This is a genomic window from Lysobacter sp. F6437, from assembly GCF_052547215.1.
The window spans coordinates 54,776-276,628 of sequence record NZ_JBQWRB010000004.1; the positions used below are offsets into that span (position 1 = coordinate 54,776).

At 66.9% G+C, this 221,853-nt stretch carries 228 protein-coding genes, 4 tRNA genes and 1 pseudogene (1 of these 233 running past the window's edge); 154 read left to right on the forward strand and 79 right to left on the reverse strand.

Features of this window, described 5'->3' with window-relative positions; genetic code table 11:
* The 3 genes in view from ACT9F5_RS11885 to murD are tightly spaced (each overlapping or abutting the next) and all read left to right on the forward strand, a layout consistent with a single transcriptional unit that may run on beyond the window.
* Positions 1-2,379 carry the 3' portion of a bifunctional aspartate kinase/diaminopimelate decarboxylase gene (locus ACT9F5_RS11885; RefSeq protein WP_445120172.1) on the forward strand. The gene continues 204 nt to the left of window position 1, outside the view, so the window shows 2,379 of its 2,583 coding nt (coding positions 205-2,583); the start codon falls outside the window, past its left edge; its stop codon occupies positions 2,377-2,379.
* The gene (gene murL, locus ACT9F5_RS11890; protein WP_445120173.1) at positions 2,376-3,737 is read left to right on the forward strand and encodes a UDP-N-acetyl-alpha-D-muramoyl-L-alanyl-L-glutamate epimerase; all 1,362 of its coding nucleotides are present in this window, start codon (positions 2,376-2,378) and stop codon (positions 3,735-3,737) included. The genes ACT9F5_RS11885 and murL overlap by 4 nt, the downstream gene beginning before the upstream one ends.
* Positions 3,718-5,136, forward strand: coding sequence for a UDP-N-acetylmuramoyl-L-alanine--D-glutamate ligase (murD, locus tag ACT9F5_RS11895; protein WP_445120174.1), 1,419 nt, complete (start codon positions 3,718-3,720; stop codon positions 5,134-5,136). Before murL ends, murD begins: the two co-directional genes overlap by 20 nt.
* 175 nt (positions 5,137-5,311) lie before the next feature.
* On the opposite strand, the gene ACT9F5_RS11900 is transcribed toward murD, so the two are convergent.
* On the reverse strand, positions 5,312-6,328 hold the full coding sequence (locus ACT9F5_RS11900) for a polyprenyl synthetase family protein (protein WP_445120175.1): 1,017 nt from the start codon (positions 6,326-6,328) through the stop codon (positions 5,312-5,314).
* Positions 6,329-6,515: 187 nt separating this feature from the next.
* Here ACT9F5_RS11900 and ssb point away from each other — a divergent pair, with 187 nt between their 5' ends.
* From ssb to rfbD, 5 genes are all read left to right on the forward strand, one after another.
* A complete protein-coding gene (gene ssb / locus ACT9F5_RS11905) occupies positions 6,516-6,995 on the forward strand; it encodes a single-stranded DNA-binding protein (RefSeq protein ID WP_445120176.1) in 480 nt (159 codons plus the stop codon).
* Positions 6,996-7,059: 64 nt separating this feature from the next.
* Positions 7,060-8,115: a dTDP-glucose 4,6-dehydratase gene (gene rfbB, locus ACT9F5_RS11910; protein ID WP_445120177.1), complete on the forward strand. Its 1,056-nt coding sequence runs from the start codon at positions 7,060-7,062 to the stop codon at positions 8,113-8,115.
* Entirely contained in the window at positions 8,112-9,008 is an 897-nt protein-coding gene (gene rfbA / locus ACT9F5_RS11915; RefSeq protein ID WP_445120178.1) for a glucose-1-phosphate thymidylyltransferase RfbA, read from the forward strand. Before rfbB ends, rfbA begins: the two co-directional genes overlap by 4 nt.
* On the forward strand, positions 9,005-9,562 hold the full coding sequence (rfbC, locus tag ACT9F5_RS11920) for a dTDP-4-dehydrorhamnose 3,5-epimerase (protein ID WP_445120179.1): 558 nt from the start codon (positions 9,005-9,007) through the stop codon (positions 9,560-9,562). The genes rfbA and rfbC overlap by 4 nt, the downstream gene beginning before the upstream one ends.
* 9 nt (positions 9,563-9,571) lie before the next feature.
* Positions 9,572-10,459 carry a dTDP-4-dehydrorhamnose reductase gene (gene rfbD / locus ACT9F5_RS11925; RefSeq protein ID WP_445120180.1) on the forward strand — a complete coding sequence of 296 codons (888 nt, stop codon included), beginning with the start codon at positions 9,572-9,574 and terminating at the stop codon, positions 10,457-10,459.
* 66 nt (positions 10,460-10,525) lie between these two features.
* Here the strand turns inward: rfbD and ACT9F5_RS11930 are convergent, their stop codons facing one another.
* Positions 10,526-12,253 carry an oligopeptide:H+ symporter gene (locus tag ACT9F5_RS11930; protein WP_445120181.1) on the reverse strand — a complete coding sequence of 576 codons (1,728 nt, stop codon included), beginning with the start codon at positions 12,251-12,253 and terminating at the stop codon, positions 10,526-10,528.
* A gap of 184 nt (positions 12,254-12,437) precedes the next feature.
* Between ACT9F5_RS11930 and ACT9F5_RS11935 the strand changes: the two genes are divergently transcribed.
* A complete protein-coding gene (locus tag ACT9F5_RS11935) occupies positions 12,438-14,528 on the forward strand; it encodes a prolyl oligopeptidase family serine peptidase (protein ID WP_445120182.1) in 2,091 nt (696 codons plus the stop codon).
* Positions 14,529-14,612: 84 nt separating this feature from the next.
* Positions 14,613-15,863: a DUF819 family protein gene (locus tag ACT9F5_RS11940; RefSeq protein ID WP_445120183.1), complete on the forward strand. Its 1,251-nt coding sequence runs from the start codon at positions 14,613-14,615 to the stop codon at positions 15,861-15,863.
* Positions 15,864-15,938: 75 nt separating this feature from the next.
* Here the strand turns inward: ACT9F5_RS11940 and corA are convergent, their stop codons facing one another.
* From corA to ACT9F5_RS11965, 5 genes are all read right to left on the reverse strand, one after another.
* A complete protein-coding gene (gene corA, locus ACT9F5_RS11945; RefSeq protein ID WP_445120400.1) occupies positions 15,939-16,940 on the reverse strand; it encodes a magnesium/cobalt transporter CorA in 1,002 nt (333 codons plus the stop codon).
* 115 nt (positions 16,941-17,055) lie between these two features.
* The gene (locus tag ACT9F5_RS11950; RefSeq protein WP_445120184.1) at positions 17,056-18,222 is read right to left on the reverse strand and encodes a lipoprotein N-acyltransferase Lnb domain-containing protein; all 1,167 of its coding nucleotides are present in this window, start codon (positions 18,220-18,222) and stop codon (positions 17,056-17,058) included.
* A 25-nt stretch (positions 18,223-18,247) separates the two neighbouring features.
* Positions 18,248-19,135: a transporter associated domain-containing protein gene (locus tag ACT9F5_RS11955; RefSeq protein ID WP_445120185.1), complete on the reverse strand. Its 888-nt coding sequence runs from the start codon at positions 19,133-19,135 to the stop codon at positions 18,248-18,250.
* 75 nt (positions 19,136-19,210) lie between these two features.
* Positions 19,211-19,684 carry an rRNA maturation RNase YbeY gene (ybeY, locus tag ACT9F5_RS11960; RefSeq protein ID WP_445120186.1) on the reverse strand — a complete coding sequence of 158 codons (474 nt, stop codon included), beginning with the start codon at positions 19,682-19,684 and terminating at the stop codon, positions 19,211-19,213.
* 23 nt (positions 19,685-19,707) lie between these two features.
* Complete coding sequence (locus ACT9F5_RS11965; RefSeq protein WP_445120187.1) at positions 19,708-20,694, reverse strand: PhoH family protein; 987 nt, start codon at positions 20,692-20,694, stop codon at positions 19,708-19,710.
* Between the two features lie 106 nt (positions 20,695-20,800).
* On the opposite strand from ACT9F5_RS11965, the gene ACT9F5_RS11970 reads away from it, so the two are divergent.
* Positions 20,801-22,501: an amidohydrolase family protein gene (locus ACT9F5_RS11970; RefSeq protein ID WP_445120188.1), complete on the forward strand. Its 1,701-nt coding sequence runs from the start codon at positions 20,801-20,803 to the stop codon at positions 22,499-22,501.
* 12 nt (positions 22,502-22,513) lie between these two features.
* On the opposite strand, the gene ACT9F5_RS11975 is transcribed toward ACT9F5_RS11970, so the two are convergent.
* A complete protein-coding gene (locus ACT9F5_RS11975; protein WP_445120189.1) occupies positions 22,514-22,723 on the reverse strand; it encodes a hypothetical protein in 210 nt (69 codons plus the stop codon).
* Between the two features lie 126 nt (positions 22,724-22,849).
* Between ACT9F5_RS11975 and ACT9F5_RS11980 the strand changes: the two genes are divergently transcribed.
* The 4 genes from ACT9F5_RS11980 to ACT9F5_RS11995 are packed head-to-tail and all read left to right on the forward strand — an operon-like array spanning position 22,850 to position 26,560.
* Positions 22,850-23,539, forward strand: coding sequence for a TetR family transcriptional regulator (locus ACT9F5_RS11980; protein ID WP_445120190.1), 690 nt, complete (start codon positions 22,850-22,852; stop codon positions 23,537-23,539).
* A complete protein-coding gene (locus tag ACT9F5_RS11985) occupies positions 23,539-24,501 on the forward strand; it encodes an HlyD family efflux transporter periplasmic adaptor subunit (RefSeq protein ID WP_445120191.1) in 963 nt (320 codons plus the stop codon). The genes ACT9F5_RS11980 and ACT9F5_RS11985 overlap by 1 nt, the downstream gene beginning before the upstream one ends.
* 20 nt (positions 24,502-24,521) lie before the next feature.
* Positions 24,522-25,460 carry an ATP-binding cassette domain-containing protein gene (locus tag ACT9F5_RS11990; protein WP_445120401.1) on the forward strand — a complete coding sequence of 313 codons (939 nt, stop codon included), beginning with the start codon at positions 24,522-24,524 and terminating at the stop codon, positions 25,458-25,460.
* Positions 25,457-26,560, forward strand: a complete 1,104-nt coding sequence (locus ACT9F5_RS11995; protein WP_445120192.1) for an ABC transporter permease — start codon at positions 25,457-25,459, stop codon at positions 26,558-26,560. The genes ACT9F5_RS11990 and ACT9F5_RS11995 overlap by 4 nt, the downstream gene beginning before the upstream one ends.
* Positions 26,561-26,685: 125 nt before the next feature.
* On the opposite strand, the gene miaB is transcribed toward ACT9F5_RS11995, so the two are convergent.
* The gene (gene miaB / locus ACT9F5_RS12000; RefSeq protein WP_445120193.1) at positions 26,686-28,041 is read right to left on the reverse strand and encodes a tRNA (N6-isopentenyl adenosine(37)-C2)-methylthiotransferase MiaB; all 1,356 of its coding nucleotides are present in this window, start codon (positions 28,039-28,041) and stop codon (positions 26,686-26,688) included.
* 170 nt (positions 28,042-28,211) lie between these two features.
* On the opposite strand from miaB, the gene ACT9F5_RS12005 reads away from it, so the two are divergent.
* The 6 genes from ACT9F5_RS12005 to ACT9F5_RS12030 all read left to right on the forward strand — a co-directional run bounded on the left by ACT9F5_RS12005 (position 28,212) and on the right by ACT9F5_RS12030 (position 33,352).
* Positions 28,212-29,132: a transglycosylase SLT domain-containing protein gene (locus ACT9F5_RS12005; RefSeq protein WP_445120194.1), complete on the forward strand. Its 921-nt coding sequence runs from the start codon at positions 28,212-28,214 to the stop codon at positions 29,130-29,132.
* A gap of 169 nt (positions 29,133-29,301) precedes the next feature.
* A complete protein-coding gene (gene petA, locus ACT9F5_RS12010) occupies positions 29,302-29,973 on the forward strand; it encodes a ubiquinol-cytochrome c reductase iron-sulfur subunit (protein ID WP_445120195.1) in 672 nt (223 codons plus the stop codon).
* Between the two features lie 3 nt (positions 29,974-29,976).
* Positions 29,977-31,236, forward strand: a complete 1,260-nt coding sequence (locus tag ACT9F5_RS12015) for a cytochrome b N-terminal domain-containing protein (protein WP_445120196.1) — start codon at positions 29,977-29,979, stop codon at positions 31,234-31,236.
* 40 nt (positions 31,237-31,276) lie between these two features.
* Positions 31,277-32,011, forward strand: a complete 735-nt coding sequence (locus tag ACT9F5_RS12020; RefSeq protein ID WP_445120402.1) for a cytochrome c1 — start codon at positions 31,277-31,279, stop codon at positions 32,009-32,011.
* Between the two features lie 97 nt (positions 32,012-32,108).
* Positions 32,109-32,744, forward strand: a complete 636-nt coding sequence (locus tag ACT9F5_RS12025; RefSeq protein WP_445120403.1) for a glutathione S-transferase N-terminal domain-containing protein — start codon at positions 32,109-32,111, stop codon at positions 32,742-32,744.
* An 83-nt stretch (positions 32,745-32,827) separates the two neighbouring features.
* Positions 32,828-33,352 carry a ClpXP protease specificity-enhancing factor gene (locus ACT9F5_RS12030; protein ID WP_445120197.1) on the forward strand — a complete coding sequence of 175 codons (525 nt, stop codon included), beginning with the start codon at positions 32,828-32,830 and terminating at the stop codon, positions 33,350-33,352.
* Here the strand turns inward: ACT9F5_RS12030 and ACT9F5_RS12035 are convergent.
* Entirely contained in the window at positions 33,345-33,665 is a 321-nt protein-coding gene (locus tag ACT9F5_RS12035; protein WP_445120198.1) for a DUF3301 domain-containing protein, read from the reverse strand. The genes ACT9F5_RS12030 and ACT9F5_RS12035 overlap by 8 nt on opposite strands.
* 71 nt (positions 33,666-33,736) lie before the next feature.
* Here ACT9F5_RS12035 and ACT9F5_RS12040 point away from each other — a divergent pair, with 71 nt between their 5' ends.
* The gene (locus tag ACT9F5_RS12040) at positions 33,737-34,588 is read left to right on the forward strand and encodes an FHA domain-containing protein (protein WP_445120199.1); all 852 of its coding nucleotides are present in this window, start codon (positions 33,737-33,739) and stop codon (positions 34,586-34,588) included.
* A 16-nt stretch (positions 34,589-34,604) separates the two neighbouring features.
* Here the strand turns inward: ACT9F5_RS12040 and nadC are convergent, their stop codons facing one another.
* Both nadC and ACT9F5_RS12050 read right to left on the reverse strand, forming a co-directional pair.
* Complete coding sequence (gene nadC, locus ACT9F5_RS12045) at positions 34,605-35,471, reverse strand: carboxylating nicotinate-nucleotide diphosphorylase (RefSeq protein ID WP_445120200.1); 867 nt, start codon at positions 35,469-35,471, stop codon at positions 34,605-34,607.
* A complete protein-coding gene (locus ACT9F5_RS12050) occupies positions 35,468-35,737 on the reverse strand; it encodes a Trm112 family protein (protein ID WP_445120201.1) in 270 nt (89 codons plus the stop codon). Before ACT9F5_RS12050 ends, nadC begins: the two co-directional genes overlap by 4 nt.
* Before the next feature lie 78 nt (positions 35,738-35,815).
* On the opposite strand from ACT9F5_RS12050, the gene purE reads away from it, so the two are divergent.
* Both purE and ACT9F5_RS12060 read left to right on the forward strand, forming a co-directional pair.
* A complete protein-coding gene (gene purE, locus ACT9F5_RS12055) occupies positions 35,816-36,319 on the forward strand; it encodes a 5-(carboxyamino)imidazole ribonucleotide mutase (RefSeq protein ID WP_445120202.1) in 504 nt (167 codons plus the stop codon).
* Positions 36,320-36,329: 10 nt separating this feature from the next.
* A complete protein-coding gene (locus ACT9F5_RS12060) occupies positions 36,330-37,478 on the forward strand; it encodes a 5-(carboxyamino)imidazole ribonucleotide synthase (protein ID WP_445120203.1) in 1,149 nt (382 codons plus the stop codon).
* 174 nt (positions 37,479-37,652) lie between these two features.
* On the opposite strand, the gene ACT9F5_RS12065 is transcribed toward ACT9F5_RS12060, so the two are convergent.
* A complete protein-coding gene (locus ACT9F5_RS12065; protein WP_445120204.1) occupies positions 37,653-38,231 on the reverse strand; it encodes a Fe-Mn family superoxide dismutase in 579 nt (192 codons plus the stop codon).
* Positions 38,232-38,345: 114 nt separating this feature from the next.
* Between ACT9F5_RS12065 and grxD the strand changes: the two genes are divergently transcribed.
* The 5 genes from grxD (at position 38,346) to ppnN (ending at position 44,942) form a co-directional block, all read left to right on the forward strand.
* Positions 38,346-38,666: a Grx4 family monothiol glutaredoxin gene (gene grxD / locus ACT9F5_RS12070; protein WP_445120205.1), complete on the forward strand. Its 321-nt coding sequence runs from the start codon at positions 38,346-38,348 to the stop codon at positions 38,664-38,666.
* An 8-nt stretch (positions 38,667-38,674) separates the two neighbouring features.
* On the forward strand, positions 38,675-39,406 hold the full coding sequence (locus ACT9F5_RS12075; RefSeq protein ID WP_445120206.1) for an SDR family NAD(P)-dependent oxidoreductase: 732 nt from the start codon (positions 38,675-38,677) through the stop codon (positions 39,404-39,406).
* 19 nt (positions 39,407-39,425) lie between these two features.
* On the forward strand, positions 39,426-40,022 hold the full coding sequence (locus tag ACT9F5_RS12080; RefSeq protein WP_445120207.1) for a YhgN family NAAT transporter: 597 nt from the start codon (positions 39,426-39,428) through the stop codon (positions 40,020-40,022).
* Between the two features lie 159 nt (positions 40,023-40,181).
* Positions 40,182-43,454, forward strand: coding sequence for a TonB-dependent receptor domain-containing protein (locus ACT9F5_RS12085; protein ID WP_445120208.1), 3,273 nt, complete (start codon positions 40,182-40,184; stop codon positions 43,452-43,454).
* Between the two features lie 105 nt (positions 43,455-43,559).
* Positions 43,560-44,942 carry a nucleotide 5'-monophosphate nucleosidase PpnN gene (gene ppnN, locus ACT9F5_RS12090; RefSeq protein WP_445120209.1) on the forward strand — a complete coding sequence of 461 codons (1,383 nt, stop codon included), beginning with the start codon at positions 43,560-43,562 and terminating at the stop codon, positions 44,940-44,942.
* Positions 44,943-45,045: 103 nt separating this feature from the next.
* Here the strand turns inward: ppnN and ACT9F5_RS12095 are convergent, their stop codons facing one another.
* Positions 45,046-46,068 (reverse strand): histidine kinase, encoded by a 1,023-nt coding sequence (locus ACT9F5_RS12095; RefSeq protein WP_445120210.1) that lies wholly within the window; start codon positions 46,066-46,068, stop codon positions 45,046-45,048.
* 227 nt (positions 46,069-46,295) lie between these two features.
* On the opposite strand from ACT9F5_RS12095, the gene ACT9F5_RS12100 reads away from it, so the two are divergent.
* The 6 genes from ACT9F5_RS12100 to ACT9F5_RS12125 are packed head-to-tail and all read left to right on the forward strand — an operon-like array spanning position 46,296 to position 53,433.
* Positions 46,296-46,817 carry a GspH/FimT family pseudopilin gene (locus ACT9F5_RS12100; protein WP_445120211.1) on the forward strand — a complete coding sequence of 174 codons (522 nt, stop codon included), beginning with the start codon at positions 46,296-46,298 and terminating at the stop codon, positions 46,815-46,817.
* Positions 46,805-47,329, forward strand: coding sequence for a type IV pilus modification protein PilV (pilV, locus tag ACT9F5_RS12105; RefSeq protein WP_445120212.1), 525 nt, complete (start codon positions 46,805-46,807; stop codon positions 47,327-47,329). Before ACT9F5_RS12100 ends, pilV begins: the two co-directional genes overlap by 13 nt.
* On the forward strand, positions 47,326-48,579 hold the full coding sequence (locus ACT9F5_RS12110; RefSeq protein WP_445120213.1) for a PilW family protein: 1,254 nt from the start codon (positions 47,326-47,328) through the stop codon (positions 48,577-48,579). The genes pilV and ACT9F5_RS12110 overlap by 4 nt, the downstream gene beginning before the upstream one ends.
* 9 nt (positions 48,580-48,588) lie before the next feature.
* Complete coding sequence (locus ACT9F5_RS12115; RefSeq protein ID WP_445120214.1) at positions 48,589-49,110, forward strand: PilX N-terminal domain-containing pilus assembly protein; 522 nt, start codon at positions 48,589-48,591, stop codon at positions 49,108-49,110.
* Between the two features lie 10 nt (positions 49,111-49,120).
* Positions 49,121-52,999, forward strand: a complete 3,879-nt coding sequence (locus ACT9F5_RS12120; RefSeq protein WP_445120215.1) for a PilC/PilY family type IV pilus protein — start codon at positions 49,121-49,123, stop codon at positions 52,997-52,999.
* Positions 52,996-53,433, forward strand: coding sequence for a type IV pilin protein (locus ACT9F5_RS12125; RefSeq protein ID WP_445120216.1), 438 nt, complete (start codon positions 52,996-52,998; stop codon positions 53,431-53,433). The genes ACT9F5_RS12120 and ACT9F5_RS12125 overlap by 4 nt, the downstream gene beginning before the upstream one ends.
* A 72-nt stretch (positions 53,434-53,505) precedes the next feature.
* Here the strand turns inward: ACT9F5_RS12125 and ACT9F5_RS12130 are convergent.
* Positions 53,506-53,582 (reverse strand) — tRNA-Asn (locus tag ACT9F5_RS12130).
* Between the two features lie 62 nt (positions 53,583-53,644).
* A complete protein-coding gene (locus tag ACT9F5_RS12135; RefSeq protein ID WP_445120217.1) occupies positions 53,645-54,181 on the reverse strand; it encodes a GspH/FimT family pseudopilin in 537 nt (178 codons plus the stop codon).
* A gap of 154 nt (positions 54,182-54,335) precedes the next feature.
* On the opposite strand from ACT9F5_RS12135, the gene uvrB reads away from it, so the two are divergent.
* From uvrB to ACT9F5_RS12190, 11 genes are all read left to right on the forward strand, one after another.
* The gene (uvrB, locus tag ACT9F5_RS12140; RefSeq protein WP_445120218.1) at positions 54,336-56,384 is read left to right on the forward strand and encodes an excinuclease ABC subunit UvrB; all 2,049 of its coding nucleotides are present in this window, start codon (positions 54,336-54,338) and stop codon (positions 56,382-56,384) included.
* Between the two features lie 65 nt (positions 56,385-56,449).
* Positions 56,450-56,524 (forward strand) — tRNA-Val (locus ACT9F5_RS12145).
* Positions 56,525-56,941: 417 nt separating this feature from the next.
* Positions 56,942-58,858: a threonine--tRNA ligase gene (gene thrS, locus ACT9F5_RS12150; RefSeq protein WP_445120219.1), complete on the forward strand. Its 1,917-nt coding sequence runs from the start codon at positions 56,942-56,944 to the stop codon at positions 58,856-58,858.
* A gap of 61 nt (positions 58,859-58,919) precedes the next feature.
* A complete protein-coding gene (gene infC, locus ACT9F5_RS12155) occupies positions 58,920-59,444 on the forward strand; it encodes a translation initiation factor IF-3 (RefSeq protein ID WP_445100347.1) in 525 nt (174 codons plus the stop codon).
* Between the two features lie 403 nt (positions 59,445-59,847).
* Complete coding sequence (gene rpmI / locus ACT9F5_RS12160) at positions 59,848-60,045, forward strand: 50S ribosomal protein L35 (protein WP_332613670.1); 198 nt, start codon at positions 59,848-59,850, stop codon at positions 60,043-60,045.
* A gap of 13 nt (positions 60,046-60,058) precedes the next feature.
* On the forward strand, positions 60,059-60,418 hold the full coding sequence (gene rplT / locus ACT9F5_RS12165) for a 50S ribosomal protein L20 (RefSeq protein WP_332613671.1): 360 nt from the start codon (positions 60,059-60,061) through the stop codon (positions 60,416-60,418).
* A gap of 220 nt (positions 60,419-60,638) precedes the next feature.
* A complete protein-coding gene (pheS, locus tag ACT9F5_RS12170) occupies positions 60,639-61,664 on the forward strand; it encodes a phenylalanine--tRNA ligase subunit alpha (protein WP_445120220.1) in 1,026 nt (341 codons plus the stop codon).
* A gap of 13 nt (positions 61,665-61,677) precedes the next feature.
* A complete protein-coding gene (gene pheT / locus ACT9F5_RS12175) occupies positions 61,678-64,068 on the forward strand; it encodes a phenylalanine--tRNA ligase subunit beta (protein WP_445120221.1) in 2,391 nt (796 codons plus the stop codon).
* Between the two features lie 26 nt (positions 64,069-64,094).
* A complete protein-coding gene (locus ACT9F5_RS12180) occupies positions 64,095-64,409 on the forward strand; it encodes an integration host factor subunit alpha (RefSeq protein ID WP_445120222.1) in 315 nt (104 codons plus the stop codon).
* Positions 64,402-64,758 (forward strand): MerR family transcriptional regulator, encoded by a 357-nt coding sequence (locus ACT9F5_RS12185; protein WP_223676046.1) that lies wholly within the window; start codon positions 64,402-64,404, stop codon positions 64,756-64,758. Before ACT9F5_RS12180 ends, ACT9F5_RS12185 begins: the two co-directional genes overlap by 8 nt.
* Positions 64,759-64,824: 66 nt before the next feature.
* Positions 64,825-64,901, forward strand: a tRNA-Pro gene (locus tag ACT9F5_RS12190).
* Between the two features lie 84 nt (positions 64,902-64,985).
* Here ACT9F5_RS12190 and ACT9F5_RS12195 read toward each other — a convergent pair.
* From ACT9F5_RS12195 to ACT9F5_RS12210, 4 genes are read right to left on the reverse strand one after another with little or no spacing between them, the layout of a single operon-like run.
* Entirely contained in the window at positions 64,986-66,086 is a 1,101-nt protein-coding gene (locus ACT9F5_RS12195; protein WP_445120223.1) for a tyrosine-type recombinase/integrase, read from the reverse strand.
* Positions 66,087-66,089: 3 nt separating this feature from the next.
* Entirely contained in the window at positions 66,090-66,287 is a 198-nt protein-coding gene (locus ACT9F5_RS12200; RefSeq protein WP_445120224.1) for a helix-turn-helix domain-containing protein, read from the reverse strand.
* Positions 66,284-66,715, reverse strand: a complete 432-nt coding sequence (locus tag ACT9F5_RS12205) for a hypothetical protein (RefSeq protein WP_445120225.1) — start codon at positions 66,713-66,715, stop codon at positions 66,284-66,286. Before ACT9F5_RS12205 ends, ACT9F5_RS12200 begins: the two co-directional genes overlap by 4 nt.
* On the reverse strand, positions 66,712-66,927 hold the full coding sequence (locus tag ACT9F5_RS12210) for a hypothetical protein (protein ID WP_445120226.1): 216 nt from the start codon (positions 66,925-66,927) through the stop codon (positions 66,712-66,714). The genes ACT9F5_RS12205 and ACT9F5_RS12210 overlap by 4 nt, the downstream gene beginning before the upstream one ends.
* A 122-nt stretch (positions 66,928-67,049) precedes the next feature.
* Between ACT9F5_RS12210 and ACT9F5_RS12215 the strand changes: the two genes are divergently transcribed.
* Positions 67,050-67,265 (forward strand): DUF1508 domain-containing protein, encoded by a 216-nt coding sequence (locus ACT9F5_RS12215; protein ID WP_445120227.1) that lies wholly within the window; start codon positions 67,050-67,052, stop codon positions 67,263-67,265.
* 17 nt (positions 67,266-67,282) lie between these two features.
* Here the strand turns inward: ACT9F5_RS12215 and ACT9F5_RS12220 are convergent, their stop codons facing one another.
* The 14 genes from ACT9F5_RS12220 to ACT9F5_RS12285 all read right to left on the reverse strand — a co-directional run bounded on the left by ACT9F5_RS12220 (position 67,283) and on the right by ACT9F5_RS12285 (position 75,384).
* On the reverse strand, positions 67,283-67,546 hold the full coding sequence (locus tag ACT9F5_RS12220; RefSeq protein WP_445120228.1) for a hypothetical protein: 264 nt from the start codon (positions 67,544-67,546) through the stop codon (positions 67,283-67,285).
* A complete protein-coding gene (locus ACT9F5_RS12225) occupies positions 67,543-68,664 on the reverse strand; it encodes a DNA methyltransferase (RefSeq protein ID WP_445120229.1) in 1,122 nt (373 codons plus the stop codon). Before ACT9F5_RS12225 ends, ACT9F5_RS12220 begins: the two co-directional genes overlap by 4 nt.
* Complete coding sequence (locus ACT9F5_RS12230; RefSeq protein WP_445120230.1) at positions 68,661-68,966, reverse strand: hypothetical protein; 306 nt, start codon at positions 68,964-68,966, stop codon at positions 68,661-68,663. Before ACT9F5_RS12230 ends, ACT9F5_RS12225 begins: the two co-directional genes overlap by 4 nt.
* Positions 68,967-69,138: 172 nt before the next feature.
* Positions 69,139-69,363, reverse strand: a complete 225-nt coding sequence (locus ACT9F5_RS12235) for a hypothetical protein (protein WP_445120231.1) — start codon at positions 69,361-69,363, stop codon at positions 69,139-69,141.
* A gap of 384 nt (positions 69,364-69,747) precedes the next feature.
* Positions 69,748-71,496 (reverse strand): lambda-exonuclease family protein, encoded by a 1,749-nt coding sequence (locus ACT9F5_RS12240; RefSeq protein ID WP_445120232.1) that lies wholly within the window; start codon positions 71,494-71,496, stop codon positions 69,748-69,750.
* The gene (locus tag ACT9F5_RS12245) at positions 71,493-72,224 is read right to left on the reverse strand and encodes a recombinase RecT (RefSeq protein WP_445120233.1); all 732 of its coding nucleotides are present in this window, start codon (positions 72,222-72,224) and stop codon (positions 71,493-71,495) included. Before ACT9F5_RS12245 ends, ACT9F5_RS12240 begins: the two co-directional genes overlap by 4 nt.
* A 331-nt stretch (positions 72,225-72,555) precedes the next feature.
* Entirely contained in the window at positions 72,556-73,080 is a 525-nt protein-coding gene (locus ACT9F5_RS12250) for a hypothetical protein (RefSeq protein ID WP_445120234.1), read from the reverse strand.
* A gap of 25 nt (positions 73,081-73,105) precedes the next feature.
* Entirely contained in the window at positions 73,106-73,297 is a 192-nt protein-coding gene (locus ACT9F5_RS12255) for a hypothetical protein (protein WP_445120235.1), read from the reverse strand.
* Positions 73,298-73,397: 100 nt separating this feature from the next.
* On the reverse strand, positions 73,398-73,619 hold the full coding sequence (locus tag ACT9F5_RS12260; RefSeq protein ID WP_445120236.1) for a hypothetical protein: 222 nt from the start codon (positions 73,617-73,619) through the stop codon (positions 73,398-73,400).
* 2 nt (positions 73,620-73,621) lie between these two features.
* The gene (locus ACT9F5_RS12265; RefSeq protein ID WP_445120237.1) at positions 73,622-73,876 is read right to left on the reverse strand and encodes a hypothetical protein; all 255 of its coding nucleotides are present in this window, start codon (positions 73,874-73,876) and stop codon (positions 73,622-73,624) included.
* Positions 73,873-74,199 (reverse strand): hypothetical protein, encoded by a 327-nt coding sequence (locus ACT9F5_RS12270; RefSeq protein WP_445120238.1) that lies wholly within the window; start codon positions 74,197-74,199, stop codon positions 73,873-73,875. Before ACT9F5_RS12270 ends, ACT9F5_RS12265 begins: the two co-directional genes overlap by 4 nt.
* Positions 74,196-74,585, reverse strand: a complete 390-nt coding sequence (locus tag ACT9F5_RS12275; RefSeq protein ID WP_445120239.1) for a hypothetical protein — start codon at positions 74,583-74,585, stop codon at positions 74,196-74,198. The genes ACT9F5_RS12270 and ACT9F5_RS12275 overlap by 4 nt, the downstream gene beginning before the upstream one ends.
* Before the next feature lie 166 nt (positions 74,586-74,751).
* The gene (locus ACT9F5_RS12280; RefSeq protein WP_445120240.1) at positions 74,752-74,931 is read right to left on the reverse strand and encodes a zinc-ribbon domain-containing protein; all 180 of its coding nucleotides are present in this window, start codon (positions 74,929-74,931) and stop codon (positions 74,752-74,754) included.
* Positions 74,932-74,934: 3 nt separating this feature from the next.
* A complete protein-coding gene (locus ACT9F5_RS12285) occupies positions 74,935-75,384 on the reverse strand; it encodes a helix-turn-helix domain-containing protein (RefSeq protein WP_445120241.1) in 450 nt (149 codons plus the stop codon).
* Here ACT9F5_RS12285 and ACT9F5_RS12290 point away from each other — a divergent pair.
* The 38 genes and pseudogenes from ACT9F5_RS12290 (at position 75,383) to ACT9F5_RS12475 (ending at position 96,048) form a co-directional block, all read left to right on the forward strand.
* Positions 75,383-75,622, forward strand: a complete 240-nt coding sequence (locus ACT9F5_RS12290) for a helix-turn-helix domain-containing protein (RefSeq protein ID WP_445120242.1) — start codon at positions 75,383-75,385, stop codon at positions 75,620-75,622. The two genes, ACT9F5_RS12285 and ACT9F5_RS12290, sit on opposite strands and share 2 nt — an antisense overlap.
* A gap of 89 nt (positions 75,623-75,711) precedes the next feature.
* Positions 75,712-76,161, forward strand: coding sequence for a phage regulatory CII family protein (locus ACT9F5_RS12295; protein WP_445120243.1), 450 nt, complete (start codon positions 75,712-75,714; stop codon positions 76,159-76,161).
* On the forward strand, positions 76,158-76,331 hold the full coding sequence (locus ACT9F5_RS12300; RefSeq protein ID WP_445120244.1) for a hypothetical protein: 174 nt from the start codon (positions 76,158-76,160) through the stop codon (positions 76,329-76,331). Before ACT9F5_RS12295 ends, ACT9F5_RS12300 begins: the two co-directional genes overlap by 4 nt.
* A gap of 101 nt (positions 76,332-76,432) precedes the next feature.
* Complete coding sequence (locus ACT9F5_RS12305) at positions 76,433-76,993, forward strand: hypothetical protein (protein ID WP_445120245.1); 561 nt, start codon at positions 76,433-76,435, stop codon at positions 76,991-76,993.
* Positions 76,994-76,996: 3 nt separating this feature from the next.
* A complete protein-coding gene (locus ACT9F5_RS12310; protein WP_445120246.1) occupies positions 76,997-77,857 on the forward strand; it encodes a hypothetical protein in 861 nt (286 codons plus the stop codon).
* A pseudogene (dnaB, locus tag ACT9F5_RS12315) lies at positions 77,857-79,194 on the forward strand (replicative DNA helicase); the annotation flags it as partial. The gene ACT9F5_RS12310 and the pseudogene dnaB, both read left to right, overlap by 1 nt.
* Positions 79,195-79,295: 101 nt before the next feature.
* Positions 79,296-79,835: a hypothetical protein gene (locus ACT9F5_RS12320; protein WP_445120247.1), complete on the forward strand. Its 540-nt coding sequence runs from the start codon at positions 79,296-79,298 to the stop codon at positions 79,833-79,835.
* A complete protein-coding gene (locus tag ACT9F5_RS12325; protein WP_445120248.1) occupies positions 79,835-80,104 on the forward strand; it encodes a hypothetical protein in 270 nt (89 codons plus the stop codon). The genes ACT9F5_RS12320 and ACT9F5_RS12325 overlap by 1 nt, the downstream gene beginning before the upstream one ends.
* Complete coding sequence (locus ACT9F5_RS12330; protein ID WP_445120249.1) at positions 80,101-80,985, forward strand: hypothetical protein; 885 nt, start codon at positions 80,101-80,103, stop codon at positions 80,983-80,985. Before ACT9F5_RS12325 ends, ACT9F5_RS12330 begins: the two co-directional genes overlap by 4 nt.
* Positions 80,986-81,510, forward strand: coding sequence for a hypothetical protein (locus ACT9F5_RS12335; protein ID WP_445120250.1), 525 nt, complete (start codon positions 80,986-80,988; stop codon positions 81,508-81,510).
* Entirely contained in the window at positions 81,507-81,665 is a 159-nt protein-coding gene (locus tag ACT9F5_RS12340) for a hypothetical protein (RefSeq protein ID WP_445120251.1), read from the forward strand. Before ACT9F5_RS12335 ends, ACT9F5_RS12340 begins: the two co-directional genes overlap by 4 nt.
* Positions 81,662-82,033 carry a hypothetical protein gene (locus tag ACT9F5_RS12345; protein WP_445120252.1) on the forward strand — a complete coding sequence of 124 codons (372 nt, stop codon included), beginning with the start codon at positions 81,662-81,664 and terminating at the stop codon, positions 82,031-82,033. The genes ACT9F5_RS12340 and ACT9F5_RS12345 overlap by 4 nt, the downstream gene beginning before the upstream one ends.
* Complete coding sequence (locus ACT9F5_RS12350; RefSeq protein ID WP_445120253.1) at positions 82,030-82,242, forward strand: hypothetical protein; 213 nt, start codon at positions 82,030-82,032, stop codon at positions 82,240-82,242. Before ACT9F5_RS12345 ends, ACT9F5_RS12350 begins: the two co-directional genes overlap by 4 nt.
* A complete protein-coding gene (locus ACT9F5_RS12355; protein ID WP_445120254.1) occupies positions 82,242-82,790 on the forward strand; it encodes a hypothetical protein in 549 nt (182 codons plus the stop codon). The genes ACT9F5_RS12350 and ACT9F5_RS12355 overlap by 1 nt, the downstream gene beginning before the upstream one ends.
* Positions 82,791-83,348: 558 nt before the next feature.
* Positions 83,349-83,828: a hypothetical protein gene (locus ACT9F5_RS12360; RefSeq protein ID WP_445120255.1), complete on the forward strand. Its 480-nt coding sequence runs from the start codon at positions 83,349-83,351 to the stop codon at positions 83,826-83,828.
* Between the two features lie 5 nt (positions 83,829-83,833).
* A complete protein-coding gene (locus tag ACT9F5_RS12365; RefSeq protein ID WP_445120256.1) occupies positions 83,834-84,145 on the forward strand; it encodes a hypothetical protein in 312 nt (103 codons plus the stop codon).
* Positions 84,145-84,378, forward strand: a complete 234-nt coding sequence (locus ACT9F5_RS12370) for a DUF7940 domain-containing protein (RefSeq protein WP_445120257.1) — start codon at positions 84,145-84,147, stop codon at positions 84,376-84,378. The genes ACT9F5_RS12365 and ACT9F5_RS12370 overlap by 1 nt, the downstream gene beginning before the upstream one ends.
* The gene (locus ACT9F5_RS12375; protein ID WP_445120258.1) at positions 84,378-84,770 is read left to right on the forward strand and encodes a hypothetical protein; all 393 of its coding nucleotides are present in this window, start codon (positions 84,378-84,380) and stop codon (positions 84,768-84,770) included. The genes ACT9F5_RS12370 and ACT9F5_RS12375 overlap by 1 nt, the downstream gene beginning before the upstream one ends.
* On the forward strand, positions 84,752-85,009 hold the full coding sequence (gene lysC, locus ACT9F5_RS12380) for an Rz1-like lysis system protein LysC (protein WP_445120259.1): 258 nt from the start codon (positions 84,752-84,754) through the stop codon (positions 85,007-85,009). Before ACT9F5_RS12375 ends, lysC begins: the two co-directional genes overlap by 19 nt.
* Positions 85,006-85,158, forward strand: coding sequence for a hypothetical protein (locus ACT9F5_RS12385; RefSeq protein ID WP_445120260.1), 153 nt, complete (start codon positions 85,006-85,008; stop codon positions 85,156-85,158). The genes lysC and ACT9F5_RS12385 overlap by 4 nt, the downstream gene beginning before the upstream one ends.
* Positions 85,159-85,187: 29 nt before the next feature.
* Entirely contained in the window at positions 85,188-85,508 is a 321-nt protein-coding gene (locus ACT9F5_RS12390; protein ID WP_445120261.1) for an HNH endonuclease, read from the forward strand.
* A gap of 107 nt (positions 85,509-85,615) precedes the next feature.
* Positions 85,616-86,029 carry a hypothetical protein gene (locus ACT9F5_RS12395; RefSeq protein ID WP_445120262.1) on the forward strand — a complete coding sequence of 138 codons (414 nt, stop codon included), beginning with the start codon at positions 85,616-85,618 and terminating at the stop codon, positions 86,027-86,029.
* A complete protein-coding gene (locus ACT9F5_RS12400) occupies positions 85,977-87,746 on the forward strand; it encodes a terminase TerL endonuclease subunit (RefSeq protein WP_445120263.1) in 1,770 nt (589 codons plus the stop codon). The genes ACT9F5_RS12395 and ACT9F5_RS12400 overlap by 53 nt, the downstream gene beginning before the upstream one ends.
* Complete coding sequence (locus ACT9F5_RS12405; protein WP_445120264.1) at positions 87,743-87,907, forward strand: hypothetical protein; 165 nt, start codon at positions 87,743-87,745, stop codon at positions 87,905-87,907. Before ACT9F5_RS12400 ends, ACT9F5_RS12405 begins: the two co-directional genes overlap by 4 nt.
* Positions 87,900-89,207 (forward strand): phage portal protein, encoded by a 1,308-nt coding sequence (locus ACT9F5_RS12410; protein WP_445120265.1) that lies wholly within the window; start codon positions 87,900-87,902, stop codon positions 89,205-89,207. Before ACT9F5_RS12405 ends, ACT9F5_RS12410 begins: the two co-directional genes overlap by 8 nt.
* On the forward strand, positions 89,204-89,905 hold the full coding sequence (locus tag ACT9F5_RS12415) for an HK97 family phage prohead protease (protein ID WP_445120266.1): 702 nt from the start codon (positions 89,204-89,206) through the stop codon (positions 89,903-89,905). The genes ACT9F5_RS12410 and ACT9F5_RS12415 overlap by 4 nt, the downstream gene beginning before the upstream one ends.
* 14 nt (positions 89,906-89,919) lie before the next feature.
* Positions 89,920-91,236: a phage major capsid protein gene (locus ACT9F5_RS12420; protein ID WP_445120267.1), complete on the forward strand. Its 1,317-nt coding sequence runs from the start codon at positions 89,920-89,922 to the stop codon at positions 91,234-91,236.
* 80 nt (positions 91,237-91,316) lie between these two features.
* The gene (locus ACT9F5_RS12425) at positions 91,317-91,604 is read left to right on the forward strand and encodes a hypothetical protein (protein ID WP_445120268.1); all 288 of its coding nucleotides are present in this window, start codon (positions 91,317-91,319) and stop codon (positions 91,602-91,604) included.
* Positions 91,605-91,657: 53 nt separating this feature from the next.
* Entirely contained in the window at positions 91,658-92,080 is a 423-nt protein-coding gene (locus ACT9F5_RS12430) for a hypothetical protein (protein ID WP_445120269.1), read from the forward strand.
* On the forward strand, positions 92,077-92,442 hold the full coding sequence (locus ACT9F5_RS12435) for a head-tail connector protein (protein ID WP_445120270.1): 366 nt from the start codon (positions 92,077-92,079) through the stop codon (positions 92,440-92,442). The genes ACT9F5_RS12430 and ACT9F5_RS12435 overlap by 4 nt, the downstream gene beginning before the upstream one ends.
* On the forward strand, positions 92,439-92,804 hold the full coding sequence (locus tag ACT9F5_RS12440) for a phage head closure protein (RefSeq protein WP_445120271.1): 366 nt from the start codon (positions 92,439-92,441) through the stop codon (positions 92,802-92,804). Before ACT9F5_RS12435 ends, ACT9F5_RS12440 begins: the two co-directional genes overlap by 4 nt.
* A gap of 4 nt (positions 92,805-92,808) precedes the next feature.
* Positions 92,809-93,417, forward strand: a complete 609-nt coding sequence (locus ACT9F5_RS12445; RefSeq protein ID WP_445120272.1) for a methyltransferase domain-containing protein — start codon at positions 92,809-92,811, stop codon at positions 93,415-93,417.
* Positions 93,411-94,091 (forward strand): glycosyltransferase family A protein, encoded by a 681-nt coding sequence (locus ACT9F5_RS12450; RefSeq protein ID WP_445120273.1) that lies wholly within the window; start codon positions 93,411-93,413, stop codon positions 94,089-94,091. Before ACT9F5_RS12445 ends, ACT9F5_RS12450 begins: the two co-directional genes overlap by 7 nt.
* Positions 94,088-94,237, forward strand: a complete 150-nt coding sequence (locus ACT9F5_RS12455; RefSeq protein ID WP_445120274.1) for a hypothetical protein — start codon at positions 94,088-94,090, stop codon at positions 94,235-94,237. Before ACT9F5_RS12450 ends, ACT9F5_RS12455 begins: the two co-directional genes overlap by 4 nt.
* Before the next feature lies 1 nt (position 94,238).
* Positions 94,239-94,712, forward strand: coding sequence for a hypothetical protein (locus ACT9F5_RS12460; RefSeq protein WP_445120275.1), 474 nt, complete (start codon positions 94,239-94,241; stop codon positions 94,710-94,712).
* Positions 94,713-95,069, forward strand: coding sequence for a tail completion protein gp17 (locus tag ACT9F5_RS12465; protein WP_445120276.1), 357 nt, complete (start codon positions 94,713-94,715; stop codon positions 95,067-95,069).
* Positions 95,070-95,137: 68 nt separating this feature from the next.
* Entirely contained in the window at positions 95,138-95,641 is a 504-nt protein-coding gene (locus ACT9F5_RS12470; protein WP_445120277.1) for a phage tail tube protein, read from the forward strand.
* Positions 95,642-95,721: 80 nt separating this feature from the next.
* Positions 95,722-96,048, forward strand: a complete 327-nt coding sequence (locus tag ACT9F5_RS12475) for a hypothetical protein (protein ID WP_445120278.1) — start codon at positions 95,722-95,724, stop codon at positions 96,046-96,048.
* Here ACT9F5_RS12475 and ACT9F5_RS12480 read toward each other — a convergent pair.
* Entirely contained in the window at positions 96,018-96,188 is a 171-nt protein-coding gene (locus ACT9F5_RS12480; protein ID WP_445120279.1) for a hypothetical protein, read from the reverse strand. The genes ACT9F5_RS12475 and ACT9F5_RS12480 overlap by 31 nt on opposite strands.
* 162 nt (positions 96,189-96,350) lie before the next feature.
* Between ACT9F5_RS12480 and ACT9F5_RS12485 the strand changes: the two genes are divergently transcribed.
* The 24 genes from ACT9F5_RS12485 (at position 96,351) to ACT9F5_RS12600 (ending at position 126,231) form a co-directional block, all read left to right on the forward strand.
* Positions 96,351-96,914 (forward strand): hypothetical protein, encoded by a 564-nt coding sequence (locus ACT9F5_RS12485; protein WP_445120280.1) that lies wholly within the window; start codon positions 96,351-96,353, stop codon positions 96,912-96,914.
* Complete coding sequence (locus ACT9F5_RS12490) at positions 96,914-98,980, forward strand: hypothetical protein (protein WP_445120281.1); 2,067 nt, start codon at positions 96,914-96,916, stop codon at positions 98,978-98,980. The genes ACT9F5_RS12485 and ACT9F5_RS12490 overlap by 1 nt, the downstream gene beginning before the upstream one ends.
* Positions 98,980-99,588: a DUF2460 domain-containing protein gene (locus ACT9F5_RS12495; RefSeq protein WP_445120282.1), complete on the forward strand. Its 609-nt coding sequence runs from the start codon at positions 98,980-98,982 to the stop codon at positions 99,586-99,588. The genes ACT9F5_RS12490 and ACT9F5_RS12495 overlap by 1 nt, the downstream gene beginning before the upstream one ends.
* A gap of 2 nt (positions 99,589-99,590) precedes the next feature.
* Positions 99,591-100,577 (forward strand): baseplate hub domain-containing protein, encoded by a 987-nt coding sequence (locus ACT9F5_RS12500; protein ID WP_445120283.1) that lies wholly within the window; start codon positions 99,591-99,593, stop codon positions 100,575-100,577.
* On the forward strand, positions 100,574-101,026 hold the full coding sequence (locus tag ACT9F5_RS12505) for an NlpC/P60 family protein (RefSeq protein ID WP_445120284.1): 453 nt from the start codon (positions 100,574-100,576) through the stop codon (positions 101,024-101,026). The genes ACT9F5_RS12500 and ACT9F5_RS12505 overlap by 4 nt, the downstream gene beginning before the upstream one ends.
* Positions 101,023-103,656 carry a phage tail protein gene (locus ACT9F5_RS12510; RefSeq protein ID WP_445120285.1) on the forward strand — a complete coding sequence of 878 codons (2,634 nt, stop codon included), beginning with the start codon at positions 101,023-101,025 and terminating at the stop codon, positions 103,654-103,656. The genes ACT9F5_RS12505 and ACT9F5_RS12510 overlap by 4 nt, the downstream gene beginning before the upstream one ends.
* Before the next feature lie 3 nt (positions 103,657-103,659).
* The gene (locus tag ACT9F5_RS12515; protein ID WP_445120286.1) at positions 103,660-104,133 is read left to right on the forward strand and encodes a hypothetical protein; all 474 of its coding nucleotides are present in this window, start codon (positions 103,660-103,662) and stop codon (positions 104,131-104,133) included.
* Positions 104,133-104,738 (forward strand): hypothetical protein, encoded by a 606-nt coding sequence (locus tag ACT9F5_RS12520; protein WP_445120287.1) that lies wholly within the window; start codon positions 104,133-104,135, stop codon positions 104,736-104,738. The genes ACT9F5_RS12515 and ACT9F5_RS12520 overlap by 1 nt, the downstream gene beginning before the upstream one ends.
* Positions 104,739-105,704: 966 nt before the next feature.
* Entirely contained in the window at positions 105,705-106,940 is a 1,236-nt protein-coding gene (locus ACT9F5_RS12525) for a phage integrase central domain-containing protein (RefSeq protein ID WP_445120288.1), read from the forward strand.
* Positions 106,941-107,496: 556 nt separating this feature from the next.
* Positions 107,497-107,871 (forward strand): hypothetical protein, encoded by a 375-nt coding sequence (locus ACT9F5_RS12530; RefSeq protein ID WP_445120289.1) that lies wholly within the window; start codon positions 107,497-107,499, stop codon positions 107,869-107,871.
* Positions 107,858-108,406, forward strand: coding sequence for a BREX protein BrxB domain-containing protein (locus ACT9F5_RS12535; protein WP_445120290.1), 549 nt, complete (start codon positions 107,858-107,860; stop codon positions 108,404-108,406). The genes ACT9F5_RS12530 and ACT9F5_RS12535 overlap by 14 nt, the downstream gene beginning before the upstream one ends.
* Before the next feature lie 27 nt (positions 108,407-108,433).
* Positions 108,434-111,880, forward strand: coding sequence for a BREX system P-loop protein BrxC (gene brxC / locus ACT9F5_RS12540; protein WP_445120291.1), 3,447 nt, complete (start codon positions 108,434-108,436; stop codon positions 111,878-111,880).
* A 12-nt stretch (positions 111,881-111,892) separates the two neighbouring features.
* A complete protein-coding gene (locus ACT9F5_RS12545) occupies positions 111,893-115,234 on the forward strand; it encodes an Eco57I restriction-modification methylase domain-containing protein (RefSeq protein WP_445120292.1) in 3,342 nt (1,113 codons plus the stop codon).
* 48 nt (positions 115,235-115,282) lie between these two features.
* Positions 115,283-116,272, forward strand: a complete 990-nt coding sequence (locus tag ACT9F5_RS12550) for a MarR family transcriptional regulator (protein ID WP_445120293.1) — start codon at positions 115,283-115,285, stop codon at positions 116,270-116,272.
* On the forward strand, positions 116,266-117,033 hold the full coding sequence (locus tag ACT9F5_RS12555) for a hypothetical protein (protein ID WP_445120294.1): 768 nt from the start codon (positions 116,266-116,268) through the stop codon (positions 117,031-117,033). Before ACT9F5_RS12550 ends, ACT9F5_RS12555 begins: the two co-directional genes overlap by 7 nt.
* Positions 117,030-119,384, forward strand: coding sequence for a BREX-1 system phosphatase PglZ type B (gene pglZ / locus ACT9F5_RS12560; RefSeq protein WP_445120295.1), 2,355 nt, complete (start codon positions 117,030-117,032; stop codon positions 119,382-119,384). Before ACT9F5_RS12555 ends, pglZ begins: the two co-directional genes overlap by 4 nt.
* The gene (brxL, locus tag ACT9F5_RS12565; protein ID WP_445120296.1) at positions 119,381-121,429 is read left to right on the forward strand and encodes a BREX system Lon protease-like protein BrxL; all 2,049 of its coding nucleotides are present in this window, start codon (positions 119,381-119,383) and stop codon (positions 121,427-121,429) included. Before pglZ ends, brxL begins: the two co-directional genes overlap by 4 nt.
* A 187-nt stretch (positions 121,430-121,616) precedes the next feature.
* On the forward strand, positions 121,617-122,219 hold the full coding sequence (locus ACT9F5_RS12570; protein ID WP_445120297.1) for a hypothetical protein: 603 nt from the start codon (positions 121,617-121,619) through the stop codon (positions 122,217-122,219).
* 160 nt (positions 122,220-122,379) lie between these two features.
* Positions 122,380-122,583 carry a helix-turn-helix domain-containing protein gene (locus ACT9F5_RS12575; RefSeq protein WP_445120298.1) on the forward strand — a complete coding sequence of 68 codons (204 nt, stop codon included), beginning with the start codon at positions 122,380-122,382 and terminating at the stop codon, positions 122,581-122,583.
* Positions 122,580-122,774: a hypothetical protein gene (locus ACT9F5_RS12580; RefSeq protein WP_445120299.1), complete on the forward strand. Its 195-nt coding sequence runs from the start codon at positions 122,580-122,582 to the stop codon at positions 122,772-122,774. Before ACT9F5_RS12575 ends, ACT9F5_RS12580 begins: the two co-directional genes overlap by 4 nt.
* Positions 122,771-123,181 carry a hypothetical protein gene (locus ACT9F5_RS12585; protein WP_445120300.1) on the forward strand — a complete coding sequence of 137 codons (411 nt, stop codon included), beginning with the start codon at positions 122,771-122,773 and terminating at the stop codon, positions 123,179-123,181. Before ACT9F5_RS12580 ends, ACT9F5_RS12585 begins: the two co-directional genes overlap by 4 nt.
* On the forward strand, positions 123,178-124,335 hold the full coding sequence (locus tag ACT9F5_RS12590) for an AAA family ATPase (RefSeq protein WP_445120301.1): 1,158 nt from the start codon (positions 123,178-123,180) through the stop codon (positions 124,333-124,335). The genes ACT9F5_RS12585 and ACT9F5_RS12590 overlap by 4 nt, the downstream gene beginning before the upstream one ends.
* A gap of 805 nt (positions 124,336-125,140) precedes the next feature.
* Complete coding sequence (locus ACT9F5_RS12595) at positions 125,141-126,076, forward strand: TraB/GumN family protein (protein ID WP_445120302.1); 936 nt, start codon at positions 125,141-125,143, stop codon at positions 126,074-126,076.
* A complete protein-coding gene (locus tag ACT9F5_RS12600; RefSeq protein ID WP_445120303.1) occupies positions 126,031-126,231 on the forward strand; it encodes a hypothetical protein in 201 nt (66 codons plus the stop codon). The genes ACT9F5_RS12595 and ACT9F5_RS12600 overlap by 46 nt, the downstream gene beginning before the upstream one ends.
* 52 nt (positions 126,232-126,283) lie before the next feature.
* Here ACT9F5_RS12600 and ACT9F5_RS12605 read toward each other — a convergent pair whose 3' ends face one another.
* From ACT9F5_RS12605 to ACT9F5_RS12630, 6 genes are all read right to left on the reverse strand, one after another.
* Positions 126,284-127,984 (reverse strand): GMC oxidoreductase, encoded by a 1,701-nt coding sequence (locus ACT9F5_RS12605; protein ID WP_445120304.1) that lies wholly within the window; start codon positions 127,982-127,984, stop codon positions 126,284-126,286.
* Between the two features lie 159 nt (positions 127,985-128,143).
* On the reverse strand, positions 128,144-130,060 hold the full coding sequence (gene dxs / locus ACT9F5_RS12610) for a 1-deoxy-D-xylulose-5-phosphate synthase (protein WP_445120305.1): 1,917 nt from the start codon (positions 130,058-130,060) through the stop codon (positions 128,144-128,146).
* A gap of 76 nt (positions 130,061-130,136) precedes the next feature.
* Positions 130,137-131,222, reverse strand: a complete 1,086-nt coding sequence (locus ACT9F5_RS12615) for a hypothetical protein (protein ID WP_445120306.1) — start codon at positions 131,220-131,222, stop codon at positions 130,137-130,139.
* 124 nt (positions 131,223-131,346) lie between these two features.
* On the reverse strand, positions 131,347-131,862 hold the full coding sequence (locus tag ACT9F5_RS12620; RefSeq protein WP_445120404.1) for an HNH endonuclease: 516 nt from the start codon (positions 131,860-131,862) through the stop codon (positions 131,347-131,349).
* Positions 131,863-132,069: 207 nt separating this feature from the next.
* Positions 132,070-133,860 (reverse strand): acyl-CoA dehydrogenase C-terminal domain-containing protein, encoded by a 1,791-nt coding sequence (locus ACT9F5_RS12625; RefSeq protein WP_445120307.1) that lies wholly within the window; start codon positions 133,858-133,860, stop codon positions 132,070-132,072.
* Positions 133,857-134,348: an LEA type 2 family protein gene (locus ACT9F5_RS12630; protein WP_445120308.1), complete on the reverse strand. Its 492-nt coding sequence runs from the start codon at positions 134,346-134,348 to the stop codon at positions 133,857-133,859. The genes ACT9F5_RS12625 and ACT9F5_RS12630 overlap by 4 nt, the downstream gene beginning before the upstream one ends.
* Before the next feature lie 156 nt (positions 134,349-134,504).
* On the opposite strand from ACT9F5_RS12630, the gene ACT9F5_RS12635 reads away from it, so the two are divergent.
* Complete coding sequence (locus tag ACT9F5_RS12635) at positions 134,505-136,928, forward strand: membrane-bound PQQ-dependent dehydrogenase, glucose/quinate/shikimate family (RefSeq protein ID WP_445120309.1); 2,424 nt, start codon at positions 134,505-134,507, stop codon at positions 136,926-136,928.
* An 84-nt stretch (positions 136,929-137,012) separates the two neighbouring features.
* Here ACT9F5_RS12635 and ACT9F5_RS12640 read toward each other — a convergent pair.
* Positions 137,013-137,088 (reverse strand) — tRNA-Phe (locus ACT9F5_RS12640).
* A 154-nt stretch (positions 137,089-137,242) separates the two neighbouring features.
* Here ACT9F5_RS12640 and ACT9F5_RS12645 point away from each other — a divergent pair.
* A complete protein-coding gene (locus ACT9F5_RS12645) occupies positions 137,243-137,680 on the forward strand; it encodes a DUF6491 family protein (RefSeq protein WP_445120310.1) in 438 nt (145 codons plus the stop codon).
* Here ACT9F5_RS12645 and ACT9F5_RS12650 read toward each other — a convergent pair.
* Genes ACT9F5_RS12650 through ftsY form a run of 4 tightly spaced genes read right to left on the reverse strand, consistent with a single transcriptional unit; the run spans position 137,656 to position 141,728 of the window.
* Positions 137,656-137,931 (reverse strand): oxidative damage protection protein, encoded by a 276-nt coding sequence (locus ACT9F5_RS12650; protein WP_445120311.1) that lies wholly within the window; start codon positions 137,929-137,931, stop codon positions 137,656-137,658. The two genes, ACT9F5_RS12645 and ACT9F5_RS12650, sit on opposite strands and share 25 nt — an antisense overlap.
* Before the next feature lie 19 nt (positions 137,932-137,950).
* Positions 137,951-139,021: an A/G-specific adenine glycosylase gene (gene mutY / locus ACT9F5_RS12655; RefSeq protein ID WP_445120405.1), complete on the reverse strand. Its 1,071-nt coding sequence runs from the start codon at positions 139,019-139,021 to the stop codon at positions 137,951-137,953.
* A gap of 5 nt (positions 139,022-139,026) precedes the next feature.
* Positions 139,027-140,328 carry a hypothetical protein gene (locus tag ACT9F5_RS12660; RefSeq protein WP_445120312.1) on the reverse strand — a complete coding sequence of 434 codons (1,302 nt, stop codon included), beginning with the start codon at positions 140,326-140,328 and terminating at the stop codon, positions 139,027-139,029.
* A gap of 17 nt (positions 140,329-140,345) precedes the next feature.
* On the reverse strand, positions 140,346-141,728 hold the full coding sequence (ftsY, locus tag ACT9F5_RS12665; RefSeq protein ID WP_445120313.1) for a signal recognition particle-docking protein FtsY: 1,383 nt from the start codon (positions 141,726-141,728) through the stop codon (positions 140,346-140,348).
* Between the two features lie 67 nt (positions 141,729-141,795).
* Between ftsY and rsmD the strand changes: the two genes are divergently transcribed.
* From rsmD to ggt, 5 genes are all read left to right on the forward strand, one after another.
* Positions 141,796-142,482 carry a 16S rRNA (guanine(966)-N(2))-methyltransferase RsmD gene (gene rsmD / locus ACT9F5_RS12670; RefSeq protein ID WP_445120314.1) on the forward strand — a complete coding sequence of 229 codons (687 nt, stop codon included), beginning with the start codon at positions 141,796-141,798 and terminating at the stop codon, positions 142,480-142,482.
* Positions 142,479-142,982: a pantetheine-phosphate adenylyltransferase gene (gene coaD, locus ACT9F5_RS12675; RefSeq protein ID WP_445120315.1), complete on the forward strand. Its 504-nt coding sequence runs from the start codon at positions 142,479-142,481 to the stop codon at positions 142,980-142,982. Before rsmD ends, coaD begins: the two co-directional genes overlap by 4 nt.
* A 25-nt stretch (positions 142,983-143,007) precedes the next feature.
* Positions 143,008-143,508 carry a hypothetical protein gene (locus ACT9F5_RS12680; RefSeq protein ID WP_445120316.1) on the forward strand — a complete coding sequence of 167 codons (501 nt, stop codon included), beginning with the start codon at positions 143,008-143,010 and terminating at the stop codon, positions 143,506-143,508.
* 78 nt (positions 143,509-143,586) lie between these two features.
* The gene (locus ACT9F5_RS12685; protein WP_445120317.1) at positions 143,587-143,835 is read left to right on the forward strand and encodes a YfhL family 4Fe-4S dicluster ferredoxin; all 249 of its coding nucleotides are present in this window, start codon (positions 143,587-143,589) and stop codon (positions 143,833-143,835) included.
* 21 nt (positions 143,836-143,856) lie between these two features.
* Entirely contained in the window at positions 143,857-145,602 is a 1,746-nt protein-coding gene (gene ggt / locus ACT9F5_RS12690; protein ID WP_445120318.1) for a gamma-glutamyltransferase, read from the forward strand.
* Positions 145,603-145,640: 38 nt separating this feature from the next.
* Here ggt and ACT9F5_RS12695 read toward each other — a convergent pair whose 3' ends face one another.
* Positions 145,641-146,348: a hypothetical protein gene (locus ACT9F5_RS12695; RefSeq protein WP_445120319.1), complete on the reverse strand. Its 708-nt coding sequence runs from the start codon at positions 146,346-146,348 to the stop codon at positions 145,641-145,643.
* 138 nt (positions 146,349-146,486) lie between these two features.
* On the opposite strand from ACT9F5_RS12695, the gene ACT9F5_RS12700 reads away from it, so the two are divergent.
* Both ACT9F5_RS12700 and ACT9F5_RS12705 read left to right on the forward strand, forming a co-directional pair.
* The gene (locus tag ACT9F5_RS12700; RefSeq protein ID WP_445120320.1) at positions 146,487-147,377 is read left to right on the forward strand and encodes an MBL fold metallo-hydrolase; all 891 of its coding nucleotides are present in this window, start codon (positions 146,487-146,489) and stop codon (positions 147,375-147,377) included.
* On the forward strand, positions 147,374-148,120 hold the full coding sequence (locus tag ACT9F5_RS12705; protein WP_445120321.1) for a TMEM43 family protein: 747 nt from the start codon (positions 147,374-147,376) through the stop codon (positions 148,118-148,120). The genes ACT9F5_RS12700 and ACT9F5_RS12705 overlap by 4 nt, the downstream gene beginning before the upstream one ends.
* Position 148,121: 1 nt before the next feature.
* On the opposite strand, the gene ACT9F5_RS12710 is transcribed toward ACT9F5_RS12705, so the two are convergent.
* The gene (locus tag ACT9F5_RS12710) at positions 148,122-149,630 is read right to left on the reverse strand and encodes an aminotransferase class III-fold pyridoxal phosphate-dependent enzyme (protein ID WP_445120322.1); all 1,509 of its coding nucleotides are present in this window, start codon (positions 149,628-149,630) and stop codon (positions 148,122-148,124) included.
* Between the two features lie 234 nt (positions 149,631-149,864).
* Between ACT9F5_RS12710 and queA the strand changes: the two genes are divergently transcribed.
* The 5 genes from queA (at position 149,865) to secF (ending at position 155,464) form a co-directional block, all read left to right on the forward strand.
* Complete coding sequence (queA, locus tag ACT9F5_RS12715; RefSeq protein WP_445120323.1) at positions 149,865-150,932, forward strand: tRNA preQ1(34) S-adenosylmethionine ribosyltransferase-isomerase QueA; 1,068 nt, start codon at positions 149,865-149,867, stop codon at positions 150,930-150,932.
* On the forward strand, positions 150,929-152,050 hold the full coding sequence (gene tgt / locus ACT9F5_RS12720; RefSeq protein WP_445120324.1) for a tRNA guanosine(34) transglycosylase Tgt: 1,122 nt from the start codon (positions 150,929-150,931) through the stop codon (positions 152,048-152,050). Before queA ends, tgt begins: the two co-directional genes overlap by 4 nt.
* Before the next feature lie 154 nt (positions 152,051-152,204).
* Positions 152,205-152,558, forward strand: a complete 354-nt coding sequence (yajC, locus tag ACT9F5_RS12725; protein ID WP_445120325.1) for a preprotein translocase subunit YajC — start codon at positions 152,205-152,207, stop codon at positions 152,556-152,558.
* A 58-nt stretch (positions 152,559-152,616) separates the two neighbouring features.
* Entirely contained in the window at positions 152,617-154,482 is a 1,866-nt protein-coding gene (gene secD / locus ACT9F5_RS12730; RefSeq protein WP_445120326.1) for a protein translocase subunit SecD, read from the forward strand.
* A 13-nt stretch (positions 154,483-154,495) separates the two neighbouring features.
* Positions 154,496-155,464: a protein translocase subunit SecF gene (gene secF, locus ACT9F5_RS12735; RefSeq protein WP_445120327.1), complete on the forward strand. Its 969-nt coding sequence runs from the start codon at positions 154,496-154,498 to the stop codon at positions 155,462-155,464.
* A gap of 72 nt (positions 155,465-155,536) precedes the next feature.
* Here secF and ACT9F5_RS12740 read toward each other — a convergent pair whose 3' ends face one another.
* The gene (locus ACT9F5_RS12740) at positions 155,537-156,364 is read right to left on the reverse strand and encodes an inositol monophosphatase family protein (RefSeq protein ID WP_445120328.1); all 828 of its coding nucleotides are present in this window, start codon (positions 156,362-156,364) and stop codon (positions 155,537-155,539) included.
* Between the two features lie 141 nt (positions 156,365-156,505).
* Here ACT9F5_RS12740 and ACT9F5_RS12745 point away from each other — a divergent pair, with 141 nt between their 5' ends.
* The 3 genes from ACT9F5_RS12745 to ACT9F5_RS12755 all read left to right on the forward strand — a co-directional run bounded on the left by ACT9F5_RS12745 (position 156,506) and on the right by ACT9F5_RS12755 (position 160,442).
* Positions 156,506-157,279 (forward strand): TrmJ/YjtD family RNA methyltransferase, encoded by a 774-nt coding sequence (locus tag ACT9F5_RS12745; RefSeq protein ID WP_445120329.1) that lies wholly within the window; start codon positions 156,506-156,508, stop codon positions 157,277-157,279.
* A gap of 101 nt (positions 157,280-157,380) precedes the next feature.
* A complete protein-coding gene (locus ACT9F5_RS12750) occupies positions 157,381-158,298 on the forward strand; it encodes a PhnD/SsuA/transferrin family substrate-binding protein (RefSeq protein ID WP_445120406.1) in 918 nt (305 codons plus the stop codon).
* Positions 158,295-160,442: an EAL domain-containing protein gene (locus tag ACT9F5_RS12755; RefSeq protein WP_445120330.1), complete on the forward strand. Its 2,148-nt coding sequence runs from the start codon at positions 158,295-158,297 to the stop codon at positions 160,440-160,442. The genes ACT9F5_RS12750 and ACT9F5_RS12755 overlap by 4 nt, the downstream gene beginning before the upstream one ends.
* A 12-nt stretch (positions 160,443-160,454) precedes the next feature.
* On the opposite strand, the gene ACT9F5_RS12760 is transcribed toward ACT9F5_RS12755, so the two are convergent.
* Together ACT9F5_RS12760 and ACT9F5_RS12765 are read right to left on the reverse strand one after the other, a co-directional pair.
* Positions 160,455-161,090, reverse strand: a complete 636-nt coding sequence (locus ACT9F5_RS12760) for an exopolysaccharide biosynthesis protein (RefSeq protein WP_445120331.1) — start codon at positions 161,088-161,090, stop codon at positions 160,455-160,457.
* On the reverse strand, positions 161,074-162,423 hold the full coding sequence (locus ACT9F5_RS12765; protein WP_445120332.1) for a CNNM domain-containing protein: 1,350 nt from the start codon (positions 162,421-162,423) through the stop codon (positions 161,074-161,076). The genes ACT9F5_RS12760 and ACT9F5_RS12765 overlap by 17 nt, the downstream gene beginning before the upstream one ends.
* Positions 162,424-162,721: 298 nt before the next feature.
* Between ACT9F5_RS12765 and ACT9F5_RS12770 the strand changes: the two genes are divergently transcribed.
* Both ACT9F5_RS12770 and ACT9F5_RS12775 read left to right on the forward strand, forming a co-directional pair.
* Positions 162,722-163,348, forward strand: coding sequence for a DUF47 family protein (locus tag ACT9F5_RS12770; protein ID WP_445099942.1), 627 nt, complete (start codon positions 162,722-162,724; stop codon positions 163,346-163,348).
* Positions 163,349-163,358: 10 nt separating this feature from the next.
* Positions 163,359-164,486: an inorganic phosphate transporter gene (locus tag ACT9F5_RS12775; protein WP_445120333.1), complete on the forward strand. Its 1,128-nt coding sequence runs from the start codon at positions 163,359-163,361 to the stop codon at positions 164,484-164,486.
* Positions 164,487-164,532: 46 nt separating this feature from the next.
* On the opposite strand, the gene ACT9F5_RS12780 is transcribed toward ACT9F5_RS12775, so the two are convergent.
* A complete protein-coding gene (locus tag ACT9F5_RS12780; RefSeq protein ID WP_445120334.1) occupies positions 164,533-164,943 on the reverse strand; it encodes a hypothetical protein in 411 nt (136 codons plus the stop codon).
* A gap of 35 nt (positions 164,944-164,978) precedes the next feature.
* On the opposite strand from ACT9F5_RS12780, the gene ACT9F5_RS12785 reads away from it, so the two are divergent.
* On the forward strand, positions 164,979-165,311 hold the full coding sequence (locus ACT9F5_RS12785) for an MGMT family protein (protein ID WP_445120335.1): 333 nt from the start codon (positions 164,979-164,981) through the stop codon (positions 165,309-165,311).
* Positions 165,312-165,363: 52 nt separating this feature from the next.
* Positions 165,364-166,020 (forward strand): rhomboid family intramembrane serine protease, encoded by a 657-nt coding sequence (locus ACT9F5_RS12790; RefSeq protein ID WP_445120336.1) that lies wholly within the window; start codon positions 165,364-165,366, stop codon positions 166,018-166,020.
* A 217-nt stretch (positions 166,021-166,237) separates the two neighbouring features.
* Here the strand turns inward: ACT9F5_RS12790 and ACT9F5_RS12795 are convergent, their stop codons facing one another.
* Entirely contained in the window at positions 166,238-168,454 is a 2,217-nt protein-coding gene (locus ACT9F5_RS12795) for a M13-type metalloendopeptidase (protein ID WP_445120337.1), read from the reverse strand.
* Between the two features lie 149 nt (positions 168,455-168,603).
* Here ACT9F5_RS12795 and ACT9F5_RS12800 point away from each other — a divergent pair, with 149 nt between their 5' ends.
* The 3 genes from ACT9F5_RS12800 (at position 168,604) to ACT9F5_RS12810 (ending at position 174,771) form a co-directional block, all read left to right on the forward strand.
* The gene (locus ACT9F5_RS12800) at positions 168,604-169,515 is read left to right on the forward strand and encodes an ATP-binding cassette domain-containing protein (RefSeq protein WP_445120338.1); all 912 of its coding nucleotides are present in this window, start codon (positions 168,604-168,606) and stop codon (positions 169,513-169,515) included.
* A 13-nt stretch (positions 169,516-169,528) separates the two neighbouring features.
* Positions 169,529-173,125 (forward strand): M1 family aminopeptidase, encoded by a 3,597-nt coding sequence (locus ACT9F5_RS12805; RefSeq protein WP_445120339.1) that lies wholly within the window; start codon positions 169,529-169,531, stop codon positions 173,123-173,125.
* A gap of 302 nt (positions 173,126-173,427) precedes the next feature.
* Positions 173,428-174,771 carry a DEAD/DEAH box helicase gene (locus ACT9F5_RS12810; RefSeq protein WP_445120340.1) on the forward strand — a complete coding sequence of 448 codons (1,344 nt, stop codon included), beginning with the start codon at positions 173,428-173,430 and terminating at the stop codon, positions 174,769-174,771.
* A gap of 245 nt (positions 174,772-175,016) precedes the next feature.
* Here ACT9F5_RS12810 and ACT9F5_RS12815 read toward each other — a convergent pair whose 3' ends face one another.
* From ACT9F5_RS12815 to trxA, 5 genes are all read right to left on the reverse strand, one after another.
* A complete protein-coding gene (locus ACT9F5_RS12815) occupies positions 175,017-176,786 on the reverse strand; it encodes a DUF885 family protein (RefSeq protein ID WP_445120407.1) in 1,770 nt (589 codons plus the stop codon).
* Between the two features lie 171 nt (positions 176,787-176,957).
* Positions 176,958-177,623, reverse strand: coding sequence for a DUF502 domain-containing protein (locus tag ACT9F5_RS12820; protein ID WP_445120341.1), 666 nt, complete (start codon positions 177,621-177,623; stop codon positions 176,958-176,960).
* A 28-nt stretch (positions 177,624-177,651) separates the two neighbouring features.
* Positions 177,652-179,670, reverse strand: a complete 2,019-nt coding sequence (locus ACT9F5_RS12825; protein ID WP_445120342.1) for a protein kinase domain-containing protein — start codon at positions 179,668-179,670, stop codon at positions 177,652-177,654.
* 137 nt (positions 179,671-179,807) lie between these two features.
* Positions 179,808-180,296, reverse strand: a complete 489-nt coding sequence (locus ACT9F5_RS12830; protein WP_445120343.1) for a DUF4442 domain-containing protein — start codon at positions 180,294-180,296, stop codon at positions 179,808-179,810.
* Between the two features lie 45 nt (positions 180,297-180,341).
* Entirely contained in the window at positions 180,342-181,217 is an 876-nt protein-coding gene (gene trxA / locus ACT9F5_RS12835) for a thioredoxin (RefSeq protein WP_445120344.1), read from the reverse strand.
* 148 nt (positions 181,218-181,365) lie between these two features.
* Between trxA and leuS the strand changes: the two genes are divergently transcribed.
* From leuS to rlmH, 6 genes are all read left to right on the forward strand, one after another.
* Positions 181,366-184,131, forward strand: coding sequence for a leucine--tRNA ligase (gene leuS, locus ACT9F5_RS12840; RefSeq protein WP_445120345.1), 2,766 nt, complete (start codon positions 181,366-181,368; stop codon positions 184,129-184,131).
* Positions 184,132-184,224: 93 nt separating this feature from the next.
* Complete coding sequence (locus ACT9F5_RS12845; RefSeq protein ID WP_445120346.1) at positions 184,225-184,941, forward strand: LPS assembly lipoprotein LptE; 717 nt, start codon at positions 184,225-184,227, stop codon at positions 184,939-184,941.
* 1 nt (position 184,942) lies between these two features.
* Positions 184,943-186,001, forward strand: a complete 1,059-nt coding sequence (gene holA / locus ACT9F5_RS12850) for a DNA polymerase III subunit delta (protein ID WP_445120347.1) — start codon at positions 184,943-184,945, stop codon at positions 185,999-186,001.
* Position 186,002: 1 nt separating this feature from the next.
* On the forward strand, positions 186,003-186,668 hold the full coding sequence (gene nadD / locus ACT9F5_RS12855; protein WP_445120348.1) for a nicotinate-nucleotide adenylyltransferase: 666 nt from the start codon (positions 186,003-186,005) through the stop codon (positions 186,666-186,668).
* A gap of 53 nt (positions 186,669-186,721) precedes the next feature.
* Positions 186,722-187,165, forward strand: a complete 444-nt coding sequence (rsfS, locus tag ACT9F5_RS12860; protein ID WP_445120349.1) for a ribosome silencing factor — start codon at positions 186,722-186,724, stop codon at positions 187,163-187,165.
* Positions 187,166-187,266: 101 nt separating this feature from the next.
* Complete coding sequence (rlmH, locus tag ACT9F5_RS12865; protein ID WP_445120350.1) at positions 187,267-187,737, forward strand: 23S rRNA (pseudouridine(1915)-N(3))-methyltransferase RlmH; 471 nt, start codon at positions 187,267-187,269, stop codon at positions 187,735-187,737.
* A gap of 49 nt (positions 187,738-187,786) precedes the next feature.
* Here the strand turns inward: rlmH and ACT9F5_RS12870 are convergent, their stop codons facing one another.
* The 3 genes from ACT9F5_RS12870 to ACT9F5_RS12880 form a co-directional block, all read right to left on the reverse strand.
* On the reverse strand, positions 187,787-188,473 hold the full coding sequence (locus ACT9F5_RS12870; protein ID WP_445120351.1) for a TonB family protein: 687 nt from the start codon (positions 188,471-188,473) through the stop codon (positions 187,787-187,789).
* A gap of 281 nt (positions 188,474-188,754) precedes the next feature.
* Positions 188,755-188,940, reverse strand: coding sequence for a hypothetical protein (locus ACT9F5_RS12875; RefSeq protein ID WP_445120352.1), 186 nt, complete (start codon positions 188,938-188,940; stop codon positions 188,755-188,757).
* 4 nt (positions 188,941-188,944) lie between these two features.
* Positions 188,945-189,697, reverse strand: a complete 753-nt coding sequence (locus ACT9F5_RS12880) for an SIMPL domain-containing protein (protein ID WP_445120408.1) — start codon at positions 189,695-189,697, stop codon at positions 188,945-188,947.
* Positions 189,698-189,899: 202 nt separating this feature from the next.
* On the opposite strand from ACT9F5_RS12880, the gene ACT9F5_RS12885 reads away from it, so the two are divergent.
* The 4 genes from ACT9F5_RS12885 to tldD are packed head-to-tail and all read left to right on the forward strand — an operon-like array spanning position 189,900 to position 197,403.
* Positions 189,900-190,499: a Maf family nucleotide pyrophosphatase gene (locus tag ACT9F5_RS12885; RefSeq protein WP_445120353.1), complete on the forward strand. Its 600-nt coding sequence runs from the start codon at positions 189,900-189,902 to the stop codon at positions 190,497-190,499.
* Positions 190,496-191,983 carry a ribonuclease G gene (rng, locus tag ACT9F5_RS12890; RefSeq protein ID WP_445120354.1) on the forward strand — a complete coding sequence of 496 codons (1,488 nt, stop codon included), beginning with the start codon at positions 190,496-190,498 and terminating at the stop codon, positions 191,981-191,983. The genes ACT9F5_RS12885 and rng overlap by 4 nt, the downstream gene beginning before the upstream one ends.
* Positions 191,984-192,006: 23 nt before the next feature.
* Positions 192,007-195,921, forward strand: coding sequence for a YhdP family protein (locus ACT9F5_RS12895; protein WP_445120355.1), 3,915 nt, complete (start codon positions 192,007-192,009; stop codon positions 195,919-195,921).
* Positions 195,922-195,954: 33 nt separating this feature from the next.
* Positions 195,955-197,403: a metalloprotease TldD gene (gene tldD, locus ACT9F5_RS12900; RefSeq protein WP_445120356.1), complete on the forward strand. Its 1,449-nt coding sequence runs from the start codon at positions 195,955-195,957 to the stop codon at positions 197,401-197,403.
* 11 nt (positions 197,404-197,414) lie between these two features.
* On the opposite strand, the gene yjgA is transcribed toward tldD, so the two are convergent.
* Positions 197,415-197,981, reverse strand: a complete 567-nt coding sequence (gene yjgA, locus ACT9F5_RS12905; protein ID WP_445120357.1) for a ribosome biogenesis factor YjgA — start codon at positions 197,979-197,981, stop codon at positions 197,415-197,417.
* Between the two features lie 49 nt (positions 197,982-198,030).
* On the opposite strand from yjgA, the gene pmbA reads away from it, so the two are divergent.
* Positions 198,031-199,404 (forward strand): metalloprotease PmbA, encoded by a 1,374-nt coding sequence (gene pmbA, locus ACT9F5_RS12910; protein WP_445120409.1) that lies wholly within the window; start codon positions 198,031-198,033, stop codon positions 199,402-199,404.
* A gap of 284 nt (positions 199,405-199,688) precedes the next feature.
* A complete protein-coding gene (locus ACT9F5_RS12915; RefSeq protein ID WP_445120410.1) occupies positions 199,689-200,036 on the forward strand; it encodes a DUF4870 domain-containing protein in 348 nt (115 codons plus the stop codon).
* Between the two features lie 124 nt (positions 200,037-200,160).
* Here ACT9F5_RS12915 and ACT9F5_RS12920 read toward each other — a convergent pair whose 3' ends face one another.
* Genes ACT9F5_RS12920 through ACT9F5_RS12940 form a run of 5 tightly spaced genes read right to left on the reverse strand, consistent with a single transcriptional unit; the run spans position 200,161 to position 203,913 of the window.
* Complete coding sequence (locus ACT9F5_RS12920) at positions 200,161-201,042, reverse strand: farnesyl diphosphate synthase (RefSeq protein WP_445120358.1); 882 nt, start codon at positions 201,040-201,042, stop codon at positions 200,161-200,163.
* Positions 201,035-201,298 carry an exodeoxyribonuclease VII small subunit gene (locus ACT9F5_RS12925; protein ID WP_445120359.1) on the reverse strand — a complete coding sequence of 88 codons (264 nt, stop codon included), beginning with the start codon at positions 201,296-201,298 and terminating at the stop codon, positions 201,035-201,037. The genes ACT9F5_RS12920 and ACT9F5_RS12925 overlap by 8 nt, the downstream gene beginning before the upstream one ends.
* A gap of 31 nt (positions 201,299-201,329) precedes the next feature.
* Positions 201,330-202,661: a tRNA lysidine(34) synthetase TilS gene (gene tilS, locus ACT9F5_RS12930; protein WP_445120360.1), complete on the reverse strand. Its 1,332-nt coding sequence runs from the start codon at positions 202,659-202,661 to the stop codon at positions 201,330-201,332.
* 33 nt (positions 202,662-202,694) lie between these two features.
* A complete protein-coding gene (locus ACT9F5_RS12935) occupies positions 202,695-202,952 on the reverse strand; it encodes a hypothetical protein (protein ID WP_445120361.1) in 258 nt (85 codons plus the stop codon).
* Position 202,953: 1 nt separating this feature from the next.
* Positions 202,954-203,913 carry an acetyl-CoA carboxylase carboxyltransferase subunit alpha gene (locus ACT9F5_RS12940; RefSeq protein WP_445120362.1) on the reverse strand — a complete coding sequence of 320 codons (960 nt, stop codon included), beginning with the start codon at positions 203,911-203,913 and terminating at the stop codon, positions 202,954-202,956.
* A 164-nt stretch (positions 203,914-204,077) separates the two neighbouring features.
* On the opposite strand from ACT9F5_RS12940, the gene ACT9F5_RS12945 reads away from it, so the two are divergent.
* On the forward strand, positions 204,078-205,142 hold the full coding sequence (locus tag ACT9F5_RS12945) for an oxidoreductase (RefSeq protein WP_445120363.1): 1,065 nt from the start codon (positions 204,078-204,080) through the stop codon (positions 205,140-205,142).
* A gap of 12 nt (positions 205,143-205,154) precedes the next feature.
* On the opposite strand, the gene ACT9F5_RS12950 is transcribed toward ACT9F5_RS12945, so the two are convergent.
* The 5 genes from ACT9F5_RS12950 to ACT9F5_RS12970 all read right to left on the reverse strand — a co-directional run bounded on the left by ACT9F5_RS12950 (position 205,155) and on the right by ACT9F5_RS12970 (position 211,533).
* Positions 205,155-206,309, reverse strand: coding sequence for an alpha/beta fold hydrolase (locus ACT9F5_RS12950; protein ID WP_445120364.1), 1,155 nt, complete (start codon positions 206,307-206,309; stop codon positions 205,155-205,157).
* 126 nt (positions 206,310-206,435) lie between these two features.
* Positions 206,436-206,840, reverse strand: a complete 405-nt coding sequence (locus ACT9F5_RS12955; protein WP_445120365.1) for a GFA family protein — start codon at positions 206,838-206,840, stop codon at positions 206,436-206,438.
* Positions 206,841-206,885: 45 nt separating this feature from the next.
* On the reverse strand, positions 206,886-207,236 hold the full coding sequence (locus ACT9F5_RS12960; RefSeq protein ID WP_445120366.1) for a DMT family protein: 351 nt from the start codon (positions 207,234-207,236) through the stop codon (positions 206,886-206,888).
* An 83-nt stretch (positions 207,237-207,319) separates the two neighbouring features.
* Positions 207,320-210,403, reverse strand: coding sequence for an efflux RND transporter permease subunit (locus ACT9F5_RS12965; RefSeq protein ID WP_445120367.1), 3,084 nt, complete (start codon positions 210,401-210,403; stop codon positions 207,320-207,322).
* Complete coding sequence (locus tag ACT9F5_RS12970; RefSeq protein ID WP_445120368.1) at positions 210,400-211,533, reverse strand: efflux RND transporter periplasmic adaptor subunit; 1,134 nt, start codon at positions 211,531-211,533, stop codon at positions 210,400-210,402. The genes ACT9F5_RS12965 and ACT9F5_RS12970 overlap by 4 nt, the downstream gene beginning before the upstream one ends.
* A 105-nt stretch (positions 211,534-211,638) precedes the next feature.
* Between ACT9F5_RS12970 and ACT9F5_RS12975 the strand changes: the two genes are divergently transcribed.
* Complete coding sequence (locus ACT9F5_RS12975; protein WP_445120369.1) at positions 211,639-213,051, forward strand: FAD-binding domain-containing protein; 1,413 nt, start codon at positions 211,639-211,641, stop codon at positions 213,049-213,051.
* Between the two features lie 83 nt (positions 213,052-213,134).
* On the opposite strand, the gene ACT9F5_RS12980 is transcribed toward ACT9F5_RS12975, so the two are convergent.
* The 6 genes from ACT9F5_RS12980 to ACT9F5_RS13005 form a co-directional block, all read right to left on the reverse strand.
* Positions 213,135-213,488 (reverse strand): TfoX/Sxy family protein, encoded by a 354-nt coding sequence (locus tag ACT9F5_RS12980; RefSeq protein WP_445120370.1) that lies wholly within the window; start codon positions 213,486-213,488, stop codon positions 213,135-213,137.
* A 39-nt stretch (positions 213,489-213,527) separates the two neighbouring features.
* Complete coding sequence (locus ACT9F5_RS12985; protein WP_445120371.1) at positions 213,528-214,085, reverse strand: YdeI/OmpD-associated family protein; 558 nt, start codon at positions 214,083-214,085, stop codon at positions 213,528-213,530.
* 33 nt (positions 214,086-214,118) lie between these two features.
* Complete coding sequence (locus ACT9F5_RS12990) at positions 214,119-215,024, reverse strand: DUF2268 domain-containing putative Zn-dependent protease (protein WP_445120372.1); 906 nt, start codon at positions 215,022-215,024, stop codon at positions 214,119-214,121.
* Between the two features lie 151 nt (positions 215,025-215,175).
* Complete coding sequence (locus ACT9F5_RS12995; protein ID WP_445120373.1) at positions 215,176-215,595, reverse strand: VOC family protein; 420 nt, start codon at positions 215,593-215,595, stop codon at positions 215,176-215,178.
* Entirely contained in the window at positions 215,592-216,068 is a 477-nt protein-coding gene (locus ACT9F5_RS13000) for a helix-turn-helix domain-containing protein (RefSeq protein ID WP_445120374.1), read from the reverse strand. Before ACT9F5_RS13000 ends, ACT9F5_RS12995 begins: the two co-directional genes overlap by 4 nt.
* A complete protein-coding gene (locus tag ACT9F5_RS13005; RefSeq protein ID WP_445120375.1) occupies positions 216,065-216,187 on the reverse strand; it encodes a GFA family protein in 123 nt (40 codons plus the stop codon). The genes ACT9F5_RS13000 and ACT9F5_RS13005 overlap by 4 nt, the downstream gene beginning before the upstream one ends.
* 168 nt (positions 216,188-216,355) lie before the next feature.
* On the opposite strand from ACT9F5_RS13005, the gene ACT9F5_RS13010 reads away from it, so the two are divergent.
* Positions 216,356-217,057, forward strand: a complete 702-nt coding sequence (locus ACT9F5_RS13010) for a hypothetical protein (RefSeq protein WP_445120376.1) — start codon at positions 216,356-216,358, stop codon at positions 217,055-217,057.
* Positions 217,058-217,101: 44 nt separating this feature from the next.
* Entirely contained in the window at positions 217,102-217,995 is an 894-nt protein-coding gene (locus tag ACT9F5_RS13015) for a DUF2785 domain-containing protein (RefSeq protein WP_445120377.1), read from the forward strand.
* Between the two features lie 8 nt (positions 217,996-218,003).
* Here ACT9F5_RS13015 and ACT9F5_RS13020 read toward each other — a convergent pair whose 3' ends face one another.
* A complete protein-coding gene (locus ACT9F5_RS13020; protein WP_445120378.1) occupies positions 218,004-218,390 on the reverse strand; it encodes a hypothetical protein in 387 nt (128 codons plus the stop codon).
* 193 nt (positions 218,391-218,583) lie between these two features.
* Here ACT9F5_RS13020 and ACT9F5_RS13025 point away from each other — a divergent pair, with 193 nt between their 5' ends.
* The 5 genes from ACT9F5_RS13025 (at position 218,584) to ACT9F5_RS13045 (ending at position 221,708) form a co-directional block, all read left to right on the forward strand.
* The gene (locus ACT9F5_RS13025; protein WP_445120379.1) at positions 218,584-218,961 is read left to right on the forward strand and encodes a helix-turn-helix transcriptional regulator; all 378 of its coding nucleotides are present in this window, start codon (positions 218,584-218,586) and stop codon (positions 218,959-218,961) included.
* On the forward strand, positions 218,948-219,514 hold the full coding sequence (locus ACT9F5_RS13030) for an HAAS signaling domain-containing protein (protein WP_445120380.1): 567 nt from the start codon (positions 218,948-218,950) through the stop codon (positions 219,512-219,514). Before ACT9F5_RS13025 ends, ACT9F5_RS13030 begins: the two co-directional genes overlap by 14 nt.
* 11 nt (positions 219,515-219,525) lie before the next feature.
* Positions 219,526-220,689: a metallophosphoesterase gene (locus tag ACT9F5_RS13035; RefSeq protein WP_445120381.1), complete on the forward strand. Its 1,164-nt coding sequence runs from the start codon at positions 219,526-219,528 to the stop codon at positions 220,687-220,689.
* A 75-nt stretch (positions 220,690-220,764) separates the two neighbouring features.
* A complete protein-coding gene (locus tag ACT9F5_RS13040) occupies positions 220,765-221,154 on the forward strand; it encodes a metalloregulator ArsR/SmtB family transcription factor (RefSeq protein WP_445120382.1) in 390 nt (129 codons plus the stop codon).
* On the forward strand, positions 221,151-221,708 hold the full coding sequence (locus tag ACT9F5_RS13045) for an SRPBCC domain-containing protein (RefSeq protein WP_445120383.1): 558 nt from the start codon (positions 221,151-221,153) through the stop codon (positions 221,706-221,708). The genes ACT9F5_RS13040 and ACT9F5_RS13045 overlap by 4 nt, the downstream gene beginning before the upstream one ends.
* The last annotated feature ends 145 nt before the right edge of the window (positions 221,709-221,853 follow it).

Genomic DNA, 221,853 nt, shown 5'->3' on the forward strand with positions numbered 1-221,853 from the left:
GCGGCGTTGGTCGAGCGCCACCGCGGATTCTGCGTGGAACTCGGGCTCGACCCTGCCACCGTCCTGGCTGCGCGGCTGGATGCGTTGCAGGCGCTCGCCGACGACCCGCGTGGCGCGACGCGCGAACTCGACTGGCAGGCCGAAGTGCTGGCCCAGGGCGAACTGCTGTCATCGACGCTCGGCGCCGCCTACCTGCGTGGCTGCGGGCTGGATTTCGGCTGGTGCGATGCACGCGAATGGCTCGATGCGGTGGCATTGCCGAACCAGAGCGCGTGGGCCGGCCGGCTCGCGGTCAACTGCCGGCGCGAAGCCAATCCGGATTTCGGTTCGCGGTTCCATGCGCAGCCCGCGCAGATGTTGTTGACCCAGGGCTTCATCGCCCGCCATGGCGACGGCGGCACCGCGGTGCTCGGCCGTGGCGGTTCGGATACCTCGGCGGCGTGTTTCGGCGCGTTGCTCAAGGCCGAACGCGTGGAGATCTGGACCGATGTGCCCGGGATGTTCAGCGCCAATCCGCGCGAGGTCCCCGACGCCCGCCTGCTGGCGCGGCTCGACTACGCCGAGGCCCAGGAAATCGCCACCACCGGCGCCAAGGTGCTGCACCCGCGCTCGATCGCGCCGTGTCGCGACGGTGGTGTGCCGATGGTGATCCTCGACACCGAACGCCCTGACCTGCCGGGCACCCGGATCGACTCCAGCGCAGCCACCGTGCCCGGGGTCAAGGCGATCAGCCGCCGCGACGGCGTGGTGCTGGTGTCGATGGAAAGCATCGGCATGTGGCAGCAGGTCGGCTTCCTGGCCGACATCTTCGATCGCTTCCGCCGCCACGGCCTGTCGGTCGACCTGATCGGCTCGTCGGAAACCAACGTCACCATCTCGCTCGACCCCAGCGAGAACCTCGTCACCAGCAACGTGCTCGAAGCGCTCGCCGCCGACCTCGCCGAGGTCTGCCGGGTCAAGGTCATCGTGCCGTGCAGCGCATTCACCCTGGTCGGTCGCGGCATGCGCTCGCTGCTGCATCGGCTGTCCGACATCTGGGCGACGTTCGGGCGCGAGCGGGTGCATCTGGTCTCGCAGTCGTCGAACGACCTCAACCTGACCTTTGTGGTTGACGAGGCAGATGCTGAAGACCTGCTGCCGGTGCTGCATGCCGAGCTGATCCGCAGCGGCGCGATGCCGGTGCGCGACGCCGGCGTATTCGGCCCGAGCTGGCGCGAGATTACCCACGGCAAGCCGCAACGCGCGCAGCCGTGGTGGGTCGGAAAGCGCGATGTATTGCTCGAACGCGCCGCCGCGGGCACCCCGCGCTACGTCTACGACCTCGCCACCGTGCGCGCGCGCGCGCGGATGCTGACCGGCACAGCCGCGGTCGACCGCGCGTTCTTCGCGATCAAGGCCAATCCGCACCCGGCGATCCTGCGCGCGATCACCGGCGAAGGGCTCGGCCTGGAATGCGTGTCGCTGGGCGAGATCGAGCACGTGTTCGCGACCGTGCCGGAGCTGTCGCCGCAGCGCGTGCTGTTCACCCCGAGCTTCGCGCCGCGCCGCGAGTACGAGGCCGCGTTCGCCAGGGGCATTACCGTCACCATTGACAATGTCGAGGTGCTGCAGCGCTGGCCGGAAGTGTTCCGCGGCCGCACGCTGTGGCTGCGGCTCGACCTCGGCCATGGCGAAGGCCACCACGAAAAGGTCAAGACCGGCGGCGTCGCGGCCAAGTTCGGCCTGCCGCTGGCGAAGGTCGACGACTTCCTGGCCGAGGCGCGCAAGCTCGATATCCGCATCAGCGGCCTGCACGCGCACCTGGGCAGCGGCATCGACGACCCGCAGCACTGGCACGGCGTCTACGCCCACCTCGCGGCGATGGCCGACAACATCGGCACCATCGAGACGATCGACATCGGCGGCGGCCTCTCGGTGCCGTACACGCCGGAGTCGACCCATTTCGACGTGGCGACGTGGCGCAGCGGGCTCGACGAACTCAAGGCGACCTACCCGCGCTACGGCCTGGTGGTCGAGCCCGGGCGTTACCTGGTCGCCGAGTGCGGCGTGCTGCTGCTGTCGGTGACGCAGGTGGTCGAGAAGGACGGCGTGCACCGCATTGGCGCCGACGCCGGCATGAACGCGCTGATGCGGCCGTCGATCTACGAGGCCTACCACGGCATCCACAACCTGAGCCGGTTCGACGACGCCGATACCCGCGATTTCGACGTGGTCGGGCCGATCTGCGAGAGCGGCGACGTGCTCGGCCGTGATCGCGCGCTGCCGGTCGCGACCGCCGAGGACGACGTGCTGCTGGTCGCCGACGCCGGCGCCTACGGCATGGTCATGGCCAATACCTACAACCTGCGGGCGCTGCCGGCAGAGGAAGTCATCGAATGAGTGAGTGGAAATTCCGGCGTGACGCGATCCAGGCGTTCCGCTTCGTGCGTTGCGGGTTCGACCCGGCGACCGGCGTCGCGCAACTGGTGTATGCGTTCGACGACGGCCCGGAGATGGTCGAGACGATCTGCGTGCCCGGTGCGCCCTTCGTGCTGGAGGGCGAACGTGCCGCGGCGGTCGAGCGCGCGCTGCGGCTGCTGCACCTGATTGCCGGCGTCAGCTATTACAAGGCGGCGGTGCCCGGCGAGATCCGCATCGAGTCGTATGACATCGATGCCGACACCGCGGCGCTGCTGGAGTTGATCTACCTCAACGGGCTGGGGGAGTTTGCCTATCGCAATGGGCTGGACCTGCACGGCCGGATCCGCTTCCCGCACGGTGACGAGGCCGAGTCACCCGCGCCCGCGCTTGGCCTGCGCGAGCACGCGCTGGTCGCGATCGGCGGCGGCAAGGATTCGCTGGTCAGCATCGAGGCCTTGCGCGCGCTGGACGTCGACCAGACCGTCAGCTGGATCGGCGGTTCGCAGCTGATCCAGGCCTGCGCCGCGCGCACCGGACTGCCGACACTCAACGTCGGCCGCGCGCTGGCACCGCAGCTGTTCGACTACAACCGCGAGGGCGCATGGAACGGCCACATCCCGGTTACCGTGGTGAACTCCGCGATCCTGGTGCTGGCCGCGTTGCTGCACGGCGTCGACCAGGTGGTGTTCTCCAACGAGCGCTCGGCCAGCTACGGCTCGATGATCGAAGGCACCGGCGAGGTCAACCACCAGTGGTCGAAGGGCTGGGCCTGCGAGTCGGCGTTCGGCCGATATGTCGAGAAGCACATCGCCGCCGACCTGCATTACTACTCGCTGCTGCGGCCGCTGAGCGAGCTGGCGGTCGCACGCCAGTTCACCCGCACCAACCGTTACGACGCGCATTTCTCCAGCTGCAACCGCAACTTCCACATCCTCGGTGAGCGCCCGACCAACCGCTGGTGCGGGGTGTGCCCGAAGTGCCATTTCGTGTTCCTCGCGCTGGCGCCGTTCATGAGCAAGCCGCGGCTGGTCGGCATCCTGGGCCGCAACCTGCTCGACGACCCGGACCAGACCGGCGGCTATGACGCGCTGCTGGAATACCAGGACCACAAGCCGTTCGAATGCGTCGGCGAAGGCCGCGAGTCGCGCGCCGCGATGGCCGCACTGACGGCGCGTCCCGAGTGGCGCGAGGATGCGCTGGTCAAGCGCTTTGCCCGCGAGATCATGCCGCAGCTGGATGCCGAGGAACTTCGCATCGAGCCGCTGCTGGTGCTCGACGACGAGCAGCGGATTCCGCCGCGGTTGTGGGAGCGCCTGCGTGCGCACTTCGCCGCTTAGCATCGCGCAACTTGACGGTTGCAATGTCGCGCTGTGGGGCTGGGGACGCGAGGGCCGCGCGGCCTACCGGGCGATCCGCTCAAGGCTGCCGGGGTTGCCGCTGACGCTGTTGTGCAGTGACGATGAAGTCGCCGATGCACGCGCGCTCGGTGACGTGGGGCTGGCGATCGAAACCCAGGCCAGCGCCGCGCGGCTGTCGGCGTTCGACGTCGTGGTCAAATCGCCCGGCATCAGTCCTTACCGCGACGAAGCGGTCGCCGCAGCCGGGCAGGGCACCCGCTTCATCGGTGGCACCGCGCTGTGGTTCGGCGAGTGCGCCGGCGCCGAAGGCATCGCGGTCAACACCATCTGCGTCACTGGTACCAAGGGCAAGAGCACGACCACCGCATTGCTCGCCCACCTGCTGCGTGCGACGGGTCATCGCACCGCGCTGGCTGGCAACATCGGGCTGCCGTTGCTGGAGTTGCTGGACCCACCACAGCCGCCTGATTACTGGGCGATCGAGCTGTCGAGCTACCAGACCGGCGACGTCGCCGACAGCGGCGCGCGGCCGGAAATCGCGGTCGCGCTCAACGTGTTTCCCGAACATCTCGACTGGCACGGTTCGCAGGCGCGCTATGTCGCCGACAAGCTGCGCCTGCTGACCGATGCGCGGCCGCGCATCGCCGTGCTCAACGCCAACGACCCGCAACTCGCCAAGCTGGAGTTGCCCGACAGCGAGGTGCGCTGGTTCGGTCAAGAGGACGGCTGGCACCTTCGCGGCGATGCATTGCATCGTGGCGACGGTTTCATCATGGACACCACGCCGCTCCCACTGCCGGGCCGGCACAACCGCGGCAACCTGTGCGCGGTGCTGACCGTGCTGGAAGCGCTGGGGCTGGACGCAGCCGGGCTTGCGTCGCAGGCGGCTGGTTTTCGCCCCTTGCCGCACCGCCTGCAGATGCTCGGTACCCGCGGCGCGGTGAGCTACGTCAACGATTCCATCAGCACCACCCCGCATGCGAGCCTGGCAGCGCTGGAATGCTTCGGCGCGCGCGACATTGCGTTGCTGGTCGGCGGCCACGACCGTGGCCTCGACTGGTCGGAGTTCGCCACGGCGATGACGCGCCACGCCCCGGCCGCAATCATCACGATGGGCGCGAATGGCCCGCACATCCATGAATTGCTGGTGCCGTCGGCGGAGAAGGGGCGCTTCCAGCTCGCCGCAGCGACCGATCTCGCCGACGCGATCCGGCGTGCGGAAAACGCGCTGGCGGGAGAGGGCGTGGTGCTGCTCTCCCCGGGCGCGCCGAGCTTCGGTCCGTATCGCGACTACGTCGAGCGCGGCCGCCACTTCGCGGCGTTGGCCGGCTTCGACCCCGACATGATCAGCGCGATTCCGGGCCTCGGCATCGCCTGAGAGGGATCCGGAGTCCGGAGTCCGACCCGGCCTGGCATTTGTGTAGGAGCGGCTTTAGCCGCGATCGGGAGTCGGTACGCGCGACCCGGCATCCGATCGCGGCTAAAACCGCTCCTACAAAGACCCGAAAGACCCGAAAGAGACCCCAAACCCCGAGCCCCGAAGCGAACCCCGGTCAGTGGTCCCGGTTCATCGCGTAGCCGATCAGGCCGCGCAACGCGGCGATGTACTCGTTGCCATCGCCCAGCCCGTCCAGCGCCTGTCCGGCCAGTTGCGCGTAATCCCGCGCGCGCTGGCGACTGTACTCGAGCCCACCGGTGGCGTGGATCGCCGCCAGCACTCCGGGCATCGAATCGGTGCCGCCGTGTTCGATCGCGCCGCGCAACATTGTCGCGGTCGACGCATCGGCATGCCGGATCGCGTGGATCAACGGCAGCGTCGCCTTGCCTTCGGCGAGGTCGTCGCCGAGGTTCTTGCCCAGGGTGTCGGCGTCGGAGGCGTAGTCGAGCACGTCGTCGGCGATCTGGAACGCGTAGCCCAGGTTGAGGCCGTAGTCATGCAACTGCTGCTGGACCGCCTCGCTGGCGCCGGCGAGCAATGCGCCGAGCCGGGTCGCCGCGGCGAACAACACGGCGGTCTTGCGCTCGATCACTTGCAGGTAGGCGGCCTCGTCGACGTCGGGATTGCGCACGTGCAGCAGTTGCAGCACTTCGCCCTCGGCGATCCGGTTGGTGGTGTCGGCGAGGATCTTCTGCACCGGCATGCTCTCCAGCTCGACCATCAGCTGGAAGCTGCGCGAATACAGGAAGTCACCGACCAGCACGCTGGCGGCGTTGCCCCAGACCGCGTTGGCGGTCTTGCGTCCGCGGCGCAGGTCGGATTCGTCGACCACGTCGTCGTGCAACAGGGTCGAGGTGTGGATGAATTCGACCACCGCCGCCAACTGGTGGGCATCGCTCCCGACCGCCTTGCCGGCGGACCGGCCGATCGCCCCGCTGGCCAGCAACAGCAGCATCGGCCGCAAGCGCTTGCCGCCGGCACCGATGATGTATTCCGCGACCTGGTTGATCAGTACCACGTCGGAGGCCAATCGCTCGCGAATCAGCGCATCGACGGCCGCCATGTCGGGGCGGGCGAGGGACTGGATGGCCGGCAGGCCCGTGGCTGCGGGGGACTTGGCGCTTGCGTGCATGGGAGGGAAGGCGGAAAAGGGCCCCGATTATAGGCCGTGCGCGCCGCCGCCCCTGCGCCCCATGGCCGGAAATCCGACCTGGCGACGCGGTGTTCTCCGTACCGGGAGGGAAGTTGGCCACGGGTATACTGGCCTGCCTTCTCGCCGTTTCCCGGCGATCCCGTCGACCCATACAGGACCGATCTCCATGGCACGTGGCGTCAACAAAGTCATTCTCGTCGGCAACCTCGGCAACGATCCCGACGTCAAGTACACCCAGGCCGGCATGGCCATCACCACCCTCAGCGTGGCCACCACCAGCGTCCGCAAGGACCGCGACGGCAACCAGGTCGAGAAGACCGAGTGGCATCGGGTGAAACTGTTCGGAAAGCTCGGCGAAATCGCCGGCGAGTACCTGCGCAAGGGCCGCCAGGTCTATATCGAAGGCCGGATCGAGTACGGGTCCTACGAGAAGGACGGCATCAAGCACTACACCACCGACATCATCGCCGACGAGATGCAGATGCTGGGCGGCGGCGACGGTGAGCGTGGTGGCGGTGGTGCGAGCCGCGGTGGCGATCGTCCCTCGCGTCCGGCGCCGCGACAGGAAGCGCCCCGTCGCGAGGCCCCGGCGGCCAAGTCGAACGACTTCGGCGACGATTTCGCGGACGACGACATCCCGTTCTGATTGCCTTGGCGGTCCGATCCTCCGCGCGGCGCCGGTTCGTGCGAATCATCGTTGGAGATAGCGAGTGTCCACTTGGCTTGTGACTGGCGGTGCCGGTTTCATTGGCGGTAATTTTGTCCTTGATGCGGTGAAGCATGGCGTCAAGGTGGTCAATCTCGATGTACTGACCTACGCCGGGAATCTCGACACCCTGGCCGTATTGGACGGGGATCCCGCCCATGTCTTCGTACAGGGCGACATCGGCGATGCGGGACTGGTGGCGCAACTGCTGCGCGAGCATCGTCCCGATGCGGTGATCAACTTCGCCGCCGAAAGCCATGTCGATCGTTCGATCGACGGCCCGGCCGCGTTCGTCCAGACCAACGTGGTCGGTACGCTGGCGCTGCTGGAGCAGGTCCGCGACTACTGGAAGTCGCTTGATGCGGCCGGGCGTGATGCCTTCCGCTTCCTGCACGTCTCGACCGACGAGGTCTACGGCAGCCTGGGCGACACCGGCAGGTTCACCGAAGACACGCCGTACGCGCCCAATTCCCCGTATTCGGCATCGAAGGCCGCGTCCGACCATCTGGTGCGTGCCTTCCACCACACCTATGGCCTGCCGGTACTGACCACCAACTGCTCGAACAACTACGGGCCCTACCAGTTTCCCGAGAAGCTCATCCCGCTGGTCATCGCCAAGGCGTTGGCCGGCGACCCGCTACCTGTCTACGGAGACGGCCTCAATGTGCGCGACTGGCTGTACGTCGGCGATCACTGCGCGGCGATCCGCCATGTCCTCGAGGGCGGACGAATCGGCGAGACCTACAACGTCGGTGGCGACGCCGAGCGCACCAACATCACCGTCGTGGAGACCATCTGCAGGCTGCTCGACGACCGCCGCCCACTGCCTGGCGGTAGCGCGCGTGAATCGCTGGTCACCTACGTCACGGATCGACCAGGCCACGACCGCCGCTATGCGATCGATGCGTCAAAACTGCACGATGAACTCGGCTGGTCACCGGCGGTGACCTTCGATGAAGGCATGGCCAAGACCGTCGACTGGTATCTCGACAATGCCCCATGGGTGCAACGCGTGCTCGATGGCAGCTATCGCCTCGAGCGCATCGGTGGCGTGGCATGACCACCGCTGCGGGCCGCAAGGGCATCATCCTCGCCGGCGGCTCGGGCACGCGCCTGTATCCGATCACCCAGGCCATCAGCAAGCAGCTGCTGCCGGTCTACGACAAGCCGATGATCTACTACCCGCTCAGCGTGTTGATGCTGGCGGGCATCCGCGAAGTGCTGATCATCAACACCCCGCACGAGCAGGCCCTGTTCAAGCAGCTGCTGGGGGATGGCTCGCAGTGGGGCATGGATATCGAATATGCCGTCCAGCCCAGTCCGGACGGGCTTGCGCAGGCGTTCCTGATCGGCCGTGAGTTCCTGGATGGCCGGCCCAGTTGCCTGGTGCTCGGCGACAACATCTTCCATGGTCCCGGCCTGACCGGCATGCTGAAGCGCGCTGGCGAACGCGAGCACGGGGCCACGGTTTTCGGCTACTGGGTGAGGGACCCGGAACGCTACGGCGTCGCCGAGTTCGATCGCGATGGCAAGGTCGTGGGCATCGAGGAAAAGCCGGAAAAGCCCAGGTCCAGCTATGCAGTGACCGGCCTTTACTTCTACGACGGGCGCGCCAGCGAGTTCGCCAGCGAACTGACCCCGTCCCCACGCGGTGAGCTCGAGATCACCGACCTGAACCGGCGTTACCTCGATGAGGGTTCGCTGCATCTCGAGCAGCTCGGACGAGGCTACGCATGGCTCGACACCGGCACCCACCAGTCGTTGATCGAAGCCTCCACTTATATCCAGACCATCGAGGCACGCCAGGGGCTGCGTGTCTGCTGTCCCGAGGAAATCGCGCTGAACAATCGCTGGATCAGTCCCCGGCAACTGTTGGAGCTGGCGGAACCGCTGAGCAAGAACGGATATGGCGAATACCTGCGCCAGTTGGTCGACCGGGAGTCGCCGCGTTGAAGGTGATCGAAACCGGTCTGCCGGGCTGCCTGTTGATCGAGCCGCGCGTATTCGAGGACGCCCGCGGCTCCTTCCATGAATCCTTCAACCACGACAAGCTTGCGGCCCTGGGGCTGCAGCCAAATTTCGTGCAGGGCAATGTCTCGTCGTCCCATCGTGGCGTGTTGCGCGGCCTGCATTTCCAATGGCCCCATCCCCAGGGCAAGTATCTCTCGGTGCAGGAGGGCGAGATATGGGATGTCGCGGTCGACATCCGAAGGGGCTCGCCCACGTTTTCGCACTGGACCGCGGTGGTGCTCAGCGCGACCAACCGGCGGCAGCTCTGGATCCCTGAAGGCTTCGCCCATGGCTACGTGGTGCTGAGCGAACTGGCGGTGGTGTCCTACCTGTGCACGGCGACGTACGCGCCTGAGGCGGAAACCGGCATCCGCTGGGACGACCCGTCCCTGGCCATCGACTGGCCGGTCAGCGATCCCGTGCTGTCGGGCAAGGATGCCAAGGCCTCGTTGCTGGCAGACATTGCAGAGGACCGGTTTCCTGTTTTCGTGCCGTAGGGTAAAGCGATGAAGATCCTGCTGCTCGGTGGCAACGGCCAGGTCGGCCACGAGTTGCGTCGCAGCCTGGCCCCGCTGGGCGAACTCACCGTCGCTACCCGCAACGGCGCGTTGCCGGACGGCGGCAGTTGCGAGGCTCTCGACCTGGCCCGGCCAGGTGCCGTCGATGCATTGGTCGAACGCATTGTCCCCGACGTCGTCGTCAACGCCGCCGCATATACAGCGGTCGATCGCGCCGAAGACGAGCCGGACCTCGCATTCGCGATCAATGCCGAGGTGCCCGGCCGGATCGCCCGCGCCTGCGCGGCGCTGGGCGCCAGCCTGGTCCATTACTCCACCGACTACGTGTTCGACGGCACCGGCAGCCGCGCCTATCGCGAGTCCGATCCGACTGAGCCGCTGGGCGTCTACGGTCGCAGCAAGCTGGCCGGGGAGCACGCCGTGGCGCAAGGCGGCGCGCGCCACCTGATCCTTCGTACAGCCTGGGTCTACGGCCTGCGTGGCAACAACTTCCTGCGCACGATGTTGCGACTGGGCGGCGAGCGCGAACAACTACGGGTGGTGGCCGATCAGATCGGCTGCCCGACGCCCGCCTGGTTGATCGCGGACGTCACCGCCACCGTCCTGGGGCAGGGGATCGTGCACTCCGGGGTGCGCCATCTCGTCAGCACCGGCCGGACCAGCTGGCACGGATTCGCCGAGGCAATCTTCGAAGAAGCACATGCGCGCGGCCTCATCGAACGACGACCGTCGGTCGAGCCGGTCCGCGCCGCGGGATTCCCGACCCGTGCGGAGCGCCCGGCCTGGTCGGTACTCGACGCAGGCCGGCTGGCGAATGAGTATCGCCTGCAACTGCCGGACTGGCGGGAAGCACTGGCTACCACGTTCGATCGCTGACCACCCGTCGCGGCCATGCAAAAACGGCGCCCCAGGGCGCCGTTTTTGCGCCAGCCAATCCACGACTCACTTCACCCCGTGCATCCACCGCCGTGCGATCGGGGTAACCAGGAAGAACACCACGCCCGACCCGATGCCGAGCCACAGCATCATCTCGAACAGGTGCGCGTACTTGCCGGCCGCGACCGCCATGTCGATCGCCTCGCCCTCGACGATGTCGAGCGACGCCAGCTTGCCGAACTGCGCCGCCAGCACTTCCGAGTAGGCGGTGCCGAGCCAGAAGGCACCCATCATCAGTCCGACCACCCGCGGCACCGACAGCTGCGTCACCGCCGACAGGCCGATCGGCGACAGGCACATCTCGCCGACCTCCAGCACGAAATAGGCCAGCACCAGCCACCAGACGCTGGCCATCGCGCCGCTCGCGCCCGCTTCACCGGCCGCCACCATCAACGGGATGAACGACAGTCCGGCGAACACCAGGCCGATGCCCATCTTGGCTGGCTTGCTGGGGTTCAAGCCGCGCTTCTCCAGCCACGGCCACAGCCACGAGAAGATCGGCGCCAGCACCACGATGAAAAACGCGCCGATGAAGGTCAGCGAGCCGGCGGTCTGCGGCACCATCACCACGTCGTGGGTGAATGCCACCGCCAACCCGGCGACCATCAGCAACACCAGTCCCTTGGCAAGGCCAACGCGGCCACGATCGCTGGCCATCAGCGCGGCGATCATCAGCGGCGGGCTCGCGGCCAGCGAGTAGGTCGCCCATGGCAGTGCCGCCACGTACCCGGCGGGTGACATCGGGAACAGGTCCTTGGTCAACAACCGGTCGGTGAAGGTGACCCACGAGCCATAGGTCTGCTCGTACATCGCGAAGAAGATCAGCACGCCGAAGATCAGGAACACCAGCGTCACCATCTGCTGGCGCTGGACCCTGTCGCAATGCTTCCACAGGAACCAGACGAACCATGCCGCCAGCGCGATGGCGATGACATGCATTGCGCCGTGCACGGTCCAGGTGCGCTGGATCAGCTGCCACACCACCACCACGCCGGCGAAGCTGCCCAGGTAGATCCACCACTCGCGCGACAGGCCGGCAACGCGCTCGACCAGCCTGGCCGGATCGTTGGGTTCGGCGTGGCCGTGCAGATACTTCTGGCCCCACAGGAACATCACCAGCCCGGCAACCATGCCGATACCCGCCGCGCCGAAGCCGTACTTCCAGCCGTAGGTTTCGCCGAGGAATGCGCAGATCAGCGAGGCGAACAGCGCGCCGACGTTGATGCCGGCATAGAACAGGGTGAAACCGGAATCGCGACGCGGATCGTTCTCCGGATAGAGCCGGCCGACGATCGTCGAGATGTTGGGCTTCAGGAAGCCCACGCCCATGATGATCAGCGCCAGCGACAGGTAGAACACCTGCAGCGCACCCTCGTCGCGCACGATGGTGTCGCCGACCACGCGCGCCGCCTCGCCTTCGTAGGCCATGCCGAGATGGCCGAGTACCAGCAACACGCCGCCCAGCACCACCGCCTTGCGCATGCCCAGGTAGCGGTCGGCCAGCAGTCCGCCGATCACCGGCACCGCGTAGACCAGTCCGCCGTAGGCGCCCAGCAGGTCGTAGCCGGCGTCGTCGCCGAACAGGTGGTACTTGAGGATGTACAACAGAAGCAGCGCCTTCATCCCGTAGAACGAGAAGCGCTCCCACATCTCGGTGAAGAAGCAGACGAACAGGCCCTTGGGGTGGCCGAGGAACTCATCGGTATTCGGAACGGCAGGTGCAACTGTGCTCACATCGGACTCCCGGACTGGGCTGGACGAATGACCGGGGCAGTGGCGGGGGTGACAGTTACCGCGGCCGGGCGAGTATAGCGGCGGGCGGCCCGGCGTCCCGGCGGCGGAATGGACCGATCCCGACTTTGCCCCGGCCCGCCCGCCCGCATACCATCGGGCTTTCGTCCGTCCCTGGGGAACTGTCATGAATCTGCGCCACGCCGTCCTGCCGATGCTGGTCGCGCTCGCCCTGCCTGCCGTGGGTGCCCCGGCCGTTGCGGCCACCCGTGGCCTGCAGCCGATGGACCTGGCGACGCTGGACCGCTACTCCTCGCCGACCCTGTCCCCGGATGGCCACCGGCTGGTGTTGGCCAGGCGCGTGGTCGATTACGACGCCAACAAGGCGTCGAGTTCGCTGTGGATCGAGAACCTGCTCGCGCGTGACGCCGCGCCGCCCGTGCGCCTGACCCCGGAAGGCTGGAACGTCAATTCGCCTGCGTTCTCGCCCGATGGCGGGACGGTCTACTTCCTCAGCGGCAAGTCCGGCAGTTCGCAGCTCTACGCGATCCCGGCCGAAGGTGGCGCGCCGCGCCAGCTGACCGACTTCGCGCTGGATGTTGGCGGCTACCAGTTGTCGCCCGATGGCCGGCGCATCGCATTCAACGTCGAGGCGTTCCTCGATTGCGGCAGCGACCTGGCCTGCAGCAAGGACCGGTTCGACGCACTCGAGAAAGACCCCGCGACCGGCGTGGTGTACGACCGCATGTTCGTGCGCCACTGGGACGCCTGGAGCGATGGTCGGCTCAACCGTGTGTTCGTCGCCGAAATGCCGGCCGGCGACGCCGCCGTCACCACCGCGGTCGCCATCGCACCCGACGTGATCGGCGACGTGCCATCGAAACCCTTCGGCGACAGCAGCGAGTACGCCTGGGCACCGGATGGCAAGTCGCTGGTGCTGAGCGCGCGCAAGGCCGATCACGGCGAGCCGTGGTCGACCAATTTCGACCTCTACCAGGTCAGTGCCGACGGCACCGGTGCAGCGAAGAACCTCACCGCCGGCAACCTGGCCTGGGACACAGGTGCGGTGTTCGGTGCCGATGGCAACACGCTCTACTACCGCGCGATGCAGCGACCGGGGTTCGAGGCCGACCGCCTGCAGTTGATGGAGCTTGATCTCGCTACCGGCAAGCACCGCGCGATTGCGCCGGCATGGGACCGGTCCGCCGACAGCATCGTGGTATCCGAGGATGGTGAAACCCTGTACGTGACCGCGCAGGACACCGGCGAGCACCCGCTGTTCGCGGTCCACGTCGACAGCGGCGGCGTCACGCAGATCATCGGCGACGGCAGCATCGGTTCCGTCCAGCTCCAGAACGGCACGCTCGCGTTCACCCGCAACAGCATGGCCAGTGGCGCCCAGGTCTTCGTCGGCGGCATCAACGGTGCGCCGGAGCGGGCGATCACCCCGAGCGCGTCGGAGATGCTGCCCGAAGTCGGTTTCGGCGAGTTCGAACAGTTCACCTTCAAGGGCTGGAACAACGACACCGTGCACGGCTACGTGGTCAAACCTTGGAACTACGAGGAAGGTAAGCAGTACCCGGTCGCGTTCCTGATCCATGGCGGCCCGCAGGGCAGCTTCGGCAACGGCTGGAGCTACCGCTGGAATCCGCAGACCTACGCGGGGCAAGGCTACGCGGTGGTGATGATCGACTTCCACGGTTCGGTCGGCTACGGCCAGGCGTTCACCGATGCGATCAGCCAGCACTGGGGCGACCGCCCGCTGGAAGACCTGCAGAAGGGCTGGAAGGCCGCGCAGGACAAGTACGCGTTCCTCGACGGCGCCAACGCCTGCGCACTCGGCGCCAGCTATGGCGGCTACATGGTCAACTGGATCGCCGGCAACTGGCACACGCCGTCGTCGGGTGCGTGGAAGTGCCTGGTCAACCACGATGGCGTGTTCGACACCCGGATGATGGGCTTCGTCACCGAGGAGCTGTGGTTCACCGAATGGGAGAACGGCGGCACCCCGTGGGAGGTGCCGGAGAACTTCGAGGCCTTCAACCCGAGCCGGCACGTCGCCGACTGGCGCGTGCCGATGCTGGTGGTGCACGGCCAGCAGGATTTCCGCATCCCGGTCAGCCAGGGCCTGGGCGCGTTCACCGCGCTGCAGCGGCAGGGCATCGAGTCGAAGTTCCTGTACTTCCCGGATGAGAACCACTGGGTGCTCAAGCCGCACAACTCGGTGCAGTGGCACGACACCGTCAACGGCTGGCTCGAGCAGCACCTCGGCCAGTAGCTTGACCGTTTGCGTCCCGCCCACGGGCGGGACCGGCGCTTGCAGGCGCGGCTCCAGCCGCGACCTCCACCCTCGGAGCAACGCATGACCCCAGCCGCATCCACCGCACTGATCACCAACGACGCCGTCATCCTCGGGCTGCTCGCCGTCACCCTCGGCGCGGTGTTCTGGACCGCGTCGCGTCCGTCCGGCTTCTGGCACAAGTTCTACAGCTACGTGCCGGCGTTGCTGATGTGCTACCTGGTGCCTGCGATCTTCAACACCGTCGGCCTGATCGACAGCAGCGGGTCCGGCCTGTACCCGATGGCGCGCGATTACCTGCTGCCCAGCGCGCTGGTGCTGTTCTGCGTTGCGATGGATTTCGGCGCGATCGTGAGGCTGGGGCCGAAGGCGCTGATCATGTTCCTCACCGGCACCGTCGGCGTGATGCTCGGGGCGGTGATTTCACTGGTGGCGATCGGCATCATCCACCCGCCGACGGTGGGAGGGGAGACCTGGCGCGGCATGACCACGATCGCCGGCAGCTGGATCGGCGGCGGCGCCAACCAGGCGGCGATGAAGGAAGTGTTCGAGGTCGACGCCAACCTGTTCGGCCAGTTCATCGCGGTCGACGTGATCGTCGCGTACTTCTGGATGGCGATCCTGCTGTTCCTGGCGCCGCGGGCCAAGGCGTTCGACAGCTGGACTGGCGCCGACGCGTCCGCGATCGAGAACCTGCAGCAGCGGATGGCCAGCTACCAGGCCGAGCATGAGCGCGTGCCTTCGATGAGCGACCTGATGCTGATCTTCGCCGCCGGTATCGGCCTGACCGGCCTGTCGCACCTGCTGGCCGGTCCGCTGGTGGCCTGGGTGCAATCATTGCCGGCCGCGTGGAACCTGCAGGACTACAGTCTGGATTCGCGGTTCTTCTGGATCGTGGTGTTCGCCACCACCTTCGGCGTCCTGCTCAGCCTTACCCGCGCGCGCAGGCTCGAGGGCGCGGGCGCGTCCAACGTCGGTTCGGTCATGCTGTACGTGCTGATCGCGACCATCGGCATGCAGATGGACCTCAAGTCGGTGGTGGACCGGCCGATGCTGCTGCTGCTCGGCGTGATCTGGATCAGCGTGCATGCAGCGCTGATGCTCGGCGTGGCCAAGCTGATCCGGGCGCCACTGTTCTTCCTGGCGGTCGGGTCGCAGGCCAACATCGGTGGTGCCGCCTCGGCGCCGGTGGTCGCCAGTGCCTTCCATCCCGCGCTGGCACCGGTGGGGGTGTTGCTGGCCGTGCTCGGCTATGCGCTGGGCACCTACTGCGCGTACATCACCGGCTTGATGCTGCAGGCGATCGCAACCTGAGCCTTCGGCCCTTGTAGGAGGGGCTTCAGCCGCAATCCGGAGTCGTTCGTTCGCCCCTATTGCCTACAACAGCGTCTACAGCCAGCGCGCCCGCTTGAACATGCGATAGAGCACCCCGCAGGTCACCGCGACCACGCCGATCAGCACCGCGTAACTCCAGCGGCCGGCCAGCTCGGGCATATGCACGAAATTCATCCCGTACCAGCTGGCGACCAGCGTCGGTGCTGCCAGCAGGGCTGCCCATGCGCCGAGCCGCTTGACGATCTCGCCCTGTCGCACCGTCACCAGCGCCAGGTTGACGCTCACCGCGGCGGTCAGCATCTCGCGGAGGGTGTCGGTGCTGTCGCTGATCCGCACCGCGTGGTCGTGGACGTCGCGGAAGTACAGCTGGATCTCCTCGTCGATCAAGCCGCCGCGGGTACGGGCGAGGTGGCCGAGGATGTCCTGCATAGGCGCCACCGCCATCCGCAACCGGGTCAGCTCGCGCTTGAGGTCGTAGAGCTTCTGCACCGTGTGCTTGCGGAAGTCCTCGGCGAAGATGTCCTGCTCCAGCGCGTTCAACGCGGTGGTGAATTCGTCGACGATCGGCAGGAAGTTGTCGACCACCAGGTCCAGCACCGCGTACAGCGCCGCACCGGGGCCGTGTTGCAGCAGTTCGGGCTCGCGCTCCATCCGGGCACGCGCGGGTGCGTAGCTGGTGGAGGCGCCATGGCGCACGGTGACCAGGTAGCGCGGGCCAATGAACAGGTGGGTCTCGCCGAAGCGGATGTGGCTGTCGACCGCCTGCGCGGTATGGATCGCGATGAACAGCGACTGGCCGTAGGTCTCGATTTTCGGCCGCTGGTGCGCGTTGCGCGTGTCCTCGATGGCGAGGTCGTGCAGGCCGAATTCCTCCTGCATCTTGTCGAGGATGTGCTCGTCCGGCTCGTACAGCCCGACCCAGACGAAACTGCCGTCGTCGACCGCGAGCACGTCGCTGATGGCATCGAGTTCGATGTCACGGCGGGCGCCGGTGCGGTCGTAGGCCGCGCAGTTGACTACGCAGCGGGGCAGGTCGGGTTCGTCCATGCCCCGCATCGTGCCGGCCATGCCTGCTCTCGGCAAGCACCGGGGCAAGCCCTTGTAGGAGCGGCTTCAGCCGCGATCTGGAGTCATTGCCCGCGCCACCTTTCGATCGCGGCTGAAGCCGCTCCTACGGGTCCTTCGCAGGCTTGCGTCCCCAAGCCCATGCCAGCGCCGCGTGCAACGGCAGCAGCAGCACGATCCAGTGCAGGTGGCGTTGCGGCAGTGCGCTCAGCCAGTAGGCGAACAGCGCCACCACCGGACACGCCGCCACCACCAGCAGCAACCAGCGGAACCATGCCCCGGGCACTCTGCCGCGCAACAGTTGCCAGCCCCCCGGCAGCAACAGCCAGCACAGCGGGTTGAACAGCAGCAGGTTGTGGTTGGCCCAGCCGAAGCGATGCGCGGTGCCGAACCATATGAACAGCATCAGCGCGGCGAGCACACCGGCCAGCGACCAGCCCGTCATGGCGAGCGCCGCCAGCACGCGCGGCTTGCGGCCATGCAGCCACAGCAGGCCCGTGCCGATTGCGAGCCCGGCCAGCGCCCACCACCCCCAATGCATGGCGGATCCGACCGGTTCCGGTGCCAGTCGATGCGGCAGGATTTCGTACTCCTCGCGGACCAGTGGCCGGCCGTCGGCGAGTTTTATTTCACGCATCGAGTCGGCCAGCCGCATCGGCACAAATGCCTCGTCCCAGCGCGACAGCGGCCGGTCGGCGTTAGGGCCGAGACCGAGGTCGAAACCGAGCCACATCAACGGCGCGGGTGAGGCCAGTCGCATGGCTTCGCTGCGATAGGTCGCGCCTTGCGAGCGGCCTGCGATCTGACTGCGCAGGGCGCCACCAACGGCTCGGTCGATCGCGTCGCGGACCCGGGTCGAGCAGTTGTCGAGGAAGTAGTCGTAGCGGTAATGCGCGTTTTCCGGGCGCGCATTCTCGGCCAGCGCATCGGCCAGTGCCCGTGCGGCGTCGGGCTCCAGGTCGAGCCATTGCACGTTGACGCCGCGGCCTTCGTCACGGTAGATCGCCATGTCCTGCTGGAACGGCAGCGCGACGAGCCGGTAGCGCATGTCGCCGCGGACGAATCGCGCGATGAAATCCGGTTCGGCGGGATCGAAGAAGCCGAAGTTGTAGGACGTCGCATTGCCGGTGTCGGGGTCGAGCACGACCAGTGCGTTGTGGCCGAAGCGTTCCCAGAAGATCTCGCCCGGCTGCATCGTGACCACGCCGACCCGTGGCGCGGCGAAGGCGACGCTCGTGCCCAGCGACAACAGCGCCAGCAGCAACCATCGCATCACGCGCGCGCGTCGGCGCGCGATGTCAGCCGTCACCCAGCACGCTCACGTGGAAGGCATGCACCCGTCGCGCGTCGGCGCCCGAGACACGGAATACGAAGTGGTCCAGGGTCAGTTCCTCGCCAGCCTCGGGCAGGTGGCCGATCGCGGCGATGACCAGGCCGCCGATGGTGTCGTACTCGTCCTCGTCGAAGCCGGCGCCGAAGCGTTCGTTGAAGTCCTCGATCGGGGTCAGCGCATCGACCACGAACTGGCCGTCGGCCTGCGCGGCGATCAACGCGTTGGGGTCCTGCGCATCGTCGTGCTCGTCGTCGATCTCGCCGACGATCTGCTCCAGCACGTCCTCGATGGTCAGCAGGCCGGCGACGCCGCCGTGTTCGTCGATCACGATCGCCATGTGGTTGCGCGACTGGCGGAACTCGCGCAGCAGGATGTCGAGCCGCTTGGATTCGGGGATCAGCACTGCCGGCCGCAGCAATGCATGCACGCTGGCGGGGCCGTTGTCGGCAACGACGCCGCGCAGCAGGTCCTTGGCCAGCAGGATGCCGAGGATGTCGTCCTTGTCGTCGCCATGCACCGGGAAGCGTGAATGGCCGGACTCGACCACCAGCTTCATCAGCTCCAGAAAAGGGGCATCGGCCGGCAGCACGACCATCTGCGAGCGCGGGATCATCACGTCGCCGACCACCAGGTCGGAGACTGCGATCGCGCCTTCCATCATGGTGAGGGTGTCGGCCGCGATCAGCCCGTCAGCCTGCGCATCGCGCAGCAACTCGACCAGGTCCTCGCGGGTGGTCGGTTCGCCGGACAGCGCCGAGCTGATCCGGTCGAGCCAGGAACGGCGCTTGTCGTGCCGTTCGGGCGCGTCGATCGACGCGGAATTCGGATGGGTACTACTGTCGTCCTCGGACATCGAATCATTCATGGGTACGCCCGGGGGATGAGCGTCGGGGCGAGTCTAGCGCATCGACGTGGCGCCGTTGCCGGCTCAGTCGAGCGCGAGGTAGGGGTCGGCGATGCCGAGCGTGGCCAGGATCTCGCGTTCCAGCTGCTCCATGCATTCGGCCTCGCGCTCGTCCTCGTGGTCCCAGCCGAGCAGGTGCAGGGCGCCGTGGACGGTCAGGTGGGCGTAGTGGTCGTTGAGCCGCTTGCCCTGTTCACGGGCCTCGCGGGCCACCACCGGGACGCAGATGACCAGGTCGCCTAGCAACGGCAACTTGACCCCTTCGGGCAGGTCGGCAGGGAAGCTGAGCACGTTGGTGGCGTGGTCCTTGCCCCGGTAATGGCGGTTGAGCGCACGACCTTCCTTGTTGTCGACCAGCCGGATGGCGAGGTCGGCCTGGCGGATCCGGCCGTCCAGCGCGGCGGCGACCCAGCGGCGGAAACTCGTTGCCGACGGGATTCCCGTGCGCGGCAGGCCATAGCTGACGGAGACATCGAGGACGGTCGGGCCGTGGGTCATGGTGGTATTCCTGGGCAGCCGGCTCAGCCGGCGGGGCCGGTCTGTGCATCCTGGGCGTCGCGTGCGTCGTAGGCATTGACGATGCGTGCGACCAGCGGGTGCCGCACCACGTCGCGTGACTCGAAGAACGTGAACGAGATGCCGTTGACGTCGCGCAGCACGTCGAGTGCATCGCGCAGTCCCGACTTCTGGTGCTTGGGCAGGTCGATCTGGGTGAGGTCGCCGGTCACCACCGCGGTGCTGCCATAACCGATGCGGGTCAGGAACATCTTCATCTGCTCGATCGAGGTGTTCTGCGCTTCGTCGAGGATCACATAGGCATCGTTAAGCGTGCGTCCGCGCATGTAGGCCAGCGGGGCGATCTCGATGACGTTTCGTTCCAGCAGCTTGACCACCTTCTCGACCCCGAGCATCTCGTAAAGCGCGTCGTACAGCGGGCGCAGGTAGGGGTCGACCTTCTGGGTCAGGTCGCCGGGCAGGAAGCCGAGTTTCTCGCCGGCCTCGACCGCCGGACGCACCAGCACCAGCCGCTGCACGCGCGACTCGTTGAGCGCCTCGACCGCGCTGGCGACCGCGAGGAAGGTCTTGCCGGTGCCGGCCGGGCCGATGCCGAAGTTGATGTCGTGGGTGGCGATCGCGTGCAGGTATTTCGCCTGGTTGGCACCGCGGCCGCGGATGGTGCCGCGCTTGACCCGGATGGTGACTTCCTGCGGTTCGATGTCGTCGTTGACCAGCTGGTCCGCACCGGCTTCCGAAAGGGCAAGGTGGATGGCCGGTTCGTCGAGCGCTTCGGTCGCTGTTTGTTGCCACAACGCGCGCAACAGCTTCTCGGCTTTCCCGATCATCGGCGGTGGACCGGACACCCGGAACACGTTGCCGCGGTTGGCTATTTCCACGCCCATGCGCAACTCGATCATGCGCAGGTGGCCGTCGAATGGACCGGACAGGTTGGCCAGTCGTTCGGCGTCGGGCGGGTCCAGGGTGAATTCGGAAGCGGTGCGTGGGGGCATCGGTCGCGGTCGTTGCTGGGTGCCAGGCTGCGGTGCCGGGCCGGGACGCCAGCTTGCGCTTGGCCGGACATTTTCGCAAAGTCGACCGATTCCCGGATTCGAGGTCATGCACATGCGGTCGACTATTGCCATCCGTTTCCTGCTCGCGTGTTGCTGGTCGACGGCGATGCTGGTTGCAACCCCGGCGTTCGCCGCCGAGGTCACCGTGCTGACCGCGCAGGGCATCCGCACCATGGATGCGCAGCAGCCGCGCGTACAGGCGATGGCATTCGATGACGCCGGCGAGATCCTCGCGCTGGGCGGCGCCGATGAACTGTTGCAGCGCTATCCCGATGCCAAGCGCATCGATGCCGGCAATGCCACCGTCGTCCCGGGGTTGATCGACGCCCACGGCCATGTCGCCGGCCTCGGCACCACGCAGATGCAGGCGGACCTGGTCGGCGCCGCCAACAAGGAGGAGGTGCTGCAGCGACTGCGCACGTTCGCCGCCGACCTGTCGGACGGAGCCTGGTTGCTGGGCGGCGGCTGGGACCAGAACGACTGGCCGGAGCGTGAGTTCCCGACCGCCGCCGATCTCGACGCCGCGTTCCCCGACCGCCCGGTCTGGCTGTCGCGCATCGATGGCCACGCCGGTTGGGCCAACAGCGCTGCGATGGCGGCCATCGAGCGCGACCTGAGCGCCAATGGCGGGCAGGGCGACTGGCAGCCCGATGGCGGCCGCATCGGGCGCGATGCGCAGGGCGAGGCGACCGGCATCTTCGTCGACGGAGCCATGTCGTTGCTGGATTCGGCGGTGCCGCCGATGGATGCGGCCGCCAACGAACACGTGCTCGCGCTGGGCATGCGGATGGCGGTCGAACACGGCCTGACCGGCGTGCACGATGCCGGCGTTTCACTGCAGCAACTGCGCGCCTACCAGGCGCTGGCCGACCGCGGCGAAATGCCGCTGCGCGTCCACGCGATGGCGGATGGCGACGGCGAGGCACTGGCATGGTTGTGCGAGAACGGCCTCTACGAACATCCGGGCGGCCGCCTGCAGATGCGCGCGGTCAAGCTGTATATCGATGGCGCGCTCGGCAGCCGCGGCGCGGCCTTGATCGAGGACTACAGCGACGACGCCGGCAACCACGGCCTGCTGATGATGTCGCCGGAACAGATGGTCGATGCCGCCGCGCGCGCGAAGGATTGTGGCGTACAGGTCGCGACCCATGCCATCGGCGACCGCGGCAACCGCGTCGTGCTCGACGCCTACGAACAGGTGCTCGGCGACGATGCCGACACCGACCACCGCTGGCGCATCGAGCATGCGCAGATCCTGACCGAGGCCGACATCCCGCGGTTCGCCGCACTCGGCGTGATCGCCTCGATGCAGCCGACCCACGCGACCTCCGACATGCCGTGGGCCGCCGATCGCATCGGTTCGCAACGCATCCAGTGGGCCTACGCCTGGCGCAAGTTGCGTGATGCCGGCGCGCGGTTGGCGCTGGGTTCGGACTTCCCGGTCGAGTCGGTCGATCCGCGATTGGGGCTGTACGCCGCCGCCACCCGCACCGACGCCAAGGGTGCGCCGGCGGGCGGCTGGCTGTCGCAGGAAAAGCTCACCGCATGGGAGGCCTTGCGCGGTTTCACCACCGATGCCGCCTATGCCGGGTTCGCCGAGGACCGCGTTGGCAGCCTGGCGGTCGGCAAGCGCGCCGACTTCGTGCTGCTCGCGCAGGATCCGCTGGCGATCGACCCCTCGCAACTGGACGACCTCGACGTGCTGGCCACCTATGTCGACGGCGAGGCGGTTTACCGGCGCCCGTAACCGCCGGGGGTGTCAGCGGCGCAGTGCCCGCACCAGCAACACCAGCCCCAATCCGCCCAGCACGACGCTGCCGCCCAGCCAGGTCCAGGCAATCGCGTTCGGTTCGAACCGCCCGTCCTCGAACGCGCGCGCGTGGAACTGCAGCAGCCCGAGCGCCGCGATCGCGCAGAACCACAGGCCCAGCGCGCAGCGGCGGAGCAGGGTGTCGGGCGGTGATGGCATTGCGGGCTTCCAGTCGGGGCGTGGAACGAGCGTAATCCAACCCTGCGGACCGGGTCGTACCGAGGAAGCGGACACGCCTTGACATCAGGGTTGTATTTTAATTAATCAACAAATTAATATTGACGCATGAGCCGTTCAGCCAAGCCCGCCGCTGCAGCCTCCGGCAAGGCGCGTACCGCCAAGGCGCGTGTGCGAGCACCCGGCCGACCCGCGGCGGCCGAAGAGGACCTGCGCGAACGCCTGCTCGATGCCGCGCTCGCCTGCTTCTCCCGCCACGGCATCGCAGCCACGCCGTTGCGTACGATCGCGACCGAAGCCGGCGTCAACCCGGCGTTGTTGCACTACTATTTCGGCGACCGCGCCCGGTTGCAGCAGGCCGTGATCGATGAACGCGTGCTGCCGGTGTTCACGCAACTGCGGGAACCGCTGCTGGCGCATGGCGATGACACGGCTGGCCTGGTCGCCGGCTTTGTCCTGGGCATCGGCCGCATTGTCGGCGAGCATCCGTGGCTGCCTTCGCTGTGGGTGCGCGAGGTGCTATGCGAAGGCGGCGCGTTGCGCGACCTGCTGGTGACCCGGCTCGCGCCGCAATTGCCCCGGATGATGGTCGGCAAGTTCGCGGATGCACAGGCGCAGGGCCGGCTCAATCCCGACCTCGACCCGCGCCTGCTGATGGTGTCGCTGATTGGCCTGACCCTGTTCCCGGCAGCCGGCGCACCGATCTGGCGCCGCATGTTCGATGCCGACGATCTCGATTACGAAGCGTTGCGGCGACACACGCTGGTGTTGCTCGATCGTGGGCTGGAGTGCGGCTGATGAGGATGGGATCGTTGCGACATCGGTTGTGCGTCCTGCTCGTCGCCAGCCTCTGCGCGTGCGCTGCGGACGCACCGCAGGCACTGGGCACGCTGGAGTACGAGCGCATCGCACTGCCGGCACCGGCGGCCGAGCGCATCGTTGCGATCGAAGTGCGCGAAGGCGAGCGCGTCGAGGCCGGGCAGTTGCTGTTGCGGCTGGACGACGACGGTGTCGGCGCGAGCACCCGCGCGCTGCAGGCGCAGGCCGAGGGACGGCGGAGCGCGCTGGAAGAACTGGAGGCCGGCCCGCGCGAGGAGGCCATCGCCCAGGCGCGCGCACGACTGGCGGCGGTGCAGGCGCAGGCGCGCGAAGCCAGTGCCTATTACGCGCGCCTGCGGCCTTTGGGCGAACGCCAGCTGGTGGCCGCCGCCGATGTCGACCGCGCCCGCGCCGTGGCCGCCGACGCCGGCGCGCAGGTCCGCGCCGCGCAGGCCGCGCTGGATGAGCTCGAGCATGGCACCCGGGCCGAGCAGGTCGAGCAGGGTGAGGCGGCATTGCGCGCGGCGCAGGCGCAGGCGGCAGCGCAGGAAGCCGTGCTGGACAAGCTCGAAGTAGTCGCACCGCGCGCCGGTCGCGTCGACGCGCTGCCGTATGAACTGGGCGACCAGGCGCCGGTCGGCGCGCCATTGGCAATCCTGCTGGTCGGCGACGCACCGCATGCCCGAGTCTACGTGCCGGAGCCGATCCGCGCCCGCGTCGAGGTCGGCGATGCGGTGCGGGTGCTCATCGACGGTCGCGGGCAACCGCTGGAGGGCCGCGTCCGCATGATCCGCGGCGAGCCCAGCTTCACCCCGTACTACGCGCTGATCGGCGAGGACGCCGCGCGCCTGAGTTACCTCGCCGAGATCGAACTGACCGGCCAGGACGCCCGCGGATTGCCGGCGGGCCTGCCGGTGCGGGTCGAGTTCGACGCGCCCTGATGGACACGGCCGCGCCCGTGATCCAGGCCCGTGGGTTGACCAAGCGCTTCGGAGACCTGGTCGCGGTCGACGATGTCGACCTGACCGTGCCCAAGGCCTGCGTCTACGGCTTCCTGGGTCCCAACGGATCCGGCAAGTCGACCACCATCCGCATGCTCTGCGGGCTGTTGACACCGACGGCAGGCGACATCGAGGTGCTGGGATTGAAGGTGCCCGAGCAGGCCGAGCAGGTGCGTCGCCGGATCGGCTACATGACCCAGAAGTTCTCGCTGTTCGCCGACCTCAGCGTGCGCGAGAACCTCGAATTCCTCGCGGCCGTGCAGGGCGTGCCGAAGGCGAAGACCGCCGCACGCATCGACGAGCTGATCGGGCAGTACCAGTTCGGCGATCGCCAGAAGCAACTGGCCGGCACCATGAGCGGCGGCCAGAAACAGCGTCTCGCGCTCGCCGGCGCGGTGGTCCACGGGCCCGAGTTGCTGTTCCTCGATGAACCCACCAGCGCGGTCGACCCGGAGTCGCGCCGCGATTTCTGGGAGAAGCTCTTCGAGCTGGCCGACGCCGGCACCACGCTGCTGGTCTCGACCCACTACATGGACGAGGCCGAACGCTGCCACCGGCTGCTGATCCTCGACCAGGGCGCGCGGGTCGCCGACGGCACGCCCGATGAACTCACCGGCGAGTTGCAGGGCCGCACGGTCGAGGTCCGCGCCGTGCGGCCGCGCCAGGCCCATGCGGCGCTGGTCGACGTGCCGGAGATCCTCAGCGTCGCCCAGATCGGCAACAGCCTGCGGGTGCTGGCCACGCGCGACGGTGACATCGAACACCGCGTGCGCGACGCCCTGGCCGGTGCGAAGCTGGAAGCGGAGGTGGCCGCGGTGCCGCCAAACCTCGAGGACGTGTTCGTCGCCGCCACCCGCGGCAACGGAAAACCGGTTGCGTCGTCGGAGCGCGCCGCGTGAACTGGCGCCGGCTCTGGGCGATCGTGTTGAAGGAAATGCGGCAGATGCGCCGCGACCGCATCACCCTGGCGATGATCATCGGCATCCCGGTGATGCAACTGGTGCTGTTCGGCTACGCGATCAACCTCAACCTGCGCGGCCTCGACGCCGCGATCGCCGACCAGGCCGGTACCGCCGGCTCGCGCGCGCTGGTGATGGACATGCTGGCGACCGGGGTGATCGAACCGGTCGCCGAGGCGCGCACGCCACGACAGTTGATGGAAATGCTTCGCCGAGGCGAGATCAGTGTCGGCGTGGTGATCCCCGCCGATTTCGAGCGGCGCCGGATCGATGGTCGCGAAGCGGTGCAGGTGCTGGTCGATGGCAGCGACACGGTGGTGCAGGCCGCGGCGATCCAGTTGGCGCAGATGCCGATCGGGGGAGCGTCCGCCAACCCGCCATCAACCGGCCCGGCTGCCCGGGCACCCATCAACGTGGTCAGCTTCTACAACCCCGAGCGCCGGTCCGCGGTCAACATCGTGCCCGGCCTGATCGGGGTGATCCTGACCATGACGATGGTGTTGTTCACCGGCGTCGCCATCGTGCGCGAGCGCGAGCGCGGCAACATGGAACTGCTGATCGCGACCCCGCTGAGCCGCAGCGAACTGATGGTCGGCAAGGTGCTGCCGTACGCGGTGATCGGCCTGGTCCAGACCACCGTGGTGCTGGCGCTGGGCATGTGGCTGTTCCGGGTGCCGGTGCATGGCAGCCTGCTCGACGTCTACCTCGCCTCGGTGCTGTTGATCCTCGCCAACCTGACCCTCGGCCTGCTGATCTCGACCCGGGCGCAGACGCAGTTCCAGGCGATGCAGATGACCTTCTTCGTGTTCCTGCCATCGATCCTGCTGTCGGGCTTCATGTTCCCGTTCGCCGGCATGCCGACGGTGGTGCAGTGGCTGTCCGAGGTGCTGCCGTTGACGCATTTCCTGCGCCTGATCCGCGGCGTGATGCTGCGCGGGGCGAGCCTTTGGGAACTGTGGCCGGACGTGCTGGCGCTGGTGGGCTTCACCGCGGTGATGATGACCTTGGCGATCTCGCGGTTCCGCAAGCGACTGGATTGAAGAGCTTCGCCGACCGCGGTAAACACACGGGTAACGGGCTTTTGTAGGAGCGGCTTTAGCCGCGATCCGGAATCGTTCGAACGCACCGACTTCCGATCGCGGCTAAAGCCGCTCCTACCACAGCATCAGGCGTCGACTTCCACCACCCGCCCACGCAGCGAGTTGCTCATCGCCTCGGTGATCACCACGTCGACGAACTGCCCGATCAACCGCGGATGCCCGGCGAAGTTCACCGAGCGCATGTTCTCGGTCTTGCCGGTCAGTTCATTGGCGTCGCGCTTCGACGGCCGCTCCACCAGCACCCGCTGCACGCTGCCGACCATCGCCGCGCTGATCCGGGCGGCGTTGTCGTTGATCGCCGCCTGCAGCCGCGACAGCCGCGCGTGCTTGTCGGTGTCGCTGGTGGCATCCTCCAGGTCCGCGGCCGGCGTGCCCGGGCGGCGCGAGTAGATGAACGAGAACGACTGGTCGAAACCCACGTCCTCGATCAATTTCATGGTCTTCTCGAAATCCGCGTCGCTCTCGCCGGGGAACCCGACGATGAAGTCCGACGAGATCGAGATATCCGGCCGCACCGCGCGCAGCTTGCGGATCTTCTGCTTGAACTCCAGCGCGGTGTAGCCGCGCTTCATCGCGCTGAGCACGCGGTCGGAGCCGGACTGCACCGGCAGGTGCAGGTAATCGGCCAGTTGCGGCACGTCGCGGTAGGCCTCCACCAGCGAGTCGGAGAACTCCAGCGGGTGCGAGGTGGTGAAGCGGATGCGGTCGATGCCGTCGATCTCGGCGATGGTGCGGATCAGCAGGCCGAGGTCGGCGACGTCCGACTCGCCAAAGGGCCCGCGGTAGGCGTTGACGTTCTGCCCCAGCAGGTTGACCTCGCGCACGCCCTGCGCCGCCAGTTGCGCGACCTCGACCAGTACGTCCTCGAACGGCCGACTGACTTCCTCGCCGCGGGTATAGGGCACCACGCAGAACGAGCAGTACTTGCTGCAGCCCTCCATGATCGAGACGAAAGCGCTCGGCCCCTCGGCGCGCGGCTCGGGCAGGCGGTCGAACTTCTCGATCTCGGGGAAGCTGATGTCGACCTGCGGCCGGCCGCTCTCGCGGCGCTCGCGGATCAGCTCCGGCAGCCGGTGCAGGGTCTGCGGACCAAATACCAGGTCGACGTAGGGCGCGCGCTTGACGATCGCCGAGCCCTCCTGGCTGGCAACGCAGCCGCCGACGCCGATCAGCACCGGCCGGTCGCCATTCTTCAGCGACTTCCAGCGTCCCAGCTGGCTGAACACCTTCTCCTGCGCTTTTTCGCGGATCGAGCAGGTATTGACCAGGATAACGTCGGCTTCTTCGGCGGTCGTGGTCAGTTCCAACCCGTCACTGGCGGCCAGCACGTCGGCCATCTTGGCCGAGTCATACTCGTTCATCTGGCAGCCGTGGGTCTGGATGAACAGTTTTCCGCGGGGCGGGGCAAGGGTGTCGTTCATGGTCGGTTCCGGGAGGAGCGGCGGTTAATCCGCGCCGGAGAGGGGCAGGCGCGCCCGAAGAGGGCAGGAGCGGGTTAGTCTAGCGGCTGCCGCGGCCGTGACGGGGCCTGGGTCGCGTTTCTGGAATCAATGACTTGGCATTGCCGGCACGAAAGGGGAGACTCGCGCACATGAGGGGGGGCATCGCGTTATTCGCAGTTGCATGCCTGCTGGTCGCCACGCCCGTGGTGGCCGGCACCGTGTACCGCTGCGACAGTCCCGACGGTGTGCGCAGCTACGTCAGCAAGCGCGTCCCGGGTGCCAAGTGCAGCGCGATCAGCAGCTATACCGCCAGCAGGTCGTCCGGCGTCGCAAGGGTCAGCGCGCCGAGCACGCCCAGCGTGCCGGATGCATCGGTCGGCAGTGCGACCCCGGCCAACGCCACCGAAGGTTCGCCGGCCGCGGTCAGCGGCGGGCCGTCCACCACCCTTACGAATGCCGCCCCGGTCAGCGCGGTCAAGCCGGGAACCGCGGGTTCGCGACGGGTCCAGGGCCAAGTCTATTCCTACATCAAGGACGGCGTCCGCCACTACACCAGCGAACGGCCGAGGGGCGTCGCCCGCGCCAGCGCGGTCCGGACGATCAAGTACAGCTTCCTCGAGACCTGCTACGCCTGCGCCGCCAAGCCCGGCGTCAATTTCGGCAACGTCCGCCTCAACACCGACGCCTACCGCGACGAGATCGCCGCCGCTGCCGCGAAGTACGGCGTCGAGGAGGCCATCGTGCGGGCGATCATCCATGCCGAATCCGCCTTCAATCCCAATGCCCTGTCCCGGGTCGGCGCGCAGGGGCTGATGCAGCTGATGCCGGCGACCGCCCGCCGGTTCGGGGTCAGCAACGCCTTCGACGCGGGCCAGAACATCCAGGGCGGGGTCGAGTACCTCGCCTGGCTGCTGAAGCGCTTCGACGGCAACCTGACCTTCGCCGCGGCCGGCTACAACGCCGGCGAGGGCAACGTGGACAAGTACAACGGCGTGCCGCCCTTCAGCGAGACCCAGCGCTACGTGCAGCGCGTGGGCGTTCTGGCGGAGCGCTATCGGGCGGCGAAGTAGCTGCCCCGGGTGCCGTGGGGTGGGCCCTGCGCTGCCGGCGGAGGAACGGCCGGATTGTCGGGTCGTTAACCGTTCCGTTACACTTCCCCGTCTTTGAGCCGCCAGCCGACGCCAGTGGCGCCGGTCGGTGCGGTGAAACTTTGATATTCAAGCTTTAGCGGAGCGCCGGATGGCAAACCAAGGGGTCAACGATCCTCATCACGAGGCTGCCAGGGAGTCTGGTGGCGAGCCCGTCAACCACGGCCGCCGCCGCTTCCTGACCGCGACCACCGCCGTGGTCGGCGCGATCGGTGCCGGCTTCGTGGCGGTGCCCTTCATCAAGTCGTGGAACCCGAGCGAGCGCGCCAAGCTGGCCGGCGCGCCGGTGACCGCCGACATCAGTACGCTCGAAGCCGGCCAGCGCCTGATGCTGGAATGGCGCGGCCAGCCGATCTGGATCGTGCGCCGCACCGAGCAAGTGCTGCAGGCGCTGCCGACCCTGGATGACCGGCTGCGCGACCCGCTGTCGACCAACAAGGACCAGCAGCCCGAGTACGTGCTTGAAGGCAACCCGGAGTACCGCTCGATCAAGCCGGAGGTCTCGGTACTGGTCGGGCTGTGCACCCACCTGGGCTGCTCGCCGGAGATGAAGGCGGAAATCCGCCCCGAGCCGTTCGATCCGGACTGGAAGGGCGGTTACTTCTGCCCGTGCCACAAGTCCAAGTTCGACATGTCCGGCCGCGTGTTCCAGGGCGTGCCCGCACCCATCAACCTGCTGGTGCCGCCGCACCACTATGAGAACGACACGACCATCGTGGTCGGCGTCGATCCCTCGCAGTCGAACAGCCAGGGAGCCGCGTAAGTCATGGCGAACATCTTCACCCGCACCGCCAACGGTGCGATGGACTGGGTCAACGAGCGTGCGCCGGCATTGATGCCGATGTACCGCAAGCACATGACCGAGTACTACGCGCCGAAGAATTTCAACATCTGGTACGTGTTCGGCGTGTTGTCGCTGGTGGCGCTGGTCAACCAGATCTTCACCGGCATCTTCCTGACGATGCACTTCAAGCCGAGCGCGGCGGAAGCCTTCGCGTCGGTCGAGTACATCATGCGCGACGTGGAGTGGGGCTGGCTGATCCGCTACATGCACTCCACCGGCGCATCGCTGTTCTTCATCGTGATCTACCTGCACATGTTCCGCGGCCTGCTGTACGGCTCGTACAAGAAGCCGCGCGAGCTGGTCTGGATCCTCGGCATGGTGATCTACCTGGTGCTGATGGCCGAGGCCTTCATGGGCTACGTGCTGCCCTGGGGCCAGATGTCGTTCTGGGGCGCCAAGGTGATCATCTCGCTGTTCGGCGCAATCCCGGTGATCGGCAACGGGCTGACCGAGTGGATCATGGGTGATTACCTGCCCGGCGACGCCACCCTCAACCGCTTCTTCGCGCTGCACGTGATCGCGCTGCCACTGGTGCTGCTGCTGATGGTCGTGCTGCACCTGGGTGCGCTGCACGAGGTCGGCTCCAACAACCCGGAAGGCGTCGAGATCAAGAAGGGGCCGAAGGGCAACCGCTGGTCGCCGCTGGCACCGGCCGATGGCATCCCGTTCCATCCGTACTATACGGTCAAGGACCTGGTCTTCGTCGGCTTCTTCCTGATGTTCGCCGCGTTCATCATCTTCTTCGCCCCGGCGTTCGGCGGCTGGTTCCTCGAGCACGACAACTTCGTCGAGGCCAACCGACTGGTCACTCCGGAGCACATCAAGCCGGTCTGGTACTACACCCCGTTCTACGCGATGTTGCGGGTCATCCCCGACAAGCTGGGCGGCGTGATGGTGATGTTCGGCGCGATCGCGATCCTGTTCGCGGTGCCATGGCTTGATCGCAGCAAGGTCAATTCGGTGCGCCACCGCGGCTGGATTTCCAAGGTGATGCTCGCGATCCTGGCCATCTCGTTCGTCTGGCTCGGCAAGATCGGTGCCGGCCCGGGTACCGACCCGGTCGAGACCATCATCGGGCGTGTCCTGACCTTCCTTTACTTCGCCTTCTTCATCACGATGCCGCTGTGGACCAAGATCGACAAGACCAAGCCGGTGCCGGAACGGGTGACGACGCATGACTAAGTTGAACCTCTCCGGATCCAGGCCCGCCACGCGTTCGCGGATGTTCATCCGGCTCGCCACCTTCGCCGCCGGCCTGCTGGTCTCGGCCAGCGCGTTCGCCGCCACCGAGGGCGGCCTGCAGCACGCGGGCGTCGACCTCGGCGACCAGGGCTCGCTGCAGCGCGGCGCCAAGCTGTACATGAACTACTGCTCCGGCTGCCACTCGCTCAAGTACCTGCGTTACTCGCGCATCGCCGAGGACCTGGGCCTGACCGAGGACGAGGTGATGGAGAACCTCAACTTCACCGGCGCCAAGTTCGGCGAGCAGGTCCAGGTCGCGATGCCCGAGGCGCACGCCACCGAGTGGTTCGGCAAGATGCCGCCGGACCTGAGCCTGATCGCGCGTTCGCGCGGCAGCGACTGGGTCTACACCTACCTGAAGTCGTTCTACCTCGACGAGTCGCGGCCGCTGGGCTGGAACAACAAGTTGTTCCCCAACGCCTCGATGCCCAACCCCTTGTGGCAGCTGCAGGGCATGCAGCATGCCGTCTACGGCGAGCCCGACGCGGCCACCGGCGACCCCGTCGTGGTCGGCCTGGAAGTGACGCAGCCCGGTTCGCTGGACCCGCAGGCGTTCGACCAGTCCGTCCGCGACATCACCACATTCCTCGAGTACGCCGGTGAACCGGCCGCCCTCAAGCGCCAGAGCATGGGCGTGTGGGTGGTCCTGTTCCTCGCCCTGCTCACGTTCCTGCTCTACCTGGTGAAGACCGAGTACTGGCGCGACGTGAAGTAGTTGCCCGCGGGCGACCGACTCGAGGCCGTGACGACCGCCCGCACTGGGTGGGCGGCGTCGTGCGACCGGCGGAATCCGGGCGCTGGAGAGGTCGATGATGGCGGCGAGCCCACGTATGCGTAATGCCCTTACCCTGTTTTCCTCGAACGACTGCGTGCTGTGCCACCGGGTGCGGCTGGTGCTCGCGGCCAAGGGTGTTACCTACGACCTGATCCCGGTCGACCCGCAGAACCCGCCGGAAGACCTGGTCGACCTCAACCCGTACCACTCGGTGCCGACCCTGGTCGAGCGCGACCTGGTTCTGTACGCGGCCAGCGTGGTCAGCGAGTACCTCGACGAGCGCTACCCGCATCCGCCGCTGATGCCGGTCGACCCGCTGTCGCGCGCGCGCCTGCGGCTGGCGATGCTGCGGCTGGAGCACGACTGGGTGCCGCAGGTGCAGGCGATCCAGCTTGGCAACAAGTCGCAGGCCGACGCCGGCCGAAAGCGCCTGAAGGAACTGCTGACCGCCTCGGTACCGTTGTTCAAGGCGTTCAAGTTCTTCCTCAACCCCGAGATGAGCCTGGCCGATTGCGCGATGGCCCCGATCATCTGGCGGCTGGATTCGCTGGGCGTGCCGTTACCGAAGGACGGCAAGTCGATCGAGGATTACGGCAACCGGATCTTCCGCAATCCGGGCTTCACCCGCAGCCTGACCGAGCAGGAGCGTCGCCTGCGCGACCTGCCGGGCTGAAGTTCCGCACACCCCGCGCCGCTCGCGCCGCCTGTTTGCGACAGGCCTCGCGTGCGGCGCTTTCATTTGCCTAGACTGCCCGCATGACCGACGCCCCGACCCCGATGACCAGCCACCGTCCGTACCTGTTGCGGGCGCTGTACGAGTGGATCGCCGACAACGGCATGACCCCGCACCTGCTGGTGGACGCCACCCGCGCCGACGTGCGGGTGCCGATGAGTGCGGTGAAGGATGGCCGGATCGTGCTCAATGTCGCCGAACGGGCGGTATCGGGACTGGCGATGGACAACGAACTGATCCGTTTCAGCGCGCGCTTTGGCGGTGTCAGCCAGGCGGTGTCGGTGCCGGTGGGCGCGGTGCTGGCGATCTACGCGCGCGAAACCGGGCAGGGCATGGCCTTGCCGGACGAGGCGGTTGGCGAGGGAGTCACGGCTGAAGCCGGCGACGAACCGGCGAGCGCACGGCCGACCCTAAGCGCGGTGCCGAGCGAGCCGGAGGGCGGGTCGGAGGATGCGAAGCCCGACGACAATGGTGGCGACGACGACCCGGGCGATGGCCCTGATCGTCCGGGGCCGCGTCGCGGGCCCCACCTGCGGGTCGTCAAATAGCGGATGTCGTCGCGGTCAACGGGCCGCTGAACGCCACCAGCCGGTCGCCGCGCAGCACCAGCCGACCCACCCTGCGGTCCTGGCCATCGCTGGAATAGTCGAAGCGGAACGTCCGCTCCCACCCGAGCCAGCCGTTGTCGTGGCGGCATATCCGCAGGCCGAGCGCGTGCACGCTTTCGTCCAGCAATTGCACGCCCGCCGCGCGGCATGCGTCGCGACCGACGATCTCGGCGCGTTCGGCCGCGGCCCGGCCCGCGCTCCAGAATGCGAACGCGGTCGCAGCGAGAATCATCACGATCAGTAAAGTCGGCATCGGTCTAATGTGGCGGCGCCCAGCGCCCCGCGCAAGGGCCGGACTTGCTTCTCAGGGGGGAGGGCAACGACATGAAACTGGTCTTTCCGGGTGGCGAGCACCCGCAGGTCCTGCTTGGGCAGGGCATCAACCGGGTCGGGTCCGACCCTCACGCCAATATCGTCATCGACCGTCCCGGCGTGCAGCCGCAACATTGCCAGCTGCACGTGACCGAGCAGATGGTGATGCTGTCGGCCGCGGCCGGCGTGGCCGTGAGCGTCAACGGGCGCATGGTCGACGGCGTCATGGCGCTGCGACCGGGCGACAGCGTCGCGTTCGACAAGGTGCAGGCGCACCTGGCTGCACTCGACCCCAAGGTGGCCGCGCGGCAACGCACGATGTCGAACGGATGGGCGCAGGGTGCGGCGAACGACGATCCGGGCGTCACCGCGGTTCGTGCGGTGTTGCCGAAGTTCGTGTTGCGCGGGATGTCCGGCAGCGTGTTCGGACGCACGTTCCCGTTGCTGGGACCGGTCTCGATCGGCCGGGTTGCCGACTGCGAGGTGCGCCTGCACGACGAGGGGTTGTCGCGTCGCCACGCCCGCCTGGTTCCGGTCGATGCGGGCGTCCAGGTCGAGGACCTGGGTTCGTCCAACGGTTGCTACATCAATGGCGAGCGGGTCCTGCGCGGCATCGCGCGGGCAGGCGACGAGATCGCGTTCGATGACGTGCGCTTCCGGCTGGCCACGCCCGCCGTGGCCGAGCCGAGGCAGGTCCATGCGGTGCCCGGCCACCGCCCGGTCCGCCGGTCTTCGTGGAACCGGTCGCCGCCGCTGAGCTGGGCTTCGTCGGTCGGGGTGATGCGTGCGGTGTCGCCGTGGGCATGGACCGGACTGGCCGCGGCCGGGCTGGTGATGCTGGTGGCGCAGGCGTTCCTGAGCTGAGACGACCGCCCCGGGCTCAACCCTTGTCGGGGGGCGAACCCAGCTTGAGCGACAGGTCGATTGCCTGGACATGCTTGGTCAACCCGCCGATCGAGATGCAATCGACGCCATCGGCGGCGATCGCGCGCAGGCCGGCGAGGTCGACGCCACCGGAAACTTCCAGCGGGACCGGACGGGGGTGGCTGGCGGTGATCGACACCGCCTCGCGTCGGGTCGCGGCGTCGAAGTCGTCGATCAGGATCCGGTCGCAACCGGTATCGAGGGCTTCGCGCAACTGGTCGAGGGTTTCCACCTCGACGATCAGCGGCAAGTCCGGCTGGGCGGCACGCGCGGCGTTGATCGCGGCGACCAGCGAACCGGCGGCGCGGACGTGGTTCTCCTTCAGCATCACCGCGTCGAACAGGCCCATCCGGTGATTGGTCCCGCCGCCAACGCGCACCGCGTACTTCTGCGCCTGGCGCAGGCCGGGGATGGTCTTGCGGGTGTCGAGGATCTTCGCCTTGCTGCCGCGCACGGCGTCGACGTGCGCGGCGGTGCGGGTCGCCGTCGCCGACAGCGTCTGCATGAAGTTCAAGGACGTGCGCTCGGCGCTGACCAGGGCGCGGGCGCGGCCCTGCAGCGTGGCCAGCACGGTGCCGGCGGCGACCCGGTCGCCCTCGTCGACGCGCCAGTCGATCCGTACGTCCGGATCGAGCGCGCGGTGGCAGGCATCGAACCACGGCCGGCCGCAGACGACCGCGTCTTCCTTGCACAAAAGGTAGGCGCTGTCGGCGATATCCGGTAGCAGCGCGGCGGTGACGTCGCCGTCGCCGATGTCCTCGGCGAGGGCCTGGGCGACATCCGCGGCGACGGCGTCGCGGGGCGCGGCGAAGTCGACGCTCATGCGGCCGGGAACCCGTCGATCTGGCCCGTGGCGATCGCCTCCTCGGCCAGCAGCACCGGGATGCCGTCATCGACCCGGTAGATGCGCTTGCGGTCGCGGGTGACCAGTGCTTCGCGCACCGGTTCGGCCTGCGAACTGTCGTCGGCGCGGACCACGCCGCCGGCCTCGATCGCCTGGTTCAGGGCCTGCAGCCCGCGGCTGTCGAGCAGGGCCAGCGACTGGCGGCTGGTGGGGCAGACGAGCAGGTCGAGCAGTTTGCGGTCCATGGGGCAGGGGCTCCTGTGCTGGCCGGTGAAGCGATGGCGTAAGGTCGGTAGAATACCGTTTTGCCGCAGGCTCGAACCATGACAGACACCGCGCAGGCGCCGCTCGTCGGCATCGTGATGGGCTCCCGCTCCGACTGGGAAACGATGCAGCATGCGGCGGCCAAGCTCGAAGTGCTCGGCGTCCCGCACGAGGTGCGGGTGGTCTCGGCGCACCGCACCCCCGACGTGCTGTTCGACTACGCCGCCAACGCGGCCGGCCGCGGCCTGCGCGCGATCATCGCCGGCGCCGGCGGTGCCGCCCACCTGCCCGGCATGCTGGCGGCCAAGACCGCGGTGCCGGTGCTCGGCGTGCCGGTGCAGTCGAAGGCGCTCAACGGCATGGATTCGCTGCTGTCGATCGTGCAGATGCCGGCCGGCATCCCGGTGGCGACATTCGCGATCGGCAACGCCGGCGCGGCCAACGCGGCGCTGTTCGCGGCGGCGATGCTGGCGCCGGAACACGCGGCAATAGCGACCGCCCTCGACCGCTTCCGTACCCGCCAGACCGAGGACGTCGCCGGCAACGACGACCCGCGCAAGTGAGCGACGCACGATGACGACGGTAGGCATCCTCGGCGGCGGCCAGCTCGCCCGCATGCTCGCGCTCGACGGCGCGCCGCTGGGCGTGCGCTTCCTGGTGATGGACGCGGCGGCTGATGCCTGCGCCGGCCAGTTCGCGCCGATGGTGGTGGGCGACTACACCAATGACGCCGCGCTGACCGAGTTCGCGTCGCGCGTCGATGTCGCCACCTTCGATTTCGAGAACGTGCCGTCGGAATCGGCCCAATGGCTGGTCGAGCGGGTCAAGGTGTATCCCAATCCCCGCGCCCTCGGCACCGCCCAGGACCGGTTGGCGGAGAAGACCCTGTTCCGCGACCTCTGCATCCCGGTACCGCCGTTCGCCACCGTCGACACGCGCGAGCAGCTCGATGCGGCGATTGCCGAAGTCGGTACGCCTTGCATCCTCAAGACCCGACGGCTCGGCTACGACGGCAAGGGCCAGTTCCGGATCAAGACCCCGGACGACGCCGATGCGGCGTGGACGGCGTTGGGTGCGCAGGCGTCGAGGGTCGGGTTGATCCTGGAAGGCTTCGTCGCGTTCGAACGCGAGTTGTCGGTGGTCGCCGTGCGTGGCCGCGACGGCGAGTTCCGCACCTGGCCGCTGACCGAGAACTGGCATGTCGATGGCGTGCTGTCGGCCAGCCTGGCTCCGGCCGTCGCCGACCCCGCGCTGGCGGAGACCGCGTTCGCCTACGCCCGGCAACTGGGCGAGGCGCTGGACTACGTCGGCGTGTTCGCACTGGAGCTGTTCTGCCGCGACGGCGAACTGCTCGCCAACGAACTGGCGCCGCGCGTGCACAACTCCGGCCACTGGACCATCGAGGGCGCCGAGACCAGCCAGTTCCAGAACCACCTGCGCGCCGTGCTGGGGCTGCCGCTGGGAGCCACCCGGATGGTTGGCCACGCATGCATGCTCAACTGGATCGGCGCGATGCCCGACGCCAATTCGGTACTGGCCGAACCAGGCGGGCATTGGCACGACTACGGCAAGGCGCCGCGTGAGGGTCGCAAGGTCGGGCATGCGACGTTGCGTGCGGAGTCGGTGGATGAGTTGGCCGCGACGCTGCAGCGGGTCGGCACCGCGCTTGGCCGCGAGGCGCAGGTGGCCCCGGTCATCGCCAGATTGCGGGGCAACCTGTAGGAGCGGCTTCAGCCGCGATGGGGAGTAGGTGCGCGCAGTCGGCATCCGATCGCGGCTGAAGCCGCTCCTACAAAAGCCCAGGGTTTCGTGGGTGCCGGTATCAGCAACGGGTCGGCATCAAAACAAAACGGCCGAGTCGCCCCGGCCGTTCGAATCACGTCACCGGATCCCCGGTCACTTCATGTTCGAAGCGACGAACTCCCAGTTGACCAGGTTCCAGAACGACTCCACGTACTTCGGCCGCGCGTTGCGGTAGTCGATGTAATACGCGTGCTCCCAGACGTCGCAGGTCAGCAGCGCGGTGTCATCGGTGGTCAGCGGGGTGTTGGCATTGGCGGTGCTCACCAGTGCCAGCGCGCCGTCGGGGCGCTGCACCAGCCAGCCCCAGCCAGAGCCGAAGGTCTTGATCGCGGTCTCGCTGAACTGTTCCTTGAACTTGGCGAAATCGCCGAACGCCTTGTTGATCGCCTCCAGCACCTTGCCGGTCGGCTCGCTGCCACCGTTGGGCGACAGGCAGTTCCAGTAGAACGTGTGGTTCCAGACCTGCGCGGCGTTGTTGAACATCCCACCCTGCGACTTGCGGATGATGTCCTCCAGCGGCATGTCGGCGAACTCGGTGCCCTCGATCATCTTGTTGAGGTTGTCGACGTAGGCCTTGTGGTGCTTGCCGTAGTGGTAGTCGAGCGTCTCGGCCGAGATGTGCGGCTCGAGTGCGGTCTTGTCGTAGGGCAGGGGAGGCAGTTCGATGGCCATTGGCGGGCTCCTTGATGAGGCTGGCTGGTGGAAGGCTTACAATCTCCATTCTATCCCCCAGCCATGTTGCGCGGCCGTCAAAGCCGGGCAACGCACCATTGCAGGAGTTGATCGATGTCCGTGCTCGAACGGATCCAGACCGAAGTCGAAAGTCATCCGGTCGTGTTGTTCATGAAGGGCACCGCGCAGTTCCCGATGTGCGGCTTTTCCAGTCGCGCGGTGCAGGCGCTGCAGGCGGCCGGCGCCACCGACCTGCACACGGTCAACGTGCTGGAAGATCCGGAAGTACGCGCCAACCTGCCGCGCTATTCCAACTGGCCGACCTTCCCGCAGTTGTTCATCCATGGCGAGTTGATCGGCGGCTGCGACATCACCATGGAGTTGTTCGAGTCGGGCGAACTGGCCCGGATGATCAGCGAAACCCAGAGCCAGTGAGCGCGGACATGGACGACAACGCCGCGGCCGCGCTCGACCAGCGCGTGGTGCTGGTCAGCGGCGCGCATGGAGGGCTTGGCAGCAGCGCGGCGATGGCATGCGCGCGCGCCGGTGCAACCGTCGTGTTGCTGGGCCGCAAGCTGCCGAAATTGAACCGGGTCTACGACGCGATCCGTGCCGAAGGTCCCGAGCCGTTGCTGTATCCGCTCGACCTCGAGGGCGCCTCGCCCGACGATTACGCCGAGCTCGCGGGACGGATCGAATCCGAACTCGGACGCCTCGACGGCGTGCTGCATTGCGCTGCCGACTTCCGTGGACTGACCCCGTTGCTGCACACCGATCCGGCGGTATTCGCGCGCGCCATCCACGTCAACCTGACCGCGCCGTGGTGGCTCAGCCAGGCCTGCCTGCCACTGCTGGCGAAGGCCGACGACGCCGCGCTGGTGTTCGCGATCAACGACCTCGCGCGCGTCGGCAAGGCCAACTGGGGCGGCTACGGCATTGCCCAGCAGGGGCTCGCGTCGCTGGTCGGGATGCTGCACTCGGAACTGGCCAACACTTCGGTGCGGGTCGCCGGGCTGCAGCCCGGGCCGATGCGCACCGGACTTCGGGCGATGGCGTATGTCGAACAGGACGACCGCATCGCCCGCGCGCCCGAGGTGTATGCGCCGGCCTGTGTCACCCTGTTGTCGCCGGCAGGCGCCGTCCATCGCGGCCAGGTGTGGGCGCCAGTGCCATGAGCCCCGACAGGAATCCCGCATGACCATCACCTCCGCCGCACTGCTGCTGTTCCTGATCCTGGATCCGCTGGGCAACATCCCGGTATTCCTCAGCCTGTTGCGCAAGCTGCCGCCGCGTCGGCAGCGGGTGGTGCTTGCGCGCGAACTGCTGATCGCGCTGGCGGTGCTGATGATGTTCCTGTGGGGCGGCAAGTACGCGCTGGAGGTGATGCACCTGCGGCAGGAGTCGGTGTCGATCGCCGGCGGCATCGTGCTGTTCCTGATCGGCATCCGGATGATCTTCCCGCGGCCGGAAGGCCTGATGGGCGAGCTGCCCGACGGCGAACCTTTCATCGTCCCGATGGCCATCCCGCTGGTGGCTGGTCCCTCGGGCATGGCCGCGGTGATGCTGATGGGCAGCGAAGATCCTGGCCGGTTGATGGACTGGAGCATCGCCCTGCTGATTGCGTGGGGCGCGACCGCCGCGATCCTGTTTTCCGCGCCGCTGCTCTACAGGCTCATGGGCAGCCGCGCGCTGACCGCGGTCGAGCGCCTGATGGGCATGTTGCTGGTGGCGATCTCGGTGCAGATGTTCCTCGATGGACTGGCCACCTACCTGCAGATCGCACCGCGCTGAGCGACGCCCCACGACAGCCTTCGAATGCATGACCGCTGTCATGAATTTGTCATCCGTTCGCCCTAGTATGTTAATCTACCGTTAACCCGGGGCGGCAGGCATTTGCACCGGGGTCGGGGCTGTTTTTCCTATCGAATCCACACGCCGAGGCCACTCCCAATGACCCAGCCGAATCGCATCCGGTTGTCCAAACTCACCCTGGGGCTGCTCGCCGCCCTTGCCACCGCGCCCGTCTTCGCGCAAAGCACCTCTGCCGGAGTTGGCGGACAGGTCCTCGGTGCCGACGGCCAGCCCGTCGCGGGCGCCCAGGTCACCATCGTCCATGACGAGTCGGGCACGGTCAGCCGCGTGGTCACGGATGCCGAGGGCCGCTACAACGCCCGCGGTCTCCGCGTAGGTGGCCCGTACACCGTCACGGTCAACAAGGCGGGCGCAGGCAGCACGTCGGAAGACGACGTCTACCTGCAGCTGAACCAGGTCGCGACGGTGGATGCCTACCTCAACAATGACGTGACAACGCTGGATGCGGTGCAGGCGGTCGGTGCGCTTGCGCCGGAGATCTTCAGCTCCGACAAGATGGGTACCGGTACCAACGTCGACCAGCAGCAGATCGAGGCACTGCCGTCGATCCAGCGCAGCATCCAGGACTACATGCGCCTCGATCCGCGCCTGGCCCAGACCGACAAGGGCCGCGGCGAGATCTCCGCCGGCGGCCAGAACACCCGCTTCAATGCGATCCGCATCGACGGCGTGTCGACCAACGATCCGTTCGGCCTCGAGTCCAACAACCTCCCGACCCTGCGCCAGCCGGTCTCGATGGATGCGATCGAAGCCATCAACATCGACCTCGCCAACTACGACACCACCATCGCCGGCGGCACCGGTGCCGTCGTCAATGCGGTCACCAAGTCGGGCACCAACGAGTTCGACGGTACTGCCTATTACGTGTTCCGCGACAACAGCATGGTCCGCGAGAACGAGGACGGCACCGACTTCGCCGGCTTCAACGACGAGGAAACCTACGGCTTCACCCTCGGCGGCCCGATCGTCAAGGACAAGCTGTTCTTCTTCGCGAACTACGAGAAGTTCACCCGCGCCGCCCCGGGCCCCGCCTACGGCCCGATCGGGTCCAGCGCGTCCAACATCGTCGACATCACCCCCGAGCAGATCGCCGAAGCGCAGCAGATCGCGCGCGACGTCTACGGCATCGACATCGGTTCGTTCACGGTTCCCGGCGACCTGGAGACCAACGTCGAGGAGTACGCGGTCAAGCTCGACTGGAACATCAGCGACTTCCATCGCGCGTCGATGCGCTACAGCAAGATGGAGCAGGTCGACGCCAACCTGCCGGGCCTCGGCGAAAATTCGCTGTCGCTCAACAGCTACTGGTACGACCACGCGAAAACCTTTGAAAGCACCGTGGTGCAGTTGTTCAGCGACTGGTCGATGGATTTCTCGACCGAGTTCAAGCTGTCCACGCGTGACTACAGCGCCATCCGCGAGCCGCTGGGCAACCCGATGCCGAGCATCGGGATCAACCTCGGCGCCGTGGACAACGTGGACCCGGACCTGCCGGGCACCGGGCCGTTCCTGAACTTCGGCACCGAGGTGTTCTCGCACATCAACCGGGTCGAGACCGAACAGCTCAGCGCGTTCGGCGCCGGCACCTGGTACGCCGGTGACCACGCCATCAAGTTCGGCTTCGACTGGGAGAAGAACGACATCTTCAACCTGTTCGGCCGTGACCTGTTCGGCAGCTACACGTTTGCCGACCTCGAGCACTTCCGCAACGGCCAGTACTCGGAGTACAGCTCGCGTCGCCCGCTCCCGGGCGAGTCGTTCGAGAGCATCGCCGCCGATTTCTCCTATGAGAATCTCGGCCTGTTCGTGCAGGACGACTGGTCGGTCACCGACAACCTGACCCTGATGTACGGCGTCCGCATGGACACCCCGAGCATCGACGAGAGCCCGCGCAAGAACGAATTGATCGAGCGCATCTACGGCCTCGACAACACCGCGACGATCGACGGCCAGGAACTGATCCAGCCTCGCTTCGGCTTCAACTACACCTTCGACAGCGAACGCCCGACCCAGTTGCGTGGTGGCGTCGGCCTGTTCCAGGGCGCGGCGGCCAACGTCTGGATCGGCAACTCGTTCCAGAATGCCGGCTTCACCCCGCAGATCTATGGCCTGGACCTGTCGGATTATGATCAGGCTGAGCGCGACGCCATCTGGGCGCAGTATCCGTTCACCCCGGACCCGGCCAACCAGCCGATCGTGGAAGGCGGGCAGCAGATGGTGGTGGCCCTGATGGACCCGGAGCTCGAGCAGCCGTCGGTCTGGAAGGCCAACCTCGCGTTCGACCACCAGTTGCCGTGGTACGGCGTGGTGTTCTCGGCCGAGGCGCTGCTGACCAGCGTCGAGACCGGCCTGCACTACGAGATCCTGGGCCTGGGCGATCCGACCGCGGTCGGCCCGGACGGCCGCCTGTCCTACTGGTGTGATCCGGAAACCTCCAGCGGCGGCGACCGCTGCAACAGCGGCGACGCAATCGCGGCGTTGCGGGCCAGCGGGCAGCTGCCGGCCGAGTTCGAGAACATCACCGATTGGGGTGGCGACAACGTCATCTACCTGCGTCCGACCAACAAGGGCGAAGGCCAGCAGCTGACCGTGAGCCTGGCCAAGCCGCTGACCGAGAACTGGGGCTGGATGTTCGGCTACACCTACACCCAGGCGACCGAAGTCAATCCGCTGACCTCGTCGCAGGCGCACTCGAACTGGGATGGCCGGGCGATCCTCAACCCGAACACCCCGACCGCGGACACCTCCAACTACGAGATCCGCGACCGCTTCACCGGCGCGCTGACCTGGCGCAAGCCGCTCTTCGGCGACTACAACACCTCGGTCGCGGTGTTCTATGAAGGCCGGTCCGGTCGTCCGTACAGCTGGACCTATCTCAACGACGCCAATGGCGACAGCGAGACCAACGACCTATTCTACGTGCCCAGTGGCCCGGGTGACGTGATCTTCACCGGCGGCGCGGAAATGGAGGCGGCGTTCTTCGACTGGCTGGCCGCGCATCCCGAACTGTCGCGATACAAGGGTGGGGTTGCCCCGCGCAACAGTGCCCAGTCCTCGTTCGTCAACACCTTCGACGTGCGCATCTCGCAGGAGCTCCCGGGCTTCTGGAAGGGCCACAAGTCGGAGATCTGGCTGGACATCATGAATTTCGGCAACCTGCTCAACAAGGACTGGGGGCAGATCAACGAGATTGGCTTCCCGCACGGGCGCCGCGTTGCCGACCTCGAAGGCATCCAGGACGGCAAGTACGTCTACAGCTTCGATCCGGACGACGTGTTCACCGAGCGCCTGTACGACAACACCGGGCAGTCGCGCTGGGCGCTGCAGGTGGGCTTCCGCTACAAGTTCTGATCCATCGGAACCAGGCAGCATCGAGAACGGCCGGGGCAACCCGGCCGTTTTTTTGTCCGGTGCGCTAGAGTCGCCAACTGGAATAAAAACGACCAAGAGAACCGGATGACCGCCCCCGCCAACGCAACCCTCCCCACCGTCGACGCCCGCATCCACCCGCGCGGCGGCCTCGATGTCCTGTCCCGCGCCGAAGTCGCGCAACTGGCCGACGCGTCCGCCGGCGGGCTGCACGACCTGTTGCGTCGATGCGCGCTCGCGGTGTTGACCAGCGGCAGCGCCAGCGACGACCCGCGCGCGGCGCAGGAGCTGTATCCCGACTTCGACATCCAGGTGCACCAGCAGGACCGCGGCGTGCGGATCGACCTGCACCACGCTCCGGCGCTGGCATTCGTCGACGGCCAGATCATCCGCGGTGTCGCCGAACTGCTGGCCGCCGTGGTGCGCGACCTGGCCTATACCGCGATCGACCTCGGGGTCGAGGGCGGCCGTGACCTGACGAGCAGCGAAGGCATCACCGACGCGGTGTTCGGCCTGTTGCGCAATGCGCGCGTGCTGCAGCCGGCCGAGCCCAACCTGGTGGTCTGCTGGGGCGGCCACTCGATCAATCGCGAGGAGTACCTGTACACCAAGGACGTCGGCTACCACCTTGGCCTGCGCGGGCTGGACATCTGCACCGGCTGCGGCCCGGGTGCCATGAAGGGGCCGATGAAGGGCGCCACCATCGCCCACGCCAAGCAGCGCAAGCGCCAGATGCGCTATATCGGCGTGACCGAGCCGGGCATCATCGCCGCCGAGTCGCCCAACCCGATCGTCAACCACCTGGTGATCATGCCGGACATCGAGAAGCGGCTGGAGGCCTTCATCCGGCTGGGCCACGGCATCGTGGTGTTCCCGGGTGGCGTGGGAACGGCCGAGGAGATCCTGTACCTGCTCGGCATCCTGTTGCGCGAGGAGAACGCGGAGGTGCCGTTCCCGCTGGTGCTGACCGGCCCGACCGCATCGGCGCCGTACTTCGAGCAGATCGACAGGTTCATCCGGCTGACCCTGGGCGACGCCGCGACCGAGCGCTACACCATCATCACCGGCGACCCGGCCGCGGTGGCCAAACAAATGGCCGCCGGCGTGCGCAAGGTGCGCGAACACCGCATCGCCCAGCGCGACTCGTTCTTCTTCAACTGGTCGATCAATATCCCGCTGGAGTACCAGCGGCCGTTCGTGCCGAGCCACGAGGCGATGGCCGGGCTCGACCTGCACCAGGGCCGCAAGCCGCACGAGCTGGCCGCCGACCTGCGTCGCGCGTTCTCCGGCATCGTCGCCGGCAACGTGAAGGAGGACGGCATGCGCCGGATCGAGCAGTTCGGCCCGTTCGAGATCCACGGCGATCCGGAAATGATGGCCTCGCTCGATGCACTGCTGAGGGCCTTCGTCGAGCAGCGCAGGATGAAGATCGCCGGGGATTACAAGCCCTGCTACCGGGTGGTCGCGTAGCTGCTTGCCGTGCTCCCTCTCCCGCGCGCGTGTCGTCGAGCGCCTGCGCCGCTGGCGCAGGCCGGGGCACGAAGTGGGGCCGGGGTGAGGGCGCTCTTGCTTCCTAAGCCTCTACCGGCAACCGCACCGTCGCCACAAACCGCCCGTCCACTACCTCCGTCCGCACGCTCCCGCGCCCCCCGGTCAGCGCCTCGATACGCACCTGCGAGGCATTCAGTCCGACCTGGTGCCCGGACATCGCCAAGCCGCCCGGCCGCGGCAACGGATTGCTGATCCGCACGATCACCGTGTCCGGCGTGGTGCTGACCGCCACTTCGATCTCTCCGCTCGGCAGCCGTTCCACCCCGTGCCGGATCGCGTTCTCGACCAACGGCTGGATCGACAAGGCCGGTACTGTCACCGCCGGCAGTTCACGCGGCAGTTCCCAGCGCACCTGCAGGCGCTCGCCAAAACGCAGCGCCTCGATCTCCAGGTAGCGCCGCGCAAGTGACAGCTCGTCTTCGAGTGAAATCTGGCGCGGCCCCGCCAGCGCCGCACGGAACAGGTCGGCCAGGTCCAGCAGCAGACGTTCCGCCGCTTCCGGCTTCTGGTGCACCAACGCCGCGCCCGTGTTGAGGGTGTTGAACAGGAAGTGTGGCCGGATCCGGGCCTGCAACGCCTGCAGCTCCGACTGCTTGGCGCGGACGGCGTGCAGGCGGCCACGCCAGTGGTTCTGGAAGGCGGCGAGGCCGAGCAGGCCCACGGCGAGGACGATGCCGGTCAGCCGCCATTGCATGCCGTTCCACTGGTCCGCCTGCAGCGACCAGACGTCACGGAAGAAGAACCACGCCAGGTTGGAGATGGCTAGTGTGATGGCCAGCAGCAAGGCCAACGCGACATAGGCAACGTGGGGCGGACGCAGGCGGGCCAATGGGCGCCGCAGCAGGTACAACGCCGCCAGCGTGCTCAGCGATATCCACTGGATCGCCAGCGAAATCAACCCGAAGTACCGCAGGCGGTCATCCTCGATACCCGGCGCGAGTGCCAGCACGACGGCCAAGCCCTCCCCGGTGAGCAGCATCCAGATGATGGCTGGTGCCTGCCACAAGGTATCCAGCGGGTCATAGGTGGCTTCGTTTTTCTGCATGGTCCCCGGCATGTTGGCTTGGCCCAGACTGCCCCTCGTAAAGCGTGGGCAGTTTGGCAGACCCGGCCCGGGCCATGGGGTAGTCTGGCCTTGGGGAACCAGGCACCTTGCGGAACAACACCGGTCGTTCGCACGCTCGTCACTGCGAAACGACCGCCTGTCCTGCGCGCGCTTGTACATCGTCCGGCGACCCCGGACGATTAATGTCATAACGCTGGGGAGAGCGTATGTCCGCTAGCAGGACCATCCGAGGGTTCACCCTCGTCGAGCTCATGATCACCATCGCCGTCATGGCGATCGGGCTGGCGTTGGCGTATCCGTCGTTCAGCAGTGTGTTCCGGTCGAACCGGGTGGCCACCCGCACCAATACCCTGATCGCGTCGCTGAATCTGGCACGCACCGAGGCAATCCGCAGCAATCGTGGCGCCGGCGTGTGTTCGTCCGCCGACGGCTCTTCTTGCAATGGCGCCAACTGGGATGCCGGCTGGCTGGTGTTTACAGACATGGACGCCGACGGGCAGATGGATGCCGACGCCGATACCGTGGTTCGCTACGTCGAAGCCGATGCCAACCTCAGCCTGGCGTCGGTCGAGGACGTCATCGTGTTCGACAACCGCGGTCGGCTGGATGCCGAGGTCACACTGACCCTGGAGTCGACCGACTGTCCCGTCAACTCCGAACTGGTGCGCAACCTCACGCTGGGCCGGACCGGCCAGATCCGAATGGAAAAAGCACCATGCACCGAGTGAACCAACGCCGCGTCGTCCGATTGGGTGGCCATGCCATCCGGCGGCCGCAGGGTTTTTCCCTGATCGAGGTCCTGATCGCCTTGTTGATACTTGCCTTCGGCCTGCTTGGCTTGGCGTTCCTGCAGGTGCTCAACGTGCGCTACACCTCGAGCGCGCAGCAGCGTACCGTCGCCACTAACCTGGCCTACGAGGTGTTGGATCTCATCCGCACCAACCAGCAGGCGCGCGAGGAATACAACGGGCTGGACTTCAGCGCCGCCACGGTCCCCGCCGCACCAGGCGGCTGCGATCGCGCAGTGGCTTCCGCCGATGCCAGTGGATTCGCCAACAACATCGCGCGCTGGCAGTGCGAAGTGGTGCATAGCCTGCCTGGCGGCCGCGGCACGGTCGCCGTCGGCGGCGACGGAGTGACTACGGTCACCATCGCCTGGGCCGACGACGTTGGCCAGGCAGACGACAGCAATGCATCCGCACCACAGACCACCTCGTTCACCGTGGCTACCCGGCTATGACCCAGCACATTTCCCGATACCACGCGCGATCCGCGGGCCTGTCGCTCATCGAGTTGATGATCGCAATGGTGATTGGCGTGCTGCTGCTGTTGGGTCTGGTCCAGACCATGAGCGCATCCCGGGCCGCTTACCAGTTGTCCGCGGGAGTGGCACGAACCCAGGAAAATGCACGTTTCGCCATGGACTACCTGCAGCGCGACCTGCGCATGGCCGGACACCTTGGTTGCGTCAATGACCAGGCCCGGATGCAGCCCAACGCCGAGGGCGTCAACCTTCTGTTCATGACCGATGCCCAACGGCTGGCCGGGAACTATCCCGCCGGGCCATTCGCTGGCCGATTCGACATGGGTATCCAGGGCTTCGAGGCAACGGGCACTGCGCCCAACCAAGGCGTCAACCTGCCGTCCGGCGATCCCACCGTAGCGGCGAATGCCAACTCGTGGTCACCGGCGCTGCCAGGCACGCTGTTCAATGACATCGAACCGGTCGCTGGAAGCGACATCATCGTGATGCGCTATTTCTCGCCCGTCGGGGCGAGCCTCGCTTCGTTCGTCGCCAACGGGACTGCGACCTCCACCGTGACCCCGGAGCCGGCCCTGGCAGACGTCACCACCAGCGCGCAGGCAACGGGGCTGTTCGGGGTGTCCGATTGCACCCACGCCAGTGTGTTCGCTGGAGCCGTGGATGGCGGCACCGGCGCGGTGACTGTCAATTCCGGTGCCTCCCAACTGAACAAGTCCAACTTTTCCGGCGAGGAGATCTACCAGCCCTCACAAGCCGTGCTCTATCGCGCCGAGGCGGTGGTGTACTACGTTGGCATTGGCGCCAGCGGCGAGGATCCGGCCCTGTTCCGGGCACGTTTCGAGAGCAACGGCGCAGGTGGTTTCAACACAGCCTCCGAAGAACTGGTCGAAGGAGTCGAGTCGTTGCAGTTGCTGTATGGCGGCGATGACCAGACCGATCCGGCATTGCGACCGACCGGTTACATCTCTCGAAGCAACGTCGCCTCGGCCATAGGTGGCGGGGTTGCAAACCCCTCCAACCTTCAGGCGACCGACTGGCGTCGGGTTGGCTCGGTCCAGATCGGCCTGCTCATGCGCAGCAGCGACCGGGCCGCGGCACAGCAAGCCGACGCCGACATCAACGCGCTTTCCGTGCTCGACGTGCAGATGACCGCGCCCCAAGACGGCTACTACCGCTCCGTCTACGAAAACACGGTTGCGCTCCGCAATCGCCTGTTCGGCAACTAAGGAACGCAGATGATGCGCCGCCTCCCTTCGTTACCCTCGCGCCAGAACGGCGCCGCACTCTACGTGGCGCTGGTCTTCCTCGTACTGCTCGCGCTGATCGGCGTGGCCGGCATGCAGGTGGCACTGCTGCAGGAGCGCATGTCAGCCAACTACCGGGCGACCAACATTGCATTCCAGCGCGCCGAGGCGGTGGCCCGTACCCAGGAAGTCGAAATCGAGACTGCGCTCGGGCCCGCCGGTCTGGGCAGCTTCGTTGCCGACCAGGAGCGCTGCGATCCGACGTTCGACCCGGCTGGCTGGGCACAGGCTCAAAGCCTCGACGCTGTATCCGGTGATCTCCCGGCCGGTTCCGACGGCGAAATGTCGCGTACGCGCCGTGTCGACCTGTGCACGCCTGGCGGCACACTCAGCAAGGGGCTTGCCCCGCTGAGCGAGAAAACCGATCTGTCGTACCAGATCACCGCATTCGCCACCGACCGCGCCGACGATCCTTCGTCAGACGCCGCGATCGACACCATCTTCATTCCCTAAGGGCTTCGCCATGAATGCGAACCGGACCATTCTTGCCGTAGCACTGGGCGCCGCGATTGCCGTCGGGCTTGCCAGTTATTCGTTGTTGCTGCCCGCGTCGCAGGCGGCGCAGGGGCAGGGCACCCTGAGCCAGGCGCCGCTGAACCTCGGGGGCGGCGTCGACCCGGCGTTTATCATGGCGGTCGATGATTCGGGCTCGATGAACTTCGAGATACTGGTGGCCAACCAGAATGGCGAGCTCATCTGGGGCCGGGACGATCGTTGGTCGGAGTACGGATTCTTTGAAGACGATGGCAGCCTGCGCGACGGCGGCGACTACCGCATCCACGATTATCTGGAACTTTTCCCGTTCCCGGGCCGGCTCACCAAACGCAAGGCCGTGCCGCCCACATCGAACTTCGGATTTGCGCGCTCTCCGGATTTCAATCCGGCCTACTTTGATCCGTCTGTAAGTTACGACCCGTGGAAGAACCACGACGGAACCAGTTGGGAAAGCATGGATACGGAAGCGGAGTGGAAGGCCGTAAAGGTCGATCCCCGCAACGGAAGCAGTGTAAGTGGTTCCTGGAACGGCACCCCGTTCAACCTCCTGGACAATGAGGCGCGGGTTACCGAGCTGAACGACCCGGACGACTGGGAAACGGAATGGATGTTCGATTACCGCTACGGCATGGTAATCCCCCAAGGTACCCGGTATTTCGAGTACGACAACTGCGATGGCGTCGATGGCAGCCGGCGCCAGTGGCGCACCGCCGATCGGGATATCACGATCACCGATGACGGGAGTTGCAGGATAGCCATCCGCTATTTCGCGGCCACTTATTACCTGACCACCGCGACCTCGGCTGACGGCAGTTCCGGCGTGGAGGTCGTCAACCAGGCCGGTGGTCCGCGCAGTGGAAAGCTCTATCGCTACGAGATCAAGTCGGGGAACTACTCGGGCGACAGTAATGGCGACGGCAAGGATGACTATCATGCTGCCATGACCAATTTCGCCAATTGGTTCACCTATTACAGGAGCCGCAACCTGGCCATGGTGGCCGCCATGACCAACTCGTTCGACGACGTCGAAAAAATGCGGGTTGGCTACTTCACGATCAACGGATCTCTCCCTGACGTAACCATGCAGGACATGGCGCGGGCCCAGCCGGATGGCTCGGGAGACTACCCCGCCGACTACAATCGCGACGACCTGTATGAGGACATGTTGAAGCTGGAGGCCAACGGCGGTACACCGAACCGGCTTGCGGTGGAGCACATCGGCGACCAGTTCACCCGCACCGACGATGACGCACCCGTCCAGAACGCATGCCAAGTGAACGCTGGAATGCTGTTTACGGATGGATACAGCAACGAAGGCTTCGCCAATGCCGGCGAGCATGATGCCGGCGTCGCATCGATGTTCGGCAGCAGCGCCAGCAATACCATGGCCGACACCGCGGCCAAGTACTACCTGATGAACCTGCGCAGCGGCAACGACTGGGAAGACCAGGTGCGGGTGCCGAGCGAGTGTGAAGCCGACCCCAACGACAAGTCTCTCGATTGCCGCAACGATCCGCACATGAACTTCTATGGGATCACCCTCGGGGCACTGGGCGACAGGTACGGCACCGCTCCCTATGTAAACACGACCGACGAACCAGATGGCGCGCGCGTGGCCGCGATTGCCAACAATCCCGACTGGATCGTCCCGGAAGACGATCAGCCGTCGGCGATCGACGAGATCTGGCATGCGACCCTCAACGCGCGCGGCAAGTTCGTCAACGCGAGTAGCCCCGCGGCGGTCACTGCGGCGATGCGCGAGATCCTCGCCTCGGTCGGCGACGGTGGCGGTCCTTCCGGGAGCATTGGCGTGACCGGCGCGCGGTTGGGCGGCAATTCTCTCGCGATCACTCCAGAGTTCACCGCTGATGGGACGGAATGGTCCGGCGACCTCCAGGCGGAGCGAGTGGCGCTGAGCGCTACCGGAGACATCGAGTACGAAGCGTTCTGGCGTGCCAGTGACGAGCTGCCCGGTCCCGCGGAGCGCAATCTGTTCTTCGCCGCCACGACTTCCGCCGATCCGACCCCCGAGACCCCCGCGGTGCTGGAGTTTTCCGCAGACAACCTGGGTGCCGACGAGGCAGAACGCCTGCGTGCGCTATGCAGTGGGTACAACGTCGGCACCTGCTCCAATGGGGGCACCCGCACGCTGGCCCAGCTCGGAGTGACCGCCGACCAGGCCGTTGCATATCTGCGTGGCGACCAGTCGATGGAGAACACGCTACGCAGACGCGGCGAGGTCATTGGAGACATCATCAACTCCAGCCCGGTGGTGTCCTCACCGCGTGACAACTACGGCTATACCGCCCTGCGCGGCAGTGACGCGACTGAAAGCGATCCTTACGGCTACGGCGCGTACCTGACCGCGAAGCAGAATCGGCCGACGATGGTTTACGTCGGGGCCAACGACGGCATGTTGCATGGGTTCCTCGGCATGCGTGAAAGCTCGACCGGCAACGAGGGCAGGGAGGAATTCGGATACATTCCCGCCACTGCCCTGGGTTACATGGGCAACCTGCTGATGCCGGAGAGCCCGTTCTTCCAGCACCGTTACCTTGTCGATGGGCCAATCGCGGTGTCCGATGCCCGGTTCTCCGCCAACGACTGGCGCACCGTGCTGGTCGGTACCGCGGGCGCGGGCGGCCGCAGCGTGTTCGGCCTGGACGTCAGCAATGCCACCAGCTTCGACGCCAACGACGTGCTTTGGGAGATCAACGACCAGGTTGGCGGTGCGGTCGGTGCCCGTATCGGCCACGTCCTCGGCAAGCCGCTTGTCGTGCCTGTCATGACCTCCGGCGGCGACGTCAGCTGGAAGGCAATATTCGGCAACGGGTACGACAGCAGCATCGGCGCCGACGGCACAGTGACCCTGTTCGTGGTGGACATCGCCACCGGAAATGCCGAGTACATCGATGCTGTGGAGGACGGTGGTCCCAATGTCCCGAATGGTCTTGGCAACATCGTGGCGCTCGACCGGTATCTGGTGAATGGCGGCTCTTTCGAGGATGGCAGCGACGGCTTCGTCGACACCGTGTATGGCGGTGACTTGCACGGCAATGTGTGGAAGTTCGACCTCCGCGACAACACGGTTGCCTTCGACGGGGTGCCGTTCTTCACGGCAACCGATGGCGCCGGCAAGCGGCAGGCGATCACCGGCGGTCTCGAGGCGGCACTTGGTCCGTACAACGGCGTGATGGTGTTGTTCGGCACCGGCAGCTTCTCGTTTGACGGGGACAAGCAGAATACCGATATCCAGTCGGTGTACGGCATCCTCGACAAGGGCGATGACGAGCCTATTACCGGAGCCCGGTCGACGGTTTTGCAGCAGCAGGCCTTGACCGGCGGTGAAATTTCGACCCGCAATCCAGTCAACTATTTCTCCAGGTCGGGTTGGTTCATGGACCTCGGAGTGGTCGCCGCCGATGGCAGCATGGCCAGGACGGGGGAGCGGATGGTCGGCTACCCAAGATTGCAGGGCGGCACCTTCTTCTTCCCGACTTACGAGCCGGGTAGCACGGACATCTGTGCGGGCGGGGGCAACGACTGGGTGTATGGCCTCAGCGCTTTGACCGGTGCAGCCGACCTGAGCAGCTTGCGGATGGATACCCCCGATGGATCACAGAAGGCCGACGGGACTGGACGGGTGAAGCTGAACTCGGCGGACGCCACGGCGGTAAATCGCATGCCGGTCAAGGACATCGCCGTCTTCGCCAGCTCTCCGCTCGCCGGCGGTACGCTGGAAGAGCGACTCGGCCAGCAGTGCGACATCATCATCCAGGCGTCCGGCGCCAAACCGATGTATCGCTGGCGTGCCTGCGGCCGGCAATCCTGGCGGCAAGTACGATGAGGGCATCCGAAATGGTCACCAGTCATTCCCGCAAGCGCGCAGCAGGCTTCACGCTGATCGAGTTGATGATCGTGGTCGCAGTGATCGCGATCCTGGCCGCCATTGCCTATCCCTCGTACGCGGACAGCGTGCGCAAGGGCCGGCGTGGCCAGGCCAAGGCCGACCTGCTGGAGGCGGCGCAACTGGCGGAACGCTATCGCAGCGTCAACAACACGTATGAAGGTTTCACGCCGCCGTCCGCGCAGTCGCCCAAGGAGGGGACTGCGCATTACCTGATCGCGGTGGCCAATGACACCGCCACCACCTACGACCTTACGGCGACCCCGCAGGGGGCACAGCTGGAGGACACCCAATGCCTGGCGCTGAGCATCGACCAGGCCGGCCGGAAGACGATCAGTGACAGCGCGAGCGGCTCGGCTGAAAGGTGCTGGTAGCGCCGTCGGCGGTCCTGGCCAAGCAAGAACAACAAAAAAGGCTCGCATCGCTGCGAGCCTTTAACTTATATCTGGCGCCCGAAGTTGGACTCGAACCAACGACCCCCTGATTAACAGTCAAGTGCTCTAACCAGCTGAGCTATTCGGGCGGGGACGGGCATTGTAAGCGCTACGGGGCCCCGGTCAAGAGTCCTAGGGCCGCAAAATCCTTTCAAGGCTCGTAGGGACAGGGTTCGCCTTGGCTGGTGCGCAGCGAGCGCGCACGGCCGGCATTGTTCACCACCACCTTGCCGATCAGGCGTGCGCCCTTCCGTGCGCAAAGCCGCACGCTGACGTTGCTGCCAAACGCACGCCCACTCGGCAGGTACCGGACGCGCGGGCGCCCGCTGGTGCTGCGCAACGAGAAATCGCCATTGAGAGCATCGATCCGACGCAACACTGAAGCCGCGTCGGCCGGCTCCCCGGTGCGTAGCGGGTCGGCGAAGATGATCCACCCATCCTCCCAGACCTGATCATCCCGGCAATGTCGCCCGTCATGACTTGGACAGACCGTAATCGGCTCCGCCCGGGTTATCGCGGCCGTGCGCGCGGCCATCAGGGATGCGGTGATCAGGTGATAGGTGTTGGTGATACGTGTTCGCTCGATGGCAGCGGCCAGGGAAGGAAAGCCGATGCCCAATGCGACCGCCAGCACGGCGAGGGTAACCATCAGCTCAAGCAGGGTGAATCCTTTCACGGTGGGTCCCATCGCTCCGACTCCATTCGGGTAGATTGCAGCGTCGCCCACGCGTGACTGAACAGCTATCGGCAACCCGCCTGGAGCGGGGTAGGTAAACCCCGCGTCCGCCCCCATCCCCGTGTCGTCCTACACTGGGGGTTTCGCGGCCCGACGCTCCGACACGATGAACGACGACAGCCACATCCCCGCACCGCCGACCGAAGGAACCTTCGAACTGGTCTCGCCGTACTCCCCGGCGGGCGACCAGCCGCAGGCGATCGCCAAGCTGATCGAGGGGTTCGAGAGCGGCCTGGCCCACCAGACGCTGCTCGGCGTCACCGGCTCGGGCAAGACCTACACCATCGCCAACGTGATCCAGGCGGTGCAGAAGCCGACCCTGGTGATGGCGCCCAACAAGACGCTGGCGGCGCAGCTGTACGGCGAGTTCAAGTCGTTCTTCCCGCACAACGCGGTCGAGTACTTCGTCAGCTACTACGACTACTACCAGCCCGAGGCCTACGTCGCCTCGTCGGACACGTTCATCGAGAAGGACAGCTCGGTCAACGAGCACATCGAGCAGATGCGGCTGTCGGCGACCAAGGCGCTGCTGGAGCGGCGCGACTGCATCATCGTCTGCACGGTGTCGGCGATTTACGGCCTCGGCGACCCCAACGAATACTTCCGCATGGTCCTGCACATGGTCCGTGGCGAGCGCATCGACCAGCGCGAGCTGATCCGCCGCCTGACCGAGATGCAGTACGTCCGCAACGACACCGAGCTGCGCCGTGGTACCTACCGCGTGCGTGGCGAGGTGATCGACGTGCATCCGGCCGAGTCGGAGATGGAGGCGGTGCGGATCGAGCTGTTCGACGGCGAGATCGAGGCGGTCACCGCGTTCGACCCGCTGACTGGTGAGACCCTGCGCAAGCTGCCGCGCTACACGATCTATCCGAAGTCGCACTACGTCACCACGCGCCGCACGGTGCTCGACGCGGTCAAGGAGATCAAGGAGGAGCTGCGGGTCCGGCTCGAGCAGCTGTACGCGCAGAACAAGCTGGTCGAGGCGCAGCGGCTGGCCCAGCGCACCCAGTTCGACCTGGAGATGCTGGCCGAGGTCGGCTACTGCAACGGCGTCGAGAACTACAGCCGCCACCTGACCGGCCACATGCCGGGCGAGCCGCCGCCGTGCCTGTTCGACTACCTGCCGCCCGACGCGCTACTGGTACTCGACGAGTCGCACGTGACCGTTCCGCAGATCGGCGCGATGTACAAGGGCGACCGCTCGCGCAAGGAGACGCTGGTCGAGTTTGGCTTCCGGCTGCCGTCGGCGCTGGACAACCGGCCGCTGAAGTTCGAGGAGTGGGAAGGGCGCTCGCCGCGTTCGATCTTCGTCTCGGCCACGCCGCGCGATTACGAGATGCAGAAGTCCGAAGGGCAGGTCACCGAGCTGGTGGTGCGCCCGACCGGGCTGATCGACCCGGAAGTCGAGATCCGCCCGGTCGGCACCCAGGTCGACGACGTGCTCGGCGAGATCACCAAGCGCACCGCCATGGGCGACCGCGTGCTGATCACCACGTTGACCAAGCGCATGGCCGAGAACCTCACCGAGTACCTCGGCGAGCACGGCGTGCGGGTGCGTTACCTGCACTCCGACATCGACACCGTGGAGCGGGTCGAGATCATCCGCGACCTGCGGCTGGGCAAGTTCGACGTGCTGGTCGGCATCAACCTGCTGCGCGAGGGGCTGGACATGCCGGAGGTGTCGCTGGTGGCGATCCTCGACGCCGACAAGGAGGGCTTCCTGCGCTCCGCCGGCTCGCTGATCCAGACCATCGGCCGCGCCGCCCGGAACGTCCGCGGCAAGGCGATCCTGTATGCCGACAAGGTCACCAGATCGATGCAGGCCGCGATCGAGGAAACCGACCGTCGCCGCGCCAAGCAGGTCGAGTACAACACCGAACACGGCATCACCCCGACCTCGATCAACCGCGCGGTGGTCGACATCATGGAAGGCGCGCGGGTCGACCCCGACGCGCTCAAGGGCCGCAACCGCGCCCGCCAGGTCGCCGAGGAAGCCGCCGAGTACGCTGCGCTCAGCCCGGGCCAGCTGGCGGCCCGGATCAAGAAGCTGGAGCAGAAGATGTACCAGCACGCCCGCGACCTGGAGTTCGAGCAGGCGGCCGCGGCACGCGACGAGCTGCACAAACTGAAAGAACTGGGATTCGGCGCCTGACCTATTGCCCGGCGCCGCGCCGCGGGATAAACTGCGCGCCCTCTCGCCGGGTTGTTGCAGGCGAAGGGCGGTTAGCTCAGCGGTAGAGCACTACCTTGACATGGTAGGGGTCACAGGTTCGAACCCTGTACCGCCCACCACAATGTTGCGAAGACGGCCGGGTATCCCCCGGCCGTTTTTGTTTTCGGCCGGGTAGTCGGCCCGCGACCGCTGCGGAATTGCCGCCACCGACCGCACCGCCGTTGACTTGCGCCGGCTTGTCCCCAACTATTGCAGGGTCGGTCGGCATCCAGCCGGCCCCGTTTTCGAGGGTGGCCCGCGCCAACGCGCCGGCCGAGCGTGCGACATGAGCACTACCACCGCCCATCGCTGATCCCGCCCGAGGCTTCCGCATCCGCAGGCGCCCAGGTGGCGCTTTTTGTTTGTGCGGCCTTCCGATTCGCGCTTCTCCGTGCCTTTGTAGGAGCGGCTTCAGCCGCGATCGTGGAGTCGGACGAACGACCAGACATCCGATCGCGGCTGAAGCCGCTCCTACACAAGCCCGAATACCAGACCCCATGATCGCAATCACGCTCCCCGACGGCTCCCTCCGCGAATTCGACAACCCGGTCTCCGTCGCCGACGTCGCCACCTCGATCGGCCCGGGCCTGGCCAAGGCCGCCCTGGCCGGCAAGGTCGACGGCAAGCTGGTCGACACCGGCTTCCGCATCGACCACGACGCCGCGCTCGAAATCGTCACCGACAAGCATCCCGACGCGCTGGAAATCCTGCGCCATTCCACCGCCCACCTGCTGGCCCAGGCCGTGCAGCGCCTGTTCCCGGGCGCGCAGGTCACCATCGGGCCGGTGATCGACAACGGCTTCTACTACGACTTCGCCTACGAGCGCGCCTTCACGCCCGAGGACCTGCCGGCGATCGAGGCCGAGATGCAGAAAATCGTGAAGGAAGCGCAACCGGTCAGCCGCAGCGTGAAGTCGCGCGACGAGGCGGTCGCCTTCTTCAAGGGCATCGGCGAACACTACAAGGCCGAGATCATCGAGTCGATTCCGGCCAGCGAGGACCTGTCGCTGTACAGCCAGGGCGAGTTCACCGACCTGTGCCGCGGCCCGCACGTGCCGGGTACCGACAAGCTGCGCGCCTTCAAGCTGATGAAGGTCGCGGGCGCCTACTGGCGCGGCGATCACAACAACCAGATGCTCAGCCGCATCTACGGCACCGCCTGGCTCAACGACAAGGACCTCAAGGCCTACCTGCACCAGCTGGAGGAGGCCGAGAAGCGCGACCACCGCAAGATCGCCAAACAGCAGGACCTGTTCCACCTGCAGGAAGAGGCCCCTGGCCTGATTTTCTGGCACCCCAAGGGCTGGTCGATCTGGCAGGTCGTCGAGCAGTACATGCGCAAGGTCTACCGCGACTCGGGCTACCAGGAGGTGCGCTGCCCGCAGATCCTCGACGTGTCGCTGTGGCAGAAGTCCGGCCACTGGGACAACTACCAGGAAAACATGTTCTTCACCGAGTCGGAGAAGCGTACCTACGCGCTCAAGCCGATGAACTGCCCGGGCCACGTCCAGGTGTTCAACCACGGCCTGCACAGCTACCGCGACCTGCCGATCCGCTACGGCGAGTTCGGTGCTTGCCACCGCAACGAGCCCTCCGGCGCGCTGCACGGCATCCTGCGCGTGCGCGGCTTCACCCAGGACGACGGCCACGTGTTCTGCACCGAAGAGCAGGTCGAGTCGGAGGTCACTGCGTTCCATGCCCAGGCGATGGCGGTCTACGCCGCGTTCGGCTTCAGCGACGTGCAGGTGAAGCTGGCCTTGCGCCCGGAGCCGCGCCTCGGCGACGACGCCACCTGGGACAAGGCCGAGGACGCCCTGCGCAGCGCCTTGCGCGCGGCTGGGGTCGAGTGGGAGGAGCTTCCGGGCGAGGGCGCCTTCTACGGCCCCAAGATCGAGTACCACCTGCGCGACGCGATCGGCCGCACCTGGCAGCTGGGCACGATGCAGGTCGACTTCATGATGCCGGCCCGCCTCGGCGCCGAATACATCGACGAAGCCAGCCAGCGCCAGCACCCGGTCATGCTGCACCGCGCCATCGTGGGCTCGATGGAGCGCTTCATCGGAATCCTGATCGAACACCACGAGGGCCGTTTCCCGGCCTGGCTGGCGCCGGTGCAGGCGGCCGTGATGAACATCACGGATGCCCAGGCCGACCATGCCGAGGAGGTGCGCAAATCCCTTGTGGGTCAAGGCTTCCGGGTCGAAAGCGATTTGCGCAACGAGAAAATCGGCCGTAAGATCCGCGAGCACACGCTGCAGCGCGTGCCGTACCTGCTGGTGGTCGGAGACCGCGAGAAGGAAACCGGCACCATTGCGGTGCGTACCCGCGGAGGGGAGGATTTGGGGTCGATGACTGTCGCCGAATTCGCCGCGCGTTTACGTGAAGCAGACGCAAACCAGGGCAACCTGGCCTGACCGACCCGGCCGCGAGGCGGCCGGTACAACCCATGGGTACGCCCATACCGGAGATCGCAACATCAGCACCCCCGACAAGCCGAATCGCAAGAACCAGGAAATCCGAGTCCCCCGCGTCCGCGTCATTGGCGCCGACGGCGAGATGGTCGGCGTACTCTCGCGCGACGAGGCGCTCGAACTGGCAATGGACAGTGGCTTGGACCTGGTCGAGATCCAGCCGCACGGCGATCCGCCGGTTTGCCGCATCATGGATTTCGGCAAGTACAAGTTCGATCTGCAGAAAAAGGCCAACGCGGCCAAGAAGAAGCAGAACAAGATCGAGATCAAGGAGATCAAGTTCCGCCCGGTCACCGACGAGGGCGACTACCAGATCAAGCTGCGCAAGATGCGCGAGTTCCTGGAAGAGGGCGACAAGCTCAAGGTCAACATCCGCTTCCGTGGCCGCGAGATGAGCCACCAGGAGCTCGGCCGGCAGATGGCCGCGCGGATCGAGGCCGATCTGGGCGAGGACATCGTGATCGAGTCGCGCCCGCGCCTGGAAGGGCGGCAGATGGTGATGATGATCGCGCCGAAGAAGAAGACCTGACCGACGCTCGATCTTCAGCGTTGGTCCACGGAAGGGCGCCGCGAGGCGCTCTTTCGCGTTGGGCCGCCGTCCGGATTCCGGCTGTCGTAGGAGCGGCTTTAGCCGCGATCGGGAAGTCGTTCGCCCGCGCCGGCTCCAGATCGCGGCTAAAGCCGCTCCTACGAGGGCCGGGACCATGCGTCCAAATACCCTGATTTTTCACGGACTTGTTTGCAACGTGCCCGGCAAGCCCCCATAATGGCCGGCCCGGTTCGCCGGGATGTTGCATGCATCACCCAGGACACGTCGCGGCATTTCGAAGGTTTCCTTCGCGATCAACGACTTACAACCGGACCGGGCAGGACGGAAAGAGTGGCCATGCCACCGCCCAGGCCAGTTACAAGAACCCGAAAGGACATCCGCAATGCCCAAGATCAAGACCCACCGTGGAGCGGCGAAGCGTTTTCGCAAGACCGCTTCCGGCAAGTTCAAGTGCGGCCACGCCAACCGTAGCCACATCCTCACCAAGAAGTCGACCAAGCGGAAGCGCAACCTGAGGCAGACGAACCACGTCCGCGCCGAAGATGCCGGCCGTATCGCCCGCATGCTGCCGTACGCCTGAGGAGGACTGAGAAATGGCACGAGTCAAACGTGGTGTACAGGCGCGTCGGCGCCACAAGAAAATCCTGAAGCAGGCCAAGGGCTACTACCACGCCCGCCGCAAGGTCTTCCGCGTCGCCAAGCAGGCGGTGACGAAGGCCCTGCAGTACGCCTACATCGGCCGCAAGCAGAAGAAGCGCAATTTCCGTTCGCTGTGGATCACCCGCATCAACGCGGCGTCCCGTGCCAACGGCATGAGCTACAGCCGCTTCATGAATGGCCTGATGAAGGCCGGCATCACCCTCGACCGCAAGGTGCTGGCGGATATCGCCGTGCACGACGCGGCGGGTTTTGCCGCGCTGACCGAGAAGGCCAAGGGCGCGCTCGCAGCGTAAGGTGTCGCGTCGCCGCGCGGGTTTTGCGCGGCGATCGGACAACGGAGTACACGCATGGGGAAGGGCGCAAGTCCTTCCCCATGTTTCGTTTTTGGGGCTCGTGCTGTTGTAGGAGCGGCTTCAGCCGCGATCGTGGAATCGGACGGGCGACCCTGCATCCGATCGCGGCTGAAGCCGCTCCTACAAGAGCCCGTGCATAGCGGCTGACAGGAATCCGCGAATGACTGACATCCAGGCACTAATCGCCAAGGCACTGGCCGACATCGCCACCGCCGACTCGCCCGAGGCGATCGAGGCGTTGCGGGTGGCCCTGCTCGGCAAGTCCGGCAGCGTCACCGCCCAGCTCAAACAGTTGGGCTCGCTGCCGGGAGATGAGCGCAAGGCCGCCGGCGAGGCGATCAACAAGGCGCGCGATGCGCTTGCGACCGCGCTGGCCGAGCGCAAGGCTGCGCTGGACGCCGCCGCGCTCGACGTCCGCCTGGCTACCGAGACCATCGACGTCACCCTGCCGGGCATCGACGGCGCCCGCGGCGGGCTGCATCCGGTCAGTCGCACGCTGGAGCGCATCGCCGACATCTTCGGCCGGCTCGGGTTCGAGCTCGCCGACGGCCCCGAGATCGAGGACGACTGGCACAACTTCGAGGCGCTCAACTTCCCGCCGCACCATCCCGCGCGGGCGATGCACGACACCTTCTACGTCTCTGACGAGAGCAGCGACGATCGCCGCCTGCTGCGCACCCACACCTCGGGCGTGCAGGTGCGCTACATGAAGGACCTGCTCGCTGCCGGTGGCCAGCCGCCGCTGCGGATGATCGCCGCCGGCAAGGTCTACCGCAGCGACAGCGACCAGACCCACACCCCGATGTTCCACCAGGTCGAGGGCCTGCTGGTCGACGAGCACGCCAGCTTCGCCGACCTCAAGGGCACCCTGGCCGAGTTCGTGCAGGCGTTCTTCGAGCGCGACTTCGAGATGCGCTTCCGCCCCAGCTACTTCCCGTTCACCGAGCCCTCGGCCGAGGTCGACATTGCCTGGCAGCAGCCGGATGGCTCGACGCGCTGGCTGGAAGTGCTCGGCTGCGGCATGGTCCACCCGAACGTGCTGCGCAACGTCGGCATCGACCCGGAGAAGTACACCGGCTACGCGTTCGGCCTCGGGGTCGAGCGCTTCGCGATGCTGCGCTACGGGGTCGACGACCTGCGCAGCTTCTTCGACAACGATGTGCGCTTCCTGCGCCAGTTCGCGTAACCGGGGGCGACCGATGAAGTTCTCTGAAAACTGGCTGCGCCAGCACGTACCCACCGAGGCCAGCCACGACGAACTGCTGGCCACGCTGACCGCGATCGGGCTGGAAGTCGAAGAGGTCACCGCGCTGGGTAAGTCGCTCGACGGCGTCGTGGTCGCCCAGATCCTCAGCGCCGAAAAACACCCGGAAGCCGACCGCCTGCAGGTCTGCCAGGTCGACGCCGGCAATGGCGAGACCGTGCAGATCGTCTGCGGCGCGCCCAACGCGCGCGCCGGCCTGAAGGCGCCGCTGGCGAAGGTCGGCGCAGTGTTGCCGGGTGGGATGCAGATCAAGCCGGCCAAGCTCCGAGGCGTCGAGTCGTTCGGCATGCTGTGTTCGGCGAAGGAACTGGAGACCGACAACGATGCCTCCGGCCTGCTGGAACTGCCCGAGTCCGCAGTCGCCGGCCAGCCGATCAGCGAACTGCTCGGCCTGCCGGACGCCAGCATCGAGATCAAGCTGACCCCGAACCGCGCCGACTGCTTCGGCGTGCGCGGCATCGCGTTCGACGTCGCCGCCGCCTCCGGTGGCGCGGTCGCGCCTCTTGCGATCGAGCCGGTAGCCCCCGCCAGCGATGCCAGGATCGAGATCGAACTCAACGCCGGTGCCGATGCTCCGCGCTACTGCGGCCGGGTGATCGAGGGCGTCGATGCCGCCGCGCCGACCCCGCTGTGGATGGCCGAGCGCCTGCGCCGCAGCGGCGTGCGCCCGGTGTCGCTGCTGGTCGACGTGACCCAGTACGTGATGCTGGAGCTGGGCCAGCCGATGCATGCCTTCGACCGCGACCTGCTGGCCGGCCCGGTCGGCGTGCGCCGGGCCCGCGCCGGCGAATCGCTGAAGCTGCTCGACGGCCGCGACGTCAAGGTCGACGAACAGTTCCTGCTGGTCACCGACGCCGACCGTCCGGTCGCGCTGGCCGGCGTCATGGGCGGCTTCGACGGCCGCGTTACCGATGCCAGTCGCAACGTGTTCCTGGAGTCGGCCCACTTCGCCCCCGACGCGATAATCGGCCGCAGCCGCAAGCTCGGCCTGCACACCGATGCCGCGCACCGGTTCGAGCGCGGCGTCGACCCCGAGTTGCCGCGCACCGCGATCGAATACGCGACCCGGCTGGTCCTCGACATCGCCGGTGGCACGCCCGGCCCGGTGGTCGAGGCGGCGCTGCCCGATCACCTGCCGCAGCCGCAGGCGATCCCCCTGCGCCGTGCCCGCGTCGCGCGCGTGCTCGGTCTGGAAATCACCGACGGTGAGATCGAGCGCATCCTCACCGCGCTCGGCCTGGCGGTCGAAGCCAATGCCGAGGGCTGGCAGGTCACCGCCCCGAGCCGCCGTTTCGACATCGCGATCGAGGAAGACCTGATCGAGGAGGTCGCCCGCATCCACGGCTACGACGCGATCCCGACCACACTGCCGGCCGGCGCCTCGCGCTTGGTCGCACCGAGCGAGGAGACCGTCGAAGACGCCACCGTCCGCCGCCAGCTCGCCGCCCGCGACTACCTGGAGGCGATCAACTACGCCTTCGTCGACGCCAGCTTGTTGCAGGATTGGAGCCTGACCAACGGCGCGGTGCCGCTGGCCAACCCGCTCAGCGCCGAACTGGGCGTGATGCGGACCTCGCTGCTGCCCGGGCTGGTCGCCGCGCTCGGCCGCAATGCCGCGCGCCAGCAGTCGCGGGTGCGGCTGTTCGAGCTGGGCAACGTGTTCACCGCGGTCGCCGACGGCGCGCCGTTGCACACCCGTCGCGTCGCCGTGGTGGCCTGCGGCGACGCCGTGGCCGAGCAATGGGGCGCCGCCGAGCGCAAGGTCGGCTTCCACGACCTCAAGGGCGACCTCGACAGCCTCGCCGCGCTGTCAGGTGTGAGCCTCGACTACCGGCCCTCGCAGCCGGCGTGGGCCCACCCGGGACGCTCGGCCGACGTCTGGCGGCTGGGTGCCAACGGCGAGGGCGTCCGGCTCGGCTGGATCGGCCAGCTGCATCCGCGCCTGCAGCATGCACTGGACATCGACCTCGACGTGGTCGCGTTCGAACTCGACCTCGCGCCGCTGCTGGCGCGTCCGCTGCCAAAGGCCGGCGGGCAGTCGAAATACCCGTCGGTCCGCCGTGACCTGGCGTTCGTGGTCGCCGAGTCGGTGGCCTGGGCCGCGCTGTCCGCCAGTGTCCGCAAGGCCGCCGGCCCGGCGCTGCGCGACCTCGTGCTGTTCGACGTGTACCAGGGCAAGGGCGTTGAATCAGGATGCAAGAGTCTCGCTATGGGCTTGATTTTGCAGGAACAATCGCGCACGCTGACCGACGGTGAAGTGGATGCGGCGATTGCCGCCGTGACCACGACGCTGCAACAAGAGCATGGCGCCGCGATCCGCGGCTGAGTATTGCGCAGTACGGAAGGAAGGCGATGGCACTGACCAAGGCGGAAATGGCTGAACGTCTGTTCGACGAAGTGGGCCTGAACAAGCGCGAAGCGAAGGAGTTCGTCGACGCATTTTTCGACGCCCTCCGCCAGTCGCTGGAAGGCGGGCGCCAGGTCAAGCTGTCGGGCTTCGGCAACTTCGACCTGCGCCGCAAGAACCAGCGCCCCGGCCGCAATCCCAAGACTGGCGAGGAAATCCCGATCTCGGCACGCACGGTGGTGACCTTCCGCCCCGGCCAGAAGCTGAAGGAGCGGGTGGAAGCCTATTCCGGCACCCCGGCAGGAGCCTCGCATGCTTGACCCCGGCAGCAACCGCGAACTCCCGCCGATCCCGGCCAAGCGCTACTTCACCATCGGCGAGGTCAGCGAGCTGTGCGACGTCAAGCCGCACGTGCTGCGCTACTGGGAGACCGAGTTTCCCTCGCTCAACCCGGTCAAGCGACGCGGCAACCGTCGTTACTACCAGCGCCACGAGGTGTTGATGGTGCGCCAGATCCGCGGCCTGCTGTACGAGCAGGGCTACACCATCGGCGGCGCCCGCCTGCGGCTGGAAGGCGAGGCCGGCAAGGACGAGTCCGCGCTGAGCTCGCAGATCATCAAGCAGGTGAGGATGGAGCTGGAGGAAGTCCTGCAACTGCTGCGCCGCTGATCGCGCGCACCAGCAAAACCGCTATACTTGCCGCCCGCTTCCAAGCAGGCGGGAATCGAATCAAATCGGGGCGTAGCGCAGCCTGGTAGCGCACCTGTCTGGGGGACAGGTGGTCGTCGGTTCAAATCCGGCCGTCCCGACCAATTAAGCCAAATGGATCAACCACTTGCGCGTCGATCCGGTGCAGTGTTTTCTGGCCTTCACCCTATTCTCACCCTACTGCCACCCTATCGAGGAAGCGACAGGCCCGGGTTTACGGCCTGCCACGGCGCCTCGTGGCCTTCCATGTAGTGCTCGGTCATGCCCTTGTCGGCGTGCCCCATGAGCGCCTGCACCTGTTCCAGCGTCCATCCGGAATCAATCAGCAAAGCGCCGCCCAGGCTACGGACTTCATGGAACGTCGGCGGCGTCCCTCCTGCGATCCCGGCTGCGTCGCGCGCGGCAGCAAACGCCCGTGTCAGTTGCTCGGGTAGCACCTGCGTGTGGTGGTCGCGATCCTTCGCCCGCATGTGGCTCGGTCGGGCTTTCTCCGGGAGTCGGTGGATCACGTAGGGCGACAGCACGGCATCGCGGCATCGAGACAGCAGCGCGGCCAGATCGTCAGTCATACCGATCTTCAGGCGGACCCGGCTGGATGCGTCCGTCTTCGCCGGCACGACCCAGACTGCGCCGTCTCGCGAATCATCGAAACGCAGCGACACCACGTCTTCGCGCCGGAGCAGCGTCAGCAGCGATAGGTCCATTGCGTTTCGCAGCCACGGCTCTGCCGCATCCCAGATCAAACCGTACTGCTGCAGGGTAAGTCGCGCGCGCTGCCGCTCGTGCGTGAACTTGCGAGTTTGCAGCGCCACGTTCGTGTCGACCCAGCCCTCCTCGACAGCGCAGGCCAGGATCCACGACAGCACCAGTCGATACTGCTGGCGTCCGCGCGGGGATTCGGTGACAGCTCGAATGAAGGCGGCGCAGTCCTTCACGGTGAATGTCGATACGGCACGCGAGCCGATCTCACGCTCGATGACCCGCAGGGTGATTTCATAGTCCGCCGCGGTCTTCGGCTTCCACTTCCGGCCCGGGGCATCGTCCGTGCGGAATACGCGCACGGCATCGTTGATCGACTCCTGCGCTCCGGTGACGCGCTCCACCAGGTCGCTCGACGGCGCCAGTAGGGCGTTGATCTTCCGGGCCGCGGCGAATGCCTTGGCCTTGTCCATGCCCATCCACGTCTCGCGGCGCGTGGTCGGATGCCGGTATTTGAACCCGCCCCGGTTGGGGTAGAGGTTGTCTGGCCAGCCGGCGCGGGCCTTCGATCGTGGGCGTCCCATTGCCATAGACTAGCCCGCCTCCAGCACCTGCTGCACCAGCGGGTCCCCGTCGGCCAGCCAGGCGTGCTCGTCGACATACCATGTGCCGCCGACCTTACGGCCCGGGATCTTCCCATCCCGAAGCCAGCGCATGACCGTGATCTCCGCGGGGCGCGACTCCTCCCCGAAGTACTTGTCGGCCCATGCGTTGGCCTTGAGCAACTTCACCCGCGCCGCGCTCCGATCACGTTGTGAATGGGACGCTCCCGCTTGATCGCCTTCTTCTCCGCGGCTAGAGCTGCGGATCGAGTCGGATGCCACTCGATCGACACCCGGGCAATCTGCCGTGACCAGGGCTTGCGCCGGTGCTGCGACAGCCGATAGATGGCGCACAGGGAGATGCCGACGTAGAGCAGGGCGCCGCGGCCGTCGTAATGCCGGTAGAGCGCGGTCTCGGTCTCGGCGCGCGTGCTTTGCGCCCACTCCTCAACGTCTAGGACGTGGCGCAGGCCGCGCTCATCCGGCGGAGGGAACCCGGGCAGCTTCGAAACGTCAGTGTCCACGGTGATCCCGAGGTATGCCGCGCACGCTCGCTCGTCGAACCACGCGGCATCGGTGAGCTGCGCCATCAGTTCCGCGGTGCGTTGGAGGCTCATGCTGCCTTGCTCCTGAAGATGCGGCGCCACCACGGGCGTGCGGGGCGGTTCAAGTTGGCGGCGAACCGGGTGATCTCGTTCGCGCGCTCGAGGTAGTCGATCGTGTGCCGCTGCTGCTCGATGGTCGACGCGGCCCGGGCAAGCTCTTCGCGGAGCTTGTCCTTGCGCGGCTGCTGCATCCGGCGCGGTGCGCGGGGGAATAGGTCGTTCATTGCATTAACTCCCGGCGAGGAAAAGATAAACACCGGTTATCCACACACTTATCTGCAACGCTGTGGGAATCAGGGGCGTAGGGTTGGTTTCGGCGATAACGCCCTGTTAGAGGAATCCATCCATGAGCACCGTTCCGGCACACTTTCAGTTGTACAAGGACGATGACGGCGAATGGCGCTGGCGGCTCCGCGCCGCAGGTAACGGAAAAATCATTGCCGACAGCGCCGAGGGGTACGTAAAGCGCGCGGATTGCATCGCTGGAATTCGACTCGTCAAGGACGTTGGAGCGACGACGTATATTTGGGATATCGCGAAGAAGGAGTACGTCTCCGCATGAATTGGCGGCGGCGCTAATCACGCCGCTTCCTCCATCGCCTGCAGATCGATCTCATCGACCCGATCCCGCAGCCGCTTCCGGGCCGCCATGAGGTCGCGCGCGATCATCGACCGCTGAGCAACGCCGACCAGGTACTGCAGGTGCAACGGATGCAGCCGGCCGGCGTTGTCGCGGCGGAATAGGGCGTAGCAGACGACGGAGCCGTTCTGCTCCAGCTTCCGGCCCCATGCGAACGGGCGGGCGCGGCCCTTGGCGGGCTGCTTGTGGGTGTGGGGCTTCATGCGGCGGCACCGAATGAAAGGCCGGGCTGCATCGCTCGGATGCGAGCCGCGGCGATGGCGGCATACTCGGGATCTAGTTCGATGCCCTGAAACCGGAATCCCTCGGCGATCGCGCCGCGCCCGGTACTGCCGCTGCCGGCGAACGGGTCCAGCACCAGCCCTCCGGCCGGCGTCACCAGTCGGCACAGCCAGCGCATGAGGTCGGTCGGCTTGACGGTCGGGTGATTGTTCGCGTCCGGCGCCGGGGCGCCGCCATCCCGGCGGGTCATGTGCTGGCCGCTGGTGTTGCTCACCATGCCCGACTCGCGCAGCGGCAAGCCGTCGCACCCATCGTTCCGGTCGGCTCGGTCGGCCTTGGCGCAGTAGAAGAATCGCGCGGCGCTGCCGCTGTCGCCACGGGCGGCATGGAGAGGAACCTCGGCGTACTCGCCATAACAGGCGCCCCGGTTGCGTGCGAACTGCGGGCCGGTGTCGCGCTGCTGCCCCGGCGCGTTCGGGAACGCGGCCAGCACTTCATCGCTGCCGTCGTGGATCAGGTTGGCGGGCCAGCGGCCTAGCTGCGACGTAAGTGGGGTCTCGTCGCCCTCTCGGCCGAAACTAGTAGCCACAGGCGCGGCGCGCAGCTTTGACCCGCGCAGGTGGGGGTTGTCGGCCAAGTTCCCGCCGTTGATCGTTTCGTGAACTATCCGGCAAGCGTCGATGTTCAGCGCTCCGGTGCCGTACCGCTCGAAGTTGGCGGCAACGGTCCCGATCAACGGCTTGCGCGCCAGCGTGATCGGCTCCCATGCCGGCTTGAGCGCGGTCCCTCCCCACGGCCCGTTGTGCGACTTCGGGAAGCCGGAGCCGTAGACCCACATGATCGTGTCGCGAATCTCCCAGCCGGCATCCTCGATCGCGCACTTCATCCGGTGATCGGTGCGGGTGCCGCAGAACGCCGCGAGGAACGCGCCCGGCTTGGCCACGCGCAGCATTTCCTGCCAGAACGGCACGCCGGGAACCGCGTGGTCCCACGCCTTACCCATGAAGCCCAGCCCATACGGCGGATCGGTGACGATCGAATCGACGCTCTCGGCGTCCATCGTCCGCATGACCTCGAGGCAGTCGCCGACGGTGATCATGCGGCCAGGCCCTCCAGCATCTTGACCACGCGGGCAGGGCACAGACCGGCGTTGTCCCGCAGGTTCTTCCGCACGCTGCGCTTCTGGACCCGGGCGCGGCCGGCGAGGGCGGTGATCTGCTCGTCGCTCAGGCCGTCGATCAGCACCAGCGCGCGGGCCTTGTCGGCCTTCCATTGCGCGGCCCGGGCCTTCGCGGCGTCCCGCTGTTCGCGGCGCTGCTGCGCCATGTGGCGGTCGATCTCCGCATCGATGTTGCCGCGCTTGTGCAGCGGGACGTTCAGGACGCCGTGGTCGATACTCATGCGAACAGCCCTCCCTGCACCGGCTCACGGCTTGCCGCGGCTCGCCGGCGCGCACGCTGCGCCCACGCGAACAGGCTCCAGTAGAAGTCCCGGTTGACGCGGCTATGCCGGCGGGCGCGGCACTCATTGAGGTGCACGCGAGCGACGCGGATATGGAAGGCCCGGCCCTCCATTACCCCAGCACCTCGCCACCCGCCGGCAGCGCGAACACCAGCCGCCCATCGCGCCGCATCGGCTTCGGCAGCCGGTCGCCACCGCCGTACATCGGCGACAGTTCCAGCCGGTAGCCCTTGCCGTGTTCGTAGCGCTCCAGCTTTACGGGCGCGTGGATGGTGCCGTGCTCGGTGACCACCGCCAGGTGCGGGATGGTCCCTTCATCGGTGTAGGTAACGCTCATGCTGCTCTCCTGAACCTGCCGGACTCGTCGCGCGGCTGGCTCATCGTGTTGGTGGGTTGGTACCGGCGTCGAGAACGCTCAGCGGCCATCGCGCGTTCGCAGTGCTTGCAGTTGTGGTGCAAGCCATCGCGGGACCGGCCAGGGCGGCGGTCGGGGTAGAACTCCCGATCCATCCGCCACTTGCCGCAGTGCGCGCAGGCCTTCATCTATTGCCGGTCCGCTGGTATCGGTTGAACGATTTCTTCGCGTTCGGGGTTTCGCACATCGGGCCGCGATTCCAAGGTGACGCGGAGCGACCCGCGCGACCCTTGTCGGACGTGTTGCCGCGCGCCTGTCGTTGGCGCTCCTCGGGCGCCAGGTGTTGGAGGTGGTCGGGCTGGGCGGTCATGCGGCCCACCGTTCCTCGCGAGCCGCGCAGTTCAGGTGAGACGCCATCGCGTTCAACATGCGGGACAAATCGTCGTCCGCGTAGAGCTTGGCCGCGCCCTTGCTGGCAATGGGCTGGAAACCAAGTTTCGCCAAGCCATCGGCGGTGATGGACAGCGGGGCGATGCGCTCGTTGATATGCCCCAGATTGATCCGCGCATCGGTCGCTGCCGGATTGACCGCGGCGGGGTGTCGCTGGGCGAACCTTTCCGCACCCTCGGCTTCGTTCAACTGCTGCGCGGCCGGCGACAAGTCGGCGCCTGTCGACTGCTTGGCCGCTGCCAGTTCCTCGGCGGCTCGCTCGCGCTCGACCCGGGCCGCTTCCTCGCGCTGCTCCCGCTCCAGCCGGTCGGCCTCTTCCTGCCGGATACGCGCGCGCTCCTTCTCCAGTCGCTCGGCCTCGCGCTGCTCATGCTCCGCGATGCGCGCGGCGACCAGGTTCCGCAGGTCTTCCGACGCCTTGCCGGCGCACAGCTGCACGCGGTCGGCGAACAGGCTGGCGTGGTCCGCAGCCTCGGCAAGGATCGCCACGTTCGCGCGGACACGCTCGGCCTGCTGGCTGGCGGCGATCTTGGCGTTCGCGACCGCGGCGTCGACGGCATCGCGCATGCTGCTGAGCGACTTCTTGCCCTTGATGGCGCCGCCGAGTTCAAGGGACAGCGTCTGCGGCGGCTGGAACCGATGCTCGCCGAGCGTGGCGTTGATCGCGTCGTAGTGCGCCCGGACCGCCTCTCGGCCTGCGGTGACAATCTCGCCCTTGCGCGACTCCTTCTCCGCCTTCACCAGCTTGTCGAGGTCGAGGCGGACACGGCGGGTCTCTTCCGAGACCTCGTCCATCGTGCGGAACACCGCCTCGATGTCGGCTGTCTGCGCCAGAACCGCGTCCTTGGTCGCTGCCAGCCGGTCTTCGACGCCCTTGCACCACTTCACCGTCGTCTCGGCGTTGGCGAAGTCCTCGTCGGTCTGCAGATCGCGATTGATGCCACCCAGCACGGCCAAGGCCGATGCCTTGAAATCGGCGAGGTTGCTGGCGGTGACCATGCCGGTGACCTCGACGCGCAGCGCCGGCAGTTGGTCGGGCGCGCGGCCGGCGGCAGCGGGCGCCGCGGCGGCTTCTGGCACGTAGGCGGCGACGTCGGCCTCGAACTGCTCCCAGCCGGCGATGATCCGGTCGCGTAGCGCGGCGTCCGGGTAGTACCAGCAGTGCCGTTCCTCGACCAGGTCGTCGCCGTTCCACTTCGACGCCATGAAGAGCACGCGCGCAGCACCGGAAACCATGCACTGCTGCTCCATCTGCACGCGGTAGTGCTCGGGCAGGTTGACTGCGTTGCCGACACCGGCTTCGATCGCCGCCCGGATGGCATCGTTCAGAGACTTGTGCTCGAACGCGGCCTCTTCCAGCATCGTCAGGCCGTCGAAGCTGGCGCTGAACTTGCCGTCGACGCCGACGCACGGGAACAGTTCCTCACCGATGATGGCCTCCGCCAGTGGCCGGGCCAGCGCCTCGTAGCGGTGACCGTCATCGAAACGGCGCTGCAGGTTGGCGTCGACCTCCTCGGTGATGCCGGTGGCGATCTCGCGGATCAGCTGCGCCCGGGTCTTGTACGGCGACAGGCCAAGCATCGCCGGGGCGTCGCTGGCGTTGAAGTGCTGGGCGCGGTGGGCGTGCCACTCGGGCGTGCCCTGCTGCAGGTTGACCGTCTTCATGCCTGGGCCTCCTGCTCTGCGCCGGCGGCTTCGTTCTCATCGCGCGGCGGGTTGCGGATCTCGTGCAACTGCTCAGCCGTGAACCGCGCCTTCGTCTGCAGCATCGCGATCAGGTCGTCGGCAGACTTCTTGCCGCTGGCGATCACGCCCCACCACTTCGGCAGGTTCTCGGCGAAGTCGGCTTCGGGGTACATCGGGAGTTCGGCGGCGCGCTCGCTGACCACACGCGCCTCGACCGTGATCGGCTGCTCGGCGGCGGCGGTGTCCTGCGCTTCCTCGCTGACCATCATCCCGCCCAGCGCCGCCGGATACACCGCGCGGATGCCCTCGGCTATGCAGCGGGCGCGGAGCATTGCGCGCGGGTAGTTCTTCCAGTTGTCCTTGCCGGTGAGCTTGGCCTTCGCCGCCTGCTCGAACGTCCAGGTCATGCGCAGCTTCCCGCCAGCCTTGTGCGAGAACGTCGCGTCGGCTATCAGGTCGGTGAGCTCATGCCACTCGACCTGGCCGCCCATCTGCTGGAAGCGGGCGAGGACGCTGTGCGTCTTGCGCGTCGCCTTGCCCTGGATGATGTCGTAGTCCTGCGTGATCGTTGCAGGGTGCTGGCCTTCTGCCTGCGCGACGAGCATCAGCGCGAGCGCCTGCTCTGTGTTCTTCATGCCGAAGAGGTTGGACGCTGCGACGGCTTGCGCCATGCCCTGCAGGTCGTGGAACGGGACGATGTTGCTCATGGGTCATTCCTTCGCTTCGAATAGGGGCCCTGCACAAACCGCCGGGCCAGCGGTAGGAGAGTGAGCCGCCGGGTCAGGGTTGGCGGCTCGCGCGCTGTGCTCGCGCTGGGGGAGGGTGGAAGCGGGCCGGGCGCTACTCCGGCTTGTGCATCAGTTCCAGGTGGGTCCAAATCCTGCGGTTGATGGAATCGAACCATCGGCATTTCGGATTCCGGTCAGTTGCCTGACTCTCGCTACCGTTGACGACTGTCGCCAGCCGCTGCCCGCCAAACCCAATCGATGCTTCACCTGTTTAGACGGTCTGCTTTCCCGTCAGCCGCTTCCGTAGTCGTTACGCCGCGTCCTGCAGCGGCGGCGCCTGCTCTTCCTGCTTGCTCGGCGGGGTAAGGGTCAGGCGCACGTCTTCGCGCACCAGCGCCTCGGAGAGCGACGACAGTTCGTCCGGATCGACGTTGGCCGACGCGGTGAAGGTGAGCTCGACGCTGCCGCCTTCCAGCGGCGCGATGGTGAACTTCTTCAGCTTCACGTCGACGAACAGCAGCGGGTTCGTGGAGTCGAGCAGCCCGTCGATCTGGACCTCGTAGCCGGTGAACTCGTGCGAGAGCTTCATCGGCTCCAGGTACGGGTGGCGCACCGCGGACAGGGCCTCGCCGATCGACGGCAAATCCTGCTGCTCGCCCTTGGACGGCTTGCGGAACAGCGACTCGCGCAGGCCCTTGCCGAGGCTGTCGAGGATGCTGTTGTTCGCCTTCATGGAGAACTTCATGTCGACGGCGAGTTCGCGCTCGTCGCCGTGGCGCTCGATCCGGGTGTTGAGGTTGCCGAGGGTCGCTTCGCTTTGGTTGAGTTGGAGCATGGTTGGTTCCTTCGGTGGGCAGGGATCAGCAGCGCACCGTCTGAGAACAGACGAGTCGTGCAGCGGCGTGGTGGGCGGCGCGGATGGTGTAATTCGCCAGCCGGTACGCGTTCGGGGTGGACTTCGCGGCGGTCATCACCGGCACGCGCAGGCCGCGGCTGGCGTAGTGCTTCGCCCAAGCCCGATCGCGGGCGACGGGGTCACGGAAGGTCGCCATCACGGACCCCTCCGGCGGTTCGCGCCCAGCACTGCACAGGCGACGAAGCCGAGACAGAAGCCGACGCACAGGGCGGGGTAGGCGATCGAGAGAACGTCCATCACGCGGCACTCGGCGGAAGGTCATCGCCCAGCCGCTTCCACTTCGGCGGCACGCACTGCCGGGCGATGGCGGTCGTCGGCTGGTCGCCTTTCATCGCCGACCGGATCGCATTGCGCTTGAACTGCTCCGCCGAACGCCGGCCGTAGCCGTACAGGCCGCACAGGTTCCCGGCTTCGCGGACAACCTTGCGGATCGGGTCGAGTTGGATTACTGCGCCCATGGTTAGACCTCCTGACCCTTCCGGGTCGTGGAAAATTCGGGTGTCGGGGTGGCGTCGCGTAGGCGCTGCAGGCGCCAGGCTCGGGTGTGGAGCTCGCCGGCGCGCGCGGCTTTCATCGCTTCGCGACCATCCGCGAGAACTTGCGGATCAAGGTCGTCGGTGACGTAATCGATCCCGTCGATTGCACCGATCGGAGCTTCGGCCGGGATCGTCGCGAACGTGGTCTTGAAGTCGCGCAGGGCGTCGTTGAAGCTCATCCCCGCACCCCGGCCTGTTCGGCCTGCTGCTCTCGGGTCATGGGTCGGACGCGGGCGAGGGCGGCGCGTGCGTAATGTTCGGCCTCTTGATAGACGGAGGCCCCCATGCATCCGCACTCGCGCCCGTCACAGCACATCCCTTGGTCCGGCTTGGCGTACACCGAAAGCAAGGTGTCAAGCGCCTCGATCAACTCGGCCACGGCGACCTGCGCCTCCTCGCTGTCTGCCGCACGTTGCGGAGCGTCGTCGTCCCACATGCGCTGAACGCTGGCGTCCACGTAATCCGCGCGCATCACCGCCAGCACATCGACCGGCGCGCTCATGCCGCGAACCCCATCGCCCGGAACACCGGCGCGAACACTTCGGCCGCGATCGGGTCCATGCGGCTGCGCCAGTCGTGTACCGGCAGCGTCACCGGCTTCATCGCATCGGCCCGGCGCTGGTCATACCGGCGGCGAACACCGGCCAGCAGGTCCGGGGAACCGCGGAGTGCCTTCAACAGCCGGCGCTCGGCGCGCAGCAGCTCCAGCGTGTCCACCGGCGTCACCCGCTGGTCGCCATCACCGCCGCATTCGTGGCACCGGTGCGCGGTCTCCAGTTGCGGGTCACCGATCGGGTGGTCGTAGGTCAGCTCACCAGCACCCTCACAGGCCGCGCACTGGCGGAACTGGATGCCGTGGTGGTTGCGGAAGAAGACGGGGTGGGACATCTGCTTTGCTCCGTGGATCGGTGGAGTGATTCGGTAACGAACCGTAACCCAGCAGATCGCAGAGTGTCAACACCCAGTAACCATTATTCTTTGGGGATGTGCGCTGGCCTGCCTTGGAGGCATAAAAAAACCCGCCGTAGCGGGTTCTTGTGGGTCGGCGTGGATGTCATCGGAAAGCCCAGACCACGATCACGAAGATGGCGACCGCCAGCAACAGCTTCCCATTGAACGACAGCCCAGCACGGCCCTTGGCCGTCTGCATTGAAGCCCCGCACTCCGGGCAGCTATTAGCGGTATCACTCAACCGCGTGCTGCATTCTTGGCAGGTGATTAGGGCCATCGTCATCCCTCATTTGGGCTTAGACGAAGCCTTGAACGCCAAGAAGGCATCTAGCTCCGCCACGTCAGCATCACTCAGGCCGCGCATGCGTTCAACTCGGCGAACCTCGTCATCCAGGTACACAACCACCGTCTCCTCGTTGACCAACTCCAACCAGTGGCACCCAAGCACCTTCGCCATTGCTTTCATCTGCTGCACATCGGGCTCCCCTCGACCACGAAACCAGTGCCCGACCGTCTGCCGGGCACCTAGGCCCATGGCGGCTGCGATCTTGGCATAGGAGAGGCCACCGGCTAGGCGTCTCTTCTCCTCGGCTTTCAGGATGTCGAAGGTGCGGCGCACAGGTTGAGACGACGGCATTGGGAGCGTGAGCGGTTCAGGCGGGAACAAGATGTTACCGAGGGCCACGGTAACGTGCGGTTGACGGACCGCCATTCCGGGGTTACCGTTCGTAACCATGAACCAGACCAACGCAATCAAGCGACTGAAGAAGGCGGGCCTCACCCGCTCCGATATCTCGAAGGCATGCGGCGTATCGCGGCATGCCGTGGGCTTCTGGGAGTCCGGGCGATCGGTTCCCAGCGGTAAAAGCATGGGCGCGCTGGTCCGGCTCGCGAGCGAGAAGGGCATTGTCCTGCTCGCCTCCGACTTCGCGAGCTATGACGAGCCCGCCAACGACGACCGCGAGGCGGCTTGAGCCGTGCGCGCTGATTCCGTGATTTCTCCTTTCCATGCCGCCAGTGTCGTCTCAGGCGCTGCGACAAACCACGTTCAGGTGCAGCCCGCATGAACATCATCGACGCAGCGCACAGCACCGTGCGCAGCTACCCGGGCGGCAGCGAGTCGCTCGGCCCCCGCATTGGCATGTCCGCCGCGGTCCTTCGCAACAAGGTCAACCCGAACAACACCACGCATCACCTGACCGTGGCCGAGGCGTCCGAGATCATGGGCGTCACGGGTGACCACCGGATGCTGCAGGCGATGGCTGCTGAGCACGGCTACGTGCTGGCGTCGGTGGACCTGGGTGCCGGAGAGACCTCCGTGCTTCAGACCCTGCTGCGCGCCAACGCTGCAGAGGGCGAGTTCGATCGCGTGCTGGGCGAGGCGCTGGCCGACAACCTGATCACCGCCAACGAGATGAAGGCGATCGCCGAAGCCGGCGTGGCTCAGCAGTCAGCAACGATGATCCTCCTGGCCAAGCTGCGCGCGGTCAGCGAGGGGAGGGCGCAGGGATGAAGACCCAGGCCGAACAGTTCGAACGCGCCCGCTACGCCCTGAAGCACGCCGGCCCGCTGACACCCGCAGAGAAGGCCGAGTACGACGCACAGCGCGCGCGGGAGATGCGCCGGGCCGATGCCCGCCGTAATCCGTTGCCGCAGCCTGATCTGTTGGACCAGGCCGCATGACGCTTTCCCGCACCCCCTCACTGCCCGGTAGCTCCGGACAGGACAGCCCGAGCCTAGCGGGTTGGGGGATCGCGGCTCCGACTGGGCGCCTAGGAGGAACGATGCAACTCACCGACATAGAGCGCTACTGCGAGAGCCCCATCGAAGCGCTGCTCGCGCGCGCGATCGCCACGCTCTTCTCGGACTTCGAAGAGGCCTGCATGGTGCTGGCCCCGTTGGAGCCTTGTGAATACGAATTTGGAACGGAACTGCCAGAGGGAGCATCAGCCTTCCTGATTCCGCAAGCCGAGGTCAGCGGTTGTGGCAAGGATGGCGACTGGTTCTACCGCGTCGACTTCCTTCTCGTTTGTGGCAGGAAGCCGCTATTCCGGCGGGCATTCGCCATCGAGTGCGACGGACACGACTGGCACGAGAAGACGAAAGAGCAGGTCGCCAGGGACAAGCTCCGCGACCGCCGCCTACTGCTGGACGGAATCACTCCGGTTCGTTTCAGCGGGTCCGAGATCCATCGCGACGCCGCCGGCTGCACTGACTACCTGCGCTCATTGGCGCACTCGACGCTCGGCGATGTTCTTGGCGAGCAGTACACCTGGGAGGAACTGAAAGGCCTCCGCAAGCCGCGCCCTGTTGAGATCAACACCGGCCTCGGATACGAGGAGTAAAGCGTGGCCCGCATTCGCAGCATCAAGCCGGAGTTCTGGACCAGCGAGCAGATCGCCGAGTGTTCGCCGAACGCTCGTCTTCTGTTCATTGGACTGTGGACGTTCTCGGACGACAACGGTATCCACCCTGCGTCCATCCCCCGCTTGAAGATGGAGATATTCCCCGCTGATGACTTCTCCCGCGCGGATGTAGCAGCGATGGTCGAAGAGCTGGTCCGTAATCGCCTGCTGCGCGAGTACGTGGTCCAGGGTGAGCAGTTCTGGCAGATAACAGGCTGGAATCTTCACCAAAAAATCGACCAGCCGACGTTCAAGCATCCGCTTCCTGATGGCTCACTTCCGACGAACGTTCGCCGAAGGGTCACCGAACAAGGTTCAGCGAACAAGGTTCAGCGAACACCCGACGAACGTTCACCCCCGGAGAGGAGAGGAGAGGAGAGGAGTGGAAAGGAAGAAGCTGACTACGTCCTGTCGCCTGACGGCGAACAGGGCCAGGCAGCGCCGAGCAACGTCAGCCAACACCCCGCATCGCAGCGACTTTGCTCGATCGTGCTGGATGCCTACCACCGCGTCCTGCCGAACTGCCAATCCATCGCGGTCCTAAATCCCAAGCGCCAGCGCCGCATCCAACTCGCCGACAAGCTCGCGCGCCAGGTGTGCAAGCAACAGGGCTGGCCGTACGAGCCCGAGGACTTCTGGACGTCCTACTTCGGCGAGTGCACCGATGATCCGTGGCTACGGGGGGAAGTGCCGAACCCGAACAACCCCCGATGGAAGCAGAACCTCGACGTGTTGCTGGCCGAGGACCGCTTCGCCGGGATCATGGACAAAGCCATCGCCGCCATGAAGTCGGAGGCAGCGTGATGGACGGCGACTTCCACGACCCGCGCGACACCCTGCGCATCCCGCCGCAGTCGATCGAGGCCGAGCAGGCGGTGCTCGGCGGCCTGATGCTCCAGCCGCTGGCATGGATTGAGGTCGCCGACCTGCTCGACGCCAGCGACTTCTACCGCCGCGATCACCAGCTGATCTGGCAGGCGATCAAGCACCTGGAGGGCAGGGGCAAGCCGTTCGACGAGGTCACCCTCGGCGATTGGTTCGAAGCTCATGGGCAGCTGGACCTGGTCGACAACGGTGCGTACCTGATCGAGCTTTCGAACACCACGCCAAGCGCGGCGAACATCCGCGCCTATGCGGACATCGTCGCCGACAAGTCGCGCCTTCGCCGACTGATCGACGTCGGTACCGGGTTGGTGAACGACGGCTTCCAGCCGGAGGGCCGCGACAGCGTCGAAATCATCGGCGCCGCGCAGACCCGCATCGGCGAACTGCTGTCCTCGCAGCCGTGCGACTTGGAGCAGATGAATCCGATCATGGTTCGGGTGTTCGACCGACTGCAGGACCGGCATCACCGCGGCGGCGGGATCAACGGGATCACCACCGGACTCGACGAGCTCGACACCCTGATCAACGGCATGGGCCCTGGCCAGCTGCTGCTGCTGGCGGCGCGGCCGAAGATGGGCAAGACCACGCTGGCCCAGAACATCTCCGAGCACGTCGCGCTGATCCGGAAGAAGCCCGTCGCGGTCTTCAGCTTCGAAATGCAACCGGAGGAACTGGGCGACCGGATGCTGTCTTCGCAGGGCGACATCGACGCCGACCGGATCCGGCGCGGCGAGCTCGACGATGCCGACTGGGCGAACGCCACCGCGGCGATCAAACGGCTGCGTGGCGCGCAGATCCTCGTGACTCGACCGCGCAGCGCCCGGGTCGAGCACCTGATCGCGCAGGCACGTCGGCAACACGCGAAGACGACGCTCGGCCTGATCGTGGTCGACTACCTGCAGCTGATGGAGACGGCCGGCAACAACCGGGCGCAGGGCCTGGGCGACGTCACCCGCGCGCTGAAGCTGATGGCCGGCGAGATCGGCGTGCCGGTGCTGCTGCTGTCGCAGTTGAACCGCGAACTCGAGAAGCGGCCGGACAAGCGGCCGACCCCGTCGGACCTGCGCGACTCCGGCGCGATCGAGCAGGACGCCGACGCGGTGATCTTCATCTACCGCGACGAGGTCTACGACAAGAACAGCCGGTGGAAGGGCACAGCCGAGATCATCGTCGCCCTGCAGCGCAACGGCCCCGCCGGTGAGGTTCGAGTGCGGTACCGGCCCGACCGCTTCCGGTTCGAGAACCTGCCGATGGACTGGGAGCCGGAACCGATGCCCGACGGCGAGGGGCAGGGCAGGCGCTCCGGGTTCCGCAAGCGCGCACCCAGCGGTCGTGAGGCTGCTGCCGGGGTCGATCAATGACCCAGACCGCCGCCCAGAAGAAGATCCGCGCCAAGCGCGCGCGTCGGCCGATCTACTGCACCGTCATGCGCCTGGTCGATCCGGTAACGGGTGAGGAGCACGGTGCGTTCGTGCCGGCTCACCCGATCGACAAGCGCATCGCCAAAGAGCGCCGGTACAGGGTGGGCGAAACCTACCGGATCGAGGCGAAGCAGGCGCGAGTTCCCTGGCAACACCGCCTGATCCACAAGATCGGCGCGTTGATGGTGGACAACGTGGAAGGCTGGGAGCAGCTCACCACGCACGATGCGGTGAAGCGTCTGCAGCGCGAATCAGGCACTTGCTGCGAGGAGCTGGAGATCGACGTCCCCGGGGTGGGCCGGTTGATGGTGAAGCAGGCAGAAAGCCTCGCGTTCGACGAGATGGAGCAGGACCGGTTCGAGGTGCTGTTCGACGGCATCACCGAGTACGTCGGCGCCAATTACGCCCACGTGATGCTCGACGAAGTCCGGGCCGAGTTCTGGGAAATGGCCGGAACGAATCGGAGGGCCGCCTGATGCACAGCAAGAACAAGGCGCGGCGCACCCCGGCAGAGCAGGACCACATCGATCGGGTGAAGGCGCTCCCTTGCTCCGTCTGCGATGCACCCGGCCCGAGCGAGGCGCACGAGCCGGTGCAAGGCCTGTGGTTCATCTCGATCGCGCTCTGTTCGGACTGCCACCGCGGCGCGAAGAACGGCCTGCACGGCCAAAAAACCATGTGGCGCATCCACAAGCTCGACGAGTGGGGCGCTTTGAACATCACGAATCGGAGGCTTGCAGCATGACCACTGACAACAAGGCGCTGGCGGATTGGTTGAGCGTTGACGCGCTGGCACAAGCAATCCGCGAGGTTGACGGCCGGCACGACTTGGGCGCTGGCGCGCTGGCGGAGGCTTTGCTGCCACGCATTGCCGCCCTCTCCCCGCAGGCGGATAAGGCGCGCGGGGAGTGGCAACCGATCGAGACTGCGCCGATCGACACGCCCATCCTGCTTTGGAACAACGAGACCGGCGAGATTGTCATCGGGCACAAGCCCCCGGATGGCCCGCATGATGAGTGCGTGGTGGTTGGCATGACCGCCGCTTATGCCGACGCATGGCACCCGCTGCCCGGCGAACCGGAAAGCGAGGACGAGGACACCACCCCCCAGCCGAATGGCGACGGCTTCACCGCAGCCGACATGATGGACGCGAGGGCGGAGGAACGAGCGCGGCTGTCCGGTTCGCAGGTGTCGGGCGGTGGGGAGTTACTCGCGATCCAGAAGGCCATCGAGAAGGTGGACCTGATCGAGCAATACCGCATCGACTCAAGCAACGCATATCACCGCCCGCTCATGGAAATCCGCGCGGCCCTTGTTGCCGCCCTGTCCACCCCGCAGGCCCGGCCGGATGGCGGGGAAGCGGTGGCATGGCAGTACGAGCAGCACGGCAACTGGTTCCTCGTCGCATCCGACGAGCCTTGGCGCTCCAAGGGCATGAGCGTTCGCCCTCTCTACACCCACCCCGCCCCTGCGCCGGACGTGGCGCGGCGAGCAGTCGAAGCGATAGACAACCTCGCCAACTTCGCCTGCAACTTGGCCACCTATTCGGCTGACGCTGTTTCAATCAGGAATCAGGCCGAGGCCCTGGCAACCCCCTTCACCGCCGCCCAGCAGGAGGCCGAGTAGATGGCGCTTCGCCTCACCTTCGGCATCGACCCGGGTCTATCCGGCGCGATCGCCACCCTAATCGACGGCGAGCCCGGCCCGATGCTGGACATGCCGACCTGCCGCGTAGACGGGAAGAACGAGGTCTGCGCGTTCACCCTGGCCGCGTGGATCCGGGAGCAGCGCGCGGCGCACCCGGGCGCGTACGTGTCGGCCTGCCTGGAGTTGGTCAGCGCGGCCCCGATGGGCGGACGTCGGCAGGGCACCGCATCGATGTTCGCGTTCGGCGACGGCTACGGGCAGGTCAAGGCGGTGCTGCGGGTGCTGAACATCCCGACCACGCGCGTGACGCCGCAGGTGTGGAAGCGGCATTTCCACATCGCCGGCAAGACGAAGGATCCGGACGCTGGCCGGCAGATGGCGATCGCGCGGTTCCCGGGCGCTTCTGATCGGCTGAAGCGGAAGAAGGATTCAGGCCGGGCCGACGCGCTGTGGCTGGCGCTGTGGCACGACCAGACCGAGCAGACGGGGGCGCGCGCCGCATGAAGAACACGACGGAGCAAGCCAAGGCCATGACGGACGAGGAGCTGGCCCGGACGTCGATTCAACTGCGCCTGAGTATCCCCGCGGCGCAATCGCTGCTGGACGCGATCAGGCGCGAGCAGCGGCGGCGGAAGCGGCAGAGGAGCAAGGCGGCATGAACGATGACGGAAAGATCGTCAGCCTGCCGCGTAAGGCCAAGCCCGCCGCCGAAGCGGCGCTCACGGTCGTGCACAACTATGGCAAGTGCCAGCACCGACACGTCGAGGTTGACGAGAAGCTCGCCGAGGTCACCTGCACCGACTGCAAGGCCAAGCTCAATCCGGTCCACGTGCTGGCCATGCTGTCCCGCGAGGACGACCGTCTGCGCGACCGCTGGGCGGGGATGCGCGCCGAGATACGGCTGCTGGGCGAACGTACCCGGGTCAAGTGCGACCACTGCCGCAAGTTCACCCGCGTTCGGATCAACGCGAGCTATGCAGAGGTCCGCGAGCTGACCGATCGGATCAAGGCGGAGGAATCGCTTTGACCGACCGCGACCAGCGCCTGCAGGTGAAGCGATACCGCGTCCGGCGGCGGAAGCACGGGACCTGCAGCGTCTGCACCTTCCGGGAACTCACCGACGGCCGATTCCACTGCCGAAAGTGGCCCGACCGGCAGGGCAGCTGCGACACCGACGGGAAGCTGCCGAAGTTCCAGTTCGATGAAACCGTGATGACCGACCTGAGGGGGAGCTGATGGCCGACGACACCCTGATGAAGCAGCTTCGGAGCTGGGGGTTCGCCCAGGTAAACCGCTACGACAGCCGCGCGGCGAACGATGAAGATCGCCATTCGACACGCAACCACCCGATCACCAAGGCCCGCGAGTTCGCTCCCATGACCGTGGAAAAGGCAGCGCATCGCCTGATCGGCCGCGATGGATCCGGCCGGCGCCGCTTCATGGCTGCGCGCGCCGGGGTGGACGCGATGAAGATCACGCCAGTCTGGGCTGTTGACCACATCCGGTGTACCGACGACCGCATCGCCGGGCCGGGCGCATCGTCCGCGGCTGTCGACAAGGGCACGCCGGAGGATCTTCGATGGATCGATCGCGCCATCTCCCAGCTATCCCGGGAGAGCCAGATCCGGGCACTGGTGCTGCGGGAAGAGTTCTGCGGCACCGGCACGCAACGACGCAAGGCTGACGCTGTCGCCGTGGCGTACGGAGGCAAGTTCTCGGTCTGGATGTACCGAAGGGAGCTGCAGCGGGCGATGGACTGGCTCGAAGGCAAACGTGCTGCTTGACAAAGTTGCACACTCGATCTACCGTTTCCGCGATCTTCAATAATTGCCTCAGCGGCTCGCCCATCCGGCGGGCCGTTCGCGTATCAGGAGCCCGGCCATCGCGTCGGGCTTCGCCGTTTGGAGAATCCGATCCTGTCGTTGGCGACCGGATATGGCTGTATGAAGCGAAGAGGATGCGTTTCGGACGCGGGTTCGATTCCCGCCAGCTCCACCAGAAAGCGGCCTGCCGGCTCACTGTCCCCACAACGACACGTCGGCACAACCAGGCTGCTTTCTCATGGGGCTGCCCAGGTTTCGACGGGGCGAGCAATCAACGTGGACAGCCGGAGAGGCGACCGACCTAATCGGCGCAAATCGCTAACCGCGAACGATGACACCTACGAACAGGCCATTGCAGCCTGATCCCGAGCAAGCGCACTCGGTCACCCGACGCGCACCGGCGGCCCTTCGGGGCCGTCGATCAATTCACCTACGGCCGTCAGTGGCCTCGCCCGACCCTCGTCCAGATCAATCCTCGCAGCTAGCTGGCAGCGAGTCGGGCACCTATTGGACCCAGTCATGCCGACCCTCGAACACGTCCGCGACCGGATCATCGGCCAGACGTACAGGGAAGTGCTGCCTGGGAAATTCGCCTCACCCGAGGCGTCGGTGATGCTGCTGGCGATCGGCCTGCAGGAGAGCCGCTTCACGCACCGCGAGCAGATCGGCGGCCCGGCGCATGGGTTCTGGCAGTTCGAGCGCCGCGGCGGTGTTGCTGGCGTGCTCACCCATGAGGCGAGCAAAGCCCACGCGCTGGCGGCCTGCGCGATCCGCGGCGTGGTGCCGAGTTCGACCGAGGTCTACCGCCGGATCGTCGATGACGACCTGCTGGCGTGTTCGATCGCTCGACTGCTGCTGTGGACCGATCCGGAGGCGCTTCCCAAGGTAGGCCACGCCGATGCAGCGTGGGATCTGTACCTGAGGACCTGGCGCCCCGGGAAGCCCCACCGGTCCACGTGGAACGGGCTCTATTCGCAGGCAGTGCGGGTTCTGGGTTGATGGTGATGGACGTCGAACGCCAAGGCCAAGGCCACTGGGCTTTCAGGCTCGGGCCGATCGAGAAGTGGATCGCGACGATCATCGGCGCCGCGGTGGTGGCGTTCGGTTACTGGTTCGTGAGCGAGGTGCGCGACCAAGGTGACGCCATCGACAACCTCGCTACCCAGCAGGCGGTGATGAACAACCAGCTGGTGACCCTGAACCTGCAGTTGGCCGACGTCCCGAGCATTTCCCGAAAGATGGCCGAGCACGATGTCCGCATCGACCGGCTCGAATCCGATGTGAAGGAACTCCGCGGCACCCGAGGGCTGAAGTGATGAAACTGATCGTCGACTGGAAGCAGGGCTGGAAGTTCTACAGCACGTGGGCGCTGGCCGTGCTGGCCGTGATGCCCGACATCTACAACGCCCTGCTGGCCGCTGACCTGCTGAACACCGACGACTTCCCGGACTACGGCGTCTGGGCGATCCGCATCGTGGCGATCCTCGGCATCGTGTCCCGCTTCGTGAGCCAAGCGAAGCCCGACGGCGCGCCACCCGAGATCGAGTGATGCCCTTCGACGTGATGGCCGCCGTGAAGTGGATCGCCGGCCTCGCGCTGGCGTGCCTTCTGACCGTTGGTGGCTGTTCCTACGGCGTGAATCGGGAGCGGTCCGCACATGCTGACGCCCTGCGGAAGTCATCCGAGGCGATGATTACCGCCCGGGACCAGCTGCGCGGATGCGCGACCAGCCTCAACTTCGCCAACGACCAAGCGCTCAGGAATCAGGAGTTGGCCGAGCAGGAAGCGGAGCGCGCCGATGCTGAAGTGAAGCAGGCGCTGAAGGATGCCATTGCCTACGCCCGCCGACTGGGGGAGTTGGAAGGCGAGATCGAGGCAGCCAAGGCCGACCCCGATTGCCGCCGCGTACTGGAGAGCACCACATGCTCCGTCCTGCGCTGATCCTTGCCCTGCTGGCGCTCACCGCCTGCCAGACATGTCCGGAGCCGCCCCTGCCCGAGAAGGTCTACATCACGGTCGAGAAGCTGGTCGAGGTTCCAGAGGAGCTGACCCGACCGTGCGACGTGTACCAGGTCAAGGCCAGCACCTACGGTGAGGCGATCATCGCCGCCAACAAGCGCAAGGCCAGTCTGGAAGCCTGCAATGCGCGACTGAAGCAGATACGAGGGCTGACACCGTGACGCTGACCGAGGCCACGCTGGCGCGCATAGAGTCCAAGCTCGATGCGCTGATCGATGCACTTGCAGGCGAGGACGAGGAACAGGACATCACCACCCTCGACGGCGACGCGGCCGGCGGGGAGCGGGATCAGACGGAGGGGCTGGGCTGATGGCCAGGGCAGCGCCACGGCACAAACCGATGGCACGAACAGCACCGGTCCACCAGCCCAGTGGGTTCAACACCGACAGCTGGCGCGATGGCAAGACCACCGCCCAGCGCGGATACGGCGGCCGATGGCAGCGCGCCCGGCTGACGTTCCTGTCCCGCCCCGAGAACGTGCTGTGCCGCATGTGCGAGCAGGAAGGAACTCTGACGCCGGCCACGGTGGTCGACCACGTCATCCCGCACAAGGGCGATCAGGCCCTGTTCTGGGACACCAGCAACTGGCAGCCGCTGTGCAAGACGCATCACGACAGGGACAAGCAGCGCGCGGACAGGGCTAGGGCGGGGGGAGGGTAAAAAGTTCAGCCTTCCATCCTTCCTGACCGGCCGCCTACCTTTTTTATTGCACTGTCATTTGAGACAAAACGGTTTTCGAAGCTCCATCGTTCCGCAGGTAGGACAGCATGGCCAACCCCCGCAAGCCCACATCGCTGAAGGTCGTGGCGGGGACGGATCGCGCCGATCGCGCACCGACCGAGGCGGTCGAACTGCCGCTGGTCGACGCGGTTCCCGACAAGCCGGACTGGCTGCCGAACGCGCACGCGATGAAGGAATGGGAGCGTCTGGCGCCGATCCTCCACGCGAACAAGCTGCTGACCGAGGCGGGGCTGACATCGCTCGGCCACCTCTGCGCGCTGCACGGGAAGATCGCCCAACTCTACGCCGCAGGCGAGTCGCCGACCGGCCACATGATGGCCCAGTACCGGGGCATCGCGAACGACTTCGGCCTGACGCCAGTGGCGCAGGGCAAGGTGAAACCGAGTGGTGAGAAGGAAAGCCCAGGCAACCGGTTCGGAAAGCTCCGGAAACCCGCCTGACACCACGGACTATGTAGCGGTCGCGATCGCGTATGCACGCGAGGCGGTCGCCGACAAGAAGGGGAGGAAGTTCGGTCGACTGCTGCGCTTGGGTGCGAAGCGGTTCCTCGATGACCTGAAGCGGGCGAAGAAGCGCGGCGCTACGTTCCGGTTCTCGCCGGAGCATGCGAACCACGCCTGCAGCTTCATCGAGTTGCTGCCGCACGTCGAAGGCAAATGGGCGAAGCCCGAAATCGTGCTGCACCCGTCCCACGTGTTCTTTGTGGTGCAGCTGTTTGGGTTCCGCAAGCCGGACGGCACGCGGCGGTTCACGTCGGCGCTGTTCGCGGTCGCCCGCAAGAACGCCAAGTCGACGCTGGCCGCTGCGATCCTGCTCTATTGCCAGTGCTGCGAGCCGGAGGAAGGCGCGCAGGTGGTGAGCGCGGCGACCACCGGCAGCCAAGCGCGGATCATCTTCAACGTCGCGAAGCGGATGGTCGAGAAGACCGCCGACCTCCGTGAGCACTTCGGGCTGGAAGCCTGGGCCAATTCGATCAGCCGGATGGAGACCGGCGCCAGCTTCAAGCCGATCAACGCCAAGGCCTCGACGCAGGACGGTTTGAACCCGTCGCACGTCGGGCTGGATGAGATCCACGCGCACAAGACACCGGACCTGCTGAACGTGCTTACCTCCGCGGCCGGCGCACGCAGCAATCCGCTGTTCCTCTACACCACAACGGAGGGCTATCCCAACCCCGGACCCTGGTCCGAGATACGGCAGTTCGCGAAACAGCTGCTCGAGGGATTGTTCGGCGAGACGGCCGATCACTTCCTCGCGGTCTTCTACGCGATCGACGACGAGGACAGGGCCACCGGACGCAAGGCCGACGACAGCTTCGACGAATCGAAGTGGATCAAGGCAAACCCACTCATCGATGTGAACCCCCACCTGCTGGCGGCTATCCGGAAGGAAGCCGTCGAGGCGAAGGCGATGCCTTCGAAGATGGCGGAGTTCGACATCAAGCGGGTGAACCGACCGGCGTCGTCGGCGAATGGCTGGGTTCTGCTGCCGAAGTGGAAGTCCTGCGACGGCGTGGTCGATCTGGATGCGCTGCGTGACGTCCCGTGCTGGGGCGGCCTCGATCTGGCCAGCACCCGCGACTTATGCTCGCTGCGGCTGGTCTGGCGGGTGGGTGACCGGGTGCTGACCTGGGGCCGACGTTGGGTTCCCGAGTCGGCGGTTGCATCGCGCACTGAGCGCGGCACCGTCCCTTACGCCGGCTGGGTGAAGTCCGGGGCGCTGGAGCAGACCGAGGGCGAGGTCACCGACTACGCGGTCGTCGAGGCGGCGGTGCTGGACATCGTCGAGCGGTTCAACCTGCAGACCTTGGCCTTCGACCGCTGGAATGCGACGGAGGTAGTGGGCCGGCTGATCGAGGCGGAAGTCCCGATGGTCGAGTTCATCCAAGGGCCGAAGTCCTACCACCCGGCTATGCAGGAACTGGAACGTCTCTACATCAGCGGCAGGCTCGACCACGGCGGAGATCCGGTGTTGGCCTGGTGTGCCGCGAACCTGGTCGCGCGCCGCGACGTGAACATGAACATGGCGCCGGACAAGCGGCGATCAGCCGAAAAGATCGATGACATGACCGCGCTGCTGATGGCGGTTGGCGTGAGCCTGAGCTCTGAGGCGGAGACGCCTCTGGACGACTTCCTTTCCAACCCGGTGACCGGATGAACATGACGCTGCTCGTCGCATTGCTGCTGATGGCGCTTGGCTTCGGGCTCGCAGTCACTGGCGTCTTCGTGCTGGCCGGCGCCGGATGGGCGCTGCTGGCCGGCGCGCTCGGCCCCTTCCTGTTCGCCGGCATGATCCTCCGAGGTGCGGCGCGTGGCTGAGCAGACACTGAGCGCGTCGATCGCGCGCGGCCTTGTGCCGTCACAGAAGGCGGCCGGCCCCAGCGGCGTGAAGTCGACGCTACTCAACTGGCTCGGCTTCCGTTTCACCGACGTCGCGCAGTGGGCGTCGTACTACGGCCGGGAGGCCGCGTCCGGCGAGCGGGTCACCACCGAGACCGCGATGCGCCTGTCGGCGGTCTACGCCTGCACCCGGCTGATCTCGCAGCGGATCGCCACGCTGCCGCTGAACGTCTATCAGACGACCGAGAGCGGCCGGATGCCTGCGAATGGGCACCCGCTGAGCCGTCTGCTGCGGATGAAGCCGAACGCGACCATGACGGCCCCGGTGTTCTGGGAGGCGGTGGTCTCGTCGCTGCTGCTGCAGAAGGGGGCCTTTCTGGAGCCGCGCCGCGGCCCGACCGGCAAGCTGGTGTCGATCGAGTTCCTGCACCCCTGCCGCATCACCCGGACGGGGAGCCTCTACACCTACACCGAGAAGGACGGGCGCAAGCGCGAGATTCCGGTCGACAAGGTGACCTATATCCCGGCGTTCACCACGGATGGCGAGTGCGGGTTCTCGGTGATCGAGTACGGCCTCGAGGTCATGGGCTCGGCGCTGGCGGCGAACAAGGCGGCGAGCGCGACATTCAAGAACGGGCTCATGCCCACGACCTATTTCAAGTTCCCGAAGGTGCTGAACAAAGAGCAGCGCGGAGACGCACGCGAGGCAATCAAGACGATCAGCGGCGCGGTCAGCGCGGGCAACCCGGCCATCCTCGAGGCGGAGATGGACGTCGGCACCATCGGGATCAACCCGAACGACGCGCAGCTGCTCGAGTCGCGGAACATGAGCGCGGAGGAAATTTGCAGCCTGTTCGGCGTGCCACCGACCATGATCGGCCGCGGCGACAAGGCGTCGTCCTGGGCGTCCTCGTCGGAGAACCTGAACCTGTGGTTCCTGCAGTACACCCTGATGCCGTGGATGAAGCGCATCGAGGCGGCGATCTGGGACGGCTTCCTGACTCCGGTCGAGCAGGGCGAGTTCTACGCCGAGTTCAACTTCGAGGGGCTGCTGCGCGGCGACAGCGCGGCCCGGCAGTCCTTCTACGCGTCGGCCCTGCAGAACGGCTGGCTCTGCCGCAACGACGTGCGGCGGCTGGAGAACATGCCGCCGATCCCGGGCGGCGACGTCTTCACCGTGCAATCGAACCTGGTCGCGATTGACCAACTGGGGTCGGCAGACGCCGGCACCTCCGTCCGCAACGCCCTGATGAACTGGATCCGCGAGGAAGCCGCATGAAGACCAACCGCCACGCCCGCCGCTTCGAGCGCAAAGACGGCGCTCCGAAGATGAAGACACTGGCTTTCGCTTTCGATGTGAAGTCGCTCGACGATGCGGGGCGGTTCTCCGGCTACCTCGCCGTGTTCGGCAACCTCGACAGCTACGGCGACAAGATCAAGCGCGGCGCCTTCAAGGCCACGCTTAAGGAATTCGCCGCCCGCGGCCGCAAGGTGCCGATCCTCTATCAGCACAAGTGGGATTCGCCGCTCGGCGTGTTCGACGTCCTGAAGGAGGACGAGACCGGCCTCTACGTCGAGGGGCAACTGCTGGTCAACGACGTTCGCCAGGCCAGCGAAGCCCACGCGCTGATGAAGGCCGGCGCCATCACGGGCATGTCGATCGGCTTCGAGTCGGTCGCCTACAAGATCGACAAGGACGGAAACCGCGAGCTCACCGAGATCAAGCTCTGGGAGGGTTCAATCGTCACCTTCCCGGCGAACGACGAGGCGCGCATCGACGCGGTGAAGTCGGCGCTCGATGCCGGCGGCCTTCCCACCCTTCCTGAATTTGAGAAGTTCCTGCGCGAGGCAGGCTTCTCGAAAACGCAGTCCGCGGCAATCGCCAGCGGCGGACTGTCGAAGTTGCTCCGGAGCGAGTCCGGCAACGACTCGGCGAACAACCCGGTCAGCAAAGCGCTGGCCGCACTCCGTAGCTAAACGAGGATTCACCCATGAAGTTCAATACCCGCTGGGTCCTGTGGGCCCTGGTGGCGGTCGCCCTGTGCGCGCTCGTCGCCTTCGATGCATCCGCCGGCATGCTGGTCGCCCCGGCCGCCGCTGTCGCCCTGGATGACCTGCCGGAGCTCGCGAGCGAGTTCAAGAAGGCCCGCGACGAGTTCGGCACCAAGTCGAACGAACTGAGCGCCGCAATCGCCAAGGTCAATGACGAGATCAAGAACCACGGCAAGGCCAGCGACGAGACCAAGGGCCTGATCGAGGAACTCGGCAAGAAGCACGAGAAGGCCGAGACCGAATTCGAGGCCCGGCTCCACGCAATCGAGCAGGCTGGCCAGAAGGCGGCGAACGACGAGCCGGAGCGCAAGAGCCTCGGCCAGATGTTCGTCGAGTCCGACGGCCTGAAAGAGTTCGCCGCGAAGCAGTGGCACAAGGGCCAGTCGACCCCGATGGAACTGAAGGACATCACCAGCACCGCGGCGTCGGCCGGTGATGGCATCTGGTCGTATCGCGACCCGGATATCGTCGGCGGGCAGAACCGCCCGCTGATGCTCCGCAGCCTGATCCCGACCGTGCCGGTGGGCAGCAACCTGGTGGAGTGGGTACAGACGCTGGTCCGTACCAACAGCGCCGACGCGGTGTCGGAGACCGGCACGAAGCCGAAGTCGGACCTGACCTACGACCGCAAGGAAACCGCCGTCCGGAAGATCGCCCACTACTTCAAGACCTCGTCTGAAGTGCTGGCCGACTTCCCGCGCCTGCAGGCCGAGATCAACACCGAAGGCTTCGAGATGCTGCGCCAGGTCGAAGAGGACCAGCTGCTCGACGGTGACGGCACCGGTGTGAACCTGCTGGGCCTTGTCCCGCAGGCGACCGGCTTCGATTACTCGGCGGTCGAGTCGGGTGACACCCGCGTCGACGTGTTGCGCCGGGCGATCCTGCAGGTCCGCCAGTCCTACTTCTCGGCCAGCGGCATCGTGCTGAACCCGGCGGACTGGGCGGCCATCGAACTGATGAAGGACAGCGAGAACCGCTATCTGTTCAGTTCGGCGACCAACGGCGCGCAGGCGCGGCTGTGGGGCCTGCCGGTGGTCGAGTCGGATGCACTGGCCGAGGGCGAGTTCCTCGTCGGTGCGTTCCGCCAGGCGGCGACGATCTACGACCGCATGCAGGCCGCGGTCTACCTGTCGACCGAGAACGAGGACGACTTCATCAAGAACATGGTCTCGATCCTGTTCGAAGAGCGCCTCGCCCTGGCCGTCAAGCGTCCGCTGGCCTTCCGCCACGGCAACCTCTCCGGCTCGTCGGTCTGATCCTGACCGCGTGACGGTTCACCCGTAGCAACAGACGAGGCCGCCTTCCGGGGCGGCCTCGTTCATTGGAGATCGACCCCATGAAACAGGCAACCGCGAAGCGCGGGTTCAAGCGCTCCGACACGAAGGTCTATGTACGCCGCGGCGAGACGATCACTGGCCCCGACAAGTACATCGACGAGCTCGCGCAGAACGGGCTTGTCGTCGACACCAAGTCCAAGCCGGGCGCGCCGGAGACGAAGGCGAACCCTTCGAAGGCCGATGGCGCGGCGAAGAAGTCGTCTGCATCGCCAGCGGCCCCAGCCTCGAAGCAGACGACTGCGAAAAAGTCCGACGGTGGCGCGAAGAGCGACCCGGCCGGCGAGTAGTCGTCACGAACACCAGCTTCAAGCTGTGCCCCTGGGCTGACGCCCTGTTCGCGATGGACGCGGCCTGGTGGCACACATACATCGGCGAGGTCCGCGCGCAGTTCCGAGGCGAGCGGGTCACGTCCTCCAGTCAATGCGGCCGGCACGGTGTCGCGCAGCTGCGGGGGCCGGAGGGGGCGTTCGATCCGTTCGGCAACAGCGGCGCGGGGGCGGTGGCGCTGGCAAGGCTGGCCGGCGCGAGCCGGGTGCTCCTGCTCGGGTACGACTGCCAGCACAGCGACACCGGCAAGCGGCACTGGCACGGTGATCACCCGGCTGGAACGGCTGGGAACGCCGCACCGAAGACCGTGGCGAAGTGGCCGGCGCAGTTCCAGAAGCTCGCGCGGTACATCTCCGGCACCGAAGTAATCAACTGCAGCAGGACCACGGCGCTGACCGTGTTCCCGCGCGCCACTCTCGAAGAGGCATTGACGTGAGCCTAGTAACGCTGGCCGAAGCCAAGAAGCACTTGGCCGTCATCCACACTTCGGACGACGACCTGATCCAGATCAACATCGATGCGGCAGAAAGCTATGCCGCGAGCTACATGGGGCGCCGATCACTGGAAGGCGTGCAGGAATGCCCGTGGATCATCGCCGATGGCTGCGCCTGCGAGTCGTCCTCGGAGTCGTCGTCAGAGTCTGAGCAACCCGTGCCGGCCGCGGTAAAGCAAGCCGTACTTCTGCTGGTCGGCGAGTACTACGAGAACCGGCAGCAGGGCGTCACCGGCACGATCTACACGAAGCTGCCTGCAGTTGAATCGCTGCTGCACTTCCATCGGGTGGGTCTCGGCGCATGACCATGACCGCACTGCCGCCCGGCCGACTGCGGCACCGGATTACCTTTCAGGAGTTCGTCAGCGAACGCGACTCCGAGGGCGTGCTCACCGAGTCATGGCAGAACGCGACCGTGGGCGGCGTGGAGCTCGTCGACGTGCCGGCGGAGGTGCTGACCGGCCCGGGGCGCGAGTTCGTCGCGGGCGGCGCGGTGCAGGCCGACGTCGCCGCGCGCATTACGGTGCGGTGGTTCGATGGATTGCGGTCGTCCTGGCGAATCCTATGGGATGGTCGGACGTTCAACATCGGTGGCGAGCCCGACACCGACATCACCGGCCGCCGCGAGTGGCGGATCAAGGCAACGGCAGGGGTCAACGATGGGTAAGCGCATGCCACTGACGTCCGTTCGGGGGCGCATCCGCGACTTCATCGAACGCCACGCCGACAAGCTGGGCGACGACGTGCTCGAGGTCGGCAGCCGCATGCACCGACCGGGCTGCTGGTGGATCGTGAACCGCGACCTTGCGCGCGGGCAGTGGACCGGCATGGACATGCAGCCGGGCGAGAACGTCGACGTGGTCGCCGACCTGCACTCGCTGCCCGATGAGTGGGTGGGGCGCTTCAGCGGCGTGCTGTGCAGCGAGGTGATGGAGCACGTGGCGCGGCCGTGGATCGCGCTGCCGAAACTGCGGGCGGTGATCCGGCCCGGCGGCTGGCTGGTGGTGACCACGCTGTTCGCGTTCCCCGAGCACGGCTATCCGGACGACTTCTACCGCTATACGCAGTCGGGCCTGCGGCTGCTGCTGGAGGACGCCGGGTTCGTCGACGTGCATACCGAGTACGCGGGCGAGACGCTGTTCCGGCTGAACGACCACGGCGAAGGGGCTAATGTTTCGCGCCGGGTGCCGATGCACGTTTTCGCTGTTGGCCGGGTGCCGGAGCAGTTGATCGACGTCACCACCATCGCGGACGCGGAGCCGAGGCATATCCCGTGCTGACCCTGCTCACCGCGACCGGCGCACGTCCGTCCGCATGGGCGCTGTGCGAGCGCTGGATGGCCGCGCAGGACTACGCCGGCCCGGTGCGCTGGGTGATCGTCGACGACGGCGAAGTGCGCCAGCCGGTGACCTTCTGCCGAGAAGGCTGGTCGCTGGATGTGCTGCGCCCGTCGCCGCGCTGGAAGCCCGGCCAGAACACGCAGGCGCGCAACCTGCTGGCGGGACTGGCGGTGATCGGCAACGACGCGCGCCTGGCCATCTGCGAGGACGATGACCACTACGCGCCGGACTGGCTGTCCCATGTGGCGGCCGAACTGGAGCGGGCCGAGTTGGTCGGCGAGGTGCGCGCACGCTACTACAACATGGCGACCCGCCGCGGCCGGGAGCTTGGCAACACCGGCCACGCCAGCCTGTGCTGCACCGCAATGCGCGGCGCGGCGATCGACACCTTCCGTCAGGCGTGCCTGCGGTCGCCGAAGTTCATCGACCTGGAGCTCTGGCGCCGGCATCGGTCGCGGCACCTGTTCGGCGGTCATCGCGTCACCGGGATCAAGGGCCTGCCCGGGCGTGGCGGGATCGGCATGGGCCACAAGGCGGCATTCACCGGCACCGACGACACCGCGGGCAGTCTGCTGCGCGAGTGGATCGGCGAAGACGCGAGGGCATACGGATGACGGCGCGAGAGTGGGTCAACGCGAATTTCATGATCATCTACGAGTCAGCCGAAGGGTTCGGCGTCTGCGCCGGCAACGGTGAGCAGGGCTACATCACGCGCAAGGAAGCCGAAGACGCCGCGGAGCGGGTGACCCGTGAGGGTTGATATGCGCGTCGACGCCGATGGCGTGCTGGCCTTGCTTCGCAGCCTGCCAGCCGAAGTCGTCAGCAAGCGCGGCGGCCCGGTGAAGCTGGCGCTGGCCAAGGGTGCGCGACTGATCCGGGACGAGGCGAAGAAGAACTTCCGTGCCAGCGTTGCGGTCAACGGGGAGGACTCAACCGGGGCCACTGAGAAGGCGATCATTGCCAGCCGTGGAAAGGCGCCGACCGGGAGCAAGGGTGAGCGCTATCTCGTCCGGGTAAAAAAGGGAACGTTCGTCAACGCCAAGGGCGAGAAGACCAGCACCCTGATGACCGCCAACCTCATGGAATACGGGTCCAGCCACCAGCCCGCGCTGCCGTGGCTGCGGCCTGCGGTGCAGGCGAAGGGACAGCAGGCGGTGACGGTGATCGTCGCGGACCTGAGGCGCCGAATCGACCTGACCGTGAAGAAGCTCGCGCGACAGAACAAGGCCCGCTGAATGTTCCCTCCCGTCTACCAAACGCTGCGCGCATCGGCCGCTGTGGTCGCCATCGTGGGCGATCGCATCGGCGCGCACGGCGAAGTGCCGCAGGACACCGCGCGGCCGTACATCACCTGGTTCACCGTCGCAGACCAGCCGCAGGACCAAATCAGCGGATCTCCGTGTGCCGACTTCGACGCCATCCAGATCGACTGCTGGCACCAAACCGACGCGGGCATCCGCGCGCTGGCCACCGCGGTGCGCGATGCGATCGATGCCGTGGGCGTAAGCAACCGGGTGCGCGTGAACCTGCGTGAGCCCGACACGAAGCTCTACCGCGTCGGCATCGAGGCCGACTTCATCACCCAGCGCTGACCCGCTGCAAACCCGAGCAACCCCCGGCCGCCATCGTGCGGCCTTTTTCTTGACCCGAGGAAACCGCAATGACGACCGGCACCATCAAGACCCAAGGGACCGAGCTTTTCACCGTCGACGAGCTGAGTTCCAGCGTCGCGGCGGTGCTGAAGTTCGCTTGCCCCACTGGCATCACCGGCCTGGGCGGCGCTGCCGACCAGTTGGAAGACACCTGTCTCGACAACACCACCGACAAGACCTACAAGCCCGGCCTCGGCAATCCGGGTCAGGTGTCGGTGCCGTTCAACTTCATTCCGAGCGCCGGGTCGCACCAGATCCTGTTCGACCTGAAGGATGCCGGCGACGTGCTGCAATGGATGATCTGCATGTCGGACGGCACCGCCATCCCGACGCTGGACAGCGCAGACGCGCTGGTCGCCCCGGCCTCGCCGGAACGCACCACGCTCGAGTTCAACGCCTACGTCTCCGACATCAACATCGACGTGGCCACGAACGAGATCGTCCGCGGCACGCTGACCCTGCAGCGATCCGGCGCGGTGATCCCGCACTGGAACGGCCCGACCCCGACCTAACGGCTTCCTGCTCTATGGGGCTGGTCTGGGGCGGTGTTTAGCCGTGCCGTTCCCGCAGCCCCGCCTTTGAGGCAACGGCTATGTCCCTGAACAAAGACTTCTTCGTGTCGGACACCCTGCACGAGCGCACCGTGAAGCTGCCCGACGGCAGCGAGCACCCGCTTCACTTCGCGGAGATCCCCGCGACCGAGTTCCGCCGCTTCCAGATGGCGGAGTTCTCCGAGGACGAAGACGTCCGCGCCGGCAGCATGGCGAAGCTGATCGTCGCCAGCCTGCGCGAGCCTGATGGAAAGCCAGCCATCAAGTACGAGCAGGCGATCCTGCTGAAGCCCGCCGCGGCCAAGGCCCTCACGGCCGCCGTGCTCGACGTCAACGGCTACGGCAAGGACGCGCCGGGAAAAGAGTAGCCGAGCGAGGGGAGGAATGGTTCGACCACATCCTCGCCCTGGCGCTGGGTAAATCGCTCGGCGAGATTCGCGCGCTGCCACACACCGAGCTCCTGTCGTGGCGGCAGTTCTACCGCCTGTTCCCCTTCGATGACTTCCACCGATTCCACCGGCCCGCGGCACTGGTCGCCGGCTCCATCGGTGGGGGCGACATGCAGAAGCGTCTGGAGTGGCTGCAGCCGCAGCCCGTGTCACCCGACTTCGTCGATTCCGACCTGAACACCTTCAAGGCGTTCGGCATCAAACCACCCCGAGGCTGATCCATGGCAACTGCCTACTACGTCTACGAGCACCGCAGGCGAGACACGGGCGCCGTGTTCTATGTCGGGAAGGGCAGTGGAGAGCGGCTGTATGCGCTTTGTGGGCGCAACCGGCGCTGGCGATCCGTTGCCAAGAGCGTCGGATACGACGCGGCAATCGTCTTCACCGATCAGGACGAGGAACTCGTGCTGCTCGCGGAGATGGAGCTGATCGCACGGCACCGAGGGAATGGCGTGCGGCTGACGAACATGACCGACGGCGGCGATGGGATGACCGGCTACCACTTCGACCCGGAGGTCATAGCCCGCCGTGCGGCTAGCCAGAGGGGGCAGCGGCGGCCGACCGTCTCGGCGAAGTTGAAAGGCCGGCCGAAGTCGGCTGAGCACCGCCGAAATCTGGCGGCGGCGAGGATTGGAATGAAGGCGTCCGCTGAGACCAGGGCGCTTATGTCGAAGGTCAGGAAGGGCAAGAAGCTTCCGCTGGCTGACTGCCATAGGTGCGGTCGAAGGATGTCAGTCGCGTCCCTCGCACGCTGGCACGGCGACAACTGTAGGGAGGTCGGCTAATGGCCACGGCCGGAAGTATCGTTGTCGACCTCCTCGCAAAAACGGCGAGTTTTGAAACCGATATCAAGCGCTCCGAGAAGAGCGTTCGCGACATGGGCAAGGCCGCCCGCGAGGCTGGAAAGGTCATCGGCACCGCAATAGCAACGGGCGCCACCATCGCGGCCACTGCCGCCGCGGCGCTCGGGCGCGACCTGGCAAATACGGCCGACGAGATAACCCGCTTTGCGACGCTGTCCAACACCAGCACGGACACCTTCCAGCGCTGGGCGGCGGGCGCACAGACTGTCGGCATTCAACAGGACAAGCTCGCCGACATTCTCAAAGACATGCAGGACCGCGTCGGCGATTTCATTCAAACCGGCGGCGGTCCCATGCTCGATTTCTTCGAGCAAATCGCTCCGAAGGTGGGAGTGACGGCCGAACAGTTCGCCAAGCTATCGGGTCCGGATGCTCTGCAGTTGTTCGTCGACTCGCTCGACAAGGCCAACATCTCGGCCAACGACTTCACCTTCTACATGGAAGCCATCGCGTCAGACTCGACACTGCTGCTGCCGCTGCTGAGGAACAACGGCGCGGCGATGAAGGCGCTGGGCGACGAGGCGGCGTCCGTCGGCGCGATCATGGAAGGATCGACGCTGGCCGCGGCGCAGGCGCTGAAGAGCGAGATGCACGAAATGGAGCGGGCCACGAACGGTCTGAAGTTCCAGATCGGCGACGTGTTGCTCCCGGTACTGGTCAACCTCGCCGACGAGTTCAACGACGTCATCACGGACGTCGACAACGCCCGGCTTGCGGTCGATACCTTCGAGATCGCCCTGGACGGCGTGGTGTCGATCGGCGGTTCCATCGTCAGCACCGGGCAATCGATCCGGTCGGCCATCGGCGGGATCGGGATCGAAGCCGACGACAGCGCCGAGTCTCTGCGCCAGCTGGTGCAGTCTGCCCGCGGCCTGGCGGCGATCCCCGCGAGCATGGCGGCCTACTTCGATGCCACCGTCACCGGCAGCGAGGATGCCGTGCGGCGGTTCAACGAAGCGAACGCCGAGATCCGGGCGGGGTGGACTGGCAAGCCCATTCCGGAGATGACCGGCCCGGGCCCGGCGGCCGACTACCTGGACCTCCCCAGCTACCTCGGCGGAGATCCGGAGTTCAGCGCGGTCGGCTTCAGTGCCATCGGGCCGATGCCCAGGAGCTCCGGCGCTGGCCGCGCCACTGGCGGAGGCGCCGAGGGCACCCGGGAACGCACGGCGGCCAAGCGGGACCTCATCGAGGTCGAGCGCGAATTGACCATGGCGGAGAAGGAAGCCCTCGCGATGGCGGCAAGCCTGAACGCAGTGGGCGAGGAAACGCTGCGAATGACCGCGGAGAACGACGCGGCCAAGCGCGCAGCGTTCGCGGCGACCGAGGGGTTCATCCAGCAACTGGAGTGGGAGAACTCGCTGATCAGCATGGGCAACCTCGAGCGGGAGACCGAGATCGCCCTGCGACACGCCGGCGCGGTTGCCACCGAAGAGCAGCGGCTCCGCATTGCAGACCTGATCGCGGAGCGTGAGCGGGAACTGGAGACAGTCGGCCGACAGACCGAGGCGATGGATGCGCTGCGCGACTCCGCCCGGGGCTTTGCTAATGACCTGTACGAAGGCGTCGGTGCTTGGGACGCCCTGAAGAAGGCGGCGGGCGACTTCGCGGACCAGCTTTACCAGATGGCGACCGACCAGTTGATCGATCAGATCCTCGGGAAGAAGGGCGACTCCGGCGGCGGAGCCTACGGGGACGCACTCGGCAGCATCTTCGGGGCCATCTTCGGAGGCGGCAAGGCCGGCGGCGGCGACGTATTCGGGGGCACCCGCTACCTGGTCGGCGAGGAAGGTCCGGAGATGTTCGTCCCGCGCACCGCGGGAACCATCCTCCCGGCTTCACAGACCGCCGCGATGACCGGCGGTGGCGGTGGCTTCAACCAGACCCTGCAGTTCGCACTGGCGGCACCGACCGACCCGCGCACCCAGCAGCAGATCGCCCAGCGGGTGGGCTTCGAAACGCAGCGCGCATCGAACAGGAATCGCTGATGACGTTCTACGCCACCGAGATCGACACCTGTCCGGCGTACGGATGGCAGGGCGGCCCCGAGTTCGACACGCGCATCAAGGCGCTGCGGAACGGCCACGAACGCCGCAACGGCAACTGGGACCAGGTGCGTCACCGGTACACGCTGCCGATGCAGAACAAGGCGGCGACCGACTATCTGTCGTTCGTCAAGAGCGCCCACCTCGCGATGCGCGGCCAGTTGCACAGCTTCCTCGTGAAGGACTACAGCGACTTCGAAGTCACCGCCGAGCCGCTGGGGCTGGCGCCGGCCGGCACGACCGCGGTCCAACTGGTGAAGCTGTCGACCTTCGGCCTCGCCACGTACGAGCGGGTGATCACGAAGCCGCTCGCGACGGTGGTGGTGTACGAGGCGGGCGTGGCCAAGGCCGGAACGCTCGACACGCTGACAGGCCTGTTCACTCCGACCGAGGCATGGGTCGAGGGCGCAGCCCTGACGTGGTCTGGCGAGTTCCGTATCCCGGTGCGCTTCGCTCAGGACTACCTGCCTTTCAGCATCGACAACCGCTTCGCAGACGGCCGCTACGCCATGAACGGCAGCATCGAACTGATCGAAGTGTTCGGCGAGTAACCATGCCCAAGACCATTCCGATTGCCCTGGCCGCGCATCAAGCGCTGCCGGCGACAACGCTGTGTTTCCTGCAAAAGGTCGGCCCGCTGCCGGACTCCAGCTACATCTGCCTGACCTCGCTCGATCGCGATGTCGAGTACGACGACGGCACGGGCTCCGGCCTGCTGACCTACTATGCCAGCAGCGGCATGGAGCCGTCGCAGCTGTCCGCGTCCAACGACCTGAGCGTCGACAACGGCGAGACCAAGACGCTGACCCCAATCTTCCCGGCGCAAGGGATCACGGTCGAGGCGGTGGACAACGGCGACCTAGATGGCGCGCAGTTCATCACCTACAAGGTGAACTACCTCGACCTGTCGATGGGCCACGAGATCATGGCCGCTGGTGTCATCGGCGAGGTCCGGATCACTCCCGGCGGGATGGTCACGTTCGAGAACCGCAGCTGGTCGCAGTTGCTGAAGCAGAACAGCGTGGTGGAACTGGACAGCTTCAGCTGCCGGGCACGGTTCGGCAGCCAGCCCATCGGCACCGGTGGCGGAGCGTACGAGCAGCGGTTCCCGTGCACGTACGACCTGACCGCCGAGTGGGTGGCGGGGACGGTGTCCGGGCTGGGTGAGGAGACGGTGCGCGTGTTCGCCAGTGCGGAGCTGGTGCAGGCGGACGACTACTTCGCGCCCGGTCTGGTGCGTTGGGTAACCGGGGACAACGCTGGGCTGGACAACGAAATCAGCGGCTATGCCGGACCGATCGTCGACCCTGCAACAGATGCAGTGGTCACGCTGCAGTTCACTACGCGCAACCCGATACAGGTCGGCGACACCTTCGAGATCCGCCGCGATTGCACGAAGGCGTGGGCGGGTCACAACAGTTGCGAGACCTTCAACAACCGGCCCAAGTTCCGGGGTGAGCCGTTCATCCCGGTCAGCGACGTGACTGGCCTGTCGATTCCCGGCGCGTCGAGCGGCGGCCTCCGGGCGGGTGCGGCATGAGGCTGCTAGGCGAGCCGTTCACCGAGGCCGAGGTCGAAACCGTGTTGGCCACCGCGCGCTCGATGCTCAAGTGGCCGTGGCGGCACCAGGGACGCACCTCGCGCGGCATCGACTGTCTCGGGCTGGTCGCACTGTCTTTCAGCGCCGTGCGGCGGGTGGTGGACCGGGAGGGCTACGGCCGCACCCCGTACAACCGCCAACTGCGCGCCTCACTGATCGAGCACTTCGGCCCGCCCATAGGTCGCGATGACCTGCGCCCCGGCGACGTTGTGACCCTGCGCTGGACCGGCGAGGAACGCCACGTCGCCATCGTCACCGACCACCCCGAAGGGTTGGGGCTGATCCATTGCTACGACCGCGCGCCAGGCGGCGCCCCGGGCGGTCGCGTGATCGAACATCGACTGTCGCCTGACTACCTATCCCGCATCGTAGAAGGCTTCCGAGGATGAGTGGCGCCCAGATAGGCACCGTCGTTGGCGGAATCGTCGGGGCATTCTTCGGTGCGCCACAACTCGGCATGGCCATCGGTGGCCTGATCGGCGGCGCCATCGACCCCGAGGTCATCAAGGCGCCCGGCATCGGCGACGCGCAGAAGCAGACCACGCAGGCCGGCGTCCCGCGCCCCGTCGTGTTCGGCCACCCCGCGCCGTTCATGGGCAACATCATCGACGGCGAACACAAGGCACGGAAGATCACGGTCGAAGAGGGCGGAAAGGGCGGGCCGGTGGTCGAGCAGGAACGCTTTCTGCTCACCAGTGCCATCCGCATCTGTGAAGGACCGATCGCGGGCGTGGTGCGGATCTGGCGCAATGGAGAGGTGGTCTACGACCGCCGCTCCAATGAAGACATTGAGGCGGTATTCAAGCCCGAGGGCGCAAGCGCAACCTCGGCGCTGCTGAGCTACGTCGCTGAGATGCGCGCAAAGACGGCGGCATTTCAGAACCGGGTGCGCATCTACCTGGGCGACGAGGACCAGCTCCCAGACCCGGCGCTGGAGGCCATCCACGGCGTTGGCAACACCCCGTATTACCGTGGGACTGCGTACATCGTGATCGAGGACGACGACGTCACCGACACCCGCGGCGCCTGCGCTCAGTACGAGTTCGAAGTAATGGCATCGGGCGCTGAAGAACCCGTTTTGCTAGTTGCGCCAAACACAGTCCCTCACTTGCTGTTCAAAAATGAAGGCCATCTAACAAACCCTGGCGCCAAGGCTTTTTACTACCCGTTGCTTTCTGACGTGGGAAAGATATTCCGGTTCTATGCAGCCACCCAGCCGCACTGGGGTCATCGTTTTCGAGTTTTCCCGATACTCTCAGAGCCACCGGAAGAGCACACCGTCGAGGTGGATTTTGCCGACGCGGAGGCAATGCACGGGGCAATTTTTGATACTGGATGGTGGATCTCCGAGGACACTTCTACCGAACTGTTCGAGGACGCATTCGAAGGCATCGGGGTTCCCGCTCCGACCGCATCATTTGGCGTCCCTCCCGACGAGACTTTCAGATGCATAAATAACTGTGTCGGCCTAGTTCTACTAAGCGAATTCATGGGCGGAGGTGGCCCGGGTCACAACATCGGAAGTGCTTCGGTGGCTTACCCGTACCTTGAAGATATGACTGTCACTCTGGTCCCAGAACAGCAAGATTTAATGCTTGCGTCGGACGGAAACCTCTACATCCCGGAATGGGTGACGATGGAGGGTATGGAATCGATAAGCGCCGTCGACACGACCTTGGCGGCGGTGGTTGAGGATGTCTCCATTCGCTGCGGAGTTCCGGGCGAGATGATTGATGTCACGGCACTTAATGACGTAATTCCAGGGTTTCTGATCGCGCAACAATTCACCGGTGCCGACTGCTTGCGGCCAACGCAGCAGATGTACTTCTATGACATGCCCGAGATCGACGGAAAGATCGTGGCGGTGAAGCGAGGCGGTGAGTCGGTGGCGACGATCACCGATGACGACATGCTAGATGCTGGCGACGAGGACGAAGACACCCGCGCCCAGGCTATCGAGTTCCCACTGAAGGTTTCGGTCATCACCCGCGATCCTGCGGCCGATTACAACCCGATGCCGCAGACTTCATCTCGCTACAGCAGCACGGTCAATGCGCTGGGTGAGACTCAAATTGCATCGCCTATACCGTTCGGCGCCGATGAGGGTGCGCAACGGGCCGACATCATCCACAAGGTGCTGTGGGCGCAGGCCGAAGGACGCAGCGAGTTCGAGTTGCCGGAGGAATGGACGCGGCTGACCCCTTCCGACTGCTTCGATCGCAACGGCAAGCGGTGGATGGCCGAGTCCGTCGAATACGCCGATGGGTCTGTGCGGGTGAAGTCAGTCTATGACCGCGCCAGCAACTACGTCAGCACCGCGACGGGCATCGCCGCACCACCGCCTGTCGTACCAGAGTCCGGGCTGCGCGGCCCGACCGAACTGGCTGTTATGAACCTGCCGGCGCTACGCGAGCAGGACAACGTGGCCGGGGCCTACCTGGCTGTTACCGGCAGCTTCCCCGGCTGGAACGGCTGCACCGTCCAGATGTCGATAGACGGCGGGGCGACCTATCGCACCGTCGCCACGATAAGCCGACGCTCGGTCATGGGGCGGATCACGGGCGAAGTCGGGCCAACCACCGAGCCTATCCCGGTCACGATGGACGATGGCGAACTGTACGACTCAACCTCGGCCGCGCTGGACTTGGGGGTCAACGCCTTTGCGCTGGTGCCGGTAGCGGGTCAGTCGGAGATTGGCCAGTTTATGGCCGCCGCAGAAGGCGACCCCGACGAGTACCAGGTCACTGGAACCCGGCGCGGCGTCAACGGCACGGACGCGACCACTCACGTCATCGGCGAGCAGTTCGTGATGCTGGCGAACGCGCTGTTCCTGCCGATCAATTCCAGCCTGTACGGCTCGACCCTCTACTTCCGTGCAGTCACCAACGGCACGGTGGCTGAGAACAACAGCGTGGTGCCGTTCCTGTTTGAAGCGCCGCCCGCAAGCGCCGATTACCTCATCACCGAGTCTGGCGATTACCTGACAACCGAGGCGAATGCCCGCCTCATCGTGGAGTGACCCGTGGCTGATACCAAGTTTTCCTCGCTGGACCCAGTTGTCGCTCTGGACGGGACCGAGATCCTCGCGGTGTCAAAGGACGTTGCAGGCACTTCGACCAGCCAGCGGACCACCGCGCAGGCAATCGCGGACCTGGCTACTAACTCCGGCCCGACCGCCGTCACCGCGCTATCCATTGCCTCTGGCGTGGTGGGAATCGATTGTTCGCTCGGCCAAGACTTCACCCTTGCGCTAACTGCCAACGTCACCAGCATCACGTTCTCCAACCTTGCCGGCGCCGGCTTTTCGTCCGAGATCGAGGTGCAGATCACGCAGGACGCGACGGGCGGCCGAACGCTAGCCTTGCCCGCTTCGTTCAAGGCGCTCGGCGGATCTGATACCGCCATCGCATCGGCGGCCAATGCCGTGACCGTGCTGTCGGCCAAGACATTCGACAACGGCTCCACATGGCGCTACGCGATGCAGGAGTCAGGATAATGCTGCGTCGCATGATGATGGCAGGATCATCTGGGCTGCCTCCCTCCGGCTACACCGAGCTCAACCCGGCCGACAAAAATGGAGCGGTCGCATTGTCTGGCGGGAACCTAGTCGCCTCAGCCATAGGCAACAACGCCGGCATCGCCCGAAGCGTGGCACCAATTGTCGGGAAACGATACTTCGAGGGGGCTTTAACATCGCAAGGTATCGGCGTCGGCGCGCTGGCAGCCTGCGGCATTGCCACCTCGTTGCACGTTCTCAGTGCCTCGCTGGGGTACGCTAACGCGCAAGGCTGGGCATTTTGGGGGAACGATGTCGGCGCCCGCCACAATGGCGTAACAGCCATCACTCAGAGCGCAGGTGAAAACGCGGTACTAGGGTTTGCGGTCGACCAGGCCGCCGGCACGTTGTGGATTAGGGATACCAACGGGGACTGGATGCAGGGAGAACCGGAGTCGGGAACATCGCCGATATGGAGCAATCTGTCAGGCGATCTATACGCAGCGGCATGTCCGTGGAACACCGGATCTATCATTACGATGCGATTTGATCCAGCGACCTTCAAATTCGCCGCGCCGGCTGGTTTTAGCCCGATCACAAGCTGAGCCCGGCGCTACCATGCGCCCATGCTCGGCGCATCCTTCCACTGGATCGACTACGACGACATGAGTTGCCTCATGTACAACGCCCGAGGCGTGGCCGTGGTCAAGCCGGGCGAGGTGGTGATCCGGTGGCCGCTCGGGGCCGAGCTTCGCGGAAGGTGCGGATCGGTGGTGCAGGGGAAACGGTTTGTGGAACGGTGGATGCGGGCGAGGCTGGACAGGCATCGGGTCAGGAAATCCTGACCTTCCAGCGCGACCAAGTCCTATAGATCCCGCCCGTCCTTTCAGCAAATCTATACGTGCCCCGCCGTGCAGCGCGGACCGGATGACAGCGCCGACGTCAGTCTGGCCCTGCCGGGATGCAACGCCGTCTACGGACAGCGGCGGGGCGCTACGCTGCTTCCTTGCATCGCCGGGCGATTTCCTCAAACCGCAGGGCCTCGGCCCGGATCGCCGACAGGGCTCGCGCCTTCCGCTGGACGGCTCTCCAGTTCGCTGAGGGGACGTGCTGCAGGCGTAGCGCCTCGGCTTCCTTGTGCAGCGCCTGGGCCTTTGCCGCGGCCCATTCGGCTTTCGTTCGGTATTGCATGGAAGCAGGGTAGGGGTGGGGCGTCGCAGGGGTTCGGATTACACCCTATCGAGTTGCAACTCTTTGATCCGTAACGGTCGATATTGACGGTTTAGGCAGGCCGGAAAACCCGCTGTAATCGTTGTATTTCAGTATCTTGGCGCTGACTGTCCGGCTGTCTGGGGGACAGGTGGTCGTCGGTTCAAATCCGGCCGTCCCGACCAATTCAGTGTCACGGGTACTTCTTAAGAACCCTTGAAAGCCCCGGAATACGGGGTTTTTTCATGTCTGGCGTCCCGGAGTGTCCCGGCTTGCGACTGGATATCCCCCAATTTTGGCGGTACGTTTGGCGGTAGGGGCGCCTAGAAAAAGCCTCGTACCGCAAAACAGATACCGCCAACATGCCGAAGCGCATCGCACCCCTGACCCCATCCCAAGTCCAGAACGCCAAGCCCCAATCCAAGCCCTACAAGCTGCGGGACGGCGGCGGGCTGTTTTTGCTGGTGAACGCGGACGCGGCGAAGCTGTGGCGCTGGGACTACCGTCGGCCCGCCACCGGCCGGCAGAACACCATCGGCTTTGGTGCCTTCCCCGCCGTGAAGCTGGCCGAGGCGCGCGAGCGGGTCAGGCGGGCACGCGAGCTACTGGCCGCTGGGATCGACCCTGGTGAGCAGCGCAAGGCAGAGAAGGTCGCTACGGTGGAACGAGCGGCCAACACCTTCGCGGCGCTGGCCGAAGAGTGGTGGGCGGCGAAGCGAGAAAAGGAAATTGTCGCCGGGACAGCAAAACGCGAACGCCGACTGCTGGAAACCTACCTGCTGCCGTACATCGGGGACATGCCGGTTGAGGACATCACTGTCCACGCCTTGCTGGCCGCACTGCGTAAGCCGGAGGCTGACGGGAAGGTAGAGACAGCACACCGTGCCCGCTCGCTGGCGGGGCAGGTGTTCCGGTACGGCAAAGTCATCGGCCGCACCGAGCGAAATCCCGCCGCCGACCTTGTTGGCGCACTGAAGACGCCGAAGGGGCAGCACTTCGCTTCCGTGACCGCCCCGAACGAAATCGGCCCACTGCTGCGCGCTCTGTACGGCTACGAGGGTTCGGCGGTGGTGGCGGCAGCCTTGAAGCTGGGGCCGTTGGTATTCGTGCGCCCTGGCGAGCTGCGCACCGCTCGGTGGGCGGATATCGATCTGGATGCGGCGGAGTGGCGCTACACGGCGTCCAAGACCAACACGCCCCATGTCGTGCCATTGGCGGTGCAGGCGGTGGAGATCCTGCGAGAGCTGCAGCCCCTGACCGGACGGCGCGAATACGTCTTCCCCAGTGCGCGCGGCAAGGGTAGGCCGATGAGCGACGTAGCGATGACTGCCGCGATGCGACGCATGGGGATCGACGGCGACACCATGACTGCCCATGGTTTCCGGGCGATGGCGCGCACGGTATTGGATGAGGTGCTGGGCTACAGGCCGGACTACATCGAGCATCAACTGGCGCATGCGGTGCGCGACCCGAATGGCCGCGCGTACAATCGGACCGCACATCTGCCAGAACGCCGAAAGATGATGCAGGGCTGGGCCGATTACCTTGATGGCCTGCGCAATGGTACGAACGTGGTGTCTATTCGCAGAAGCGCGTGAGTCTGCCAGCGCAGCAACTACGGGTTGCGTTACGACGCTCAGTAGCACCGAGGAATGACCGTACGGCGGCAAAACAGCTAGCATTCTCGGCTCACTTGGCGATTGTCGCCATGCGCTCTTCAGTCCCCAGAGAATGGGGCAGACCGAGTTGATGCTAATGCTCCTCCCAGACTTGGGATTCAAGACCAACGCAGGAGGCGCTCACGCATCCCGTACCATGATGCTTGCCGAGCTTGGCCTCCTGCTCGATGCCTGCCCCGAGGGGGCAGCTCAAGCGGACTATCGTCAGGCAGTGGTGAATCTGAACTGTCTTGCCAAGCGCTCAATTAATACTCGGGTGCTCACCTGGGGGCACCTGGTTGGCCTATACGGAATGTCCCGAGACCTCCTAGTCTTCCGTAGCATGCGCTGGTTTTGGAGTCGGGATGTCGAAGGTCGCCCCCTCATCGCCCTGAGTGCAGCCCTGGCCCGTGACGGGTTGCTATCCTCGATCACTCCGCATGTCTGGGCTGTCCCTGTGGGAGCGACCGTGTCCCGTGAATCCGTCGAGAACTTGATGACCGCCAAGTTCCCGGATCGCTTCAGTCCTGCGACCCTGAAATCTGTCGCCCAGAACATCAATTCCACCTTGACTCAGGCCGGCCACCTCTCTGGCCGAGTGCGGAAGCAGCGTGAGCAAGCCCGGCCGACTGCCGGTTCGGTGGCGTACGCTCTGCTTCTGGGGTATGCCTCCGGAGCTAGGGGCCCCGAGCTGTTCCACACCCGCTTCATGAAGGCCCAGGATGCACCCGTGGCTGTGTGCGTCGATCTGGCCCAGCAAGCGGCGCGCAAGGGGTGGATCGAGTTCAAGCGGGTCGCAGACGTGATGGAAGCCGACTTCCCCCGCCTGATCCGGGCCGAGGAGGAGGTTGTGATCCGTGAGCAAGCTTAAGCGCCTGCTGCAATCCTGGGAGCGCTTTATCCGCACGCCATGGCGGGACGATGTGGCTGCTGCGCAGCGCGTCGTCTTCTGCGTGTACGACCCCGCCGAGGAACGTTCGCTGAGGGCGAGGGTCGAGGAGTTCGAGCTGGCCACCCGCGCCGCAGGGCATACCTGGCAGCAGTTCGACTTGACTGACACCTTCGCTCAATGGCTGGGCTCGCAGCGCTATGCGCCCAAGTACTTCGAAAAGCCCGAGCTGCTGGGCACCCTGCTGCCCAAATATCTGGACTTCCTCGTTCAGCGGTTCACTGCGTTCATTGCCGAAACCGGCGCTGACGACAACAGCATGGTGGCAGTGAGTGGCGTGGGATCGGTATTTGGCCTGTGCAAGGTCAAGGACGTGGTCGATGCCTTTGCGCCGCATATCCGTGGCCGCCTGCTAGTGTTCTTCCCGGGCAGCTTTGAGAACAACAACTATCGCCTGCTGGATGGGTACGACGGCTGGAACTATCTCGCCGTATCCATCACGGCGGATCAATCCTGATCTGCTTCGCATTACTCAGGGGAAGTCATGCTCAATCGCGACATCTATCTCAAAGACCCGGCCGAGCGGAAGCTTGTCAACCAGGGCGTGGCCAGCGTCAACGATGACGCCTCGGCGGAAGCGCTGGCTGTTCTTCGCTATGAGTTGGAGACCTTCGTCTGCGACGGTCAATACGAGAAGGGGCTGGCCCATATCCTGGACACGTTCCTGCGCAACATCGACCAGCCGCAGCAGCCCGGCGTGTGGATCAGCGGGTTTTTCGGCTCGGGCAAGTCCCACTTGGTCAAGATGATGCGAGCCCTGTGGCAGGACGCCCCGTTCCCCGACGGTGCCACGCCGCGCGGGATTGCCGATCTGCCCGCGTCGGTGGCTGACCACCTCAAGGAGCTGAGTGTGCAGGGCAGGCGCCATGGCGGCCTGCATGCGGCCTCGGGCACTCTCGGTGCAGGCGCCACCGGCAGTGTGCGCCTGGCGCTGCTGCGGATCATTTTCAAGTCGGTCGGCCTTCCGGAGAGCTATCCGGTCGCCCGCTTCGTCATGTGGTTGATGAAGGAAGGGCGGCTGCAGGAAGTGCGCGATGCGGCCGAAGCGGCCGGTTTCGACTGGCAGGAGGAGTTGGACAACTTCTACGTCGCCGATGGCATTGCCGATGCGCTGATCAAGGTCTGGCCCGACCGCTTTGCCTCCCGCAATGCTTGTGTCGAAACGCTCACGCAGATGTTCCCGGCGGTCAACGACGTGTCCAGTGACGACATGATCAAGGCCATCCGCCAGGCGTTGACGCGGGACGGTAAGTTCCCGTTGACGCTGGTCGTGCTGGACGAGGTCCAGCAGTACATCGGTGGCGACACCCAGCGCTCGATGGACGTGCAGGAAACCGTCGAAGCCTGCAGCAAGAACATCGGCGGTAAGCTGCTGTTCGTTGGCACCGGCCAGACGGCCGTGACCGGCACCGCCAACCTAGCGCGTCTGCAGGGCCGCTTCACCGTTCGCGTCGAGCTGTCCGATGCCGATGTGGAAGCGGTGATCCGCAAGGTCATCCTGGCCAAGAAGCCGGAGGCCATCCCGCCGATTGCCGACACGATGGGCCGCAACCTGGGCGAGATCTCGCGCCACCTGCAAGGCACCACGATCGCACACCGCCCGGAAGACCAGATGGTTTTCCCTCAGGACTATCCGCTGCTGCCCGTGCGCCGCCGCTTCTGGGAGGCCGCGCTCAAGGTGCTCGACCAGACCGGCACGGCCGCGCAGCTGCGCAATCAGCTGTCAGTGGTGCACAAGGTCATCCAGACCAACCTGGACGAGCCCTTGGGTTCGGTGGTGCCCGCCGACTTCGTGTTTTTCGACAGTGCCGAGAACTTGCTGCAGATGCGTCAGCTGCCGCGCAAGGTCTATGAGAAGACCAGCGCCTGGATGCGCGGCAGCGAAGACCAGCAGCTGATGGCTCGTGCCTGCGCCCTGGTGTTCCTGATTAACAAGGTGGCCGCAGCCAATACCGAACTCGGAATACGCGCCACCGTTGACACGCTAGCCGACCTGCTGGTGGTGGACCTTCCCGCTGGATCCAGCACCCTGCGCAGCCGCCTGCCGGCGGTGCTCGATGCATGCGAGCTGCTGATCAAGGTCGATGCCGAATACCGCATCCAGACCGAGGAGAGCGCCGCCTGGAACGACAGCTTCATGAACCAGCGCGCCAACCTCGCCAGCCAGGCGCACACCTTGGAGCACGAGCGCGATACCCGCATCCGCAAGATGTTCGGTGAAACGGTCGGCCGCCTGTCGCTGACTCAGGGCACTGCCAAGGTGTCGCGCGAGGTCAGCCCGCTATTTGAGGCCGAACTGCCCAAGGACGCTGAGCAGCGCATCTACGTCTGGGTGCGCGATGGTTGGAGCGCCGACGAAAATACGGTCAAGGTCGAAGCGCGGCAGGCCGGCAGCGCGTCACCCACCGTGTTTCTGTTCCTGCCCAAGCGCCATGGCGACGACCTGCGCAATCAGCTGATGGAGTACAAGGCTGCCCGCAACACCATCGATGAGCGCGGCACGCCGGGCGCGAGCGCCGCCGCCGACACGCGCGAAGCCTTCGAGGCCATGCAGACCACGCTGCGCAATGCCGAGAACCGCATCTATGCGATCCTGCGCGACTGCTTCAATGATGCGCGGGTGTACCAGGGCGGCGGCAGCGAAATCGTGGGCAGCGATCTCCAGGCCATGCTGCGTGAAGCCGCTGACAACGCTCTGCTGCGCCTGTATCCGCAATTCGGCATGGCCGATAATGCCGCCTGGAGCAAGGTCTTCGACCGCGCTCGCCAAGGCGCGCCCGATGCGCTCAAGGCTGTCGGCGACGACGGTGAGGCCGACAAGAACCCCGTCTGCAAGGCCGTGTTGGGCTTCATCGCCGGCGGCAAGACCGGCGCGGACGTGCGCGCGCGTTTTGAAGGCGCGCCCTATGGCTGGTCCGGTGACGCCGTGGATGGCGCGCTGTTCGCATTGCTCGTGGCCGGTGCGCTACGTGCCCAGGATGACCGTGGTCAGCCGGTCGAGTTCAAGGCGCTGGAACGCAAGGCCATCGGCAAGACCCACTTCCGGGTGGAAGCCACCACCATTACCGCTGCGCAGCGCATCCAGATCCGCAAGCTGTTGCAGTTACTTGATGTGAACGTCAAGCCCAACGAAGAACTTGCTTCGGTGCCAGCGTTTCTCGAAAAGCTGCGCGTCCTGTCCGAACGGGTCGGCGGCGAAGCGCCCAAGCCGGCATCGCCCGATGTGGGCGTGATCGACGACCTACGCCGCAGCGTCGGCAACGAACAACTGCAAGCGCTGCATCACCAGCGCGACACGCTGGCGGCTTTGATCGAGCAATGGAAGGATCAATCCGCCCGTATCGAATCGCGCTGGGTACCCTGGCTCAGCCTGAAAGAGCTGGCGACTCACGCCGAGCCGCTGGACGGCACCGAGGCCGTCCGCGCTCAGGTCACGGGCATCGAGGCCAGCCGGCAGTTGCTGGCCGACCCGGACCCGGTGCCCGGCCTCGGCACCGAACTGACCCAAGCCTTGCGCGAGCAGCTCAACCAACGCGCGGCAGCCTATGCCGAACGGCACAAGGCGGGCATGACCCTGCTGGCCGCCGACCCCAACTGGGCCAAGTTGGAGCAGGAACAGCGCCACGACCTGCTGGCCGCACAAAAGCTGACCTTGGCCGATACCCCGGCCATCAACGTACAGACCACGAAGGACGTGCTGGCCACCTTGCAGGCGCATCCGTTGGCGGGCCTGGCCGACCGCATTGCCGCCTTGCCCGGGCGCTTTGCCCAGGTGGCGGAGGAAGCCGCGCGGCTGTGCGAGCCGAAGATACAGTTCGTCCCGCTGCCACAGCGCACCCTGCAGAACGCCGCCGAGGTGGACGCCTGGGCTGCGGAAGCTGCCGAAGCACTGAAGGCCAAGCTGGCCAACGGCCCCGTGCGGCCGCGATAGGAAGATTGCGACATGAAACCGTTGGAACGCAGCCTGCGCAATCGTCTGGAATCCACCGTCAAACAGGCACGACGCCTGGCTGAAGACGGTGCCCGCGCCGTCCTGGGCGAACTGGGCGTGGGCGAGGCCAATCCGCCCGCGCATCTGCAAGAGCCGCAGCGCGCCCTGCGCCGACGTCTGCGCGCGCATGGCCGCCAACTGGGCGACCAGCTCAACGGAGGCAAGGTGCAGACCCTCGCGCACCTTGTGCAGGAAGTTGCCTACCAGCACTGGCACCGCATGCTGTTTGCGCGCTTCCTGGCCGAAAACGGACTGCTGATGTTCGATGGCGTGGCCGTCACCCTCGAAGAATGCGAGGAACTGGCGCCCGGCGAAGGCGCGCGCAACGGCTGGGAGCTGGCCGGGCGGCTTGCCGAGCGCATGCTGCCGCAGATCTTCAAGTCTGGCTCGCCGGTGTTCGAGTTGGTCCTGCCGGCGGACGTCCAGATTCCGTTGGAACACCTGCTGGCGCAGTTGCCGTGGGATGTCTTCACCGCCTCCGACAGCCTGGGCTGGGTCTACCAGTTCTGGCAGGCCGACAACAAGGATGCGATCAACAAGTCCGAGGTGAAGATCGGCGCCGACCAGCTGCCTGCGGTCACGCAGCTGTTCACCGAGCCGTACATGGTGGCCTTCCTGCTGCACAACTCTCTGGGTGCGTGGTGGAACACGCGCCATCTGGACACGCCGTGCCCGGTAAGCCTGGAGTATCTGCGTACGCTGGAAGACGCCACGCCTGCAGCAGGCAAATTCGAGGGCTGGCCGGATTCGCTGGTCGACTTCAGGCTGCTGGATCCCTGCTGCGGCTCAGGCCACTTCCTGGTGGCCGCCTTCCTGATGCTGGTGCCGATGCGCATGGCCGCAGAGGGTTTGAGCGCGCGCGACGCGGTAGACCGCGTGCTAGCCGATAACCTGCACGGCCTGGAGCTGGATGCACGCTGCGTGGAAATCGCGGTATTCGCGCTGGCGCTGGAAGCCTGGCGCTATCCGGACGAGCGCGGCCAGTCGCTGGGTGTGCGGCCCATTCCCAGCCCGCGCATCGCCTGCTGTGGCCTGAAGGTGGCCGCGAAGGTGGAGGACTGGCAGGCACTGGTGCCTGAGTATGTGCAGGACGCCCAGAAACTGCGCGAAGGTCTCGCACGGCTGCATCAGCAGTTTGCGCAGGCGCCGCTGCTGGGGAGTTTGCTTTCGCCCAGCCGGGAAAAAGGTGACCTGTACAGCGCCGACTATGCGCAGCTGGAAACGCTGCTGCATGCGGCGTTGGGCGGCAAAAACAGTGGACAGGATGATGAAACGCAGCGCGAATCCGCGCTCAGCGCATTGGGCCTGCTGGAGGCGGCGCGGTTGCTGGAAGCGCGATACCACTTAGTCATTACTAATGTCCCTTATCTCTCGCGAGCAAATCAGAGTGACGAGCTCCGAAATTTTAGTGAAAGGCACTACGACAGGGCAAAGCACGATTTAGCAAACGTATTTCTTGAGCGTTGCCTAGAGCTGAGTGTCGGTGGTGGGCGCGGCACCACACAGGTGGTGATGCCGCAGAACTGGCTTTTCTTGAGCAGGTATCAGAAGCAACGAGAAACTTTGCTTCGTGAAGCGTCATGGCAACTTCTGGGTTGGTTGAACGAGGGTGCCTTCGATAGCTCTCAAGCAGCGGGCGCATTCGTCATCTTATTTACGGTTTCATCTGGCAAGCCTGTTTCCGGTACGCTGATTCCAACGATCGACCTGAGCATCACGAAGACTTCTGCGGATAAGGCGGCTGGCCTGCGAAATGAGCCTCTGCTATTGCTGGATCAATTAGGGCAACTTAAAAATCCAGATGCTCGCATCGTTCTCGGTGATGTTTCTTGTCTTGATCAACTACGGCGGTATGCCGACTCTCGGTACGGCCTGCGGACTGGCGATGGCGAGCGGCTAATTAAGCGTTTTTGGGAGGTTGCAAATTTCGCCAATGGAGATTGGCGCTTTCATCAGAGTACGGTTAAAAATACTGAGGCTTTCGCCGGCAAGAGCAATATTATCTTGTGGGAGCGTGGAGAAGGCGCGCTGCGTGAGCTCGCCAGAGAAGGCGTCGCCAGCCTGCAAGGTGGCGACGCCTGGGGTAAGAAGGGGGTCACCGTGAGCTTAATGCGAAAGCTCCCTGTAACTTCGTACGAAGGTACTTTCTTCGATAACAACTGCGCGGTTTTATGGCCCCTCGAGGAAGCGGATCTTCCTGCGCTTTGGGCTTTCTGTTCGTCACTGGAATTCCATAAGGAGGTAAGGCGGCTTGATCAATCGGTAAAGGTTACGAATGCAACGCTTATCAAGGTGCCTTTCGATCCTAACCACTGGAGGTCAATTGCTGCTTGTGATTTCCCTGCTGGTCTGCCAAAGCCTTACTCTGATGAGTCCACCGAATGGCTCTTCCATGGCCATCCGAAAGCCTCTGTAGATGCCCTTCAAGTTGCAGTCGCTCGGCTGCTTGGCTACCGCTGGCCGGCCGAAATCGACCCCGACATGGAACTGGCCGACGAGGCGCGCGTACTGGTGGAGCAAAGCCAGGCGCTGCTGCTGCATGCCGACAAGGACGGTATCGTGTGCATTCCGCCCGTGGGCGGCGAAAAAGCCGCCACCGATCGCCTGCTGAACCTGCTGGCCGCCGCCTATGGCGAGAGCTGGAACAACGGGGTGATGACGCAACTGCTGGCCAGCGCCGGCTATGCCGGCAAGCCGCTGGAACATTGGTTGCGCGACAAGTTCTTCGCCCAGCACTGCGAACTGTTCCAGCAGCGCCCCTTCATCTGGCACGTCTGGGACGGCCTGCGCGACGGCTTCGCCGCGCTGGTCAACTACCACCGGCTGGACACCAAGACCCTCGAAGCCCTGATCTACACCTACCTGGGCAACTGGATCAGCCGCCAGGCCCAGGACGCCGCAGCTGGCGTAGAAGGCGCGCAGGAAAAACTCGACGCCGCCCAGGCGTTGAAGCAGAAGCTGGAGCTGATCCTCAAGGGCGAGCAGCCCCACGACATCTTCGTCCGCTGGAAGCCGCTGGAGCAGCAGCCCATCGGCTGGGACCCCGACCTCAATGACGGCGTACGCCTGAACATCCGCCCCTTCCTGTCCGTGCCCGACGTTGGCAAGAAGGGCGCCGGCGTGTTGCGTGAACGCCCCAAGATCAAGTGGGACAAGGACCGCGGCAGCGACGTCCCCTCGGCCCCTTGGTCCCGCCTCGGCCCGAAATACGGCGGCAAGGAGGGCGACCGCATCAATGACCACCACCTGGGACTAGCTGAGAAGCAGGCGGCTCGCCAAAGCTATAAAAAATAACACTAAAAATCATTTATTTAGTATTGTTTTGATGCTATGCTGCCGCGCATGAATCCCCTAACCATCAAGTTCCAGATGTATGTGCAGCAGCTCACCGGCCAGGTGCCGGTGTGGCTGGACCAGCCGGTTGGAGCGCTGCCCGGCTATCTGAAACAACGGTATGAACCGGGTCTGGCCCGACTGGCAGGGCAGACGTGGCTCGTGGCGTTCCTGCGCGAGACTGACGCACCTCCACCGCTGGCCTTGCGCAAGCAACTGGATCAACTGGCCGAGCGCATCGACCCGCCCGCCACCGGCGTCTGCCTGGTAGCCGAGCACCTGCCTCCGTACCTGCGCACACGCCTAGTGGAGTTGGGTCAGCCGTTCGTGGTGCCCGGACGGCAACTGTTCTGGCCGGCGATCGGCAGCGCCGAAACTCTCCAGCGTCCGCACCGGCTGCTACCGGAGCCGGTGAAGAACCTGGGACCAGCGGCTCAACAGCTGTTAATCGCATTGCTGTTGGATCGGCTGCTGCCACCCGTCACCATTGCCGGGGCGGCCGAAGCAATGGGCTGCACGGCGGCCAGCGTCAGCCAAGCCGTGAAGGCACTGGAAGCCAGCGGCTTGGTGCGGAGCGAGGCGCAGGGGCGGGCGCGGGTCTTTGCACTGGCCGAACCTGCGGCTGCCATCTGGCAGCGTTCGCAGCCCCTGCTGCGCACACCAGTACGACAGCGGGTACGGGTTCTACAGGCGGATTTACCGCTGGAGCTCACTACGCGAGCGGGCGAGAGCGCGCTGGCGGTACAGACCGATCTGGTCGATCCGGCCGAACCTGTCTACGCCATCGCCAGCCGTCAGTGGCCCAAGCAGGTGGATGCCAGGCACATTCCAACCCCGGACGCAGGAACCTGCGTGGTCGAGCTGTGGCGATACCCGCCGGAAGCGACTGCCGCGCAGGGCACGGTTGATCCGCTGTCGCTGTTTCTGAGCCTGCACGACAGCAAGGATGAGCGCATGCAACTGGCATTGCAGGACTTGATGGAGCGGATCGCATGGTGAAGGGACTGGATACGTTTGCCGCGTTCTTCGCCGGTGACGAGGCACGCTATGCGCTCATCGGGGGCGTGGCGGCCCAGCTGGTGCTGGAGGAAGCTGCCCTGCCGTCACGGGCGACCAAGGATCTGGACATCGTGCTGTGCGTGGAGGCACTGGACGCCGCGTTTGGGCAAAAGCTGTGGGACTTCATCGAAGCCGGCGGCTATGAAGTGCGTCAGCATGGTGAGGGCGGGCGCAACTTCTATCGCTTCGCCAAGCCTACCGATGCGGCGTACCCCTACATGCTGGAGTTCTTTGCCCGTGAGCCCGGGCATCTGCCGCTGGCGCAGGGCGCCCACCTGACGCCGGTGCCTTTCGAACAGCAGGTTGAGAGCCTGTCGGCGATTCTGCTGGACCAGGACTACTACGGCTTCCTTCATGCGCACACCCACCAACTGGCCGGTGTGCGGATCGTCACCGAGCAGGCGCTGATTCCGCTGAAGGCGCGCGCGTGGCTGGACCTAGTAGCCCGCAAGGCCGCTGACGCTGATGCAGTAGACAGTCGGCATATCCGCAAACACCGCAACGACGTGTTGCAGCTCTCGCAACTTATGACGGAAGACGAACGGATCGACGTGCCGCCAAGCATTCGTGGCGATATCGAGCGGTTTACGGGTGAGGTGATGCTGGACGTTTCGATGGACCTGCTGCGCGATCTGGAGATCGACGAAACGCCCGAGGTACTGTTGGCCCGGCTGCGCAGGAATTTTGGGGTGAATGCATGACCATGCCCGAACCTGCCAGCCCTCTGCAGGCCCTGGCTGAGGCTCTGCGCCGTGCGGCCCGCTTCAATCGGGACGCGGAGTGTGCACCGCACTGTATCCTGTGGCCGGACAAGGATGGTCAATGGGGACCGGTGATCGCCGCCCTGCAGGCCGAGCTACCCGAACTGCTGGTGCTGGGGCCGATTGACGAAGCCCATCGCGCCGGGCCGGCAATCTGGCTGCGCTGCGCCATGGCGGGCCAAATTAATTCGATCAAGCTGGATGGCCAACATCCGCCCATCCTTTACCTGCCCGAGGTGGGGCGTCAGGACCTGCGCGCCATTGAAAGCTGCCCGGAGTCGCTGCGCCCCTTGGCGGAGTTGCAGTATCGCGGCCAGATCTTCTCCCAGGCCAATGCGAAGGACTGGACCGCGGTGGCCTTCCTCAAGTCTGCGCAAGGTGGGCTTGGATTGGATGTCGGTCAAGACAGAGAAACTCGGGACGCATTGCTGCTTGCGCTGTCGCAGGTCATGGATCAGCCCCTTGATGTACTGCGGGCACGGCGGCTGGATGGAGCCTGGTTCAACACGTTGTTGACCGGCGGTGATCCAGTTCGCGACTTGCTGGTGTGGATGGATGCCCCGGCTGCGTTCCGTGCAGCCCGCGATGAAAATGCCTGGGCCGCGTTCGCGCGCGTATGCAAGGCGCAATTCGCGTTCCAGGTTCAGGACGGGGAACTGGCGGCAGCCGCAAAGCTGGCAATGCGGTCTGGCCCGTGGGCGGTGGTGTGGCAGCGCTATGTGGAGGCGCCCGCACGCTATCCAAACATTCCGGCGTCGATCCGTCGCTGCATCCCACCGCTGTTCGACATGCTGACCGATGCCGATGTCGCGGGCGGGTGGCCGCAATGGAATCAGGCGCGCGAAGACGATTTGCGCGCCTCGCTCAATGTGCTGGCCACCCGGCCGCCGCACGAGGCGCGAGAGCAGTTGCTGCGGCTGGAGCGCGACCATCGTTCGCGGCGCGACCTGGTGTGGGCTTCGATGGGCGAGGCGCCTCTGGCGCTGGCGATGGCATCGCTGGCGCAGCTGGCCGACGCCACCTCGCGATCCGCAGCCGCCGCAACGATCGAAGACATGCAGACCCTGCACTCCGCAGGAGGGTGGCAGGCAGACGAAGCAGTGCTGTGCGCACTGGAGCATGCGGGCCTGCCGCAGGACCATGCGGCGATCACTGCTGCGATCAGGAGCGTTTATCTGCCCTGGTTAGAGGATGGTGCGCGGCAGCTGCAAACGCTGGCGCATGCGACCCGGTCTCCAGGCGGCGTTCGCGAAGGCAGGCCACCCGCTTACGTTGCGAAGAACCAGTGTGTGCTGTTCGTGGATGGGCTTCGATTCGATCTCGGGCGGCGACTGGCAGGCTTGCTGGCCGATGCCAGGCATGAAGTCGTTGAGCAGCCGGTGTGGGTCGGCCTGCCCAGCGTGACCGCGACCGGCAAGGCCGCTGTGTCGCCTGTGGCCGACAAATTCATCGGCCAGCCGGACTCGGACGATTTTGTGCCTGGCGTCGCAGCAACCGGATCCAGTCTGAGCACCCAGCAACTTCGCAAAGTGCTGACGGACTCAGGCTGGCAGGTGCTGACGGGGGATGCGGTTGGAGTGCCAGGAGGGCAGGCTTGGTGCGAGTTCGGTGATATCGACCAGGAGGGCCATGCGCGCGGCTGGAAGCTTGCGCTGCATGTGCAGTCATTACTGGCTGAGATCTCTGCGCGCATCACGGCTCTGTTGGACGCCGGCTGGGGGCAGGTGAGAGTGGTGACTGACCATGGCTGGCTACTGCTGCCGGGCGAGCTGCCCAAGATCGAGTTGCCCAAGGCCCTTGCGACCACCAAGTGGGGGCGCTGCGCTGTGCTGAAGGAGGGCGCCCATTCTGACGAGCGTCTGTATCCCTGGTATTGGGATCCGGGGCAGTCCTTTGCCTTGGCGGATGGCATCGCCTGTTACAAAAAGGGTGAGGAATACGCGCATGGCGGCTTGAGCCTGCAGGAATGCTTGACGCTGCAGCTGACAGTGACCTCCCGGGTCGAGTCAGCGAAGGGTTCCGTGCGGATGGGTGACATCGGCTGGAAAGGGCTGCGCGTCTCGGTATCCCTGGAAGCTCATGTGGCCGGGTTGCAAGCGGACGTGCGGCAGCGGGCGGGCGACCCGACCAGCAGCGTCGTGGTTGCCAGCAAGGCGTTCTCGGGACACGGCACCTGTTCGTTGGTCGTTGAGGACGAGGATCTGCAGGGACAGGCCGCCTTTGTGGTTGTCCTGGATGCGGATGGTGCGTTGCTCGCGCAGCGGGCAGTTTCGATTGGAGTGAACGAATGAGCGTGCAGCTCGATCAAATTGATCGTCTGGCAGTTGACGCCCTGGACGGTTACCTGGTCCGCAAGGACTTGGTAAGGACTTTCAGTCGGCAGTTCCCGGTGCCTACCTACGTGGTGGAGTTCCTGTTAGGTCGCTACTGCGCCAGTGTGGATCCAGCAGAGATCGAGGAAGGTCTGGAGATCGTCCAGCGCCAGCTGCAGTCCCGTACGGTCAAGGCGGGCGAGCAGGAGCTGTTCAAGTCACGGGCGCGGGAGCAGGGTCAGATCAAGCTGATCGACCTGATCACTGCGCGACTGGATACCAAGACCGACAGCTATCTGGCGAGCCTGCCCAGCCTGCAGCTCAAAGACGTGCGCATCGATGCCGGTCTAGTGAGCCAGCACGAGCGCATGTTGACTGGTGGCTTCTACGCCGAGATTTCCCTGGGCTACGACGCCGCCATTGCCCAGGAGAAGAACGGGCGTCCGTTCGGCATCGAGTCCATCCGGGAGATCCAGCTGTCGAGTCGTGACGTGTTGGAAAAGCTGGGCCAGGCTCGGGTCGGGTTCACTACGGCGCAGTGGAAGGACTTCCTGCTTCGCTCGATCGGCATGGAATCGGAAGGGCTCTCCGAGCGACAGAAGGATGCGCTGCTACTGCGAATGGTTCCATTCGTCGAACGCAACTACAACCTGGTTGAACTGGGGCCGAGGGGCACGGGCAAGAGCCACCTGTTCCAACAGGTGTCACCCTATGCCCACCTAATTTCGGGCGGCAAGGCCACCGTAGCCAAAATGTTCGTGAACAACTCCACTGGTCAGCGTGGCTTGGTGTGCCAGTACGACGTGGTGTGTTTCGACGAGGTATCCGGCATCTCCTTCGACCAGAAGGACGGCGTGAACATCATGAAAGGCTATATGGAGTCTGGCGAGTTCAGCCGTGGTAAGGAGAGCATCAGGGCGGATGGCAGCATCGTGCTGGTGGGTAACTTCGATGTGGACGTGGAGCATCAGCAGCGCATTGGACACCTGTTTGGGCCTATGCCACCAGAGATGCGAGATGACACGGCCTACATGGACCGCATCCACGCCTTCCTGCCCGGATGGGACGTGCCGAAGATCTACAAGGACCTGTTAACCGATCACTTCGGTCTGGTAAGTGATTTCCTGTCTGAATGCTGGAGCCAGCTGCGCGGTGAAAGCCGCATGGGATCGCTGCAAGGGCGCGTGCAGTACGGAGGCGCTCTGTCCGGGCGTGACACTACCGCTGTCAACAAGACGGTCAGCGGGCTCTTGAAATTGCTGTATCCGGCGGCGGTCGACTTGCCGGACGAGGACATCGAGTGGGCCGTGCGGATCGCGCTCGAAGCGCGGCGACGGGTCAAGGAGCAGCAGAAGCGGATCGGCGCGGCGGAGTTTCGCAATACCCACTTCAGCTACGTGCTGGGTGAAGATGGCGTGGAGCGCTTTGTGTCGACGCCGGAACTGCAAAGTGCCGGTGGCATTGGTGAGGATCCCCTGGAGCCGGGGCAGGTATGGACGCTCAGCCCTGGCGCCGACGATGAGCACCCCGGACTGTTCCGCATCGAGGTCAACGAAGGCCCGGGATCGGGCGTGAAGATCCTCAACAAGCCCGTGCCCCCGGCCTTTCGCGAAAGCATGGGCTACGCCGAACAGAACCTCTATGCGCGAGCGCAGCAACTAGTTGGGGACAAGGATCCGCGGCATCACGAGTTTACCGCCCAGCTTCGGGCGTTCGATGCAGCCAAGGCGGGTGGCAAGTTAGGCGTGGCCTGTCTGGTCGCCCTGTGCACGGCGCTGCTCAAGCGCAGTGTCCGCGGGGGACTGATCGTGGTAGGCGAGGTGAACCTGGGTGGCTCGATCGAGCCGGTACATGACCCTGTGAACCTGGTAGAGCTTGGGGTGGAAAAGGGTGCCAGCGCGTTGCTGATGCCGGTGTCATGCCGACGGCAGCTCATCGACCTCTCGGACGACATGGCAACCCGGATCGACATCCAGTTCTACTCGGATGCGAAGGACTGCCTATTGAAGGCGATCCAAGACTAGTGCCCCCCACCACAACAATAAGGGGCGCGCGACAGAGGAATCTATCTGCGGAGGGATGGAGTTGTGGAGGCACCCGATTTGGATCGGGAAACGGCTCCGGCAAGCGCTGCGTTATCGCTTCAGCCCGAAGCGTAGGGCCAGTGCCCAGTGAGAGCTGGCCACCTTGGAAGAAATGAAAAGAGTATCTATGGATATCGTTTGGATCGAAGACAAGATCGCACTAGTGCAGGAAGACTTGGAGTATTGCCTGAAAAATTTCGGGCTTGACCTTGATCTAGACATCGACACCGATCTGTTAACTGCGCCGTTTTGGGTGGCGTACTACAGTGAGCTGGCAGAGATTGATTCGCTGACCTTCGACGAAGATGGCTTCCAGCACGCGCAGTCGCGAGCAAATAAATTGTTTTCCATGCTGCCACCGGCGCTCGCTTCCACCATTCAGATGCCACTGGCTACCGCGATCAACGCCGCCGACCAAGCTCGCTTTTTTCTGAACAAGGGTCGGACTGACGTGGCGCTTGAATGGTTGATAAGTGCAACTAAGGCGGGTGGGCTGGTTATGGGGATCGTCGGTGCCGGCAATAGCGATGAACTCAGCGCGGAAACTCAGCGTTCGATTAGGCGCGATGCAGCGATTCTTGGTCATGCAAAGAACCACGAGGCGAAAGCGCAGGCAATCGAGCTGTATCGCAACGGCAGCTGGCCGAGCAAGGACCAAGCCGCCGGAGAAATCGCTAAGAGGGTGAATAAAGCTTTTCGTACCGTGCGCGGCTGGTTGAACGGGGTTTGACCTACGCGCTGCTAGCAAGGTGTACGTCCCGCTAGCGGAATGCGCTACCCGCTAGCGGCGGGAGTTCTCATCCTCCGCGTTGTGCGTAAATTTCCACATCGCTGCTTACCGCAGTGCCCTCCGGATTGCCGGAGGGCCACCCTAGCAATAGGAAGCAACGATGACGAAGGAAATTTTGCTCAGTCCGGGTGACTTGATCGACGAGAAGGAAGCTGCTGCCATCCTGGCAGTGGCCACCACTACCCTTCGGAACTGGCGCGCGCTGCGTCAGGGCCCCCCGTTCCTGAAAATTGGCCGCCGCTTGGTCCGCTATCGCCGGGGCGACTTGGCGGTGTTCATCTGCAATGAAGGGGCGAAGGCATGAAGGCCGTCGCCATCGATTTGATCCAACAGTCACGCACGGCAGAGGCGGCCGCCTGGTGTCTTCGCGACATGAGTTGCAGGCGACCGGCTCCAAACGACTTGCGGGCAGTCGCGGCCGCCTTGGAGCGGTCGGCGTCGAAGTTGCTCCAGATCGCGTTCCAGATTGAGAACAGCAAGGAGCCCGGCCAGTGATCCCGGTCGAGGAGCAACGCCGGGCGGAGGAGGATTGCTTGTCTGATTCCGCAACTGATGGCGACCTCCAGGTGGTGCTTAGGGCTCTGCTTGCAGAGCGCAATGCGCTCATTTTGGCCAAGTACCCGAGGTCGCCGGCAGATTGGTGTGAGCGCCTGCCGACGCCTGAAACCTATTATCGGGGTCACGTCTCGGGAATGCGCAGGCCCAATGCCCGCGGGTGGGCGGTCGGGCTGTGCCCATTTCACAATGACCAGCAGGAGCTGGCCGTTAAGTTCGTTGAAGGCACAGAAGTCTGGTGCTGTCTTGCTGGTTGCGGGCTCGGTGACCGGATCGATTTTCATCAACATTTGAGTGGTGGCGGGTTTGAGTCGGCAGTTCTGGACCTGCTCGGGGTTCCGGTATGAACTCGGCAGCCCTTGACTCGAAGAAGCCTTCCGATTTGCCGCGTGCCGTGCTCATCCGGGGTGATGCCATTGCTCCAGTGGCCGTGCAATGGCTCTGGCCCGGCTGGCTCGAACGCGGTGCTTTGCACATGCTGGCTGGCCAGCCGGGCACAGGCAAGACGACCATCGCCCTAGCGTTGGCCGCAACGATCACGGCCGGCGGCAAGTGGCCTGATGGCTCTCAGGCAGCAGGCGGCGATGTTGTGATCTGGTCGGGTGAGGACGATCTGCCGACTACCTTGGTGCCGCGCCTCTGCGCTTCTGGCGCGGACATGAGGCGGGTGAACTTTGTCGAGAGTGTTCGCCAAGGCAAAAACGTGCGCCCCTTCGACCCCGCAACAGATACGGATGCCCTCCGCGCCACGTTGGCGGACTTGACGGATGTACGCCTCCTGATTGTCGACCCCATCGTGTCGGCGGTGGGCGGCGACTCGCACAAGAACGCAGAGGTGCGTCGCAGCTTGCAGCCGCTGGTCCACCTGGCCCAGGAGCACGGCTGCGCCCTGCTGGGCATTACTCACTTCAGCAAGGGCACTAGCGGCCGCAACCCGGTCGAACGCCTCACCGGATCACTCGCATTCGCGGCTTTGGCCCGTCTGGTGATGATCACCGCGCGTGCCGAGGCCCGTGGAGATGAACCGGCTCGCCAGTTCCTCGCCCGCGCCAAGGCTAACCACGGCCCCAGCGACGGCGGCTTCACCTACGACCTGCAGCAGGTGGAGTTGCCCGGCCACGAGGGCGTTGAAGCCTCCTGCGTGGTCTGGGGAGAGGCACTGGATGGCTCAGCTACAGAACTGCTTGCAGCGGCTGAAACCCACCATGACGGCGACGGACAAGGGGCAGCAGGCTTCCTGCGAGATGTCCTGTCGAAAGGTACGTGCGCGGCCAAAGACGTGTTCACCGAGGCGACGACCGCCGGCTTTTCCAAGGACGCTATCAACCGGGCCAAGCGCAAACTGGGGGTGGCGACGGTCAAGTCCGGCATGGCCGGCGGCTGGACCTGGCGGTTGCCGAAGCCCGAAGGCGGCGATGTCTATACCGAAGATGGCGAAGGTTGCGGACAGATTGACTCGCCACCTTCGCAACCTTCGGAGGGGGAGCGTCTATCTTTTTAGGACGCGAACCGTAGGGAGACAGACGAGCGAGGTGTCGGTGAGAAATCGATGCCCGCCTCTTGGCTCCTGTCGCCGGTACATCTGCGGGCAGAGAAACCACGTTGAGAAACCGGTCGAGCGTAACAACATCTATCCGAACAGTCGGTTAGAGAGGGAGGCGTGGGCAGCGGGCTACATGTAATCGGGTAGGAATTAGTGGGTTTAGCGCCCCAACCCCCGCCGCGCCACGCGGCAGCTCAGGGTTCCGCCCCGGCTGCGTGTATGAGAGAGGTCATTGACGCGAAGCGGCGATGACAAGTGCTGGAGCGAAGCGGAAGCACCACGCTCCCCGTACTCGGCGACATAAGCACGCCGTGGACACGGGGGGAGTGGGCGCTTGCATCGAGGACTTTTAGCTGAACTTGATAGACTGGTCCCGTCCGGCGGTGCGGCGATGCCATCCACACCCTCAAAGCTGCCAATGCCAATCCTCGTGGCAGCGCCGGGCACCCCAGCGGAGGTCGTGATTGGTCTCTGATCCTTCATCCGAGCCGGCGCCGGTGTCGCGCAGCTTTGGCGGTATTTTTGGCGGTATGGGGGCGGCGCCCGCTGCGTAAATCTACGCAGTTGAAGGCCCGTACGGTGTAATTCGGTAGAGGCCGTCGACCAACTCGAAATCGTCCGACGCCCGGCCCTGCCGGGCGTTTGTCGTTGCGGGGAACTTGTACCCGGGAAGCGCGGTCGGACCTCGCGCATGGACGAGACGCCATCGCCGGCCAGCAGCCACGCGTCCCCGCTTTCCCGATTCGGACATGGAGTTCATTCGATGCAAGCCGCCTTGTTGATGGGTCTTGTTGCGCTGGCGGGTTCCTCACCGCTGGTTTCCACCGCGGCGGAGACCGGCCTGCAATCGCCACCGGCCATGCCATTGGACGCCGCCGCCGGCACGGAGCGCGATGCCATCCGCGACCTCGATGTCGTGATGGTGACCGGCGTGCAGCCGGGGCCGCGCATGTGGAAAGTGTCGCGCGGCGACCACGAGATGTGGGTGCTGGGCGTGGTGTCGCCATTGCCCGACGCGATGACCTGGCAATCGCTCGAGGTCGAAGCGGTCATCGCCCAGGCGGGCCGGATCCTGCAGTCACCGATGTGGGCGGTCCACTTCGATGTCGGGTTCTTCAAGGGCCTGGGCCTGCTCCCCGCGGCGCTGCGCGCGCGCCGGAACCCCGATGGCGCCGAGCTTGATGACGTGTTGCCTCCCGCCCTGCACGCGCGCTGGGAGGTTCAAAAAGACAAGTACCTCGGCTGGGAGTTTGGAATCGAGCGCTGGCGGCCGATGTTTGCCGCCGAGAAGCTGGAGCGCAAAGCCATGAAACGGCTGGGCCTCGGCAGCAATGTGGTCGCTCCGGTGATCAACGCCGCGGCCGGGCGGGCCGGCCTGGAGCCGACGCCGGTCCAGGTCAGGACGACCATCGATGCGCCGCGCGAGTTGCTGAGGGAGTTCAACCGCGCGTCGCTGGACGACAGCGCATGCCTGGAGCGCACCGTGGCGGTCCTCGAACACGGGTTGCCACGCTGGCCGCGCGCGCCAATGCCTGGGCGAGCGGCGACCTGGAAACCTTTCGGCGCCTGCCTTACTACAGCCTGGAATGGAGCTGTCTGGAGTCGGTGCTGCAGAGCGACATCGGACGCCGGCCCGGTTACGACGACCTGCCGATGCAGATCGAGCGTGCGTGGCTGGAGGCGGCGGAGCTGGCGCTGACGGAGCATGCGGTCACGCTCGCGCTGCTGCCGATGGACCAGGTGCTGGCGGCGGACGGCTACCTGGCGAAACTGGAGCGGCGGGGTTATGTGGTGCAGGGGTCGGATGCATCGCAGACGACTCCCAGCCGGGAGCCCGCGACGGAAACGGAATGAGCCGTCGACCGTTCCGTCCGGATTCGCGAACTCGATCTTCCCAGCGGTCGCCTTACGCGACCGCCTGTCTCACCGGCGCCTCGGCGAGCTCGAGCGGCGATTGTTCCAGCCGCGCACGCAGGTGGCCGGCCAGTCGCAGGCCCAGCGCCACGATCGTGAATGTCGGGAACGCCCAACCGCCGGCCGGGAACACCGAGCTTCCGGCCACGTGCAGGTTGTCGACGCCATGCACCTTGCAGTCGCGATCGACCACTCCACTGGCAGGATCGTCGGACATCCGCGTGGTGCCCATGTGGTGCGAGGTGCCGAAGACCTGCGGGACCGGGTTGTCATCGGCCCGCAACCAGGGCTCCAGCTCGAACCGGCCGTTGCAGACCCGCGCCAGTTCGTCGCCGAACAGGCGGGCCGCGGTCCGGTAGGTATGCATGTCCAGCGCGTCCAGGCGCCAGTCCACGCAGACCCGGCGCAACCCGAGCGCATCCGTATCGTTGCCCAGGGTGACGCGGCTCGCGGGGTTGGGCGCCTGCTCGAAGTACCCGACCACGTCGACGCGGTCGGTCTTCACCGTGGGTTTCCCGGCCAGCTTGCGTCCCGCTGCCCTGGCGATGTCGCCGACACCCAGCGCCAGGTCCATCGCCAGCCTCGCGGTGCTTTCGGTGGGCGGGATGGCCTCCCGGACGTACTGGGGCTCGCCGTTGTGGCGAACGCACAATTGCTCCTTCAGCGACAGTTCCCAGTCCCGTGATTTCGCGCGCCGGGCGGCCTTGAGCCCGCGCAGGGCCCGTATGCCTTTCGGTACCGAGCCTTCCACCGCGAACGGACGAAGGCGTGCATTGAGGATCCGGTGTTCCTGCTGGGCCTCCTCCGACAGGCAGATCTCCGGATGCGAGGGCACCGGGTTTTTCGCCAGGTTGCGGTCGTATGGACGCGTGAGCGCTTCCGGCGTGTCGGTGACGATCGCGCCCAGCTTTCCGCTGGGGTGGTCCATGAAGTAGCGTCCGACCACGTCGCGGTCATTGCCGAGCCCCTGGGGGACCACCGAGTCGGACAACAGCAGCAATCGCGCATTCTCGATGCCGCCTGCAGCCAGCACGAAGTGACGCGCGCGGACACAACCGCGTTTCCCGTCCAGCGTCCCGATCCGCGCCTCCTCGACGGCGGACCCGCCGGGGGTGGCCATCAGTTCGGTCAGGTTGGCATGCAGCAGTACCTTGACGTTCGACGCTTGCTCGAATTCGGACCGGTAGGCGCTGCCGAAGTGGACCGGGCTGGCCGCGAATATCCGGTTGACCAGCTTCCTTTCATCGAAGTCCAGCGGGGCCAGCTCGGGCGGGGTCACGAACGACCCCTTGGCAAAGTCGTGTGATTCGAGTCCGCAGAAGGCCCGCGCCTTCCAATAGTCGGGCTCGAGCTCGGCATAGGTTACCGGCCAGCCACTGTGGGGAATCCAGTCGCGCTGATCCAGCGCATTCCCCAGCGGGATACAACCGCGGCCCCAGAGGTTGCAGGTGCCGCCGAAGGCGCGCATCCGCGAGGCGGCCGGGTCGAACGGCGGGCAGCCGATCGACGAGCCTCCATAGAGCGCCTGGTACCTCTCCTCCGCCTCCATGCCGCCGCCCGCGACGATGCACACGGTCACCGTCGTCCCGATGAAGGAACGGGCGACGGACAGGCCCGCGACCCCGGCGCCAATGATGCAGATGTCCGCGTCGAGGTCTGGCGGACACGCATCTTCCCCGTAGTTGATGATCAAGAAACGTCCCCCAGTCCGGGATTGCCGCACCTGCCAGCGCAGGAACGGGGCTATCGGAAAGGAACGCGACGAGGTCGGCGCGCCGGCCAGATTGAAGGGTTGTTCCGGCTGAATCCAGCCACCGGATTCCCGCCGGGCGACCTGCGCGGCGGGCGGCGCTCAGGCGGTGCCGGCCGCCGGCTTGATGGCCAGTTTCGGCCAGCGCGCGAGCACGGACCGGCGGATGCCCTCGGCGTCGAGCCCGGCTTCGGACAGCAGTTGCTCGCGGCTGGCGTGGTGCTGGAATGCATCGGGCAGGCCGAGGTGCAGCATCGGGACGACGACTCCCTCGGCCGCCAGCAGTTCGGCCACCCCGGAGCCGGCGCCGCCGGCAACCACGTTGTCCTCGAGGGTGACGAGGCCTTCGTGGGTGCTTGCCAGTTCGAGCACCAGCGCGCGGTCGAGCGGCTTGACGAAGCGCATGTTGACCACGGTCAGGCCGAGTGCCGCACCAACTTCTTCGGCCGCCGAAACCAGTGCACCGAACGCAAGCAGTGCGATGCGTGCGCCACGCTGGCGGACCTCGGCCTTGCCGATCGGCAGCGTTTCGAGCGTCGATTGCACTGCCACTCCCGGCCCGGTCCCGCGCGGGTAGCGCACTGCCGCGGGGCCTTCGTGGCGGTAGCCGGTCGACAGCATCCGGCGGCATTCTTCCTCGTCGGCCGGCGCCATCACCACCATGTTCGGCACGCAACGCAGGTAGCTGAGGTCGAGGTTGCCGGCATGGGTCGCACCGTCGGGACCGACCACGCCGCCGCGGTCGATCGCGAACAAGACGTCCAGGCCCTGCACCGCGACATCGTGCACCAACTGGTCGTAGCCGCGCTGCAGGAACGTCGAGTAGATCGCGACCACCGGCCTGGCGCCTTCGCAGGCCATGCCGGCAGCGAGCGTCACCGCGTGCTGCTCGGCGATGGCGACGTCGAAGTAACGCTGCGGATACTCCTTGCTGAAACGCACGAGACCGGAGCCCTCGCGCATCGCCGGAGTGATGCCGAGCAGCTTGTCATCGGCCGCGGCCATGTCGCACAACCAGTCGCCGAACACGTCGGTGTAGGTCGGCTTTTTCGCGCCCGGCTTGCTGACCATGCCCTGCGACGGGTCGAACGGACTGACTGCGTGGTAGCCGATCTGATCGCCCTCGGCGAGCTCGTAGCCCTTGCCCTTGGTGGTGACGATGTGCAGCAGCTGCGGGCCCTTGAGGCCCTTCAAGGTCTTCAGCGCGCCCAGCAGCGCCGGCAGGTCGTGCCCGTCGATCGGGCCCGTGTAGTGGAAGCCGAGTTCCTCGAAGAACGTGGAGGGCACGAACATGCCTTTCCACTGTTCCTCCCAGCGCTTGACGAAGCGCGCCGGCGCGCCGTGCTTGTCACCGAGCAGCTTCTTGCCGCCCTCGCGGATGGCATTGAGCGTACGGCTGCCCGACAACCGCCCGAGCATCCGGGTCACGCCGCCGACGTTCTCGGAGATCGACATCTGGTTGTCGTTGAGGATCACCAGCAGGTTCGGCTCGACACCGTCGGGGTCGTCGCCCATGCCGCCGCCGTGGGCCAGCGCCTCGAACGCCATGCCGCCGGTGATCGCGCCGTCGCCGATCACCGCCACCACCTTGCGCTCGTCGTCCGCGCGCTGCAGCGCGATCGTCATGCCGAGCGCGGCGGAGATGCTGGTCGAGCTGTGGCCGACGCCGAAGGTGTCGTACTCGGACTCCTCGCGCTTCGGGAACGGCGCGACGCCGTCCTTCTGCTTGACCGTGTGGATCGCGTCGCGGCGACCGGTCAGGATCTTGTGCGGGTAGGTCTGGTGGCCGACATCCCAGACCAGCCGGTCGACCGGCGTTTCGTACAGCCAATGCAACGCCACGGTCAGCTCGATCACGCCGAGGCCGGCAGCGAAGTGGCCGCCCGACTGGGCGACCTGCTCGATCAGGTACCCGCGCAGTTCGGCGGCGATCGCGGGCAGCTCCTCTTCGGGGAACGCGCGCAGGTCGGCGGGGACGGAGATGCGGGAGAGGCGCGGATAGCGTTGCGGGTCGATCATCAATACGGCGTCGGACGGCAGTCGCCCATTGTCCCGCCGGCGCCGGGGCGGGGCAAGGCGTGCGGTATGCGTGGCTTCAGCGTCCTCGCAGGCGCCCGAACAGCCCGCCGGACTTCGGCGTCTCGGCTTCGGGTTCCGGCAGGTGCTCGATATCGGCGAAGCCAGTGGCGAGGCTGGCATTGACGAAGTCGGTGACGTCGGCCTCGGGCACGCCGCTGGCCTCGGCGATCTCGGCAAGCGTGGCCGGCCCCTTCATCATCGCGGTGGCGATGCGAAAGTGCTTCGGGTACTCGCGCTCGGTCTGCGGCCACTTCAGCATCTGGTAGCGCGCCTGTGGATCGAAGCCGGGCATCAGCTTGCCCTGGCCGGCGAGAAGCCCCCCGAACCAGACCAGTCGCGACAGCGGTTGTGGTGCACCGAGCGACGCGACCTGGCTGCTCCAGTCCTTGACCGGCACGAAGTCGCCGGCTTCCAGCGGGCTGCCGACATGGCCGGCCAGCGGCTTGAGCGCGGTCGGGCCGTGGTACTGGCGTTGTGCGGTATCCAGCAGCAGGTCCACGCCGTCGCGTTCGAGCTTCAGCTGGCCCTGGACCCGGCCCGAGGCCAGCCATTCGGCCAGCGTGCGGGGCTCCGGGTCGGCCACGGGCACGGAGGCCTGCGGCGGTGCATGTGGCTGCAGGCTCGGCGCGGCGGGCACCACCTGGGCGACCGCCGCGCTTGCAGGCTCGCGCGGGCTGGACGTTTCCTCGGTGGGCGTGGCGTCGCTGATCGCGCCGGCTTCCTCATCGACGGGCTGCGGCTGCTCTTCCGGCAACTGGTCCTGCTGCTGCGGCGCCGGGGTGAGGCCGGCGGGCGCGGATGGCGGGGCGATCTCGTTGAGTACCTGCAGCAGCGAATTGGCGTCGAACGGCTGGGCCAGCCGGAAGTCGGCCTGGGTGCGCGGCGCCGAGGTCAGGCCGATCACGGTCTTGCCGGCGGCATGCAGGCGCAGCCAGCTCATCGGGCCATACATGCTGTCCATGTCGACCGCGATGTAGTCGCCCTGCGTTTCCGGAAGCAGTTGCCAGGTGCCGCCGAGCCGCCGGTTGGCCTCGTCGAACGCCGTCTTCAGCGAAGTTTCCGTGGCCGGGTCCATGCCGGTCAGGCCGAAAGTCAGGGACATCGTCGATTCCATTGCTGCAGGTCCCTGCCAGTGTCGGGGAGCCGACCACAGGCGTCAACGCGCGCGCTGCGTCGCAACTGCGCGTGATGCGGCAGCCCGGAGTCCGGAATGTGACGCGATGCGGTCAGCTCAATGAGCGCGCGTGCTTCTTCGGCAACTGATTTTTCAGGAACGCCATCTGGTCCGCCAGGATGTTGCGGTTGGACAGGATCAGGTGCTCGACCCAGCTCGGCCGGTAGGGCACCGCCAGCAGCGGCATGTTTGCCTGCTGCGGGGTGCGGTTGCCCTTGCGCGAGTTGCACTGGAAACACGCGGCGACGACGTTCTCCCAGACGTCGCGACCGCCCCTGGATACCGGCAGCACGTGGTCGCGGGTCAGTTGCGGACGATGGCACTCACGGCCGCAGTAGAGGCACAGGTGTGCGTCGCGGGCGAACAGCGCGGTGTTGGTCAGCGCGGGGGTCGGGTCCAGCGCATGGCCGCGGGCGTGGCCGCGGGCGGCGACGATGGGGTGCAGTTGCAGCAGGCTGGACTCACCGCTGATCCGGTTGATGCCGCCATGCACGGTCAGGCAGGGATCACCGAGCGTCCACGCCACCGCGTCGCGGGCGTACAGGCAGGCGGCCTGTTGCCAGTTCATCCAGTCCAGCACACGACCGTGCGCGTCCAGCGACAACAGGCGGACGGCGTTGAGCTGTTCGATGCCATGGCGCGGGGTGACGGGGAGGCCATCCGGACCGGGTCGGATCGTACCGACCGGGTTTCCGGAGTGGACCAAGCGCAATTTCGCTCTGTCGGTCTCCATTGGAAACCGAGCATATACCTCAATTGTTGCGATTTGGACCGTCTATTCGCCGAACTGTCCGGCATCCAGCGTCATCAGCGGCGCGGTCCCGCTTTCCATCGCGGCCGCGTGAGCCAGCGTACGGGGCAGGATCCGGGCGAAATAGAACCGCGCGGTCTCGCGCTTGCCGGCCTTGAAACCCTCCGGCTGGCTCGAGGCCTCGCTGGCGGCCACGCTGCGCGCCCACCAGTAGGCGAGGGCGACGTAGCCCGAGTACATCAGGTAGTCGTAGGCGGCGGCGCCGACCTCGTCGGCATCGGCCACGGCGCGCTGGCCGATCTGCATCGTCAGTCGCTGCCACTCGCCGGCCTTGTCGCGCAGCGGCGCGATGAATTCGGCGACCGCGGCGTTGCCTTCGTGCTCCTTGCAGAACGCCTCGACCATGCCGAGGAATACCTGCAGGCCGGCGCCCTGCAACTGCATGACCTTGCGCCCGAGCAGGTCGAGCGCCTGGATGCCGGTGGTGCCTTCGTAAAGCGTGGTGATGCGCGCGTCGCGGGCCAGTTGCTCGATGCCGTGCTCGGCGATGTAGCCGTGGCCGCCATAGCACTGAAGCGCGTGGTAGGTGCACTCCACGCCCCACTCGGTCAGGCAGGCCTTGACGATCGGGGTCATGAAGCCGAGCAGCGCATCGGCCTGCTTGCGCTCGTCGGTATCGGGCGCGTTGTGGGCGATGTCGACCAGCAACGCGGCGTGGTAGCCCATCAGCCGGCCACCCTCGACCAGCGCCTTGCAGGTCAGCAGCATGCGGCGCACGTCGGGGTGGACGATGATCGGGTCGGCCGGCTTGTCGGGGAACTTCGCGCCCGACAGCGAACGCATCTGCAGGCGCTCGCGCGAGTACGCCAAGGCGTTCTGCAGGGCGCGGTCGGACAGCCCGAGACCCTGCAGCCCGACCGCGAGGCGGGCGGTGTTCATCATGGTGAACATCGCCATCAGGCCCTTGTGCGGCTGGCCGACCAGGTAACCCTGGGCACCGTCGAAGTTCAGCACGCAGGTGGCCGAACCGTGGATGCCCATCTTGTGTTCGATGCTGCCGACGCGCACCGCATTGGCGTCGCCGACGGTGCCGTCGCGCGCGACCCGCACCTTCGGCACCACGAACAGCGAGATGCCCTTGCTGCCGGCCGGCGCATCCGGCAACCGCGCCAGCACCAGGTGGACGATGTTGTCGGTGAAATCGTGGTCGCCCGCGGTGATGAAGATCTTGGTGCCGGTGATCTCGAAGCTGCCGTCGTCGTTCGGCACCGCGCGGGTCTTCAGCAGCCCCAGGTCGGTGCCGCAGTGTGGTTCGGTCAGGCACATGGTGCCGGTCCAGCGGCCTTCGACCAGCGGCTTGAGGAATACTTCGCGCTGCCAGTCCTCGCCGTGGTGGATCAGTGCCTCGGTGGCGCCGTGCGACAGCAGCGGGAAGTTGCCCCAGGCCAGGTTGGCGGCGTCGATCATTTCCTTCAGTGGCACCCCGGCGGCGTGCGGCATGCCCTGGCCGCCGAAGTCGGGCGGCGAAGTGAGGCCGGCCCAGCCGCCGTCGACGTACTGCTCGTACGCCTGCCTGAAGCCGGGCGGGGTGGTGACCGCGCCGGTGGCGGCGTCAAAGCTGCAGCCGACCCGGTCGCCGGTTTCGTTGAGCGGCGCCAGCACGGTCTCGGTGAAGCGCGCGCCTTCCTCCAGTACCGCTTCGAGGACGTCGCGGCTGGCATCGCCGAAGCCCATGCGCTGGAATTGCGACTCGGCATCGAGCACGTCGAACAGGACGAATTGCATGTCGCGCAACGGCGCCTTGTAACTGCTCATCGCATCACTCCAGGCAGGCCGGGGGCGGGGCTGAGCACGCTGCCGCGCTCCATCTCGAACTGGCGCTGGCGCTCCTCGTCGGGGGTCGCGGTGAGCGTGCCCTGCAACGAGTAATCGATGCTCTTTCCATCGGCAAGGGCCTGGGCGACAGCGAACTTGGCCGCCGCCGCGGGCGCCAGGGCCACCGTCACCACGTCGGCCGATTCCGGCCCGATCGTCAACGCCGGCGAGGCCAGCAACGCGCCTGCAACGTGGTCCTCGACTTCGAGGTCGAGCCGCAACGAGTCGAAGCGCATCGGGATGCTGCTGAAGTTCTCGATCCGCAGGTCGGCCGACCAACTGCCATCGGCGCGGACGGTCAACTGCTGTATGCGCGCGGAAGGTTCGGAGACGCGCCGCACGGGGCCGCTGGCACATGCCGCCAGCAATACCGCGCACGCTGCCAATCCCATCCAGGTTTTCCAGCTTGCCCAGCGCGTGCGTGTCATTTGTCTGCTCCCCGGTTCGTGGCTGCGTCGGCGAGGATACTACGGCGCATGGAGGTGGCAGCCGGGCTGGCACCCCGGCTGGCACCCCGGTTGTTCGCCATGAGCCCACGGGCCCTGTGCTAGAACGCGACAGGTCCCCAGGCGGAGTGAACGGTCATGACGACGGAACATCACGCGGGCTGGTCCTGCCACTGGTCGTTGCGCGTATTCGGTGCGGTTGTCGCCGTGCTTGGGCTGGTACTGGCGGCGGGAGGTGGCTGGCTCGTCGCGCTCGGGGGTTCCTGGTACTACCTGCCGGCCGGCCTCGGACTGCTGGTCTCCGGGGTCCAGCTGATGCGTGGTCGGCGTAGCGGCGCTTGGTGGTTCGCCGCGGTATTCGTCGGCACGGTGCTGTGGTCGGCGTGGGAGTCGGGCCTGGATTACTGGCGCTGGATCCCGCGGCTCGGCCTGATGGTGGTGCTCGCGTTGGTGCTGGCGTTGTTGTTGCCAAGATTGCAGCAGGGCGCGTCGAAGACGATGGCCCGCGCGCTGGCGGTGGTACTGGGGCTGGTTTTCGTGGGGGCGTTCGCGCTGGCGTTCGTGCCGCACGGCTGGTTCAAATCGGAGCAGGCCGTTCCGCAGGCAGCTACGGTTGCACGGCCGCAGGCACCGCGTGCCGGCGATGTCGCGCAACCCAAGGACGCGCCGGCCGATGGCGACTGGGCCGCCTATGGCCGCAGCAATGCCGCGGGGCGTTATTCGCCGCTCGCGCAGGTCACCCCGGCCAACGTCGCGCAGCTCGAACGCGCCTGGAGCTATCGCACCGGTGACCTGCCGGACCACAACTGGGGCGCCGAGACCACGCCACTGAAAGTCGGCGACACCTTGTACCTGTGTTCGGCGCGCAACATCCTGATCGCACTCGATCCGCGCAGCGGCGAGGAACGTTGGCGCTACGACCCGCGCGTCGCCGACGAGGCGATTCCGTACACCGCCGCCTGCCGCGGCGTCGCGTACTACGAGGTTCCTTCCACGAGCGCCGTGACGCAAAACTGCGCCACCCGGATCATCGAAGGCACGCTCGACGCGCGCCTGGTCGCGGTCGACGCGCGCACCGGCCGGCCGTGCACCGGTTTCGGCGACAACGGCCAGGTCGACATCACCGTCGGCATGGGGCGCACGTACCCCGGCATGGTCTCGATGACTTCGGCGCCGACCATCGTGCGCGGCGTCATCGTCACCGGCCACCAGGTGCTGGACGGGCAACACCTCGACGCACCGTCCGGCGTTATCCAGGGCTTCGACGCGGTGACCGGTGAATTGCGCTGGGCCTGGGACATGGCGCGGCCCGATATCAGCGCGCTGCCGCCGGAAGGCGAGAGCTACACCCGCGGCACCCCCAACATGTGGACGACCGCCTCGGGCGACGAGCGACTCGGCCTGGTCTACCTGCCGATGGGCAACTCGGCCGTGGACTACCTGAGCGCCACGCGCACCGATCGTGAGAACACTTATTCAACCTCGCTGGTCGCGCTCGACGTGGCCACCGGCAAACCCGCCTGGCACTTCCAGACCGTGCACAAGGACGTGTGGGATTACGACCTCGGCTCGCAGGCGACGCTGGTGGATTTCCCTACGGCCAACGGCGTGGTCCCGGCGCTGGTGCTGCCGAGCAAACAGGGCGACATGTACGTACTCGACCGCCGCACCGGGCAGCCACTGGTCGGCGTCGAGGAGCGGCCGGTCCCGCAGGGCGGGGTCGAGCCGGCGGAGCGTTCGCCGACCCAGCCGTTCTCGCTCTACCACACGCTGCAGAAGCCGGAGCTCACCGAGCGCGACATGTGGGGGATCTCGCCGATCGACCAGCTGTCGTGCCGCATCCAATTCCACCTCGCCAGTTACGAGGGCATGTACACGCCACCGGTCGGCGACAGCCATTCGATCGAATATTCCGGCTACAACGGTGGCTCGGACTGGGGTGGCATCGCGATCGACCCGCGTCGCGGCGTGATCATCGCCAACTACAACGACATGCCCAACCACGTCGAACTGGTCTCGCGTGCGCGGGCGGATGAGATGGGCTGGGCGCCGCGCAGCGAAGTCCGCGGCGACATGGGTGGTGCCGAGGGCGCCGGCGACCCGCAGGCCGGCGCGCCGTACGCGGTCGACGTCAACGCGGGCTGGCGCCAGCCCTTCACCGGGCTGCTGTGCAAGGAGCCACCCTACGGTGGCATCCGCGCGATCGAACTGGCGACCGGCGAGACACTGTGGGACCGCCCGTTCGGCAGCGCCCGCGCCAATGGTCCGATGGGCATCCCGTCGCACCTGCCGATCGAGATCGGCACGCCCAACAACGGCGGTTCGGTGATCACTGCCGGCGGGTTGGTGTTCATCGCCGCGGCCACCGACAACCTGATCCGCGCGATCGACATCGAGACCGGCGAAACCGTCTGGCAGGACGTGTTGCCGGCCGGTGGACAGGCCAGCCCGATGGTTTACGAGGCCGACGGTCGCCAGTACCTGGTGATCATGGCCGGCGGCCACCACTTCATGGAGACCCCGATCGGCGACTACGTGATCGCCTACGCGTTGCCGCAATAGGGGGGCGCCACAAACGAAAAACCCCGCATCGGCTTGGACCGTTGCAGGGCTTGCGTTACCGCGATCACGACGACAGCCACCAAATGGTGGCCGGGGAGGGAATCGAACCCCCGACACGGGGATTTTCAATCCCCTGCTCTACCAACTGAGCTACCCGGCCACGAACACGACAGGCCGTGTGAGCAGCGGGATGATACGGGGGCCGAAGGGGGCTGGCAAGCCGAGCCGACGCTGAATGACGGTTTGCCCGGCGGCCCGCGTCCACGCTGGCAAGTGCATGATGTCGAAGTCACCTGACTCAACGGAGTTGAATCATGAAAAACATCCTCTTGGCAGTCACCGCCGTGGTCGCACTGTCCGCATGCGCGACCGGTCCGACGCTGTCGGACCAGCAGCGTCTCGCGATCCACCAGGCCCATGCCGGTGCACCGGTCAACAGCTTCACCCATTTCGGCAGCCTGCACAGTTGGGAACCGCTGGGCGATTCGGCGCTCACCGTGTGGGTGCGCCCCCAGACCGCCTATCTGCTGACGCTGACCAGCGATTGCCCGAACCTGGAGTACGGGCATGCGATCAGCCTTGGAGACCAGACGGGCACGGTGTTCGCGGGTCTGGACAACGTGATCGTGAGTGGCCAGAGCACGCCGATCCCGTGCCGGATCGAGAAGATCCAGCCGCTCGACGCGAAGGCGCTCAAGGGCGCCGAGCGCGAGGCCCGCGACGAGCTTCAGGCCTCTTCTGGCGGAACGTAACCGGCCGGCTTCTCGGCATCACCGCCGAACAGGAACTTCAGCATCTCGGCTTCGAGGAAGGCGCGATGCTGCGGGTTCATCGGTGACAGCCGGTTCTCGTTGATCAGCATGGTCTGGTGCGCCAGCCACGCGGCCCAGGCGGGCTTGCCGATGTGCGCGTACACGCGCTTGCCGGCGTCGCCGGGCCAGGGCACGAAATCCAGGCCTTCGGTTTCGCGCTTCTCGTATTCGCAATGGACGGAACGGGGCATCGGCGGGCCTTAGGGAAGATCAGCGGCGGGTTTCCAGCAGGCGACGGATCGGGGCGGGGATGCCCAGTGTCGCCAGGTCGGCGAACTCGACCCATCGCAGGTCGTCATTGTCGCCCGCTGCATCGCCCAGGGCGACGCCGCGCCAGCGACGCGGCAACAACTCCAGCTTGTAATGACTGAACGCGTGGGCGATCGCCGGCAGGCTTTCGGCGCCCGCGCGGTCGCCGCGCAGGTGGCGCTCGAACCAGTCATTGGCGGCAGCCTCGTCGTCGGTCTGCGGCAGCGTCCACAGCGAGGCCCAGATGCCGGCCGGCGGGCGTCGCTGCAGCAGCACGCGACCGCGGTCGTCTTCCAGCCAGAGCACCTGTGCGTGGCGTTGCGGGATGGCCTTGCCGGGCCGGGGCGTTGGCAATTCGGCGCAGCGGCCCAAGTGGTACGCGACGCAGTCGGCCTGCAGCGGGCACGACGTGCAGGCCGGGTCGGAGCGGGTGCAAAGGGTGGCGCCGAGATCCATCTGGGCCTGGGTGTAGTCGGCCATCCGGGTGTGGGGCAGGTGGCTTTCGGCGAGCGCCCAGAGTTTTTTCTCGACCGCCTGTGTACCGGGCCAGCCGTCGATGCCGTGGTAGCGCGCGAGTACGCGCTTGACGTTGCCGTCGAGGATCGCGTGGCGGTCGTCCCATGCCTGCGAAGCGATCGCCGCGGCGGTGCTGCGGCCGATGCCGGGCAACGCGACCAGCGCCTCGATGTCGCGCGGCAGTTCGCCGCCATGCAGTTCCACGCAGGCCCGTGCGGCGGCGTGCAGGTTGCGCGCGCGGGCGTAATAGCCGAGCCCCGACCACAGCGCCAGCACCTCGTCGAGCGGCGCGGCGGCGAGCGCGGGCAGATCGGGCAGGGCGGTGACGAACCGTTCGAAATACGGCGCCGCGGTCTTGACCTGGGTCTGCTGCAGCATGATCTCCGACAGCCAGACCCGATACGGCGTGCGCGGGTGCTGCCAGGGAAGGTCGTGACGGCCGCAGCGGTCGAACCAGGCGAGCAGCCGGGTGGCGAAGGTGTCGTCGCCGGCCGGTTCCAGGCGTGGGGCAGGGATCGCGTTCATGGCGCGTCCCCTCCATCGCCGAACTCGATCTCGAAGCCTTCGAGGGTCGCGCCGGAAATCTCCAGTCGCGGTGTCACCAGGGTGCCGTCCAGCGGTGGCAGCGGCGTGCCCGTGGCGAACTGGTCGAGCCAGTCGAGGATCCGTGGCAGGTGGAACCGGGCATCGAACCGGGTCGCGTCGCGCCGGAGTTGCAGCGCGGTGGCACCGGAAAGGTCCGCCGCGCCGCGGTAGTCGAGGACGAACGGCAGCGGTGAATCCGATTGGCCGACCGGTGGCGGCAGCGTCGGCCACGCCGATGGCCATTGCTGGATGGCGCCCTCGAGTCGCAAGGCGAGCTGGTCCTGCCAGGACAGCCGGCCGTGCGCTTCGAAATCCGGGACGATGCCATCGCCGCGCAACACCGCGCCCAACGGCGCGATCGCGAACCGGCCCTCGTGGTAACGCAACGGACCGGCAAGCCCGTACACGAATGGCAGTTCCTGACCGCCGCCGAGGTAGCGTGCGTCGGCGCCCAACCTGAAGACCTCGAGGCCGAACCCGTCGTCGCCATCGTGCAGCCGCCCGGACAACCGCAGTCGCATTGGCATGCGCCAATCCGGCGTGACCACGGTGGCAATGCCCGTCGCACCAAGCCCGGCATCCAGCGACGGCCGGGTCAGGGCGACCTGCAGGTCAAGCGGTACCGAGGTGTCGCCATTGACGAACCGTCCGCCGACGCGTGCCGCCAGCTTTGCGTCGGGTGCCAGTGACGGCAGGTCGATGCCGAGTCGTTCGATCGACCAGCCCTCGCCGACGACCTCGCCGCGTGCGATCCGCAGGCCATCGGTCAGCGTCGGGATGCGGATCTCGCCGCCGGGCGGTCGAGTGTCCTGCCAGCGCTGCAGGGCGGGGAGGTCGAGCCGGGGCGCATCGAGTTCGACCCTGCGCACAGTCAGGTCGGCAGTGCCGCCACCGGAACCCACCGCGCGCAACGTCGCCCAGGGCACCGACAGGTAGACGCGCCCAGCGGTAAGCAATGGAGTTTCAGCGCCGGGCTGGCGTACCACCAGCTCGCGGACCACCAGCCCCGGCGTGCCACGAAGGTTGTATTCGCTGGCGCCGCTGCTGCTGATTTCCAGCCCGAGTGCGGTGCCGACGCGGTCGAGGATCAGGCCGGCGACCTGGCTTGGCCGGGTCATCCAGTGCAGGCTCAACATCAACATCAGCAGCAGGGCGGCGCCGGCACCCTTGGCAATGACCAGGCGCCAGCGACGACGTTCCTGCCGTGGTGACTCGGTGGGTCCTGGCGTGGCGGCCACGCGTCCGGCTCCCGGCGCTAGGCGCCGAGCGACGGCGGCAGCAGCGCGTCGACGAACGCCCCGGCATCGAACACGCGCAGGTCCTCGGGCCGCTCACCGATGCCGGCGAAGCGGATCGGGATGCCGAACTCGCGGGCCAGCGCGAATACCACGCCGCCCTTGGCGGTGCCGTCGAGCTTGGTCACCACCAGCCCGGTCACGCCGACCGCGGAATGGAACTGGCGCAGCTGCGACAGCGCGTTCTGGCCGGTGGTGCCGTCGATCACCATCAACACTTCGTGCGGCGCCGCCGGGTCGAGCTTCTGGATGACCCGCTTGATCTTGCCCAGCTCCGCCATCAGGCCCTGCTGGGTGTGCAGCCGACCGGCGGTGTCGGCGATCAGTACCTCGATGCCGCGCGCCTTGGCGGCCTGCAGCGCATCGAACGCGACCGAGGCCGCGTCCGCGTTCTGTCCCTGGGCCACCACGGGAACGCCGTTGCGTTCACCCCACGCCTGCAACTGCGCCACCGCGGCGGCGCGGAAGGTATCGCCGGCGGCCAGCATCAGCGGCCGGCCCTCGTCCTTGAAACGCTTGGCCAGCTTGCCGATGGTGGTGGTCTTGCCGACGCCGTTGACGCCAACGGTCAGCAGCACGAATGGCTTGGCGGCCGGGTCGATCCGCAGCGGCACCGCGACCGGTTCGAGCAATGCCAGCAGGTCGTGGCGCAACGCGTCGAGCAATGCGCGGGCATCGGCGAACTCGCGCGCCTTCATGCGCCTGCGCAGCACCTCGACCAGGTCGGTGGTCGCCGCGACGCCGACATCGGCGGTGATCAGGGCGGTCTCGATTTCGTCCAGCAGGTCGTCGTCGAGCTTCGGGTGGCGCGAGAACATGCCGCCGAAGCTGCGGGCGAACAGGCTGCCACCAAGGCGCTCGCGCCAACCGGCTTTGTTGGCAGGCGCGGACGGCTGCGGTGACGGGTTGTCGATGGACGTCGGAGCCGCCCGGACAGGGGTTGCCAGAAACTCCGCCGCCGGTTCCGCCGGTTCCGGCTGCTCAACCGGGATTGGCGCTTCGAGCGGGGTTGGCTCCGCCGGCGCCGGCGCCGGCGCCGGCTCAGGCTCAGGAGCAGGCTCAGGCTCAGCAGCAGGCGGCGCGGCAGGCTTGGCTGCGTCGACGTCGACGTCGGCTTCGAGCGCTGCGGCCACGATTTCGGCCGGGATCGCTTTCTCGACGATGCCGGCCGGGTTGTCCCGGGTTCCGACAGCCGCCAGCGGTTTGTCATCCGCGCTGTCGTCCGAAGCATCGGCTTCGGCCGCCTGCGGAAACGCGGCTGCCAGTTCCTCGGTGCTGTAGCGCCGATCGGAGGGGCTCGAGGCGGGCTTTTCGGGCTTCTTGCGGCGGAAAAAACTGACCATCGAGTGAGGCGCTCGGAAACATGTTGGACAATGCGCGCATGCTAGCACTGGCCCCGGAGCCGACCCGATGAGGAAACCCGCGCCAGGCGCGTCGCTGAAGGGCCGTGGCGGAAGTGCCGGGACGACCGGCCAGGTGCGCCTGATCGGTGGGCGCTGGCGTGGCAGCACGCTGCCAGTGGCCGACTCCCCCGGCCTGCGGCCAACCTCCGACCGCGTCCGCGAGACCCTGTTCAACTGGCTCGCACCGGTGCTGCCCGGTGCACGCGTGCTCGACCTGTTCGCGGGCAGCGGGGCGCTCGGGCTGGAGGCACTGTCGCGGGGTGCGGCATCGGCGGCGCTGGTCGAACGCGAGCCCGGACTGGCCGCACGGTTGCTGGACACCACCCGCCGCCTGCCGGGCGGCGAGGCCGCCAGCGTGGTCCAAGCCGACGCACTCGCGTGGTTGCCCGCGCAGCCGCGATCGAGCTTCGATATCGCCTTCGTCGACCCGCCATTCGCGGCGGGGTTGTGGGACAAGGTGCTGTCGGAGCTGGAGCCCTTGCTTGCCGATGACGCCTGGCTCTACATCGAGGCGCCGTTGGCCGAGCGGGTTGCCATGCCGGCGGGCTGGAGCCTGCATCGCGAGGGCCGCACCCGCGAGGTCCGCTACGTCCTGTATCGGCGCGTGCGGAAGCCGCCGGAACCCGCCGCTGATACACTCGACGGCGACCTGGCAGGCCCGGACGGCCGCCGCAAAGAGCCTCGAACCGAATGACCCCGGCCCGCAACCGCATCGCCGTCTATCCCGGCACGTTCGACCCGATCACCAACGGCCACGTCGACCTGGTGGATCGCGCGGCCCGGTTGTTCGACCGCCTCATCCTGGGCGTCGCCGAAAGCCCGGCCAAGAGCCCGGCGCTGCCGCTGGACCTGCGCGTGAAACTTGCACGCGAAGCGGTGGCCCACCACCCGCACGTCGAGGTGATCGGCTTCGATTCGCTGCTCGCCCACTTCGTCGCCGAACTCGGCGCGGGGGTGCTGCTTCGCGGCCTGCGCGCAGTGTCGGATTTCGAGTACGAGTTCCAGCTGGCGAGCATGAATCGCCACCTCATCCCCGAGGTCGAGACGCTGTTCCTGACCCCGGCCGAGCAATACGGCTTCATTTCCTCATCGCTGGTACGCGAGATATCCCGCCTTGGCGGCGATGTCTCCGGCTTCGTGCCCCCGGCGGTGGCCGACGCGCTGCAGGCACAATGGCAGCGCACCCTTGCATGACCTTCCAGACAACACGGGGAACCTTATGAACACCACCACGCGCCTGCTGATGATCGCCCTGCTTTCGATGCCGCTGCTCGCCGCCTGCCAGAAGGAAGAAGCGCCCGCCGAGGACACGACCGCGGTGGCCGCGCCGCTGACCCGTCCGGCCACCAACGACGATGCAGAGTGGGGCGCCTACCTGTCCGATGTGGTGACCCGCAACATGGGCGAGATCACCCGCAGCCCGTACCTGTACTACCTGCCCGGCTCCGACAGCGCCGGCTTCGAAGGTGCCCGCGCGCGCCTGCAGGAAGAGGTCGAGATCGCCATGCAGCGCGGCATCGTCGAGGGCAACCTGATCGCGTTCGGCTCGCCCGAGTCGGCGATGATGGCCGACATCATCGTGAGCGCGTTCGCCAAGGTCGATCCGGGTTCGATGGACGGCGTGCGCGTGCTGTTCATCGGTGACGCCGCCGACAACGAGCGGGTCGAGGCCGCGGTGGCCCCGGCCGGGGTGGCTTATCAGTTCATCGAGGCCAAGTGACGCCCCGGGCCGCGCCCGTCCGCCGGGCGCGGCCTTGCCGGGTCGCCACCCCCGCGCGGGCGGGGGGCAGGTAAGTCCATGTCCCTCAAGATCAATGAGCTTTGCGTCAATTGCGATGTCTGCGAACCGGCCTGTCCGAACCAGGCCATCTCGCAAGGTGAAACCATCTACGTGATCGACCCGGCGCGCTGCACCGAATGCGTCGGCCACTTCGACGAGCCGCAATGCGTCGTCGTCTGCCCGGTCGAGTGCATCGATCCCGATCCGGACATCCCCGAATCCCACGACCAGCTGCTGGCGAAGTTGATGCGGCTGCAACAAGGTTGACTGCAACCAAAGGAGCACCCGATGCGCGTTGAGCTGAGAACGATCCTGCTGGGCGGCCTGCTGGCTTCCACCACGCTGCCGGGCTGCGCGGCGTCGCCGCCGGCGCAGGATGCCCAACCGGACAACGCGACTCCATCGACCACCGCGACGCCGCCGGGCACCGCGATCGCCAGCGGACACTCGCTGGCCACGGAGGCCGGGCTGGAGATGATCCGTGCCGGCGGCAATGCATTCGACGCTGCGGTCGCGGTGTCGTCGACGTTGTCGGTGGTCGAGCCGATCAGTTCCGGGCTTGGCGGTGGCGGGTTCTTCCTGCTGCACGAAGCCGGCAGCGGCGATGAGGTGTTCCTCGATGCGCGCGAGATCGCGCCGGCCGCGGCGACGCCGGAGGCCTATCTCGACGAGAACGGCGAGCTCGATCGCAACCGCGCGACCAATGGTCCGTGGTCGGCCGGCATCCCCGGGCTGCCAGCGGCGCTGGTGCTGCTGGCGCGCGACTACGGCAAGCTGCCGCTGTCGACCTCGCTGGCGCCGGCAATCCGGATCGCCCGCGACGGGTTCCCGATCTACGGGCGGCTGGAGCGGGGCTACGCACGCCGCGCCGAGGTGATGGAGCGTTACCGCGGCACCCGCGAGGTATTCCTGGCCGATGGCGACCCGCCGCAGGTCGGCGAGGTGCTGAAGCAACCCGACCTGGCCCGCACCCTGGGGCTGCTGGCCGAAAAGGGTTTCGACGGGTTCTACAAGGGCGACGTCGCCGACAGGCTGCTGGCCTCGGTCGAGGAGGAGGGCGGCCACTGGACCGCCGCCGAACTGGCCGGCTACGAAGTCCGCAAGCGCGAGCCGATCGAGTTCGACTACGACGGCTGGCACGTCGTCACCGCACCGCCGCCGTCGTCGGGCGGGGTGGCGCTGGCGCAGATGCTGCAGATCCTGGAGCCCTGGGACCTGGCCGACCTGGATGACGCCAAACGCACCCATCTGATCGTCGAGGCCATGCGCCGCGCCTACCGCGACCGCACGATCTACCTGGGCGATCCGGACTTCGTCGACATGCCGCTGGAGATGCTGACCGACCCGGGTTATGCCGCCGGTCTGCGCGCCACCATCCATCCGGACAAGGCGACCCCGAGCGACCTGTTGTCCGGCCAGCCGGTGCCGATGGAAGACGACGAGACCACCCACTTCTCCATCATCGATGGCGATGGCAACCGCGTTTCCGCCACCCAGACCGTCAACCTGCTATACGGCTCCGGACTGGTCGCGCCCGGCACCGGCGTGATCCTCAACGACGAGATGGACGATTTCGCGCTCAAACCCGGCACGCCCAACGCGTTCGGGGTGATGGGTTTCGAGGCCAATGCGGTCGAGGCGGGCAAGCGCATGCTGAGCTCGATGTCGCCGACCATCATCGAGTCCGATGACGCCGTCGCGATCCTCGGCGCGCCTGGCGGCAGCCGGATCATCACCGAAGTGCTGCTCGGCATCCTCGGTTATGACGCCGGACTCAATGCACAGCAGGTCGCCGCGTTGCCGCGGATCCACCACCAGTGGATGCCCGACGTGATCGCGGCCGAGCCGGATGCGCTGGACGCCCACACCATCAAGGCGCTCGAGGCGATGGGCCACGCCGTCGATGCCGGCGAGGGCACCTGGGGCAACCTGCAGACGGTGGAATGGGACAAGCGCAGCGGCGAGCTGACCGGCGGTACCGACCCGCGCAATCCGGTGGGTTCGACCGACGTGCTGCTGGAAACGGCCGACTGACCGCGCATTCCGCTTCCCGGCGGGTGTGCCGCGATCCCTCAGGGTTCGCCGTCCGGTGATGGTTCGGCGTCGGCCTGCTTCGCGGCGTCGACCCGGACCACGTCCAGCGATCCGACCGTGACGGTGCCGCCGCGGGAGCCTTCGAAGAACCGCTCGGCGCGCTCGTCCATCCTCTGCAGCATGCTGCTCGCGGAGCCTTTGCCAAGGCCTGCGATATAGACCGCAGAGAACGGATCGAACGCGAGCGAGCGCCGCAGGTCGCGGGTTTCGCGCTCGTAACGGGTCGCGGCACGCTTGACCGTGGATTCATCGGCATAGGTCGGCCACATTTCTGCCAGCAGGAGCTCGGCCTGCTGGCGTTCGGCCTTGCTCGAATGGCGCCGCGCGAACGCCAGCGCGGCGTCCATTTCGCGGTCGTCGCGTTCGGCGGCGAGCGCCATCCATGCAAGCCCCAACGGGCGGTTGACCGGCGTGCCGTCGCCCTGGAAATGCATCAGCCCGAGCACGTACTGCGCACGCTTGTGGCCCCACCCGGCGGCTTGCTCGAAGTAGCCGATCGCCCCCTTGGCATAGCCGTCGGCCTGCCGGTGGCCGCCAACACAGAAGTAGTAGTCACCGGGCAGGTAATGCTCCATCACGGCCGGGCAGCTCACCAGTCGTGGGCGTTCCGGCGCCGTCTGGGCGTTCGATGCCGGCATCGTGGCCAGCGCGGCCAGGGCGAGGGTCGTGGCTGCAAGCATCCGCATGGCGGCATCCTCACTACGGCGGTTGACGGGGGCATTATGCGCCCCGTCGCAACTGGCGGGTATCACGGTTTCATTGCGCCGCCCGATCGCCGATCATGGTCGGGACGCGGCCGCGGCTGCGAGTAGTTGGAGCCGACAATGAAACTCTGGTCACTGCTGGGCAACAGCCAGAAACTCGACGGCGGCGCTATGTTCGGCAATGCGCCGCGGGCCATGTGGGCGAAGTGGTCGCCGCCGGACGAGCACAACCGGATCGAGCTGGCCTGCCGCGCGCTTCTGGCCAGTCCGCTGGGCGGCAAGACAGTCCTGTTCGAAGCCGGCATCGGTGCGTTTTTCGAGCCGAAGCTGCGCGAACGCTATGGCGTGGTGGAGGATCGCCACGTGCTGCTCGAATCGCTGGCGGGCGCGGGTTTCAAGCCCGAAGACATCGACGTGGTGGTGCTCTCGCACCTGCACTTCGACCATGCGGGCGGTCTGCTCACGCCGTACGTCGAAGGCGAGACGCCGCGCCTGGTATTCCCGAACGCCAGCTACGTCATCGGTCGCGAGCATTGGCACCGAGCGATTGCGCCGCATCCGCGTGACCGCGCGAGTTTTATTCCGGAACTGCCGGGCCTGATCGAGGCGAGCGGCCGGCTGGAACTCGTCGACGGCGAGCGCTCAACGACGCTCGGCGATACCGTGCGCTTCCACTACAGCGACGGCCACACGCCGGGGCTGATGCTGTCGGAGATCGTCGGGCCCGAGATGGTCGACGGCCAGCCCCATGGCGGCGTGGTGTTCTGCGCCGACCTGATCCCCGGTCGGCCCTGGGTGCACGTGCCGATCACGATGGGCTACGACCGCAACGCCGAGTTGCTGATCGACGAAAAGAAGGCGTTCCTCGCCGACAAGCTGGAACGCAACGTGCACCTGTTCTTTACCCACGACCCGGGCTGCGCGCTGGCCGGTGTCACGCGCGACGACCGCGGTCGCTACCGTACCGTCCACGAGGTGGCCGAATTGCAGGCGAGGACGCTGGCGGCATGATCCGGCGGACGGCCTGGCGCGCTGGTCTCGCGGCACTTTTTCTGGTTGGCGGCATCGCGTATTCCCATGCGCAGGCACTCGCCTCGCCGGTGCCGGAAGGCGAACCACGGTCGGGCGGAGAACTGGATGATGCCGAATTCGGCGTGCGCACCGACCAGTTCGGGCTCGATCGCCGTGTCGAGATGTACCAGTGGCGACGGATTGGCGAGGACACCTACGACCGCGTGTGGAAAGCTGCGTGGATCGATTCCTCGCGTTTCTCCGCCGGCCATGAAAATCCGCCCCGGCTGCCGCTGGACAGCCATCGCTGGTGGGCGCCACGGCCGAGCCTCGACGGCAGGCCGCTGGACCCTGCGGTATTGAAGGCACTGGGCCGATGGCAAGAGTTCCGGCCCGGCTTCTCGCGACTGCCTGGCAACCTTGCCGCGACTTTCCAGCCCGAAGGGGATGGCCTGACCAGCTCCGAGAACCCGCTCGACCCGAAGATCGGCGACTTGCGGATCAGTTGGCGTGAACTGCTGCTGCCGCCGCTGGCGGGCGAGGTCGAGTTGCGCGGCGGCGTGTGGCGACTGGCGTCAGGGAACAATGCCACGGCGGCCGCAAAACCCGCGGCGCCGGGCGCGGACCCCGCCGCCGTGATGGTGGCGGCGGGGGAAGAAGGCGGCACGCCCTGGTGGCCGTGGCTCATCGGAGCGCTGGCCATCGTGGCCGCGGTCGTGGCGTGGCGCCGCCCGCGCCGCTGATCTACGCCGCCGCGGCCTGCTGCTTGCGCGGCCCTTCCTTCAGCGCACGACCGACCATGCCGACCAGCAGGTCGACCTCGGCGCTGGTCATGGTGAAGGTCGGGGTGAAGCGCAGCGAGTTGGCCCCGCCGTGGATCACGCCGATGCCGTGCTCGCGCAGCCATTCCTCGGTCGAGCCCGCGCCGTAGCACTTGAAGTCGCCCGACAGCTCGCAGGAGAACAGCAGGCCGGTGCCCTGGACCTTGGTGATCATGCCGCCGAGTTCGGCCTTGAGCTTCTCCAGCTTCTCGATCGCCTCGACGCCGCGGGCGCGGATGTTCTCGCGCAGCGCCGGGGTGACCTGCTCCAGCACCGCGCAGGCGGTGTCGAGCGCGCGCGGGTTGGTGGTCATGGTGTTGCCGTACAGGCCCTTCTTGTAGATCGCGCCGGCGCGCTCGCCGACCGCGAGCACCGACAGCGGGTACTGGCCGGCGTTGAGCGCCTTGGAGTAGGTCTCCATGTCCGGCGCCTCGACGTTCTCGAAGCCGGGGTAGTCGATGATCGACAGCACGCCGTTGGCGCGCAGGCCGGCCTGGATCGAGTCGACCAGCAGCAACGAGCCGTGATCGCGGGTCAGCTTGCGGGCGGCGTTGTAGAAATCGACCGGCACGCTGCGGCCCGGGTCGCCTTCGCCCATCACCGGCTCCAGGAACATCGCCTCGATGAACCAGCCGTTGGTGTCGGCATCGGCGAAGACCTGCTTCAGCGCGTCGATGTCGTACGGCTCGATCGCGATCACGCTGGCCTCGTCGCGGTAGCTGGCGAGGTACTTGAGGTAGGTCGCGCGGGTTGAGTCCGAGTACAGCGCCGGACGGTCGGTGCGGCCGTGGAAGCCGCCCTTGACCACCACCCGCTTGATCGCGCGGCCGGCATGCCTGCCGCCTTCATCGGTCATCACCTTGGCGTTGGTGTCGGCGATGCGGGCGGCGAGGGTGACCGACTCGGAGCCCGAGTTGAGGCACATGAACTTGCTGTACGGGCAGTCGCGGCCGATGCCGATCGCCTCGCGCAGCAACGCGTTGAAGCGCAGCTGCGACAGGCTCGGGGTCATGATGTTGGCCATCGCCTGCGGCTTGGCCATCGCCGCGATTACCTTGGCCGGCGAGTGGCCAAAACCGAGCATGCCGTAGCCGCCGGAGTCGTGCAGCACCGCGCCCTTGAGGGTCACGATCCACGGCCCGCGCGCGGTCAGGGCGACGTACGGGTTGACCGCGTCGTCCTGGTAGAAATTGATGAAGCCCGACTGCAGCGCCTCGACCTGGGCGGCCTCGTCGAGGTCGAGCAGGTCGGCGAACTGCTGCTTGACCCGGCCATGCTCGGCGACCGCGGCCTCGACCGCCTCGACCAGTTCCGCATCGCCGGCGAATCCGGCCAGGGTGGCGTCATCGAGGCCGACGGTGCGGCGCGCGCCGGCGTGGGCGCGCAGCGGCGCGAGCTTGGCGACGATGGCGTTGTCGTTGGTGCTGGACATGGATGTGGATCCTCCGAAGGTCGGGAAACTGTTTCGCCACCGCAACCGACGAAACCCGTTTTTCTTTTCGATTCAATAAGTTGCGTGATTCTATCATGCCGTTCCAGCGGCGATAACCCCCGCCGCGGCTACACTGTGCGGTCGCCGCGCAGCCGACCGGACACCGGGCGCGGGCGGTTTTACGGGCGCCGGCCCCATTCATTTTTGCAAGTCATTGATCCCGAAGAACCCTGCTTGAAGAAATCCGATTTCCACTATGAATTGCCACCTGCACTGATCGCGCAGGCGCCGTTGGCCGAACGCTCGTCGAGCCGCCTGCTGGTGGTGCCGCCCGTGCCGGGCAAGGCATTCGACAACCATTTCGAGGACCGGGTGTTCCGCGATCTGCCCGATCTGCTCCAACCGGGCGACCTGCTGGTGTTCAACGACACCCGGGTGATCCCGGCGCGGCTGTTCGGGCAGAAAGCCACCGGCGGCCGGGTCGAGATCCTGATCGAGCGCCTGCTGGGCGGGATGGACGCGCGCGCGCAACTGGGCGTCAGCAAGTCGCCCAAGGCCGGCGCGCATATCGCCCTGGATGCCGGTGGCGAGGCCGAGGTGCTCGGGCGCGACGGCGAGTTCTACCACCTGCGCTTCCACGTGCCCGAGGGCCTGGAGCAATGGCTGCTTCATGCCGGGCGCCTGCCGTTGCCGCCGTACATCCAGCGTGAGCCCGGCCGCGATGATGCCGAGCGCTACCAGACCGTGTTCGCACGCGAGACCGGTGCGGTCGCCGCGCCCACCGCCGGGCTGCATTTCGACCAGCCGCTGCTAGATGCGCTGCAGGCGCGCGGCGTGGACTTCGGCCACGTCACCCTGCACGTCGGCGCCGGTACGTTCCAGCCGGTGCGGGTCGACGACCTGTCCGAGCACGTGATGCACAGTGAATGGCTCAACGTCGGCGCCGAGTTGGTCGAGAAGATCCGCCAGACCCGCGCCGCCGGCGGCCGCGTGGTCGCGGTCGGCACCACCGTGGTGCGCGCGCTGGAGACGGCGTTGCGCCAGGGCAACGGCGGCGGGGACGGCCAGTTGCAACCGTTCGCCGGCGAGAGCCGCCTGTTCATCCTGCCCGGTTACAAAATCCGCTCGGTCGACGCGATGGTCACCAACTTCCACCTGCCCGAGAGCACCCTGTTGATGATGGTGTCCGCGTTCGCCGGCAAGGACCGGATCTTTGCCGCCTACGCACATGCGATCCGCGGGAAATACCGCTTCTTTTCCTATGGCGACGCGATGCTGCTGTTCCCGGAGGCCGGCGCATGAGCCGCATGTCGTTCGAGCTGCTCGGCACCGACGGCGCCGCCCGCCGCGGCCGCATCAGCTTTCCGCGCGGCACCATCGAGACGCCGGCGTTCATGCCGGTCGGCACCTACGGCTCGGTCAAGGGCGCGTTCCCGGACGCGATCGAAGCGCTCGGCGCGCAGATCATCCTCGGCAACACCTTCCACCTGTACCTGCGGCCGGGGCTGGAGGTGATCGAGGCGCACGGCGGCCTGCACGGCTTCATGGGTTGGGACAAACCAATACTCACCGACTCCGGTGGCTTCCAGGTGTTCTCGCTCGCCCACAAGCGCAAGATCACCGAGGCCGGCGTAACCTTCGCCGCGCCGACCGACGGCAGCAAGGTGTTCCTCGGCCCCGAGGAGAGCATGTATATCCAGAAGGTGCTCGGCTCGGACATCGTGATGATCTTCGACGAGTGCCCGCCGATACACCTCGATGGCAAGCCGGTCGGCGTGGACGTGGTGGACCGCTCGATGCGGCTCTCGCTGCGCTGGGCGGAGCGCTCGAAGCGCGCGCACGAGGGCAATGACGCGGCGCTGTTCGGCATCGTCCAGGGCGGCGTGTACCGCGACCTGCGCACGCAATCGGCGGAGGGGTTGAAGCAGATCGGCTTCGATGGCTATGCGATCGGCGGCCTCGCGGTGGGTGAGACCGAGGCCGAGCGCAACGCGATGCTCGAACACACCACGCCGCAGCTGCCGGAGGATCGCCCGCGCTACCTGATGGGTGTCGGCCGGCCGGAAGACCTGGTCGAGGCGGTCGCGCGCGGCGTCGACATGTTCGATTGCGTGATGCCGACCCGCAATGCCCGCAATGGCCATTTCTTCACCAGCGAAGGCGTGGTCCGCATACGCAACTCGAAGTACGAGAAGGACCTGGGGCCGATCGAGGAGGGCTGCGATTGCCACGCCTGCGCCAACGGCTTCAGCCGCAGCTACCTGCGCCACCTGGACCGCTGCAACGAGATGCTCGGGCCGATGCTTGGCACCCTGCACAACCTGCGGCACTACCAGCGGCTGATGGCCGGGATGCGCGAGGCGATCGGGCAGGGAACCTTTTCAGCCTTCCGCGAGTCTTTTTACGCGGCGCGCCGGTAGGGCGGCTTCAGCCGCGATCGTGGAGTCGGTCGCGCACGCCGGCTTCAGATCGCGGCTGAAGCCGCTCCTACAGGAGCCCCGGCTTCCCGGGGCGACCCCAGCCCAAGCCATGCCATAATCCCGGACTTATTTTCCGTCTATCCGGATATCCAACATGAACCTGCTCGATTTCGTGATCGCCCCCGCCCACGCCCAGGCTGCCGGCCAGGCCGCCCCGGGTGGCCTGTTCGGCGGTGGCCTGACGGGCCTGCTGTTCCCGATCCTGCTGATCGGCGTGATGTACTTCCTGATGATCCGCCCGCAGATGAAGCGCGCCAAGGAACACAAGGCGATGCTGGAGAAGCTGGTCAAGGGCGACGAAGTCCTGACCAACGGTGGCATGGCCGGCGTGGTCACCGACCTGGGCGACAACTTCATCACCGTGGAGATCGCCGACAACGTGCGCATCCGCGTGCAGAAGGGCGCGATCGCCAACGTCCTGCCCAAGGGCACCTTGAAGTCGGCCTGAGCCGCCACCAACCCACTTTGACGCACGGCGGCCGGGGTGGTCGCCGCAGGGGCAATCGATGCTGACTTACGCGCGCTGGAAATACATCGTCCTGGTGCTGGCCATCGTGTTGAGCACGCTGTATGCGCTGCCCAACCTCTACCAGAAGGACCCGTCGGTCCAGATCAGCGCCAGCCGCGGCGCACCGGTCGACCAGGCCCTGGTTGATCGGGTCGCGGGCGCCCTCGAGCAGGCCGAAGTGCCGGTCAAGGAGATCGAACTCGGCGACGACAGCGTGCTGGTGCGCCTGACCAGTGCCGAGCAGCAGACCCGCGCGTCGGACTCGCTCGACGAGGTCCTCGGCAGCGATTACGTGTCGGCGCTCAACCTCGCCTCCACCGTGCCGGACTGGCTGTCCTCGTTTGGTGCCAAGGGCATGTCGCTCGGCCTCGACCTGCAGGGTGGCGTCCACTTCCTGATGCAGGTGGACCAGAAGGCCGCGCTCGACAAGCACCTGACGGCGATCGTCGAGGACGCCCGCGTGGTGTTGCGTGATGCCCGCGTGCGCTACGAATCGGTCACGCGCCGACCCGACAACAGCGTGGTGGTCACCCTGGCCGAGGCCGCCGACGTGACCAAGGCGCGCGAGCAGCTCGCCGTGAGCCAGCCGGCGCTGACGATGGATGTCGAGGGTCGCGTCATCACGCTGCACATCCCCGACGCGGAACTGCAGCGCATGGCCACCAGTGCGCTCGAACAGAACCTTGGCACCCTGCGCAACCGCATCAACGCCCTGGGCGTGGCCGAGCCGTTGATCCAGCGCCAGGGCAACGACCGCATCGTGGTCGAGCTGGCCGGCGTGCAGGACACTGCCGAGGCCAAGCGACTGATCGGCGCCACCGCGACACTCGAGTATCGCGCCGTGGTCGAAGGCAACGCGTACGACGCGGTCGCCAGCGGCAACGTGCCACCACAGGCCAAGGTCTATTACCGCAAGGAGCTCGGCCCGGACGGCAAGCCGATCCCGGTCCTGCTCAACAAGCGCGTGATCGCCTCGGGCGACCAGTTGATCGGCGCCACCTCCGGTGTCGACCCGCAAAGCGGCACGCCGTCGGTGTCGGTGAAGCTGGATGCTTCCGGCGGCCAGCGCATGTTCGATTTCACCAGCCAGAACGTCGGCAAGCCGATGGCGGTGGTCTACATCGACCGCATCCCCGAAACCCGCATGGTCAACGGCGAGGAAGTCCGCACCACCCGCGTCAGCGAGGAGGTGATCTCGGTCGCCAACATCAATGGCGTCTTCAGCAAGGACTTCCAGACCACCGGCCTCGACAGCGCCAAGGAGGCGGCCGACCTGGCGCTGCTGCTGCGCTCGGGCTCGCTGGCCGCGCCGATGGACTTCGTCGAGGAGCGCGTGGTCGGCCCCAGCCTGGGCAAGGAGAACATCGAGCGTGGCCTGACCGCGGTCGCCTACTCGTTCTGCTTCGCGTTGCTGTTCTTCCTCGTCTATTACCGCATGTTCGGCCTGATCACCTGCGCCGCGCTGCTGCTCAACATCCTGATGCTGGTCGCGGTGATGTCGCTGTTCGGCGCCACCCTGACCCTGCCTGGCCTGGCCGGCATCGCGCTGACGGTGGGCCTGTCGGTCGACGCCAACGTGCTGATCAACGAACGCATACGCGAGGAACTGCTGCTCGGCCTGCCACCCAAGACCGCGATCGCGGTCGGCTACGAAAAGGCCACCGGCACGATCATGGACGCCAACCTGACGGCGATCCTTGCCGGCGTCGCGCTGTTCGCGTTCGGCACCGGGCCGGTCAAGGGCTTCGCGGTCGCGCTGATCGTCGGCATCGTCACCTCGATGTACACCGCGGTGTCCGCTTCACGGGCCATGGCCACGCTGATCTACGGCCGGCGCAAGAAGCTCAAGTCCATCGCGATCTGACGGGAAAACGACCATGAAACCTCTGACCATCTTCCCGACCGAACCGCGGATCAACTTCCTGCGGATGAAGTGGGCGGCGTTCGTGATCGGCGCCCTGCTGATCGCGGTCTCGATCGGCGCCATCGCCACCAAGGGCTTCAACTTCGCGCTGGATTTCACCGGCGGCACCGTGACCGAACTGCGCTTCGACAAGCCGGTCGACATCAACGCCGCGCGCGGACGCCTCGCGGACGCCGGGTTCGGCGAAGCCCAGGTCATCTCGTTCGGCTCGGGTAACGACCTTCTGGTACGCATGCAACTGGACGGCGTGGACGACGCGGAGAACAACGTCGCCGCCAATGCCCAGGCCGCCAGGCAGATCACCCAGGCGGTGTCGACCGCCGACAACCCCGGCACCGTGGTGCGCAGTGACTTCGTCGGCCCCCAGGTAGGAAAGGAGCTCGCGCTCAACGGCATCTGGGCGGTGATCTTCGTGGTCGTCGGCTTCCTGATCTACATCTCGTTCCGGTTCGAGAAGAAGTTCGCGATTGCGGCGGTACTCGCCTCGTTGCAGGACGTGCTCATCGTGCTGGGCTGGTTCGCGCTGAGTGGCCACGAGTTCGACCTGACCGTGCTGGCCGGCGTGCTCTCCGTGCTGGGCTTCTCGATCAACGACACCATCGTGGTGTTCGACCGCATCCGCGACAATTTCCGTTCGATGCGTGCCGACCCGGATACGATCATCAACGCCTCGATCAACCAGACCCTGTCGCGCACGGTGATCACCTCGTTCGTGGCATTCCTGACCGTACTGGCGTTGTACCTCTACGGCGGCGGTTCGCTGCGCGGCATGGCCGAGTCGCAGATGATCGGCGTGGTGATCGGCACCCTGTCGTCGATCTTCGTTGCCGCGCCGCTGCTGACCCTTGGCTTCCTCAAGGTCACCAAGCAGGACCTGTTGCCGAAGGCGAAGGACGAGGCGGCGCTGGCCCGCCGGCCGTAAGGCAGGGCATACAGCACCACGAAAAAGGCCGCGCAACCAGCGCGGCCTTTTTTTCACGACGACGCGGCGCGGTCAGTCGAACGCGGCGGCGTACCCGGTATTGACGATGCGCTGCTGCAGCAGCTCGGCGACCTTGATGTTGCCGGCAAGCAACGGCCGCCCGGCGACCCCGCGGGCGTCCATCGGTCCGGTGCTGCGGCCCTTGAAGTCGCCGACCTTGCCGCCGGCCTCGCGCACCATCAGTGCACCGGCGGCGATGTCCCACGGCTTCACCCCGGCCTCGAAATAGGCATCGGCGCGACCGGCGGCGACATACGCCAGGTCGAGCGCGGCCGAGCCGGTGCGGCGGATGTCCTCGATCTCGGTCAGCAGGGTGTCGACGCACTTCAGCTGGGCGCTGGCGCGCGAACGCTCGCGCGGCGGAAAGCCGGTCAGCACCATCGCGCCGGCCAGGTCCTTGCGGTCGGCAACGCGGATGCGCTTGTCGTTGAGGGTCGCGCCACTGCCGCGGCTGGCGGTGAACAGCTCGTTTCGCAACGGGTCGAAGATCACCCCGTGGACCGGCTCGCCGGCCTCGACCAGCGCGATCGACACGCAGAAGTGCGGGATCCCGCGCAGGTAGTTGCTGGTGCCGTCGAGCGGGTCGATCACCCAGGTGAAGCGGCTGCCGCCCTTGCCCGGCTTCTCGCCGCCTTCCTCGCCGAGGATCGCGTACTCCGGGGTCGAGCGGCGGAATTCCTTGATGATTTCCTTCTCGGCCAGCTCGTCGACCTCGCTGGCAAAGTCCATCCGGTCCTTCTCGACCACGTTCAGCGCGTCGAGCTTGTACATGTGGCGCAACAGCACGTTGCCGGCGGCACGGGCGGCCTTGACCATGAGGGTGACGGCGGGTTTCTGCATGGCGAACGGCCTCGGCTGGGCAAGCTGACGGGAGCGGGGGGATGGACTGGCGGCGGAAAAGAGCATCCGGCGGATGGCATCGAGTGCTCGCGGTGCCCTGGATGGGGTCGCGGCCGGTCGCGGAGTTTACCATTGCCGCCCATGAGTACCGAGTCGACGTCGCAACCCCCGCAGGCCGCCGAGCGGCTCCGTATCGTCCTGGTCGGCACCCAGCATCCCGGCAACATCGGTTCGGCGGCGCGCGCGCTGAAGACGATGGGGCTGGCGCGGCTGGTGCTGGTGGCGCCGGAGAAGGCCCCCAACGCCGAGTCCTTTGCGCTTGCCGCCGGCGCCCACGACCTGCTGGATGGCGCGGCATGCTTCCCGACCCTGGCCGGGGCGGTCGCCGATTGCCGGCTGGTGCTGGGCTGCACCGCGCGCAGCCGGCGGGTCGCGCTGGATGAGTTGCTGCCCCACGACGCCGCCATCCGCGCGGTCGACGAGGCCGCCGCCGGCGCCGAGGTCGCGCTGGTGTTCGGTCGCGAACGCACCGGGCTGGACAACGACGAGCTGCAACTGTGCCACGCCGCCGTGCACATCCCGGCCAACCCTGACTACAGCTCGCTGAACCTGGCCGCGGCGGTCCAGGTCCTGGCCTATGAATTGCGCCTCGCCCTGCTGGCCGCGACCGGCCCGGCGCAGCCGGCGGCGGCGCGCGACACGCCAGCCTCGCACGCGCAGCTGGAGGGGATGTTCGCGCAGTTCGGCGAGACCCTGGACGCGATCGACTTCCACAAGGGCCGCGCACCTGAATCGGCCATGCGCAAGCTGCGGCGCCTGTTCCTGCGTGCCGACCTCGACGAGCGCGAAGTCCGGCTGCTGCGCGGTATCCTCTCGGACGCCCAGCGCATGGCGATGCTCGCCGGGCGGCGCTAGGCATACACCTGCGTACCGAACGGTATCTATCGGCCCGGCCGGGTTTGGATTAGGCTTCCTGATCACCAGCGGGGGCGGGCCATGCAAGAGTTTCCGTGTTGATCAAAAGCTTGCGCCGTTTCGCTTGCGTGCTGTTGCTGGCCCTGACCTGCGGCATCCAGCCGGCGCTGGCGGCCGATGACGGCGTGCTGGTCCTCGGGCGCATCAGCGACAATCCCAAGGCCCACTACGAGCAACTCAAGCCGCTGCTCGACTACGTGGTGCCGCGGATGGCCGATGTCGGTATCCGCGAAGGCCGGATCCTGATGGCGCGCGACTCCCAGCAGATGGCCAGCTACCTGCGCCGTGGCCGGGTCGACTGGGTGACCGAGACCGCGGGTACCGGCGTGCTGTTGCGCCAGCGCTCCGGCGCCGAACCCTTGCTGTTGACCGAGCGTGGCGGCACGAGCCAGTACCACAGTGTGTTCTTCGCACGCCGTGACAGTGGCATCCGCAACCTCGACGACCTGCGGGGTCGCTGCATCGCGTTCCAGCGACCATCCTCCACCAGTGCCTATTTCGTTCCCGCCGGGGAATTGCTGGAGCGTGGCATAGAACTGGAGATCCTGCTGTCGCCGACCGACATGATCGATTCGGATGCACTGGGCTACCTGTTCGCCCGCTCGGAACTCAACATCTCCACCTGGGTGCACAAGAAACTGGTCGATGCCGGGGTGATGAGCAACCTCGACTGGGACAACCCGCGGCGGATGCCGGAGGCGTTCCGCGACGATTTCGTGATCATCGGCCGGACCCCGGACTATCCGCGCGCGGTCGAGATGGTCCGTAACGGGCTCGATCCCCGCGTCCGCGCCCGCCTGCACGAGGTGCTGATCGACGCGGCGTCGGATCCGGCGGCCCGCGAGGCCATGCTGCGGTTCTTCGGCACCACCCGGTTCCTGCCGCTGGACCCGGCGTCGGAGCACGCGCTGGACCGCATCGAGACCGGCGTCGCCCGGGTCCGCATGGAGGTCGAATGAAGCTGCGCCCCGGCTTGCAGACGCAATTCCTGCTGGTGGTGGCCGCCGGATTGCTGGTGGTGGTGGCGCTGATCGGGCTGCAACTGCATCGCCAGCACCGGGTGCAGGTGGAGGTCGAGGGCATCAGCCGCGAGGCGATGCAGGCGATGGCCAGCGACAGCCTGCAGCGGCGCGGCGAGGGCATGGTCGTGCAACTGGCCGACTCGCTGGCCAATCCGCTGTACTACTTCGACCTCGACGAGATCGGCGGGCTGGCGCGCTCGACCCTGCGCCAGCCGGGCATCCGGTACGTCATCGTGTTCGACCGCAAGGGCAACATCCTGCACGACGGCAACGAGGAGATCCCGAGCTACGGCCAGCGGATGGACGACCCGCAGGCCTACGAGGCGATCAACGCGCGGAGCCTGCATACCCAGGTTGACGACGCGACGATGGACGTGTCGGCACCGATCATGATCGGCCAGCAGCGCATCGGCGGGGTCCGGGTCGGCTACGACCTGGTGGCGATGCGCGGCTACCGCGAGCTTGCGCTGTCCGACCTGCGGAGCCGCCTGTCCGAACTCGGGCGGCGCAACCTGTTCTGGGTCGGCCTGCTCGGGGCCGGCCTGCTGGCACTGGGTGCGGGCGTGTTGTGGCTGGTGCAGCGCTCGCTGGTGCAGCCGATCCGGCAACTGGCCGACTCCGCCCGTGCGATCGAGGTCGGCCGGTTCGATACACCGCTGCCGACCAGCGACCGCAGCGACGAACTGGGCGACCTGATGCGCGCGTTCACGCGGATGCGCGACAGCGTCGCCCGGCACGACCGGGACATCCGGCGCATGGCGTATACCGATGCGCTCACCGGGCTCGCCAACCGCCTGGCGTTCCGTGATGCACTGGACCAGCGCCTGCTGCGGCTGCGTGGCGCCGGTCGCCAGCTCGCGTTGTTGTTCGCCGACGTAGACGACTTCAAGCGGATCAACGACACCCTCGGCCACGATGCCGGCGACGAGGTGCTGCTGCAGTTCGCCCACCGCATCCGCGCCGCGGTCGAGCGGCTGGGCGGCGAGGACGCGATGCTGGCCCGTTTCGGCGGAGACGAGTTCGTGATCCTGGTCGAGGCCGATGCCAGCACCGGCGATGTCCGTGGCATCGCGACCCGCCTGGCCGAGGCGCTGGTCGAGGAGCTCGGCGCGCCGTTGATGGTGCATGACCGCCAGGTATTCCTCGGCACCTCGATCGGCATCACCCTGTTCCCCGAGGACGCCGTCAGCGCGACATCGCTGATGAAGAACGGCGACATCGCGATGTACCAGGCCAAGGTCGCCGACAAGAACTGCTTCCGCTTCTACAGCCGGGCCATGGACCAGGCGGTCGAGCGCCGCGTGCACCTGGAGCAGGAACTGCGCGGCGCCTGGGACCGTGGCGAACTCAGCCTCGCCTACCAGCCGTTCTACCGCCTCTCCGATGGCCTGCTGGTCGGCGCCGAGGCGCTGCTGCGCTGGAAGCATCCGGAGCAGGGCGTGATCGCGCCGTCGGTGTTCATCGACGTGGCCGAGCAGAGCGGCCTGATCGAGACGATCGGCCCGCAGGTGCTGCGCGCGGCCTGCGTCGATGCGATGCGGTGGCAGCAGTTGCGCGGTGGTGCCGAGCCGTTGTTCGTGTCGGTCAACGTCTCGCCCCGGCAGTTGCGCAATGGCGACCTGCCGCAGGTCGTGACCGATTGCCTGCGCGACAGCGGGCTGGCCCCGAAACACCTGCACATCGAGTTGACGGAAACCGCGGTGATTGGCGACGAGGCCCATGCCAGCCGGTTGCTCAACCGCTTGCGCGCGAGCGGGGTCAAGGTCTGGCTGGATGACTTCGGTACCGGTTTCTCCGGCCTGAGCCACCTGCGACGCGTGCCCGTCGACGGGGTCAAGATCGACCGCAGCTTCGTCGCCGACATCCTGCGCGACCCGGACGACCTGGCGCTGACCACCGCGATCATCGCGATGGCGCATTCGCTGGGGATCACGGTGGTAGCCGAGGGGGTCGAGAACGAGGGCCAGTACGACATCCTGCGTGAACGCAATTGCGACCTCGCGCAGGGCTACTGGCTCGGCCACCCGCTACCGGTCGAAGAGTTCCTCGACCTGCTGCGGCCCGAATCGATGCCGGTGTAGGAGCAGCCCGGGCTAGACCAGCAGGTCGACCCAGCGCGCACCCATCGCCGCGAGCTGGCCGGAGAGGACCCCGAACACCCCCACCGCGATCGCGCCGACGATCCACGCCACCCCCATCAGTATCCCGTCGCGTTCCAGCAGTGCCAGCGAGAACAGCAGCAGCAATCCGCCGAACAGGAAGTTGGTGAAGGGGATCGGCAACGACAGCAGCAATCCGAGCAGGATCAGCAGCAGGCCGGTCACCGCGCTGGCCAGGCGACGGTCGAGCATGCCGCTGGCGCGGGGCTTCACCACCCGCTCCAGCCGCGCGAGCCAGGGAGACAGCATGTCGCGGAACCGGCTGATCGAGTGCCGGTGCGGCCCATGCCGGGCGATGAAGCGCGGCAGCCAAGGCGTGCGCCGGCCGACCAGCAGCTGTGCGCCGATCAGGATCACCAGGGGCCCGCTGACCGCGCCACCAACCCCGGGAATCGGGATGAAGGCGGGCAGGGTGGAGACGAACAGCAACATGCCGAACGAGCGTTTGCCGAGCCCGGCGAACACGTCACCGAGCCTGAGCACCTCGTCCGGATCGCCCAGCGTGAAGGCATCGAGCAGGGCGCGGGTGCCTGCCTCCTGGATGCCTTCGTGCCTATCCGCTGGTCTCATCGTTGTCCAGGTCCTGCACTGATTCGCGATACAGCAGCAGCTTGTCGATCCGTGGGCCATCGAGATCGACTACCTCGACCCGCCAGCCCGGCCACGAAAAATGCTCCCCCACGTTGGGAATGCGGCCGTAATGAGCGATCACCATGCCAGCGGCGGTGTGGAAATCGTGTTCGTCCTCGCCTGGTACCGTGTTGCCGACCAGTTCGCGCAGGTCCTCGACATGCAGTGAACCGTCGATCAGCCACGAGCCGTCGGCGCGTTCGACCACCGGCGACGAACTCTCGTCAAAGCTTTCGGACGCGGGGTTCATGCCGGACTGGATCCGGCCGATGACCGCACCCATCACGTCGTTGACCGTGACCAGGCCGGTGACGTCGCCGTACTCGTCGACCACCAGCGCCAGCGACTGCTGCTCCTCGCGGAAGATCTCCAGCAGCTTCAGCGCGTGGGTCGACTCCGACACGAACAGCGCCTCGCGCATGTCGCCGAACAGGTCGATCGGCACGCCCGGCGCCAGTGCACGCAGCAGCGACTTGGCCTCGACCACGCCGACCACGTCCTGGTCGCTGCCGCGCAGCACCGGGAAACGCGAGAACGGCGACTGCCGCATCGTCGCCAGGTTCTCCTCCAGCGGGGCATCGGCGTCGAGCCAGCTGATCCGCGTGCGCGGGGTCATCAGGCTGTCGGTCAGGCGGTCGCCGAGGCCGAGCACGCGGTGCACCATCTTGCGTTCGTCGGCATCGATCACGCCCTGCTCATGGCTCTCGCTGACCAGCAGGCGGATCTCCTCCTCGCTGATGGCGCTGCGGGCGTCGTCCTTGATGCCAAGCATCCGCAGCACCGCGCGGTTGATCGCGCCCAGGGCGAACACCACCGGCTTGGCCGCGGTCGCCAGCCCCGACAGCGGTATCGCGATCGCGCAGGCGATGCGTTCGGGATTGGTCAGCGCCAGCCGCTTCGGGATCAGCTCGCCGAAGATGACCTGCGCGGCGGTGATCAACCCGACCGCGGTGCCGATGCCGATGCCTTCCGCGTACTCGCGGGCGTTGGGCCACAGGCCGTCGATCCAGCCGGCAATGACCAGCCCGATGGCCTCGCCGCCGAACAGGCCGGTCAGCACGCCGATCAGGGTGATGCCGACCTGCACCGTCGACAGCAGGTTGTCGGGATGCTCGGCCAGCGCCAATGCCTTGCGCGCGGCGCGGCTGGGGTGGACGGGGTCTTCGGCAAGTTGCTTGAGGCGCAACTTGCGCGAGGTCATCAAGGCCATCTCCGACATCGCGAAGAAGGCATTGAGGACGATCAGGGCCAGGACGATCAGGATTTCCAGCATGCATCCGGTTCCGGTGGCTGGAGTCCTTGCGGGCGCCGGCCGGGGAAGGAACCGGCAGGCGGAGGTTTGGGGTCGTCGTCCATGTGTGGGGCTGGGTTGTACCGGTTGGTAGCGGGTTCGATGGCGTGCTGTCGCGCCGCAGGGACGCCGACGGATGGTATCAGGTCACCCCCGCGGCCCTGGATGAAGGGCCGGATGGGAGCGCGATTGTCTCGAAACCGTCATAATTCCGCCCGCCCCGCGCTCATCACCACTCCTTCTGCCCGCGCTCCGCCGCCGCACGACGAGGTCATCGCCCATGTTTTCCCTGCAAACCATCTTCGGCCAAGGCAACCAGTTCTACACTTTGCTCGAGGATGCCGCGGACGCCGCGTACGACAGCACCAAGGCGCTGCACGTGATGCTCAAGGGCTCGGAGCGGCAGCCGGCGCTCGACGCGTTCAAGCTCGCCCGCCAGCGTGAGCGCGATGCCTCCGACCAGATCAGCCAGGCGCTGGTCGACAGCTTCATCACCCCGATCGAGCGCGAGGACATCGAGGCGCTGGGCTCGGCGCTGTACAAGATCCCCAAGCAGGTCGAGAAGTTCGCCGACCGTTACTCGCTGGCGCTGCAGCACCTGGAGCACATCGACTTCGCCCCGCGCGCGTCGATGCTGGAGGAGGCGGCGGCGGTCGTGGTCGACATGGTCCGGCTGTTGCCGAAGATGAACCTGGAGCAGATGAAGGCCCTCAGCGACAAGCTGCGCGCGCTGGAGAACGAGGCCGACCGGCTGATGCTGGAGCTGTATCGCGACATCTACTCCGGCAAGCTGGACCCGCTGCAGATGTTCCTGCTCAAGGAATTCTTCGAGATCCTCGAAAAGGCCATCGATCGCTGCCGCGAGGCAGGCGTGGTGGCCTATGAAATCGTCCTGAAGAACTCCTGAGGACCGCGGGATGCTGACCCTGGTCATGACCGTGGTGCTGGTGGCACTCATCTTCGAGTACGTCAACGGCTTCCACGACACCGCCAACTCGATCGCCACCGTGGTGGCCACCAAGGTGCTGTCGCCGGGCCAGGCGGTGATGATGGCCGCCAGTACCAACCTGATCGGTGCGCTCTGGGGTACCGCGGTGGCCAAGACCATTGCTTCGGGCCTGATCGATGCCGGCGTGGTCGATGTCGGCGCGCAGCTGATCCTGTGCGCGCTGCTCGGCGCCATCATCTGGAACCTGATCACGTGGTGGCTCGGCCTGCCGTCGTCGTCCTCGCATGCGCTGATCGGCGGACTGGTCGGCGCGGCACTCGCGGCGGCGAGCAACAACTTCGACGCGATCATCTTCAACCAGCCGATGGACCCCTGGTATAAGAGCGCAGGCGTGCTGTGGAAAGTGATCGTGCCGATGATCAGTTCGCCGGTGTTGGGTTTCACCGCCGGCTTCCTGCTGATGGGCGTGCTGTTCGCGATCATCTCGGCGATGGCCCGCAGCGGCGGCTGGCTGGCGCGGCTCGCACGGCCGCGCTGGGTCAACGCATTCTTCGGCAAGGCGCAACTGGCCAGCGCCGGCTACATGGGCTTCGCCCACGGCATGAACGACGCGCAGAAGACCATGGGCATCATCGCCCTGCTGCTGGTCAGCGCCCAGGCCAATGGCGTGCTGGACGACCTGCCGGGCTGGCTGGCGTTCCTGCACCCGTCACCGGGTGCGCTGAGCGACGGCGACATCGACATCTGGATCAAGATCACCTGCGCGCTGGTGATGGCCGCCGGTACCGCCGCGGGCGGCTGGCGGATCATCAAGACGCTGGGCCACAAGCTGGTCAAGCTGCACCCGATCCACGGCTTCGCGGCCGAGGCCAGTGCGGCGTCGGTGATTACCCTGGCCAGCTCGCTGGGCATCCCGGTGTCGACCACCCACAACATCTCGTCGGCGATCATGGGCGTCGGTACGGCCAAGCGCTTCAATGCGATCAAGTGGACCGTGGTGGAGAAGATGATCTGGGCGTGGATCCTGACGATCCCGATGGCCGGCGGCATGGCCTACGGCCTGTTCCTGCTGATCGCGAAGCTGGGCTGGGCCTGACCGGGCCGGGTCGGGCCGTAGCCGTAGCCTCTACAGCGGATTGTCGCTAAAGCAGGTCGCCGTCGGCCGACATCGCCCGTTCCATGCGGTCGCCGAGGCCGCCGATCTCCAGCACCAGCCGTTGCACTTCGGCCGCGTCGAGTCCCTCGAACGGACGGTTCTCGCACAACTGCAGGTAGGGCACCCCGTCGAGGTCGCCGATCGCCAGGTAGCCGACCCGGCTCTGCCAGTTGAACACCAGCGCGCGCCGTGCATCCAGCCCGGTGATCGGCGCCACCGCGGTGCTGGCGCGCAGGTAGGGGCGGCCGTCATCGTCTTCCAGTTCGGACAGGAAGATCGACTGGTGGCGGGTGCCGCGCTCGAGCGAAAGCTCGACGCAGACCACGCCTTCGACCTGCGCGGTGAGACGGAAGCCGGCGCTGGTGAGCTGCTGGCGGATCTGTTCGAAGTCGTGCATGGGCGCCTCCGGTACGGTGGCCCTATGCTACCGCGATGGAGACCGACCCCAACGATCGCATCCTGGCCGTGATCCGCAAGATTCCACGGGGGCAGGTGGCCGGCTATGGCGAGGTCGCGCGACGGGCCGGGCTGCCGGGTCGGGCGCGCATGGTGGCGCGCCTGCTGAGCCACAACGACGACCCGCGGCTGCCCTGGCACCGGGTGCTTCGTTCGGACGGGCGCATCGCGTTCCCGCCCGATTCGCCACAGTTCGCCGAGCAGGGCCAACGCCTGCGGGCCGAGGGCGTGCATGTGGAAGCCGGCCGGGTGCGCGGAGTGCGCGCCGCGCCGACCGTGGACGAGCAGATCTGGGGACTGCCGGACTGAGCCGGGCTTTCACCTCCGGCCCGGTACCATGTGCCGACTTCATGGAGGTGTGATGTTTTCCAACTTGCCCCGGGTCATCAAGGCGCTGCTGGTCGCCAACGGAGTGGTGTTCCTGCTGCAGCAGGTGCTGGGCGACTTCGCGATGGCGCCGCTCATGCTGTGGCCGCTCGGCAGCGGTGCCGACGCCTCGGCGGTCAGCCCGTTCCTGCCGTGGCAACTGCTGACCTACGGTTTCATGCATGGCAGCTTCGCCCACCTGCTGTTCAACATGCTGGCGTTGCTGATGTTCGGTGCGCCGCTGGCGCATACCTGGGGTGAGCGCAGGTTCCTGACGTTCTTCCTGGTCTGCGTGCTCGGCGCTGCCGTGTGCCAGCTCGCGGTGGGCGCGTGGACGATGTCGGAAGGCGGCGATGCGTACCCCACCGTGGGCGCCTCGGGCGGGGTGTTCGGCCTGCTGCTGGCCTACGGCATGCTGTTCCCGCACCAGCGGGTGATGTTGCTGATCCCGCCGATCCCGATGAAGGCGCGCACGCTGGTGATCGTCTATGGACTGGCGGAACTCATGCTCGGGTTCACCGGCTGGCAGCCCGGGGTGGCGCACTTCGCGCACCTGGGCGGGATGCTGTTCGGCTGGTTGCTGATCCGCTACTGGCGCGGGCAGCCGCCGTTCGGCAGGCGTGGCCCGCCGCGGCCGCGCGTCGTGCGCTGAGCGGCTGGCCCGGGTTTGCGTAGGAGCGGCTTCAGCCGCGATCTGAAACCGGACGGGCGACTGCTGGCCACCCGATCGCGGCTGAAGCCGCTCCTACAGGGGGGCCTCAGCGTCGTCGGCCAACCAAAAAAGAAGAGGCCCGGGATATCCCGGGCCTCCGCCTTTTGGCCGACGAGGATGGCCAATCCGTTGCGTGGGCTGGGGTTACCGGATCGGGTTACCAGATCACCACTTGCTGGTCTTCGCCACGCACCATCGGCTGGCCGGCTTCGCATTCGAACGCCGCCGCGAACTCCGGCATGTTCGACGGCGCGCCGATCGCGCGGAAGTTGGCCGGCGCGTGCGGGTCGGTGGTCAGGCGCACCTTCAGTTCGTCATCGGTGAAGTTGCGGCGCCACACGGTTGCCCAGTTGGCGAAGAAGCGCTGGTCGCGGGTCAGGCCTTCGGTCATCGGGTCCTCGACGCCTTCGGTGGCCTTTTTCATCGCGTCGTAGGCGATCGCCAGGCCGCCCAGGTCGGCGATGTTCTCGCCCAGGGTCAGCTTGCCGTTGACGTTCTTGCCGGGCATCGCCTCGTAGCCGTCGAACTGCGCAACCAGCTTGTCGGTCAGGCCCGAGAAGCCCTTGGAGTCGGCTTCGGTCCACCAGTTCTCGAAGTTGCCCTTGGCGTTGAAGCGGCTGCCCTGGTCGTCGTAGCCGTGGATCATCTCGTGGCCGATCACCGCGCCGATGCCACCGTAGTTCACCGCGTCGCCAGCTTCGGGATCGAAGAACGGCGGCTGCAGGATCGCGGCCGGGAACACGATCTCGTTGGCCAGCGGGTTGTAGTAGGCGTTGACCGTCTGCGGGCTCATGCCCCATTCGGTCTTGTCGACCGGCTCGCCGATCTTGCCGAGGTTCCACTTGTAGTTGAACTCGTTGGCGGCCATGACGTTGCCGAAGAAGCTGTCGCGGCTGGTCTCCAGGCCGGTCCAGTCACGCCACTTGTCGGGGTAGCCGACCTTCGGGGTGAACGCGGCCCACTTCTCCATGGCCTGCTTCTTGGTCTCGTCGCTCATCCACTCCAGCTCTTCCAGGTGGACCTTGAGCGCGGCGCTGAGGTTCTTGACCAGCTCCTGCATGCGCGCCTTGGCTTCGGGCGAGAACGCGACGTCGACGTACATCTGGCCGAGCGCTTCGCCGACTTCGCCTTCGATCGTATCGAGCACGCGCTTGCCGCGCTCCTTGATTTCCTTCTGGCCGCGCATGGCCTGGTTGTAGAAGTTGAAGTTCTCCTGCACCAGCGCGTCCGACAGGTACGGCGAGGCGCCGTCGACGGTATGGAAACGCAGATAAGCCTGCCAGTCCTCGACCGGCACGTCGGCCAGCATCTGGCTGACTTCCTCGTGGAACGCCGGGATCGCCAGCGAGAACATCTCCGGTGCCGCCACGCCCTGCGACTCGAAGAACGTCGTCCACGAGAAGTTCGGGGTCAGCTTGTCGGCCTCGGCCAGTGACAGCGGGTTGTAGTACAGCGAGACGTCGCGCGAGAGTTCCTCGCTCGACTTGGATGCATCGGCCAGGCGGGTCTCGAACGCGACCACGGCCTTGGCCTGCTCGGCCGCAGCGGCGGCCTCGATGCCCGATAGCTCAAGCACCTTGGCAACGTGGGCCTGGTAGGCGTCGAGCTTGTCCTTCTTGTCGGCGTCGAAGTAGTACGACTTGTCCGGCAGGCCCAGGCCACCCTGGCCGGCGTAGGCGATGTTCATGTCCGACTGCTTGAAGTCGGCATCGGCGCCGAACGAGAACAGGAAGTTCTCGCCCTTGGCCGCGCTGCCGCGCAGGTATTCAGTGACCGCTTCCTGGCTGTCGAGCGCGGCGATCGCGTCGAGCCGGCCCTGGATCGGCTTGATGCCCTGGGCGTTGATAGTTTCCGCGTCCATGCCGGTGGCCCAGAAGTCGCCGACGATGTCCTGCACGCCGGTCGCGCCGTCGTTGGCGGCGGCCTGCTCGGCGAGCTGGCGCTGGACGGCGGTGGAGCGCTCGTCGAGCATCTCGAACGCGCCCCAGCTGGTGCGGTCGCCCGGAATGGCGTTGGCTGCAAGCCAGGTGCCGTTGACGTAGCCGCCGAAGTCGACGCAGGCGTTCTTGCTCTTGTCGATCTGGTCGACGCTGAAGCGGTTGACCGGCGGCAGGGTGCTCTCGTCGAGGGTCAGCGCGTTGGCGTTGGCGTCGGCGGCGGGCTTGGCATCGGCGCCGTCGGCCGGGGTGGCGTCCTGGCTGGAGCAGGCGGCCACCGCAGTGGCGATGGCGAGGGACAGCAGCAGGACTTGCGGTCTATTCAAGGTCACGGGGGACTCCGGACGTGCAATTGGGAAGGTTTGCGCCCGGAATCGTGACCCGGGGTCGCCCGATTCTGGACCCCAATCGTCCCGTGGGCGGGTGTCGAAGGTCATGCCGGGGACGCAGGGGCGGGCAGGCCGTGCCCGCTGGCGTGCGGGGCTCCATGCCATCGGTCACGGATGACGTTTTGCCCATGCTGGCGGTATGCGCGCTGCCTACGATGGCGCGAACCCGCATCCGCGGACCACAGGCAGGGACGTACATGCTCCGAATCCGCGAACTCGGCAAGACCTACGCCAACGGCGTCCACGCACTCAATGACGTCAGCCTCGACATCCCGCGCGGCATGTTCGGGCTGCTCGGTCCCAATGGCGCCGGCAAGTCCTCGCTGATGCGGACCCTGGCGACCCTGCAGGAAGCCGATCACGGCAGCGTGACCCTCGAAGGCGCGGATGGAAGCCCGATCGACGTGCTGCGCGACAAGGACACTGTGCGCCGACAGCTCGGTTACCTGCCGCAGGATTTCGGCGTCTATCCCAAGGTCAGTGCCGAGGACCTGCTGGAGCATTTCGCGGTGCTCAAGGGCCTGACCGCCCGTAGGCAGCGCCGCGAGGTGGTCGACGGGCTCCTGCAACAGGTCAACCTGTGGGATGCCCGCAAGCGCAAGCTCGGTACGTTCTCGGGCGGCATGCGCCAGCGTTTCGGCATCGCCCAGGCGCTGCTGGGCAACCCGCGGCTGGTGATCGTCGACGAGCCCACCGCCGGCCTCGACCCGGAGGAGCGCAACCGCTTCCTCAACCTGCTGGCGGAGATCGGCGAGAACGTCGCGGTGATCCTGTCGACCCACATCGTCGAGGACGTGACCGACCTGTGCCCGACGATGGCGATCATGAACAAGGGCCAGGTACTGCTGACCGGCCGGCCGAACGACGCGATCGAGTCGCTGGCCAACCAGGTCTGGCGCAAGCAGGTGGCCAAGGCCACGCTCGGCGATTACGAGAGCCGGCACACCGTGCTGTCGACCCGGCTGGTCGCGGGCAACCCGGTGATCCACGTGTTCGCGCCCGAGCGGCCGGAGGAGGGCTTCGAGCAGGTCGCGCCCGATCTCGAGGACGTCTATTTCCAGCGCCTGCGCCAGCAGGCCCGCCGTGTTGCCCAAGCCGACGCGGCCTGAACGGGGACTCGACATGACCTTCGAATTCTTCCGCTTCGAGCTGCGGCAGCAGTTGCGTGCGCCGCTGCTATGGCTGCTGGCGCTGATGTTCGGCCTGTTCGCGTTCGGTGCCGCCAGCTCCGACGCGATCGTCGTAGGCAATGCCGTCGGCAACGTGGATCGCAACGCGCCGACGGTGGTCGTCCAGTTCCTGGGCGTGTTCACCGTGCTCGGGCTGCTGGCGATCGTCAGCTTCATCAGTGGCGCGCTGCTGCGCGACTTCGAGCTCGGCACCGCCGACCTGTTCTTCTCCAGCCCGATGCGCAAGCGCGACTTCCTGCTGGGACGCTTCCTGGCCGCGGTGGCCGCGTGCCTGGTGATCTATCTGGCGGTGGCGCTGGGCCTGATGATCGGACCGCTGATGCCGTGGGTGGACCCGGAACGGCTGGGCGCGTTCTCGCTGGCGCCGTATGCCTGGGGCTTCGGGGTGCTGGTGATCCCGAACCTGTTGTTCAGCGGTGCGCTGCTGGCACTGTTGGCGGTGACCACCCGCAGCGTGCTGGTGGTGTACCTCGGGGTGATCGGCTTCTTCATCCTCAACTCGGTGGCCGGCGTGCTGACCGCCGACCTCGACAACGTCTGGCTGGCCACCCTGATCGACCCGTTGGGCATGACTGCGTTGGACCGGACCACCCGCTACTGGTCGGCCGACCAGCACAACCGCGAGTTGCCGGAGCTGGCCGGCTACCTGCTGGCCAACCGGGCGCTGTGGTTGTCGGTGTCGGTCGGGCTGGTGGCCGCGGCGTTCGCATTGTTCAAGCCGCAGCGCACCGGTACCGGCCGCGGCTGGTTCAGGCGGCGCAAGGCGAAGCTGGCGGCGGCGCCTGTGCAGCCGGTCGTGGCGGTACCGCCACGGGTGGTGCCCGCGACGGGCGCGGCGGTCTCGTGGTCGCAGTTCCTGCGGCTGTGGCGCTTCGACACGGTCGGCGTGTTCCGCGGCGTGCCGTTCCTGGTGATGCTGCTGTTCGCGGTCGCCAACTTCCTCGCCATCGCCGGCATGGCCGAAAGCATGTACGGCACCCGGGTCCATCCGGTCACGTCGTTGATGGTGACGACGCTGCAGGGCGGTTTCAGCTTCATGCTGGTCTTCATCGTGATGTTCTACGCCGGCGAGCTGGTGTGGAAGGAGCGCGGTGCGCGGCTGGGTGAAGTCACCGATGCGATGCCGATGCCGGACTGGGTGCCACTGGCGGCGAAGATGGCGAGCCTGGCGGCGGTGGTGCTGGCGTTCCAGGCGGTCGGCGCGGTTGCGGCGATGGGGTTCCAGCTGGCCAAGGGCTTCACCGCGATCGAGCCGGGCCTGTATGCGCGGGAGCTGCTGCTGGGATCGGTGCCGTTCGTGCTGATGGGCGGACTGGCGCTGGTGCTGCAGGTGCTGAGCAACAACAAGTTCGTCGGCTACGGACTGCTGATCGGGTGGCTGGTGCTTCAGGGCACGCTCGGCTTCCTCGACTTCGACCACAACCTTTACAGTTACGGTTCGGCACCCGAGGCGCCGTACTCCGACATGAATGGATACGGCCACTTCCTCGCCGGGCGGTTGTGGTTCCAGTCGTACTGGGGTGCCTGCCTGCTGGCGTTGCTGCTGCTGTCGGCGGCGTTCTGGGTGCGTGGCGTCGCACCGAGCCGGCGCGAGCGCTTCCGCCTCGCGCGGCAGCGGCTGGGCGGCGGCCGCGGCTGGGCGCTGGCGGCGAGCGTGGCCGTGTTCGCGTTGCTGGGCGGTTTCATCTTCTGGAACAGCAACGTCCGCAACGAATACCTGGCCGGCGACGATGCGCTCGATCGCCAGCAGCGCTACGAAGAGCAATACCGCAAGTACCGCGGCCTGCCGCAGCCGCGGATCACGGCGGTCCAGACCGAAATCGACCTGTACCCGCACGAGCAACGCGTGCAGGTCCGCGGGCACTACACGGTGATGAACCCGCACGACGTGCCGATCACCGAACTGCACGTCCAGTGGTACCCGGACGCCGGGCTGGACCGGCTCGGGTTCGGCGAAGCCTCGGTAGCCAGCAACGACGAGCGGCTCGGCTATCGCATCTACCGCCTCGGCACGCCGATGCAACCGGGCGACACGCGGCGGATGGACTTCACCGTGAGCTATGCGCGCGAAGGCTTCGGCAACGACGTCGGCTGGACCAACGTGGTCGACAACGGCACGTTCTTCAATTCCGAGGAATTGCTGCCGCGCTTCGGCTACTCCGACCGCGGCCAGATCAGCGACCGCAACGAGCGCCGCAAGCGCGGCATGGAGGAGTTGCCGCGCATGGCCAAACTGGAGGACCAGGCCGCGCGCGCCAACACCTACATCAGTGACGACGCCGACTGGATCGCGTTCAAGACCACCGTCTGCACCACGCCGGAGCAGATCGCGCTGGCGCCAGGGCTGTTGCAGAAAGAGTACGAGCGCGATGGCCGGCGTTGCTTCGACTACGCGATGCAGCGGCCGATGCTGAACTTCCACGCGACCCTGTCGGCGGAGTGGGAGGTGCGCAAGGGCGCGTACAAGGCCGGCACCGCCGACGAGATCCCGATTGAGGTCTACTACGACCCGAAGCACCCGTACAACGTCGACCGCATGATCGAAGGGGTGCAGAAGTCGCTCGTCTACTTCGAGGCGAACTTCAGTCCCTACCAGCATGAGCAGGTGCGGATCATCGAGTTCCCCGGCTACAACAGCTTCGCCCAGAGCTTTGCCGGCACGATCCCGTACTCCGAGTCGATCGGCTTCATTGCCGACCTGCGCGACGAGGACGCGATCGACTATGTGTTCTACGTCACCGCGCACGAGATCGCGCACCAGTGGTGGGCGCACCAGGTGATCGGCGCCGACGTGCAGGGCTCGACCATGCTCAGCGAATCGCTGGCGCAGTACTCGGCGCTGATGGTGATGGAGAAGGAGTACGGCCGCGAAAAGATGCGGCGCTTCCTCAAGTACGAGCTGGATCGCTACCTGTCCGGCCGCGCCGGCGAGAATATCGAGGAACTGCCGCTGTACCGCGTTGAGAACCAGCAGTACATCCATTACCGCAAGGGTTCGCTGGTGTTCTACCGGCTGCGCGAGGAGATCGGCGAGGACGCGTTGAACCGCGCGCTGTCGCGCTTCCTTGCCGACAAGGCCTACCAGCACGCACCGTTCACGACCTCGGCCGAGCTGCTGGAGTACATCCGCGCCGAAGCCGGGCCCCGGCACGAGCAACTGATCACCGACCTGTTCGAGAAGATCAGCTTCTACGACAACCGCGTCGAGGCGGTCACCGCGGTCAAGCGCGACGACGGCAAGTACGAGGTCACCCTCGACCTGCACGCCGCCAAGCTGTACGCCGACGGCGAGGGCAAGGAGACCACCGCGACGCTCGACGACTGGATCGAAGTCGGCGTGTTCGCGCGCGGGCCGTCTGGCGAGGAGGCCGACGAGGAGGTGCTGTACCTCGAGCGCCACCACATCACCGGTGACTCGCCCACATTGACCGTCGTGGTCGACCGGTTGCCGTACGAGGCCGGCTTCGACCCGTACAACAAGCTGATCGACCGGGTCTCGTCGGACAACCGCAAGCGCATCTCGATGTAGCCGGGTGCCTTGCGCCGCGGCACCCTGAACGGGAATTGCGCGGTGCTGGCGCTGGACAGGCCTTTCCCGTAGGATTCGCCTGTTCAGCGCACGGCTGCCTTTCCCAGGTTGCCTACCGTCGCACGCCCGGCCCGCAAACGGCCGGTATCGCGACCACGGTTTTATCCCGCACGTCTTTCGTCGCGCCGACACGGTTCCGGAGCATCCGGCATCGTCAAATCAGAAAACTCGCAGCGCGGTTTGGGAACGCTCCGGGTTACACCGCATTCGCTTGCGGTTCCCTTTGTATCCGGAGTTCCAGAATGTCTTTTGAATCCCTCGGGCTTGCGCCCGCGTTGCTGCGCGCGCTCGCCGAGCAGAACTACACCACCCCGACCCCGATCCAGTCCGAAGCGATCCCGCTGGTGCTGGCCGGGCACGACCTGCTGGGCGGCGCCCAGACCGGCACCGGCAAGACCGCCGCGTTCGGCCTGCCGCTGCTCAACCGCCTGTCCAAGCAGACCGCCGCCAACGGCCCGCGCAAGCCGCGCGCGCTGATCCTGGTGCCGACGCGCGAACTGGCGGTGCAGGTCAACGACAGCCTGCGCGGTTATGCCAAGCACCTGCGCCTCAACTTCTGCACGATCTTCGGCGGCGCCGGCATGGGCCCGCAGGTCGACACGCTGCGCCGTGGCGTAGACGTGCTGGTCGCCACCCCGGGTCGGCTGATCGACCACATGGAGCGCGGCACCGCGCGCCTCGATGGCATCGAGGTCCTGGTGCTGGACGAGGCCGACCGCATGCTCGACATGGGCTTCCTGCCGGCGATCAAGCGCATCCTCGGCAAGCTGCCGAGCGAGCGCCAGACCCTGCTGTTCTCGGCCACGTTCGAGGCGCAACTGAAGCAGCTCGCGCTGCAGTTCATGCGCAACCCGAAGCAGGTGCAGGTCGCGGCCAACAACACCATCGCCGATACGATTGCCCACATCGCGCATCCGGTCGACAGCGGGCGCAAGCGCGACCTTCTGATCGACATCATTGCCAGGCGCCCGCATGACCAGGTGCTGGTATTCGGTCGCACCAAGCATGGCTGCAACCGCCTGGCCGAGCAGCTCGATGCCGCCGGCCTGCGTTCGGTCGCCATCCACGGCAACAAGAGCCAGGCCCAGCGCCAGAAAGCCCTGCGCGACTTCAAGACCAACCGCGCCCGGGTGCTGGTGGCGACCGACGTTGCTGCCCGCGGTCTCGACATCCCCGATCTGCCGCTGGTGATCAACTTCGACCTGCCGATGGTGGCCGAGGACTACGTGCACCGGATCGGCCGCACGGGTCGTAACGGTGCCAGCGGTGAGGCGCTGTCGCTGGTCTCGCACGACGAGGGTGGACTGCTGCGGCAGATCCAGCGCATCCTGAAGAAGGACGTCGAGCTGATCACGGTCGCCGGTTACGAGCCGAGCCGTCCGATCCGCCTCGATGTCGCGATCCCGAATCCGCGCCAGAACGCCGGCAACCGCGGCCCGCGCCCGGCCGGTCGCGCCCCGGGCAACCGCGGCCACGGCAAGCCGGCAGCTGCACGCCAGGGCCATGCCCACGCCGGGCCGAAACAGCATCGCGGCGGCGGACAGGGTGGTCGTGACTCGCGCCGTGGTGGTGGCGGCGCCGCCTGACGGCTGGCATCGCGAACTGTATTGACGAAAGGCCGGCAGAAATGCCGGCCTTTTTGTTTTCTATAGCCCGTTTCATTCCTGCCTGCGCCACACCGAAACCGGAATGCTGCCTTCAGCCCGCGGCGGCACCCGATAGTTCAAATCCGGGCCGTCGGCACGCTACTCAAAACCGGGGGAACGTCGCCCCGACAAAAGAAAAGGGCCGACATATGCCGGCCCTTTCGCTTTGCACCTGACGCCAGACGCTATGCCTTCTTCGACTCGATCCAGCGGTTGATCTTGTCCTCCAGCACGTCCAGCGGAACCGAGCCGTCCTTCAACACTTCGGCATGGAATTCGCGCACGTCGAACTTGTCACCCAGCGCCGCCTCCGCCTTGTCGCGCATCTCCTGGATCCGCAACGCCCCGATCTTGTAGGCCAGCGCCTGGCCCGGGATCGCCATGTAGCGCTCGGCCTCGGCGGTGGCCTGGGTCTCGGACTCGGCCGAGTTCTCCAGCATGTAGTCGATGACCTGTTGGCGCGTCCAGCCCTTGCTGTGCAGGCCGGTGTCGACGACCAGCCGGATCGCGCGCCACAACTCGTTCTGGAGGTAGCCGAAGTAGCTGTACGGGTCGGTGTAGACGCCAAGGTCCTTGCCCAGTGACTCGGCGTAAAGGCCCCAGCCTTCGGTGAACGCCGTCTCGCCGCCGAAGCGACGGAAGTCCGGCAGGCTGGTGAGCTCCTGCTGCAGCGCGAGCTGGAAGTGGTGGCCCGGGATCGCCTCGTGCAGGTACAGATCTTCCGCGTCCCAGGTCTTTCGGGTCGGCAGATCGTAGGTGTTGACGTAGAAGATGCCGGGGCGCGTGCCGTCCTCGCTCGGGGTCATGTAGGAGCCGCCGGCCGCGGACTTGGCGCGGAACGCTTCGACCGGGCGGATCTCGAACGGCGCCTTCGGCGTCAGCGAGAACTGCTCCGGGATCTTCGCGTTGATCTTGTCCTCAAGCGCGCGGTAATAGGTCAGCAAGGCCTCTTCGCTCTCGAAGCTGAACTGCGGATCGGTCTTCATGAATTCGAAGAAGTCCTGCAGCGAACCCTCGAAGCCGACCTCGACCATGACCTTGCGGATCTCGCCATGGATGCGCTCGACTTCGTCCAGCCCGATCTGGTGGATCTCGGCGGGGCTCAGGTCGGTGGTGGTCGAGTTGTGCGCGTTGAACGCGTACCAGGCTTCGCCGTCGGGCAGCGCGGCCATGCCGACGCTGTCACGCGCGTGCGCCATGTAGTCGTTGGCGACGTACTCGCGCAGTTCGCGATAGGCCGGCATGAGCTCCTTGTCGATCATCCCGCGGTATTCCGCGGTGATGCGCTCGCGGTCTGCATCGGAGAACGACTCGGGCATCGACTCGACCGGCTTCCAGAACAGCGTGTCTTCCGGCTTGTCCTTGATCAGCGCGTCGAGCTGGTCGACGACGTTGTCCATCAGCACCTTGGGCTGCACCACGCCGGCCTCGACGCCGAGCTTCATGTTGGCGATCGCCTGGTCGAACAACACCGGCACCTGCGACGCGCGCTTGCGCCAGTTGGCGTAGTCCTCGACGGTCTTGAACGGCTGCGCGCTGGTGCCGGAGCCGAGCTGCACCGCCATGTTGGCGAGGTTGTAGAACTGGTTGATCGGCTGCTTCCAGCTCGGGAACTTCTCGCTGGCGAGTTCGTCCTTCGCGTCGCGCACGAAGATCTCGTAGCTCAGCAACGCCTGGCCTTCCAGCCCTTCCGACCCGACCGCTTCGATCTTTTCGAGCCAGCGCATGGTGAAGTCGTGCGACTCCTGGCGATATTCCGCGGACAGGAAATTCGGCAGCTGGTCGTTGTAGCGCGGGTCGCCCTGGAAGGTCGCGGCCAGCGGGTTGAGCTGCAGCATCTCCTCCCAGTACTGCGCGTACAACTGGTCGAGCTGCGCGGCCTTGTCTTCGGCGACCTGGCTGGTGCCGGCGGCCTGCGCGGCATCGTTGGCGGCAGTCGGACTGCAACCGGCCATCGCGGCGACGAGGGCAAGGGCGAGCAGGGAACGTGTGGCGCGTGGCTTCATCGCGGTCTCCGGGGTTCGACGGGTGTGTCCCGACGGGGCAGGTTGACCCCCGAGCGTCGGCGTTGGCGCCGGCCCCGGCATGGGCCATAGGTCACCTGCGTCCGGGAACCGCGGCCGCGGTCAGGATTGCGGCGCTGCGGAGGGCGGCGAGAACGGAATGGAGTCGGGCGAGACCGCGCCGCCTGAGATGATGAAACTCATCGCCTGGTCGACCGTCCAGTCAGTCGGGGTGATCTTCTCGACTGGCACGATCTCGAGATATCCGGAGGTCGGGTTCGGGGTGGTCGGCACGTACACCGCGGCCAGTTCGCGACCGGTACCTTGCTCCCTGAGCACGCGGGTAACGAAACCGATCGATTTCATCTCGGTGTGCGGGAAGTCGATCAGCACCACGCGCTGGGTGCCGTCGGGCTTGGTCTGCAGGATGTCGAGCAACTGCCGCGCGCTGCCGTAGATGGTGTTGGCGAACGGTACCCGGCCGATCATCGCCTCGAACCAGCGCAGCAGCCGCTGGCCGACCACGCGGTGGGCCATCACGCCCGACAGCAGGATCACCAGCAGGGTCGCCACCAGCGCGATCACCGTCTGCACCCAGGGTTGCGCCAGCCAGCCGGCGATATGCGGATAGTCGCTCGCCAACCGGGTCAGCATCGGTCCGGTCAATGGCCGGCTGGTATCCGACAGCAGCACGAACACGAATTTGCCGACCACCCAGGTCAGCCACAGTGGCAACAGGGTCAACAGGCCGGTCAGGAACAGGCGCTTCAGCGTGGGGGGATTGCGCATTCCGCGAATTGTACGGGGCTGCGCGGCGCTACAGCTCGCGGACCAGGCGGAAGCCGACGTCGTCGTAGCCGCGTTCGGCTTCCAGCAGGCGCTGGGTTGTTTCACGGTTGCGCCACGAGGTGCCGATGACCTTGCGCTGGTTGCAGTCGGTGCCGCAGTCGCGAAGCCACAGCGACAGGTCGCGGCCGCTGATTTCCGGCGCGGTCTGGCGCGATTCGGCGGTGCTTGGCAGCCGGTACTTGTGCCCGGTCTGTCGGCTGTACCACTGCGCGTAGGCCTCGGCGTCGCGCAGCGATACGCAGACCACCGGCTCGTTGTCGCCCTGGCCGAAGCCGGGGTCGCGCCAGTTGCGGGGCGACAGCACGCGCAGCAGCGAGGCGCGCTCGCGACAACGCGCGGCGTCGCGGCCGGTAAGGGTGGCGAAGCGTGCGTACTCGTCGCGGTTCACCGGTTTGCGGCTGATCGCGTTGCCGTCGCTGCCGAGCACGCTGCCGGCCGGATCGTCGGGCAGCGCCTCGCCGCGCTCGGGAATGGCATCGGCGCGGGCCTGCAACCGGCGCGTGGCGTCGTCGGGAACGCCGAGCGCGCCGGCCAGCGCGATCACTTCGGCGGCCTGCTTCCGGTCGAAGTCACGGGCGGCTTTCTCCATCCGCGCCTGCAGGGCCTTGGTGGTGTCCTGCGCGAGCTGGAGCCGCACCGGACTGTCGGTACTGGCGGTCCGGTCGCCGAGCCGGCCGATGTGGTCGAAGTATTCGCGGGCCTGGGTGTCGCGACGCTTGCCGAGGCTGGCGATCATCTCGGCACCGAGTGCGCCGGTCAGTTCGTCGACAACACGGGCGACCTCGGTGTTTCCGGGTTCGACGTCGTAGGCGCGCAGCACGCTTTCCATGGCGTTGTCGTCGACCGGGGCGGTGAGGTTGCGCTGGGTGATCTGCCGCTGCGCGTCGGCCAACGCGATCTGCAAGGGCGCCTCCGGCAGCGGCTGCATCATCGACGCGATCGGGTCGGCGGGCGGTGCCTCGGCGATCGCAGGCGTACCGGCACGGAAGAAGCTGTTGCCTTCGCGGTTGCCTCCGGCCAGCAGGATGCCGCCGGCCGCGAGTGCGGCGAGCACGATCGAGCCTGCCCACGCCGCGCGCGGAACACGTTGCAGCGGGACCAGCAGGCGGTCGCGCCACTGGACCAGGCGCGGCCAGCTGCGGCGTCGCTCCACCCGGTCCAGCATGGCGGACATCTGCGCCACGTCGTGGAAGCGCTCACCGGGATGCTTGGCCAGCGCGCGGTTCATGAAGCGCTGCCAATGGCGCAATCGCGCTGGCAGTTTCGGGATAGGGTCCTGCGCGTGCATGACCGCCATCGAAAGCGCGTCGGCGGCCTGGTAGGGCAGGTGGCCGGCCAGCATTTCCCAGGCGAGCACGCCGAGGCTGTACAGATCGGCGCGGCCATCGACATCCTCGCCGCGCGCCTGCTCCGGCGCCATGTAGGCGGTGCTGCCCACCGCGAGTCCCGCGGCGGTCACGCGTGGGCCGAAGCCACGCCGCAGGGCGATGCCGAAGTCGGCCAGCAGCGGACGCTCGGTGTCGTCGAACAGTACGTTCTCGGCCTTGACGTCGCGGTGGACGACGCCGTGGCCATGCGCGTACTGCAGCGCCGAGAGCAGCGCACGCAAGGTCTCGACGACGCGCGGCTCGTCGGTGCCACCATCCTCCAGCTGGAAGCTGCGCTGGCCCAGATGGCCGCGCGCGAGGTAGGGCATCGCGTAGTAGGGCAGGCCGTTGCGGGTGCGGCCGAGCTCGTGGATGCGCACGACGTGGGCATGCTCGAGGCGCGCGATCGTGCGCACTTCGTTCTCGAACCGCCGGCGGCTGACTTCATCCGACAGCGCCTGGCTCGCCATGACCTTGATCGCCACCTCGCGCCCGAGGTCGAGCTGTTCGGCCAGGTACACCGTCGACATCCCGCCGTGGTTGATCACGCGCAGCAGACGGTAGCCCTTGATCTCGGGCAAGGGCATCGCAAGCGTGTCGTTGTTCAGCGGGAAAGACATCGCGGCCCCCCTGTCGCGGACGATGAGCATACCCCTGCCGGGCTGCGGGGTGAATCGTGCCCGCGACGCCGCGACGCCGATTCCGCGGGGAACCGTGAAGATGGTCGGAAAGCTGCTGGGGAAAGTGACGCTGGGGGTCAGTCGGCGCCGCGAGCGGATGTGTCCGGGGTGGTCTCCCGGACCCGGGGTTTCAATCGCACGTACAGCTGTTTGCGCACGCGTGCGACCACGTCGCCCTGTTCATCGAGGATATCGGTGTCGAACCAGCGCAACGCCTTGTCGCCTCCGGCGGTGGCCGTGCGCAGTTCGTCGAGCACCGCGTCGTCCAGGTCGAAGCGCGCATGCACGGTGCCGCGGCCGGGCTTCACGAACTCGATCGTCCCGGCCTTGTCCCAGACCACGTAGTCGGGGCCGATCGCCTGCATCGCCAGCAGCATCCAGAACGGGTCGGTCATCGCGAACAGGCTGCCGCCGAAGTGGGTGCCGACGTAATTGCGGTTCCAGGGCCGCATGCGCAACTCGACGCGCGCGTGGCGGTAGTCGTCGCTGATGGCACAGACGTGGATGCCGCTGAACAGGAAGGGCGGCCACAGGTTCAGGCCGTGGCGGAGCAGGGTCGGGTTCATGCCCGACAGCCTGCCATACGCATGCGTATATTTACAGTCGACCGGTCAGAACAGCAACGACGACATCCTGCGGCGGTAGCGGCTGACCAGCGCGGCGTCATCGATGATGCGGAAGGCATCGATCAGCGCCTTGCGCGGCAGGCCGTCGTCGAAGTCGCGGTCGCGCCGCAGCATTTCGATGAACTGCTCCAGCCCGGCTTCGGGTTGGCCGTCGGCGATCTGCCGGACCCCGAGCTGGTGCCGTGCCCGCAGGTCGCCCGGATCGGTCGCGATCGCCTGCTGCAGCGATTCCGCCGGCGGCGCGGTCGAGGCCTGCGCGATGAAGCCCAGCCGTGCACGCGCCTGCACGCTGCGGTCGTCGGTGGCGAGGTTGGCGGGCAGGGCGTCGAGCAGGGGCTCGGCCTCGGCCGCGGCGCCGGTCCGCAGCAGCGCGAGGGCGAGGTCGAGTTTGAGCTCGTCCTGGTCGGGGGCTTCGGCCACCGCCTGGCGCAGGCGCACGACTTCGGCATGCGGGTCGGGCGGAGCGGTGTCGACCTCGACGGCTTCGGCGGCCGGCGCCGGCTCGCCCGGCTCGATGCCGTGGTGCTTGAGGAACTCGCGGACCTGGCCCTCCGGCAGCACGCCGGGGAAGCCGTCGGCGACCTGGCCGTCCTTGACCAGGAACACGGTCGGGATCGAGCGTACCTGGAACGCGCCTGCCAGTTGCTGTTCCTTGTCGGCATCGACCTTGGCCAGCACGAATGCACCGTTGTAGTCGCCCGCCAGCTTCTCCAGCACCGGCCCGAGTTGCTTGCACGGCCCGCACCATTCGGCCCAGAAATCGACCAGTACCGGCGTCTGCAATGACTTCTGCAGGACCTCGGCCTCGAAGTTGTCGGCGGTGGCGTCGAATACGTGGGGCTTGGCGGCGTCGGCGGTCATGGTGGCTTCCGTGTGTCGATTCGCCGGACATGGTGCCGCAGGCGGGCGAATCCAAGGAAACCGTGATGTCCCACCCCGCTGCGCCCCGCATGGCGGGCATTTGTGCGCTGCGGTAGGCTTGCCGGTCCCTCCCAGCAGCGCCGCCGCCGTGTCCACTGAAGCCGCAACCGACCCGACCTCCACCGACCCGCGGGCGTTCGATCCGCAAGCCGTGGAGGCGGCCGCGCAACAGTTCTGGAATGGCACCCGGGCGTTCGAGGTCGACGAGGCGTCCGACAAGCCCAAGTACTTCTGCCTGTCGATGCTGCCGTACCCGTCCGGTGCGTTGCACATGGGCCACGTGCGCAACTACACGATCAGCGACGTCATCAGCCGCCATAAAAGGATGACCGGCCACAACGTGCTGCAGCCGATGGGTTGGGACGCGTTCGGCCTGCCGGCCGAGAACGCCGCGATCAAGCACAGGACCGCGCCGGCCAAGTGGACCTACGCCAACATCGCGCACATGAAGCAGCAATTGCAGGCGATGGGCTACGCGATCGACTGGTCGCGCGAGTTCGCCACCTGCCAGCCGTCGTACTACGTGCACGAGCAGCGCATGTTCGTGCGGCTGATGAAGCAGGGCCTGGCCTACCGCAGGAACTCGGTGGTCAACTGGGACCCGGTCGACCAGACCGTGCTGGCCAATGAGCAGGTGATCGACGGCCGCGGCTGGCGCACCGGTGCGCTGGTGGAAAAGCGCGAGATCCCGCAGTGGTCCCTCAAGATCACCGACTACGCGCAGGAGCTGCTCGACGGCCTCGACACGCTCGACGGCTGGCCCGACGCGGTCAAGACCATGCAGCGCAACTGGATCGGCCGCTCCGAAGGGCTGGAGATCCGCTTCGACGTGCGTGATGTCGACGGCGGGGCGCTCGAGCCGGTGACGGTCTACACCACACGCCCGGACACCCTGATGGGCGTGACCTTCATATCGATCGCGGCCGAACATCCGCTGGCAACGCGCGCCGCGTGCGACAACGAGGAGCTCTCCGCGTTCATCGCCGACCTGAAGAAGGGCGGCGTCACCGAAGCCGAGCTGGAGACCCAGGAAAAGCGCGGCATGGACACCGGCCTGCGCGCGCTGCATCCGGTCAGCGGCGAAGAGGTGCCGGTGTACGTCGCCAACTTCGTGCTGATGAACTACGGCACCGGCGCGGTGATGGCGGTGCCGGGCCACGACCAGCGTGACTGGGAGTTCGCCAGCCATTACCAATTGCCGATCGCCACCGTAGTCGTGCCCAACGCGGTGCGCGATGCACTGGAGGAAATCCGGCGCGACCTCGGCGCGCATGCCGACCCGATGGGCGCCGCCCTGGGCGAGTCGCGCGCGACCGACGCCTACGACACCGGCGCCGCGGTTCAGGTGGTCCAGGAGTTCCAGCAGCGGCTGGCCGAGCAGGGCGCGTTCACCGAGCGCGGCTGGCTGGTCAATTCCGGCGAACTGGACGGCATGGATTTCCAGCAGGCGTTCGATGCGCTCGCCGAGCGTTTTGAGGCCGAAGGCCGCGGCGCGCGCAAGGTCAACTACCGCCTGCGCGACTGGGGCGTCAGCCGCCAGCGCTACTGGGGCTGCCCGATCCCGGTGATCTACTGCGACAAGTGCGGTGCGGTACCGGTGCCCGAGGACCAGCTACCGGTGGTGTTGCCCGAGGACGTCGAGTTCATGGGCACCGGCTCGCCGATCAAGGCCGATCCCGAGTGGCGCAAGACAAGTTGCCCGACCTGCGGTGGCGCGGCCGAGCGCGAGACCGACACCTTCGACACCTTCATGGAGTCGAGCTGGTACTACGCGCGCTACACCTCGCCGGGCGCCGACACCCAGGTCGACGCGCGTGCCAACCACTGGCTGCCGGTCGACCAGTACATCGGCGGCATCGAGCACGCGATCCTGCACCTGCTGTATTTCCGCTTCTACCACAAGCTGCTGCGCGACCAGGGGCTGGTCGACAGCGACGAGCCGGCGCGCAACCTGCTGACCCAAGGCATGGTGATCGCCGAGACCTTCTATCGCGATGGCGACAACGGCGCCAAGGACTGGATCAACCCGGCCGACGTCGAGATCGTCCGCGACGAGAAGGGTCGCATCACCGGCGCGACGCTCAAGGCCGATGGCAAGCCGGTGGTGATCGGCGGCACCGAGAAGATGTCGAAGTCGAAGAACAACGGCGTCGACCCGCAGACCATGGTTGGCAAATACGGTGCCGACACCGTGCGGCTGTTCTCGATGTTCGCCGCGCCGCCGGAGCAATCACTGGAGTGGAACGAGTCCGGCGTCGACGGCATGGCGCGTTTCCTGCGCCGGTTCTGGCGCGAGGTCACGACCCATGTGTCGCAGCCGGATCATCCTGAGGTCGACCCTGCGGTGCTGGATGCCGCACAGAAAACCCTGCGCCGGCAGTTGCACGAGACCATCCAGAAAGTCGGCGACGACTACGGCCGCCGACACAGCTTCAACACCGCGATCGCCGCGTTGATGGAACTGCTCAACCACGTGTCGAAGTTCACCGACATGAGCGACCAGGGCCGCGCGGTACGCCACGAGGTGCTGCAAACCATGGTGCTGCTGCTCAATCCGGTGACCCCGCACGTCAGCCACGTGCTGTGGCAGGCGCTCGGCCATCCGGAGACGCTGTTGGAGGACGTGCCGTTCCCGGTCGCCGACCCGGCCGCGCTGGCGCGCGACGCGGTAACGCTGGCGGTGCAGGTCAACGGCAAGCTGCGCGGCACGATCGAGGTACCGGTCAACATCGACAAGGCGGACGCCGAACGACTGGCGCTGGCCGAACCGGGCGTGGCGAAATTCCTCGACGGCCTGAGCGTGCGCAAGGTGATTGTGGTGCCGGGCAAGATCGTCAATATCGTGGCGGGCTGATCGATATCGTGGGCGCGCTCCGTGGGCGCACCGGTTCAGCCTGCCGTCGCTTTCGCGCTTGATGCGGTCTCCCGCCTCGTACAGACTCCCCCGATGATCCGACATCCGCTGTCCCTCGTCCTGGCCCTGGCATTGCTGCTGGGATTGTCCGCATGCGGTTTCCAGCTACGCGACGCGTTGACGCTGCCGGCGGACCTGGACCCGGTGAAAGTGGTTTCGAGCGATCGCTACAGCCCGCTGGCGGAATCGCTGGCGATGGCACTGACCCGCGCCGGCGCGGAGCCCGCGACGCCCGACACGGAGAGCCCGGCGGTACTGGACGTCATCGTCGAGAAGTGGGGCGACACCCCGATCAGCGTCGACGAGCGGGGCCGCGCGCAGGAGTTCAACCTGCGTTACGCGGTGCTGTTCGAGCTGCGCAACGGCGACGGCACGGTGCTGGTGCCGCGACAGAGCATCGAACTTGCGCGCGCCTACATCTCGATCCCGACCAACTCGATCGGTACCGAGGGCGAGCGCGACACCCTCGTCCGCGAGATGCAACGGGAGATGACCGCTTCCGTGCTGCGCCGGATCGACGCGGCGGCCAGCGGCGGTACGCTGGTCGGCGGCTCGGACGAGGTGTTCATCGAGTTGACCGATGCCGCCCAGGCCGCGATGGAGGCGGCCGAGGCGATGGCTCCGCTACCGGTGGAACCGGCCGAGGGCGAGGCGTCCGCCACGGACGTACCCGCCAACGACGTGGAACCGGCCTCCGGGACCGAGCCCGCCGAGAATCCCGTCGAGCCCACGCCCGGCCAGCCCCGCTGAAATGGAACTGAAACCGGAACAGCTGGTCGCCCAGCTCGACTCCGGGCTGCAGCCGGCCTACCTGATCGCCGGGCCGGAACCGCTGCGGGTGCTCGAAGCCGCCGACGCGGTGCGCGCCGCGGCCCGCGCGCAGGGCATTGCCGAACGCGAAGTGTTCGATGCCGAGGGCAGCCGCGAACCCGACTGGGACGCGATGCAGGCCAGCTTCCGCGCGCCCAGCCTGTTCGCCAGCCGGCGCCTGGTCGAATTGCGCCTGCCCACCGGCAAGCCCGGCAAGGACGGCAGTGCGGTGATCCTGGATTTTTGCGCCGACCCGCCAGCGGACGTGGTACTGCTGGTCACGGCCGGCGAGTGGAGCAAGAAGCACGGCGGCAAGTGGAGCGAGGCGATCGGTCGCGTCGGCCGGGTCAGCGTGGCGTGGACGGTCAAGCCGCACGAACTACCCGGCTGGATCGAGCAGCGCCTGCGCTCGCGCGGCCTGCGCGCCGACCGCGACGCGGTGCAGCAACTGGCCGAACGGGTCGACGGCAACCTGCTCGCCGCCGCGCAGGAGATCGACAAACTCGTATTGCTGTCCGACGGCAGCAGCATCGACGCGGCGACGATGGAATCGCTGGTCGCCGACGCCGCCCGCTTCGACGTGTTCCGGGTGATGGACGCGGCGATGAACGGCCACACCGGGCAGGTCTCGCGCATGCTCGCCGGCCTGCGCGCCGAGGGCGAGGCGGTGCCGGCGCTGCTCGGGATGGTGGTCAAGGAGCTGCAGGTCCTCGCCGCACTGGCTCGGGTGACCGCGCGCGGCGGCAATCTTGGCGCCGAGTTCAAGGCCCGGCGGATCTGGGACTCCAAGCAGCCGATGTACCAGCGCGCGCTGAAGCGGCACCCGGCGCCGCGCTGGGACGCATTCGTGTCGCAGGCCGGGCGGGTCGATCGTCTGTCCAAGGGCCGCGGACGGCCCGGCGAGGAGCCGATGGATCCTTGGCTGGCACTGGAGCGCCTGTTGCTGGCCGTCGCCGAGCCACGCGCATTGCGGCTGCTGGCCCGAGCCCGGGTCGCCTGAGATGCAATTGCGGGTGTTCTACGGCGGCACCTTCGACCCCGTCCACGACGGCCACCTGGCGGTCGCCCGCCACGCCCGCGACGTGCTGGATGCAACCGTCCGGTTGATGCCGGCCGCCGATCCGCCGCACCGCGACACCCCGGGCGCGAGTGCGATACATCGGGCGCGGATGCTCGGCCTTGCCGTGGCCGGCGAGCGCGGGCTCGCGGTCGATCGGCGCGAACTCCAGCGCGATGGCCGCTCGTACAGCATCGACACCGTGCGCGAGATTCGCGACGAATTCGGCCCCGATGCCCCGGTGGCGCTACTGATCGGCGCCGACAGCCTGCTCGACCTGCCCAACTGGAAGGACTGGCAGGCCTTGTTCGACGTCACCCATTTCGTGGTCGCCGAGCGTCCCGGCTCGACCATCGACGACCCCTTGCCGGAACCGTTGCAGGGCTTCCTCGGGGCGCGTTGGGCCGACTCGGCCGCCTCGCTGCATGCGCTTCCGGCAGGTGGGGTGCTGCGCCTGCGGCAGCCCCTGCAGCCCGAATCGGCGACCGACGTGCGCCGCCGGATCGCCGATGGGCGGCCCTGGAGCGAACTTGTCCCCCCAGCCGTCGCCGCCTATATCGAGCGTCACAACCTGTACGGAGCCGGGGCCTCGTCGCCAGCTTCGCTATAATTCTCCCCCGGCGTGCCCCCCATGCATGTCCACATCCCACACCGAGCCAGCCTTTGACCAGTCAAGCCCAAGTCATCAAGACCCGCCTGCCGAGCCCGCCGCCTTCCGTCGATGAACTGCTCAAGGCGGTGCGCGATGCGGTCGCCGAACTCAAGGCCAGGGACGCCGTCGAAATCGACGTGCGCGGCAAGAGCAGCGTCACCGATTACATGGTGATCGCGTCCGGTACGTCGTCGCGCCACGTCAAGTCGATTGCCGACGAGGTGGTTCGCTTCGCCAAGAAGCTCGACGTGATGCCGCTGGGTGTCGAGGGTGAGCGCGAGGCCGAGTGGGTGCTGGTCGACCTCGGCGATGTCGTGGTCCACGTCATGCTGCCGCGGGTGCGCGAGTTCTACGCACTGGAACGGCTGTGGACGGTTGGCGACGAGCCGCCGGAAGGGATCGACGAGTACGGCGACGACCACCGCGGCGAGACCGACGCCGAAGACAGGCTCTAGTCTTCGCCGGCGCTTCGTGCGCATGTCCGATCACGGCGCCCCACGGCGCCGTTTTCGTCTGGCTGCCACGGAAGCGCTCCGCAACCCGATACCATGCCCGCATGAAGGCGAAACTGATTGCGGTCGGCGACCGCGCGCCGCACTGGGTGGCCGAGGGCTTCGAGGACTATCGCAAGCGCCTGTCGCATTGGCTGCCGTTGGAACTGGTCGAAGTCGAACCCGGCCTGCGCGGCAAGAACCGCGACATTGCCCGCGCGACCGCGGATGAAGGCGCACGGGTGCTGGCGGCGCTGCCGAAATCCCCGCTGGTGGTGACCCTCGACGGGCGTGGCAAGCCGTGGAGTTCGGAGCAACTGGCGCAGCGGCTTGAACACTGGCGCGGCCAGGGTCGTGACCTGGCGTTGCTGATTGGCGGGCCGGAAGGACACGCCGACGATGTGCTGGCACGCGCCGACGAGTCGTGGTCGCTGGGGCCGCTGACGCTGCCGCACATGCTGGTGCGGCTGGTCGCGGCGGAGCAGCTGTACCGCGCCGCCGCCCTACTGGCCAATCATCCCTACCACCGGGCCTGATCGCCAGGCCAATGCTTCGCCGCGGCGGCTGCCACGGCGAAGCTTCCGGTCAACGCTGCAGCGAGAACCCGATCGGCACCAGGCCGATCGCCCGCACCGGGTGGCCGTCCCGCAGCGCAGGCTGGAATCGCCAGTGCGCCAGTACGTGGCGCAACGCGGCGCGGTCGAGTTCGCGATGGCCGCTGCTGCGGGCGATGGTGACCTCCAGCGGCTGCCCATCGGTATCCACCAGAACCTCCAGCAGTACCGTGCCTTCGGCGCCTGCGCGCAGCGCACGGACCGGATAGGGCGGCGGCGGGGCGGCGGCGTAGCGCAGGGTGGCGCCGGTCATCGTCGTGGGTTGGCTGGCCGGTTCGACCGCAGGCGTGATCGCGACCGGTGTGGCGGGTACAACCGGGATGTCCATCGGCTGCGGCGCCACCATCGGTTGCGGCGCTTCGATGGGCGGTGTCGGCGTCGCCGCGACCGGCTTCGGATCCGGGATCGCCTTGGGTGGCGCGACTTCCACCGGAACCGGAACCGGAACCACCGGCACCGGCTGCTTGCGTGGAATCAAGCGTATGTCCGGCAGGCGCACGGCTTCCGGTGCCAACGGCGGCAGCTTCGCCGGGACCAGCAGCAACAGCAGTACCACCACGTGGATCGCGAGTGCGCCGGCGCTGGCGATGATCCGTCCCGGGTCCAAACCCTGCTCGCCAACAACGCCGCCGAAGCGGGAAGACAGTGCGTGTTGCATGGTCCACCTCCTGTTGTCTGCCGTTGTAGTGATCAACGCGCGGACGCCGGGAGTGGGGTTGCCGGTGAAGGGCATGGCCCCACGCCTGTGGTTTGCGCCCACGAACCCAAGCTGCTCCGTACGCACCGGTACGGCAATCACTGGCCGAAGAGCGGCGCCTCCGGACGGACCGGCGGTCGATTGCGGAACCTCGTGCCCATAAAAACAGGGCCCGCATTTCGCGGGCCCTGAATCTGCTCGATGTGGTTCGGTGGAATCCCGGAGCCGGAATGCTCCGGCTTTCAGTCGTCCGCTGCGCCGGGGTCGCGTTCCGGCTCGCGCTCCATGCCACCCTCGTCGGGGTTGGGCTTCTTTCGCGGGTCCGGTTGCCGGGCGTCGTCCTTGTCACGTGGCCTGGGTTCGGCGTAGCCGGGGTTCTCGCCGGCCCTGGGGTCCGGCGAGGGTGGGGCTGACTTGTGCGCTGCCATCGGGTTACCTCCCAAGTTCGAACACGACATCGAGGTCGACCGACAAGGTGTTCTCGCCCGGTGAAATCGAGGTGTCGGCCCCGGCCTTCTCCATCCGCGCCATCGCCATCATCGGCACCGGCGGGCTGAAGCCGCCATTGCCCTCGCTGATGCTGACGATGCGGCGCACCTTCATGCCCAGGGTCTTGGCGTACATCGTCGCCCGCGCCTGGGCCTTCTCGATCGCTCCGCGGCGGGCTTCGTCGTAGGCCGACTCCTTGTCGTCGACCTCGAAGCTGGGGCCGTGGATCTGGTTGGCGCCAACCCCGACCAGCACGTCCATGATCTCGCCGAGCTTGCCGATGTCGCGCACGGTGACGTCGACCGTGTTGCGGGCCTCGTAACCGGTGATGGTCGGCGGCTGGTTGTCGGTGTAGTTGTACTGCGGGTTGAGGTTGACGCCGCTGGTCTGCACGTCGCGCTCGGCGATGCCGGCGGCATGGATCGCCGCGACCACCTTGTTCATCTGTTCGGCGTTGGCCTGCATCGCGGCCTTGGCGTCGGCCGCGCGGGTGACCACGCCGGTCGAGAGGTGGGCGATATCGGGGACCCGTTGCACTTCGGCATGGGCCGATACCGACAGCAGCGTGCCGTTGCTGGATATCGGGGCGGTGGCGGTCTGGGCGTTGGCGGTCATGGCGGCGGCTCCGAAGGCGAGGGCGGTGGCCAGTGCGAGCGGGCGCAGCACGGTGCGGGGCAGGGCGGAACGGGACAGCATCCGAAGCATGGATAACTCCTTGGTATCGATGGGGAAGAGTCTGTTGCAAGGGGGTGAACGAACCGTGAGCCCCGTCGGGGTTACGCGATCGTCGTCGGCTGGCGCTCAGTCACCGCAGGGTATGCTTTCCGGCGTCTGGGCGATCGCTGGGGCGCGCTGGCTGGGGCTTGCGCGGCGGCCGCCCTCCCGCCATTGGATCGTGATGCTCTATCTCGCCTCGAAATCACCTCGACGCCGCGAATTGCTGGGCCGGCTCGGCCTCGATTTCGGCGTTCTCGAGATCGATATCCCCGAGCATCGCCAACCCGGCGAGCCGCCGCGGGACTATGTGTGCCGGGTGGCGCGCGAGAAGGCTGGCGCGGGGATGCTGTCGGTCGTGACCAACCCGTCGTCGCTGGTGCTGGGTTCGGACACCGAGGTGGTGCTCGACGACGAGGTGTTCGGCAAGCCGACCGACGCCGCCGATGCGGCATCGATGCTGCGGCGGTTGTCGGGCCGCACCCACGAAGTGATATCGGCGGTCTCGCTGGTATCGCCGGCACGCGAACTGCAGGCGGTGTCGGTATCGAAAGTCACCTTCGCCGATCTCGATGACGCCACGATCGACGCCTACGTCGCCAGCGGCGAACCGTTCGGCAAGGCCGGCGGTTATGCGATCCAGGGCGGCGCGGAAGTGTTCGTCACCCGCCTCGATGGAAGCTATTCGGGCGTGATGGGTCTTCCGCTGCACGAGACCGCGCGGTTGCTGGCGGGTTTCGACTTGGGCGTCGCTTTCGGGCCGCAGCACGCGGGGGCTGCATGAGCGAGGAGATCCTGATCAACGTCACCCCGCGCGAGACCCGCGTCGCGGTGGTCGAGAACGGCATGCTGCAGGAGCTGCACATCGAGCGTGGCTGGCGCCGCGGCGTGGTCGGCAACATCTACAAGGGCCGGGTGCAGCGGGTGATGCCGGGCATGCAGGCGGCGTTCGTCGACATCGGGCTGGAGCGCGCGGCGTTCCTGCACGCGGCGGACATCTTCAAGCCGCCGTCGGTGGGCAATGGCGACGGTGACGAAGCGCCGTTGCCGCCGACCCCGACCCGGCCGATCGCCGAACTGTTGCGCGATGGCGAGGAGATCATCGTGCAGGTGGTGAAGGATCCGATCGGCAGCAAGGGTGCGCGGCTCACCACGCAGCTCAGCATCCCGTCGCGTTACCTGGTGCTGCTGCCGCGCACGCGGGTGATCGGCGTGTCGGCGCGGATCGAGGACGAGACCGAACGCGCGCGCCTGAAGGGGCATGTCACTGAACTGGCCCCGGACGGCGACCAGCACGGCTATATCGTCCGCACCAACGCCGAGTCGCAGCCGGCCGAGGCGCTGGCCGAGGACATCGGCTACCTCGGCCGGGCCTGGGCGCTGATCGCCAACGGCTCGCGCGATGCCCGGGTCGGCCAGCGCGTGTACGAGGACCTCAGCTTGCCGCTGCGCGCGGTGCGCGACCTGATGCGGCGCGACGTCGAGAAGGTCCGGGTCGACTCGCGCGAAACCTGTGAGCGCCTGCGCGTGTTCGCCGCCCAGTACATGCCCGGCCTCGACGAGAAGATCGAGCATTACGCCGGCGCCCGTCCGATCTTCGACATGTACGGGGTCGAGGACGAGATCCAGCGCGCGCTGGCGCGGCAGGTGCCGCTGAAGTCCGGCGGCTACCTGGTGATCGACCAGACCGAGGCGATGACCACGGTCGACGTCAACACCGGCTCGTTCCTCGGCCAGCGCAACCAGGAGGAAACGGTCTACCGCACCAACCTGGAGGCGGCGCAGTCGGTCGCGCGGCAACTTCGGCTGCGCAACCTCGGCGGCATCATCATCATCGACTTCATCGACATGGTGGATGTCGAGCACCGGCGCCAAGTGTTGCGCCAGCTGGAGAAATCGCTGGCGCGCGACCACGCCAAGACGACCGTCTACGACTTCTCGCCGCTCGGACTGGTCGAGATGACCCGCAAGCGCACCACCGAGAGCCTCGAGCACCAGCTCAGCGAGCCCTGCCAGCAGTGCAGCGGCCGTGGCATGCTCAAGACCCCGGAGACGGTCACCTACGAGATCTTTCGCGAGATCGTGCGCCAGGTCCGGCAGTTCGACGCCGAGCGCCTGCTGGTGATGGCGTCGCCGAAGGTGGTCGCGCGCATCACCGATGAAGAGTCGGCGGCGGTGGCGGAACTGGAGGAGTTCCTCGGCAAGTCGATCCAGTTCCAGCCCGACGACCAGTACGCGCAGGAGCAGTTCGATGTCGTGCTGCTCTGAAGGACGCGCGAGGGCGGGCTGACGTGCCGACCCCGACGCGCCGCCGCCTGCGCCAGGCCCGCCGCGGCCTGGCTTACACCATCGCGATCGCGCTGGTGCTGGTGGCGCTCGTGCTCGGCGTGGCCAGCCAGATGCTTCCGCTGGCCGAACGCAACCCGGATGCGGTCGCCGCCTGGCTGAGCCAGCGCGCCGGCCGGACCATCGCGTTCGACCGGGTCGAGACCGAATGGACCCGTCGCGGCCCGCTGCTGCAACTCGACAACCTGCGCATCGGCGAGGGCGACAAGGCATTCACCGTCGGCGATACCGAGATGCTGGTGTCGATCTATGCCGGCCTGCTGCCGGGCACGCCGTTCTCGGAACTGCGCCTGCGCGGACTCGACCTGACCCTGGAGCGCATCGCCGACGGCCGTTGGCAGGTGCGCGGTTTGCCGGGGCAGCAGAAAGCCGGGGTCGATCCATTCGAGTCGCTGGAAGGGCTGGGTGAGTTGCAGGTGATCGACGGCAAGCTGGCGGTGATAGCGCCCCGGCTCGGCATCGATGCGCAGATCCCGCGGATCGACCTGCGCCTGCAGGTCAGCGGCAGCCGCGTCCGCGCTGGCGTGCGGGCGTGGCCGGAGGTCGCGGCCGGCGTTGTCGCACAACCGGTCGACGCGATGCTCGACCTCGATCGCGAGAGCGGCGACGGCGACGTCTATGCCGGTGCGCGCAAGGTCGACCTTGGGCAGTGGTCGCCGTTGCTGCATCTGATGGGCGTGTCGGTCGATGCCGGCACGGGACGCGCCGAGGCCTGGGCAACGCTCAAGGGCAATCGTGTATCCGCCGTCACTGTCGATGCCGCGCTGGACCAGCTGGTGCTGCGCGGGGTTCCGGAGAGCCCGGCCGCATCAGCGCCTCGGGCGCAGTTCGGGACAGTCGAGTCGCGCGCACGCTGGGCGCTGGTTGACGGCGGTTGGCGCGTCGATGCATCCGTCCTGCGGATCGACAGCGGCGGTAGCAGCCATGTCATGGATGGCCTGCTGCTGGCCGGCGGTACGCATTACGCGGTGAGCGCGCAGCGGGTCGACGTCGCGCCGTTGCTCGGCGTCGCCGCGCTCAGCGATCGGCTCCCGCCCGGGCTGCGCAGATGGATACGCCAGGCGCAACCGCGCGCCACGCTGCAGGACATCGCGGTCAGCGGGACGCGGGGCGGTGCCATGCATGCAAGCGCACGTATCGAGGCACTGGGATTCGACCCGGTTGGCGAGTCACCCGGCCTGCACGGGCTTGCCGGTGAGTTCGATGGCGACGCCGATGGCTTCCGGTTGCAGCTCGACCCGAGCCACGCGGTCGCGTTCGACTGGCCCAGCGGTTTCGGGGTGGTCCACGCAATCACGCTCGACGGCGACATCAACGGCTGGCGCGACGGTGCAGGCTGGCGTATCGGCACCGCGGCGCTGGCGATCGATGGCGACGGCTTCGGCGCCAATGCGCGCGGCGGGCTGTGGTGGCAGGGCGACGGCAGCCGTCCGTGGATCGATATCGCCACCACCCTCGACGACACCGCGCTCCCGGTCGCCAAGGGGTTCTGGGTCCGCAACAAGATGTCGGACAAGCTGATCGACTGGCTGGACACCGCACTGGTCGCCGGCACGCTGAAGGACGGACGCGCGCTGGTGGTCGGGGACCTCGACGATTGGCCGTTCGACAACAACGACGGCCGCTTCGAGGCGACCGGGCACATCGTCGACGCGACCCTGCGCTTCCAGCCCGACTGGCCAGCGGCCGAGCACGTCGACGTCGACGCCAGCTTCGTCGGCAACGGTTTCAGCATCGAGGGCACCGGCGCGCTCGGCGAGGTCGACATCCACCGCATGCGCGGCGCCATCGACCATTACCGCGACGGCGCGCTGACCGTGGAGGCCGAGGGCAGCGGCGATCTCGCCGGGCTGCTGGAGGTGTTGCGGCAGAGCCCACTGCGGGGGATGCAGCCGGAGACCTTCGACAGCCTGAGCGCCAGTGGCGCGGCCGTGGTCGACTTCGACCTGCGGCTGCCGTTGCATCGCGGCGCGGCGTTCGCGATCAACGGCGATGTCGAACTCGATGGCGCGACACTGGCCGACCCGCGCTGGGACCTGGCTTTCCAACAGGTCGGCGGTCGCATCGAATACGACCGCAATGGTTTCCACGCCGACCGCCTGCAGGTCCGACACGATGACCGCCCGGGTACATTGAGCCTGCGCGCCGGGCAGGGCCACGTGCGTGCCGGTGGCAACGCTTTCGAAGCCGGGTTGCAGGCGGATTTCGATGCCGACGCGCTGATTGATCGTGCACCTGACCTTGCGTGGCTCAAGCCGCACCTCGATGGCCGCTCGCGCTGGGACGTCGGGGTAACGGTCCCCAGGTCGAGTGGCGGCCCGGGCACGCCGGCCGCGCGGTTGCGGATGCGCTCCGACCTGGTCGGCACCGCGCTGACCCTGCCCGAGCCCCTGAGCAAGCCGGCGCCTGCGTCGCTTGCCGCGACCATCGACACGCCGCTGCCGATGGGCAGTGGCGACGTTGAGGTCGGACTCGGCAACCTGCTCGCATTGCGTGCGCGTTCCGCAGGTGGGCGCACCGGCGTCCGCATCGCGTTGGGCGGCGGCCGGGTGGACCAGCCGCCGCCGGTCGCAGGGCTGGTCGCCAGTGGTAGCGCCGACAAGCTCGATGCGATCGAGTGGATCGGCCTGGTGCAGGGCGGCGGGGAGGGCGCGACGCGAATGCCGCTGCAACGCATCGACGTGACCGCCCGGCGCCTGCAACTGCTGGGCGGGGTGTTTCCGGATACCCGCTTGCTGGTGGTGCCCGCCGATGGCGGCGCAACCGCGGTGCGCGCCGAGGGCGACGCGTTGCAGGGCCAATTGCGCGTGCCTGCGTCGCGTGCGGCGGCGATCTCCGGGAAGTTCGAGCGGCTCCATTGGAAGTCGGCGACCGCTCCGGCACCAAACCCGGCGTCGGCCACGGCGCAGGCCGACGCCAACCCTGCGGCCGCGGTCGAAGCAACGACACCCGCGCAGGTCGCGGACGCCGACACCATCGACCCCGCCTCGATCCCGCCGTTGTCGTTCGACATCGATGACCTGCGCATCGTCGACGCCCGCCTCGGCAGTGCGAAGTTGCGCACCAGGCCGACCCCGGCCGGCCTGCAGGTCGAGCAGTTCACCGCACGTGCGCCGGACCAGTCGATCGATGTCACCGGCGGTTGGACCGGCCGTGGCGCGGCGGCGCGCACGCGGTTGTCGGCGTCGCTCGCCAGCAAGGACTTCGGGGCCATGCTCGACGGGTTCGGCTACGGCGGACGGCTTGCCGGTGGCGAGGGCGAGGCGCGGCTCGACGCGGGGTGGTCGGGCAGCCCGGCCGACTTCAACGTCGCAGGACTCGATGGCAGCCTGACCGTGAACGCGCGCGACGGCCGTTTGCTGGAGGTCGAGCCGGGTGCCGGCCGCGTACTCGGCCTGCTCAGCATCGCCGAGCTGCCACGACGGCTGTCGCTGGACTTCCGCGACTTCTTCTCGAAGGGCTTCGCGTTCAACGAGATCACCGGCGCGATCAAGTTCGCCGACGGCAGTGCGCGCAGCGACGACCTCCGCATCGATGGTCCGGCCGCCGAGATCAGCATACGCGGCGCCGCCAACCTGCGTGACGAGACCTTCAACCAGACCGTCGAGGTCGTGCCCAAGGCCGGCAACCTGCTGACCGCCGTCGGCGCGATCGCCGCCGGCCCGGTCGGCGCGGCGATTGGCGCGGCGGCCAACGCGGTGCTGCAGAAGCCGCTCGGCCTGATCACCGCGCGGACCTACAAGGTCACCGGGCCGTGGGCCGAGCCCAGGGTCGAGGTGATCAGTCGCGAACAGGGCCGGGCGCTGGCACCTGAGCCGCCGGTTGAAGCACCCGCCGATGCCCGCATATCGTCGGGATAGCGCCAAAACCCCTCCGTCCGACACGGCTGCCCCATGACCCTACCGCTGCAACTCGCCGAATCCCGCCTGCTTCTTCCCGCCGGCCTCGACACCGACGGCCTCGAGCGCACCTTCGGCACGTTGCTCGGGCCGGGCGTCGATTTTGGCGACCTGTATTTCCAGCACGCGCGTCGCGAGAGCTGGACGGTCGAGGACGGCATCGTCAGGGACGGTGCGCACTCGATCGAGCAGGGTGTCGGCGTGCGCGCGATCAGTGGCGAGAAGACAGGTTTCGCCTACTCCGACGAGATCAACACCGAGGCGCTGATGATCGCGTCGCGGTCGGCGCGGGCGATCTCCAAGGGCATGGCCGGCGACGGCGCGGCACCGCGCTCGCTGGCGCGCGGCGGCGGCCGTTCGCTGTACCCGAACGACGACCCGATCGACTCGCTTGGCAACGAGGAAAAGGTCGAGGCGCTGCGCAGGATCGACAAGCTTTTGCGCGCCGCCGACCCGCGGGTCAAGCAGGTGATGGTGAGCCTGTCCGGGGGCGTCGACACCGTGCTGGTCGCGCGCAGCGATGGCGTGCTTGCCGCCGACGTGCGACCGCTGGTGCGCTTCAACGTGCAGGTGATCGTCGAACAGAACGGTCGCCGCGAATCCGGTTACACCGGCGGCGGCGGACGCTACAGCTACGCCGAGCTGTTCGCCGACGGCAAGCCCGAGGCCTGGGGCCGCGAGGCGCTGCGGCAGGCGCTGGTCAACCTCGACGCGGTCGATGCGCCGGCCGGGGTGATGCCGGTGGTGCTCGGCAACGGCTGGCCTGGCGTGCTGCTGCACGAGGCGGTCGGCCATGGGCTGGAAGGCGACTTCAACCGCAAGGGCACCAGCACCTATGCCGGCCGGATGGGCCAGCGCGTGGCTTCGCCGGGTGTCACCATCGTCGACGACGGCACGCTGCCGGGCCGGCGCGGCTCGCTCAACATCGATGACGAAGGCCAGCCGACCGAGTGCACCACCCTGATCGAGGACGGCGTGCTGGTCGGCTACATGCAGGACTCGCTCAACGCCCGGCTGATGGGCATGAAGCCGACCGGCAACGGCCGCCGCGAGTCGTTCGCGCACCTGCCGATGCCGCGCATGACCAACACTTACATGCTGGCCGGCAAGCACGACCCGGAGGAGATGATCCGTTCGGTCAAGAAGGGCCTGTACGCAGTCAACTTCGGCGGCGGCCAGGTCGACATCACCAGCGGCAAGTACGTGTTCTCGGCGACCGAGGCCTACCTGATCGAGGACGGCAAGGTCACCGCGCCGGTCAAGGGCGCGACCCTGATCGGCAACGGCCCGGAGACGATGCAGAAGGTGCGGATGATCGGCCACGACCTGGCGCTTGATGAAGGCGTCGGCGTCTGCGGCAAGGACGGCCAGAGCGTGCCGGTCGGCGTCGGCCAGCCGTCGTTGCTGATCGACGGCATCACGGTGGGCGGCACCCAGGCGTGAACGCCGTGGCGTTAAATCGCGTCTTCGTCAGCCGTGTCGTCGTCGCCAGCCGGTTCCTGACCCGCCAGCATCAACTCGCGCAACTGCCGGAACAGCTCGCGGAACGCCCGCGGCGGCTTGTTGCGCTTGCGCTCTTCCAGCGTGTTGCGCACCAGCTGGCGCAGGCCCTGGCGGTCGGCGTCGGGGTATTGCTCGATCAGCTCCGCCAGCGCCTCGTCGCCCTCGGCCAGCAGGCGGTCACGCCAGGCCTCGACCCGGTGCATCGCCGCGACCTCGCGCCGCGCCGCATCGCCCTTCTCGTCGAGCGCGTCGCGGATCGCTTCCAGCACCTCGTCGTCCTCGCGTCGCATCTGCTTGGCCAGGAACGCCAGTTGCCGCTTGTGGGCGATATGCGAGGTGATGCGGCGCGCGTCGCGGATATGCGGCAGCAGCGCCTCGGGCACCGGCAGCCTGGCCAGCTGGGTCTCGGTCAGCGCCACCAGCTGCTGCCCCAGCGACAACACTTCCAGCGCGTCGCGGCGTTGCTGGCTGCGACTGTCGTCATGGAACTCGCCGGTTTCTTCGTCTCTGCCACGCATCGTCAACGTCCACCTGATCTCGAATTGCAAGGATAAGTCATTGAGCGACATCGCCTCTGTTTCGACGGGGAATCCCGTACCAGCCCACGCCGACAGCGACGCCCACCTGGACCTGCTGGCCGGGTTGTCGCAGCGCCTGCTCGAACGCGCCCGCGCCAATGGCGCCGATCAGGCCGAGGTTTCGTGCTCGGAGGACACCGGCCTCAACGTCAACGTGCGGATGGGCGAGGTCGAAACGGTCGAGTCGACCCGCGACCGCGGGATCGCCGTCACGGTCTACTTCGGCGGCCGCAAGGGCAGCGCCTCGACCGCCGACCTGCAGGACGCGAGCCTCGCCGCCACCGTCGACCAGGCCTGCGCGATCGCCCGGCACACCGAGCACGACCCGGCCGCGGGCCTGGCCGACGCCGAGCTGATGGCAACCGACCTGCGTGAGTTCGACAGCTGGCACCCATGGGCAATCGAGGCCGACCACGCGATCGACCTGGCGCTGGCCTGCGAGCAGGCCGGCCGCGACTTCGACCCGCGGCTGGAGAACTCCGACGGCGCTTCGGTCGGCAGCGGCAGCAGCCTGTCGGTGTATGCCAACTCGCACGGCTTCGTCGGTCGCGAGCGCAGCACCCAGCACAGCCTGGGTTGCGCGCTGATCGCGGGCCGGGGTGCCGACATGCAGCGTGACGGCTGGTACAGCATCGCGCTGGCCGCGGACGGGCTCGAGTCGGCGGCGACGATCGGTCGCAAGGCCGCCGAACGCGCGGTGTCGCGGCTGGCCCCGCGGCAAATCGCGACCGGCCAGTACCCGGTGCTGTTCTCGGCCGAGATCGCCCGATCGCTGGTCGGCCACCTGCTCGGTGCCGTCTCCGGCGGCGCGCTGTACCGCCGCGCCAGCTTCCTGCTCGCCAGCGTCGGCACCCGGGTATTCCCGGACTGGTTCGCGATCGACGAACTGCCGTTCCTGCCGCGCGGTTTCCGCTCGGCCTCCTTCGATGCCGAGGGCGTGGCCACCCGCGAGTCACCGCTGGCCACCGGCGGCGTATTGCAGCGCTACATCCTGGGCAGTTACTCGGCGCGCCGGCTGGGCCTGCAGACCACCGCCAATGCCGGCGGCGTGCACAACCTGCAGGTCGCGGCCAACGGCGGCGACTTCGAGGCGATGCTGGCCGGCATGGGCCGCGGCCTGCTGGTCACCGAACTGATGGGGCAGGGCGTCAACAACATCACCGGCGACTACTCGCGTGGCGCGGCGGGGTTCTGGGTCGAGGACGGCAAGATCCAGTACCCGGTCGACGGCATCACCATCGCCGGCAACCTCAAGCAGATGTTCGCCGCGATCGAGGCGGTCGGCAGCGATGTCGACCCGCGCTCGCACATCCGCACCGGGTCGATCCTGGTCGGCCGGATGACGGTCGCGGGCGAGGGGTGATCGGCGCCACCTGACCTTCGGCGGTTGACCCGCCGGGGGATTCAGCGGAGATTCGTGCCAGGCCCATGCAGCAGGAGCACGTCATGAACCCCGACGAAAACGAATCACCCGGAACCCCGCCGCCGTTCAACGACGCGAGCGGGCGCACGCCGCCGGAGCCGCCTGCGGCGCCAGGTGGCCAGCAATCTTCATCCAGCGACTCGTTCAACAAGTCGTTCAACCAGCCACCGCCGGCCTCCGAGCCGCCGCCGGACGGACATTCCGCCGAAGCGCGCCAGTGGGCGATGTTCGCGCATCTTTCCGCGCTGATCGGTGGCATCCTCACCGCTGGCTGGGCGGGTAGCCTGGGTTGCTTCGTCGGCCCGCTGATCATCTGGCTGGCCAAGAAGGACACGATGCCGTTCGTCGATGACCAGGGCAAGGAAGCGCTCAACTTCAACATCACCGTGGGCATCATCTTCCTCGCGCTGGCGGTGTTGTCGATCATGACCCTCGGCATCGGCCTGGTCATCGCGGTCCCGGCCTGGTTCATCATCGGCATCGCATGGCTGGTGCTGAGCATCCTCGCAGCGATCAAGGCCAACGAAGGCGTGGCCTACCGTTATCCGCTGACGTTGCGGCTGATCAAGTAAGAGCCCTGTCCGGGCTCCTTGCCCGGACTTGTTCTGTAGGAGCGGCTTCAGCCGCGATCCGGAATCGGCGCGCGCGACCGGTTATCCGATCGCGGCTGAAGCCGCTCCTACACTTTTGGCGGACTCAGCGGTCGCGCTCCACCGCCAGCCGTCCGAGGGCCCGCAAGGCGCCGGCGCGCTCGCCGAACGGGGCCAGCGCATCCGCCATTGCCTGGTTAAGTTCGGCCAGTCGATCACGCGACGCCTGCATCCCGATCAACGCCGGGAACGTCGCCTTGTCCTGCGCGGCATCCTTGCCCGCGGTCTTGCCGAGCGTGGCGCTGTCGCCTTCGACGTCCAGGATGTCGTCGCGCACCTGGAACGCCAGTCCGAGCGCATCCGCGTAATCGTCGAGGCGCGCAAGGTCGGTCGAGCCGGCGTTGCCGCACGATGCGCCCATCCGTACCGCGGCGCGGATCAGCGCACCGGTCTTGAGCCGGTGCAGGTGTTCGAGTTCCGCGACGGTGAGCGTGCCGCCGTTACCGGTCGCGCCCAGGTCGAGCGCCTGCCCGCCGCACATGCCGGTACTGCCGGCCGCGGTTGCCAGCGTTCGCAGCAACTCCACCCGTGTATCTGCGTCCACCGGCGCGTCGGCCAGTACTGCGAACGCCAGCGACTGGAGCGCATCGCCGGCAAGGATCGCAGTGGCCTCGTCGAACGCGACGTGCACCGTCGGCTGGCCACGACGCAGGTTGTCGTCGTCCATGGCCGGCAGGTCGTCGTGGACCAGCGAGTACGCGTGGATCAGTTCGATCGCGACCGCGGGTGCGTCGAGCGCCACCGGGTCGGCGTCGAACAATGCGCCGCTGGCATGCACCAGCAGCGGGCGCATGCGCTTGCCGCCGAGCAGCACTGCGTGGCGCATGGCGGCGTGCAGGGCTCGCGGTTCCACATCGAGTGCGGGCAGGGCGGCTGCCAGCGCGGCGCCGCTGCGCTCGCGCCATGCCGCCAGTTGCGGGTCAAGCATCGGGTGAGGCGGGCGGCGCGAACGGTTCGGCGCTGGCCGGGTCCTGCGGGTCACTGAGCAGGCGCACGCGCAACTCGGCCTGCTCCAGCGCGGTCTGGCAGCGGCGATACAGACCGACGCCGCGCTCGTAGGCGGCCAGCGACTCTTCCAGGCTCAACTCGCCGTGTTCCATCTTCTCGACCAGTTGCTCGAGCGAGTCGAGCGAGGCTTCGAAATCGGCGACCGGCGAGGCTTCGGGGGTGGCTTTGCGTGGCATGGCGCCAGTGTGCGGCCGGGGTCCGGGATGGTCAATCGGCCTGCGATTGCCGCGGTGCCGGCGACCACTGCAGGCATGTGCCGTGCTCGCGCAGCCATTGCTCGAAGGCGGCCGAGAGGATCCGGTCGCCGGCTGCCAGCAGTTCACCTTCCGTGGTCGACAGCAACGGAAGGCGCGCACGCTTCCACGGCGGCACCGCCAGGTCCTGCAGCACCTGTTTCAGCGCATGGCCGTGGTCGCGGCCGGGCAGGGTGATGCGCTCGCCCCCGCGACGGGAATGGACCAGGAGGGCGCGGCCGAAGCCGGGCGCGCGTTGGACAGCGCGCAGGTACAGGGTTGCGTGGGTGGGTAATGACAGGGGGGCGGTGCCATCCCAGGGAACTTGCCAATCGTCGGGTAGCGACGATTGCCGCCACTCCGCATGCAGCAGGTCGCGCCAGGCGTGGATCACCGCGCCGTGCCATTCGAACGTCGCCATCGCATCGGCACGCGCCGGCAGGAGCGTCGACTCGAGCTGGACGACGCCCTTGGCCGGCAGCGGGGGTAGGCCCAGCCTGTCGATCCACCGGCGCAGCACCCGTGCGCGTCGTGCCGGCGCAAGCGCTGAAAGGCGCGAGCGCGACAGCGACGCGGCATCATCGGTGGACACGTCGGCGAGCGCCGTGTCGTCACCCGAATCGAGCAGCCCGGCCGCCTCGTCGCACAACGCGGCCGAACGCGCCAGCGCCGCCGATGCGTGTGGCCATCGCTCGCCCAGCAGCGGCAGCACCTGCTGGCGCAGGAAGTTGCGGTCGAACGAGGTATCGGCATTGCCTGGATCCTCGACCCAGTGCAGCCCATGCGCGGTCGCATATTCCTCGAGCGATGCGCGCGGAACGCCCAGCAGCGGCCGCCACAGATGCCCCGGGCCGAAGTCGCGCCAGTCCCGCATCGCGGCGAGCCCGTCCGGCCCGGATGCACGCATCGCCCGCAGCAGGAAGGTTTCGGCCTGGTCGTCACGGTGGTGTGCGAACACGAGGATTTCGCCGTCGGCCAGCCCGTCGCGGAACGAGGCACGGCGTGCCTGCCGGGCCGACGCTTCGGGACCAGTTCCGGCATCGCGCTCGACTTCAACGCGGGTCACCGTCAGCGGGATCGAAAGTCCTGCGCAGGTCGCCTCGCATTCCGCAACCCATTGGTCGGCATCCGCATGCAATCCGTGGTGCACGTGCCAGGCGCGCAAACCACGCGTCCGCGCCGCTGGCGATGCGGCGAGCGCTTGCAACAACACGGTCGAATCCATCCCGCCACTGAATCCCACGCAAAGTGGCCCCGCAGGGAGGCGTTGCAGTGCGTTATCGAGCAGTGCGGGCAGGGCGTGCATGCGCGGCGGCCGGGCTGCGCGCGGAGGCGCGGCTCAGCGCGGTCCCCACCTGCGGCGCGTGCCCGGGGTGGCCGTGTCCCCGCCAGCGTCCGCGTCGGCTCCACGCGAGGTGCGTTCGATGCTGCGCGCCGACGGCTTCAGCAGGCACGCGCCGGCGACCAGCGCGCAGGCGACCGCCAGCCCCGCGGCCATCATCGCGAACATGATGTTGGAGTCCAGCAGCAGGAAGGTCGCCACCAGCAGGACCCCGCAGCCCAGCGCCCACATCAGTGCCATGAACTTGCCGGCCATGTCAGGCCACCTCGTACGCGCCGTAGCCGCGCAGGCGCTCGTAGCGGCGTTGCAGCAACTGCCCAGGCGGCAATGCCTCGATCGCGTCGAGCTCGTTCATCAGCACGGTCTTGAGCCGGGTCGCCATCTGCTTCGGGTTGCGGTGGGCGCCGCCGGTCGGCTCGCGTACCACCTTGTCGACCAGCCCGAGGCCATGCAGGCGGGTCGCGGTCAGGCCGAGCTGCTCGGCCGCGTCCTTGGCCTTGCCGGCGTCCTTCCACAGGATCGAGGCGCAGCCCTCCGGCGAGATCACCGAGTAGGTGCTGTATTGCAGCATCACCGTGCTGTCGCCGACGCCGATCGCCAGCGCGCCACCGGAGCCGCCTTCGCCGATCACGGTGCAGATGATCGGCACCTTCAACTCGGCCATCTCCAGCAGGTTGCGCGCGATCGCCTCGGACTGGCCGCGCTCCTCCGCGCCGATGCCGGGGTAGGCGCCGGGAGTGTCGATGAAGGTCAGGATCGGCAGTTCGAAACGCTCGGCCAGCTTCATCAGCCGCAGCGCCTTGCGGTAGCCCTCGGGGCGCGGCATGCCGAAGTTGCGGCGGATCTTGCTCTTGGTGTCGCGGCCTTTCTCGTGGCCGATGATGACCACGCTGCGGCCGTCGATCCGGCCCAGCCCGCCGACGATCGCGGCATCGTCGCTGTAGGCGCGGTCGCCGGCCAGCTCCTGGAACTCGTCGCACATCACCCGGATGTAGTCGTTGGTGTGCGGCCGCGCCGGGTGCCGGGCCAGCTGCGAGACCTGCCACGGCGACAGGTCGCGGAAGATCTGCGCGGTGCGGCGGCGCAGCTTGTCCTGCAGCGCATGGACCTCGGTGTCGGCGTCGACCGCCGAGCCGTGGCTGGCGTGGCGCAGCTCCTGGATCTTGGCTTCCAGGTCGGCGATGGGTTGTTCGAAATCGAGGTAGTTCGGGTTCATGCGGGTCCGGCTCTCGGGCAGCGTGCTGCCGATCAAGGGGACAGTCTAGCCGACCGGTCCCGGCCGTACCGAGGCGTGTGGCAGAGCGGGCCGATCCACGCTCTGCGGCACGCTCACGTCCGCTCGTGTCTACTGGCCGCAGTGTCCGCCCCCAGGAATGCCCCTTGTCCCGACTGTTTGCCCCCCTGAACCAGCGCGGCGTCACATTCCGCAACCGCCTCGCGGTCTCGCCGATGTGCCAGTACTCCGCGCGCGACGGGATGCCCGACGACTGGCACCTGGTGCACCTGGGCAGCCGTGCGGTCGGCGGTGCCGCGGCCGTGATGGCCGAGGCCACCGCGGTTTCGCCGGAAGGTCGCATCTCGCCGGCGGATACCGGCCTGTGGAACGAGGCCCAGACGCAGTCATGGACGCGGATCAACCGATTCCTTGCCAAACAGGGCGCGGTACCGGCGGTGCAGTTGGCCCATGCCGGGCGCAAGGCCAGCACCGATGCGCCATGGCGTGGCGGCGGCCCGGTTGGTCCCGAAGATGGCGGCTGGACGCCGGTGGCGCCGTCGGCGGTGGCGTTCGATCACGATTCGCTGGTGCCGTCGGCGCTCGATGAAGCCGGCATCAGGCAGGTGGTCGAGGACTTCGCCGCCGCCACCCGTCGCGCGCTCGCCGCCGGTTTCGAGATGGTCGAGATCCATGCCGCCCACGGCTACCTGCTGCACGAGTTCCTGTCGCCGATCTCCAACCGCCGCACGGACCGCTACGGCGGCGATTTCGACAACCGCATCCGCCTGCTGCTGGACGTCATCGACGCGGTGCGCGCCGACTGGCCCGAGCGCCTGCCGCTGTGGCTGCGGATCTCCGCGACCGACTGGGTCGAGGGCGAGGGCTGGGACATCGACCAGAGCATCGCCCTGGCCGAGCGGGTCAAGGACCGCGGCATCGACTTGGTCGACGTTTCCAGCGGCGGCACCGTGCCGAACGCGAAGATCCCGGTGCAACCGGGCTACCAGGTCCCGTTCGCGTGCCGCATCCGCCGCGAGGCCGGCATCGCCACCGGTGCGGTCGGCCTGTTGACCGACCCGGCGCAGGTCGAGCGCATCGTTGCCGACGACGAGGCCGACATGGTGCTGCTGGCCCGGGAACTGCTGCGCGACCCGTACTTCCCGCGCCGCGCGGCGCATGCGCTGGGCGCCGGGATCACTCCGCCAGCGCAGTATGGCCGGGCGTGGTGAGCCGATGCCGGCTCAACCCGCCTCGGCATCCATCGGGCAAGTGCCCGGGTCGGTTGCCAAGGGCCGCACGTAGCGGAGCAGGCTGACCAGCGTCTTGCCCGGCTCCTCCCACGGAATCATGTGCGAGGCGTGCTCGAACCACACGCCGGCCTTGCACGGCGCATCCACCTTGGCAATCCATTCCGCGGTCGGCGCCGACGGCGTCGTGTAGTCGTGTCGGCCCATGAACATCACCACCGGGATCGGGAACGACTCGACACCGGTGAAGTCCACCTCAAGGAATTGCGGCAGCACCCGCCACAGCGTGAACACGTTGCCTTCGCCGATCGCGCGTACGTCGTCGGCGCTGTATTCCGGCGACAGCCACGGCCCGCGGTGGTAGTACGGCGACTCGGCGCGGTAGGCGGTCATCCCGCCGTAATGCTGCGGCCACTTGCGCGCGATGATGATGCGTTCACGCGTGATCGGCTCGTCGCCGGGGTAGGGTGCGATCGACTCCATCTCGCGCACCGCCGCCTCGTTGCCTTCCGCGCGCGCCCGCTGCAACCCGTATTCGAAGCTCAGCTTCTCGTTCAACCGCGTGTTGACGACCTGGCCGATGCCGACATAGGCGTGGAACAGGTCCGGGCGCTGCAGCGCGGCGTGGGTGGCCACGATGGTGCCCCAGCTGTGGCCGACGAGGATCAGCTTGTCCTTGCCGAGCCGTTGGCGAACGTGCTCGGCCATTTCGATGGCGTCGTCGACATAGGTCTGGATCTGCAGCGTGTCGTCGACCGCCTCGGGATCGTTCGCCAGGAACGTCTTGCCGGCGCCGCGCTGGTCGTACTGGACGACCGTGAAGTACTCCTCGATCGGCCGCTGGAACTGCCACGTGGTCGGCATCGTCGGCGAGGCCGGGCCGCCATGGACGAACAGGATCACCGGGTTGTCGCGGTCATGGCCGCGGATGTTGACCCACTGGTCGATGCCGCCGATGCGGGTCTTGTAGGTCTCCTGCACGCCGTCGGGCGTTTCGATGCGGGTCAGGTCCCGCACCACTTCGCGCATCTTGCCGCAGAGTTCGCCGCAGTCGGGCGCGTAGGGCTTCTCCGCCTGCGCCTGTGCAGGCGATGGCGCCGACAGCCACAGAGTCGCGGTCAGCAGGGTCAACAGTCCGATGGTTCGCATGGCGCCTCCAGTGGCCGGTTCGATCCCGCGCGCAAGCGTCGCGGTCGGGAACCACCTTATCGAGGGTCGATCGGGCCAGCGTGTGTCAAAAGGCCATGCAACCTGCCGTTGCCCGCGCGCATCGTCTCAGGAGGGCGCGGCATCGGACGGATGGTTGACGCCGTCCTCCGTCACCACGCCATCGATCTTCAGCGGATTGATGCCCTCCAGGCAGCCGACGTTATAGCCGTATTGCTCCGGGTTGGAGCGGCGCTGGTGATGCGTGTAGATCCCGCAGTTGCCGCAGAAGTAGTGCCGCGCGACGCGGGTGTTGAACTGGTAGAGCTTCAGCTGTTCGGCACCCTTGACCACGTGCAGCCCGGCCAGCGGTACCGACGCCACCACCGCGCCCTTGCGACGGCAGATCGAGCAGTCGCAACGCCGCGGGTCGACGATGCCGTCGGGTAGTTCCAATTCCAGCTCGACCGCGCCGCAATGGCAGCTCGCGCGGTGGCGCGGCAACACCTGTACGCCATCCACCTGCTTGATCATGTCCAGTCCTCCGCCGAAAACGCCATGCTACGGAACCATTGCGCCTCAGCCCACGCGGCTGCGGAACATGAAGTACACCGCGCCCAGCATGCACAGGCCCGCCCACAGATAGTCGAGCTTGAGCGGCTCCTTCATGTAGAGCACCGCGAACGGCACGAACACGGTCAGCGTGATGACTTCCTGCAGGATTTTCAGCTGCCCCAGCGACATCACCGTGTAGCCGATCCGGTTGGCCGGCACCTGCAGCAGGTATTCGAACAACGCGATGCCCCAGCTGACCAGCGCCGCCAGGAGCCACGGCTTGCTGCCAAGCTCCTTCAAATGCGCGTACCACGCAAAGGTCATGAACACGTTGCTCAGGGTGAGCAGGCCGATGGTGAGCCAGGTCGCTTGCATGGGGAGCGTCGTATGCGGGGTCGGGGCGGAAATGATGCACCGTCACCGACCCCGGTGGGGCCCCGGCGTGGACGCGACCCCGGTCAGGCGGAAGCCGGGGCGTCCGTCGAACGTCGCCGCAGCCGCCGTGCGAACCAGTCGCCGACGTCGTGCAGCACGGTGTACGCCGCCGGCACCACGATCAGGCTCAGCAGGGTCGAGGTGATCAGGCCGCCGATCACCGCCCATGCCATCGGCGCACGGAAGCTGGAGTCGCCTGACAGGCCCAGCGCCAGCGGCATCATGCCGGCGCCCATCGCCAGCGTGGTCATGATCACCGGGCGCGCGCGCTTGCGGCAGGCGTCGACCAGTGCGTCGTGCTGCGACAGGCCGTGCTCGTCCTCGGCCATCACCGCGTAATCGACCAGCAGGATCGAGTTCTTGGTCGCCACGCCGATCAGCATCAGCAGGCCGATCAGCGCCGGCAACGACAGCATGTTCTGGGTCAGCAGCAACGCGCCGAATGCACCACCGGCCGACAGCGGCACCGCGGTCAGGATGGTCAGCGGCTGCACCGGATGGTTGAACAGCAACAGCAGCACCATGTAGATGCAGACGATGCCGGCCACCATCGCCAGCGCGAAGCCGGTAAACAGCTCGACGAACACCTCGGCGTCACCGGTATTGAGGAAGTCGACCCCGGCCGGCAGATTGTTGACGCTCGGCAGTTGCTGCACTTCCTGCATCACCTCACCGAGCGGACGGCCGTTGAGCTCGGCGGTCAGGGTGACGTTGCGCTGGCGCTTGTAGCGCGAAATCACCGACGGCCCGCTGCCGGACTCGATCTCCGCCACCGCCGACAACGGCACCGGGCCCTGGTTGCCGCGCACCTGCAACTGGCCGATCAGCGCCGGGTCGCGCAGGTCCTCGCGGGCAAAGCCGACCCGAATCGGGATCTGCCGGTCGGGCAGGTTGAGCTTGGCCATGCGCTGGGTGTAGTCGCCGGCGGTGGCGACGCGCGCGGCCTCGGCGATCGATGCCGTCGCAACCCCAAGGTCCGCCGCGCGTGCCGGTTGCGGCACGATGCGGATCTCGGGGCGCAGCAGCGACGCCGATGACGAGATGCTGCCGAGGCCTTCGAGCCCGCGCAGATCGCGCTCGACCGCGGCCGCCGCCGCATGCAGCGTCTCCGGATCGTCGCCGGCCAGCACCAGCTGCATCAGGCCGCCGGGTTCGGCACTGATGAAACTCACCCGCGTGCCCGGCAGGTCGGCGAGACGCTCGCGCACCTCCTGTTCGAGTTGCTGCTGGCTGCGGTCGCGGTCGTCCGCCGGCCCCCAGTCGACCACCAGCGTCGCCGCGCGCGCGCTGCCGCTGCCGGTCTTGGACGGGTCGCCGAGATCGAGCGCGGCGCCGACCATGGTGAACACGCTGTGCAGTTCCGGCATCGAAGCCAACTCCGCGCGTGCCTGCTCGGCGACGGCGGTGGTCTCCTCCAGCGGCGTGCCCGGCGGCAGTTCGATGCTGAGGTTGCTGCGTCCCTGGTCGGCGGTCGGAATGAACGTGGTCGGGATGAACGGCACCAGGCACAACGACACCACGAACAGCCCGAACGCCACCCACAACGTGCGGCCGCGATGGCGCAATGCGGCATCGACCCAGCCGAGGTAGCGCTTCATCAGCCGCGACTCGGCGACGTGGTCCTCGTGCGGCTTGAGCAGGTACGCCGCCATCATCGGCGTCAGCAGGCGCGCGACCAGCAGCGAGAACAGCACCGCCGTCGCTGCGGTCCAGCCGAACTCGCGGAAGAACTTGCCGGCGATGCCGGGCATGAAGGCGACCGGAATGAACACCGCCGCCAGCGTCATCGAGGTCGCGATCACCGCGGTGCCGATCTCGTCGGCGGCCTCGCGCGCGGCTTCACGTGGCGTCTTGCCCATGCCGAGGTGACGCACGATGTTCTCGATCTCGACGATCGCGTCGTCCACCAGGATGCCGACCACCACCGACAGCGCCAGCAGCGTGATCATGTTGAGCGAGAAGCCGAGGAAGTAGATCACCGCGAAGGTCGGGATGATCGACAGCGGCAGCGCCACCGCACTGACCCAGGTCGCGCGCCAGTCGCGCAGGAACAGCCACACCACCACCAGCGCCAGCAGCGCGCCTTCCCACAGCATGGTCATCGATGATTCGTAGGAGCGCTCGGTCTCCTCAACCATGTTGCTGACCAGCTCGAATTCCACGCCCGGGTTGGCTTCGACCAGCTCGGCGAGGGTCGCCTCGACCTCGTCCGCAACGTCCAGTTCGTCGGCGCCGCGGCTGCGAGAGATCGAGAACGCCACCACCGACTCGCCATCAAGCAGTGCCGCCTGGCTTGGGTCGGCCGCGGCGTCGGTGATCGTCGCGATCGACGACAGCCGCACCGCGCGGCCGTCGGCCAGGCTGATGGTGTAGTTGCGCAGGTCCTGCACGTCCTCGACCGTGCCAATGGTGCGGATGGTCTGCTGCTCGCCGCCGATCTCGGCGCGGCCGCCGGGACGCTCGACCTGGATGAGTGCCAGTTGTTGCGACACCTCGGCCGCGGTCACCCCGAAGGCCAGCAACTGCTGCGGGTCCAGGTCGACCCGGATCTGCCGCTCGATGCCGCCGATGCGCGACACCTGCGCCACGCCGTCCACGCCGTACAGGGCGCGTGCGACCTCGCGGTCGACGAACCATGACAACTGGTCGGGCGCCATCGCCGGCGCCGACACCGCGTAGGTCAGCAGGGCGCCGCCGATCTCGACCTTGCTGACCAGCGGCTCCTCGATGTCCTGCGGCAGGTCGGTGCGCACGCGCGTGACGGCGTCCTTGGTTTCGTCGAGCGCCTCGTCGATGTCCACGTCGAGCTCGAACTCGATCATCGTGGTGCTGACGCCCTCGGTAACCGTCGACATCACCCGCTTGATATCGGGGATGGTTGCGACCGAATCCTCGACGCGACGCGTGACCTCGGTTTCCAGCTGCGACGGCGACGCGCCCGGTTGCATCACCGTCACCGTGGTCATCGGGAACGCGATATCGGGGAAGCGCGCCACCGGCAACTGCATGAAGCCCCAGATTCCGGCCACGCATAGCACGAAGAACACCATCACTGCCGGCAGCGGCCGGCCGATCGCCCATGAGGAGAGGGTGCCGCCGCCGCTCATCGGGCGGTGGCCGATGCGGCTTCGGACGTCGCGCCGGTGCCTTGAGCCGGTGTGGCCTCGACCACGCGCACCGGATCACCATCGGCCAGGAAGCCGGCACCACGCGTCACCACCTGTGCGCCTTCCTTCAGGCCCTTGCGCACCTCGACATAACCGTTGTCAGTCGCGCCACGCTCGATCCGCGCCATTCGCGCGCTGCCGCCCTCGACCACGAACACGGATGGGAAGCCGTCGCGCAGCACCACCGCCGACGCGGGCACCACCGGTACCGTCGCCAGGCCGGTATTGATCTGCCCTTCGAGATAGGTGCCCGGTTGGAGCTCGGCAGGCTCGGGCAGATCGGCGAACACCGTGCCGGTGCGGCTGGCGGCATCGACGCCCGGCGACACCGCACGCACGGTGCCGACCACGACGTTGCCGCCGCGGTCACGCAACTCGACGCGGTCACCCGGGTTTACCTTGCCCAGATCCCCGGCGGGCAACTCGGCGCGCCATTCCAGCTCGCCGTCCCTGATCAGGCGCAGCAGCTCGCTGCCGGCCGCGACCACCTGCCCGGGCTGCACCAGTCGGGCCGAGATGATGCCGTCGGCCGGTGCGCGCAGGGTCGCGAAGTCGCGCCGCAACTGCGCCGCATCGCGCGCCGCGCGCGCCGTGCCCACCCGCGCCTCGCTCTGGGTACGCGCCGCGCGCAATTCGTCCAGCGCCGATGCACTGATGTACTGGCCGCTGGCCAACTGCTCGCCGCGCGCCAGGTTCGATCGGGCCAGCGCCGCACCGGCTTCGGCTTCGCGCAACGCCGCCTGCGCCTGGGCGAGGTCGGAGTCGAGCGTGCGCGCGTCCAGCGTCAGCAACACATCGCCCTTGTCGACCGCTTCGCCCTCGTCGACGTTGACCGCGGTAACCCGCTGCCCGCTCAGCTCGACCCCGAGCTGCATCTCCTCGACCGGCGTGATCGGACCTGACGCGGTGACCCCGCTGGCCAACTCGCGCCGCACGACCGGTGCGGTGGTGACTGCCATCCCGGCATTGGCATCGGACGCGGCGCCTTCCGCGGTGTCATCGCCGCCACAAGCGACCAGAGCGAGACAGAGGCAGGCAAGCGGCAGCCAGGTGCGGAGTGATACGGACATGGAAGTTTCCGGCGGCGAGGACGCGCCAGTGTACTGACAGGTGCATTAATTACGCTTTCACCGATGATGTGCCGATACGCCCTTGCTCCGGTACCGTGAGTCCCGATGCCGACTGCCATCATCTGGTTCCGCAACGACCTGCGCCTGCGCGACCACCCCGCGTTGAATGCTGCGCTGAAGGCCGGCCTCGCACCCGTGCCGGTTTACATCCACGCACCCGACGAGGAGGGCGAGTGGGGGCCGGGCGCGGCGTCGGATGCATGGCGGCATCGCTCGCTGGTCGCGCTCGATGCCGACCTGCGGCAACGCGGGACGCGCCTGCGCGTTTTCGCCGGCGACAGTCTCGCAACGCTGCAGGCCATCGCTGCCGCCAACGGGGCGCAGGCGGTGTTCTGGAACCGGCGCTACGACCCGGTGATCGAAGCGCGCGACACCCGCATCCGGCGTGAACTGCGGCGGCACGGCCTGCGTGCGGAAGGACACAACGGCAGCCTGCTGTTCGAGCCGTGGCAGGTCGAGACAAAGGCGGGCGATCCGTTCCGCGTATTCACGCCGTTCTGGAAAGCCGCGTTGTCGAGGTGGAACCCGCCGCGCCCCCGGCCTGCACCCGACGCACTGCCAGCGTTTGAAGCGTTGCCGGACGAAGTGGCGATTGGCGATCTGCGCCTGCAGCCATCACCACGCTGGGACACGTCGTTCTGGGGTGGCTGGACACCGGGTGAGCACGGCGCCGATGCCGCACTGCAAGCATTCACCAGCGGGGCATTGCAGGACTACCGCGACGGCCGCGATCGCCCCGCCCAAACCATGACCTCGCGTCTTTCTCCGCACCTGCACTTCGGTGAAATCACCCCGTGGCGCATCGTCGAAGCGCTGGAGCACATCGGCCCGGCCGACCAGCGTGCCGCCTACGTGCGTGAGCTCGGCTGGCGCGAGTTCGCGCATCACGTGCTGCACCATTTTCCGCACACACCGGACGCCAACTTCAGCTCGCGCTTCGACGATTTCGACTGGGCCGACCCGGCGCCCGCCACGCTGCACGCCTGGCAACACGGCCGCACTGGCGTGCCGATCGTCGACGCCGGCCTGCGCGAGCTGTGGGCCACCGGCTGGATGCACAACCGCGTGCGCATGATCGTGGCCAGCTTCCTGACCAAGAACCTGCGCATCCACTGGCGCCACGGGGCCCGCTGGTTCTGGGACACCCTGGTCGATGCGGACCTTGCCAACAACACGCTCGGCTGGCAGTGGGTGGCCGGCACCGGCGTCGACGCCGCACCGTACTTCCGTGTGTTCAACCCGGTGCTGCAGGCTCGCAAGTTCGATCCGCAGGGCGAGTACATCGCGCGCTGGGTGCCCGAACTGCGCGCACTGCCGGCCCGCGCGCGGCACGCCCCGTGGGAAGTCAGCGCCACCGATCGCGAAGCAATAGGCGACTATCCGGACCGGCCGATGGTGGACCTGCCCGACAGCCGCCGCGACGCGCTGGCGGCGTTCGCGAAACTCAAGCAGCGGTAGCGGGTTGGCAGTACGCTCGCCGACGATCTGCACTTTGCGGCAGCACGCGCGGTTCGATTGCTTTCCGAAAAACTCAAGCCAACTCAGCCTGGCTTGCGCTTGCTCGCTTTCGGCTTCTTCGGCTTCTTCGGCTTCGGCGCCGGCAATGCCGCCTCGGTCGCCACCAGCAGGGCGCGCAACGCGTCGCCGTCGTCGAGCAGTTCGTCCGCGATCGGGTAGTTCTTGGCGCCGGGGTAGGGCGGCCGCTTCGGCAATGGATCGGTCAGCGCCGCCGTCGCCGGAGCGGCCTTGATGAAGAGGCTGTTGTCGCAGGCGAATGCGATGACCTTGCCGTGCAGGTACAGCCCGTACTCGCCAAACATCCGTTTGTGCGTGAGCGCGTCGCCGAGGTCCGCCTGTTCGGCGATGTAATCGATGAAGTCGCGGGTGGTCGCCATGAATGGTCGCTTCCTGCTGGCGTGGGTGTCGCTGGCAGCCTAGTCCGCCGCTTCCGGCGCCGCCAGGCTGTTGCTGTACATCCCCGAGCGGTCGAAGCAGCAGGCGCGTCGCTGGCCGCTGGCGAGTTTGTCGCACGCGACATCGATGCGGCGAACGCGGGTTTCGGGCTTCTTGGGCGAGGTGACCCAGTGGATCCAGTCGCGCCGCGCGACGGCGGTGATGTCCTTCCACACCGCACGCGCCTCCGGAGCGGCGGCCAGCGCCTTGCGCAGGTCGGCCGGGACTTTGGGTTCGGGCTCCTCTTCCACCGGCGCGATCTCCAGTACAACCTCGTCGCCGACCTTGGCGCCCGCAGCTTCGCGTAGTTTCCTGTCGACCTTGAGCCAGTGGCTGCCCTGGCCGTCGGGTTCGAGCGTGGCCACGAAGGGCGCGCCGTCGAAGGTGCCGTCGACGGTGGTCATGCTGCGCGTGGGGAGCTTCTCGCTGGCGGACTTGGGCAGGACGAGGAACGTCCAGCCGGCCTTGGCTGGCTCCGCCGGACGCAGCAATCGCGCCTTGAAACGAATGCTGGCGGCAGACGTGTTTGCAGTAGCCATCAGTTTTACTCCTCTCGCAAAGCCACGCCCAATCTAATCGAGGGCGATACCCGGCCGCCAACCGCTGCGGGCCAGGAATGCCTCCGGGTCGGTCATCGCGAAAATGTCGCGAAGCGCCTGCTGCTTGTCATCAGCCTGCTGGTAGTACGCCTTGGTGATGCGATAGCCCACCCAGTAGCCGAGGTCCCCCGGCTTGTCCGGCGTGCTGTTGTAGACCCAGTCCGAGAGCTCGGTGCTGTCCGCGTCGGCGAGGAACGCCGTCTCGACCTCCGTTTCGCGCCCGGCGACCAGGTCTTCCATGTAGGCGTAGGCCACGGCGCCCGTGGTCAGCTCGGTGACGAACTCGGCCAGGCCTTCCTCCAGCGAGATCGCCAGCACGGTCACGTTTTCCTGGTCGGAGAAATCCGCGGTCCGCTGGACATGCGCGAACTCGTGCGCGGCGACGCCCACGAAGCGGTCCTCGATGTCGGGGTTGATGAAGTCGGTCGCGCACAGCGCCTCCAGCCCGACCTGCACGCCGCTCGCGTGGCCGCCGACGGCGACCGGCTTGCCGCGGCCGATCGCGACCGTGATGGGCGGGAAGCGCGCATCGGGATAGAGCTTGCCGAGGCTGACCATCGCCGCCGCCAACCGGTCATGCACGCGCGGCAGGACCGCGACGCACTCGCGCGCCTCCGAGTAGATCTGCGGCCGCTTGGCGATCGCCGCGGCGATCGACTCGCCATCGACCCGGCGCAGCCGCGCGAGCGTGTGCAGGCCTTCCGAACCCGGGTCCAGGTAGTCGCGCTGCAGCACCTCGGCGGTCGGCTTGCCGTCCGCCGCGTCATAGATTTCGTAGAAGCGGGCGACGTCGCCGGTCTCGATGACGGGCTGCGCGTCATTCGCGGCCGCGGGCGAGGCGGCCGCCAGGGTGAGGGCGGCAACTGCAATCCTGATCATGCGGTTCTCCATGTTTCCAGTGCCGTGCACAGTGCCATGCATGCCACCGGATCGAACGTCCCCACAGGCACCGTGCGGATCGGCCTATATGGGTTGCCGTCAACCGCAATGTCGATGGGGCCGGCTTCGGGAGCGCCGCCCCGGGACGTGTCTACGCCTTGCCGCCGGCCTCGATCATCTTCCAGCCGTTACCGGACGGGTCGCGGAATCCCGCATCCACCGTGCCGTAGCGTTCCACCGGCTCCTGCGTGAACTCGACACCGCAGGCGCTCAGGCGTCCGTGGGCCGCACGGCAGTCGCCCACCATCAGCACCAGCGGCGGCATCGCACCTTTCGCCACCATCCCGTCCAATGCCTGCGCGGTCGCCGGGTCGTGCACCGGCGCGCCCGGCTTGAACAGGCCGAGCTGGAATGACGGTTGCTCCGGGTGCTGCACCGTGAGCCACCGGTAGTCGCCGTTGCGCGCGTCCGTGTGGACGCGGAAGCCCAGCTTGTCGACATAGAACGCGAGCGCCTCATCCTGATCACGCACGTACAGACCAACCACACCAACACCAATATGCTGAGTCATGGAACCTCCGTTGTCTGGAGCGTCTTTATCCCATCCGCCTCGCGGCGCCGCTTCTCCGAAACTGCTGTCCTGAGGTCGGGCCGGTGGACGGCGCGTGCGATGCATTCGGGTGCGCGTTCCGCACCTGGGGCGGCGGGCCGTTCGCGGGCACGCAGCTGGCCGGGGCTCCCGCCGGTGACGTCGCGGAACACGCGGCCGAACGTGCCCAGGCTGTTCCAGCCGGTCCGGTAGGCGATCTCGGTCACAGGCAGGTCGGTGTCGCGCAACAACGCGATGGCCCGCTCGATCCGCCGCGTGAGCAGGTAGCGGTGCGGCGGCACGCCGAAGGCCTTGCTGAACTCCCGCGCGAAGTGCGCCTCCGAGACCGCACTCACCTGCGCCAGCCGCGGGACCGGCCACGCCTCATGGGGCGCGCCGTCGATGCGGTCCTTCGCGCGCAACAGGCGCCGCAGCAAGTCGGGGCTCTGGCTCATGGCGACGCGCCGCCCTCGCGCTGGCACCAGCGGCAATGGCAGCAATGCACCAGCGGAGCGCCGAGCATGCGGTAGCAAACCTGGCCGCAGGTGCAGCCGCCTTCGATCGGATAATCCATCGGATGCTCCTCGCCGGACGATGCGGCAAGGGTCGGGCAAACGGATGGCGTTTTCCACCCCGCGCCGGCAGTGGGCCACAAAATCCCGGGACGCTCGTGAGTAACGGCATATGCCGCGATCCGCGCCACCCGCGATGATGAACCGACTGATCGAAGGAGAAGCAAGCAATGACTGCAGCAGCCAACCGCACCGCACTGGCCGTACTCGCCGCCACCCTCGCCATTGCCCCGGCGATCAACACCGCCATGGCCGCCGAGCCCAAGCCATACACCACCGAGCAGTTGCAGAAGATCGTGGCCGACGAAGCACCGGTGACCACGGTCGAGTCGGTCGACCACGAACGCATCACTGCGCGCCGCATCGACCTGGTCGACGAGTCAGGCGTGATCCGCATGACCTTGGCCGCGCCCACGCCGCCGCCGATCATCGACGGACTGTCCTACCAGCGCGCCTTCCCGGTTGCCGGCATGGTGGTTTACGACCGCGAGGGCAGCGAGCGCGGCGGGTTCGGCGTGGCCGACCTCGCCAACGGCGGCACCGCGGCAGTGCTGGCGCTGGACCACGCCAACGTCGACGCCGTCGGCTGGCGGGTGATGCCCGACGGCGCGGTGGAGTTCGGCCTCAACGCCAAGCCGCCGCAACCGCGCGAACCCACGCTCGGCAATCGCGTGGTGCCGCACCCGGCCGTGCGCCGGATCGCGATGAACCTCGCCGCCGACGGCACGCCCTCGCTCAACCTGGCCGACACCGAAGGCCGGCCGCGCCTGCGCCTGACCGTGACCGAACAGGGTTACGGCGCGATCGAGTTCCTCGATGCCGACGGCAAGGTGGTACAGAGGCTGGCGCCGGAAGCCGCGGTCGGCGGCTGAGCGCCATCACCGGTTTCGGCCCCTCACCGTGGAGAGCTGCTGACATGTCGATGCACACCACCGCCGCACTGGCGGGCCTGCTGTTGCTGGGCGTCACCACCACCGCCACGGCCGCGCTTGGCTGCCCGCCGGATGGCTGGACCCGCGCGTCATTGCAGCAACTGAAAGACGCCGGGTTCGAGACGTTGCCCGCCACCCGCGCCAACACTCTCGCGCCAGCGCTGGTGGCCTGCCTGGCCGATCCCGACCCGGCCATGCGCGACGGTATCGCCTACGAGGCGCTATCGAGCTGGATGCGGGGCGGGCAGGTGACCACCGACACCGTGCGCGCGTTGCGGGAATCGCTGTACGCTCGGCTCGACGCGCCCGACCCGGACGGCTTCGGCCACCCATTCGCGGCGCTGGTGTTGGCCGAGGTCGCCCGCACCGATCGCATCGCCGCGTGGATGACGCCCGACGCCCGCGCCCGGATGGTCGAGCGCGCCGCGACCTACCTCGAAGGCGTCGATGACTATCGCGGTTTCCAGCCCGACCAGGGCTGGCGCCACGGCGTCGCCCACGGTGCCGACTGGCTGATGCAACTGAGCCTCAACCCGGCACTGGACGAGGCGCAGCGCCAGCGGATCCTCGATGCGGTGTCCCGGCAGGTCGTCCCCGACAGCCACGCCTACATTTTTGGCGAGCCCGACCGGCTGGCCGCACCGGTGCTGGTGCTCGCACGCGCAGGCATGCAGGACGAGGCCGGCTGGCGGGCGTGGCTGACAACGTTGGCGGCCCGCGTGGGCGAACCGGAATGGAAGGACGCGGGCTGGCTGGCGCGTCGCCACGACCTGCGCGCCTTCCTGCTGACCCTGCACGCCTCGGCCACGTTGTCCGAAGATCCCAAGCTCAAGACCCTGTTGCCCGGCACCGTCGCCGCGTTGCGCGCGATGCCCTGATACCGCCGTTAGCCAGCCATCTTCCCGAGCATGTGGTCGATCACTGCGCTGTGCTCGTGCTGCGGGCTGAAAAGCACGACCTCGGCGTCCTCGCCGACTTTGACCGTGTGACCCGGCGGCCAGTAGAACAAATCACCACCATTGACCGATTCGCTGCCGCCGTCGGCATAGGTGACGGTGAGCGCGCCCTGCAGCACGTAACCCCAGTGCGGGGACTGGCAAAGATCGTTCTCCAGGCCCTGCAGCAGCGGCGCAATATCGGTGCCGGCACCGAGAGAAAAGTACTCGCCGCTCATCGTGCCGTAGCCGGCGGCGTCGCCGAACCCGGTCTTCTGGCGGGCGATAGCGCCCGGTGCGTCGATCCTGACGGGGATGTCCTGTTTGGCAATGCGCATCGTGTTACCTCCGTTGTGGCGCGGAGCGAAAAGCGCGTTCCTCGCCTGTCCTGAGGTCAACGCAGATCGAAGGAGTGGCGGCCAAGCGCCCCGCGTCTGATCGTCGGGACAGTTGTTTTCTCCCTGGCAATGCACTACAACGTAACCTTGCAGTACAAGGTAACTATGTTCTACACGATCAAAGGGGCGTTACTTGGACGATCTGGATCACAAGTGGGATGTGCAATTCCGCAAGGGCACGCTGGAGATGACGATCCTCGCTTTGCTCAGCCACGAGCCCCGATACGGGCTGCAGATCCTCCAGAAGCTGCATGAGTTCGAAACCATGCAGATAACCGAGGGCACGCTCTATCCGCTGCTGGACCGGCTGAAACGCGATGGCCTGATCGACAGCTACTGGGTGCAGGAGGGCGACACCCGGCCGCGCAAGTACTACCGGCTGTCCGGTCCAGGGACCCGGAAGCTGGACGCGCTATCGGAACGCTGGCGGCGTTCTGTCGAGGACATCCAGGGCCTGCTCGAGCAGAGCGGCATCAGCGAACAAGGGGAGTACCGCAATGGCACGAAGTGAAGTAGTGCATCAGTACCTGTCGGATCTGGAGCGATACCTGTCCCGGCTGAGCGAAGCCCGCGCGCAGGAGATCGTCCAGGAAATCGAGAGCCACATCTACGACGCGATGGAGTTGCTGCAACCCGCGGCGGGCGAGGGCGGCGCGGAAGCGATCCTCGGCCGGCTGGGCACCCCGCGCGAACTCGCCGCCGGCTATATCGACCACCTCAACACCGGCGTTGCGCCCCCGCGCGGCCTGAAACCCCTGTCGCGCGTCAGGAAGGGCATCAGCAAGAGCTTCTATTACCTGGTGTGCTGCCTCGGCTATGGCACGGCGATCGCCCTGCTGGCCGCGGCCGCGTTGAAGCTCTTGAGCCCCGCATCGCTGGGGGTGTGGGTGGCCGAGCACGGCAATAGCGTGGTGGTGTCTTTCAGCCAGCATGACCCGCGGGCCAGCGAGTTGCCCGCCGCATGGCTGGTCCCGCTCGCCGCGTTGGCCGGGGCCGGGCTGCTGTATCTGACCCACCGGGTGGCGCGCATCCTGAAAATGCACGTCTGGAACATTGCCAACTAGGGGAAGGTGCCATGTCCGTTGTCCTTACCAACCTGAAGCACTTCGGCATCACCTTCCTCCTGCTGCTTGCCGCGGTGGTCGCTTTCGGCCTGTACATCGGTGCGGAGGCGCACCTGTTCGAGGACAGGCTGGCCTACGACCTGGATGGTGAAGTGCACGTTTTCCTTGAAGATGGCGCGACGGTCGCCCGCACCTTGAAGGGCAACAACGACGACGGCTTCAGGGTCGAGACTAGGGACCTGTCGGACCACTCCGGCGCGAAGGTCGACGTGGTCTTCCCGGTGGACGGCAGCCGGTTCGACGTCGGCATCGGGCACGGCATCGAAACGCCCGCGGCCATCCACGACGACGGCGAGCCGATCATCGCGGTCTCCGACATCGAGAGCGGGTTCGGCGCGTTCCGCGAGTTCCTCATCAACCACCGTGTTGCCGACCGGGACCTCAACTGGACCTTCGGCAAAGGCCACCTGGTGCTGGTGGGCGACTTCGTCGACCGCGGCGCGTCGACCACCCAGGTGCTGTGGGCGATCTACAAGCTCGAGCAGTCCGCCAGGCAGGCAGGCGGCCAGGTGCACTTCATCCTCGGCAACCACGAGATCAAGAGCCTGCAGGGCAACTACCAGTCGGCCAATGAAAAGTACTTCTACATCGCCGGCATGTTCGGGAAGCAGCAGTACCAGCTGTTCGACGACAACGCCCTGCTGGGCCGCTGGCTGGCGTCGAAGAACGTGCTGGAGATCATCAATGGCGTTGCGTTCGTCCATGGCGGACTGCACCCGGACATCGCGAAGTACGGGCTCCCGGTTGAAGAGATCAACCGCATCGTCCGGGCCGGATACCGGTCGCTGTACTACACGCCGGTGGAGGTCACGCGCGAGTCCTTCCTGCGCTCAAGCACCACCGGGCCGGCGTGGTACCGGGGCTACTTCAAGGATGACCTCTCGCAACAGGACGTGGAGCGGGGGCTGGCGGCGGTGGGTGCGCAGGCGGTGGTGGTGGGACACACCCTGCAGGGCAAGGTGCACGACATGTACGACAAGAAGGTCTTCGCCATCGATGTCAGGCACCCCAAGGACTACCTGACCAGCTTTCCGCTACGGGCCAGCGAGGGGCTCCTGGTCAAGGACGGTAAGTACTTCCGTCTGCTGGAGGACGGCGGGATCAAAGCCCTGTAAGCGGTACTGCCCGGTCGGCGGAGAATATTTCACCAAACGGTTGACTATTGCCTGGAGTGGCGTATATTCAACCACATGGTTGACCAATCTTCCCCCCGTCTCGACACCGTGTTCCAGGCCCTGTCCGACCCGACCCGGCGCGCGATGCTGCAGGCCCTGGCCGCCGGCCAGCGCACCGTCGGCGAACTCGCCGCGCCGTTCGACATCTCGCTGGCGGGCGCGTCCAAGCACATCCAGACGCTGGAACGCGCCGGCCTGATCCAGCGCGAGGTGCAAGGCCGCGTGCACACCTGCCGGCTCGACGCCCGACCGCTGCATGCGGGCGCGGAATGGCTGCGCCATTACGAACGGTTCTGGACCGACAAGCTCGATGCCCTGGAAGCCCTGCTCAAGGCCGAGGGCACCGCCAAACCATCCCCGCGGGACCCTGCCCGCAAAACCCGCACCCCACGGAGCAAGCCATGAACCAGATCACCACAATAGCCACGCCCGAAGCCGACTACGGCGTCGTCAGCGCACCCCAAACGGTGCGGATCGAGCGCCTGCTGCCGGGCCCGATCGAGCGCATCTGGTCCTACCTCACCGAAGGCGAACTGCGCCGCCAATGGCTGGCCGCCGGCGACATGCAGCTGGAAGAGGGCGCCTCGTTCGAGCTCGTCTGGCGCAACGACGAGCTGACCGACCCGCCGGGTCAACGCCCGGAAGGCTTCGGCGCGGAAAACCGTATGCGCAGCCGCATCACCGAACTCGACCCACCGCGCCGGCTCGCTTTCACCTGGGGCGAAGGCGGCGGCGACGTGACCTTCGACCTTGAGCCCAAGGGCGACCAGGTGCTGCTGACCGTGCTCCACCGCGGTATTTCCGACCGCGCCAACCTGCTGATGATTGGCGCCGGCTGGCACGTCCACCTCGACGTCCTGACCGCCCGTGCGAACGGCGAAACCCCGGGCGCCCGGGAAACCTTCTGGGACGGCTGGACGCGCCTGCGCGCCGAGTACGACCGCCGCATCCCGGCCTGAAGTTGGAGCCGGCCGCCCGCGAGGGGGCCGGCGAACCAGTGGTCGGTCAGCGAGCCAGATGGCGATGCCGCCGAGCTGAGCACCCGGCGCACGTGCGGGTGGCAGGGCCTGGTGTCCGGTTGGAGGAGCCCTTCAGCGGATGCAA

Bases quoted from the DNA above. Each gene is read 5' to 3' on its own strand.
- ACT9F5_RS12525 (WP_445120288.1), top strand. From the start codon at position 105,705: ATGCCGAAGCGCATCGCACCCCTGACCCCATCCCAAGTCCAGAACGCC.
- ACT9F5_RS12885 (WP_445120353.1), top strand. From the start codon at position 189,900: ATGCTCTATCTCGCCTCGAAATCACCTCGACGCCGCGAATTGCTGGGC.
- nadC (WP_445120200.1), bottom strand. From the start codon at position 35,471: ATGAGCGTCGACTTCGCCGCGCCCCGCGACGCCGTCGCCGCGGATGTC.
- ACT9F5_RS12805 (WP_445120339.1), top strand. From the start codon at position 169,529: ATGACCTTCGAATTCTTCCGCTTCGAGCTGCGGCAGCAGTTGCGTGCG.
- ACT9F5_RS12625 (WP_445120307.1), bottom strand. From the start codon at position 133,860: ATGAGCAGTTACAAGGCGCCGTTGCGCGACATGCAATTCGTCCTGTTC.
- ACT9F5_RS12950 (WP_445120364.1), bottom strand. From the start codon at position 206,309: ATGCGAACCATCGGACTGTTGACCCTGCTGACCGCGACTCTGTGGCTG.
- ACT9F5_RS11970 (WP_445120188.1), top strand. From the start codon at position 20,801: ATGCACATGCGGTCGACTATTGCCATCCGTTTCCTGCTCGCGTGTTGC.
- tilS (WP_445120360.1), bottom strand. From the start codon at position 202,661: ATGCACGCCCTGCCCGCACTGCTCGATAACGCACTGCAACGCCTCCCT.
- ACT9F5_RS12415 (WP_445120266.1), top strand. From the start codon at position 89,204: ATGAAGACCAACCGCCACGCCCGCCGCTTCGAGCGCAAAGACGGCGCT.
- ACT9F5_RS12025 (WP_445120403.1), top strand. From the start codon at position 32,109: ATGGCGGCGAGCCCACGTATGCGTAATGCCCTTACCCTGTTTTCCTCG.
- ACT9F5_RS12395 (WP_445120262.1), top strand. From the start codon at position 85,616: ATGGCCAACCCCCGCAAGCCCACATCGCTGAAGGTCGTGGCGGGGACG.
- petA (WP_445120195.1), top strand. From the start codon at position 29,302: ATGGCAAACCAAGGGGTCAACGATCCTCATCACGAGGCTGCCAGGGAG.
- ACT9F5_RS12040 (WP_445120199.1), top strand. From the start codon at position 33,737: ATGAAACTGGTCTTTCCGGGTGGCGAGCACCCGCAGGTCCTGCTTGGG.
- ACT9F5_RS12580 (WP_445120299.1), top strand. From the start codon at position 122,580: ATGAAGGCCGTCGCCATCGATTTGATCCAACAGTCACGCACGGCAGAG.
- ACT9F5_RS12465 (WP_445120276.1), top strand. From the start codon at position 94,713: ATGTTCCCTCCCGTCTACCAAACGCTGCGCGCATCGGCCGCTGTGGTC.
- ACT9F5_RS12630 (WP_445120308.1), bottom strand. From the start codon at position 134,348: ATGACACGCACGCGCTGGGCAAGCTGGAAAACCTGGATGGGATTGGCA.
- miaB (WP_445120193.1), bottom strand. From the start codon at position 28,041: ATGAACGACACCCTTGCCCCGCCCCGCGGAAAACTGTTCATCCAGACC.
- ACT9F5_RS12285 (WP_445120241.1), bottom strand. From the start codon at position 75,384: ATGGTTACGAACGGTAACCCCGGAATGGCGGTCCGTCAACCGCACGTT.
- ACT9F5_RS11980 (WP_445120190.1), top strand. From the start codon at position 22,850: ATGAGCCGTTCAGCCAAGCCCGCCGCTGCAGCCTCCGGCAAGGCGCGT.
- ACT9F5_RS12135 (WP_445120217.1), bottom strand. From the start codon at position 54,181: ATGGGACCCACCGTGAAAGGATTCACCCTGCTTGAGCTGATGGTTACC.
- murL (WP_445120173.1), top strand. From the start codon at position 2,376: ATGAGTGAGTGGAAATTCCGGCGTGACGCGATCCAGGCGTTCCGCTTC.
- rfbD (WP_445120180.1), top strand. From the start codon at position 9,572: ATGAAGATCCTGCTGCTCGGTGGCAACGGCCAGGTCGGCCACGAGTTG.
- dxs (WP_445120305.1), bottom strand. From the start codon at position 130,060: ATGATCGACCCGCAACGCTATCCGCGCCTCTCCCGCATCTCCGTCCCC.
- brxC (WP_445120291.1), top strand. From the start codon at position 108,434: ATGCTCAATCGCGACATCTATCTCAAAGACCCGGCCGAGCGGAAGCTT.
- ACT9F5_RS12710 (WP_445120322.1), bottom strand. From the start codon at position 149,630: ATGTCCAGCACCAACGACAACGCCATCGTCGCCAAGCTCGCGCCGCTG.
- ACT9F5_RS12705 (WP_445120321.1), top strand. From the start codon at position 147,374: ATGATCCGGCGGACGGCCTGGCGCGCTGGTCTCGCGGCACTTTTTCTG.
- ACT9F5_RS12880 (WP_445120408.1), bottom strand. From the start codon at position 189,697: ATGCTGTCCCGTTCCGCCCTGCCCCGCACCGTGCTGCGCCCGCTCGCA.
- ACT9F5_RS12425 (WP_445120268.1), top strand. From the start codon at position 91,317: ATGAAACAGGCAACCGCGAAGCGCGGGTTCAAGCGCTCCGACACGAAG.
- pilV (WP_445120212.1), top strand. From the start codon at position 46,805: ATGCACCGAGTGAACCAACGCCGCGTCGTCCGATTGGGTGGCCATGCC.
- ACT9F5_RS12485 (WP_445120280.1), top strand. From the start codon at position 96,351: ATGGCAACTGCCTACTACGTCTACGAGCACCGCAGGCGAGACACGGGC.
- ACT9F5_RS12620 (WP_445120404.1), bottom strand. From the start codon at position 131,862: ATGAACTGGCAACAGGCCGCCTGCCTGTACGCCCGCGACGCGGTGGCG.
- ACT9F5_RS12995 (WP_445120373.1), bottom strand. From the start codon at position 215,595: ATGACTCAGCATATTGGTGTTGGTGTGGTTGGTCTGTACGTGCGTGAT.
- ACT9F5_RS12240 (WP_445120232.1), bottom strand. From the start codon at position 71,496: ATGAAGACGGTCAACCTGCAGCAGGGCACGCCCGAGTGGCACGCCCAC.
- ACT9F5_RS12530 (WP_445120289.1), top strand. From the start codon at position 107,497: ATGACCGCCAAGTTCCCGGATCGCTTCAGTCCTGCGACCCTGAAATCT.
- ACT9F5_RS13045 (WP_445120383.1), top strand. From the start codon at position 221,151: ATGAACCAGATCACCACAATAGCCACGCCCGAAGCCGACTACGGCGTC.
- rpmI (WP_332613670.1), top strand. From the start codon at position 59,848: ATGCCCAAGATCAAGACCCACCGTGGAGCGGCGAAGCGTTTTCGCAAG.
- yajC (WP_445120325.1), top strand. From the start codon at position 152,205: ATGAACCTGCTCGATTTCGTGATCGCCCCCGCCCACGCCCAGGCTGCC.
- ACT9F5_RS12390 (WP_445120261.1), top strand. From the start codon at position 85,188: ATGGCACGAACAGCACCGGTCCACCAGCCCAGTGGGTTCAACACCGAC.
- ACT9F5_RS12470 (WP_445120277.1), top strand. From the start codon at position 95,138: ATGACGACCGGCACCATCAAGACCCAAGGGACCGAGCTTTTCACCGTC.
- ACT9F5_RS12245 (WP_445120233.1), bottom strand. From the start codon at position 72,224: ATGAGCAACATCGTCCCGTTCCACGACCTGCAGGGCATGGCGCAAGCC.
- ACT9F5_RS12740 (WP_445120328.1), bottom strand. From the start codon at position 156,364: ATGCAGAAACCCGCCGTCACCCTCATGGTCAAGGCCGCCCGTGCCGCC.
- ACT9F5_RS12330 (WP_445120249.1), top strand. From the start codon at position 80,101: ATGACCACTGACAACAAGGCGCTGGCGGATTGGTTGAGCGTTGACGCG.
- rfbA (WP_445120178.1), top strand. From the start codon at position 8,112: ATGACCACCGCTGCGGGCCGCAAGGGCATCATCCTCGCCGGCGGCTCG.
- ACT9F5_RS11940 (WP_445120183.1), top strand. From the start codon at position 14,613: ATGACCCCAGCCGCATCCACCGCACTGATCACCAACGACGCCGTCATC.
- ACT9F5_RS13020 (WP_445120378.1), bottom strand. From the start codon at position 218,390: ATGCGCATTGCCAAACAGGACATCCCCGTCAGGATCGACGCACCGGGC.
- ACT9F5_RS12790 (WP_445120336.1), top strand. From the start codon at position 165,364: ATGTTTTCCAACTTGCCCCGGGTCATCAAGGCGCTGCTGGTCGCCAAC.
- ACT9F5_RS12295 (WP_445120243.1), top strand. From the start codon at position 75,712: ATGAACATCATCGACGCAGCGCACAGCACCGTGCGCAGCTACCCGGGC.
- tgt (WP_445120324.1), top strand. From the start codon at position 150,929: ATGAGCCGCATGTCGTTCGAGCTGCTCGGCACCGACGGCGCCGCCCGC.
- ACT9F5_RS12205 (WP_445120225.1), bottom strand. From the start codon at position 66,715: ATGAGCCTCCAACGCACCGCGGAACTGATGGCGCAGCTCACCGATGCC.
- secF (WP_445120327.1), top strand. From the start codon at position 154,496: ATGAAACCTCTGACCATCTTCCCGACCGAACCGCGGATCAACTTCCTG.
- ACT9F5_RS12080 (WP_445120207.1), top strand. From the start codon at position 39,426: ATGACCATCACCTCCGCCGCACTGCTGCTGTTCCTGATCCTGGATCCG.
- ACT9F5_RS12695 (WP_445120319.1), bottom strand. From the start codon at position 146,348: ATGCGGATGCTTGCAGCCACGACCCTCGCCCTGGCCGCGCTGGCCACG.
- ACT9F5_RS12185 (WP_223676046.1), top strand. From the start codon at position 64,402: ATGCTTGACCCCGGCAGCAACCGCGAACTCCCGCCGATCCCGGCCAAG.
- ybeY (WP_445120186.1), bottom strand. From the start codon at position 19,684: ATGACCCACGGCCCGACCGTCCTCGATGTCTCCGTCAGCTATGGCCTG.
- ACT9F5_RS12060 (WP_445120203.1), top strand. From the start codon at position 36,330: ATGACGACGGTAGGCATCCTCGGCGGCGGCCAGCTCGCCCGCATGCTC.
- rng (WP_445120354.1), top strand. From the start codon at position 190,496: ATGAGCGAGGAGATCCTGATCAACGTCACCCCGCGCGAGACCCGCGTC.
- ACT9F5_RS12125 (WP_445120216.1), top strand. From the start codon at position 52,996: ATGAGGGCATCCGAAATGGTCACCAGTCATTCCCGCAAGCGCGCAGCA.
- ACT9F5_RS12475 (WP_445120278.1), top strand. From the start codon at position 95,722: ATGTCCCTGAACAAAGACTTCTTCGTGTCGGACACCCTGCACGAGCGC.
- ACT9F5_RS12645 (WP_445120310.1), top strand. From the start codon at position 137,243: ATGAAAAACATCCTCTTGGCAGTCACCGCCGTGGTCGCACTGTCCGCA.
- ACT9F5_RS12820 (WP_445120341.1), bottom strand. From the start codon at position 177,623: ATGCGCAATCCCCCCACGCTGAAGCGCCTGTTCCTGACCGGCCTGTTG.
- ACT9F5_RS12280 (WP_445120240.1), bottom strand. From the start codon at position 74,931: ATGACGATGGCCCTAATCACCTGCCAAGAATGCAGCACGCGGTTGAGT.
- ACT9F5_RS12215 (WP_445120227.1), top strand. From the start codon at position 67,050: ATGAGCACCGTTCCGGCACACTTTCAGTTGTACAAGGACGATGACGGC.
- brxL (WP_445120296.1), top strand. From the start codon at position 119,381: ATGAGCGTGCAGCTCGATCAAATTGATCGTCTGGCAGTTGACGCCCTG.
- ACT9F5_RS12955 (WP_445120365.1), bottom strand. From the start codon at position 206,840: ATGATCAAGCAGGTGGATGGCGTACAGGTGTTGCCGCGCCACCGCGCG.
- ACT9F5_RS12020 (WP_445120402.1), top strand. From the start codon at position 31,277: ATGTTCATCCGGCTCGCCACCTTCGCCGCCGGCCTGCTGGTCTCGGCC.
- ACT9F5_RS12290 (WP_445120242.1), top strand. From the start codon at position 75,383: ATGAACCAGACCAACGCAATCAAGCGACTGAAGAAGGCGGGCCTCACC.
- ACT9F5_RS12975 (WP_445120369.1), top strand. From the start codon at position 211,639: ATGCCGACTGCCATCATCTGGTTCCGCAACGACCTGCGCCTGCGCGAC.
- ACT9F5_RS12550 (WP_445120293.1), top strand. From the start codon at position 115,283: ATGAATCCCCTAACCATCAAGTTCCAGATGTATGTGCAGCAGCTCACC.
- ACT9F5_RS12230 (WP_445120230.1), bottom strand. From the start codon at position 68,966: ATGAGTATCGACCACGGCGTCCTGAACGTCCCGCTGCACAAGCGCGGC.
- ACT9F5_RS12765 (WP_445120332.1), bottom strand. From the start codon at position 162,423: ATGCTGGAAATCCTGATCGTCCTGGCCCTGATCGTCCTCAATGCCTTC.
- ACT9F5_RS12050 (WP_445120201.1), bottom strand. From the start codon at position 35,737: ATGGACCGCAAACTGCTCGACCTGCTCGTCTGCCCCACCAGCCGCCAG.
- purE (WP_445120202.1), top strand. From the start codon at position 35,816: ATGACAGACACCGCGCAGGCGCCGCTCGTCGGCATCGTGATGGGCTCC.
- ACT9F5_RS12005 (WP_445120194.1), top strand. From the start codon at position 28,212: ATGAGGGGGGGCATCGCGTTATTCGCAGTTGCATGCCTGCTGGTCGCC.
- ACT9F5_RS12680 (WP_445120316.1), top strand. From the start codon at position 143,008: ATGAACACCACCACGCGCCTGCTGATGATCGCCCTGCTTTCGATGCCG.
- ACT9F5_RS12635 (WP_445120309.1), top strand. From the start codon at position 134,505: ATGACGACGGAACATCACGCGGGCTGGTCCTGCCACTGGTCGTTGCGC.
- ACT9F5_RS12985 (WP_445120371.1), bottom strand. From the start codon at position 214,085: ATGGCTACTGCAAACACGTCTGCCGCCAGCATTCGTTTCAAGGCGCGA.
- ACT9F5_RS12375 (WP_445120258.1), top strand. From the start codon at position 84,378: ATGCCCTTCGACGTGATGGCCGCCGTGAAGTGGATCGCCGGCCTCGCG.
- ACT9F5_RS12595 (WP_445120302.1), top strand. From the start codon at position 125,141: ATGCAAGCCGCCTTGTTGATGGGTCTTGTTGCGCTGGCGGGTTCCTCA.
- pglZ (WP_445120295.1), top strand. From the start codon at position 117,030: ATGACCATGCCCGAACCTGCCAGCCCTCTGCAGGCCCTGGCTGAGGCT.
- ACT9F5_RS12590 (WP_445120301.1), top strand. From the start codon at position 123,178: ATGAACTCGGCAGCCCTTGACTCGAAGAAGCCTTCCGATTTGCCGCGT.
- ACT9F5_RS12760 (WP_445120331.1), bottom strand. From the start codon at position 161,090: ATGAGACCAGCGGATAGGCACGAAGGCATCCAGGAGGCAGGCACCCGC.
- trxA (WP_445120344.1), bottom strand. From the start codon at position 181,217: ATGACCGCCGACGCCGCCAAGCCCCACGTATTCGACGCCACCGCCGAC.
- ACT9F5_RS12970 (WP_445120368.1), bottom strand. From the start codon at position 211,533: ATGTCCGTATCACTCCGCACCTGGCTGCCGCTTGCCTGCCTCTGTCTC.
- ACT9F5_RS12920 (WP_445120358.1), bottom strand. From the start codon at position 201,042: ATGCTTGACCCGCAACTGGCGGCATGGCGCGAGCGCAGCGGCGCCGCG.
- pheS (WP_445120220.1), top strand. From the start codon at position 60,639: ATGACTGACATCCAGGCACTAATCGCCAAGGCACTGGCCGACATCGCC.
- ACT9F5_RS12815 (WP_445120407.1), bottom strand. From the start codon at position 176,786: ATGGCCGGTTGCAGTCCGACTGCCGCCAACGATGCCGCGCAGGCCGCC.
- ACT9F5_RS12825 (WP_445120342.1), bottom strand. From the start codon at position 179,670: ATGTCTTTCCCGCTGAACAACGACACGCTTGCGATGCCCTTGCCCGAG.
- ACT9F5_RS13010 (WP_445120376.1), top strand. From the start codon at position 216,356: ATGACTGCAGCAGCCAACCGCACCGCACTGGCCGTACTCGCCGCCACC.
- ACT9F5_RS12335 (WP_445120250.1), top strand. From the start codon at position 80,986: ATGGCGCTTCGCCTCACCTTCGGCATCGACCCGGGTCTATCCGGCGCG.
- lysC (WP_445120259.1), top strand. From the start codon at position 84,752: ATGCTCCGTCCTGCGCTGATCCTTGCCCTGCTGGCGCTCACCGCCTGC.
- ACT9F5_RS12940 (WP_445120362.1), bottom strand. From the start codon at position 203,913: ATGAACCCGAACTACCTCGATTTCGAACAACCCATCGCCGACCTGGAA.
- ACT9F5_RS12210 (WP_445120226.1), bottom strand. From the start codon at position 66,927: ATGAACGACCTATTCCCCCGCGCACCGCGCCGGATGCAGCAGCCGCGC.
- ACT9F5_RS11955 (WP_445120185.1), bottom strand. From the start codon at position 19,135: ATGTCCGAGGACGACAGTAGTACCCATCCGAATTCCGCGTCGATCGAC.
- ACT9F5_RS12915 (WP_445120410.1), top strand. From the start codon at position 199,689: ATGTTCGCGCATCTTTCCGCGCTGATCGGTGGCATCCTCACCGCTGGC.
- ACT9F5_RS12800 (WP_445120338.1), top strand. From the start codon at position 168,604: ATGCTCCGAATCCGCGAACTCGGCAAGACCTACGCCAACGGCGTCCAC.
- ACT9F5_RS12505 (WP_445120284.1), top strand. From the start codon at position 100,574: ATGAGGCTGCTAGGCGAGCCGTTCACCGAGGCCGAGGTCGAAACCGTG.
- nadD (WP_445120348.1), top strand. From the start codon at position 186,003: ATGCAATTGCGGGTGTTCTACGGCGGCACCTTCGACCCCGTCCACGAC.
- ACT9F5_RS12795 (WP_445120337.1), bottom strand. From the start codon at position 168,454: ATGACCTTCGACACCCGCCCACGGGACGATTGGGGTCCAGAATCGGGC.
- ACT9F5_RS12075 (WP_445120206.1), top strand. From the start codon at position 38,675: ATGGACGACAACGCCGCGGCCGCGCTCGACCAGCGCGTGGTGCTGGTC.
- ACT9F5_RS12650 (WP_445120311.1), bottom strand. From the start codon at position 137,931: ATGCCCCGTTCCGTCCATTGCGAATACGAGAAGCGCGAAACCGAAGGC.
- ACT9F5_RS12225 (WP_445120229.1), bottom strand. From the start codon at position 68,664: ATGATCACCGTCGGCGACTGCCTCGAGGTCATGCGGACGATGGACGCC.
- ACT9F5_RS11985 (WP_445120191.1), top strand. From the start codon at position 23,539: ATGAGGATGGGATCGTTGCGACATCGGTTGTGCGTCCTGCTCGTCGCC.
- ACT9F5_RS12870 (WP_445120351.1), bottom strand. From the start codon at position 188,473: ATGCAACACGCACTGTCTTCCCGCTTCGGCGGCGTTGTTGGCGAGCAG.
- ACT9F5_RS13030 (WP_445120380.1), top strand. From the start codon at position 218,948: ATGGCACGAAGTGAAGTAGTGCATCAGTACCTGTCGGATCTGGAGCGA.
- ACT9F5_RS12600 (WP_445120303.1), top strand. From the start codon at position 126,031: ATGCAGATCGAGCGTGCGTGGCTGGAGGCGGCGGAGCTGGCGCTGACG.
- ACT9F5_RS12490 (WP_445120281.1), top strand. From the start codon at position 96,914: ATGGCCACGGCCGGAAGTATCGTTGTCGACCTCCTCGCAAAAACGGCG.
- ACT9F5_RS12785 (WP_445120335.1), top strand. From the start codon at position 164,979: ATGGAGACCGACCCCAACGATCGCATCCTGGCCGTGATCCGCAAGATT.
- ACT9F5_RS12320 (WP_445120247.1), top strand. From the start codon at position 79,296: ATGACCCAGACCGCCGCCCAGAAGAAGATCCGCGCCAAGCGCGCGCGT.
- ACT9F5_RS12180 (WP_445120222.1), top strand. From the start codon at position 64,095: ATGGCACTGACCAAGGCGGAAATGGCTGAACGTCTGTTCGACGAAGTG.
- ACT9F5_RS11935 (WP_445120182.1), top strand. From the start codon at position 12,438: ATGAATCTGCGCCACGCCGTCCTGCCGATGCTGGTCGCGCTCGCCCTG.
- ACT9F5_RS12495 (WP_445120282.1), top strand. From the start codon at position 98,980: ATGACGTTCTACGCCACCGAGATCGACACCTGTCCGGCGTACGGATGG.
- ACT9F5_RS12965 (WP_445120367.1), bottom strand. From the start codon at position 210,403: ATGAGCGGCGGCGGCACCCTCTCCTCATGGGCGATCGGCCGGCCGCTG.
- ACT9F5_RS12810 (WP_445120340.1), top strand. From the start codon at position 173,428: ATGTCTTTTGAATCCCTCGGGCTTGCGCCCGCGTTGCTGCGCGCGCTC.
- corA (WP_445120400.1), bottom strand. From the start codon at position 16,940: ATGCGGGGCATGGACGAACCCGACCTGCCCCGCTGCGTAGTCAACTGC.
- ACT9F5_RS13000 (WP_445120374.1), bottom strand. From the start codon at position 216,068: ATGAGCCAGAGCCCCGACTTGCTGCGGCGCCTGTTGCGCGCGAAGGAC.
- ACT9F5_RS12085 (WP_445120208.1), top strand. From the start codon at position 40,182: ATGACCCAGCCGAATCGCATCCGGTTGTCCAAACTCACCCTGGGGCTG.
- ssb (WP_445120176.1), top strand. From the start codon at position 6,516: ATGGCACGTGGCGTCAACAAAGTCATTCTCGTCGGCAACCTCGGCAAC.
- ACT9F5_RS12275 (WP_445120239.1), bottom strand. From the start codon at position 74,585: ATGTCCCACCCCGTCTTCTTCCGCAACCACCACGGCATCCAGTTCCGC.
- ACT9F5_RS12235 (WP_445120231.1), bottom strand. From the start codon at position 69,363: ATGAGCGTTACCTACACCGATGAAGGGACCATCCCGCACCTGGCGGTG.
- ACT9F5_RS12110 (WP_445120213.1), top strand. From the start codon at position 47,326: ATGACCCAGCACATTTCCCGATACCACGCGCGATCCGCGGGCCTGTCG.
- ACT9F5_RS12370 (WP_445120257.1), top strand. From the start codon at position 84,145: ATGAAACTGATCGTCGACTGGAAGCAGGGCTGGAAGTTCTACAGCACG.
- ACT9F5_RS12270 (WP_445120238.1), bottom strand. From the start codon at position 74,199: ATGAGCGCGCCGGTCGATGTGCTGGCGGTGATGCGCGCGGATTACGTG.
- ppnN (WP_445120209.1), top strand. From the start codon at position 43,560: ATGACCGCCCCCGCCAACGCAACCCTCCCCACCGTCGACGCCCGCATC.
- ACT9F5_RS13005 (WP_445120375.1), bottom strand. From the start codon at position 216,187: ATGGATTATCCGATCGAAGGCGGCTGCACCTGCGGCCAGGTTTGCTAC.
- ACT9F5_RS12500 (WP_445120283.1), top strand. From the start codon at position 99,591: ATGCCCAAGACCATTCCGATTGCCCTGGCCGCGCATCAAGCGCTGCCG.
- ACT9F5_RS12775 (WP_445120333.1), top strand. From the start codon at position 163,359: ATGCTGACCCTGGTCATGACCGTGGTGCTGGTGGCACTCATCTTCGAG.
- ACT9F5_RS12120 (WP_445120215.1), top strand. From the start codon at position 49,121: ATGAATGCGAACCGGACCATTCTTGCCGTAGCACTGGGCGCCGCGATT.
- ACT9F5_RS13035 (WP_445120381.1), top strand. From the start codon at position 219,526: ATGTCCGTTGTCCTTACCAACCTGAAGCACTTCGGCATCACCTTCCTC.
- ACT9F5_RS11900 (WP_445120175.1), bottom strand. From the start codon at position 6,328: ATGCACGCAAGCGCCAAGTCCCCCGCAGCCACGGGCCTGCCGGCCATC.
- tldD (WP_445120356.1), top strand. From the start codon at position 195,955: ATGACCCTACCGCTGCAACTCGCCGAATCCCGCCTGCTTCTTCCCGCC.
- ACT9F5_RS12755 (WP_445120330.1), top strand. From the start codon at position 158,295: ATGAAGCTGCGCCCCGGCTTGCAGACGCAATTCCTGCTGGTGGTGGCC.
- rsmD (WP_445120314.1), top strand. From the start codon at position 141,796: ATGAGGAAACCCGCGCCAGGCGCGTCGCTGAAGGGCCGTGGCGGAAGT.
- ACT9F5_RS11965 (WP_445120187.1), bottom strand. From the start codon at position 20,694: ATGCCCCCACGCACCGCTTCCGAATTCACCCTGGACCCGCCCGACGCC.
- holA (WP_445120347.1), top strand. From the start codon at position 184,943: ATGGAACTGAAACCGGAACAGCTGGTCGCCCAGCTCGACTCCGGGCTG.
- uvrB (WP_445120218.1), top strand. From the start codon at position 54,336: ATGAACGACGACAGCCACATCCCCGCACCGCCGACCGAAGGAACCTTC.
- ACT9F5_RS12770 (WP_445099942.1), top strand. From the start codon at position 162,722: ATGTTTTCCCTGCAAACCATCTTCGGCCAAGGCAACCAGTTCTACACT.
- ACT9F5_RS12700 (WP_445120320.1), top strand. From the start codon at position 146,487: ATGAAACTCTGGTCACTGCTGGGCAACAGCCAGAAACTCGACGGCGGC.
- ACT9F5_RS12925 (WP_445120359.1), bottom strand. From the start codon at position 201,298: ATGCCACGCAAAGCCACCCCCGAAGCCTCGCCGGTCGCCGATTTCGAA.
- ACT9F5_RS12340 (WP_445120251.1), top strand. From the start codon at position 81,507: ATGAAGAACACGACGGAGCAAGCCAAGGCCATGACGGACGAGGAGCTG.
- ACT9F5_RS11975 (WP_445120189.1), bottom strand. From the start codon at position 22,723: ATGCCATCACCGCCCGACACCCTGCTCCGCCGCTGCGCGCTGGGCCTG.
- pheT (WP_445120221.1), top strand. From the start codon at position 61,678: ATGAAGTTCTCTGAAAACTGGCTGCGCCAGCACGTACCCACCGAGGCC.
- ACT9F5_RS12195 (WP_445120223.1), bottom strand. From the start codon at position 66,086: ATGGCAATGGGACGCCCACGATCGAAGGCCCGCGCCGGCTGGCCAGAC.
- ACT9F5_RS12990 (WP_445120372.1), bottom strand. From the start codon at position 215,024: ATGATCAGGATTGCAGTTGCCGCCCTCACCCTGGCGGCCGCCTCGCCC.
- ACT9F5_RS13015 (WP_445120377.1), top strand. From the start codon at position 217,102: ATGTCGATGCACACCACCGCCGCACTGGCGGGCCTGCTGTTGCTGGGC.
- ACT9F5_RS12300 (WP_445120244.1), top strand. From the start codon at position 76,158: ATGAAGACCCAGGCCGAACAGTTCGAACGCGCCCGCTACGCCCTGAAG.
- ACT9F5_RS12780 (WP_445120334.1), bottom strand. From the start codon at position 164,943: ATGCACGACTTCGAACAGATCCGCCAGCAGCTCACCAGCGCCGGCTTC.
- ACT9F5_RS12960 (WP_445120366.1), bottom strand. From the start codon at position 207,236: ATGCAAGCGACCTGGCTCACCATCGGCCTGCTCACCCTGAGCAACGTG.
- ACT9F5_RS12520 (WP_445120287.1), top strand. From the start codon at position 104,133: ATGCTGCGTCGCATGATGATGGCAGGATCATCTGGGCTGCCTCCCTCC.
- ACT9F5_RS12250 (WP_445120234.1), bottom strand. From the start codon at position 73,080: ATGCTCCAACTCAACCAAAGCGAAGCGACCCTCGGCAACCTCAACACC.
- ACT9F5_RS12305 (WP_445120245.1), top strand. From the start codon at position 76,433: ATGCAACTCACCGACATAGAGCGCTACTGCGAGAGCCCCATCGAAGCG.
- ACT9F5_RS12065 (WP_445120204.1), bottom strand. From the start codon at position 38,231: ATGGCCATCGAACTGCCTCCCCTGCCCTACGACAAGACCGCACTCGAG.
- ACT9F5_RS12545 (WP_445120292.1), top strand. From the start codon at position 111,893: ATGAAACCGTTGGAACGCAGCCTGCGCAATCGTCTGGAATCCACCGTC.
- ACT9F5_RS12360 (WP_445120255.1), top strand. From the start codon at position 83,349: ATGCCGACCCTCGAACACGTCCGCGACCGGATCATCGGCCAGACGTAC.
- ACT9F5_RS12265 (WP_445120237.1), bottom strand. From the start codon at position 73,876: ATGAGCTTCAACGACGCCCTGCGCGACTTCAAGACCACGTTCGCGACG.
- ggt (WP_445120318.1), top strand. From the start codon at position 143,857: ATGCGCGTTGAGCTGAGAACGATCCTGCTGGGCGGCCTGCTGGCTTCC.
- ACT9F5_RS12355 (WP_445120254.1), top strand. From the start codon at position 82,242: ATGGCCGACGACACCCTGATGAAGCAGCTTCGGAGCTGGGGGTTCGCC.
- ACT9F5_RS12430 (WP_445120269.1), top strand. From the start codon at position 91,658: ATGGACGCGGCCTGGTGGCACACATACATCGGCGAGGTCCGCGCGCAG.
- rplT (WP_332613671.1), top strand. From the start codon at position 60,059: ATGGCACGAGTCAAACGTGGTGTACAGGCGCGTCGGCGCCACAAGAAA.
- ACT9F5_RS12935 (WP_445120361.1), bottom strand. From the start codon at position 202,952: ATGGCCGGCAAGTTCATGGCACTGATGTGGGCGCTGGGCTGCGGGGTC.
- ACT9F5_RS12685 (WP_445120317.1), top strand. From the start codon at position 143,587: ATGTCCCTCAAGATCAATGAGCTTTGCGTCAATTGCGATGTCTGCGAA.
- ftsY (WP_445120313.1), bottom strand. From the start codon at position 141,728: ATGGTCAGTTTTTTCCGCCGCAAGAAGCCCGAAAAGCCCGCCTCGAGC.
- ACT9F5_RS12830 (WP_445120343.1), bottom strand. From the start codon at position 180,296: ATGAACCCGACCCTGCTCCGCCACGGCCTGAACCTGTGGCCGCCCTTC.
- ACT9F5_RS12115 (WP_445120214.1), top strand. From the start codon at position 48,589: ATGATGCGCCGCCTCCCTTCGTTACCCTCGCGCCAGAACGGCGCCGCA.
- ACT9F5_RS12260 (WP_445120236.1), bottom strand. From the start codon at position 73,619: ATGGGCGCAGTAATCCAACTCGACCCGATCCGCAAGGTTGTCCGCGAA.
- ACT9F5_RS12100 (WP_445120211.1), top strand. From the start codon at position 46,296: ATGTCCGCTAGCAGGACCATCCGAGGGTTCACCCTCGTCGAGCTCATG.
- ACT9F5_RS12095 (WP_445120210.1), bottom strand. From the start codon at position 46,068: ATGCAGAAAAACGAAGCCACCTATGACCCGCTGGATACCTTGTGGCAG.
- ACT9F5_RS12030 (WP_445120197.1), top strand. From the start codon at position 32,828: ATGACCGACGCCCCGACCCCGATGACCAGCCACCGTCCGTACCTGTTG.
- ACT9F5_RS12455 (WP_445120274.1), top strand. From the start codon at position 94,088: ATGACGGCGCGAGAGTGGGTCAACGCGAATTTCATGATCATCTACGAG.
- secD (WP_445120326.1), top strand. From the start codon at position 152,617: ATGCTGACTTACGCGCGCTGGAAATACATCGTCCTGGTGCTGGCCATC.
- ACT9F5_RS12555 (WP_445120294.1), top strand. From the start codon at position 116,266: ATGGTGAAGGGACTGGATACGTTTGCCGCGTTCTTCGCCGGTGACGAG.
- ACT9F5_RS12345 (WP_445120252.1), top strand. From the start codon at position 81,662: ATGAACGATGACGGAAAGATCGTCAGCCTGCCGCGTAAGGCCAAGCCC.
- ACT9F5_RS12575 (WP_445120298.1), top strand. From the start codon at position 122,380: ATGACGAAGGAAATTTTGCTCAGTCCGGGTGACTTGATCGACGAGAAG.
- ACT9F5_RS12875 (WP_445120352.1), bottom strand. From the start codon at position 188,940: ATGGCAGCGCACAAGTCAGCCCCACCCTCGCCGGACCCCAGGGCCGGC.
- ACT9F5_RS12615 (WP_445120306.1), bottom strand. From the start codon at position 131,222: ATGTCCCTGACTTTCGGCCTGACCGGCATGGACCCGGCCACGGAAACT.
- ACT9F5_RS12325 (WP_445120248.1), top strand. From the start codon at position 79,835: ATGCACAGCAAGAACAAGGCGCGGCGCACCCCGGCAGAGCAGGACCAC.
- ACT9F5_RS12440 (WP_445120271.1), top strand. From the start codon at position 92,439: ATGACCATGACCGCACTGCCGCCCGGCCGACTGCGGCACCGGATTACC.
- ACT9F5_RS12420 (WP_445120267.1), top strand. From the start codon at position 89,920: ATGAAGTTCAATACCCGCTGGGTCCTGTGGGCCCTGGTGGCGGTCGCC.
- ACT9F5_RS12460 (WP_445120275.1), top strand. From the start codon at position 94,239: ATGCGCGTCGACGCCGATGGCGTGCTGGCCTTGCTTCGCAGCCTGCCA.
- ACT9F5_RS12255 (WP_445120235.1), bottom strand. From the start codon at position 73,297: ATGGCGACCTTCCGTGACCCCGTCGCCCGCGATCGGGCTTGGGCGAAG.
- grxD (WP_445120205.1), top strand. From the start codon at position 38,346: ATGTCCGTGCTCGAACGGATCCAGACCGAAGTCGAAAGTCATCCGGTC.
- ACT9F5_RS12980 (WP_445120370.1), bottom strand. From the start codon at position 213,488: ATGGCGACCACCCGCGACTTCATCGATTACATCGCCGAACAGGCGGAC.
- rlmH (WP_445120350.1), top strand. From the start codon at position 187,267: ATGAAGGCGAAACTGATTGCGGTCGGCGACCGCGCGCCGCACTGGGTG.
- thrS (WP_445120219.1), top strand. From the start codon at position 56,942: ATGATCGCAATCACGCTCCCCGACGGCTCCCTCCGCGAATTCGACAAC.
- ACT9F5_RS11950 (WP_445120184.1), bottom strand. From the start codon at position 18,222: ATGCGATGGTTGCTGCTGGCGCTGTTGTCGCTGGGCACGAGCGTCGCC.
- ACT9F5_RS12570 (WP_445120297.1), top strand. From the start codon at position 121,617: ATGGATATCGTTTGGATCGAAGACAAGATCGCACTAGTGCAGGAAGAC.
- ACT9F5_RS12845 (WP_445120346.1), top strand. From the start codon at position 184,225: ATGATCCGACATCCGCTGTCCCTCGTCCTGGCCCTGGCATTGCTGCTG.
- yjgA (WP_445120357.1), bottom strand. From the start codon at position 197,981: ATGCGTGGCAGAGACGAAGAAACCGGCGAGTTCCATGACGACAGTCGC.
- ACT9F5_RS12510 (WP_445120285.1), top strand. From the start codon at position 101,023: ATGAGTGGCGCCCAGATAGGCACCGTCGTTGGCGGAATCGTCGGGGCA.
- coaD (WP_445120315.1), top strand. From the start codon at position 142,479: ATGACCCCGGCCCGCAACCGCATCGCCGTCTATCCCGGCACGTTCGAC.
- ACT9F5_RS12365 (WP_445120256.1), top strand. From the start codon at position 83,834: ATGGACGTCGAACGCCAAGGCCAAGGCCACTGGGCTTTCAGGCTCGGG.
- ACT9F5_RS12745 (WP_445120329.1), top strand. From the start codon at position 156,506: ATGAGTACCGAGTCGACGTCGCAACCCCCGCAGGCCGCCGAGCGGCTC.
- ACT9F5_RS12445 (WP_445120272.1), top strand. From the start codon at position 92,809: ATGCCACTGACGTCCGTTCGGGGGCGCATCCGCGACTTCATCGAACGC.
- ACT9F5_RS13040 (WP_445120382.1), top strand. From the start codon at position 220,765: ATGGTTGACCAATCTTCCCCCCGTCTCGACACCGTGTTCCAGGCCCTG.
- ACT9F5_RS12015 (WP_445120196.1), top strand. From the start codon at position 29,977: ATGGCGAACATCTTCACCCGCACCGCCAACGGTGCGATGGACTGGGTC.
- ACT9F5_RS12405 (WP_445120264.1), top strand. From the start codon at position 87,743: ATGAACATGACGCTGCTCGTCGCATTGCTGCTGATGGCGCTTGGCTTC.
- ACT9F5_RS12220 (WP_445120228.1), bottom strand. From the start codon at position 67,546: ATGAAGCCCCACACCCACAAGCAGCCCGCCAAGGGCCGCGCCCGCCCG.
- ACT9F5_RS12035 (WP_445120198.1), bottom strand. From the start codon at position 33,665: ATGCCGACTTTACTGATCGTGATGATTCTCGCTGCGACCGCGTTCGCA.